The sequence below is a fragment of the Acidisoma sp. genome (genome assembly GCF_965199065.1).
Lineage (GTDB): Bacteria > Pseudomonadota > Alphaproteobacteria > Acetobacterales > Acetobacteraceae > Acidisoma.
Genome location: NZ_CBDAQN010000001.1, coordinates 396,901 through 570,000 on the forward strand (window position 1 = coordinate 396,901; position 173,100 = coordinate 570,000).

The window sequence follows — 173,100 nt, forward strand, 5'->3', positions numbered from 1 at the left end:
TCGAAGAGCTTGCGGGTCCGCTCCTCGATGCCCTTGGCGGCGTCGATGACCATGACGGCTGAATCGACGGCCGTCAGCGTGCGGTAGGTGTCCTCGGAGAAGTCCTCGTGGCCCGGCGTGTCGAGCAGGTTGAAGACGCAGCCGCCGTATTCGAAGGTCATGACCGAGGTGACGACGGAGATGCCGCGGTCGCGTTCGATGCCCATCCAGTCGGAGCGCGTGCGGCGGCGCTCGCCCTTGGCGCGGACGTTGCCGGCAAGCTGGATGGCGCCGCCGGCACGCAGCAGGCGCTCGGTGAGCGTGGTCTTGCCGGCGTCGGGGTGGGAGATGATGGCGAAGGTGCGCCTGCGGGCGATCTCGCTCGCGATGTCTTCGGAGGGGGTCATGGGGCGCGGGCTTAGCAAGAACGGCGCGGCAGAGGAACCATCGCCCCAACGCGGCTGGGATGATTGCGGCTGAGATGATAACCGGGAGCGCTTTCGCGAGGGAGCAGACGATGCGGCTGGAAGCGGATGGTTTCGCGGATCTGCCCATGGGCCAGGGCGTCATGCGGCTGCACCTGCTGCGGCCGGCAGTGGCAGGGCAATTCCCGGCGATCCTGCTCTATTCAGAGATCTACCAGGTGACGGCGCCTATCCGCCGCACCGCGGCGTTCCTCGCGGGCCACGGTTTCCTCGTCGGCGTGCCCGAGGTCTATCACGAGTATGAGCCGCCCGGCACGGTGCTCGCCTATGACACCGAGGGTACGGCGCGCGGCAACACGCTGAAGTTCGAGAAGCCGGTGCCATCGTACGACGCCGACTGCCGGGCGGCGCTGGACTATCTGCGGGATCATCCGGCCTCGACCGGCGATCTGGGTGCGTTCGGCATCTGCCTCGGCGGGCATCTCGCGTTCCGTGCCGCCTTGCAGCCGGACGTGAAGGCGACCGCCTGCTTCTACGCGACCGACCTGCATACCCACAGCCTCGGTGCCGGAGGCGCTGACGGCAGCCTCGACCGGGCGGGCGAGATCAAGGGCGCGCTGCTGATGGTGTTCGGGCGGCAGGACCCGCACGTGCCGCCGGAGGGCCGGGTGATGATCCGGGAGCGGCTGGAGGCGGCGAGCGTTGATTTCGAGTGGCATGAGGTCAATGCGGCGCACGCCTTTATGCGGGACGAGGGGCCGCGCCACGATCCGGAACTGGCCCGCTTTGGGTATGACTGCGCGCTGCGCCTGTTCCGCTCCAGGCTGCGGTAGCACTGCGTAGTTTCCGAGTCTGGCGCGTTCGTCTGGAGTCCGGTAGCACGAGATAGCCGTGGTCCGGAGCGGGCCCGACCCACCGAAAGCAAAATCATTGCAGCCAGCTGACGCCGCACAGGCGCCCGCCGCCGTCGCCGCGAGCGAGCCGCGCATCGCGCCCGGCCTCGCCGGGGTGCCCGAGACCATGCTCTGGTCGCTGCACAACCGCGCCTGCGAGGCCCGCCGGGACGACGCTATCCTGATCGACCCCCATAGCCTGACCATCCATGCTGCCATGCAGTACGACTTCGCGCGCCACTTCGGCGATCCCGGCGGTTCCCTCGCCGTGCGCGCCGCAGCGATCGACCGTGCGGTCCGCCTCTGGCTCGAAACGCACCCCGACGGGCTTGTCGTGTCCTTGGGTGAAGGGCTCGAGACCCAGGCTCAGCGGGTCGACAACGGACGCATGCGCTGGCTCTCCGTCGATCTGCCCGAGGCGATCCGGCTTCGCGAACGGTTCATCGCGCCCACCGGCCGTTTCCGCCATGTCGCCGCCAGCGCGCTCGACGCCGGCTGGATGGACGAGGTCGACGACACATCGGGCCTGTTCGTCGTGGCGCAGGGCCTGCTGATGTATCTGGACCCCGCAAGCGTCCGCCGCCTGCTTGCCGGCATCGCCGAGCGCTTCCCCGGCGTGGAACTGGTCTTCGATGTGGTGCCGCCCTGGTTCTCCCGCCTGACGGTCATCGGCTTTCAGCAGACGCCGCATTACCGGCTACCTGTGATGCCGTGGGGCATCGGGCGCGACGATATCGCCGCCACCTTGCGTGGCTGGCACTGGCGTTTTGCCGATTGCGTCTTCCTCGAATACGGCGCGCCACGCGGATGGCCGTTGTTGGTAAGCCGCCTGATGCACGAATTCCCAACAGCCCGACACGAACTTCCATGTCTGGTGCATGTCACGACGTTAACCGGTGATCGGAGCTTTCCTATGAACGTTGAAACCACTTCTCCTGCCAGCATCGGCGGCGTGCTCGCAGCCGCCACCCTCAACGCCAGCCGGAGCGGTGACCTCGCACTTGCCGCCAGCCAAGTCGTCGCCAAACGCGTGGCGCTCGGCGTCGCGGGCGCGCTCAACCCCGCCGAGGCCGACCACGCCGAGTTCGCCCGCATGGTGCCGGAGAAAATCGACGCGTTCTCTGCCGTGGGCGCGGTGTTGCGCCAGCAGACGGACCATGTCGCGCGCGCATTCACGCGCCTCGCCTCGGACGAGATGCAGGCCGCCGCGCAGGCGACGATCTCGTTGGCCGGCTGCACGACGCCCGGGGCTCTCGCCGCCGCACAGCGCGCCTGGATGGTGGGCTGGTTCGAGCGAGCCGCGGCCAACGTCGCCGCCATGGGCATGCTGACAGTGCAGGCACAGGAAGCGGCGATGGCGCCGCTCCATAGTCAGGTGGCAGCGAATGTGGATCGGCTGACGGTCTGAAACCGCGGCGCCCCCTGGTTCTTTCCGGCAAAAGAAATCAGACTTCTTCGGATCGATCGGGGGGAGCGCGGAGGTGATGAGAGACTGGTTCGTGGTGCGGCGGGTCACGCGCGACCTCTGGATGATCGCCGAACCCGGCCATGTGGTGAACTGGCTCTATGCGGGTTCGGACCGCGCCATCCTGGTCGACAGCGGCACAGGCATTGTGCCCATCGCGCCGGTGGTTGCCCGGCTGACCGATCGTCCGATAACCGTGGTGAACACCCACTACCACTTCGATCACGTCGGCGGGAACGCGGACTTTGCCGAGCGCCTGGCAGGCGTTCGTGGTGGCCCGCTTCTGGAACGCGCCGCTCCCCGTGACCTGTTGCGACGCTACCTCAAAGCTTTCCCGGCGATCGTTGCAGGCGCCCGTGCGCGCGTGGCGGCGGACCCGGATGCTTTCGCCCTCTCGCCCGAAACCGAGGTGCGTGATTTTCCGCCGGACTTCGACCCGGAGGCATGGCTACCCGGGCGGGTTCCGGCAACGGCGCTGCTGCGCGAGGGCGACGAGATCGGCCTTGGCGACCGCGCACTGCGGGTGATCGACACGCCCGGCCACAGCCCGGACGGCATCTGCCTCTTCGACGAGCGTTACGGCGTGCTGTTCACGGGCGACACGATCATGGAAGGCGCGCTCTACGCCCATTATGACGAATCATCGCTGCCCGACCTGCGAGCCTCGGCGGCTAAGCTGGCGGCGCTCGACGCTCCCGTCCATGCGATCTGCGCCGGGCACATTCCGCGCGCCGTTGCCGAGACATCGTTGATCGGGGAGACGGTCGAGGCTGTCGACCGCGTGTTGAACGGCGCCCCTCACACCCTGGCGCACGATGTCTTCGGCTACACGGTGCGCCAGACGCGGGTCGGCCGCGTCTGGGTTTATCATTCAGATGGCGCCGGGAGTTCCTTCGCGCTGCATGACTGACCGCCCCTCCTGAAGGGCGGCCGGCCAATCATCCCTCAGCGCGCGCCGCCGGCAGCGAGGATCGTCTCGCCGCTGATCCATCCGGCGTCGTCGGAGGCCAGGAACACGGCAACAGTGGCGATGTCGCGAGGCTGGCCCATACGCCCGAGCGGGGTCTGTGCGACAGCCTCATTGGCGAAGTCGCTTCCCATGAAGCCGGCCGTACCTTCTGTCTCCACCATCCCCGGGTTGATAGAGTTCACGCGGATCTTCCGGGACCCGAGCTCCTTCGCAAGCGTCGGGGTGATCACGTCGACGGCGCCTTTGGTCGCGCCATAGATCACGCTGCCGGGCACGGTGATGCGGGTGATCAGCGAGCTGACGTTGATCACGCTACCGCCAGCGGGCGGGAAGTGCTTCACAGCTGCCTGTGTCGTGAGGATCAGTCCGAGCACGTTGGTGTTGAACTGGCGGTGGAACTCCGCCTCCGTCACCTCTTCGAGCGGACCCATCGCATAGACGCCGGCGTTGTTGACCAGAATGTCGATCTTGCCGAAGGCCTTGACCGTCTCATCGACGATGCGGGTCACATCGGCGGACTGCGCCACGCTTCCCCCGACCGCCACAGCGCGCCCACCGGCTGCGGTGATGGCGGCCACGACCTTGTCCCCGCCTTCCTTGCTGGACGCGTAGTTCACGGCGACCGACGCACCCTCGGCTGCGAGAGCGGTGGCGATCGCGGCCCCAATACCCTTCGAGGCGCCGGTGACCAGCGCCACTTTTCCGTCAAGCTTGCCCATCTGTGAGCTCCTCTGTTGTGATGGTAAGACAATTAGACAATCATCGAATTAACGCAAGAGGAGACGGAGCGGTGGGCCAGCGTGCGGCGACTGGCAGCTCACTAGATTTCGGAGAGGCGCTCCAGATAGGCCGCGAGCACGGCGCGCTGGAGGATGAGCTTGGCGAACTTGCCCTCACGGACGATTTCGATGAGCCCGGCGTTCTCCAATTCCTTCATGTGGTGCGATATCGTCGCCGGGCTCACCTCATGCATCTGTTGCAGGCAGCTGCAGGGTGTCGGATCTGGCGAGCGGCCGATTTCCTTGAGAATCTGGTAGCGGCGCGGTTCCGCGAGCGCGCGGGCGATCAGCGCGATCTGCCGGTCGGAAAGCTGAACGGTGGTGAAGCTGCTCATGGACGATCCTATGGGGGCACTCCGCCGGTTGTTTCCCAGCAACGGCGATCAAAGTTCCGTTTTGCCGAGGGCAGCCGGTTCAAAGCGTTCGCGACCGCCCGGTCGGGAGCGATATCAGTATAAGCACCCGGATGACGTTGATACTAACACTGGAGCCGCTTCCTGCCACGCCTGCAGCGCGACAAGGTCGTTCAGCCTTTCGCGATAACCTTACAATGAGGCGGGGCAGGCGGCCTGCCTTGATCGGCGAGCCACCTTGGCAAGGCGCCATGGGTTCCGCGCCGCCCTCAATTCACCCGGAGCGACGCTAGACGCTCCGGTGCTGCACGCCATCAGGCCACCTCGCTGTAGCTGCTGGGCTCGGCGACCGGCGAACGGTGGCGGTGCGCCAGAAGGATCGAGCGGCAGAGCGCCACGTCATGCAGCGCATCGGCGACCGTCGTGCGCGGCTTGACGCCCTTGGTCATGCCATCATGAAAGTGGACAAGTTGCTCCTTGAAGCCCGCATGAAATGACAGCGTCTCGCTGATGCTTCTGGATTGCGCCGAGCCCATCGTGCCGCTCTCTTCCGTCAGCAGGGCGGGCGCGTTTCGCAGATAGGGCGAGGGAAAGGCAAGGCTCAGCCGCCGCCCGGGCGCGAAAAACGCGAATTCCATTTCGTAGCGGGCGATCCCGGGCAGGTCGATCCAGTTGATGACGGCGCGGGTCTCGCCGAAGCGCAGGGCGATATTGGCACCGTGCTTTCCGAGGTCCGCGAATTCGACGCGATCGGGTTCGCCGAGCAACGCGCGGAGACCGTTCAACTCGTGCACAAGGCTGTCGAGCAGCATGGCGTGGTATATGCGCTGCGAGGTCTTGTCATCACCGACGGCCGATTGCAGCCGCAACTCGGTATCCGCGCGCAAAGCGGCGAGAACGGCCGGCTCAGGCGGGGCTCCGGTCTCCAGCGGGAGATGCGCGACGTAGGGTTCGAAGGGAGACTCGAAGGTCGTGACGCGGACCAGCCGCAGATCGTCTAGCCCGCGCACGCGCTCCTGCAGCGCCTCGAATGCCGGATCATAACGCTTGTTGTAGCCGACGAACATGACAACGCCGCTCGCCTTCTCGGCCGCGATCATGGTCAGCCCTTCGCTCCGTGAGAAACACAGCGGCTTCTCGACGAACACATGCTTGCCGGCGTGAGCCGCCGCAACCGCCATCTCGGCGTGGCTGCCGGAGGTGAGGATCATCACCGCGTCGACATCCGCGGCGATCAGTGCCCGCCAATCCTGAAGGACGACCGGCACCCCGTAGCGGCGGCCGCATGCGACGCCGACCTCCGCCGAGAGGTCGCAAAGAGCCACCATCTCGAAGCGGTCCCGCAGCTCCGACAGGAAATGCATGTGCATGACCTGAGCGATGACGCCGCATCCGATCAGGCCAATTCGTATGCGGACATGCGCCAAGCGGAGGCTCCGAATGCTGTTGACGCCGCGCGAGCCTGATCATGGATTAGTTTTGGTTGATCTGCCGACGGTTTCACACTCGAGATACAAAGGTCAAGGACATTTCGCTTTCGAATATGCCTGAGCGAAGGTTGTCGAACCGGCAACCGAAGGTTGATCTGACACCGCGATGCCCGGCATTCCGCATTGGCAAACGGAGTTCGGGGTGTTGGTGGCGAGGCCGGCGGCCCGACCGCCTAGAGCGGCGCCTTCAGGCGATAGGCCAGCTCGCCGACAATGCCGCGGCGGAAGACCAGGACGCAGACGACGAAGATCGCGCCCTGGATCACCACGACCCAGGCGCCGAACGGCGCCAGATAATACTGCATGGCGACGACGATGAGGGCGCCGACGATCGGCCCGAAGATCGTGCCGATCCCGCCCAGCAGGACCATGAGCACGACGAGGCCCGAGGTGCTCGCGCCAACGTCGGACAGTGTCACGATCCCCATGACCATGGCCTTGGTGGCGCCGGCGACGCCCGCCAGCAGGGCTGCCAGCACGAAGATGATCTGCTTGTAGGTCTCGCTGCGGTAGCCGAGGGAGATCGTCCGCGGCTCGTTGTCCCGTACGGCCTTGACCACCTGCCCGAACGGCGAGTGGACGATGCGGTGGATGAAGAGAACGCCGGCGAGGAAGATGACCGCGACCAGCGCATACATCGCCCGGTCTTTGGCGAGGGGCAGGTGCCCGAACAGGGCGCCGCGCGGGATGCCCTGGATGCCGTTCTCGCCGCCGGTGAAGCCGGTGGCCTGCACCGCCGCGAAGTAGACGATCTGGGCCAAGGCGAGCGTTATCATCGCGAAGTAGATGTCCTGCCGCCGGATCGCCAGCCAGCCGAAGGCCGCGCCGAGCAGTGCGCCCGCGAGGCCGCCGGCGACGATGCCGATCTCGGGCGTGAGGCCGGTCGTCTGCACCAGGTAGCCTGCGACGTAGCCGCCAAGGCCGAAATATGCGGCCTGGCCGAGGGATAGCAGCCCCACCGACCCCATGAGCAGGTTCGTGCCCATGGCGAAGAGCGCGTAGCACATCACCTCCATGACCACGATCGGGTAGAGGAGGAACGGGGCCGCGATCACCACCAGCACGAGGATGACGAAGCCGGCGGATTGGGCGCGCGACAGACCGAACATTCAGGCGATCTTGCCGAAGAGGCCAGCCGGGCGGGCGATGAGCACGATCGCCATGACGACGAAAACAACGACCGCCGAGCCCGGTGGATAGAAGACATCGGTGAAGCCCTCGATGATGCCGAGGCCGAAGCCGGTCAGGATGGCGCCGCCGATCGAGCCCATGCCGCCGATCACGACGACGGCGAAGACGGTGTCGATGAGGTCGGACCCCATGCCCGGGTTCACCGAGTAGAGCGGTGCGGCGAGGACGCCCGCGAGGGCCGCGAGCGCCACGCCGCCGCCGAACGTCAGTGCGATGAGGCGCGGCACGTTGACGCCGAAAGCCTGCACAAGGGCGGGGTTCTCGGTCGCGGCACGCAGCAGTGCCCCGAGCCGGGTCTTCTCGATGACGAACCAGGTGCCGCCGCAGACGATGATCGCGGCGAAGACGACGAAGCCGCGATAGACCGGGAGATACATGAAGCCGAGGTTGACCACACGCTGGAGGCCCGCCGGCGGATCGTAGCTCACCCCCGAGACGCCGAAGTAGTTGGTCGCCAGGCCCTCCAGCAACAGCGCGATGCCGAAGGTCAGCAGCAGGCCATAGAGGATGTCGAGCTTGTAGATGCGCCGGATGACGAAGCGCTCCAGCACGATGCCGAAGATGCCGACGATCAGGGGCGCGCAGACGAGGGCGCCCCAGTAGCCGATCCCGGCATAGGTAAATAGCGCCCAGGTCACGAAGGCGCCCACCATGAACATCGCGCCATGGGCGAAGTTGATGATCCGGAGGAGCCCGAAGATGATCGCCAGCCCCATCGACAGCATGGCGTAGAAGGAGCCGTTGATGATCCCCAGCAGGAGCTGCCCGAAGAGCAGCGGCAGGGGCTTGCCGAAGATCATCACCATGCCGTTCAGGCCTTCACGAGGGGGCAGCCTTCGGTCGCGACCGGCGCGAAGGTCTGAACTGCCGGCGTCGTGTGCAACAGGTCGTAGTAGTCCCAGGGGATGGAGCTCTCGCCCGGCTTCTTCACCCGGAACAGGAAGGAGGGGCACATGAACCGCCCATCCTCGCGGATGTAGCATTGGCCGAAGGCATCGTCGCTGGTCGGCATTCTCTTCATCTGCGCGACCACGCTCGCGCCGCTCGCCGCCGCCGGCACGCCGATAACGTCGACCGCCTTGAGGAAATGCAGCGTGCCGCTGTAGCAGCCCGCCTGCGCCATGGAAGGGTAGTTGGTCGGCGTCTTCGGCAGCACCCGCTTGGTGAAGGCGCGGGTATGGTCGTTCATGTTCCAGTAGAAGCTCTCGGTCAGCACGAGGCCCTCGGCGATCTCCAGCCCCATGCCGTGCACATCGTTGATGTAGATCAGCAGCCCGGCGATCTTCATGCCGCTCTGGGTAATGCCGAACTGGTGCGCCTGCTTGATGGAGTTGACGGTGTCCTTGCCCGCGTTGGCGAGGCCGAGCACCTGCGCGCCAGAGGACTGCGCCTGCAGCAGGAACGAGGAGAAGTCGGTCGTTTGCGGGAAGGGGTAGGCCACGTCGCCGACGACGGTGCCGCCCGCCGCCTTGACGACGGCGGAAGTCTGGTCGCGCAGCAACTGGCCGAAGGCATAGTTGGCGGTGATGAAGAACCAGCTCTTGCCGCCGTTGGCGACCATGGCGCCGCCCGTCGAGTGCGACAACATATAAGTGTCGTAGGTCCAGTGGACGGTTTGGGCGTTGCAGCGCTTGCCGGTGAGGAGGGAACTGGCCGAGTTCGAGTTGATGTAGGTCTTGTTCTTCTCGGCGGCGACGCTCGCGATGGCGAGGCCGACGGCCGAGTTCGGCACGTCGATGAGCATGTCGACGCCATTGTCGAACCACTGCCGGGCCAGCCCCGCGCCGACATCCGGCTTGTTCTGATGGTCGCCCTGGATGACGCGGATATCATAGCCCTTGGCAGCGGCGCCGAAATCCTCGATTGCCTGATGCACGCAGGCGACCGAGGTCTTGCCGCCGATGTCGCTGTAGACTCCCGAGAAGTCGCTGCAGACCCCGATGGTCAGCGTCTTGCTGCCGGCGGCGCGGGCGCGCAGGCCGGGCCATAGCGCGGCGGTGCCCGCGAGGGCCGTGCCGAGCGTCGCCCTTCTTGTCATTTGCCTCGTAATGGGTCCTGTGTTCGTCATCGTCCGTCCCCTTTGTTATGGCCGTTTTGGCCTTGCCGGCTTCGCGCTCAAACCCCGAGGCGTTTCTGCAGTTCGCCCGACCGCGCTTCCAGTGCGGCACTCGGTATCATGTCGACAATCCGCCCTTGCTCCACCACGTAATGACGGTCGGCGAGGCGCGAGACGAACCGGAAGTTCTGCTCGACCAGCAGCACGGTAAAGCCGCGCCGCTTGATCTCGGCGATCATGAGGCCGATCTGCTGCACGATGACCGGGGCGAGCCCCTCGGTCGGCTCGTCGAGCAGCAGGAGCCGGGCGCCGGTTCGCAGGATGCGGGCAATGGCGAGCATCTGTTGCTCGCCGCCGGAGAGCTTGGTTCCCGGACTTTTCGACCGCTCCTTGAGGTTCGGGAAAAGGGTGTGGATTTCGTCGAGCGTGAGGCCGCCGGGAGCCACCACGGGCGGCAGCAGCAAATTCTCGGTGACGCTGAGGCCGGCGAAGATGCCGCGCTCCTCGGGACAGAAGCCGATACCTTGCCGGCCGATCACATCGGGCCTCGCGTTGATGAGTTCACGGCCGCGAAACGTGATGCTGCCCTCGCGGCGCGGCACGAGCCCCATGATTGATTTGAGCGTCGTCGTCTTGCCGGCGCCGTTGCGGCCGAGCAGCGTGACCACCTCGCCTTCGCCGACGTTGAAGTCGAGCCCGTGCAGGACATGGCTTTCGCTGTACCAGGCCTGGAGGCCGGTCACCTCAAGCATACCCGTTCACCTCAAACATGATCGGTGCCGAGATAGGCGGTGATGACTTCGGGGTTGCGCGCGACCTCCTCGTAGCTGCCCTCGGCCAGCACCCGCCCGCGTGTCAGCACCGTGATGCGATCGGACAGACCCGACACCACCGAAAGGTTGTGTTCCACCATCAGGATCGTGCGGCCGGTCCGGATGCGGCGGATGAGGGCGACGATCCGTTCCACGTCATGCTCCGTCATCCCGGCGGTCGGCTCGTCCAGCAGCAGAAGCGGCGGGTCGAGCGCGAGCGTCGTTGCGATTTCAAGTGCGCGTTTGCGCCCGTAGGGCAGCTCGGCGGCTGGCGTCTCCGAATAGGTTTCCAGCCCGACATCGGTCAGCAGCTCTCGGGCGCGATCGTCGTAGCGTTTGAGGATGCCGTCCGACCGCCAGAAGTCGAAACTGCTGCCGCGTTGCCTCTGCAGTGCGATGCGGACATTCTCGAGTGCCGTGAGCTGGCCGAACACCGCGGATATCTGGAAGCTTCTCACCATGCCGCGGCGGGCGACATCGGCGGGCTTGAGGCGGGTGATGTCATGCCCCTGGTAGACGATGCTGCCGGCGCTGGGCTGGAGGAACTTCGTGAGCAGGTTGAAGCAGGTGGTCTTGCCAGCGCCATTGGGACCGATCAGGGCGTGGATCGTGCCGGTCTCGACCCTTAGATCGACCTTATCGACCGCGGAAAACCCGCTGAAGGTTTTGGACAAGCCGGATGTTTCCAGGATCACACTGCTCAAGTTTTTGTTTTTCCCGGGATCCGGCGTGAGCGGAACGCTCGCATAGAAAGCCGGATGGTGCAATGGCCGGAGGTGGCCCACTGGCCGCCCCGCTAGCCGCCCCGGGCAAGTAACGCTCCAGGCGCTCCGCCACGGGGCTCGCGATCCGGTATTACTTCGGCATGATCGTCACCGGCACCACGCACGAAAGTGGGCGCTTGGGCGCGGCTCCGTGCCACGGAGCAGCCAGCGGCGTCGAAGATGTAACAACCAGTAAATCGAGGTTTGTAACTTCGTAACAGAAGGCAAGCTTAAGTCGAACGTGAGAGAACAACCCTATCGCCCTGATAAAGATGACGTTGTTTCTTCCACGTGAAGTGGAAGGTCATTGGTCAGCCTTTCCCGCTCCTCCCTTCCAAGAAGAGAATCCGAAAAGAGGGCGATGGGCGTGCAGATTTTACTTGAACCCTAAGAATAGCCTCACTAAACGGACAACACGCTCGATAGGCAACATCGCCAAGCGAGTGCACCTTTTTTCGTTACCGAAACGACATTTGTGGCACTCTTGGTGTCGCAAAGCAATAGGCATGATTATTCTTATCGAGGAGAATGAGTGTGAGTAGCGCTGCTCAGTCGACATCCGGCGTTCAGCTCCTTGGGGTAAACCTGTCCGGCGCCGAGGACGGAGATCCGGTCACCGGCGTCGAGAACTACGACTACGTCTACCCGACCACGGCCGAGATCGATTACTTCGCGTCGCTGGGTCTCAACACGATCCGCATCCCGGTTGCCTGGCAGCGGCTTCAGCCGACGGAGGACGGCCCTCTCAGCACGGCCCAGATCTCACAACTCCAGACCCTGGTCGCTTACGCTGCGACGAAGGGCGTCACGGTCGACATCGATCTCCATAATTATGGCGCCGGCTTCGGAGCCGAAGTGGGAACCGCTCAAACGCCGGATTCGGCGTTCGCCAACTTCTGGAGCCAGATGGCCACGGCCTTCGAAAACTCGCCGAACGTCATCTTCGGCCTGATGAATGAGCCTAGCGCGCAAACGCCGGCTGCGTGGGCGGTTGCGGCGCAGGGCGCGGTGAATGCCATTCGCGCAACCGGCGCATCGCAGGAGATTCTGGTGTCCGGTTCGGACTGGGATACCGCATCGTCCTGGATCAGCTCCGGCAACGCCGCAACGGTCGGGCAGATTACCGACCCCGACAACAATATTGTCTTCGAGGTGCACCAATACTTCGACACGGGCTCGAGCGGCACCAGCACTCACGTCGTGTCGCCCGATGTCGGGCCGGAAAGCCTGGCCGCCGTCACCCAGTGGGCCGAGCAGAACGGCAAGAAGCTGTTCCTGGGGGAGTTCGGGAACGGCACCGACCCTCTCAGCCTCACGGCCGAGAGCAACACGCTGAACTACCTGAACGCCAACGCCAACGTCTGGCAGGGCGCCACGTATTGGGCCGGCGGCCCCTGGATGGGCAACTACATGTTCTCGGCCGACCAGGAGAGCAATGGAGCGGAGGCGCCTCAGGCGGCGGTCCTGGCCGCCGCGGCTTCCAAGACGCAGACGCTCACGATCTTCTCGGGTGAGTCGTCCGTCGCGGCGACGAACGCTGCCAGTGCCGCCCCGTTCAGCGGCGTGATCATCACCAGTGCCGACGCCGCGCTGAACACCACTGCCACTGTCACGCTGAGCTTTCAACTCGGCGGTTCATTGTCCGATCCCAACGCCGCCACGGACGGCAGCCACATCACGAATGGCGTGTGGACGATGTCCGGCTCATCGCCAGCCGTGGCCGCCGCGCTCGACGGGCTGACGTTCAAGCCCGCCGCAAGCCTGGTGGCTTCGCGGACCGCCTTCACCACGACAGTGACCGCAACCGTTTCGGATAACGGTGAGACGGCATCAAGCGCGTCGGCCATCACCGTTGACGGGTCGACGATCTCCATCCAAGGCGTCGCGCCGGTCTTGATCACTCCAGCCACCAAGGCCGTCGCGACCACCGACACCGCAGCGGCAAAACCGTTCGCCGGCGTCGCGATCACTGACGGCAATGCCGGACAATCCGAGACGGCAACTGTCACGATGAGCACCGCCGCCAACGGCATGCTGACCGATCCGAACGCCGCGACCGACGGCAGCACGATCTCGAACGGCGTCCTGACTATCTCCGGATCGGCCACGGCTGTCGCGACGGCGCTCAATGGCCTCGTGTTCACGCCCACGGCGAACGAGGTAGCGCCCGGCGCCGCCGCCACCACCACGGCAACCGTCGCGATCAAGGACACCGCAGGTGTCACGGCCTCGGCTACGTCCACGATAACGGCAACCGATATCGCGACCGGGATCGCCGTCACCCCAGCGACCGCCGCGGTGGCGACAACCGACATCGCGAGCGCCAAGCCGTTCACCGGCGTGGTGATCAAGGACGTGAACGCGGGGCAGACCGAAACTGCCAAAGTGACGTTGAGCACCAGCGCCAACGGCACTCTTTCGGATCCGAACGCCGTCACCGATGGGAGCACGATTGCGAACGGTGTGCTGACGGTCTCCGGATCGGCGGCGACGGTCGCGACGGCGCTCGATGGCCTCGTGTTCACGCCGACGGCAAACGAAGTTGCCGCGGGCAAGACGGTCACCACGACGGTAACCGTCAGCATCAAGGACACCGCAGGCGAAACGGCGTCGGCTGCGTCCACGGTCACGGCGACGGATGTCGCGGCCGGCATCACCGTCACTCCGGCGACCGCCGCAGTGACGACGACCGACGTGGCGACCGCCAAGCCATTCTCCGGCATCACGATCAAGGACTCGAATGCGGGTCAGACCGAGACGGCCAAAGTCGCCTTGAGCACCGCCGCCAACGGCACGCTCTCCGACCCCAATGCCGCGACCGATGGAAGCACGATCTCGAACGGCGTGCTGACTGTCTCCGGGTCGGCGACGGCGGTCGCCACGGCGCTCGGCGGCCTCGTGTTCACGCCCAAAATGAACGAGGTCGCTGTAGGGGCGGCTGCCACCACAACGGTGACTGCCGCGATCAAGGACAGCGCCGGCGAAACGGCGTCGGCCACGTCCACGATCACGGCGACGGATGTCGCGGCTCTCACGGTCACTCCGGTATCTGTTTCGGTGCCCACCACCGATACGGCCGCCGCCAAGCCTTTCACCGGCGTGGCGATCAAGGACGTGAACGCCAATCAAACGGAGACTGCCAAAGTCACACTCAGCACCGCCGCCAACGGAACGCTCTCCGATCCCAATGCCGCGAGCGATGGAAGCACGATCTCGAACGGCGTGCTGACTGTCGCCGGGTCGGCGACGGCGGTCGCCACGGCGCTCGACGGCCTTGTGTTCACCCCGACCGCGCACGAGGTCGCCCCCAAGGCCAGCGTCGCGACATCGGTGACCGCCGCCATCACGGACACGGCTGGCGCAAAGGCTTCGGCAACCTCCACGGTCACGGCAACAGCGGTCGCCGGTGCGATCTCCGTTACACCGGCGACTGAGGCGGTCTCGACCACCGACACGGCCAGCGCCAAGCCGTTCACGGGTGTGGCAATCAAGGACTTGAACGCGGGACAGACCGAGACAGCCACGGTGACAGCCAGTGCCGCTGCCAACGGCACGCTCTCCGATCCGAATGCCGCAACCGATGGGAGCACGATCTCGAACGGCATCCTGACCGTCTCAGGATCGGCGACGGCGGTGGCCACGGCGCTCGACGGTCTGGTGTTCAAGCCGACGGCCAACCAGGTTGCCGCCGGGGCCGGCGTCACGACCACGGTGTCTGCCGCGATCAAGGACACCGCCGGCGAAACGGCGTCCGCCACGTCCACGATCACGGCCACCCAGGTTGCCCCCACCGTTGCTGCACCGGTTGTCGACACATTGGCGCTGAACCTTTCGGAGGACGCCTGGCAAGGAGATGCCGAGTTCACCGTGTCGGTCGATGGCAAGCAGGTGGGAGGCGACTACACCGCGTCGGCGCTTCATTCCTCGGGCGATGCCGGGACCTTCCTGCTGACCGGCAACTGGGGCACGGGCGTCAACGACGTTCAGGTAAGCTTCATCAACGATGCATATGGCGGCTCGGCGTCCGAGGACCGGAACCTCTACGTCAACTCGATCGCCTACAACGGCATCACCTATGCGGGGACCACCGCCACCATGATGGGAAACAGCACGGATACCTTTGCGGTCGGCGGCGCCACGCCCACGACTTCCGGCCCTGCCGACACGTTGACGCTGAACCTCTCGGAGGATGCCTGGGAAGGGAACGCGGAGTTCGTTCTCTATATCGACGGCAAGGCTGTCACGACCCCGCAGTCGGTAAGCGCTCTGCATAACCAGAATGCCACGCAGGCCTTCACCTTCACAGGGAACCTTGGAGCGGGCACGCACACGGTCGGGGTCGACTTCGTGAACGACGCCTATGGCGGGACGGCGGCGACGGATCGCAACCTCTACGTCAACGGGATCACGCTCAACGGCGCGAGCGTGTTCAACGGCGTCAAGGCGCAGGATGGCAACGGCACGACCTCCTTCACCTTGACCGCTACCCACTGAGGGACAAAGGAGCGGCGTCTGGGCGCCGCTCCTTTACCCGTGATCACATCCGCGTATGAGATCGCACGATCGTGCGCTTCTGCGTCACGGACCTGGAAGCTGCTCCGGTCCGACCACAGCTACTCCACATTCGTGCTGAAAGTGGAGAAGAGCGTTGGGAAACGGCAGTCTTGAGGAACCAGTCGAGGCCCGCGGTGACGCGGCAGGGACCGGAAAGGCTGGCGGGACCGGTCGGCAGCGCCTGTTGGACGTGCTTGCCGAGCGGAGCGGCATCGAGGACGAGTTTACCGACGCGCACGGCAAGCTCCGGACAACCCCTGCCGATACCAAGCGCGCTCTGCTGGCAGCGATGGGCCTGGACGCGGCCGATGAGGCGTCTGCATCCCAGGCGCTTGCGGCGCTTGACCGGGAGGAGTGGGGGCGCAGTCTCCCGCCGGTCCACGTGGCATTTCTCTCGCGCGGCACAGTTTCCATTCCGCTGAGCCTGCCTGCGGGCTCGGGCAAGGTGACCTGGAGCGTGCGGCTCGAGGACGGTGGCGAACGTCGCGGTGAGTGCCGGTTCGGTGCGCTCGACCTGACTGACCAGCAGGTGCTCGACGGGCGGATTGCGGAGCGCCGCGCCTTGCCGCTCGGCGACGACCTGCCGCCGGGATACCACAGCATCGTGGTGCAGCCGGGCGGCGCGAAGGCCACGCTGATCGTCAGCCCCGGCCAATGCTGGCTGCCGCCGGCCATGGAGCAGGGCGGCCGGCTTTGGGGCATCGCGGCTCAGCTCTACCTGCTGAGGTCCGAGGATAACTGGGGCATCGGCGACTATACCGACCTCCGGCAGTTGATCGATGTCGTGGCGGAGCGCGGCGCCGACGTGGTCGGGCTCAACCCGTTGCATGCCATGTTCCTCGACGACCCCGAGCATGCGAGCCCCTATTCGCCCGCCAGTCGGTTGCTCATCAACATCCTGAACATCGACGTCGAAGGCCTGCCGGAGTTCGCCGACAGCAGGGCGGCGCAGGCGCTCGTGGCCGAGGCTGACTTTCAGCAGCGTTTGGCGGCGGCGCGCGACACTTCTCTGGTGGACTACACCGCGGTCGCGGCTCTCAAGATCGATGTGCTCAAGCGGCTGTTCGAGGAGTTCTGGTCCGACCCGCAATCGGAACGGCGGCAGACATTCGAGACGTTCCGGCGCGAGCGCGGCGCGGCTTTCGAGCGCAGCTGCCTGTTCCAGGCGCTGCGTCAGCACTTTGCGGCACAGGGGTCCGGGCAGGCGGACTGGCATAACTGGCCTCAACCATATCAGGATCCCACATCGCCCGCCGTCGCCCGCTTCGCCGAGGAGCATGAGGCGGTGGTCGCCTTCCGTGTGTGGATGCAATGGTTGGCGGACCGGCAACTCGGCGACGCTGCCCGCGCGGCCGGCGGCATGGCCGTGGGTCTCTACCGCGATCTCGCGGTCGGTGCGGACCAATCCGGCGCCGAGACCTGGGCCAGTCAGCGCGCCGTTGTCGCCGGGGCGCAGGTGGGCGCGCCGCCCGACATCTACAACACGGCGGGGCAGGACTGGGGACTGCCGCCCTTCCATCCGCGCGCCCTGCGGGAAGAAGCCTATGCGAGCTTCGTCGAACTCGTCCGCGCCAACATGCGGCATGCGGGGGGCTTGCGGATCGACCACGTGATGGCGCTCCAGCACCTCTACTGGGTGCCGAAGGGGCAATCTCCCGCCAATGGGGCCTACGTGCGCTACCCGATGGACGATCTGGTGGGCATCCTGGCGCTCGAAAGCCAGCGCAACCATTGCCTCGTCGTGGGCGAGGATCTCGGCACCGTGCCGGAAGGCTTTCGGGAGCGTATGGCCGCCGCCCGTATCCTGTCCTACCGGGTGCTGTTCTTCGAAAAGGACGAGAAGGGCGGCTTTCTGCCGCCCGAGGCTTACCCCGAACTCGCTCTGGCGGTTGTCGGCAGCCACGATCTGCCGACCCTGCGCGGCTGGTGGGAGGCGGCGGACATCGACCTGCGACATGGCCTTCGCCTCATTCCCGATGAGGCGAAGGCGGACGAAGCGCGGACGGAGCGAGCGGACGACCGTGAACAACTGGCCGCAGCACTGGCAACCGAGGGTTCGTTGCCGCCTGACCGGGAGGATGACACCGAGGCTGTTGTCGAAGCCGCTCACCGGTTCCTCGCGCGCTCTCGCTCCGGTCTGGCGATCGCTCAGATCGACGACCTCACCGGCGAGGTGGATCCGGTCAACGTGCCGACGACATCGGACGAGCATCCCAACTGGCGCCGGCGCTTGTCGTTGACGATCGACGAATTGGCCCAACATCCTCGCTTCCGGGCGGTGTCCGACATCTTCGCCGCCGAGAGAGGGAAAGCTCAGGGTGCCAAGTAGCAAGCTCTCCGAGTATCGGGCCAAGCGGGACTTCGCGCTCACGCGGGAGCCGAGCGGGGAGGCGGAACATGCGGCCGGATCGCGCCTGCGCTTCGTCATCCAGAAGCACGATGCCACCCGGTTGCACTACGATCTCCGGCTAGAACTCGATGGCGTCTTCAAGTCGTGGGCGGTCGCCAAGGGGCCGTCGCTCGATCCGCATGAGAAGCGCCTCGCGGTCGAGGTCGAGGACCACCCGCTGGATTACGGGGATTTCGAGGGCACCATTCCCAAAGGCCAGTATGGCGGCGGGACGGTCCAGCTCTGGGACCGAGGTTACTGGGCGCCCCAGGGGATGACTGCGGAGGAGGGCCTGGAGAAAGGCGACCTCAAGTTCACGCTGGAGGGTGAGCACCTTCACGGCAGTTGGGTTCTCGTCCGCATGAAGAATTGGAGCGGCAAGCGGGTCAACTGGCTGCTCATCAAGCATCGGGACGAATACGCCCATGAGGGCGATCAAGACGCGTTGCTCGCCGACGACCGTTCGGTGGCGTCGGGCCGGCCCATGGAGGACATCGCCGCCGGCAGGGGGCGCGCACCCAAGCCGTTCATGACCTCAGAGGCGTCCGTGACAAAGGACGCCGTGTGGGACTCGAACGTCGGGCTGGCGCCGGCTTTACGAGCAGAGGGGAAGACCAGCAGCCCGCCAAAGTCCGCGCGCAAAGCGAAAGCCAAGCCTACGCCGGAAGCCGAGAAGGCGACCGAACTACCGGAGTTCATCGAGCCGCAGTTTTGTCTGTCGGTCGAGCGCCCATCGAGCCAATCGGGCTGGGTGCATGAGATCAAGTTCGACGGCTACCGGGTCCAGGCGCGGATGAGCGAAGGCGCCGCCATCCTCCGCACCAGGAAAGGACTAGACTGGACCCGCAAGTTCCCCGAGATCGCTGACGCTTGCGCCCGTCTGCCGGACGCGATCATCGACGGCGAGATCGTCGCCCTCGACGACCATGGCGCGCCGGACTTCGCGGCTCTTCAGGCGGCCCTCTCCGAAGGCAACACCACCAATCTCGTCTTCTTCGTATTCGACCTTCTGTTCGCCGGTGGCGAGGATCTTCGCCCGCTTCCCCTGTCCGAACGCAAGACCCGGCTTGAGACGCTCCTCGGCACGCTCCCGAAGCGGGGCGGTCCGTTGCTGCGCTACGTCGACCATTTCGAGACCGGCGGCGATGCCGTGCTGCTTTCCGCCTGCAAGCTGTCGCTCGAGGGCATCGTCTCCAAGCGGCTCGACGCGCCCTACCACTCCGGCCGCAGCGAGAGTTGGACGAAGGCGAAATGTCGTGCCGGCAACGAAGTCGTCATCGGGGCATGGACCGACACCGGCGGGCGTTTCCGGTCGCTGATCGTGGGCGTGCATCGCGGCTCGCATTTCGTCCATGTCGGCCGGGTCGGCACAGGTTTCGGAGCGGCAAAGGTCGACCAGCTGCTCCCGCGCCTGAAGGATATGAGCGCCGCCCGCAGCCCCTTCACCGGTCCGGGCGCGCCGCGCTCGGCGTCCAACATCCACTGGGTGAAGCCGGAACTGGTGGCGGAGATCGAGTTCGCGGGCTGGACCGGCGACGGCATGATCCGTCAGGCGGCCTTCAAGGGCCTGCGCGAGGACAAGCCGGCCGCCGAGGTTCAGGCCGAAGACCCCGCGCCGGCGGCAACCACGGAGCTGGCCTCCCCACCCCCCAAAACTCCGACGCCGAAAAAAGCCGCCGATGGCGCGCCGAACGTGGTCATGGGCGTTGTCATATCCCGGCCCGACAAGGCGATGTGGCCCGAGGCGGGCAGCGACGGCGACCCGGTGACGAAGCTGGACCTCGCCCGCTACTACGAGGCCGTCAGCCCATGGTTGATCCGGCACCTCAAGGGCCGCCCGTGTTCCATCATCCGCGCGCCCGACGGCTTCGCCGGCGAAACCTTCTTCCAGCGCCACGCCATGGCGGGGTCGTCTAGTCTTGTGGAACTGGTGACCGCCCTCGGCGACCGGAAGCCGTACCTCGAGATCGACCGCGTCGAAGGTCTCGCGGCGGTGGCGCAGGTCGGCGCGCTCGAACTGCATCCTTGGAACAACGATCCGTTCCACTACGAGGTTCCGGGCCGGCTGGTCTTCGACCTCGACCCCGGGCCCGAGGTCGAGTTCGATACTGTCGTCAAGTCGGCGCTCGCGGTGCGGGACCTCCTGAAGGAGGTCGGCCTTGTCAGCTTCTGCAAGACGACCGGCGGCAAGGGACTTCACATCGTGACGCCGCTCGCGCGGACGAAGGAGGGCAACCCAAGCTGGGCAGAGGCCAAGACTTTCGCGCGCGCCGTTTGCGAAGTCATGGCCAAGGCGGCGCCCGACAGGTTCGTCATCAACATGGCGAAGAAGCTGCGGACGGGCCGCATCTTCCTTGATTACCTTCGCAACGACCGGATGGCGACGGCGGTGGCGCCTCTGTCGCCGCGCGGGCGGCCGGGCGCGCCCGTCTCGATGCCGCTGACATGGTCGCAGGTGAAGCCAGGCCTCGACCCGGCGCAGTACAATGTGCGGACGGTTCCGGCCTTGCTCGCAAAGACGAAGGCGTGGGCCGAGTATTGCGACGCCGAGCAGCCTCTCGCCGAGGCTATCAAGCGGCTCGCTGCCTAGGATGCCGGAGTTCCTCCTTGGTCTCGACACCGAACCCATGGAGGCGAAATCCGTGGATGCCTTGCCCGTCGACGAGGGGTGGCAGTTCGAGCCGAAGTGGGACGGATTTCGTTGCCTCGTCTTCAAGTCCGGCGCGGAGGTCGATCTGCGCGCCAAGTCGGGCAAGCCGCTGGGCCGCTACTTCCCGGAGATGGTCGAGGCGGTAAGACGCGCCAAGGCCGACCATTTCGTGCTCGACGGCGAGTTGACGGTGCCCCTCGGCGATACTCTGTCGTTCGGGGCCTTGCAGGACCGGGTGCATCCCGCCGAGAGCCGGATACGCAAGCTGTCGGCTGAGACGCCCGCGCTTCTCATCCTGTTCGATTGTCTCGCGACGGCGAAGGCGGGAAGCCTGATGGCCAAGCCGCTCGTCGACCGCCGGGCGGAGTTGGAGCGCCTCATGCCGGGGCTGGGTCACGAACACCGCACCCGGCTCTCGCCGCTGACGCGCGATGCCGCGCAGGCCCAGGGTTGGCTCGAGGACACCCGGGGAGCGCTCGACGGCGTGGTGGCGAAGCGTATCGACGGCCCATACGGCGCCGGCAAGCGCGTCATGCTGAAGCTCAAGCGCCTACGCAGCGCCGACTGCGTTGTTGGAGGCTTCCGCTACGGGAAGGGCACGCGGCTAGTGGGGTCGCTGTTGCTCGGCCTCTACAATGGGGACGGCAAGCTGGACCACGTCGGCTTCACCTCGGCGATTTCCGACGCCGACCGGCCGGGTCTGACGGCCAAGCTCGAAGCGCTGAAAGGTTCGCCCGGCTTCACCGGCGACGCGCCGGGCGGTCCGAGCCGCTGGGGGAACGAGCGTTCCGCCGACTGGCAGCCGTTGCGGACGGAGCTCGTCATCGAAGTCACGTACGACCAGGTGACCGATGGCCGCTTCCGGCACGGCACGATGCTGCGGCGGTGGCGGCCTGACAAGGCGCCTGCCCAATGCACCCGTGAGCAGCTGCAACAGGAGGCGCGGCCGGGCATCATCGCCGAGGACCTTCTGTAGCGCCTGCGAGTACGGCCGTTGCACATCCGGCCCGTGCGCCCATCTTGATCTATCGAATTTACACGCTCGAATGGCGGAGGAGGTTGAAGATGGCTCAGCGGCCGATTTGGCGAGGGCATCTTCGGCTTGCCCTCGTATCCTGTCCCATCGCCCTGTACAGCGCGAACCACGACCGGGGTTCGCTGCACTTCAACCTCATCAATCCCAAGACCGGCAACCGGATCAAGATGGTCACGCAGGATGCGGAGACCGGCGACCCGCTCTCTCGCGGCGATCTCGTCAAGGGCTACGAATACAAGAAGGATGGCTACCTCATCGTGTCCGACGAGGACTTCGACACCGCCCGGATCGAAAGTTCCAGCACCGTCAAGATCGAGAAGTTCGTCGACGCGAACTCGATCGATCCGATTTACTACGACGCCAGCTATTATCTGGCGCCGGATGGCGATTCCGGCGAGGATGTCTACGTCGTCCTGCGGGATGCGATTGCAAGCACCGGGAAGATCGCGCTCTCACGGGTTGTCATCGCGCGTCGGGAGCATCCCATCGCGATCATGCCGATGGGGAAGGGGCTTGTTGCACACACGCTCCACGAGGAGCGCGATCTGAACGACTTCGCAGGCCTGTTCGACCATCTTCCATCCGCGAAGCCGGATCCCGACATGATCCAGTTGGCAACGCAGCTGATCGATCGCCAGACCGGGAAATACGATCCGGCTGACATCGAGGACCGCTACGAAACCCGCCTGCGCGCGGTGATAGAGGCCAAGCTCAAGGGCGAAGGGATCGAAGCCGAGGAGGCAGCCGAGCCTGACCGCGGCAATGTGGTCGATCTGATGGCGGCGCTCCGCAAGAGCCTCGGGCAAACGGGCAACGATGACGCTACCCCGGCTCCAAAGCCGGCGGCTTCCAAGTCACCGGCTCCAAAAGCGAAGGCGAAGCCGGCAGCGGATCAACCTGAAAAGGCGCCGCCGAAGAAAACGTCAGCGGCTTCCCGACCCGCCGCTCGGCGGCGTGCCTGACTCAGCGTCTGCCGGCCAACGCTTGAGCTTCACCTGGCGCGCGTCCTCAAGGCAGATCTCGCAATAGATCATGTGTTCTTGCGCGTGATAGCCGGTGTCGGCGCTGCCGAAGCCGCAATCGGGGCATGTGTAGTGCCAGAGTGGGATGTCGGTCTGCTTGATGGTGAAGGACATGGGTTCTTCTCCCAGGATCGAACTGCGACTCGAGTTCGGGTATGTAGTTTACCCTCCGGGGTGAACCGGCCCAACACCTGCCCGAATCACGATTAGATTCCCTTGCCTGGAGCCCGGCCCGTTCCCGCAGAACCTCGGGAACGGGTGCGGAGGCCGAGGCTACTTATCGGTGTCGATGTCCGGGTTGGTGTTGCGGTCGCCGCTCTCGACCTTCTGCTCGACCTTGGACCCGGCTCCGGATTGGCCGCCCTTGTCCGGGTTGCCGGGCTTCGTGCTGTGCGTGCCGCCAGGATCGACGCCCTCGATGGCGTCACCGCCCGTGGTCTGCGACGATGATTTATCAACTGTCATGGCTCGGAACTCCGTTTTGGTTGCCGGGGTGATCGTCCCCGTCGTGCGGCGGTAGATGGTGCCGCGCCGTCCTCACCCAAGTGAGAAGTGCGAGAGCCGGCTTGCGCGAGTTCGATCCAGGTCGGCGCATGGTCGCTCGCCTTGTCCCAGCCGCGCACCGCGCTATCGACGCCCGCGCCGAGAAGCCGCTCTTTCAGGGCGGGGCTGAGCAGGAGATGGTCGAGGCGCAGACCGGCATCACGCCCGTACGCATTCCGGAAATAATCCCAGAACGTGTAGATCGTCTCGCCCGGATGAAGCGTCCGCACCGCATCCGTCCAGCCCTGGGCGAGCAACTGCTGGAAACAGGCGCGCACCTCGGGCCGGAACAGCGCATCGTTGACCCATCGCTCGGGTTTGTAGACGTCGAGTTCGGTCGGCATCACGTTGTAGTCGCCTGCCAGGATCACCGGCAGGCCGGTTGCGAGCATCGTCGCCGCGTGGCTGACGAAGCGGCTGAACCAGCGGAGTTTGTAATCGAACTTCGGCCCGGGAGCGGGGTTCCCGTTCGGCAGATAGAGGCAGCCGATGATGATCCCGTTGACGGCGCCTTCGATGTACCGGCTGTGCGTATCGTCGGCCTCTCCCGCCAGACCGCGCCTCGTCTCGACGGGTTGCTGCCCGCGAGCGAGGAGTGCCACGCCATTCCATGCCTTCTGGCCAAGCCAGATCGCGCCGTAGCCTGCGTCCCGAAGCGCTGCCTCCGGGAATTTGTCATCCGGCGCCTTGAGCTCCTGAAGACAGACGACGTCCGGTGTGGCTTCCGCAAGCCACCGGAGTAGCACCGGCAAGCGCCCGTTGATGCCGTTGACGTTGAAGGTGGCGATTTTCACGAGCCGCCAAGCCTCGGGCGCTACGCGTCGAGCGCGGCGGCCAGCAGTTCCAAAGCCTGACGCGCGAACTCCCGCATGTTGAAGACGCGGTCGCTGCTCCCGGTCCGCACATTGGCCGCGGTCGCTGTGGGGCCCGCGAGCGCAACCCAGGTATGGCCCGCCGGATCGCCATACCGGTTGCCGTCAGGTCCCGCAGCGCCGGTTTCGCCCAAGCCCCAGGTGGCGTCGAGCCAGTCGCGCGCTGTCGTTGCCAGCAGTTCGGCGTAAAGCTGCGTCGCCGCGCGTTCCACCGGCGCAGGCAGCGGTTCCGGGATGCCCAACAGCGCCAGCCGCGCCTGAGCCGTGTAGATGACGCCGCCACCCCGGAAATACGCGCTTGCCCCGCTCACCGAGAGCAGCGCGGCGCTGATCAGGCCGCCGGTCGATGACTCCGCGATGGCGATCGTCTCACCACGGGCCTTGAGTGCCGTGCCGATGCGCTCGGCCAACGGGAGGAGTTCCTGCATCGTAATCTCCAGAGCATGAACGATACTGCACGATAGTCGTAAAGATGACCGCCAGCTATGGCGGGCCCGGAGCGCGCATCACCTGCACACCCTGGTCCTCGAACGGCCTGCATTGCTCCGCGGAGGCGTGGGCGTCGGTGATCAAGGTCAAGGGCCGGTCGAGCAGCGCCCAGAAAGGCTGGCTCGTGCGCCCTAGCTTGGAGGCATCGGCGAGCACGAAAACCTCCGCCGCCTGCGTCATCATCATGGATTTGAGCGCGACCTGTTCGAGCGTCGCCTCACAGAGCCCGCGCCCGGCGACGACGCCATCGGCGCTGAGGAAGCAGCGGTCGGCGGCGATCTGGCGCAAACCCTGCTCCGCCAGCGGGCCGTTCGTCGTCATGCTGATGGCGCGCAGGCTCCCGCCCAGCACCAGGACCTCGATTCCGGGTTCGGCTGCCAGGATCGGCAACAGCGGCAGGTTGTTCGTGATGACCTGATGGCGCCGGCCATGCAGGCCTCGCCCGAACGCCTCGACAGTCGAGCCGCCATCCAGAATGAGCCGCTCGCCGTCGTGCAGCAGCGAGCGGGCAAGCGCGGCGATCGCGGCCTTCGCGTCGCGGTGCAGATCCCGGCGCGCCTGGAGGCTTTCCTCGGCTTCCGAGACATGACCCGTCGTGAGCACGGCGCCGCCATAGGTGCGGGTAATCGCGTGCTGCGCCGAAAGCGTCTGCAAATCGCGCCGGATCGTCGAGGCCGTGACGCCGAAACGCGCCGCGAGGCGATCCACGTCCACGGATCCTTGGGCGCATTCGGCGACGATCGCCTCGCGGCGGCTCCGGCTATGACGCATTGCGGCGCCTCAGTGGTTCGATCAGTGGCGACGGGGCGCGAGATCGACGGCCTGACGCAGCGCCTCGACCATCGAGCCTTCATCGGCGATGCCTTTGCCGGCGATGTCGAACGCCGTGCCGTGATCGACGGAGGTCCGCACCACGGGCAGCCCGACGGTCACGTTCACCCCGTTTTCCAGACCGAGCACCTTCACCGGACCATGACCCTGGTCGTGGTACATGGCGACCACGAGGTCGAAATCGCCGCGCGCGGCGCGGAAGAACAGCGTGTCGGCCGGCAGCGGCCCCTCGACCGACCACCCCTTCGCCTGACAGGCCTGGACGGCCGGGATGATCTTCTCCTCCTCCTCGCCCTGGCCGAACAGGCCGTTTTCGCCGGCGTGGGGATTGATGCCGCAAACGCCGATGCGCGGGTTCTCCATCCCGGCCTTCACCAGCGTGTCATGGCCGCGGGTGATGGTGCGCTCGACCAGCCCGGGCTCGATCTTCCGGATCGCGTCCATGAGGCCGATATGCGTCGTCACGTGGATCACGCGCAGCTTCGGCGTGACCAGCATCATGGAGACCTCGGGCGTATGCGTCAGATGCGCGAGAAGCTCGGTATGGCCAGGAAATTTATGGCCGGCCGCGTGCAGCGCCTCCTTGCTGAGCGGGGCGGTGCAGATGGCGTCCGCCTCTCCGGCTTCAACCAGTTGCGTCGCTCGCTCGATATAGCGGAAAGCGCCTTCGCCCGAGACCGGCGAGAGCTTGCCGAACGGATGCCCGGCCGGAATGACGCCGAGGTCGATGCAGTCGACGGTCCCGGCGGCGTAATGCGCCTCGGCGGGCGTCTTGATGGCGGCGACCGTCAGTTTCGTATGCACGACCTCGCCCGCTTCGCGCAGGCGGGTGGCATCGCCGACGACGAAGGCGCGGCACATGGCCTGCACATCATCCCGCGCCAGCGCCTTCATGATGACTTCAGGCCCGACGCCCGAGGCGTCGCCCATGGTGATGGCGATGATCGGGCGGGTGTCGTTCGTTGGAAGCGCTCATGATGGTGTCTCCGTCTGCCGCAAGCGGCGGAAATGGTGAAGGCAACGGCGCAGCGTTTCGGCATTGCCGAAAGCGCCCGCCTTGGTGACGACCGGGACGGTGAAGGCGCCACGGGTGATCCCGAGAGGGACGCCGGGCTCCACCTCCTCGATGAGGCGAATGCCGGTGGCCCCGAGCGCGTCGAGGAGCGCCAGCGCCGTTTCGCCGCCGGTCACGAACAGGGCGCCGATCGCAGGCGCCATGGGCCGCAGCAGGTCCGCCAGCTGACGCGCCAGCGCCGGCCCCTGGCTGAGGTCCGGATTTGGTCCGGGCTCGATTTCCACCAGAACATCGCCCCCGCCGGTCAGGGTCTCCGAGACGGCGTGTTGTGCCTCGACCCAACTCTGGCCCGTCGGCCCTTCTGACAGCGCCGCAGGCTCGATCACGATGCGCCGGACCGTATCGTCTGCGGCAAGGACGGCCGCGGCGGCGCGCGAGGCCTCGGCCACGCTGCCCACGACGAACAGGATGCCGCCGGTGATTTCCAGCGGCTCGAGGGGCGCCTGCTCCGACGTGCCCAGGCTCCGCGCCAGCGCGAGAGCCAGCCCGGCCGAACCGGTCCAGAACACATGCTCCGCCAGCCGCAGCGTCGCCTGCGCCACAATGTCGAGATCGCTGGCGACAACCGCGTCGCAGACAACGGCATCCACCTCGGCGGCCAGCGCGTCCCGCACGAGCCGCTCCACGGCCTCCGGCCCGGCGTGGACAATGTCGAGCGGCGCGTGCCTTACCCGCAGACCGACGCCCTCCAACACGGCGACGACATCGGCGTTGTCGTAGCTATGCTCGCGCGCCCATAGCGGCGTGCCTTCGAGAGGTTCGCCGTGGACATGGATCGAACCGCCACGGAGCGTGCGTCCAGTCTCGGGGAAAGCGGGTGCGACGATGGCAAGCGCGCCGTTGCCACGCTCGCGCAAAGTCCGGATCGTCTCGGCAAGCTCTGCGGCAGGCTGGCCGCGCAACGTGGAGTCTATCTTCTTGAACAAGCCGACACCGGCCTCGTGCCGCCCTTCGACAAGCCGGCGGTGCAGGGCGGCGGCGGCCTCGGGGCCATGGGCGCGGCTGTTGGCGTCGATGGCGAGAACCGTCTCTTCGGGGCCATCCGCGTGCCACGTCACGGAGGCGGGCATGCCGCCGCGCGAGAAGGCAATCGCGCTGTCAGCGGCGCCCGTCAGGTCATCGGCCAGGATCAGCCAGCGCTCGGGGGTCATGACCGCGCCTAAAGCCGATGCGGTTCAGCCTCGACGGCTGGGCGGCGGGACTCCGAAGCCTCCCCGTGAGCGCCAACGCGTTTCGCGACAAAGGCAGTGACGAACGGCACCAGCACGGTGGTGACGATGACGGCGGCGGCCACCAGGACCGTCGCATGCGCGGCGGCCGGCGCATAGGCATGGTTGGCGGAGGCGACGATGGCCGGCACCGCGGCGGCGTTGCCGGCGGCCGAGGCTGCGGCCACGCCCGCGACCCCATTGCCGCCGATCACCCGGTCCGCGAGGAACAGCGGGATGGCCGTCACCACGACCACCGCGACGCCGAGCCCAAGGCCCAGGAGGCCCGACTGCCAGACTTTCGACAGGTTGAGGCCACTGCCCAGGGCGAAGGCGAAGAAGGGGATCATGACCGGGATCGCCCGGGCCAGGAACGCGCGCATCTCGCGGTCCAGATTGCCGATGATGATGCCGGCGACCAGCGGCAGGATCGCGCCGACGAGCGCCTGCCAGGGAAAGGCCGAAAGCCCCGCGACGCCGAGCGTCACCATGGTCAGGAAGGGGCCGGATTCGAGCGTCATCAGGCTGTAGGCCCCGACGTCGCGTGACTCGCCGTACTGGCCCATCAGCGCCATGTAGAGGCCGCCGTTGGTATCGTTCATCGCGGCAACGATGGCGAGCGTGGAGATCCCGGCGAAGAAGCCGCCGCTCACCGGCTCGATACCCAGGATATGGCCGAATATCACGCCGAGGATCGCGGCCACGCCGATCTTCACGATGAGCAGCGTGCCGCCCTTCTTGAGGATGTAGGGTGTCGTCCGGATGTCGATGGTCGCGCCCATGCAGACGTAGAACACCGCCAGGATCGTCAGCGCCCCACTGAATAGCGCGCCGGTGAACGATCCGAAGAAGTGAGGGGTTCCCGGGACGAATGTCGCCATCAGTGCCCCGATCAGGAGCGGGACGACCATCATGCCGCCTGGCACGCGCTCGATGGCGCGCTTGATAGGAACTTGCATGGTCTTCTCCCCTGTCCCGCCGCGCGGCTCGCGGTTGTTGAGAGAGGAAGTGGGCGCCGACCTGCGCGAAACAAGCAAATTCAGGACAAGAGCGCGCGATCTGCGCAGAAACTCCAGCTGCGGGCGGCGCGTCAGAAGTTCGAGTAGGAAGGCCAGTTGTAGTGGTTGTGCAGCTTGCCCGCGAACTCGGTGTTGATGAGATCGGCGGGCTCCCAGGGCGGGCTTGCCTTGATCGTCTCGCGGGTGAGGTTGAGGCGCAGTTCGTTGCGGCTCCAGCTGGTTTCGACGACCGCGAAGGGCGAGATCAGAACATGGCGGCCGGGCCAAAGATTGCGTGTGTCGACGATGAGATACCGCACCTCCCACTGCGCGTCGTCGATGAGGAAGTTCTCGACATGGCCGATCATGCCGTCCGTGGCGTGGACATAATACCCGGTGGCGGCCGTGATGCTGCGCAAGTGGCTGTCGCGCTCGACCGGCTCCAGCGTATCGAGGTCCGTGGCATGCTGGTGCCCGATGATCGGGGGCGCCGACAGCGGGCTCGCGATGGCGTTGTTGCCGAAATAGCCGCCGCCGCCCCACAAGGGGCTCCAGCCATAGTAGTCGTAGAGGTTGAGTTCGATCTGCCGGTCGACAGGAGCGTCGCGGCTGATATCGGGGCTGTTCTCGATCTGCTCCCTGGTGAGCGTTACCGTGAGGCTGCGTCCACCCTCGTAGCTCGGCGTCTTTATCGCCGACGGATGGATGAGCACCTTCCGCTCGACGAGCCAGGTACCGGTATCGACCACCAGCCAGCGCAACACCCAGGTCTGGTCGTCGAACAGAAAATCACTGACGGTTCCGATCAGGCCGTCCGTAGCCTCGATGTCGAAGCCTTTGAGAGACGCGGCGACAATGAGCATGATGAGGTCTTTCTGATGGACGCGTGAGCGTTTTCTGATGCCTCCAGCATAAGCCTCCAGGTCCAGCGCGGCGCAGGATCGGAATCTACCTATCGCCGCGCGTTGCCGGTCATGCTTCGGAGGGCATCGCCGCCAGCACCTTGTCCAAGGTGAGGGGATAATCGCGGATGCGCGCGCCACAGGCGTTGTAGACGGCATTCGCGATCGCCGCACCGGCACCGCAGATGCCAAGCTCGCCCACGCCCTTCGCCTTGAGCGGATTGGCGCGATCGTCGAGCTCCGGTAGGAACATCGCGTCCACGAACGGCAGGTCGGCATGGACTGGGACATGGTATTCTGCGAGGTCGTGGTTCACGTAGTAAGCGCCGAACCGCGGATCGAGGATCACCTGCTCCTCGAGCGCGGCGCCCACCCCAAAGATCATCCCGCCGATCGCCTGCGATCGCGCGGTCTTCTCGTTCAGGATACGGCCCGCCGTGAAGACCCCGAGCATCCGGCGCAGCCGCACCTCGCCCGTATCCGCATCGACTGCCACCTCGGCGAACTGGGCGCCGTAGGATTGCTGCGAATACTTTTTCTGCATCGCACCTGGCCTGATCTCGCCTTGCGCTTCCACGCCCCCGGAACCGACAAGGCTCACCAGAGACACCGACCGGCCACCTGCCGTGATATTGCCGTGCTCGAGCAGAACCGTTGCCGGGTCCATGCCCGCCAGCCGCGCGAGCTTGCCGCGCATGTTGTCGCACGCGACGAACAAGGCGGAGCCTGAGCTTGTTGCGCCGAACGAGCCACCCGAACCCGCCGCCTGCGGATAGGCGGTGTCGCCCAGGTCGATGCGCACCTGCCCAGGCGGCAGGCCCAGCATCTCCGCGGCGATCTGCGTGAGGATCGTATAGGTGCCGGTGCCGATGTCGGTCATCGCCATCTTCACGACCGCCACACCGTCCGGCCCCAGATGGACGCTCGCCTTCGAGGGTTGAAGCACGTTGCCGCGTATCGCCGCGGCCATGCCCATGCCGATGAGCCATTGGCCCTCGCGCTTCTGGCCCGGCCGGACGTTGCGCGCACTCCAGCCGAAACGCTCGGCACCCGCGCGGTAACATTCAACGAGATGACGGCTGGAGTAAGGAATGTGCTTCTCCGGATCCTCGGCGGGCTCATTGCGAACCCTAAGCTCGATCGGGTCGACCCCCATCCCGCAGGCAAGCTCATCCATCGCGCATTCGAGCGCGAGCAGGCCGACCGCCTCGCCAGGAGCGCGCATGGCGGAGGCGACCGGCGCGTCCAGCGGCACAAGGCGATGGCGCGTCAGACGATTGGCGCCCGCATAAAGCGTGCGGGTCTGATCGGCCGCCGCCTCGAACTGCTGCTCGGTGCGGAGGTTGCCGGAGTAGACGTCGTGACCAATCGCCAAGATCTTGCCGTTTGCATCTGTGCCCAGGCGCACGCGCTGAATGGTGTCTGACCGGTGCGTCGTCACGTTGAAGATCTGCTGGCGCGTCAGCGCGACCTTCACCGGATGGTTCAACTGCTTCGCCGCCATCGCCGCCAGAATGGCGTCCGCGTTCACCCAAAGCTTCGAGCCGAAGCCGCCGCCGATGAACGGGCTGATGAGGCGCACGTTTTCCTGGTCCATCCGCAGGGTCTTCGCAACCGATGCGCGGCCCCGATCCAGCATCTGGTTCGACGTGTGCAGGATGAGCTTATCGCCCTGCCACAGCGCGAGCGTCGCGTGCGGCTCCATCATCGCATGGGTCTCGAGCGGCGTCGTGTACGTCACGTCCAGCCGCGTCGGCGCCGAGGCGAAGGCCCCTGCAAAGTCGCCCACGGCGCTCTCGGGCGGCGCGCCCGGAGAATTCGGCACCCGCGCCTGATCCAGACCCGATGCGAGGCTGTATTCGCCCCTATGCGCCACGTCGTAGGTCACGCGCACCAGATACGACCCAGCGCGTGCTTCCTCGAAGGTCCTGGCGACAACGAGGGCGACCGGTTGCCCGTAGTAGGCAACCTCCGCGCTGTTCAGCACGGGATGCGCCTGTTGGATGGGCCCTGTGCCTTGAGTGAAGGCATTCTCATGCGTAAGCACGAGAACGACCCCGGGCGCCGCCTTGGCCGCGGAACTGTCGATGTCCGTGATCCGGCCGTTTGCGATCGTCGCCTGCACCAGAACGCCGTAGAACGTGTCCGGTCCATGCGCGACCTCATAGGCGTAGACGGCGCCGCCCGTGACCTTCAAGCGGCCGTCGACACGGTCGAGCGGCTGTCCGACGATGGGATCTGGCGCAGTGTCGAGCACAGTCGTGCCCGTCGGCGAGTTGACCTGCATGGCGGGCGCTCCTCAGCTTTGCGTCGCTTGAGCCAGCACGGCCCGCAGCGTCCGGCGCGTCAGCGGTATCTTGAAGTCGTTGGAGCCGTAGCCCCGGGCGCCCTGCAGCACGGTATCCGCCGCCTGATCGAACACGGTCGTGCTCGGCGCCGCGCCCGTCAAAGCTTGCTCTGCCGCCGGCACCCGCCAGGGCTTGTGGGCGAGGCCGCCGAACGCCAGCCGGGCCGAGCTGATCTTGCCGCCAGCGGTCTGGATCACCGCCGCGACGGAGACGAGAGCGAAGGCGTAGGAGGCGCGATCCCGCACCTTGCGGTAGATGTGCAGTCCCGGCAGCGGTGGCGGCAGACGCACGGCCGTGATGGTCTCGCCAACTTCCAAAGCCGTCTCGATCTGCGGCGTCTTGCCGGGCAAGCGATGGAACTCCGCCATCGGGATCGCTCGCGTGCTCCCGTCCGGCTTCACCGTCTCCACATTGGCTTCGAGCGCCTGCATGGCGACGGCCATGTCGGACGGATGGGTCGCGATACAGGCGTCGCTGGTGCCGAGGATCGCGTGGATGCGGTTGAATCCGCCGATCGCTGCACAGCCTGAGCCGGGAGCGCGCTTATTGCAGGGTTTGGAGATGTCGTAGAAGTAATAGCAGCGGGTGCGCTGCAGGAGGTTGCCGCCGGTGGTCGCCTTGTTGCGCAACTGCGCGCTCGCGCCCGCCAGAAGGGCGCGGCTGAGAACGCCGTAGTGCTGGCGCACGCGCGGATCAGCAGCAAGATCGCTGTTGCGCACCAGGGTGCCAATGCGAAGGCCGCCGTCCGGCGTCTCCTCGATCCGGTCGAGCGGGAGGCGGTTGATGTCAATGAGCTTGCTGGGCGTCTCGACCTGCAGCTTCATGAGGTCGAGCAGGTTTGTGCCGCCGGCGATGATGGCGGCGCCGGGCTTGGCTATGGCTTGTGCCGCATCCTGCGCCGAGGCGGCGCGGCTATATGTGAAGGCCTTCATGCCCGCACCCCCGCGGCCTGCTTGATCGCCGCCACGATGTTCGGGTAGGCGGCGCACCGGCAGATGTTTCCGCTCATCCGCTCGCGGATCTCGTCATCCGTCAGCGGGATTTCCGCGGCCGTCAGGTCCGCAGTCGCAAAACTCGGCATCCCGGCACGGCTCTCTTCGAGCATGCCCGCGGCCGAGCAAATCTGCCCGGAGGTGCAGTAGCCGCACTGGAAGCCGTCATGCTCGATGAAGGCCGCCTGCAGCGGATGGAGGCTGTCGCCGTTCGCAAGGCCTTCGATGGTCCCGACAGATTGGCCATCATGCATGACCGCGAGGGTCAGGCAGGAGTTGATGCGCCTGCCATCGAGCAGCACCGTACAGGCGCCGCACTGGCCGTGGTCGCAGCCCTTCTTGCTGCCGGTCAGCCCGATGTGCTCGCGCAGAGCATCCAGCAGGCTGGTCCGCGGATCGAGCACCAATTGATGCACCACACCGTTGACGTGCAGTTCCACGGGCACAGCTTGCAAGGGAACGTTTTCCGCGGGCTGGTCTGCCAGTGCGGCTTCGGGCGAGACGCCCGCGGCAAGTATGGCGGCTGCAGCCGTTCCACCTTCCAGCACGGCGCGGCGCGTGATGCGCGAAGCCTTTTCCTCGTCTTCCATGGCTGGCTCCGTGTTCGTGGCCTTCAGGGGATGCCACCTGCCACGCGACAAGCAGCGGAGGCTCCCTAGGTAGGAGAGCAGATCACAAAATTTGCGACTGCGAGAAACACTTTTCCGCGCGGCTTCTCAGAGCCCGGAGATACTGCACGGGACGGTGGACCGCCTCAGGTAGTCCCGTCGCCGGATCAAAGGATGCCGGCTGATCCTAGAAGCGGCTAAACGCGGCGACGCGCTTGCCCAGTGCATTCCCCGTCACGATCACCGCGATGATGGCACCGATGGAGGCGCCCGCCGCCCAATATGGCTCGATGCCCGTCGCTTCGACCGCCGACCAAGGCGCCGGAGTGATACGCTCCAAGGGCGTTGCCCCGCTCATGACGAGGCCGTCCGTGCCGGCATTCAGCGTCGCCGCGTCGCCGCCCTCAACAATCCGAGCGCCAGCACGGTCGCGCCGACCCGGGCTGCGTTCTGGTTCTTGCTCATCCACCACTGCACGCTGCTGGACAGCGCCTCACCATCGAATGGGCCGTGCATGCCCAGAGCGCGTGTCGACGCGGTCATTGTGCTGGGGTCTCGTTGTGCCTTCACCTGCTCACGGCCCGTCTTTTGCGCAACTATGCCGACCCGCCCCGCGATCTGATCGAGCAGCCCCGGCGCAAGCGCGTTGCCGAGACTGAAACTCGTGGTCGAGCCCGTCACCTGCCACTCGCGACGCTTGACTGTGGCGGCGAGGTAGATCGCCTCGCCAAGAAGCTCGGGCTGATAGACCGGCGGCGGCGGTCGCGGCGCCTTGTCGAGCACCGACCCCGCATGGCTGTAGAATGGCGTGTTGACCGCCGGCGGATGCACGAGCGTGATGTGCACGCCAGAGCCTTCGTGGATCAATTCTGTGCGCACGGCCTCGGTGAAGCCGCGCAGCGCATACTTCGTAGCCGAGTAAGCCGATTGCAAAGGCACGCCGCGATAGGCGATCGCCGATGCAATCTGAATGATCGTGCCCTGGTTGCGCGGCCGCATCCGGGCGAGCGCGACGCGGGTTCCATTCACGGAGCCGAGCAGGTTCACGTCGATCACGCGGCGGAACTCATCCTCCGGCACGTCCACGAATTTGCCATAGAAGCCGATGCCGGCGTTGTTGACCCATACGTCGATGGGCCCAAGCGCCGTTTCGAGCTTGACGGCGGCGCTTTCGAGTGCGGCACTGTCGGACACGTCTGCGATCGCGAGAGCTGCCTCACCACCCAGGCCCCGCACACGTTCCTGAGCACGGACGAGTGCTTCTTCGCCGCGGCCGATCAGGCCGACGTTCCAGCCGTTCCGCGCGAAGTGTTCCGCGGCGGCGAGGCCGATTCCGGATCCTGCGCCAGTTATCACGACCGTCCGGGCTGTGTTCACCGCAGCGTCCAATCTTCCATTTGCTGCGCTGAAATGATGAGCCGCAGGCTGCGAACAAGCACGCCATTGACGACCTTGCTCAACTTCCCGTGAAGGATCATCATCAACCGGTTCTTTCGGCCAATATAATTGGCTGAAGTCGTGAAACCGGACGCGAGGAATAAAACTTAATGAGAGTGCTAGTCACCGGCGGCGCAGGTTTCATTGGTTGCCATCTTAGTCGTGCGCTGCTTGCGGAAGGCTACGAGGTCCGCATACTCGATCGCTTCATCGAGCAGGTGCATGGCGGTGCCGCGCCGGCTGATCCGGTGCTTCGCTCGGTCGAGATCATCAACGCCGACATCCGTGATGCGGACGCGGTCGCGAGTGCCGTGCAAGGCGTTGACAAGGTGGTGCATCTCGCCGCCGAAGTCGGCGTCGGTCAGAGCATGTACGAGATCGACCGCTACGTCGGCGTCAACGATCTTGGCACTGCGGTGTTGTTGAAGGCGCTCCTGGCGCATCCGGTGCGTCGTCTGGTCGTCGCCTCGTCCATGAGCATCTATGGCGAAGGCCTGTATCGCACATCGGACGGCCGTCTTCTGGAGGAGGTAAGGCGGCAACCCGGCAGCGGCTGGAACCCCTGCGACGCTGACGGCGGGGAACTGACGCCCGTGCCGACGCCCGAGTGGAAGCGCCCCGTTCTATCCTCGGTCTATGCGATTACGAAATATACCCAGGAGCGCCTGTGCATGAACGTGGGCCCGGCCTACGGCATGGAGAGCGTGGCGCTCAGGATGTTCAACGTCTTCGGAGCCGGGCAGGCGCTGTCCAATCCCTATACCGGCGTGCTCGCCATCTTCGCCGCCCGTATCCTCAACGGCCAGCCGCCGATGATCTTCGAGGACGGGCAGCAGCAGCGTGACTTCGTTCATGTCGAGGATGTCGCCCGCGCCTTCGTTCTGGCCCTGGAGGAGCCGAAGGCCGCTGGCGGTGTGTTCAATATCGGCAGCGGCAAGCGGACGACGGTTGAGGAAGTGGCGCTTCTGCTCGCGCGTGCCATGGGACGCGACGACCTGCAGCCGGAGTTTCTGAACAAGGCGAGAGCCGGCGACGTGCGTCATTGTTTTGCCGACCTCAGCCACTCGCAATCCGTTCTTGGCTTCGAGCCAAGGCGCGGCTTGGTCGACGGCGTGCCTGAACTCGCCGATTGGCTGGCCCGGCAAACCGCAACCGACCGGGTGCTCGACGCTCGAAAGGAACTCGAAGCGCGGGGCCTTGTCGCGTGAGCCCAAAGCTCGGGTTTGTCGAATGGTTCCGGTTGGGTCAGCATCGCCATGCCGAGGAAGCCGCCGATGCCCTGACCGCGATGGGTGTGAGGCATTTGCGGACGCATGTCTCCTGGGCCGATTATCGTGCCGCGGGTGGCGAGGCCTGGTATGACTGGCTGCTGCCGATGTTGGGTGCGCGCTTCGAGCTTCTGCCCTGCCTGCACTATACGCCGCCCGATCTGTCCGAGGACGGGCGCACTGCTGCACCGCCTCGCGACCTCAAGGCGCTTGCCGATTTCGTCGATCTCATCTGCGACCGTTACGGTGACAGCTTTACGTGGCTGGAGCTTTGGAACGAGCCGAACAACATCCTCGACTGGGATTGGCGGCTCGACCGGGATTGGCTCAAGTTTTCGGCCATGCTTGGCGCGGCGGCTTATTGGGCGCAGCAGCGCGGGAAACGCGTGGTTCTCCCTGCGAGCTGCCCCACCGATCTTCATTGGCTGCGACTGATGGGCGAGCGTGGCATTCTGAATGTGGTCGATGCCGTCGGCGTCCATGGGTTCCCGGGGACCTGGGAGTCGACGCATGCCGGTGTCTGGCGCGGCTGGGATGAGGTCGTTGCGGAGGTGCGGCGGACGATCGCGCCGTTCAACGCGCAGGCAGAAATCTGGGTGACGGAGACAGGCTATTCGACCTGGCGGCAGGACCCGGCACCGCAGCTGACGGCCTTCAATGCCGCACTGGATGCGCCCGCTTCACGCGTTTACTGGTATGGATTGCGCGATCTACCGACGGATGTCGACGTGCAGGAGGGACCGCACTTCGACGAGCGGCACTACCACTTCGGTGTGGACCATGCCGACGGGCGGCCAAAGCTGCTTGGGCGCCTGCTGCGCGACGGTGGCATCGAGTCCGTGCGGCTCATGGGAAAGATGGCGGCACCGGCGATCGTCTCGACGAAGCCACTGCTGATCACCGGCGGCGCAGGCTTCATCGGTGCCAATCTCGCCCATCGCCTTGCCAGCGAAGGCGAGCATGTTCTGCTGTACGATGCGCTGGCACGGCCCGGCGTGGAGCAGAACCTTGCATGGTTGAGGCATCAGTTTCCCGACAGGATCTCTTTCACGCTCGGCGACACGCGAGACCGGGCATCGGTCACTCAGGCAACTGCCGAGGCCGCTGCGGTTTTTCATCTTGCGGCGCAGGTGGCGGTGACAACCAGCCTCGAAGATCCCGAGGACGATCTCCAGACCAACATCATGGGCACCTTCAATCTCCTTGAGGCATTGCGTCGCAAGGGCAGCGTGACGCCAATAATCTTTGCCAGCACAAACAAAGTCTACGGCGATCTGGCACAGGTGGAACTCGCGATGAGCCATCAGGGCTGGACCCCGCGCGATGCCGCGTTGCGTCGGGACGGGCTAAGCGAGGACATGCCGCTGTCGTTCGCCACGCCGTATGGCTGCTCGAAGGGTGCGGCCGATCAGTATGTACTGGATTACGGCCATAGCTTCGGGCTCCCGAGTTGCGTGCTTCGGATGAGCTGCATCTACGGTCCGCGCCAACTCGGCACCGAGGATCAGGGGTGGGTCGCGCATTTCATGCTGCGCGCGGTCCAGGACGAGCCGATCATGCTGTATGGCGACGGACATCAGGTTCGTGACATCCTGTATGTCAGTGACGCCGTTGCCGCGTATGTCTCTGCTTGGAAGCGCATCGGCGCAGTCGCCGGACAGGCATTCAATCTTGGCGGCGGACCGGACAACGCGGTGAGCCTGCTGAGCTTGCTGGCGCATCTCGAGGCAGTTCTTGGGCGTCCGATCGACGTGCGCTTCGCGGATTGGCGGCAGAACGATCAACGGTATTTCGTGGCCGATAGTCGCCGTGCGCGCGAGGCACTCCAGCTTCCGCCGCCCCGCGCCTGGCGAGACGGGTCCGCGCTCCTCCTGCGGGAAATTGCGGACCGGCATAATGTGCGCCTGGCCGGCGATGCATTCAAGCAAACCGAGGCGAGGGTGCCGGCATGAAGGTCGCTTTGATCAACCCGGCTTGGGACTACTGTCGCAGCATCTACTTCGGTTGCCGCGCTGCTCATCTGCCACTCGAACTGGGTTACACCCGGGCCTTGCTCGAAACGGCAGGGCACGAGGTGCTCATGCTCGACGGTCAGATCCAGCACCTCGACACTGCGGCCATCGCTGGGCGCGTGCGGGATTTCGCGCCGGCGATGACAGTCATCACGACGGCGCCGACGTACTTGTTCTGGCGGTGCGCGCCGCCCGAGTTGCGAGTGCCGCGGCAGATGCTCGCCGCTTTGGGCGAAAATGCGGGCATCACGGTCGCTGTCGGTCCGCATGGTTCCTCGACGCCTGCGCCCGTGCTGCAGAAACTCGGCGTCGACATCGTCGTGCGCGGCGAATGCGAGGAGGTTGTCACGGCACTCGCCAACGCTCCTCTCCGGCGAGACATTCCCGGCATTGCATATGTCGATGAGACGGCAACGGTGCAGGTTGTGGGTGAGCCCGCCGCCACTCGCTTCACGGATGCGCCCGCGTTGCGCTGGCCGGTTGAGTGGGTTCTGCGGCATGACCATCACCACCATCGCTTCGATTCGACGCCGGTCGGCGCCGGTGCCGAGGTCGAAGCGTCACGCGGTTGTCCTTACGCCTGTACTTTCTGCGCAAAAATGGATTTCCGCGATCGCTACCGCAAACGCGACCTTGATGTGTTGATGGCGGAGATCGACGGGCTGATCGCCCAGGGCGTCACCTATATCTACTTCATCGACGAGATTTTCCTCCCCCGCATGGACCTTCTGCTTGCGTTGAAGGACCGGGCGATAGAGTTCGGAATTCAGACCCGGATCGATCTGTGGAAGCCGGAAATGCTTGACCTGCTGGGTGCCGCCGGTTGCGTTTCCATCGAGGCAGGTGTCGAAAGCCTTACCGTCGAGGGCCGCGCTCTCCTCGCGAAGAAGTGCAAACTCGACACGGATCAATTGAGCGCTCTGCTGATGTATGCGCGCCGCAGCGTGCCCTTCGTGCAGGCCAACCTGATCCGGGCCGAGGACAACGAGATGGACCTCGTGGCGGCGTGGCGTGCCGAACTACAGGAACACGGTGTTTGGGCAAACGACCCGGTGCCGCTGTTTCCCTATCCCAGCGCTCCCGAATATCGGAAGCTTTTTGGCGAGCCGGATGATCTCGCCTGGGAACGGGCGCTCGACCACTACCTCGGTCAATTCAACTCCTTCAGCGACATTCAGGAAGACCGGCCGCTGCCTTTGGTGGAGCTAGAGGCGTCGTGACAAGACACGCCGGTCCAAGCCGGGTATTTCTCTCTACCGATGCTGTCGGTGGGGTCTGGCAGTATACGCTCGAACTCGCACGCGCCTTCGCCCGGCGCCGTGTTGAGGTGGATATCGCCGTCCTCGGTCCTGGCGTATCCGCGGATCAACGGAGGAGAGTTGCGGATCTGCATGGTGTGCGCCTGCACGAGACGGGCCTGCCGCTGGATTGGACCGCCAATGCGCCGAGTGAACTCGATATCGCCTCCAACACGCTCGCTGCATTGGCGCAGCAGCTGAATGCCGATACGGTTCAGTTGCATACGCCGGCACTGGTTGCACAATCGCTATGGCACGCGCCGGTTCTCGCTGTCATCCACTCTTGCGTCGGCACTTGGTGGAGCGCAATGCGCGGTGGTGCCGACATCCCAGACGACTTCGTCTGGAGGATGGCGGCTGTTCGTACGGGTCTCCGGGCCGCTAGCTGTGTCGTCGCCCCGACACGGGCCTTTGCCGAGATGGTCGGGCGCACTTATGACCTGCAGCGCAAGATCGACGTGGTCCATAACGGGCGGGCGGCTGCGAAGTTCTCCCTGAAAGACCGAACGGAGCGTGAGGGCGTTCTGGCCGTCGGGCGGCTTTGGGACGAGGCAAAGAACATGACCCTGCTTGATGACGCCGCGAAGCTGATGACCGCGGTTCCGGTCGCGGCAGCAGGTGCCAATCAAGGTCCGAACGGGGCAACAGTACGGCTGGGGCGGATGCAGGCACTGGGGATCCTTGACGAGCCGAAGATAGCTGAAGCCATGGCTGCGGCGCGCATCTTTGCGTCGCCGGCGCAATATGAGCCGTTTGGTCTTGCGGTGCTGGAAGCAGCGCACGCAAGTTTGCCACTTGTGCTGGCCGATATTCCGACCTTCCGCGAGTTGTGGGACGGAGCAGCAATATTCCTTCCGCTCGGGGATGCTGCGGTCTGGGCCGAGACCTTGTCTGATTTGCACGGGCAGCCTGAATCCTGCCGTCGCTGGGGCATGAAGGCACGTGCACGTGCCACGACATACTCCGTTGAGCGCTTCGACGGCGCGATGTGGGAGAAACATTCTCGGATGTTGGACCCCGCCGCTCGGGCCGCCGTCGCTGCATGAGGACGGTTGAATGAGGATCGTCTACTTCACCCACTCGCTTATCTCCTGCTGGAACCACGGCAACGCACACTTTCTACGCGGCGTGATGCGTGTGTTGATCGCCGATGGTCATGACGTACGCGTCATGGAGCCTGCTCAAAGCTGGAGCCGTGAGAACCTGCTGGCTGAGCACGGAGTTCAGGCACATCAGTCTTTCGCTGAGCAGTTCCCGATGCTTGCAGACAAAGTCACCATCATGGATGGTGAACTGGATGAGGCGCTCGACGGAGCGGATGTTGTTCTCGTCCATGAATGGAATGAGCCGGCGCTTGTGGCCGAGATCGGGGCGAAGCGCGCGCAAGGCGGTCGGTTCACGCTCCTGTTCCACGACACGCATCACCGCATGGTCAGCGAGCCGGACGCTATGGCGCGCTACGATCTGTCTGCCTACGACGGCGTTCTAGCCTTCGGTGAGGCTCTCAGCGAGGCATACCGCCGCTACGGCTGGGGCGAGCGTGTCTTCACCTGGCATGAGGCAGCAGACACCGATTTGTTTCATCCGCCCGAGACGGCACTTTCCCGTGACGGGGCCGTTTGGATCGGCAACTGGGGCGATGGCGAACGTAGCCTCGAGATCCGCGAATATATGCTGGATCCTGCGGGCGCCGTCGGTGTTCCACTCGATATCTACGGTGTTCGCTATCCGGAGGAGGCAAAGCTTGAGCTTGCCCGGCGCGGTATCCGTTACCACGGTTGGGCTGCCAACGCGCGGGCGCCGGATATCTTCGCGCGACATCTGTTTACGATGCATGTGCCTCGCCGTTTCTACGTCTCGCATCTGCCAGGCATCCCTACCATCAGGATCTTTGAAGCGCTTGCCTGCGGTATCCCGCTGATCTCGGCGCCGTGGGAGGATGTGGAGCATCTCTTCTCACCCGGCAGCGACTTCCTGCAGGCGCGAACGCCGAGTGAGATGCCGTCACTCATGCGCGACGTGATCAATGATGATGCTTTACGGCAAGCGCTGGCCGCACGCGGTTTGCAGACCGTCCAGGCACGCCACTCCTGCGCTCATCGCGCACAGGAATTGCTTGCGATCGTCGACGGGCTACGACGTACACAAGCGAAGGCGGCCGCGTGATGCGTGTCGCCTTCTATGGTTCGAGCTTGCTGTCGTCCTATTGGAACGGTGCTGCGACGTACTATCGAGGGGTGCTGTCCGCTTTGGCGGCGTCCGGGCACCAAATCACCTTCTATGAGCCGGATGCCTTTGATCGCCAATCGCATCGCGACATCGAGCCGCCTAATTACGCGTCCGTCGTGGTCTATCCGGCCACCGAGGAGGGCGTGCGACGGGTGGTGGCCGAAGCAAGTTCTGCCGATGTCGTCGTCAAAGCAAGCGGCGTCGGCGTATTTGACGACACATTGCTCGCGGGCGTCATGACGGCGGCACGACCTTCAGCGGTCCGGATCTTTTGGGATGTCGATGCGCCGGCGACGCTCGCTGAAATCGCCGGAGCCGTCGACCACCCCATCCGGCGGGCGCTCCCAGGTTTAGACGCGGTTCTGACCTATGGTGGCGGGCGCCCGGTGATCGACGCATACTCGGCGTTGGGAGCGAAGGCATGTCTGCCGATCTACAACGGGCTTGACCCGGCAACACATCATCCCGTGCCCGCTAATCCGGCACTGGCAGCAGACCTCCTGTTCCTCGGCAACCGTTTGCCGGACCGCGAGAGGCGGGTCGAGCACTTTTTTCTTGCGCCCGCAGAGGCCATGCCCGACCGGTCTTTCCTCCTTGTCGGATCCGGCTGGGGAGACAAACGGATCAGCACAAACGTCAGGTTATTCGGGCACGCTGGCACCGGGCAGCATAACGTCCTTAACTCCTCGGCGCTCGCGGTGCTTAATGTCGCACGGGATAGCATGGCTTCCGTCGGTTTCTCTCCCGCCACCCGTGTGTTCGAGGCCGCCGGCGCTGGGGCCTGCCTGATCACCGATTACTGGGAGGGAATTGAATTGTTTCTGCGCCCGGACGAGGAGGTTCTCGTGGCGCGGGACGATGCCGACGTGATTCGTCATCTCTCAGAGCTTACGCCTTCGCGGGCGCGGCAGATCGGCGAACGGGCGCTCGCTAGAGTTCTGAGCGATCATACCTATAGACAGCGCGCAGCCCTCGTCGAGACGTTCCTGGCAGACGCGTCAGCTCGTCGACGGGCAATGGTGGTCCTATGAGGGGAACACGATGAAATTCGTGTTTCTCGGGCTGAGCCTCAGCTCCTCGTGGGGCAACGGGCATGCTACAACCTATCGCGCACTGCTGCATGCGTTGAGCAAGCAGCATGATGTCCTGTTCCTCGAGCGTGATCAGCCTTGGTATGCTAAAAACCGGGACATGCCTCAGCCTGGCTTCTGCGAGTTGAAGCTCTACAGCCATCTCTCGGACCTGGAAGAACACCGTGCTGAGATCGCCGCGGCTGATGCCGTCATCATTGGCTCATATGTGCCTGACGGTGCTGCGGTCACAACCTATATCGAGGACTGGGTGCGGGGCACCTACTGCTTCTATGACATCGATACGCCGGTGACGTTGAGCAGGCTCCAGAGCGGCGAGCGCGACTACGTCTCAAGGGAGACGATCCCGCTCTTTGATCTCTATCTCTCGTTCGCGGGCGGCCCAACGCTCGAACGCCTGAAAACAGAATTCGGTGCGCGCGCGTCAGCGGTGCTGTTCTGCAGTGTTGATGAGACCAGCTACTTTCCGATGCCGGTGTCTCGGCAATGGGATCTCGGCTACCTCGGCACCTACAGTGCCGATCGCCAGCCCGCGCTGGAGAGGTTGTTGCTGGAGCCGGCTCGTCGGCTGCCGGAAAAGCGCTTCGTCGTGGCGGGACCACAATATCCCTTGGAGATAAAGTGGCCCGAGAACGTCGAGAGGATCGAGCATCTGCCGCCCGCGGAGCACGCGAGCTTCTATAACGCTCAAGGTTGGACACTCAACATAACTCGGGCAGATATGGTTGCTGCGGGATACAGCCCCAGCGTCAGGCTGTTCGAGGCCTCGGCTTGCAACACGCCGATCATTACCGATCCGTGGCCCGGACTTGACACGATATTCAAGCCGCAGGAGGAGATTGTGGTGGCATCGACAGCCGAAGCGGTCGTCGCCGCGCTCTTGATGCCGGAGGAGGGTCGGCGGCGCCTCGGCGCGGCCGGTCGTTCGCGTTGCCTGGCGAGCCATACGGCCAATCATAGGGCGGCGGAACTTGTGGCGGCGATAGAGGCATCGCAGTTCGCGGACCCGGCACGGCTAAGCTATGTAACGGAGCGTTGATATGATGGCACGCAGCAACCGCGGAACCGCTGTCGTCGCCGGCGGTGCAGGATTTGTTGGCTCGCACCTTTGTGACTATCTTATCGCTGAAGGGTACCGCGTCGTCTGCGTCGATAGCCTCTTGACAAGCACGCTCGATAACCTGAACCGCGTCCTGCGGGATGCGCGCTTCAGCTTTATCGAGCACGACGTTATCAAGCCGCTACCTCAGGGATTGGCGGCTGATCTCGTCTTCAATCTTGCCTGCGCGGCCTCGCCCCCTCTCTATCAGCTCGATCCTGTCCACACGATGATGACGAACGTCGTCGGCACGAATAACCTCCTGAGCTTTGCCGCCGAGCAAGGGGCTCGCTTCCTTCAGGCGTCGACAAGCGAGATCTACGGAAATCCTCTGGTTCATCCGCAGCCGGAATCCTACGCGGGCAACGTCAACCCGACGGGTCCGCGCGCGTGCTACGACGAAGGAAAACGCGCCGCTGAAACGCTGTGCTTTGACTATATCCGCCAGGGCGTCGCTGATGTTCGGGTTGCTCGGATTTTTAACACCTACGGTCCGCGCCTGCGCGCCAGCGATGGGCGCGTCGTGTCGAACATGATCTCGCAAGCTTTGGCGGGAGAGCCGCTCACGATCTATGGAGATGGCTCGCAGACGCGGTCATTCTGCTACGTGGATGATCTTATCGATGGCTTCATGAAGCTCATCCGTCACGAGCTGCCCTTGCCGCACGCGGTGAACCTTGGGAACCCAGTAGAACTAAAGATTGCCGATATAGCCTCGGTGATCCGGCGCATGACAGCCTCTGGCTCCGAGATCGTATTCTGTCCCCTACCAGTTGACGATCCTTGCCGCAGGAGACCCGATATCCGGCTCGCGCGCGAGATATTGGGTTGGCAACCGAAGGTCGAACTGGAAGAGGGTCTTCAGAGGACGATCGATTGGTTTGCCGCTGCGATGCATCCATCGGTCGATGAGCACTATTCCATTGGCAAGCATCGCCCGGCTGTTCGGTTTGGGTCAGTGTAGCGCGTAGCCGCACAGCAAGAACGCCTACATCCAACGCATCCGCAGGTTCTCGACAACGAGAAGCGTATCGTCAGTGCGCGACGGCGTCAGTGGCCTCGCTCTGGGGCATCGCTCACAGCCGGTGGCCGGATAGCACGGTTGGGAATTGGTGTAGGGTTCGAGGATCACCGGCGTCGGCAGCAAGCGCCTCATCCCGAACGGCGCCAATTTTTCCGGTGTTGTCGCATCTTGAGATCGCGCGCCAATCAGTCCGTCGCCGTCCCGCTGTCAGCGGTGATATCGGGCAGACCAGGTGTGTTGTCGTGCGATGTCCGGTCAAGAAGATCACGGCACTCGTTCAGCCGATCAACGCTGTCGGCGACGTGGCGCTCGGCGTCGGCAATGCTCGCCTTGGACTTGCGGATGATGTCTTGGTCCTGGTCGAAAAGCTGTTGCTCGGACTCACCAACAGGCTCGCCAGCTCTATCGGTATTCATTGCTCGGTCCTCCGGCCTGCCTACAGAAGGTCTTCGATCCGGATGGGGAGGCGCCGCACGCGCCGTCCCGTCGCATGGAAAACAGCGTTCGCAATCGCCGCATTGACGCCCACGATGCCAATCTCGCCAATACCCTTGATGCCGAGCGGATTAACGGCATCATCCGCTTCCGGCAGCATCATCACCTCGACCTCACCGACATCGGCGTTCACCGCGATCTGATATTCCGCGATGTTGTCGTTCGTATAGCGGGCTGCGCGCGCGTCGATCTCGGTCTTCTCGAGAAGCGCGGATCCAAGTCCCCAGATCATGCCGCCCATGAACTGGCTGCGCGCGGTGAGCGGATTGACGATCGTGCCGGCCGCGAATGCACCAAGCATGCGTGGCACCCTGATCTCACAGGTGCGCCGATGAATTCGCACCTCCACAAAGTGCGCGCCGTAGGAGTAGGCGGTGACGTCCTTGCGCTTCTGACCGCGTAGGATCGGCAACTGCCCCTGGTAAAGCGTGCCGATCGCATCCAGCGGCAGGCCGTCCGGCACATTCTCCGCGTAGGCCTCCAGGGCCCCGGCGCTGATGCGGCCAACGGCGTCTGCCAAGGGCTCCCGCGTGCCGTCCGGTCCAACGAGAAAGCCGTCCCGCAGCGACAGCCGATCCGGGTCGTGGCCGGCGAACGGACCGGCATTGCTCGCTGTCGCGGCGGCGGCGATTTGCGCCGTCAGCGCATCGCAGGCGCGGGTCACGGCGTGGGTGATGCTCGCCGTATGGCTTGATCCGGCGGCGAGCGAAGCGGGCGGCAGTTCCGTATCGCCCATCTCCACGCGCACCTTCTCGAGCGCGAGGCCAAGACGGTCGGCGGCAGTGATCGCGACAACCGTGTAGGCGCCGGTGCCGACATCGTGCCCGGCGAGCTTCACCTGCGCCTCACCATCCGGGCGCAAGATCACGCGCGCGGTGCTGCCGGCGATGTTGGAGGCATAGGCGGCGCTTGCGCAGCCAAGCCCGATCAGCCAGTCGCCATCGCGCATGGAGCCTGGGCGTGGATCGCGGCGCTTCCAGCCGAACTGCGCTGCGCCCGCGTCGAAACACGCCATGAGGTTGCGGCTGGAGAAGGCCAGGCCTGTCACCGGATCGCGCGCCGGCTCGTTCCGCCGCCGCAACTCGATCGGATCGACGCCAAGCGTCACCGCCAGTTCGTCCATCGCGCATTCGAGCGGGAACATGTAGGGCTGCTCGGGCGGCGCGCGCATGAAGCCGGGCGTGCTTCGATCGGCATGCACGATGTTCACGCGCGTCAGAATGTTCGGTGCGGCATACATCCGCGCGGTCGATTCCGTTCCCGAAACGTTATAGTAGCTAGGGCGGGACGTGACCTCCCAGCCTTCGTGGATGAGCGATGTGAGGCGCCCTTCGGCGTCCGCGCCGAGCCGGAGATGGTGGCGGGTCTCGGCGCGGTAGGTCGCGATGGTGAAGCCCTGATCCCTCGTCGCGACCAGCTTCACCGGGCGGCCGAGCCGGCGGGCGGCAATCGCGATCCAGGCGGTGCGGGCCGTCGCGCCACCTTTCGCACCGAAGGCGCCGCCCACGAATTTGGAGACGACGCGCACGCTCTCGGGGTCGATCCCAAGCTGCTGCGCGACATTGCCGCGCAAGCCGTAGACGAACTGGCTCGGCTCCCAGATGGTCAGTTGCCCACCGTTCCACGCGCAGGTCGTCGTGAACAACTCAATCGGATTGTGGTGCTGCGTCGGCGTGTCGTACCAGGCATCGACCGTCACCTCGGCAGTTGCAAAGGCCGCTGCCGCGTCACCGACGGCGAAGTCCTCCTTCTGCTCGTCTTCCCGAGGCTCTTCCTCTGCACCAGGGCTGCCGAACGTCGCGGCCGGCGTCTCCGCTTCGGTCCGCACGTGGACCTTGAAGGCGGCCTCGCGCGCCGCTTCGAAGCTATCGGCGACTACAACGCCGATTATTTGGCCGTCATGCCAGACGCGGTCGCTTTCGAGCGTGGTGGTGGTTTCGCCGCCTGCCATCTGTTTCGGCGGCTTCGCCTCACTCGCGACGTTCTCATGGCTTAAAAAGTCGAGGAACCCCGGCACCGCCCGCGTCTCGCTGAGGTCGAAGCCGACGACGCGGCCGCGGGCAACCGAGCTGGTGATGAGGTAGGCATTGGCAGCATGCGGCACGCTCTCGTCGGAAGGATAGATCGCCCGGCCCGTGACTTTGGCGGCCCCGTCGATCCTCGTCGCGGGCTTGCCGATCAGACTGAAAGGCTGCGGCCGGATAGGCCCCTGGATCGTCATCTCAAAGGTCCATCTCAGCCGCTTCGAGCAGCGCACGCACCAGCGTCCGGCGCCCAAGTTCAGGTTTGAACCCGTTGTCGCCAAGCGTCATCGCCCCGGCGAAGGCGGCTTCCGCGGCAGACGTCGCGAGATGCTCGTCCAGCCGCCGCCCCGCAAGGACGGCTTCGGCCTCATGCGCGCGCCAGGGCTTCGTCGCGACCCCGCCGAGGCCAATGCGCGCCGTCACCACCACTCCGTCTTCCAGGTCGAGCGCGACCGCGGCGGAGGCGAGAGCGAAGTCATAGGAGGCGCGGTCTCTGACCTTCCGGTAGAGCGAACGGCGGGTCCAGCGCCCGGCCGGGACATGAAAGCCGGTGATCAACTCGCCCGGCTGCAGGTTGGTCTCGATATGGGGCGTGTCGCCGGGCAGGCGATGCAGATCCTCGAAAGCGATACGACGCTCGGTGCCCTCCGTGCCGCGCAGCATCACATCCGCGCCCAGCGCCACCAGCGCCACGGCGAAATCGCCTGGGTAGTGGGCGATGCAGTGTTCGCTCGTCCCAAGCACCGCGAGGCGGCGGTTCACGCCTTCCATTGCGGCGCAGCCCGAGCCGGGTGTCCGCTTGTTGCAGGCGGCCCAGCTTGGATCGCGATAGTAGCTGCAGCGGGTCTTCTGCAGCACGTTGCCGCCGAGGCTCGCCATATTGCGAAGCTGAGGGCTGGCGGCCTGCGCGAGCGCATCCCGTATCACCGGGTAGTAGCGGCGGACAGCCGGATGCGCCTCCGCTTCGGCCATGCGGACAAGGGCGCCGAGCGTCAGCCCGTCGCCATCGATGCCGATGGCGCCGTGCGTCTCGGCAAGATCGTTGATATCGACCAGAGTGCCTGCGTCGATCACGTCGAGCTTCATCAGATCGAGTAGAACGGTGCCGCCTGCGAGATACCGGCCGGAGGTCACCGCGGCGAGCCGGCCGGCACCGGCGGCATCGGGGGCACGCTCCAGGCCAAAGGGGCGCATCAGCCAGCCTCCGTCATGCGGAGGTCAGCCTCGGGGTGCATCTCGGCCGCCACCTGGCGGATCGCCTGGACGATATTCGGGTAGGCGGCGCAGCGGCACAAATTGCCGCTCATGTATTCCCGGATCTCGTCCTCGGAGCCGGCATGGCCCTCGTTCACGCAGGCGACGGCACTCATGATCTGTCCGGGCGTGCAGTAGCCGCACTGGAAGGCGTCGTGCTCCACGAATGCTTGCTGCATCGGGTGCAGCGGTTTGCCCTCTGCGGAAAGGCCCTCGATGGTGGTGATCTCTTCACGGACCGTCGCCGCGAGGACAAAGCAGGACAGCACGCGCCGACCGCCGACAAGCACAGTGCAAGCCCCGCATTGGCCCTGATCGCAGCCCTTCTTCGTGCCGGTGAGCCCGAGCGTCTCCCGCAGGGCGTCCAGCAAAACAAGTCTCGGCTCGGCGCTCAGCCGATGGGCTCGGCCGTTGATGGTCAGGACGATGTCCAATGTCACAGCCGAGGCTAGGATTTCTTGGGCGGATGCAGGGCGTCGGGCTTGTGAACCGCCTCGGCGCCGGTCTTGTCGCTTTTGACCAAGTACTGGGGATCGTCCTTCGTCGCTTTAGCCTTGTGGCCTTTGACGCTCGTGGTGGACGTCACCTTCTTCTCGACGGTGCCATGGGTCTCGCCTTGGGCGGTGCTCCAGGCAACCTTGGCCCCCGGCTTCAAATCCTTGCTCATTCGTAATGCCCCTGCTTTTCGCGCTGTCAGTGGACCGCTCGGGGTTAGGTAGAGCGTCGGTTCGCTTGGGCCAGCCAACGGTAGCTACACAAAGCGCTGAGGCATGATACGGATAAGGTCGGCACCGGCGTTCGATCGATCGGCGGGACAGCCGCATCGTGGTCAGGGAGAATCGCGGTGCTGATGTCCGTGAGAGGCCCTTCCTTCGCTTGAGCCAGACCGGCCCGCTGGCTGTAACACCTGGGCATTGGCATCCGCGCCCTTAAACCTCACTTTCATGTGGCAACACGCAAGGACGCCTCATGACAATCACTCTTCAGCAAGCCAACGCCATCATCGCCGGGGCTTTGGACAAGGCTGCCGAACTGAAGCTTAAGCCGCTGAGCGTCGCGGTTCTGGACCAGGGCGGACACCTTATCGCTTTCCAGCGCCAGGATGGCTCGTCCCTGATGCGCTTTCAGATTGCGAACGGCAAAGCCTCGGGCGCCTTGGCGTTGGGGGTGTCATCGCGGAAAATCGCCGAGATGGCCGCCGAGCGCCCCTCTTTCGTGGCGTCCCTGGGCAGCATCGCATCGGCCGGTGTGGTTCCCGTCCCCGGAGGAGTTCTGGTGACTGACGCCTCGGGCGCCGTCATTGGCGCTGTCGGCATCAGCGGCGATGTCTCGGACAACGACGAGGCGTGCGCCCTGGCCGGCATTACCGCATCCGGCCTCTCTGCCAGAACCTGAGGCCGAGCAGACACGCTATCTCGCAGCTGGGTTGAAGGTCGGCGATTTCACCTGACAGTCGAGCTTGGTGCAGGTAGATTTCCGGTCATGGACGCCATCGACCGGAAAATTGTCCGTTTTCTCCAGGCCAATAACCAGCTGTCCAATGCCGAGATCGGCCAAGCCGTCGGCCTCTCGGTGTCGGCGGCGAACGAGCGCGTGCGGCGCCTCAACAGCTCCGGCGTCATTCGCGGCAACCACGCGGTGCTCGACCCGGACCTCGTCGACCTCCCGCTCTGCGCGCTCGTCTTCGTCGACCTCGCACCTCATCCCGACGAGGCGAGGTTCCGCGCCGAGATCGCTGCCCGGCCAGAGGTCCAGGAGGTCCATCAGGTTGCCGGACCCCACTGCTATCTTCTCAAGATCAGGTCCAGCGGCACCCGGGCGCTCCAGCGCTTCCTGATGGAGCACGTCAGTCGCCAGCCCGACGTGCTCAGGACCGAGACGGTCATCGTCCTCGAGACGGTCAAGGAAACGTCCGAACTCGGGCTGCCGGAGCCCGCGACGCCTGGTTCCACGCGGGAAGGACGGTGAGATGGCAAACGTGGTGACCGCTCGTCCTCATGCGCCGGTCGAGGGCGCGCCTGACGCCGGAAACCCGCGTGCGCTCTACGCGCTCACCTTGGCGAGCTTCGGCATCGGCACCGGCGAATTCGTCATCGTGGGTCTCGTCCCGGGTCTCGCCTCGGACCTGCGCGTGTCCGTGCCGACAGCGGGGCTCCTCATCTCGGTCTACGCGCTCAGCGTCGCCTTCGGATCGCCCTTCGTCGCCGCGCTCCTGACCTCCGTCTCGCGCCGGCGGGCCCTCGTGACGCTGATGGTCATGTTCCTCATCGGCGATGTGGCTTGCGCGGTGGCGCCCGACTTCCGGGTGCTGATGGTCGCGCGGGTTGTGACCGCGCTGGCGCATGGCGCCTTTTTCGGCATCGCCTCCATCGTCGCCGCCGAACTGGCGCCTCCCGGGAAGGCGGCGCGGGCGGTCGCCCTTCTGTTCACCGGCATGACGGTCGCGAACGTTGTCGGTGTTCCGCTCGGCACCTGGATCGGTCAGGCAGCCGGTTGGCGGGTCACCTTCGCGCTCGTCGCCGCGCTGGCGGCCGCGTCCCTGGCAGCCATGACGGCCTGGATGCCGCGTCGCCTCGCCGGGGGATCGCATGGCATCCGGCACGAACTCTCCGCATTGCGGCAGCCCCAGATCTGGTTCGCCATGCTCGTCAGCATGCTGTCCTCGGCGGCGCTTTTCACCGTCCTCACCTTCCTGACCCCCTTGCTCGAACATGAGGCAGGGATGACCCCGCATGGGGCGGCGCTGGCACTGTTCCTGTTCGGCGCGGGCCTGACCGTCGGCGGCGTGGTCGGCGGACGCTTCGGCGAGCGCCACGTGTTGCTCGCCATCCGTGTGCTGCTCGTAGCCGACGCGGTCGCTTTGGCCGGCTTCGGTCTCGTTATGCGAAATGCTCCGTTGGCGCTCGCCGCCGTCTTCCTCTGGGGTGTCGCCGCCTTCGCGCTGGTGCCTCCGTTGCAGCACCGGGTCGTCATGGAAGCGAAGGAGGCCCCCAACCTCGCGTCGACGCTGAACCAGTCGGCCTTCAACCTTGGCGATGCGCTCGGGGCGGCCGTGGGTGCGGCGGTGCTCGCGCATCTGTCGGGTTACATGTCGCTGCCGTGGATCGGAGCCGCGATCGTGTGCCTCGCGCTGCTGCCGGCGATGTTAAGTAGAGCGGGCGCGAGGTAGGGAGCCGCAAGCCGGGTCGGCGTTCGCGACCCGGTCGAGGTTCGCGATCAGGCGCTTGAGCAGGTCCACGAGCAGCGCGGCCTCGTCATCCGTGAAGCCGCGCAAAACCTCCCTATTGCCTTGGAGAAGGGTCGCGATGGCATCCGGCAGCCGCGCTTCGGCGACCTTTGTCAGCGTGATGCGGCTGCTGCGCCCGTCGCCAGGGTCAGGCTCGCGCCGGATCAGCCCATCCCGCTCCATCCGGGCGAGCATCTGAGCCATCGGCGGCTGCTCGATCTTGGCAAAACGGGCGAGATCCCGTTGCGTGCTCGCCCGGCCATCCCGGAGTGCGACCAGCACCGGCAGGTGTCCAACGCCAAAGCCGAGCGGCTTGAGCCGAGCCTCGCTGAGGCGGACAAACCCGCGCGCCGCAAGGCTGATCAGGTGCCCAGGGGTCGAAAGCACATCCAGGTCCATCGTCTATCGCTCCTTGCACCGTCCGCCGCCTTGATGCATACGTGCATATATAAATTGGTCGGCTTGGGTGCAACCACGCCTTCTGAACGGAGAGACGCAATGGAAGACGACGCCAAAATCCTCGAACGCCTCTACGCGCGCTTCAATGCGCGAGACATCGAAGGTGTGCTGGCCTCGCTTGCCGATGACGTCATTTGGGCGAACGGCATGGATGGCGGCCACGTTCATGGCCGCGAAGCCGTGCGCGAGTACTGGACGCGCCAGTGGACCATGGTCAGTCCACATGTCGAGCCTGTGGGTTTCAGCCGGACTGCGGATGGAGCGATCATCGCCGAGGTTCGTCAGTCCATCTTCGATCTCGAAGGCAGGCCGCTTCAGGGGCAGACGCACGGGCTGAAGGACAAGACGGTCAGCCACGTGTTCCGCTTCCAGGACGGCAAGGTCGCGCGCTTCGACATCGAGGACGCTGCTTAGAAGCGCGCAACCTACACCGAGAAGTACTTTGCCCGCGCGTTCAGAACCACCAAGGCGCTGGTGGATTGCTCCGGGTGTAGCTGATGCTCGTCGGAGAGCGACACGCCGACACGCTCAGCCTCCAGCAGCTTGAGGATCGGCTCCTGATCCTCGATCCGCGGGCAGGCCGGGTAGCCGAACGAGTAGCGCGAACCGCGATACCCTTGCGCCAGCATCTTCTCCATGTCGCGGTCGTCCTCGCCGGCGAAGCCCAGCTCGGCGCGGATGCGCTTATGCGTGTATTCCGCCATCGCCTCGGCCATCTCCACCGACAGGCCGTGCAGATAGAGGTAATCCTGGTAACGGTTCTCCTCGAACCAGACGCGCGCCAGATCCGACGGCTTCTGCCCGACCGTCACCACCTGCAGCCCGATTACGTCGCGTTCGGCATCGTCCACATCGCGGAAGAAGTCGGCGATGCAGTCACCATCCTCGCGCGGCTGGCGGGGGAGGTGAAGCGGCAAAGCTCCGTCTGCCCGTCCTCGGCGAAGATGAGCAGTTCGTTGCCCTGTCCCGCCGCCTTCCAATAGCCATAGCTCGCCTGCGGCTTGAGGATGTCCTCGGCCTCGCAGAGCGCCAGCATCCGCCGCATGATCGGCCGCAGCTCCTGCTTCGCCCAGCCGAGAAAATCGTCGAGCGTGCGGCCCTGTTTGCGGAAGCCCCACTGGAATTGGTAGAGGCTGCGCTCGTTGAGGAATGGCACGATGGCACGGGGCGGCGCCTCCACCACGCGCGGACCCCAGAAGGGCGGCGTGATGACGGGCTGGTCCGCCGTCATCCGCCGGCGACGCGCCTGCACGGTTGCCACGTCCACCGGCTGGAATGCGCGCACATCCGCCTGACCAAGCGTGCGCGCGGTGTTGCGCGCCTTGCCCGTGCGCTTTGCCTGAACAGCCGCCATGTAATCGTCGAAGCCGTTCCCGGTGACCTTCTCCATCAGCGAAAGCCCGTCGAAGGCATCGCGCGCATAAGCCACGCGCCCGCAGGCGTAGGCGCGCACGCAGTCGTCCTCGACGAAGTTACGCGTCAAAGCGGCACCTCCCAGCAGGATCGGGATTTCGAGCCCCTGCCGGGTCATCTCCTCGAGATTGTCGCGCATGACGACGGTCGATTTCACCAGTAGCCCGGACATGCCGATGGCATGCGCCCGATGCTCGCGCACGGCGGCGATCATGTCGGCGAGCGGCACCTTGATGCCGAGGTTGACGACGCGATAGCCGTTGTTGGTCAGGATGATGTCGACGAGGTTCTTGCCGATGTCATGCACATCGCCCTTCACCGTGGCCAGCACGATGGTGCCTTTCTCCTGGCCCTCGATCTTTTCCATGAAGGGCTCGAGGTAGGCGACGGCGGCCTTCATCGTCTCGGCACTTTGCAGCACGAAGGGCAACTGCATCTTGCCCGCGCCGAACAGCTCGCCCACCACCTTCATGCCGTCGAGCAGAATGCCGTTGATGATGTCGAGCGGGGCGTGGCTCTTCATCGCTTCGGCCAGATCGTCGGCAAGACCCTTGCGGTCGCCATCGACGATGCGGTCCTTGAGGCGGCCCTCGATGGTCGCCGCGCGCACCTTGGCGCCGACATCGGCAAGCTTCCGGTCGGCGAAAATCTCCAGCAGCTTCTGGAGCGGATCGTAGCCCTCGCGGCGGCGGTCGAAGATGAGATCCTCGGCGACCGCCACTTCCTCGGGCGGAATGAGGTGCAGCGGCTTGATCTTGCTGACATGCACGATCGCGCCGGTCATCCCGGCCTTCAAAGCATAATCGAGGAACACGGAGTTCAGCACCGCGCGCGCCGCCGGGTTGAGCCCAAAACTGATGTTGGACAGGCCGAGGACGATCTGGATGTCCGGGAAGGCCTCGCGGATGAGGCGGATGCCGTCGAGCGTCCATTGCCCCAGCTTGCGGTCATCCTCGTTGCCGGTGGCGATGGTGAAGGTGAGGGGATCGATCAACAGATCCGACTGCGGCAACCCATGCTTGTCGCAGGCGAACTCCACCAGGCGGCGCGCGATGCGCAGCTTGTCCTCGGCGGTCTTGGCCATGCCGGCTTCGTCGATGGTCAGCGCGACCATGGCGGCGCCGAACTTCTTCGCCAGGATCATGCGATCCTCGGCCGGCTGCTCGCCATCCTCAAAATTGATCGAGTTGATGATCGGCTTGCCGCCGTGCAGCTTGAGCGCCGCCTCGAGCACGATGCGCTCGGTGCTGTCGATGACGAGCGGAGAATTCACGCTGCTGGTGAAGCGGCGGATGACCTCGTTCATCTCGGAGACCTCGTCACGCCCCACGAAGGCCGTGCAGATGTCGAGCGCGTTGGAGCCCTCGGCGATCTGCTCGCGGCCCATGCCGACGCAACCGTCCCAGTCCTGCGCCTCCTGCAGCTGGCGCCACTTCTTCGAGCCGTTGGCATTGCAACGCTCGCCGATGGAGAAGTAGCTGTTCTCCTGCCGCAGCGCCGTCTGGCCGTAGAGGCCGGCGACCGAGGGGATCCAGACCGGCTTGCGGGCAACCGGCGCTGGGCGCAGGCGCGCACCGCCGCGCCGCCGCAGCATGGCGTCGAGCGCCGCGATGTGCGGGGTGGAGGTGCCGCAGCAACCGCCGATGAGGTTGAGACCGTCCTCGGTCACGTAGCGCTCGACCCAGCTCGCCATCGCCTCGGCGCCGAGCGGGTAGTGCGTCTGGCCATCGACGAGTTCGGGCAGACCGGCATTCGGCTGGACCGAGATGAGGCCGCGCCAGTTGGTGGCGAGCCAGCGGATATGCTCCGCCATCTCCTGCGGCCCGGTGGCGCAGTTGAGGCCCATCAGCGGCACGTCGAGCGCATCGATCACCGTCGCGGCGGCGGCGATGTCGGGGCCGACGAGCAGCGTGCCGGTCGTCTCCACCGTGACCTGCACGAAGATCGGCGTATCCGTGCCCGCCTCGCGCCGCGCGAGCTTGGCGCCATTCACCGCCGCCTTGATCTGCAGGGTGTCCTGGCATGTCTCGATGAGAATGGCGTCGACGCCGCCGGCGATGAGGCCACGGCTTTGTTCGGCCAACGCAGCTTCCAGAGGGTCATAGGCGATGTTGCCGAGGCTCGGCAGTTTCGTGCCCGGCCCGATGCTGCCGACGACGTAGCGGTGGCGGCCATCCGAGAAGCTGTCGGCGGCCTCGCGCGCCAGTTCGGCGGCAACGCGGTTGATTTCGATGGTGCGGTCGCCGAGGTCGAACTCGGCGAGCGTGATCGGGCTGCCGCCGAAGGTGTTGGTCTCGACCATGTCGGCGCCGGCCTCGAAGTAGCCGCGATGGATTTCGCGCACCATGTCGGGCCGCGAGAGATTGAGCACCTCGGTGCAGTTCTCGCGGTTCCAGAAGTCGGCTTCGATGTCGAGCGTGAGCGCCTGGACGCGGCTGCCCATGCCGCCGTCGCAGAGCAGAACCTGGTCACGCAGAGCGTCGAGAAGATGCGGGCGGCGGCTCATGAATGGGCCTCTTGCAGATCGTGTGTGGGGGCAGGGTTTTCTTGCGGGGAGCGGTAGACGGAGCCGCTCCATATCTGGGTCGTGAGTGGACCTGGAATAGTGACCGTGCCGTGAACGGAAAGACCGACGGTCTGCAGCATCGTCCGCATCCGCGTTTCCTGGAAGCCGCGATGGCGGTGGGCCAGCGTTTCGGAGAGCGCGTGGGGCGCGTGGGCGGCGAGTTCGACGACGATGATCTTGGCGCCCGAGCGGGTGACGCGAGCGGCTTCGCGCAGCACCGCCTCCGGGTCCTCGGCGTGGTGTAGCACCATCTGCAGCACGGTGCGGTCGAAGCCGTGGCCATCGCCGCCATCGGGCAGGGGAAGGCGATACATGTCCGCTTGCCGCACGGTGCACTGGGCGAGACCGGCTTGTCCCAGACGTGAGCGGGCGAGGGCCAGCATCTGCGGGCTGGCGTCGATGCCGAGGCCCATCTCCGCCCGCGGTCCGAGCAGTTCGAGCACGCGGCCCGTGCCCGTGCCGATGTCGAGCACGCGGCCGAGCGCACCCTGCCCGGCGACGCTCATCAGCGCGGCCTCCACCTCGGCGGTCGGCAGGCCAAGCGCGGTCATCTCATCCCAGTCCGCGCCCTTCTGGCGGAAGGTGTCGGAGGCGACGCGGGCGCGTTCGGAGAGCGCCTGGGCGGCGAGGCGACGGTCTGCATCCAGCACCGGGTCGCGCTCCGGCAGCCGGTCGAGCAGGGACCGCACAAGGTGGCCGCGCGGGTCGCTCGCCTCGGGCAGGGCGAACCAGCAGAACACGCCCTCCTGCTGACGTCGGAGCAGGCCAGCCTCGACGAGCAGGCGCAAGTGGCGCGAAAGGCGCGGCTGCGACTGGCCAAGGATCGCCACCAGCTCGCTGACGTTGAAGGCGCCGCGGGCCGCGAGGGCCAGAATGCGCAGCCGGGTCGGCTCGGCGGCGGCCCGGAGAGCCAGGAGAAGATCGTCCATGGCTTGAAATGACATAAAGATATGTTTATGTCTAGTGCATGAGCAGGATCGACGCGCGCATTCCGGTTTTCTTCTCGACGCAGACGGACGAGGCTGAGGGCGTTGCCTGGCTGGTGGAGGACCCGGCGGTCGCCGCCTGGGACAGTAGGGACGGAGGTCATGTTCCCGGTTGCGCCTGTTGTGTGTACGGAGCCCGGTCGCCGAGGCTTTGGGCAGGTTGTTCCGCGCGCGAGCGATCGGCGAGGTGCCCTTCTTCACGCGCTTGGGTGTGGTGCCCGCGAGCGCGGGCGGGGAAGCTTCGGTTCGGCAGGCGCTAGAGACGGACGGGCTCGCCTCGGCGTGCTACCGGGTTCAGAACGTCAGCTGAACTTTCATCGCGGTCCGGCGATCGTTGGCCGCCGCGAACGCCGCCATTGCCTCCTCCATCGGAAAGGTGCCGGTCAGCAGCGGGGTAAGGTCGATCCGGCCCGTGTCGATCAAACGCACCGCCAGCGCGAACTCCTCGTGGAACCGGAACGAACCGACGATCGACAACTCCTTCGCCACCACCATGTTCTGCGGCAGCGACACGTCGCCGCCTAACCCGAGCTGCACGATGGTGCCGCGCGGCCGCACGGCCTCCATGCCGCTGCGGAGAGCACGCTCGTTCCCCGAGCACTCCACCATCACGCCGATCTGGCCCTTGTCCGCGCCGTACTCGGCGAGCGCATTGGGCTCGGCCGCCGTATTGACCGCGCGATCCGCGCCCAGCCGACGCGCCACCGCCAAAGGCTCGTCGACGATGTCGGTGACGATGATTTCGGCCGCGCCATGGAACCGCGCCGCCGCCACCACCAGAGCGCCGATCGGGCCGCAGCCCGTCACCAGCACCCGCTCGCCAAGCAGGGAACCTGCGCGCCCAAGGGCATGAAGCACCACGGCGAAAGGCTCGGCGAGGGCGAGCTCCGTCACCGGCGCGCGGGTCGCGACCTCGCACTGGGTCGCGTCACACACCAGCATGTCGCGAAAGCCGCCCTGAATGTGCGGCATCGGCATCGCGCTGCCGTAGAAGCGCATGTTGAGGCACTGGTTGGGCAAGCCCCGCAGGCAGAAGCGGCAGTGCCGGCATGGGCGGCTCGGGTTCACCGCCACCCGGTCGCCCGCCTTCACCCCAGTCACATCGGGCGCCACCTCCGCGATTGTGCCGGCAATCTCGTGGCCGAGGATCATCGGCTCCCGCAGCCGCACGGTGCCGAAACCGCCGTGGTTGAAGTAGTGCAGATCAGAGCCGCAGATGCCCCCCGCCTGGATGCGGACGGCGACCTGCCCGGGGCCGAGCGCCTCGACCGCGCGCTCCTCTATGCGGAGGTCGCCGGGCGCGTGGATGACGACGCTGCGCACCGGTCAAGCCACCGGTGTCAGCAGCGGCTTGCCGGCAAAATGAGCGGTAAGATTGTCCCGCATCAACTGGCCCATAGCGCGGCGCGTCTCCACCGTGGCGCTGCCGCCGTGCGGGAAAAGCACGACGTTCGGCAAGGCCTTGAAGCGCTCGTCGATGTTGGGCTCGTTGAGGAAGACGTCCAGCGCCGCCCCGGCAATCGATTGGGCCGCCAGCGCGTCGAGCAGCGCGGGCTCATCCACCGTGGTGCCGCGCGAGACGTTCACGAGGTAGCCCTGCGGCCCGAGCGCCTGCAGCACCGTGGCATCGATGATGGCCCGGGTACCGGCGCCACCGGCGACCGTGACGATAAGCACGTCAGACCACTGCGCGAGGTCCCCGATCGTCTCGAACGCCTTGTAGGTCGAGCCAGGCTGTGGCGTGCGGTTGAAGTAGCCGATGGTGCAGTCGAAGGCGGCAGCCCGGCGGGCGATGGCCGCGCCTATTCGCCCGAGCCCGACCACGCCGAGCTTGCACCCATGGAAGCGGCGGCCGAGCGGCATGTTGCCTGCGGCCCAGGCACCCCCGCGGACATGCGCGTCCCCACGGGGAATTTCACGCATGACGGATAGCGCCAACGCGATTGCGATGTCGGCGACATCGCCTGTCAGCACGTCGGGCGTGTTGGTGACGCGGATGCCCCTCTGGCGAGCCGCATCCAGATCGATCCCGTCGACGCCGACGCCGTAGTTGGCGATGATCTCGAGCGCGGGAAGCGCGTCCATGAAGGCCGCATCCGCACCGAGGTGGCCAGGCGCGGCGACGGCCCGTACGGTGCGAGCCTTGGCCAGAAGCGCCGCACGGTCCGGCGCGTCACGCGAGGTGAGCAGGCGGTATTGCCCGGCCAGCGGTTCCATGTCCCAGTCCGGCAGGCTGCTGAGGACCAGCAACTCCGGTCGCGCGTCACCTGTCGCCTCGCTTTGACCCGCCATCTTTGCCGTCCCCCCTCATTGCCGTTGTCGGCCTTGATATCGCTACCAACAATAGGCGCCGGAGCAATGCGCTCGCAAGCGGCGGCGGCACGTCAGCCGTGGGGAGAGGACAGGCCCGCCAGGAGCGGCACATACTCGGCGAGCCTCCGCGACACGAACTCCGTGAAAAGCCGCACCCGCTTCGTCTTGCGCGTCTCGCCCTGGGTGAGGAGCCAGAGCGTTCCATGCATACGCAGCGGGCTACCAGGCACCCGCACCAGCAACGGCTCGGCGTCCCCGACGAAGCACGGCAGCGTCGTCATCCCCACGCCCTGGCGCACGGCGGCGATTTGCGCGGCCCCATCGGTGATCCTGAAGGGAACCTCCGTGGCGGACACACTCGTTTCCCGCGCCCAGTCCGGAACGCCTTGGATATGCCTCACGATCCAGCGGATGGGACCGGAGGCTCCGGCGCGCCAGCTCGCCAGCAGATCACGGGACATATAGACCGAGCCGAACAGCTCCGGCCCTTTCGTGCCGTAGAGATTGAGCGGCAGGGTGTCGCGGTCGTAGACGACGCGGATCGCCACGTCGGCCTGCCGGTTGGTCAGATTGACCGGCTCGTCGGACGACAGGATCTCCAATTCGATCTCAGGATGAAGCCGCGCGAACTCGGCAAAATCGGGCATCAGCAGGTGGGTGGCCAGAGGCGGCGCCAGCGTTACCCGCAGCAGCCCCCGTAAGCTCTGGTCGCGCCCGAAGACGCTGGTCTCCAATCGGTTCGACGACATTTCCATCTGCTCGGCGAACGCAAGAACCTCCTCTCCGGCATCGGTCAGGCGATACCCGGCCGGGAGCTTCTCGAACATGTGCGTGCCGAGGCGTTCCTCCAGCTGTGCCACGCGTCGCAGCACGGTGGAGTGGTTGACCCTAAGGCGCTCGGCAGCGGCGCGCACCGACCCCCCGCGAGCGACCGCCAGAAAATAACGAACATCGTCCCAATCGATCATGCTGGAACCCTGCACCACGAGGATGCGCTTTCAAAGGCGCGTGCCCGACATTGGCGGCGGTTCGGAAACGCACCACCGATGACGGATTTTGCGGACTGACCGGGCAGACCGCCGCGATCTAACTCATGCACCGGATCCCGGCATCCAAAGCCACCCGGGGCATCGGCAATATTCGAAGGACTTCCACCATGACTTACGCAATCATCGGGTTCGGTAAAGTCGGCGAGGCCATCGCAAGAGCCTTCGCCCGAAAAAACATCGACGTGGCGATCGCGAGCCGCCGGCCGCCGGAAGACCACGCGCCGCTCGCGAGGGCCATCGGGCCGACGATCACGCCGAGAACCTTGCCGGACGCGCTCAGCGCCGAGATCATCATCCTGGCTGTTCCTTTTGGGACGCACAAAGAAGTCGCGACGGCCATCGAGAGCTGGAAGGGCAAGATCGTGATCGACGCCACGAACGCGTATGGCGTGCCCTTGGAAGAGCTTGGGAACCTTCCGTCCTCCGTCGCCCTGTCCCGGGCGTTCCCGGGCGCCGCATTGGTGAAGGCGTTCAACCATCTCCCAGCGGCAACCTTGGCCGCGGACCCGGCCGTGCATGGCGGACGACGCGTCGTGTTCCTCTCGAGCGACGACGAAGACGCGACCGCACGGGTGGCGGCGTTGGCCGAGCAACTCGGCTTCGCGCCAGTCGGGCTGGGCAAGCTCGCGGAAGGCGGTCTGCTCGTTCAGGCAAGGGGAAACAGCTGGGCTCCCCTGATCTTTCAGGATCTCGTCAAGTTCAAGTAGGAGCGAGCGGCCGAGCTTCGTTCAGGTCCACAGGACCCAACTCGGAACCCCGTCGATCAGGGCGCCGCAGCCGTGTATCTGGGAGGCGGAGATGCCGACGAAGGTGACCTGCTCCGTGTTTCCGGTGCCGGGCAGGATGGTGACGGTGGCACCCGTATCGGAGGCCAATCCGCCATTCGCCTGCACCGACAACTTCGAAACCCCGGGGATGTAGCCGAACATGATGTCCTCGTCCGCGCCGTGGAAGTTCTGCAGGAAGTCCCAGGTGTTCCCGGGAACATAACCGTTCTGGACGAAGGTCGTGTTCCCGTTGCCGCCGTCGGTTTCGATGTTCGCGGCTGTCCCGGCGTCAAGGACGCTGGTGCCTGTCGCTGAGCTGGTGAGAAGGTCGTCGCCGGAGCCGGAGGCGATCAACGGGTTTTTCGCATCGACGGCGGAGATCTGGACGTTGTCGGATCCGTTGTAGGAGAAGGCGTCGGTGTGGGACAGAAAGCTCAAGGCACCTGTATAGCTGTCGCCTGTCACCTTCGTCGTGGCGTCACCGAGCGTCGTGTCGGCTAAACTGAACAGCGTCGGAGGGACAGCAACCGCTCGCGCTGTCTCGAACGTTGCCGGATCCTCGTACGCGACTGTCTGCGCGGCGTCGGTCTGCACCTGGATATCCGAAACCTGAAGGCCGGCGCTGACGTGGCCCTGGTTCGGATCGCTGACTGTTCCGTTCTCGGTTTCTAGGCCGATGTACATCGAATCGAGGTTCCAAAGTCCGAGGTTTTCAGCCTGCCCCGGCAGCTTGGGGTCGTTCGCGATCATGTCGTCGAGGTAGTCGTTCAGGTTGTAGGACAAAGCGGTAGGGCCGCCGGACGCCGGCTGGAACGGCAGGAACTGGTCGTTCGGCAGCGTGTAGGTGTAGGTAATGCTGTTGCCGCTCTGCACCTCGTAGCGCGAGTAGGCTGTGCCGGAATTCGAAAGTTCGACCTGCATGAATGCGGTCGTCGTCGGCAACGCAGCATCGTAGAGTGGGTTGTCCGGCGCGTTGAAGGTCAGGATGAAGCCCGTGAACACCTGGGCGAGGTCCACGCTTGGACCGCTGACGCTGGCGACATTCAGTTTGGCGTCGAGGCTGTAAGTCACAGGGTGGTTGAAGGTCACCAGCGACGGGCTATCGAGATTGCTCGACAGGAAGAGGTTGGCTCCGCCGCCATTCAATATCCCGTCGGATTCCTCGAGGTCATAGACGTAGGGTGCGCCTGCGCCGGCACTTCCGGTTGCGTGGTAGACGCTGAGCGAGGTCAGACCGTCGGCGGCCTGCCACGTATACAGCGGAACCCCATAAAGCGGGTCGGCGAAGTTTGCATCGTTCGTGGTCATGGCCGTGGGGTTCAGGTAATCGGTCTTGTCCCACTCGATGACGGTCCATCCCGATTCGGGGCCGGACACGTTAGGCAATGATGCGTCCATCACCGCCGCTCCGTCGACCACCTCCCCGTTGTTGAAAGCCATGTCCGGGCTCTCTGTACTCGGATCGACAACAACATCGGTATACGCCATGCCCGCCCCCAACCTTCGGTCAGAGCGCGCCCTTCCGCCAACATAAGACGAAACGAGGATCTGACCCTGGGCTGGCGTTAAGTCCGGAACGTTCGGGCGGTAATCATCCTCAAAGCCTTAGACCTGAATTCGAATCAGGAACAATTTTGAATTAGGCCGCTTCTTCACCTGTCCTGAACGAGGGACCCCTGCGTTGATTTTCTACGACGAGCGGAACCCGGCCTTGAGCTTCTGGCGCTGCCGTGACAACCAACGGCGTAGATGATGCATCGCGGCCGCGCAGCAAAGATTTCGGATAGACATCATTTCAGGAGGGGCTGCAAAAGGCGATCCTCCACCGCTTCCTCCGAACGAAATAAGGAGGTAGTCATCCAGCACTTCAGGCTGAGAATGGAGAAGACGCGGCAACAAGCTGTCACCACGCGCAGGATGCCGGGACGGTGAGCTTGTCAGCATTGTGGCTGATTGCGGCGGTCAGGTCAGGGTCAACCCTGGGTCCGTCTGCTAATACCCGGTCGCCCCATGGCCGATCCCGTTTTGAGACGACGGAGCCTTCGCATCATCCAATGAGCTGCGACGGCCAGTCGTGCGGCTAGTTCGCGCGACGGCTCAGTTCGCTGCGAACGAGCGGCGCCACCCTGGTGCCGAACAACTCGATCGCGCGCATCACCTGGGCATGCGGCATCGGCCCCACGCTAAGCTGGAGCAGAAAACGCTGGTGGCGGAAGATCGTATGCTGAAAAAGGATCTTCTCGGCGACCGCCTCCGGGCTGCCGACTACGAGAGCACCGCGCGGGCCGATCTGCTGCTCGTATTGCGCGCGGGTCATCGGCGGCCAGCCGCGCTCCTGTCCAAGACGGTTCATCACGCCGGTGAGCGGGCCGTGAAACAGCGCCGCCGCCGCCTCCGTAGTGTCGGCAACGAAACCATGGCTGTTGATGCCGATTTGGAGTTTCGCCGCGTCGTGGCCGGCGCGGATCGCCTGGTCCCGGTAGTAGTCGAGCAAGGGCGCGAAGCGGACGGGCTCGCCGCCGATGATCGCGACCGCCATCGGCAGGCCGAGCCTCGCCGCCCGCGCCGCCGAGGCCGCCGTGCCGCCGACTGCGACCCAGATCGGCAGGCGGTCCTGGAAGGGGCGCGGATACACGGGTTGGTCGGCGAGGGCCGGACGATGCTTCCCTGACCACGTGACGCGCTCCTGGTCCCGGAGCTTGACCAAAAGCTCCAGCTTCTCGGTGAACAGGGATTCGTAGTCATCGAGGTCGTAGCCGAAGAGCGGGAAGGATTCGATGAAGGAGCCACGTCCGGCCATGATCTCCGCCCGGCCGCTGGAAAGCTGGTCGAGCGTCGCGAAGGTCTGGAACACGCGGACCGGATCGTCCGAACTCAGCACGGTGACGGAGCTGGTCAGGATGATGCGCTTGGTGCGGGCGATGGCCGCGGCCAGCACGACGGCGGGGGCGGAGATAGCGTAGTCGGGCCGGTGATGCTCGCCGAGGCCGAAGACGTCGAGCCCGACCTGGTCGGCGAGTTCGATCTCCTCGACCTGGTCGCGCAGCCGCTGGCCGGCCTCGAGGGCGCGGCCGGTGTCGGCATCCACGCGGGTCTCGCCGAAGGTGTAGATGCCGAGTTGCACGAGGTCGTTCTTTCAGTCTGGCCGCTTTAGTCCGCGCTGCGATACCACGAAACTCTCCCGCGTCATGAAGGCGATGAGGTCGGTCACGTCCCGCTGGAGCCGCGCAAAACCGGCATGCGGCTCGATCCGCCGCTCGTCCATATAGAGACCCCGCGCGATCTCGATCTGCAGCGCATGCACGCCGTTCCGCGGGCGGCCGTACTGGCGGGTCACGTAGCCGCCGGCATAAGGGTCGTTCCGCCGCACGCTGTAGCCGAGGCGGCGCAGGCAGTCCTCCGTGCGCTCGACCAGATAGGCGCCACACGCCGTGCCATGCGCATCCCCCAGGACGAAATCCGGCGAAGAGGTTCCCGTGCCCGATGGCATCGAATGGCAGTCGATCAGCAGGCAGACCCCGAACTGCGCCACCGTCTGCTCGATCAACCCACCCAGGGCGGCATGGTAGGGCTCCCAGCAGCGGCGGATGCGGTCCTCGGCTTCGGCGAAACGAAGCTTGCGGGCATAGATCGCCTCGCCCGAAGCGACGACGCGGGGAATAGTGCCGAGGCCTGCCCCGATGCGGGGACTGCGGGTGTTGACCCAGGGCGGCAACGCGTCCTCGAACATCGACGGGTCGAGTTCCCAGGGTTCGCGATTGGCGTCGCAGTAGGCGCGGGGAAAGGCGGCCTTGAGCAGGGGCGCGCCGTATTGTGGCGCGGCCGCGAACAGCCGGTCGACCGAGAAGTCCTCGCTGCGCCTGAGCGCCGGGGGTTCGAGCCGGGTGGCCGCCAGAAAATCCGCCGAATAGTCGGCGCCCGAATGGGCTGAGGAGAACACCACCGGCGAGGTTTGCACCTCGGGGAGCATCAGGTTCAGCGGTGGCGCGACCTCGGCATAATCCATGGGACCATTGAAGCGCCGCGCAGCCCCGCTGTCATCCACCAATCGGGGCGGATCGCGCCGCCACCGCGCAGGCGATCGCGGATGCCACCCTCACATTGTTCCGCACGAGCGCGATATTGGCGGTGAGGCTCGCGCCGTCGCTGAGCGTGAGCAGCCGGGAGAGCAGGAACGGAGTGACTGCTTTACCCTCGATCCGCTGCAGCCGGGCCTCCTCGAGCGCCTGATCGACCAATACCGCCATCGTCTCGTAGGGGATCTCGTCGGCCTCGGGGATGGGGTTGGCGACGAGCACGCCGCCGCCAAGGCCGAGCGCGCCGCGCGCCGCCATCAAAGCCGCGACATCCTCGGCACGGTTGGCCCGCAGAGGCAGGCGCCACGGGCTGCGGCTGCTCCAGAAGGCGGGGAGATGGTCCGTGTTGAACCCGACCACCGGCACGCCTCGCGTCTCCAGATATTCGAGCGTCCGCGGCAGATCGAGTATTGCCTTGGCCCCGGCGCAGACGACCGTGACCGGGGAGAGCGCCAGTTCCTCGAGGTCGGCCGAGATGTCGAGGCTCGCCTCTCCACCGCGATGGACGCCGCCGATGCCACCCGTTGCGAAGACCTTGATGCCGGCGAGAGCCGCGCAGATCATGGTGCCGGCGACGGTGGTGCCGCCGGTGCGGCCTGTGGCGACCGCGAAGGCGAGGTCGGCGCGGCTGAGCTTCAGCGGATGCGAGGCATCGGCGAGGGCCTCAAGCTGGTCAGGCGTCATACCGACCAGGATGTCGCCGTCGAGGACCGCGATAGTTGCCGGCACAACACCGTAGGCCCTGCAATCGGCCTCGACCTGCCGCGCCATCGCCAAATTCTGGGGATACGGCATGCCGTGCGTGATGATAGTCGATTCAAGCGCGACAACCGGCTTGTGGATCTCTAACGCTTCCGCCACATCATCCGAAAGAGTTATGGGAGCAATAGAGGACATGTTATGTGCGGCCGGGGTTGACGGTTTTCGGCAGTCTGGGCGAATGGCCGGGCATGCGTTACAGCACCATGACGAGCGACGGTAGGGACGCAGGAGAGCGGGACGAGGTTGGCGGCGGAAGCCGCGAGGACGCATCTGTAGGACAGATGCACCGTAAGACAAAGACTAACTGACAAGCGCGGCTGGCCGCGCGCAGCGGAAATGGGATCATGAAGGCGCTGAATGCTATCCGGATGGGTGGGGTCGACATTCTTCCCATCGTTGAAGGCGGGAAGGGCGTGGCGGTGACGGATGGCGTGACCTGCGGGAACTGGGCGGCCTCCGGCGGGGTCGGCACGTTCAGCGCAGTCAATGCTGACAGCTACGACGCCGAAGGACGCCCGATCCCCCAGGTCTACCACGGTCGCACGCGCCGGGACCGGCACGAGGAGTTGGTCGACTTCGCGATCAAAGGCGGCATCGCCCAGGCGCAGCAGGCGCACGAGATCAACGGCGGCCAAGGCCGCATCCACGCCAACATCCTGTGGGAGATGGGCGGGGCGGAGCGCGTCATCACCGGCGTGCTGGAAGGCGCCCGCGGGCTCATCAACGGGCTGACCTGCGGAGCGGGCATGCCCTACCGCCTCTCCGACATCGCCATGAAGTTCGGCGTTCACTACTACCCCATCGTCTCGTCGGCGCGGGCCTTCAGTGCGTTGTGGAAGCGCGCGTACCACAAGGCCTCCAATCTGCTCGGCGGCGTGGTCTATGAGGATCCCTGGCTCGCCGGCGGCCATAACGGCCTCTCCAACGGTGAGGACCCGGCCCGCCCGGAAGATCCGTTTCCCCGCGTCCTGGCGCTCCGCAAGCAGATGCGAGCCTTTGGCCTGGACGACACGCCCATCATCATGGCGGGCGGCGTCTGGTGGCTGGAGGAATGGGAGGACTGGATCGACAACCCGGAACTCGGGCCGATCGCCTTTCAGTTCGGGACTAGGCCCCTCCTGACGCAGGAGAGTCCGATCGGCAACAGCTGGAAGCAGAAGCTGCTGACGCTCAAGCGGGGCGACGTGTTCCTCAACCGCTTCAGCCCAACCGGTTTCTACTCGAGCGCCGTGAACAACGGGTTCATCCAGGAGTTGCGGGGCCGCAGCGAGCGGCAGGTCGCCTACACCACCGAAGTGGTCGGCGAGCATACGGCGGAGTTCGGCGTCGGGCCGCGCAAGCGGATCGTCTACCTGACCAAGCCCGACCTGATGCGCGTGCGGCAGTGGCTGGCCCAAGGGTTCACCGAGGCGCTGCGAACCCCGGACACCACGCTCATCTTCGTGACGCCGGAGAAGGCGGGGCAGATCTATCAGGATCAGGTCGACTGCATGGGCTGCCTCAGCCAGTGCCGCTTCTCGAACTGGAGCCAGGAAGCGCCCGATTACTCCAATGGCAAGAAGGCTGATCCGCGCAGCTTCTGCATCCAGAAGACGCTGCAGACGATCGGGCATGAGGCGGAGGGAGAGACCTCGGCCGAAGACAACCTCATGTTCAGCGGGCATAACGGCTTCCGCTTCGCGCTCGACCCCTTCTACTCGAACGGGTTCATCCCGACCGTGAAGCAGCTGTTCGAGCGGATCACGACGGGACGCTGAGGCGGCACGTCGCGCGGAGATCACCCGGGGTCACGACGGAAGTTCCTTGAGTAGGCAGGCTGTCCGGGGCAAAGTGCCTCGTACATGCCCAGCCAAGACCGTCATGCCTGACCTCAGCCGCGAAAGTCTGGTCCTGCCGGGAGGCGTGGCGGACGTTATCTGGCGCCGCAGCGACCGCGCGCGGCGCATCAGTCTCCGCATCGACGCCCGCACGGGAGCTGTGGTGATCACGCTGCCACCGCGCTCCTCCAGGCGTGCCGGCATGGCGCTTCTCATGGAAAATGGCGGGTGGGTGTCGCGCCGGCTGGCGGCCTTGCCCCTCGGCGTCACCTTCTCCGACGGCGCCAGCGTGCCGATCGACGGGGTGCCGCACGCCATCCGCCACCAGCCCGGAGGCCGCGGCGGCGCCTGGATCGAGAGCGGCGCCATCGTCGTATCGGGCGAGGAGGGTTTCGTCCGTCGCCGGGTCACGGACTGCCTGAAGAACGAGGCGCGGCGACGCTTGACGGCCTATGCCTGGGCCAAGGCGGCCGAGGCCGGGCTCAAGCCGCGCCGCATCATGATCAAGGACACGCGGAGCCGCTGGGGCAGCTGTGCTCCCGATGGCACGCTGTCCTTCAGCTGGCGCCTGATCATGGCGCCGGCCCATGTGCAGATTTACGTCGCGGCGCATGAGGCGGCGCATTTGCGGCACCTCAATCACGGCGCGGCCTTCTGGGCTCTCGTCGAGACGCTGTGCCCGGCGTGGCGGAAAGCGTCCGACTGGCTGCGGGATGATGGCCCACGCTTGCTGCGCATCGGCTAAAGCGCCCCCTCAGGGAGGGGACGGCACGAAATACCTCGGCATCTCCGGCAGCGGAATGACCGAAATGACCTTGAGCTGTGTCAACGCGCGGGCGAGCGAGCGCTCCAGATGCGTCTTCAGGGCCGCCGCCGCCGCCGCCGTCGCGCCCTGCAGAAGCGCCTCGAAAACCAGCGCATGCTCCGTGATCGACCCTGACTCTATTCCCCATTCCAGGTAGCGCGTCAGCATATGGCTGGCCGTGAGGCTCGCCTGCGTGCGCTGGATGAGGTCGGCGAGGTAGCGGTTGCCGATGTTCTGCACGCAATCGACATGCAGGTCGTGGTCGATCTGCTCCATGAGCGCCGGCTCGACGCGAGGCAACTGGGTGCGCGCGACTTCGACACGCTCCAGCATGCGTAGCAGGGCCGACCGGTCGAGTGCCGCGGCGGCGCGATGAAGTGCCGCCGGCTCCAGGATGATCCGCGCCTCGTACATGTCCCTGAGGCCGCCATCGGTGAGCGGACCGACCAGCCAATGCGACCGCTCATCCTTGGAGATGAGCCCACGCTCATGGATGCGCCCGAGCACATCCCGCACGACGGTGCGGCTGACGTTGAAATGCACGGCCATCAGTGTCTCGCTGAGGCGGAAGCGGCCGAAGGGTGCTGCGGCCTCAATCGCGCGCTGGGTTTCGCCGGCGATGCGGGTCCAGCTGCCGCGCGCGATCTCCTCCGTGCGCTCGTGCGTCAAATTCACGTCGAGCCCGGCGAGCGTGGGGTTGGCGCGGACCGGCACGAGCGGGGCACCGGGGGTCGCCGGCACGACGTAGCCCCGCCCCTCGAAGCGCTGGATCTGGCCTTCCTCATGGAGCCGTCGCAGAGCCATCTGGACCGGAGCGCGGCTGACGCGGAAGGCCTCGGCAATGGTGCTTTCCAGCAGCACAAGCCCCGGTGTCAAACGATGTTCCAGCAGATGCTGCTCAAGCACCTGATGGACCTTTTCATGCAGCCTGCCGCTCAGGAACAGCCTCCGTCATCAGCCTGACCAGGCTTGTCGCCATGAGTTGACGCCCGATTGAGCAGTTGAACCTCTGCACACTGCCGGGGTGAGTATAAGTCGAGCAGTGTGCACGGAAACGAACGTCGAGCAAGCCGAATGCTTTGTTGTGTGCAAAATTCATCCATGTTACGCCGCTGGCAAGGCGTGATGAAGCGCCGGGCCTCTTGGGACAGCAATGCTCGAAATCCGTTCAATCACGAAACGCCATGGCGCCCAGACGGCACTCGACGGGATTTCCCTGACGGTCGCCGAGGGCGCCTACCTGTCACTGCTCGGCCCCAGCGGTTCCGGCAAATCGACACTGCTCCGCGTGATCGCAGGCTTCGACACGCCGGATGAGGGGCAGGTGACGCTCGATGGAAGACCCCTCACCGGAATACCGGCGCATGAGCGCGGCATCGGCTTCGTATCCCAAGGCTTTGCCTTGTTTCCGCATCTCTCCGTGTTTGACAATGTTGCCTTCGGGCTGCGCTATCATATGCGCAAGCCAGTACGCGATGGTTCGGAAGTTCGCCGCCGGGTTCTGGAAACGTTGGAGATGGTAGGCCTCGCGCCCTATGCGCAACGCCAGATCCAGCAACTCTCCGGGGGCCAGAAGCAGCGCGTCGCGCTTGCCCGCACGCTCGTTGTAAAGCCACGGCTCTGCCTGCTCGATGAACCGCTCGGCGCGCTCGACGCCAACCTCCGGCAGCGCATGACGTTGGAACTGCGGCGCATTCACTCGGCTCTCGGCATCACCTTCTTCCATGTCACCGGCAATGAGATGGAGGCGCTGGCGATGGGGGACCGCGTCGTCGTGCTTGATGCGGGCCGCATCCTCCAGACCGACACGCCCGATGTCGTCTACAACAAGCCGAATTCAACGGCGGTTGTGCGGTTCCTCAACCGGTACAATCTGTTTGCTGGCCGCAACGACGGCCGCGGCGGAATTGCAACTGCCGCCGGCACGATCGCCGCGCCGCGTTCGGGCGAGCAGCGGCAAGGCGCTGATTATGTGGATTTCTGCATACGTATAGACAAAATTCAGGTGCAGCTTGAGGGTGAGGCGGTCGGGCAATCCCAGGCGGCGCTGCCGGCCACTTACATCACGAGCGAGTTCTCGGGTGCGATCATCACCCACCTGTTTCGCCTCACAGACGATCGCGTCGTCGAGGTGGAGGACCACCTAAGCCACCGGCGCCCCGCCGAATATGCAGCGGGGCAACGCTACAACCTGGTTTGGCCTCGTGACGAGGGGCTCGTCTTTCCAGTCAGCGCAGCCGTGATCGAAGCCGCCATCCGGGTGGCGGCGTGAGCACCACCACGCAAGATCGGGCTGTGCCGGCATCGCGCTTGCCGCGCAGCCTCGCCCGCCAGCAGGCGACGGGGAACTGGATGCTGCTCGCCCCCGGCGTGATCTGGATGACCCTCTGCCTCGTTCTGCCGATGCTGATGATGATTTACGTCAGCTTCTGGACGCAGACGACGTTCGCAATCAATTCGAACCTGACCCTGGATAATTGGGCAGCGTTCTTCAGCACGCCCACATACATAGATTCGCTGCTGACGACCGTGCGGCTTTGGTTCATCACTCTGGCGCTGATCTTTGTCATCGGCTACCCGGTCGCCGTCTATATCGGCCTCTTCGTCCGCGACAAGACAGTGCAGACCTCGCTGCTCGTGCTTTGCGTCGTGCCGTTCTGGACGTCCTTCCTCATCCGCGTGCTCGCCTGGCGGCCGATGCTGGGAACGGATGGCGCGGTGAACATCATCCTGCTCAAGCTCGGCCTCATCCACCAGCCCATCGAGGCGCTGTTGTTCACGCAATACAGCGTCATCATCGGCATGGTGCAGATCTACGTGGTCTTCATGGTGGGGCCGGTGGCTTTCATGGTTTCCCGGATCGACCGCAGCCTGATCGAGGCGGCGCGCGACCTCGGCGCGAGCACCGCACGCATCTTCTTCACCGTGATCCTGCCCCTGAGCCTGCCGGGCATCGTCGTCGGCTCCATCTTCGTCTCCGTGATGGTCCTCGGTGAGTTCGCGACACCCTCCGCACTGTCGGGAGACAAGGTGAACCTGCTGGGCAATATCATCGTGACCCAGGTGGGCTCGCTGAAATGGGCCTTCGCCTCGGTCTGCGGGGTAATCCTCACCGTGCTCATGGCGGTCACGGTCGTGGCGCTGCTGCGCATCGTCAATCTGAGGCGGGAGATCTAGGTGCGGCAGCAAAACAGCGGTTCTTTCCCGAAGGAAAGAATCAAACAACCTTCGCTAGCGGTAGGCTGAGATGGAACGTCAACCGATCTTGCGAGGACTGCTCACGGGCTGGACAGGCCTGTTTCTCGTGTTCCTCTATAGCCCGATGGTCGTGCTCGCCATCCTCTCCTTCCAGTCCGGTCCCGAAGGCGGACCGCAATTCCCGATCGAGCATTGGTCGATCTACTGGTACCGGCAGCTCTTCAATCTCGTGCCCGCGTCGAGCGTGGCGCCGCTGCCGCTCGGTAGCGCCTTGATCCGCTCGCTGACGCTTGCGTTGACGACGATGGTGGTCTCGACAGTGCTCGGCACGATCACCGCGCAAGCGTTCCGCCGCCACTTTCGAGGTTCGGGCGTGGTCTTCTATCTCGTCGTTCTCGGGATGATGGTGCCCGGCGTGCTGGTGGGCCTCGGGATGGCCCTGACCGCAAACTACATCGGGATGGACCGAAACTGGTGGAGCACCGTGTTCCTGGTGCACGTCGTCTATACGTACCCGTTCGCGTTCCTCGTTATGTTGGCGATCTTCAATCGCTTCGACCGCTCGGTCGAGGAAGCGGCATGGAGCCTCGGCGTCTCGCCTATGACCACTTTCCGGCGCATTACCTTTCCATTGATTTTCCCGGGCGTACTCAGCTCCATGCTATTCGCCTTCACGCTGAGCTATGACGAATTTCCCCGCACCCTGTTCGCATCGGGCGGCGACCTCACCTTGCCGCTCGCGATCTACGGCACCTTCTCAGTTGAGATCCACCCGAACCTCTTCGCTTTCGGTGTGCTGACGACGCTCTTCTCCTTCGCTCTCCTGGCTGTCTACGCAACGCTGATGACGCTGAGTGTGCGCCGTGCCCGGCGCGTGGCAGTGCAAGAGGAAATCGCTTGATGGCCCGCGCGCTCGCCGACCACATTGCTATTGTCACAGGATCGGCATCCGGCATCGGCCGCGCCATCGCGACCAGGCTCATCGAGGCCGGTGCGCGCGTGGTGATCGCCGACCGCAACCTGGATGGCGCTCATGCTGTCGCGGCGGCGCTGGGCGAGAAGGCCGTGGCCGTGGCAGTCGATGTCAGCGACGAGCATGCGGTCGCAGGTATGGTGGAACGTTGCCGGGAGGCCTTCGGGGATTGCACGCTCCTCGTCAACAACGCAGGCATCGTGCAGCAGGGGCGGTTCGAGACGCTCGGTGTTTCGGACTGGGACCGCATGATCGCGGTGCATCTGCGCGGAACTTTCCTCTGCACCCATGCCGTGATCGGGCCGATGCTGGCGGCCGGCGACGGCGTGATCATCAATATGGCCAGCCAGCTGGGGCAGATCGGCGGGGTCGAGCTCAGCCACTACAGCGCGGCGAAAGCCGGTATCATCGGATTCACCAAGTCCTTGGCACGTGAGTTGAGCACGCGTGGCGTACGGGTGAATGCGGTCGCGCCCGGCCCGATCGCGACCGAGTTGTCAATGTCGCTGTCCGAGGAATGGCGGCGGACGAAAACCGCTGAACTGCCGCTCGGCCGTTTTGGCGAGCCCGAGGATGTGGCGGAGACGGTGGCGTTTCTCGCCTCGCCGGCAGCCAAAATCTATGTCGGCCAGACACTTTGCCCGAACTCCGGAGATGTGATGTTGTGACAAGCACGGTTCTGATCACGGGCGCCGGGATCGGCATTGGTCGCGCGACCGCGAAGGCATTCGGCAGGATTGGCGCGCATGTCCTCGTCACCGATGTGCTGACACAGGAGGGCGAGGCAGTGGCGGCGGAGATCGTCGCCGCGGGCGGACGGGCAAGCTTTCATGCCGTGGACGTGAAGAGCACGGAGGCGGTTGAGGCCGTCTTCGCCCATGCCGAGGCAGAGTTGGGTGGCGTCGACACCGTCATTGCAAATGCCGGGATCGCTCGTCGCGTGCCGATTGAGACCATGACCGACGATTTGTGGGATCATACGCTCGACATCGACCTCAAGGGCGTGATGCGCGTGTTTCGCCGTGCGGTGCCCGGCATGCGCGCGCGAGGGGCGGGTACTATGGTAGCTCTCTCGTCCATCATGGGCATTGCCTACGGCTGGGATGAGCACGTGCACTACTCGACAGCCAAGGCCGGGGTCGTCGGCCTGGTGCGCGCAATGGCGGTGGAGTTGGCATCTCAAGGCATCCGCGTGAATGGCGTGGCCCCCGGCTACATTCGTACGGCGCAGCTTCTGTCCGAGGAGCACTCGCTTGGTGCCGCAGGGGCGGAGGCCGCGCCTGCCTTCATTCCTATGGGGCGCCTGGGTGAGCCCGAGGATATCGCCGACGTCATTCTGTTCTTGGCATCCGACGCCGCCCGTTACCTCACCGGTCAGGTGATTGCGGTGGACGGTGGGCTTCTTGTCGGCCGCTATTAATTTCTCAGGGGATCTTATGGACAATTCAAAGATGCAACGGCGGTCGCTGCTCAAGGGCGGTGCCGCGACGGTGGGGTTTGCCGCACTGGGCGGGGCGCCGATCCTGGGTTCGATGCGTCATGCGATGGCGCAAGCGGCGTTGGGCAGCGAGCAGCTTCGCACGATCGGATTGTCGGTGACGGTGCAGGATCGCATTCTGCAGGACTTCAAGAAGCAGAGCGGCGTCGGCAGCGTGACCGGCACAGCCGCGACCTATCCGGATGCGCAGACGAAGATCCTCTCAGGCTCGAAAGATTTCGATTGCTGGGAAATCATCGGCGAGCGTCTGCCGGCTTTGGTCGAGACCAACAAGGATGCGCCGATCCCCACATCCCAGCTCAAGAATTGGGCTGACATCCGCAGCACCTTCACCACGCCCAGCCCGAAGTGGCCTGCGAAGGCGCAGATCACGGGCCAGATCTGGGCTGACGACGCACACACCAAGCTGTTCATGGTGCCGGCCGTCTATAACTACGACAGCATCGGTTACAACCCGGATCTGGTGAGCGCGGAAGAGGCCAATACCTGGACCTGCCTGTTCGACGACAAGTTCCGTGGCAAGTCGGGTCTGAACACCGATCCGCTCATCGCTACAGGCCAGGCGATCATGGCAATGAACACGCTCGGCCTGTTGGATGAGAAGAATCCCGGCAATCCATCGAAGGAGGGGATCACCGAGGCGGCTAAGTTCCTCATCGCCAAGAAGAAGAACGGGCAGTTCCGCGCGCTGTGGGGCGATTTCGGCGAGTTGGTGAACCTGCTGGCGTCGAACGAGATGGTTGTGTCGGATGCCTGGCAGCCGGCAGTGATGGCGGTGAAGGCCGAAGGCAAGCCCTGCAAATATGCGGTTCCAAAGGAGGGCTACCGAGCCTGGGCGATCGGCCCGGCGATGATTGCGGGGACACCGAACAAGGACGCGGTGATGGCCTACGCCGATTATTGGCTGTCCGGGCCACCGGGTATCGCGGTGTCCGAGCAAGGCTACTACTCGCCGACGACGAACATTCAGAAGGTGATGGCGCCCGACCGCTACGCATTCTGGTATGAGGGGGCACCCTGGAAGGAGGCACCGTGGCGCGGCATCAACCCAGGTGATCTGCGCGACGGCGGATCGCTCGAGACCCGCGCGGCGCATGTCGCCTACTGGCATCAGTGGCCCGACCAGTACGATTACCTCATCCAGAAATGGGACGAGTTCCTGAGCGCATAATGACCGTTGATCTGGAACTTGTGGGTCTGCGCAAGACCTATCCGAATGGCGCCACTGCGGTTGAGGATGTGGCGCTGACGGTCGAGCAGGGGGAGTTCGTCTCCCTGGTCGGCCCCTCGGGCTGCGGCAAGACGACGACCTTGCGCATGATCGCGGGCTTCGAGACGATAACCGCCGGCGATGTGTTGATCCGTGGAAAGCGGATCAACGACATGCCGCCGGAGAAGCGCCCGACCTCGACCATCTTCCAGAACTTCGCGCTGTTTCCTCATATGACGGTCGGCAGGAACATCGAATACGGTCTCGCGGCGCGCGGCATCAAGCCAGCGGAGCGGGCCGAACGCTCTCGCCGGATCATGGAGAAACTTGATCTTCTGGACATCGCCGACCGGAAGGAGGCAGGTCTTTCCGGTGGCCAGCGGCAGCGTGTCGCGCTGGCGCGAGGGCTAGTGGTGGAGCCGCAGATACTGCTCCTGGACGAGCCTCTCGGAGCGCTCGATGCAAATCTCCGGCGCTCGATCCAAAACGAGTTAAAGCTGCTGCAACGCACGCTCGGCATTACGTTCATCTTCGTGACTCATGCTCAGTCGGAGGCGCTCGTGCTATCCGACCGCATCGTGGTGATGAACCGCGGGCGCATCGAGCAGGTAAGCCGCCCGGTTGATCTGTATACCCGTCCGCAGACGCCGTTCGTCGCGCGCTTCATCGGCCGCAACACGTTGGTGGCGGGCAAACTCGCGGATGCCGGCGGCCTTATCGACACGCCCTATGGACCGATGCGAGGCATAGTTGCCGACAAGCTGCTGCGGACCGGCGATGCGGCGCAGATTGTGCTGCCATCGGAGGCGCTTGAGCCGCTTCGTCAGGACGCCAACAATCCGGCGTCGCACTCTCAATTTCAAGGCAACGTGCTCTCGGCGCGGGTGCTGACCGTCGAAGTCGTGGCGCACACGCGCCTCATCCGTGCGGCCTTGGCGGACGGGCGGGAAATCCTGCTCGACGGCCATGTGGGACACGGCGGCGGTGAGGGGCTGGCGCCAGGTGACCCGCTGCTCATCGGCTTAAGGCCAGAAGAGGCGACGATTGTCGCCGCTGAACAACCATAAGGAAAAAGAAGAAGACAATGGCGAAGGAAATCCTCTGCGGCTTTGGGATAGACGTTGACGCGGTTGCCGGTTGGCTCGGCTCGTATGGCGGCGAGGACAGCCCCGACGACATAAGCCGCGGGTTGTTTGCCGGCGAAGTCGGCAGCCCACGCCTGCTCAAGATGTTCGAGCGCTTCGGCATCAAGACTACCTGGTTCATTCCGGGCCATTCGATCGAAACCTTTCCGGCGCAGATGCAGGCTGTGGCCGATGCTGGCCACGAGATCGGCATTCACGGCTACAGCCACGAGAATCCGATCGCGATGACGCGCGAGCAGGAGGAGGTGATCCTCGATAAATGCATCGGTCTTGTCACCAAACTCGCCGGTAAGGCTCCGACGGGATACGTGGCGCCTTGGTGGGAGTTCAGCCCGGTGACGAACGAGTTGCTCGTCGAGCGCGGCATCAAATACGACCACAGCCTGATGCACAATGATTTCACACCTTATTACGTGCGGGTCGGTGATAGCTGGACGCGCATCGATTATTCGGCCAAGCCCGAGAGCTGGATGACGCCGCTGAAGCGCGGGACGGAGACCGGGCTGATCGAGATCCCGGCCAATTGGTATCTGGATGATCTGCCGCCGATGATGTTCATAAAGAAGGCGCCGAACAGCCACGGCTTCGTCAACCCGCGCGACATCGAGCAGATGTGGCGTGACCAGTTCGACTGGGTGTACCGCGAGATGGACTACGCGGTATTCCCGATCACCATTCATCCTGATGTGTCCGGGCGGCCGCAGGTGCTGCTGATGCTTGAGCGGCTCTACGAATATATAAAAGGGCATGAGGGAGTGCGCTTCGTCACGATGAACGAGATGGCGGACGATTTCGCCGCGCGCGTTCCACGTAGGGGCTGACGCCATGTGCGGGCTCTGCGGCATCGTGGGGAACGCGCCGCACTGGACGGATGGTGTGCCCGCGCCATCCGCGCCCGACATGCCGGCCCGGCGGCGTGAACGACAGGCGCGGGTGCGCGGTCTCAATCGTGTGCTGGCGCCCTTCGGGCTGACCGCCTCCGACTGGCAGGCCCACGCCTACGTCATCGCCACCCGAACCGGACGGCAAGAGATTGTCGACAACACAGCCCACATCTGGCAGGCGGCGGCCCGGTTGCGCGGGCAAGCTTGCGACCCGCTCGACCCTGGGCTCATAGCGCGCCTCGAAAGCGAAGCGCGCTCATGATGCCTCTGCACCTGCTCAGCGGGTTTCTCGGCAGCGGGAAAACCACGCTGTTGCGGCGGATGCTCGACACGCCGGCTCTCGGTGACAGCGCGGTGCTGGTCAATGAGCTTGGCGAGATCGGGCTCGACCATCATCTCCTGCGGCACATCGACGGCGAGACGGTGCTTATGCGGTCGGGTTGCATCTGCTGCACGGTGCGGGATGACCTCGGTGCAGCACTCAAGGATCTTCTGAGCCGCCGGGCGCGAGGCGAGATCCCTGTCTTCGAGCGCGTTGTCGTCGAAAGCACGGGGCTCGCCGATCCGGTGCCGATCCTGTCCACAATCGCGACAGACCCCGTGTTGCGTCACCACTTTCGCATCGGCCGGGTGGTGACGACGGTCGATGCTGTCAACGCTGTTCTACAGAGCCGTCAGCAACCGGAGTGGGCCAAGCAGGTCGCGGTGGCGGATGAGATTGTCATTACAAAAACAGACATCGTGAGCCCTGACGTGCTGATCGGTCCTCTTCGCGCGATCAATCCCGGCGCCGCGCTGCATTGTGCGATGGAACTCGATGTCGCGACACTTCTGACGGGGCCTGGAACGCGGGCCGACGCCATCGCATGGTCGACCCCGTCGCCGCGACTGCAATCGGCACCCGCGCATGAGGCGGGAGTGCAAAGTTTCTGCATGGTCTTTGACCGCCCGATAGATTGGGTCACGCTCGGCATCTGGCTGACAATGCTCCTTCACGCCCATGGTGAGCGCGTGCTTCGCGTGAAAGGATTGCTCGATGTGGCGGGTGCCGCCCATCCGGTCTTCATCAATGGTGTGCAGCATGTCATGCACCAGCCGCTTCATCTCGATGCCTGGCCTGATGGCGATCGCCGGTCGCGCCTCGTTTTTATCGTGCGGGACCTGTCGCGGACACTCATCGAACGATCGGCGCGCGCCTTCCTCGGCCTCACCCCCGGCTACGCCTGACGGAGACTGATCATGGCTTCAATACTCAACTGCGATATGGGCGAGTCTTTCAGCCTGTATAAACTTGGCGATGATGCCGCGCTTATGCCGTTGATCGATGTGGCCAATGTCGCCTGCGGCTTCCACGCATCGGACTTCAATCATATGCGTTCCACCGTCAGGCTGGCGAAGCAGCATGGCGTGGCCGTTGGCGCGCATCCCTCGCTTCCCGATCGCCAGGGTTTTGGGCGGCGTGAGATGGCGATGAAGCGTGATGAACTCGCGAATTGCCTCATCTATCAGGTCGGTGCGCTTAAAGGGTTTCTCGAGGCCGAGGGCATGGTGCTCAACCACATCAAGCCGCACGGTTCCTTGTTCGGCATGGCCGGCCGGCTGGAGCACATCGCCGAGGCCGTTTGCGATGTCGCCGACATCTTCAAGGTCCCGGTCTTCGGTATGCTCGGCACGCTGCACGAGACCATCTACCCCGCCCGCGGCATTCCCTTCCTTGCCGAATACTACGCCGACCTCGACTATGACGATGAAGGGCGGCTCATCATCACTCAAGTGCATGAGGCCGTGGACCCCGCAATCGCCGCAGAGCGCTGCGTCCGCGCGATCCGCGACGGGCTCACGCAGACCATCGGTGGCCGGGATGTGAGGGTGGGTGCCGCAACCATCTGTGTCCATTCCGACACGCCGAACGCGGTCGACATCGCGACCGCCGTGCGTGCCGCTATCAGTGGCCTCGACGCCTGATGCGCAAGCTGCTCATCGCCAACCGGGGGGAGATCGCCTGCCGTATCGCCCGCGCCGCGAAGGCGCTGGGGATTGCCACGGTCGCCGTCTACTCCGAAGCCGATTCAACGGCGCTTCACGTCACGGCCGCCGATGAGGCGGTAGCAATCGGGCCGTCTAAGCCTGCGTTGAGCTATCTCCGGGTCGATGCAATAGTTGAGGCCGCACGGCAAACAGGCGCGGATGCCGTTCATCCGGGCTACGGCTTTCTCGCCGAGAACTCCGGGTTCGCCGAGGCGGTCGAGGCGGCGGGGCTGATCTTTGTTGGGCCAACGCCCGCACAAATCGCCATGATGGGTGACAAGGCCCGTGCCAGGGAGGCCGCTGAGGCCGCCGGCGTGCCCGTGCTGCCTGCCAGCCCGCGCATCGCGCAGGGTGCCCTCAACGACCTTCAGGAAGCCGGCGAGCGCGTCGGTTTTCCGCTGCTCGTGAAGGCGGTGGCTGGAGGTGGCGGCATCGGCATGAAGCTGGTTGCCAAGTCCTCCGAGCTGCGACCGGCGGTGGAGGCGCTGCAATCCATGGCCGCCCGCGCCTTCGGCGACGGCACTGCCTATCTAGAGCGGTATGTGGCCGCCGCGCGCCATGTCGAGGTGCAGGTCTTCGGCCTCGGCGATGGCCGGGCAGCACATTTTTTCGAACGGGAATGCTCCGTCCAGCGGCGGTTCCAGAAAATCCTCGAGGAGAGCCCTTCGCCGGGCATCTCGCCCGATACACGCGCCGCCATGTGTGCAGCGGCGCAGGCCTTGACCGCCCAGATCGGCTATCGCTCCGCCGGCACAATGGAGTTCGTCGTCGATGACGAAACCGGTGCATTCTTTTTCCTGGAAATGAACACCCGGATTCAGGTCGAACATCCGGTAACGGAGATGATCACCGGCCTCGACCTTGTGCAACTGCAACTACGTCTGGCAGATGGGGAGGATGTGGCGCCCGCGCTGGAACACGTGAAGCCCCGCGGCCATGCCATCGAATGCCGGCTCTGCGCCGAGGATCCCGAGCGGATGTTCCTGCCGTCGCCGGGGAAGATCACGCGCCTCGTCTGGTCCAGTGGAAGTGGATTGCGCATCGATAGCGGTGTGCGCGAGGGCGATACCGTCACCGCCTTCTACGATTCTCTGATCGCGAAGATCATTGTTCACGCCAACGATCGCACTGCTGCAATTGCCGCTATGCGGTCGGCTCTCGCCGGCATCATCATTGACGGGATCGTCACGAACCTCGACTTCCTGCGCCGCCTGCTGGAGCACCCGGCCTTTATTGCCGGCGCAACGACGACAGGCTTCATCGACATGCACCGGGCGACGCTGTTCCCGCCCAGAACCGGAGAGACAGCCGCATGATCTACCCCGAGCCGCGATACCTGCCGGGCGGCGACCGCTACATTCTCGTCGAGTTCGGAAACGAGATGAACCTGGAACTGAACTTCATGGCCCAGGGCCTCGCTGCCGCCATCGTCGAGGCGCGAATCAAGGGCGTCATCGAAACCGCACCCTGCTTCGCATCCATGCTCGTGCACTACGAGCCGGAACTGATCGGCTTTGATGATCTCACCACCGAATTGGCCAGGCTGGTGGCGGGGCTGGGGCCGTCGGATGCCTTGGAGCTGGAAAGCCGGCTTTGGTATTTCCCGGCAGTCTACCTTGACCCTTGGACACGCGCTTGCGTGGACGACTACATCGCGAAGATCGCGCCAAAGACGCTAGACCCGGAATTGATGGTTGAACTCAACGGACTGCGCGATACGGATGAGTTCGTCCGCGTCCACTCCGGCACCGAATACTGGGTGGCGTCCCTGGGCTTCTGGCCCGGGTTGCCCTTCATGATGGCGCTCGATCCGCGCGCCCGCATGACCGCGCCCAAATACAACCCGCCGCGCACCTGGACGCCCGGTGGCGCAATCGGCCTTGGCGGAGCCTCGACCGCGATCTATCCGGAGGCGCTGCCCGGCGGCTACCAGATCTTCGCCCGCACGCCGGTGCCGATCTGGGATCGCACACAACGCTTCGCGGCGTTCGATGGCTCTATCTGCCTGTTCCGGCCGGGCGATCGCGTGCGGTTCGTGCCGTGCTCGGTGGCCGAGTTCGAGGCGATCGAGCATGAGGTCGCGGACGGGACCTATCAATACAACATGGTCGGCTACGGGAAGTTTTCCGTCGCCCTCTACAAAAGCTGGCAGGCATCGCTTGGCGCGGGGAGGGGGCCATGAGTTTCGCAGTCATCAAGCCGGGGCTGGAAACCTCGGTGCAGGATTGGCCCGGCCGCTACGGCTACTGGAACCAGGGCTTTCCACCCTCGGGGCCGATGGATAGCTGGTCCTTCCGCCTTGGCAATCTGCTCGTCGGCAATCCGGTGGGTGCGCCGGGGCTCGAATGTCAATACATGGGGCCGACCATCCGGTTCAATGAGCCTACAATCTTCGCCGTGACCGGGGCGGACATGCAGCCGACGCTCGACGGGGCACCCGTGCCGCTGTGGGAAAGCGTGACGGCGCAACCCGGGCAGGTCCTTGCACTGACCTTCGCGAAGCTTGGCACCCGCGCCTACATCGCGGTGGCGGGCGCGATCGAGGTGGAGCCGTGGCTCGGCTCCCGCGCCACCTTCCACAAGGCGGGCATCGGCGGGATGGGCGGATACGCGCTCAAGGCCGGCCAGACGGTGCCCACAGGCACGCCCGCGCCACAGGCGAATGCAGGGCGACAAGTCAAACCCGAAGCACGGCCCGCCATCGTCACGGATCGCCGCTGGGAAATTGAAGTCGTTGCCGGCCCGAACGACGACTGGATCGACGCCGCTGGACACGGACGCTTCCTCTCGACAGACTGGAAGCTTTCCGGGAAATCAGATCGCACCGGTTTTCGTCTGGATGGTCCGGAGTGGAGCTTCACCGAGAAGGCGATCAACAAGGCGCCAGAGCATGGCTCCCTGCCGTCCAACATCATCGACCAGGGGTACCCGCTGGGAGCCATCAACCTCGCGGGGCAAACGCCTATTATTTTGGTGAATGACGGCCCCTCGATGGGTGGCTTCATCAACCCCTACACCGTGCCGCAAGCGGCCTTCTGGAAGCTGGCGCAATCAAAGCCGGGCGAAACCTACCGGTTCAAGTCCATCACGGTCGACGAGGCGCAGGCAATGGCGCGCAGCCTGAGCGCGCTCTGCACCGAAAGCTCGATCATCCTTTGAGACGGAGACTCGACGAATGGCTACTGAAATCCGCACACAGACTGCCGGTAACGTTTGGAAGGTGCTTGTCCAGCCGGGTGATACCGTGGCCGAGGGCGACGTGCTCTTCATCATGGAGGTGATGAAGATGGAGGTGCCGCATACCGCTCCCGTCGCCGGCACCGTCTCCGCTGTTCATATCGCCAATGATCAGGAGGGGCTGGACGCTGACGCCCCAGGCGTGGAGCTGGAATAAACGTGAGACGCATCATCGATCTCAGCCTGCTCATCGAAGACAACATGCCGACGCACAAGTTGTTTCAGCGGCCGGTCATCACCAAGCACCTGACGCATGAGAGCTCGTTGGGTCTCGGCCTGGGCGTGCCGGGAGACGCGATGACCTTCCAAACGAACTTCATCGCGACGCTTGATCATGTCGGTACGCATGTCGACGCATTCCGCCACGTCGGCCCGAACGGCGCCAGCATCGACGAAATGCCGCTTGATCTGTTCATGGGCAACGCGGTGTGCTTCGATCTCCGGCATATCCCGGACCTCGGCGACATCACAGAGGCTGAGATGGAGACCGCGGAGGCGGCGTCGGGGGTGGCGGTCGATGGCCACATCGTGTTGCTGTGCACCGGCTTTCACGCGCGCACCTATCCGGGGCTGGACTCCGTCTGGAGAAATCCGCAGCTGACGGTGGAGGCAACGCGCTGGCTGTACGCACGGGGCTCGCGCATGCATGGTGTCGAAGGGCCATCAACCGACCGCCCAAGCGACAACCTGTTTCCTCAGCATCGGCTTTGCCGTGAACTCGGCATTAGCCATTGGGAGTGGCTGGTCAACCTGGAGCAGCTCGCCGGGATCGGCGAGTTCCAATTCTTCGGTGTGCCGTTGCGGATTGCCGGTGGTTCCGGTTCGCCCGTCCGGGCTTTCGCAATCGTGGATCGTGATGGGTAACGAATCTCCAGACTCTTTTTCCGAAAAAGAACTTCTCGCTCTTGGCTTGCGACGATCGTTCCCATGACGCGGCCGGTGTTGCGGGTGCTCGGGACGGCGGTCACGCTAAACGAGACCATCCGCGCGCGGGCTGAGGCCGATCTGGGCATCGACATTGAATTCACCATCCTGGATGGCGTCGCCGCACAACAGACGGCGGTGCGAAGTCCCGGCAGTTTTGATATCTACGATCATTGGTTTCACAGTCTTGACGTGGTGTGGTGGGCGGGCGTGCTGCAGCCCTTGAACACGCGGCGTATCTACGACTGGGACCAGATCATCCATCGGGACCAGGCCCTGCGTATGACCGGACGGGCTGACCGCTCCGAAACCATGCCACTGTCGCGGCTCTACGTATCGCCGGACCGTCACCTGGGCATTCATCGTACTGAAGCGGTCACGGCGCTACCAGGCGTGTACAACGTCGATGCCTTCGGCTATCTCCCTGCCGCGATAGACGAGTTGATGAACGGAGAACCGGAAAGCTGGGGTTGGCTGCTCGACCCGCGCCTGGCTGGGAAGGTGGCACTTGTCGCTGATCCCACAATCGGGGCGACGGAAGCGGCGCTCGCGTTGAGCGCGCGGGGATTGGCGCAGTTCGAGGATCCGGCCGATCTCTCAATCAACGAGATCGACACGATGGTGCGCATCCTCATCCAGCGGAAAAAGGCCGGACACTTTCACACGCTGTGGCAATCCGTATCCGATGTCGTGCCGCTTATGCAGGCTGGAACCGTCGTGTTGGGCAGTCTATGGGCGTCGGCCCTTTCCTCGCTCTGGTCGCGGGGCGTCGATGTGCGTAATGCCGTGCCGGCAGAGGGCTACCGCGGCTGGCACGGCTGCATGGGCCTCTCGGTACGTGCCGAGGGTCGCGCCCTCGATGCAGCGTACGATTATCTAAATTGGTGGCTGTCAGGCTGGGCTGGCGCGCAGATGACACGCTACGGGCTGTATGTGTCGGCATCGGACAATGTGCGGCCGCATCTCTCGGAGGCCGAGTGGAGTTTCTGGTATGAGGGCAAACCCGCATCCGTTGCATTGCCGGGTCCGGACGGATCCCTTGTGATCGCGAAGGGCGCCGCGCGCAGCGGCGGATCCGTTCTGGACCGGATTTCCGCCATTGCGCTCTGGAACACGACGATGCGTGAGCATAACTATCTCGTCAGGCGCTGGAACCAGTTTCTGGAGAGCTGAGCTGGTTCGCTGCTCGGCACCGGCGATGATGACTGCCTCAGGGATCGTTTTGCACCAGATCGCTGCCTGGAAAGAACCATGGGCAGTTATGAGGCAAAACCGTCCTGAAAAGCGTTCGATTTGCGCAGATGAAGCCGGATCAGAATGAGCACGCGCGTGTGGCCTGCTTGATTAGTGTTGGCATGACGCTTGCGTAGCGTAGGCTGAGCGACCGGCTGTTGTGGTCGGTTCGCAATCCGCTCCCGCATCTGCGCAATTATCCAGGAAGTACAGCATGAACGGATCAACCGGCAGCCGCCGCTCGTTTTTGAAGATGGGGGCCGCCGTGGGCGGCGCCGCCCTGGCGACGCCCTTTATCGCCCGCCACGGTCTTGCCGCCGAGCCCATCAAGGTCGGCTGCCTGCTCGACGAGTCCGGGGCGCTCGGCCTTAACGGCCAGCCCATGCTGCAGGCCTCGCAGTATGCGGTGAAGGTGATCAACGATGCAGGCGGGTTGCTCGGCCGACCGCTCCAGTTGATCAGCTACGATACGCAATCCAGCATGCAGCTCTACACCCAGTATGCCCAGCAGTTGGCGTTGAAGGATCAGGTCGCGGTCGTGCAGGGCGGCATCACCTCCGCCTCGCGCGAGGCGATCCGCCCGGTCTTCGACCGTTTCAAGACGCTCTATTTCTATAACACGCAATATGAGGGCGGCGTCTGCGACCGCGACATTTTCTGCACGGGGACGACACCCGCGCAGACGGTCAGCCATCTCGTGCCCTACACCATCCAGAACTGGGGCAAGAAGGCATACATCATCGCCGCCGACTACAATTACGGCCAGATCACCTCAAAGTGGATGACGAAATATACCCGCGAGGCCGGCGGAACCGTCGCGGAAATCGACTTCTTTCCGCTCGACGTGACCGACTTCTCCGCCGCCATCAGCAAGATCCAACAGGCGGGCCCGGCCGTCGTGCTTTCGGCGCTGGTCGCGCCAACCACCTCGGCTTCTACCGGCAGTGGGCCGCGGCAGGCATGAAGGGCAAGATCCCCATCGCCTCGACGACTTTCGGCCTGTCGAACGAGCTGAATTCGATGGACCCCTCAATCACGGATGGCATCGTCACCGCCTTCGGCTGGTATCCGACCGTGAACACGCCGAGCACGACAGCGTTTCTGGCCGGCATGACGAAGATGTTCGGCCCCAACCTGCCGATGCTCAGCGAGCTGGATTCCGCCACCTACGAAGGCATGATGTTCTGGGCTGCGGGCGTGAAGAAGGCGGGAACGATCGCGCGTCTGCCGGTGATCAAGGCGCTGGAGAGCGGCATCACGATAACCGGCCCGTCGGGCACGGCGACGATGGATCCCGCAACCCATCACGTCATCCACAACGCCTACCTCGCCAAAGCCAACGCGCGGAAGTGGGACATCATCCAGACCTTCCCGGCATCGCCACCGGCGGATACCGCCGCCGTGTGCAACCTGCTGAAGAACCCGCGCACCGACAAACAGTTCATCGTCGAGGTGAAGAGCTAGGCAGCGCGGCGCTTCGCGCTCGACTTTTGGGGACGTAGTGGCATGGACCTGACAGGCCTTCTTGGTTTCAACGTGCTGGTGGGGATCGGAACGCTTGCCTTGATCACGGTGGGACTCGGCGTGATCTACGGCATGATGAAGATCATCAACCTGGCGCATGGTGAATTCATGATGCTGGGGGCCTACGCCACCTACGTCGCCACCACCCACGGCATCGATATCTGGATCGCAATGCTTGTGATCTCGCCGCTCTTCGTCGGGCTCGTCGGGCTCGTCGTGGAGCGGACGCTCATCCGCTTCCTCTATGGCCGCATGATCGACACCATGCTCGCCACCTGGGGCCTCAGCCTCGGGTTGATCGGTCTCATGACGAGCATCTTCGGCAACGACCCGCGTGGTGTCTCGACACCGCTCCACAGCTTCGCGATCGGCCGGTACGATGCGAGCCTCTACGGAATCGTCATCATCCTGGCTGCCTGCGCCTCACTGGCCGGACTGTTCGCAATGCTGCGCATGACGCGCTTCGGCCTCATCGTGCGGGCCACGATGCAGAACCCGAACATGGCGGCGGCCCTGGGTGTCGCGCCGCCGCGCATCTACATGGCGACCTTCGCCCTCGGGGCCGCTTTCGCCGGCCTCGCGGGCGGTGTGCTGGCGCCCATCTCTGGCGTCTCGCCCGTGATGGGTGCGGCCTTTATCGCCAAGGCCTTCATCACGGTTCTCGGCGGCGGCGCGGCCATCGTCACCGGCACGACGCTCGCCTCGATCATCTTTGGCTTCATCAACGAGATCGTGTCGTTCAAGACAACGCCGGTCATCGGCGAGGTGGCGCTGCTGCTGGCCGCCGTCGTCATGATCCGCATCCTGCCGCAAGGCATCACCGGCCGCTTCCTGCGGCGCAGCCTGTGAGTGGCGCCATGAAAACGCTCAAGATCGCCCGGCCGCGACCTGCCGGCGGCGCCGTGGGTTTTGTCACGGTCGTCATACTCGGCATCGCGCTGCTGCTGGGGTTGCCTTATGTCTTCAGCACCTTCGGCCTGCTGCAGATGACGGTCTTCGCGGCGATGGCGATCTTCGCCCTCAGCCAAGGCTTCATCTGGGGCTTCGGCGGTATCCTCTGTTTCGGCCAATCGGCGTTTCTGGGGCTCGGCGGCTACGCCTACGCAGTCGCGGCGCTCAACATGACCGACACAACCGGCGCCGTCGCCCTCGCGATCCTCGTGCCGATGGTCTTCGCCGCGGGACTTGGCTACTTCATGTTCTATGGCCGGATCAGCGACGCCTATATCGGCGTCATCACGCTGACGGTCACCATCATCCTGTTCAACCTCATCAACTCGACCTCCGGCGACATCTACCATATCGGTGCGGCCCCGCTCGGCGGGTTCAACGGAATCCCCTCTGTGCCGCCGATCAACATCCCCGGTGATCCGAACGATCAGCTCGACCCGACCGGCCTCTGGTACGCCGCGATGGGCGCGCTCATCCTCTGCTACGTGCTGCTGAAATGGGTGCTCAACACGCGATTCGGGCGCGTCGTCGTCGCCATCCGCGAGAACGAGACTCGATCCCAGCTGCTCGGCTATGACCCAAGGCTGTACAAGCTGCTGACCTTCGTCATCGGCGCCGGCATCGCCGGGCTTGCCGGTTGCCTCTACACCAACTGGGGCGCCTTCATCAGCCCGACCGTGTTCAACCTCACGATGTCGGCGCAAGTCATCATCTACGTTCTGGTCGGCGGCCTCGGGACGCTGATCGGGCCGATCCTTGGCGCAGTCGGCATCCAATACCTCATCGTGCTGGCCGGCGGGCAGCACATCATCGACCCGAACCTGCTGCTCGGCGTCGTGCTCGTCGCCTTCGTCCTGCTGGTGCCGCAGGGCGTCGTGCCGGTGATCCGCTCAGGGCTCGCCCGTCGTTTGGGCTTCCGGCGCACTCCCGCGGCTGCTCTCGCAACGGCGGACGCGCTGCCGCATTCCAGCGCCCAGCAGGAGCCCGGTCAATGAGCGTGCCTTTGCTGGAAGCACAGGGCGTGACGATGCGCTTCGGCGGCGTGAGCGCGGTGGCCGACGTCAACTTCGTCCTGGGCGAGGTGGAACTACGTTGCCTCATCGGCCCCAACGGCGCAGGCAAGAGCACCTTCTTCAAAATCCTCACTGGCCAACTCAGGCCGACCGAGGGCGTGATCCGGTTCCGAGGACAGGACATCACCGGCGCGCATCCGCATGTGATCGCGCGGCTCGGCGTCGGCATCAAGACGCAGGTGCCGAACGTTTTCAACGGCCTCACCGTGCGCGAAGGAATCGGCATCGCCGCCGGCCGCCGGAAGTCGATGAAGCGCGCGCGGCAGATCGTCGAGGAGACGATGGAACTGCTGCAGCTTACGCCGATCGCGGACATGCTGGTCGGCCAACTCGCCCATGGCCAGCGGCAATGGGTGGAGATCGCAACGGTGCTGGCGCAGGAGCCCGACCTCATCCTGCTCGATGAACCGGCTGCCGGCATGACGCATGAGGAGGTGCTGCGAACTTCGGAACTCATCCGGATGATCAATCAGAAGCAGGCGCTGGTGGTCGTGGAACACGACATGCAGTTCATCCGCATGATCGCCAAGACCGTGACCGTCTTCAACCGGGGGCGCATCCTCATCGAGAACACCGTCGATGCCGTGCTCGCCGATCCCGAAGTGCGCGACGTCTACCTCGGAAAGCAAACCCACTGATGCTGAACGTCACCGATCTTCGCTCCGGCTATGGCCGCATTCCCATCCTCGCGGGCATTACGCTCTCAGTGAGCGCGGGCGAGTTTGTCGGCATTCTCGGCCATAACGGCATGGGCAAGTCCACGCTGCTGCGCACGCTCATGGGTTATCTCCCGATGACCGGTGGCGAGATCACCTTCGAGGGGACGAACCTGCGCGGCCTGTCGCCCACGGCGCGGGCACGCCTCGGCATCGGCTACGTGCCGCAGGGGCGCGAGATCTTTCCGAGCCTCAGCGTCTACGAGAACCTGCGCATGGGTTGCCTCATGGCAAAGGAGGACGAGACAAAGACGATCAAGTCGATCCTGGCGGATTTTCCGCGGCTGGAGAGGCTGCTCGATCGTCCGGGCGGGGCGCTGTCCGGCGGTGAACAGCAATTGCTGGCGCTCGCGCGCTGCCTGTGCGGCGGGCCCAAGTTCATCCTGCTTGACGAGCCAACGGAAGGAATTCAGCCCTCCATCATCGAGGAGATGATCGAGACCTTGCAGAAACTCGGGCAGCAGCGCTCGCTGACGATCCTGCTGGTGGAGCAGAACCTGAACTTCATCACGTCGCTGTCGCAGCGTGTGCTCATCCTGCAGAAGGGCATGATCATCCGCGAGGTGCCACCCAACGTCGCCAAAGATCGCGCGATGATGGAGGAATACGTCGGCATGGTCTGAGAGACTGCATTCACCCCCTAAGGGGTGGAAGCTTCTCTAACTGGCGCCCGGCCAGGGTCGGGCGGGAAGCGCTGTTCTTTTTTGAGAAAAAGAACCAGAAAAATTTTCATTCCTAGTCGCTGATGGCGTCAGGCGAGAGCACCATGCAGGGCGAGCGTCCCCGGATGTCTTCGCAAGCATTCACGGCCGCCGACTCCGACAGGCCGCTCAGCCGGGCGCGATAGAGCAGCCGCTGCGAGACATGCACCGGCATCACGATGGTCCGGGCCGAGGCCAACTCGTAGTGCTCATGACGCCGCGCGGACTCCACCGCAGCGCGCGCATCGCCCGCGTTGCCATAGGCACCGACCTGGATCGCCCAGCCGCCGATATGGGAGGTTGAGTAGAGCGGCATCGTCTCGGCTTCAGCCGGAGAGATGAAATGCAGGCCACCGCGCGCGCGAGGATGATAGCTCGACTGCGGCGCGTCCGCCTCCATCGCGAGGTTTTCCATGCCTCCAGGGCCAACGGTTGGCGCAGGACCGTAATTGCGTCGCGTCTCCTGTGGCGAATAGGACGCGACGACGGCGGGCGCCGCCGGCGGAGGAGGCGGCAGATAATTCTGCGCCAGATGCGCGCCCGCGGGCACCGGCGCCGCATGCGAGTAGCTCGGCTGATATGAGGGCGCGACCTGGAAGACCGGACGAGCCGCTGGAAGCGTGACCGCAGGCGTAGGGGCGGCCGGTGTCGCTGGCGTCTGCTCGATCACCGCTGGCTGGTATGCAGCCTGCTGCTGAACAGGCGCCTGGTTGCTGTCGCCAGCGTTGGCTGCGGCCTCCTCCTGCTCTACTTGGGCGGGCGTCGGCCGCGGATCATCCGTCGCGGCCATCAGATCGGCCGGGACCGCGCCACCGCCATCTGCCACCAGTTGCGCGCTGTGGACCGCGACCTGCTGGGTGTTCAGGGCGTCGGCGCCCGAGTCGCCCGGATCAGTGGCCGTGCCAGCCGGCGCGAGGTTCGCGGCCTCGTTCATGGCGACCACGGCGGCCGCACCGCCACCATGCGCGTCACCGCCCGAGACAAGCCCACCGCCGGTTTCGGCCAGGCTGCCGTCGGAACTGCCGCTGGAAACCAGACCGCCGCCGGTTTCCGCGAGGCTTGCGCTGGCGCCGCCGTTGTAAGGGCGGCTGCTCGGCGCGCTCATGCTGTTCATCGCAAACTGGTCAGCGGGCGAACGTCCCTGCGGCATGTCACCCTGGATATAGGGCTGGATCATCGCGACGTAGTGCGTTGTCTCGTCGGGCAGGGGCCGGCCATCGGTGAGATATTCGTTCAGGCGCTGCGGTCCCGCATTGTAGGCGGCAAGAAACCCCGGCGATCCGAAGAGATCGTACATCTCCCGCAGATAAGCCGCGCCTGCCATGATGTTGTCGTGCGGGCTATAGGGATCGTCGCCCAGCCCGTATTCGCCCTCAAGCTCCTGATAGGTTTGGGGCATGAGCTGCATGAGCCCCATCGCGCCGACGGGGGAGGTTACCAGCTGACCGTTAATATAGAGCTGCCCGCCCGACTCGGTGTGCATTACGTTGCGAATCCAACTCTGCGGCACGTCGAACCGCTGCGAGGCCTCGACGACGTAGGGGCCCCACGGATCATCGGGCGGTCCCGGCGGCCGGTAGTCGCCGCTGGCGTTGTCCTTATACTCCATGGCCTGTTGAGTGGCCGAGAGGCGCGGCGTGTGCGCGGAACAGGCGGCGAGCAGGCCGATCAAGGCAAGACTTGCGGCGAGGCGAAGGCTGCGTATGCCAGGCGCGGCAAGGGAGCGAGCCGTCACGATTGGGGGAGCATGTCGCGGCATCAGAGCAGCCTCCGTCGTGGCGCGGCCTAATCGGCCGTTGAGTCACGACGGCGGACACCGTCGCTTCCAGCCACTGCTTCACTTAGGTAAGCAGCAATGGTCCGTAATGCCTTAAAGGATGACGAACTTTCGTGCAATATGAACCGGTGGAAGCGGAGCCGACCATGTCTGAATTCTTGCGCGGCGCTCAGAAATATCGCGAGAGCGTGTTGAGCGGACGGAGGATCACGTTGCCGCGTGCCCAACCTGGCTGTGCAGCGGCACTCCTCGCGGCGAGCTTGCTGACGGGTTGCGCACCCATAAGACCGCCGGTCGTCATGCAGCAGAGCGCGGTGGCGCCAGCCGGGCCCGCCTATGCCACCGTCGTTGCGGTGCGGGACATACCCGCCTCCGGGGCAGGGGGAAACAACCCGAGGTCCGCCGTTCTCACCGCAATGGGCCTCGCTCAAACTGCCGAGCAAGGCGCGTCTTCCGAGATCGTCGTGCGCACAGAGGATGGAGCGGCGCTATCGGTGGTAGAGCCTGATGCCGCTAATCCGGCAGCGAACCTCAAGGTCGGCGCGAAGGTCATGGTCGTGCGGGTCGGCCTGCTTCGGCTCGTTCCGGCCCCACCTGAGGGATGACGGCGAGTGCCGGGTGGCAAGTGGCGGGGCATGGTCAGGCGTCTGACGGTGCAGTTGCAGAGGCGTGCCGGATCGGCTATCGGCGGCTCGGCATGAACGTCATTTCCGATCCTCAGACATTGGTCGCACCCGAAGCCGACATGGGCTTCGCGATCGACCTCCGCCACGGTCTCGGCTTAGGCGCCCGGAACGGCATGGCTGTACAGGACATCGTTCGCGGGATGAGCCTGTGGCGGCTGGCGCTCACGCTCAGCTGGCTCGATATTCGCCTGCGCTACCGCGGCTCGGTGCTCGGCCCGCTTTGGCTGACCCTGTCGACTGCGGTCATGGTTGCGTCGCTGGGGTTTCTCTACGCCTACCTGTTCCATACCCCGATCCGTAACTACTTGCCGTTCCTCGCGCTCTCGCTCACGCTCTGGGGCTTCCTGGCGGCTCTCATAAGTGATGGATGCACGGCCTTCACAGGAGCCGAGGGCATGATCCGCTCGATGCGGATCCCATTCTCGCTCTATATCTATCAGCTGCTCGCGAGGAACGTTCTGATCCTTGCTCACAACGTCATCGTCATCGTCGTCGTCTTCCTCGCCTTCCAGGTTCCGGTCACGCCTGCTGTTTTTGCCGCGATTCCGGCTTTCCTGCTCTGGCTGGTCGACGGCGCGGCGATTGCCCTGGTTCTAGGCGCGTTGTGTGCCCGGTTTCGCGATATCCCGCCGATCGTGGCGAGCGTCGTTCAGATTGCATTCTACATCAGCGGCGTGATGTACCGGCCGGAGATGCTTGGGCATCGCGGCTCGTTCCTGCTCTACGACCCTTTCTATACAGTGTTGGAAGTGCTCCGGTCGCCGCTGCTGGGTGTCATTCCTTCCAGCAAGGTCTACATCAGCGCTCTTGCCTTCTCGGCTGTTCTCTGCGCCGCATCCTGGTTCATCTTCCTCCGTGTCCGCCATCGCATTGCTTTCTGGATATGAGCGGCATGTCAGCCCGGATTGAAGTCGAGGACCTTCGGATTGATTTTCCGCTCTATCACGGACAGTCGCGCAGCCTGAAGAAAAGCCTGCTCGCGCGCGCCAAAGGGCGGCTCCGGCTGCGTGAGAACGAACAGCATCGTATGGTGGTCCAGGCACTGCGGGAGATCAGTTTCTCGCTCGGGCCCGGCGAACGTCTCGGTATCGTCGGCCATAACGGCGCCGGCAAGACGACGCTGCTGCGGGCGCTGGCCGGTGTTTATGAGCCTGTATCGGGGCGTGTGCGCATTCAGGGTTCCCTGAATGCACTGCTCGACCCTGGGCAGGGGATGAACCCGGAACTGACGGGCCGCGAGAACGTCGCTCTGCGCGGTCGCTTTCATCGCATGGAGCGCGCGGGCGTGCAGGCCTTGCAGGCGGACGTCCAGACCTTCGCCGAACTTGGCGATTTCTTCGACCTCCCGGTCCGCATCTACAGCTCCGGCATGGTGGTGCGTCTGGCCTTCGCGATGGCGACGGCCATCCGGCCCCAGGTGCTGCTGATGGATGAGTGGTTTCTGGCAGGCGACGCCACTTTCCGGAACAAGGCCAAGGACCGGCTGGAGGGTATGGTGCGCGGCGCCGATATCCTCGTGCTTTCGACGCACCTGACGGAGATCGTTCGCTCCTGGTGCACGCGGGTGATCTGGCTCGAGGAGGGGCAGATCAGAGCCGATGGTCCCGTCGATGCCGTTCTGGATGCGTTCACAGGTGTCGACGCCGCACCTTCCCTGTTCCCAGAGGCCGCGCTCAGCTGAGACCCGTATCGGTGGCGCCGAGGGCGACGCAACGCCGCCTTTTTCCAACCTCGCGCCACCACGCGGTCCAGGCGACCGTTCAGGCTGGCGACCGAATATCCTCCCCAACCTCTTTCAGTTAAGCACAGCCGCATGCGCAATTTCTTGGATTTCGAGAAGCCGCTCGCCGAACTCGAGAGCAAGATCGAGGAGCTGCGTCGGATGCCGGGGCCTGAGGGGCTGAGCATCGCGGACGAAGTGGCACGCCTGTCGGAGAAGGCCGACCGGCAGCTCCGCACGCTCTATGCCAAGCTGACGCCCTGGCAGAAGGTGCAGGTGGCGCGCCACCCGGACCGGCCGCGGACGCTGTCCTACATCGCCGAACTCATCACGGACTTCACGCCGCTCGGCGGGGACCGCGCCTTCGCGGAGGATGCGGCGATCGTCGGTGGGCTTGGCCGCTTCCGGGGGCGGCCGGTGATGGTGGTCGGGACCGAGAAGGGCACCGATACCGACAGCCGCATCAAGCACAACTTCGGCAGCGCGCGGCCCGAGGGCTACCGTAAGGTGCGCCGCCTGCTGGAGCTGGCGGGCCGCTTCCACCTGCCCATTCTAAGCTTCATCGACACTTCCGGCGCCTACCCGGGCATCGACGCCGAGGCTCGGGGCCAGGCTGAGGCCATCGCGCGTGCGATAGAGGCGGGGCTTGCGGTGCCGACGCCATTCGTCGCGACCGTGATCGGCGAGGGGGGATCGGGCGGCGCCATCGCACTGGGCGCGGCCGACCGGGTGCTGATGCTGGAGCATTCGATCTACTCGGTGATCTCGCCGGAGGGCTGCGCTTCGATCTTGTGGCGGGACGCCGGATCGGCGGCGTTGGCCGCCGAGGCTCTGCGGTTGACGGCGGACGACCTCAGGCGGTTCGACCTGGTGGACGCGGTGGTGCCGGAGCCTCTGGGAGGGGCGCATCGCGCGCCGCAGGAGATGATCGCCGCGGTAGGCGACGCGATCGAGACGGTGCTGGCGCCTCTGCTGGGGCAGGCGCCCGAGGCTCTGAGAGCGCGGCGACGCGAGAAGTTTCTCGCCATGGGCCGCGAGGGATTGGGGTAAGCTTCAAGCCGTCCAGCGCGGCAAGGGATCGAACATGCGTTTGGTTGCCCTGGGTGCGGGTAAGCCATATGGTTCCGCGTGTGTTGGAGTTCCGGGATGAAGTGGTTTTTCGCCGTCAGCGAAGTCTCTATGGACCATCATGACCATGACTTTCGGGCGCTCATCCGATCTGCAGTGAACTCGGCGCGGGCGAATACTCAACTTCAGCCGAATATGATCGATAATAGTTCGATGGTGAGGAAGGTGCGTTCACCCAGGAAATTCGCAGCCTCGGCGTCAACGTCATCCGTCATCGGATAAGCTTCTACGAGCGGTTGGAGGCGGCGCAGAAGGCCCAGCGCCCGGACTGGACGCCTTATATGTTCGTGGCTTCAGGGGCCCTGTTGCGGCTAGAAATTCCGCTCCTGGAGAACTCCGAGGAGTTCGTGCTCTACACCGATTGCGACGTGCTCTTTCTGAAGGATCCAGCGCTAGAACATATGCGGCCGGAGGTTTTTGCGGTGGCACCGGAACGGCAGCGGGGATCATATGAAGACATGAATTCCGGCGTCATGGTGATGAACCTGCCGCGCTTACGTACCGATTTGCCCGCTCTGATCGATTTTCTTTGCGACAATTTTGCCGTTGTGAACGGATTTGATCAGGAGGCATACCGTCACTTCTACCGCGGCACCTGGAGCGCACTTGCGGCGGATTACAACTGGAAGCCTTATTGGGGCATCAATCCGCAGGCGAGGATTCTACATTTCCACGGGCCTAAACCGGCCGCGATCCGCAAGCTGATCGCCGACGAGAAGTACCCTTCTCCGGATGTGTGGCGGCAACTTTATTTTCAGGATCCTCGAAGCTACCAAGAGTATCTGCGGATTTGGGAGCATTATCAGGTGCCTGCACAATCCTGAGCAGTAAAGCGACAGTACTTGCGACTCATCAACCAAGATCCTAGTGTAACGGGAGATTGTTAGCGCAGGTGATGAGTGAACAAGCTCTACAGGGTCAGCACCTACCATAACTCAATTCTTGCGGCAGCCGATGACGGTTCCGTGATCAACGTCGCTCAGGAAGCGCAGAACGCGGATTTAAGACCTCTCGTCGCGTTCATACCCAGTGAGGCTTCGACGGCGTGCTACCTGTTGGCCGACATCCCTGACTCAAGCGTGCTCCGCATAACGCACCAGATGGGCGTGGGTCCCATTGTTCCCCTACGATGTCTACGTCTGCCGGGGTCGGAGGGGGCACTGTCCATTTTTATTCTCCCGAAACGAGCAAGTTTCTCTGCGCTGCTCCGATAAGCGCGGAAACTCAAACCGGCCCGCTGGCTTTGGCCCCGGCGATGCCGCGGCAGTTCGAGACCTTTACCCTACAGTCCTTGCCGATGGCAGTGCTGTCTCGGACAATGATGGAGCAAGCTAAGGCGCTTGAAATGGTCAACAACCCGGAGCCGGATGCCGGGCTTGTTGCATGGATGATCCAGCAAGAGAACCCGCCGGGACGGGCAGGTGACGCTTTAAACGCCGTCGCTGCTCTTCTCCGGCCTTCGCAGCTCGATGAGCTTGCAAGGCTCCTCTTGCTAGATAAGGAAGCGACGATCAAGGGCCTTCGGACCGTATTTGAAGACGATCTTTACGCGAATGAAGCTGTCCCGCAGCTGTTGCGGTGGCTGGCTTCGAGGGAAGACCAATCAACTCGGAAAAACAGGTCTGATGCCGCTGAAGAGCCTTTGGAGAGCGTAGCCGCTACATCATTTCTCAAGAGGCTGCTGGGGCAGAAGTCCACTAACGGTGTGATCCGCGAGATATCGCGGCCCTCCGCCCCTCCCGATAATTCAAGATCAACACGCGCCCTGACGACGATCCGCACGATAGATACGAAGTTTGACCGACTTCATGAGGACGTGCTCAGCAAGAACTACAATGTCCTGCCGTTTGCGCTCAACATGCGGCTGCGGCGGCTGGCCGACCCAACACGCAGGGCTTGTGTCATTGCAAGCGCCCGGAACGAGGGCCTGTATATTCTCGAGTGGCTGGCCCACCATCGGGCAATGGGGTTCGACCATATTTTTATCTACAGCAATGACAATGACGACTGTTCCGACGATCTATTGCGCGCATTAGCGACGGCTGGCGAACTAACTTGGATTGAAAGCACGATCGGTGCCGGATGCCGTGCACAGGCGAAGGCGTTTGGTCATGCTCTGCGCGTCATCCCGGACACGCTGGACTTCGAGTGGAGTCTTTTGATCGACTTGGATGAGTTTTTTGTCCCCAACCCCATGTTCGGCTGTGTCGGGAGTTTCCTCGATTGGCATGAGACGCAGTCTGTCGATGCCATCGGTATAAACTGGCAGTTCGTTGGATCCAACGGTCAGACGCATTGGCGCGACGAACCTCTTTTCAAGCGTTTTCCCATGGCCATTGGCGGCGCAAACCCTCACATCAAGTCTATGTTCAAAACTCGGAAGTTCCTTCACTCATTTGCTCACGACCCCGCGGATGTTCGCAATGAGCATGTCGAATTCAGAAACTCTAGCCGCGCTACGCATCTCTTTGATCCTGCGAGAAGCCGGGGCATAGCCCTCAACCCGGATATCAGCATGGCTGCAATTGTTCATTTCTTCTACAAGTCGAATGAGGAATACGTCTGGAAAAGCTCACGCAATCGCGGCTACCACACAGTCGTGCCCGGACAACCTGCTGGCAGCTTTAACTCAGGCTTCATCACGAATTTCGTAGAGACTTCCGACGCGGGAAGCGTACCGACAGCGATGCCCGCTTATGAGGCTATCGTGGCGGAGGAGATGGCAAGGCTACTCGCCTACCCAGATGTTGCGACCGCACTCGAAAAGATTAAGATGCGCTTCGGCTCCAAGATCGGACCACTTATTGCGCAAGCTGCTTCCCATCCGGCTATGCTCGCAGCGGACAAGCCCGGTCAAGTGTTCATGGCACCGTTGACGGCCCAGCGGTTGCCGCAAACGTCTCGTCAGAGTGCCGTCGACGGGGCTGGAGGGCTCAAGGCAACAGCCTCCGTATGAAAGGGAAGATGTTGTTGTTATAGAGATCGTGACCGAAGCCGCCGCCGACCCCCATGTTGAAGACCCGCGGACTGCCGGAGCCTACCCACATCTCATACCGAACTCTCTCTCGGTTCAAGGAATCGGCGAAGTCTGGACTCGAGAAGGCTGGGGATAGTGGGTGAGGAAGCCGCCTTATGTAATCGGCAGTGGCCCACCAGAAGTTGCCACCGAAATGTCGCGCAGGAACCTCATGGTAATTGATCCCAGCAATATCATGAGTCATCAATTCGATCACGCAATCCTTCCACCGTTCCAGCACTCCGTATTCTAGAAGATGGCGCCAACTGTTGACGTTCTGCATTGCCCTGTAGCCTTCAGAGCCCGAAGCCAGATGCCGGATCCCCTTCGTATGGAAATAAGCGACCGACTGCAGTAGACGTTCTCTGTCGTTTACACATCGTTGGTAGGCATGCTTTAGCGTTAGTCCTTCAAACTCGCTTTCCTCTTCGGTGTGCTCGAGCACCTCCAGCCACCTGACGTGACTGACAAAGTCATGGATTGCCTGGTGCTGTGGCCCGCTGATGCAACATGCGACATCGGCGTGCTCGTGCAGCCCGCAACGCTCGAGCAGCTTTAGTTGCTCGTCAACAAGAATTTTCCATATGTCCGTCCGAGGTGGGCTCCAGATGTGGTAGTAAACTGCAAGCTTCTTCATCAACTCAATCCGTAAGAGAGCAAGTCTGGCTGCGGACCCGGAGGACTGCGTTGTTCGGCCTTCGCCTTCGGCACCATGCTTTGGCGCCCGGAGAACAAAGTATGTCCGCTACTCGACGTATTGCAGAACACTGGCCACATCCATCTCAATAGGTGTATCCCAATTTCCAGTCACCGCGAGCTCTGCAGCTTCCGGGCAGCGTATCTCACGATACTGGTGTTCTTTGAGATTAGACAGAACCCAGTAGAAAATGTCAGGCATTTGCGATGGCATGAAGGATATGATGCTGGCTCCGCGCGGTGCAAATACCAAGTTTGTAAGGCCTGCTCCCGTGACACCCGCGATGCGCCGGGCGCCTTTAAACACCGCGATCTGATGTCGCAGCGTCATCTGGCTTGGATCAACAATCGTCCAGTTTTTTTTCGCTAACGCGGTAACGACATCCTCTTCGCAGAGAAGCTTTCGGCTGGACTTCGACCGGGTCACCCAGATGTCTGTCGGAGGACCGGGCCGGATCTTGTCCGAGAGAAACTCCGCTGTCTCAATGACCCGGGGCGAATAGAACTGTCCGTGAAGTGTCAACCCGGTAACGATGACCAGTCTCTCATAGACCTCTGGACCAGCAACTCGTATTGCGATCTTAGATTTGGGGATACCCAATAGTTCCAGCGATGTTTCCATAACGGCGGTCATCTCGGCGCTTGCAGCAGGAAGCCGGATTTTCCATCCCCACCGGAAAATCTCAGGGAGCATCAGGTGGATGATCGGCAGCATCTCCACCAGCCAATGGCCATAGTTACCAATTCCTGCCTTTTCGCATAGAAGCGTAACTCCCTCCCGACGCGGTATCGATCCTGTTCTTATGTTCTCCGATACGCTCCAGGTGAAAATGTCGATGTCTCGCTCACTCGTTTCGTGAATGCTTTCACGAATGAGATTCATGTCACGGTCGTAGACCAAGCCTGGTCCCTCGACGATCGCATCGGGTATGACTGACCACTGAACCGGCGCGGGAGCTTGAACGTTACTCAGGAGGTTTTCACAAAACGCTCTAAAATGGTTCGGCACCAGATCAGGATTAATGATCTCCGGCCGTCTCAGCATATATTGCGGCGAATCAATCGTGCCTACCACAAAGCCAGTTGGGAGATCGACGATGTTAGCCAACGTATTCTCCAAAATCGTCCATGGACGCTCCTAAAGCTCTAAGAGGGTCTTTTATCTCAGTCTGAGGCCCTGCGTTTGTTGAGCCGCAGAGTTCGAGACCGACACTGTCAACACTTACAAGAGCCCAAGCAAGGCATCTGCCAAGACTTTCGGGTTTTCGGTCTGGTGGCCAAAGGTAATGCCTTCGGTCGGGGCTGGAGAAAAAGAAGTAGGCGCATGGACGTAAAGGGCCTGATTACCAGCGAGCTTATCAATCAAAGCGTAATTGGAGTTGATCGCCTTATCATAGGCCAGTCCTATGATCCGCTTTGGTCGCCCGCAGAACAAGGTGGTGTGAAAGGCGGACCCCACGGTTCCAACGATTGTCGACGCAGACGCGAGCAGCGCTATTTGTTCAGGCGTCGTTAGGCGCTCAGGATACATGATCCGAATGCCGCGCGCCGCGAATGCGGCTTCGAGCGGCTGTTCATTTACGAGACGATACGTGGAACCTGTGCCAAGTTGCGTTTTGGAGACGTAGAGAGGACCTGCCTCCCGGTCCCTGTCGGCGAAAGGCGCGCCGATGGCGCGTGCAAGGTCACCGAACACGGCATGCGCGAAATGCTGCTCTTCAACTGCAGGCCTTGGAACGCGGAGGCGGGAGATGATCACAGGCTCCCGGAAGTGAGCAAAGCTAGATGCCGTTAGACCTAGCCTGCCGAGGATGGCGGAGACGTATGGGCGGGCGAACCATTCCTCGGGTGGCTCGATGGAATGGCAAAGTATGGGGGCGTCTGGCGGACCATCGCGAAGAATATGCCAGAAGCGCGGCAACGCCGCAGTCAAGAAGTGCCCGTAATGCGGAATGATGGGTCCGCCGTAAATGTAGCTTCCGTTGATGCGGGGCAGAGGCAATCCTAGCAAGCCGATATTGTCGCTCTGCCCTACAAGGTCACGCCTTGGAAGGCGCCTGTAGGAGGCTGCATCTACCAGGCGCCCGTCTGTGAAGTAGACGCCCCACTTCGGATCGCCCAACCACAGGGCAGGATCGAAAGGCCGGAAGATCACGTCTCTGCAGAAATCCTCGACGGGATCAGGACCTAATACCCAATCTGTCCCGACCAACTCCGTGCATAATTCCAATACTGGCAGGATCAGGGTCCTTCTTTGACAGGGACGCTACGGACGACTCTGCAGCGCCTACTCCTTCCCATACCGGATCACGATCTCGTCCGGTTGGGCCGAGGCCACCCGACGCGCCACCAAAGAAGCATCCGCCCCAGGTTGCTGCGCCATCCAGCCCTCGTACAAACCTACCAGCGTAGCCGCGAGCCACATCCCCGCCGGCTCGCCCGCGCCGCCAATCCGCGGCAACCCCTCATGTGTCAGCACGAGGCAATGCTCCTGCGCCGAAAATGCGATCTGGACCGCGCCCCAGCCAAAACCGTCGAGCGTCTCCGTCATGTCCATCGCCAGGCCATCGAGCGTTCCCCGCTGCGGCATCGGATACATGCTCGCCAACTGGCGGCCCACACCCTGCAGCAAGGCATCGCGCCCACCCGCGCCCACCACGTCGTCGACCTCGGCCGCCAACGCCCGCAAAAAGGGGCGCCAGTCCGTCGTCCCATTGCCTGGCCGCGCGGCCGGCAAAGGCGCGGCCGGCAGAGGCGCGGCCGGCAGAGGCGCGGCCGGCAGAGGCGCGGCCGGCAAGGGCTCCTCCATCCGCTGACGAACAGGTGCAGAACCACCCGAACGCACCGCCACGCCGCTTGTCAACACTTCGGCCTCCTCATTCCGTGGTCAGGAAGGTATAGCGCGCAAATGCCATAACGTCCGCTTCATTCCAGTCGGCGGATTTCTGATAGGCGGCAGAACCGCCGACCTGCAGCGCCGGCGTCAGGTGATACTCGAAGCTGCCGTTTACCCCGCCGACGACGCCCGAGACATTCTGGCTCGCGTAGCTGCCCTGTACTGCGCTGTCGAGCGTGCTGTACTGCTGCACCAGTTGCTGCAGCCCCGGCTGGGTCGGGAAGATCGCGCCACCGTCCGCGTTGAAGGTCTGCACGCCAAGCGAGCCGCCCAGCGTATAGGTCAGGGGCCCACGGGTCGCCGTCCAGGTGACCGGCACGATCGCCGCCACGTAATCCTGCGGGCTGAAGTAGCCGCCATAGCCCAGGGTGAAGTGATCCTGGTTGTTGCTGTAGCCGAAGTAAACGAGGTTGAGGCCGACTCGCACCTCGTCCGCCGGCGTCTTGTAAAGCGGGTAGCTGCCGCCGGCGCCGAGCTCGATCTCATTGTTGCTCAGCACGTTCTGCCCCTGCAGCCGGTCATACCCGCCGCCGGCATAGAAATTCGCCTGGCCTGGCGAGAATTCGAGCTGAGCGTGCACCCGCGAGCGGGTCACGCCGCCCCACGTCATGCCGGTCCCGGGATCGTAGGCCCCGGCGTAGGCGACGAGGCTATCGGTCACCGCGCGGCGCTCGCCCGTCACCCGGAGCACAAGGTTCGGCGCGATCGTCGGCGCGATCTCGACGCCCCCGACCACGTTGTTCACACGGAAACCGAGTGGCGTGCTGCCCACATCGGCTGTCACCCACTTATAGCCGTAGGACACGTCCAGCCCGACGCCTGTCGCGGTCTGGGCGCCGGGCGCCGGGATGACCGTGCGGCCGTAAGCCGCGTTGACGAGATTGTCGAACACCGCGCTGCCGAAGTTCTGCGCGTTCCCGGTGTCGGAAGCTACCTGGCCGGCGTTCAGGTAGGTGGGTGTCGCTGCGAAGGTGACACGGCCGACGCCGCCAGGCGAGAAGCTCCCTTCCAGCGGCACGCCATACGTGGCGAGCTGGCCGGTGCCGGCGCTGCCCGAGCGGAACTGCAACGTCGTGCTCGCGGAGACGTAAGGCGCCACCTGCAGCTGGATGGCCTGGATGCGGTTGTCGAGGTCGGCGATCATCGGGTCGGGCGCGGCGGTCGCGGGGCTCCCGGTCAGATTGCCGCCGAGCGTGCTGCTCGCCAGGGTGTTGCCCGCTACCAGCCCGGTACCGGCCAGAATGCCGACAGGCGAGGTTTCCTGCGAGCTGACGGGCGTGGCGGCGGGAGCCGCGTCATCGTCGCTCGGCGCGTTGCGGAAGGGGTTGTTGGAGGCGGCGGCGGGTGGCGCCCCCACGGGTCCGTTGCTCGCCACCATGAAGCTGGCACTGGCGCCGCCCGCGGACGCTGTGTCGCCGAGCTGCTGCTGGCGCAGTGCGCGCGCCTGCCGCAGGTCGTGCAGAGCATCCGCGTTCAACCCGCGCGCCTGGGCGATGTCACCGGCCAGGATCCAGTTCTGCGGATCGTTTGGGTTCTGTATCAGGTTGTCGTTCACGAAGCGCGACGCGAGAGCGTAGTCGCCAGTTTGGATTGCGGCTGCAACCGCACCCCGCCGCGCATCCGGATTGTTGGGGTCGTTCTGTAAAATCCGCTCGTTGATCGCAAGCGCGCGGCGGGGATCATCGGCCGTCTGATAGAGGCGGGCGAGAGCACTGTTGAGCGCCGGGTCGTTCGGGCTGCGCATCAGCGCCGGCGCCAGCTGGTCGTAGGCATCCGCCGTGCGCCCCGCCGTGTTCAGCGCGTCCGAACTGCGGATGGCGATGCCGTTGCGCAAGCCCGCGAGGCTTGTCTGCTGATCGGGCGTGAGGTCCTCCGCCGGCACGGAGGCCAGAATGGCGCTCGCACCCGTGGTGTTGCCGGCGGAGAGCAGCCCCTGCGCCCAGAGCAACCGGGCGGCGCTGCCTGCCGAGGGGTTCGCGCTGGCGGCCGTGGCGATCGCGGATTGCGCGTCGGCGGGGTCGGACAGGGCCATGAAGGCTTTTGCGACAGCGAAGCCACGTCCGCCGCTCGGGTCTGGCTGAGCGGCGATCGCGAGCAGTTGCTGGCGCGCGGCAGCGGGATTTGATCCCGCATAGGCTTCCGCCGAATTGATCTGCCCCTGCACCTGGGCCTGCGCGAGAGCCGCGCGCATGTCAGCGGTCCGCCGGCGTGGCGGCACCTGCTCGATGAGGCTCACGGCCTCGGCGCTGTTGCCGGTCTCGTTGGCGAAAACGATGCCGGCCTGCAGAGCGGCGGCGGAGGGCCGCGTCACATCGGTGACCTCGGCCATGACGCTCTGCGCGTCCGCCGCCGGCTGGCCGTTTTTGATGAGGGCGCGCGCGAGGTCAAGGCGCAGCCAAGGGCTTGAAGGATCGGCATCCACGGCCGACCGGTAGAGCGCGATCTGCCCCGCGGCATCCGGCATTGCCTGGGCCTGTTGGGCGAGAAGCTGCGCCCGCGCCTGGTCGGACAGCTGGCCGCCGTTGGCCTCGATCTGGGCGAGGAGGGTGTTGGCCTCCTGCTGGTTTCCTTCGCGGGCGAGCACGCCGGCGAGCGCCATCTTGATCCCGGTATTGCCGGGCTGCCGGGCGAGAAGCGCGCGATAGGCCCGTTCGGCGCCCGGCAAATCGCCGCGGTTGCTGGCAGCCTGGGCGGCGGCGAACTGGCCGGTGACGGCTGCCCCGGCCAGGGCCTGACGCCAGGCGGGCGCCTGGGTCGGGTCGAGCGCTATTGCGCGGCGGAGCAGCGTCGCTGCCTCTGCGGTGCGACCCTCACGCATCATGACCAGCCCGAGGCCGCCGGTGGAGCTGGCATCGTTCGGGTTGGCGGCCAGCGCCTGCCCGAACAGTTGCTGTGCCTGGGCAAGATCGTTGCGATGGAATGCGTCGTACGCCTCGCTCACGTACTGTGCGCCGGGCGCCTGATGCGGCGGATTAAGCGCGTTGGCCAGCAGGGTCGTGGCGGTGGGGTCGGTCGGGTAACGGGCCTGATAGGACTTGATCGCCGCGACCGAGGACTGGTCGAGGGGCAGCCAGCCGAGCGCCTGCCGCCAGCTCTCGCGCGCCTGCGGACCGATCGAGCTGTCGTTGGCCAGGGCGGCGAGGCGGCTGATGCCCTGCATGCGGGTGTCCTGCCGATAGGTCAGCGCCTGGGCGTAGGCAAGCTGGGCCCGCATGTCGTTGGGGTTGCGCTGAACGGCGCCTGCAAGCCCTTGGACCGCCGGCTGATAGCCGCCCTCAGTGCCGCCCAGGGTCTGGTAGTATTCGACCGCGAGCGAATCCGGAGGGGCGGAAGCGCCGCCGAAAAGCTGGCGGTAAGCGCCGACCGCCTGGGCGTCGCTACCCTGTTGGGCGAGCTGCCTCGCGTTGCTCAGCGCGTTCGGGTCGATGGCGCCGATCCTCACGGCCTGCTGGGCCTGATGGATCTCCGGCGCATTCGGATGGCTTTGTTGCAGCAGCGCCAGCGTCTGCTGCGCTTCGGTGACATTGCCGGTGCTCGCCTGCACCTCTGCGATGATGGCGAGCGCCTGGGGGTCGTCGGGCGAGAGGCGGAGCGCGCGCTGGGCAGCTTCGATGGCGCGGGGCGGATTGTGCTGGTCGCGCCAGTAGGCCGCCTGCCGCAAGAGCACGGAGAGGGCCGCGTTCGGATCGGCGGCCGGCGCGGGATCGGAGGGCGCGGCGGCGGCCGCGGTCGGCGCCGCCAAAATCTTTGCGGAGGCCTGACGAGAGGCGGCGATGGCGGCCTCGACCGCCGCTTCGGATGCCGCCGACTGGGCCGCCGCCGGTTGAGCCGCGCTCGCCGCGACCGGTGCTCCAGCCGCCGGCGTGCCCGAAGCGGCGGGTGGCGTCTGTGCCAACGCCGTCCCCTGCCAAAGCGCCGCGATCGCGAGAAGGGAAACCGTGCCCAAGCCCCCACGACGCCCTGCGCGCCACGCCGCGCGGTTTGGACACTGGCCGGGAGGGACGCTCCGGTGGCGCATCATCGCACATCGCCCCGCGCCCGCAGGCGAGTAACGGCGCGCCGCCGCAACGTCACGTGCAGCGCGACGGTGAGGATGATGCAGCCCAGGATCATGACCAGGACGATTGTGAACGGCTGGTCGCGCAGGAGGTAGCTCGGCCAGATCCAGAAGGGGATCCAGCCGACGGTGTAGGTTGAGCCGATCCGGAACGACGATACCTGGCCGCCCGACACCACGCTGAAATCGCCCTGGATCAGCGGGTTGACCGCGGGATCGCGGAAGGTCGAGATGATGCCGCCGAGGCCCTGCGGAGTTCCCGCCAGCAGCGCCACAACCGTTGCCTGGCTTGCCCAGGGGGACCGCCCGCTGGCGATGATCGCCGTGTTCTGGTTCACCGCGGCGGAGAGGGCAGTGGCGGCGCGGTGCTGGTCATCGTCGCGGCTGCCGGTGAAGATCTGGAAGACGCCGGCGAGGGGCGACTGGCCGAGCTTCAGTGAAATCTGGCCGTCACCGAGCGAGAGCGGCACGTTCTTGAGGATGTCGGTCAGGCTGCCGAGATGGGCGAAGGTGCCCATGACCAGGATGTCGCCCTTCTGCAGGCTCGCTTCTTCCTCCGGGCGCGCGACGGCCACCTGAAGCGCCGGATAGCCGGTGAGAAAGCCGAACCGGCCCATCATTCCGAGGTAGGCGCTGAGTTCCCCGGTGTCGGGGGTGTCGGGCAGCACGATCGTGGTGTTCGAGAGATCGGCCATGCGGGTGAACGGAAAGCCGGCGCTGACGAAGAAGGCGAGGTTCGGCATCTTGGCGAAGTGGTAGCCGCGCGCGAGGCTGATGGTGGTGTTGGGATCGATGCCCATCGTCGGGTCGGACGGCACCGCCTTGCAGGCGCCCGCGTTGAGCGGCCGTGTATCGAAGAAGAACTGCAGGGCGTTGCTGCCGAACACGTCGTAGGGTGGGACATAGACGGTGTGGAACGGGCCGGTCGCGCCGATGACCGGGATCCAGTTCCGCCACCAGGCATTGGCCATCCGGTCGGCCAGCGGAATGGATTGCAGATAGAGCCCGTTGATGCCGACATCGAGGCGCGACACCGACAGATTTTCGATCGGCCCGGGCGGGGCGCGGAAGGCAATGCGCAGCGGGAAGCCGCGCTCGCGCCAGGTGTAGAGGTCAGGCGCGGTGCGGAAGGCGACCTGAACCAGATTGTCGTAGCCCACCCCGTCGAGGTTTCGAGCATCGGTGATGGCGCCGAGCCGGACCGGCTGGTCGGACTGGATCCAGGCCGGTGCGTCGTAAGGCTGCCGCACGGGCATGTCGGGCGGCGTCACCTGCACGTTGGTGCCGCCCAAGGTACGGGAGCCGAGCACGAGCGCGTCCGCGGCCTGCGCCGCCTCCGCACCGTTGCGGCCGTAGACGACGAGCAGTGTGCCATTCGGATCGGCGGGGTTGGCCAGAACGGCGACGCCGGGACCTGTGATCGCCGGCAGCCCGGGCACGTTGGCGTCGGTGCTGCTCACAATCATCACGGCGTTGCCGGGCGGCGCGGATGTGGAAACGGGGAAGCTCGCGCCTCGAAAATCCGCCTGCTGTCCGAACCAGGAGGCGACGATGCCCGCCGCCCGGAGCGTGTCGTCATCGGGCTGGGCCGGCAGCACGAAGGGCAGCAGGAGCCCGCCGTTCTCATGATGATCGAAGAAGGGCAAAGGCAGCTGGCTGAGATCGCGCTGCGGCGGCAGATGCTGCACCGTCATGGTCAGGGTGGATCTGTTATATACCGTGCCCCAGATCAGCCCGCTCAGGAGATCGTTGCACTGCCGGGTGTAGGCGCCCGTCAGGCGGAAGTTCAGAGAGTTCGCCGCCTGGAAGAAGACCGGGTTGACCGGCATCGTGAGGGTGAAGTTCGGCTGCGCGGGATTGACGGAGATCGTGCCGACGTACTGGTCGTTAAGGCTCACCGTGATGTTGCTGAGATCGGGGAGCAATGCGGGGGAAAGCGCGCCTGAAAGGCTCAGGGTCGCATTGGTGACGACTTCGTCCCCGCGCACGCCGAACTGGACGCCCTGCAGGGCGCTCGTGCCGCGCAATGCGATCTGCCCCGCGGCACCGAGTCCCTTGAGCGTGAATGATTCCGTATCGGTCACGCCTTCGCCGGCCGGCCCCGCCTCCGGTACGCCCAAGCCGCCCGAGTTCTGGGTGGGCGCGGCCGGGGCCGGCTGGCCCGCCCCAGGCTGGGGTCCGGTAGGCTGAGACGTGCCAACCGGGGACGCGCCAGACTGAGAGGTGGCCGGCTGAGACCCGCCAGGCTGGGGCGCGTCCGCCGCCGGTGCGTTCGGCAGCACGATGTTAGGCAGCGGCACGGTGCCTGTGTCGCCCGGTGCGGCGGCAACCCCCGAGAGCGGGCGGATGATCGTCGTCTGCGCCCCGGCTGAGACGGGGATGAGGAGAGCCGGCAGCAGCAGCAGCAGGAAGGCGATGACAATGGCCGCCACCGGCTGAGGCTCACCAGGCTGGAGCGCACCAGGCTCGGGTGAGGCCTCCCCTTGGGCCAAGCCCCGGTTGGCGCGGGCGAGCGAAGCGCGGATCGCTTCCTCGATCTGAGCCCGGTCTGCGGGGCTGGCGGCGGTGTCGCTTTCCGGTGGCCGGAACAGGCCGCCGATGCTGACGAGAACGCGCCAGAGGCTGACGAGCGGGCGATCCTTGGGGAAGTCGCCCCAGTCCAGCCAGGCATCGGCGCGGCCAAAGACGCTCTGCACGATGGCCGCCTCATCGGCCAGCGTTTTAGGTTCGAAGTTCAGCAGCATCTCTTTCTCGCTCCAGCGCAGGTAGCGCGAGGGGATCAGCGCCGAACCGCTGGGCAAGGGGATCTCGAGCATGATCTCGGTATCTTCGGGCATGTCCTCCGGCCGGGTGACGAGGGTGCGTGCGCCGCTCTGCGACAGGTTCTGCACCCGTCCCGTGAGGACCCGCCCGTCATAGAGATGCACGATGGCCGGCAGATCGACACGCACACGCGCCCGGGCCCGCAACTGCTGGCGCTCCCGCCCGACCGCGAGGGCCGCGAGCAGGATGAGCAGGCTGATCGTCGCCCAGATCGTGTTGAGCAGCAGCGCCTGGAACACCAGCGTGGAGGTCTGCTGGAAGATCATGCTGAACAGGCCGCGCAGAATGCCGAGGAAGACAAAAAGGCTGAGCAGAATGTTGGGATAGACGGCGCGCAGGTCGAAGAAGCCGCGCGCGAGCGTGCCGCCCTTCTCCGTCACGTTGAACTTGCCTGCACGGGGGTTGATCATGGTGACGATCGTGACGCGCACCAGGAACAGAGCCAGCGTCGTTTCGTAGATCTCGCTCCAGAAGGAGTGACGCCAGCTGCCCTGGATGCGGGAGGCGGTGGCGACCGAGTGGAAGATATGAGGCAAGGCGTAGGCCGCGATGGCATAAGGCGAAGCGGCGATCATGTTCTGGAACAGCAGCAGATAGGCGAGGGGCGACGCGAGGAAGACGACGCGGGGAACGCCGAAGAAGAAATGAAACATGGCGTTCGCGTAACAGAGACGCTGGCCCAGACTTAGGCCCGGGCCGAGCAGCGGGTTGTCGAGGCGGAAGATCTGCATCATGCCGCGCGCCCAGCGGATGCGCTGGCCGATATGCAGGATGAGGCGCTCGGTCGCGAGGCCCGCCGCAAGCGGGATCTTCAGGTAGCCGGAGGTCCAGCCGCGGCGATGAAGCTTCAGCATCGTGTGCGCGTCTTCGGTCACCGTTTCGGTTGCAATACCGCCGATCGTCTCGAGTGCGGCACGGCGGAGGACCGCGCAGGAGCCGCAGAAGAACGTGGCATCCCAATAGTCGTTTCCGTCCTGCAGCAGGCCGTAGAACATGTTGCCCTCGGGCGGCACGCGGCTACCGGCGGCGAGGTTCCGCTGGAAGGGATCGGGCGAGTAGAAGTGATGCGGCGTCTGGACCATCGCCATGGTCTTGTCCCGCACGAGCCAGCCGACGGTGAGCTGCAGGAAGGCGCGAACCGGAATGTGGTCGCAGTCGAAGATGGTGATGAACTCGCCGCGCGTGACGCTCATCGCGTGATTGAGATTGCCGGCCTTGGCATGTTTGTTGTCGGTGCGCGTGATGTAGCCGACGCCGGCTTCCGCCGCGAACCGGCGAAAATCTTCACGCTTGCCGTCGTCGAGGATGTAGACGCGGAACTTGTCCGCCGGGTAGTCGAGCGCGCGGCAGGCAAGCACGGTCGCCCGTACGATCGACAGCGACTCGTTGTAGGTGGGGATATAGACATCGACGGTTGGCCAGTCGGCCGGGTCCGGCGGCAGCGGCACGGGCTTCCGGTCGAGCGGCCAGATTGTCTGCACGTAGCCGAGAACCAGCACCACGACCGCATAAAGCTCCGCCGTCACGAGCAGGCTGCCGAGGAGAAGCGTCGGCGTGGTCTGGAATGTTAGCGTTTCGGTCGCGCGCCAGTAGATGTAGCGCGCCGACATCGCGAGCGACAGGATGGCCAGAAATATCGTTACCCGCCGGTCGCGAAACCGGCTGACGACGAAGAAAAGCGCCGCGGTCGATATGCCGACTGCCACCTGTTGACCGACGGACAATGGAACCGTCGCAATGGCGGCGAGCATGCACACCCCGACGACGAAGCATACCGCTCCGCCGATCCTGCCGCTGATCACCTCCTTCATCACAGCTTCGCCGACTCCATTTCGTTCTTAAGAGTGCACGGTCATCTTGGGCCCAGGGCGAGCCGCAAGCCCGACTTCCTCGGCAGGTTCGTCCATCGGGCCGCCCTGCTCCGGCGCCACGGCCTCGACGATCTTGAGAGCTATCGCCGTTATGTCCTGAGCGGCTTTGCTCGCCGGTGCGTAGTCGGCCACCGACAATTGCCGGGCCAGGGCTTCGGGCACGTGTTCATCGCGATACACTCGGCCGAGCAGGCGGCTGCCGAGATGGCGCTCTGCGGCTTCGGCCGCTGCGCGCGATAGGCGGCTGCGCATGTCGATCTGGTTGACGACGAAACCGATGCGCCCGATCGGGAAAGGTGTGCCGGGTGCGCCGCGGTACATCCCCTTGCCGTCGATCTTCGGCAGTTGGACGATCGAGGCGGCGTCCGAGAGCAGAACGACGACCATGTAATCCACGATCGCGGCGATCACCGAGGAGGCGACCCCCGGCCCGGGCGGCGTATCGGCGATGATGACGACCTGCGGGTCCTGAAGAATATCGCGCAGCGGCGCGATCAGGAGGTCCGGGTGGCTGATGAGTTCCGCGTTGATCGCGAAGGTCTGGGCAAAGGTTGCGTGGCCATGCGGCAGCAGGGCGATGCCTGACGGGGTCTCCTGCAGATGCGCCTGCCAGGCCCGCCTGGGATCGGCGTGGTCCTTGAGCGAGGTGACGAAGCCCGCGCGCTCGTACGGATCGGCGCCGAAATGCATGCCGAGCGCGTTCTGCGCGTCAAGATCGAGCGCCACGACGCGATAGCCGAGCCGAGCGAATTCGTGGGCGGCGTTGGCCGCCATCGTGGTTTTACCAACGCCGCCTTTGGGGGATGCGAAAGCGATCAGGGGCATGGCGGCCCCCAAGGGCTCGGGCGAGACCTGAATTTCATTGCGGCGTCTCCTCCCGGCGATCCGCGCCGGGTGCGCGGTGGAGGGCTGCGAAGATGTCCGAAAGGCTTTCAGGCGCCGGGGCGGCGGCTTCAGCCTGAGGCGGTGCGGCCACAGGCTGGTCCGGCTCAGGCTGCGGCGGCATCGGGTATGGTGGAGGCGCGCCGAATCCGGGCGGATATCCGGCCGCGTACGGCGGCGATGGCGGGTGCGGATAGCCGTATGGATAGGGTGCGGGATAAGCGGCCGGATGGCCCGGAGGGTAGCCTGGCGGATACCCGGCGCCCGTCGGATAGGGAGGAAAGTGAGGCGGCGGATAGCCCGGCGGCAACCAGCCCTGGGCGCCGGGCGGCATGGGATACTGAGGCATCCCAGGTGGCGGCGGCTGAGGCGGGTAAGGCGGGACGTAGTAGGGCGGATAGGCCGGCGGCGGTGGATAGGCCGCAGCCGGGTAGGCCGCAGCGGGGACGGCCGGCGGCGCCACCGGTTGCGCGTCGCGAACCTGATGCAAAGCAGGTTGGGCTGCGGCAGGCTCGTCACGCTGGAAGCCGGCAGTCTGGGTTGCATCGGGTTGGAAGGCAGCTGGCATGGCGGCCGCCGGCGGCGCGGCAGGGGGCCGAGCGGCTGCTTTTGGCGCCTTTTCCACAATTGGCCTGATCAGATCCGCGTGCGACCGCAGCGGCAGGCCCGGAACCGGCTCCGGCATTGTCACTTGCTCCGCCGATGGAGACGCGGCCTGTGCAGGGCCTTGCCCATGCTGATCCCAATGCGCGGGCACGTGCTCCTGCGGCGTGACCTGAGCCAATCGCGGGCGTGCTGAAGTCTCGGCGCCGGCGAGAGGCATTAGCCGCGGGGCCGGCTCTGAAGCGACAGGTGTCAGTGCGTCAGCCGCTGGCCGTAGTGGAAGCGGCGCCTCATCATGTGGCGGCAGCGTGCCTTGAAGACGCGTACCGGAGGCCTGCCCGGCCACCGGCTCCCGCGGCTCCGGAACATCGTCACCCTGCCGTTTGGTCGCTCCGATCCTGAGATCGCCGGCACCCGGAACGGCACGGGAAAGTAATGGAAAGACCTCGCGGACCAGCCCGCCCGCGCCCGGAAGGATGCGCTCGTCCTTGCGCGCGGAGAGGCTGGCGGGGTTGGCGGGCAGGCTGGCGGATCTAGCGCCCCGCTGCTCGTTCGGCGGGACCCCCTGCGGCGTAGCGGAGGCTGCGCCCGGCCCCGCGGCTGCATCCTGAGTGGCCCGGTATTTGATCGGCGCGGCGCCGAAGGCTGCCATGACCTTGTCGACATCCGATTGAGACGTTTTCATGACTCCGCTCCCTCGTTCCTAGCCACCGGCATGACTCTCTGCCCAACCGATCCGTGACAACAACGTTAGGGATGAGGAATAGTAATCGGTGCATTGTTGCACTGAAGGTAGCGACGGCAGCCCCATTTGACGCGCATCGGCCATCATCACGTTCCGGACGGCGACAAGTCCTCCCGCGGCGGCGTACGACGAGACCGCGTCGGTCGCGAGGTTCGCCCAGGCCGGCTGATAGGCCGCCGCAGTCGTCCAGAAGCTGGTGAAGGACTGGCTGATCGCCGGCGTCAGGTTCTGCGCCCAGGTCAGGTTAAGGGGCACGCGGATCGCGTCGTAGGAGCAGAGGGGCGGCCAGCCGGACGCAACCGCCAGCGCCTCGTCGTTCAACGGCACGGCGAGCCAGTCCGGCGGCAACTGCCAGCGGCCGAACCGGGCTCCTTGCATCAACGACATTCCGTCGAGGGCGAGGAGCGGCCAAAGCGGCGATCCGTCGACGGTTCCCAACTCGCGAATCGCAACAAAATTGTAATAAGACAGGTTGATGATCGTTGCGGACTTTCTGGTGAAGCCGCTGAGGGCAGGCAGCAGTACGACGCGGCTGCCCGCGTTGGCGATCAGCAGCGTGCGGATGTCCCGCGCGATCGACGCCGCAGCCTGCGCATCATCCGTCCTGCCCCATCGTTGAGCCGCACGGTTGAGCGCCATGGCGATGACGAGGTCGCCATCCGTCGCATTGTTGTGGTCCGGCGTATGGTCGTGCTGATCGGGAAGATACCGCCAAATATGAAGCGCATCGGTGCCGCGGGCGAGATTGCGGGAGGTCCAGCCGCTGATCAGGTCGAAGGTCTGCTGGTCGCCAAAGGCTACGGCAAAAAGCATGCCATAGCTCTGCCCTTCGGAATGGGACACGTCGCCATTGCCGGTATCGACGATGCGGCCATCGGCCATCAGGAACCGGCTTTTGAAGGATAGCCAGTCGGGATCGTCCGGTGCGAACGCCGCGGCGGCGCGAGCGGCGGGGAACGGCGCGAGGCCGATCATCGCCGCGGCAGCCGTGCTGCGCTCGAGGAATTGCCGCCGGGATGGGAACAACGGGCCAGGGTCCTCACGAAGCCAAGGGAGAAGCCGGAGCGACGAGCACGGCTTGATCCTTTGGTTGAGGACCGGGTGGGCAGGAGGAGGTCGCTAAAGCAAAAACGAGCTGGAACCGGTTCATTTTCAAGCCACTTGTCACTTCAAGCTAGCCAAAAGTATGACCTGTCCGAGCGAGCGAGGCAAACGATAAACGTATTACGCACATGCTTTCGGCGTAGATGCGGCGGCAAGACAGGAGAACCTGACCCTGGGACCGGACGCCAGACGCAAAAAAACGCGCTGGCCCACCGAGGCCAGCGCGTTTTTCCGGTTTTGGAAGCAGGCGACCCCGATCAGGTGGAGACACCCGATCGATTAACCATTTCGGGAGATCAGGCCGCCTTCGGCAGCGTCGCCATGTCAATCACGAAGCGATACTTAACGTCGCTCTTCAGCATGCGCGTGTAGGCCTGCTCGATGGTGTCGATCGGGATCATCTCGATATCGGCGGTGAGGCCGTGCTTGGCGCAGAAGTCGAGCATCTCCTGGGTCTCGGGGATGCCGCCGATGAGGGAGCCGGCAAAGCTGCGGCGCCGCCAGATCACGCTGAAGACTGCGATGGAAAGCGGGTTCTCGGGCGCTCCTACCTGGCAGAGCGTGCCGTCACGCTTGAGCAACCCGAGATAGGCGTCGATCGAGTGATCGGCCGCGACAGTGTCGAGAATGAAGTCGAACGTCTCGCCCTGGGCCGCCATCGCCGCAGGGTCCTTCGAGATGACGACCTCGTCGGCCCCGAGCTTCTTCGCGTCCTCTGTCTTCCCGGCGGAGGTCGTGAACAGGACCACGTGCGCGCCCATGGCATGGGCAATCTTGAGGCCCATGTGACCGAGGCCGCCCAGGCCGACGATGCCGACCTTCTTGCCCGGTCCCACGCCCCAGTGCTTGAGCGGCGAGTAGGTGGTGATCCCGGCGCAGAGCAATGGCGCGGTGGCGGCGAGGTCCATCCCCTCGGGGATTTTCAGCACGAAATGCTGGTCGACCACGATGCGGTCGGAATAGCCGCCGAAGGTCGGGCCACCGACGACCGGGTCGACGCCGTTGTAGGTGCCGTTGAAGCCGACCTCGCAATAGTTCTCGAGGCCTTCCTTACAGGCCGCGCAGGTGCGGCAGGAGCCGACCATGCAACCCACGCCGGCGGCCTCGCCTTCGCGGAACCTGGTGACGTTGCTGCCGACGGAGACGATGTGGCCGACGATCTCGTGGCCCGGGACGCAGGGGAACGTCGTGTTCCGCCACTCGTTGCGGACCTGATGGAGGTCTGAGTGGCAGACGCCGCAATAGGCGATCTTGATCACGACGTCGTCGGGTCCGGGGTCGCGGCGATTGAAGGAGAAAGGCGCGACCGGCGTTGAAGCCGTCGTCGCACCATAGCCGACACATTCAAGCATAAAACGTCCTTGATCTTATCGAGAGATAGTAAAAGCGAGCGCGAATGCGCGGGGCGAGCGGCCACCACTGCGGCGGACGCTCGCGCGGCTGCGACAAAACACCGTATCCGCGGTGGTGGGAAGATGCTTCGGGAACACGTTTTGCGAAACATACCTGGCGCCGCCGCCCAAAGACGCGGCAAAGCTAACTGCTAGCAGTTCGTGTGCCCACTGGCGATGCAATCCTGGTTCTGCATGAAGTGGTTGATCTCGGGGAAGGCTAGCCATCCGCCGACGATGATCACGACCACCACCGCCAGCACGATGATCGCGAAGATGTTGCCGTTGTCGCCCATGTGCCGGTCCCTGATCCTTCGGAGCCTAGAAGGTCAGCGATGTCGCCTGCATCACAAGAGGCAGCGTCCGCACCATCGCAAGCACGTCCTCCGGAACCGGCTCATCGACCGAGACGAGGCAGATGGCGTCGCCTCCGGCGCTCGCGCGGCCGAGATGGAACGTCGCGATATTGATGCCGGCACCGGCGAGGGTCGCGCCGAACCGTCCGATGAACCCAGGCTTGTCCTGGTTCGTTACGTAGAGCATATGGTGGCTGAACTCGGCCTCCACCGGGATGCCCTTGATCTCGACGAGCCGAGGTTTCGATCCCGCAAAGAGAGTGCCCGCGACGGAACGCATGATGCCGTCGGTCGCGACCGTGATGCGGATGAGCGTCTGATACTCGCTGGCGCGGTCATGCACCGCCTCGGTGACTTCGATGCCACGCTCGCGCGCAAGCACTGGTGCGTTCACCATGTTCGCGCCCGTAATCATCGGCGCCATCAATCCAGCCAATGCGGCGGCAGTCAGCGGCTTGTAGTTGAGCTGAGCAACGGCGCCCTCGTACTCGACCGAAACATGCGTGACGACGCCGTCCTTGGCCTGGGTCAGCTGCCCGGCGAATTCACCGAGCAGGCGCGCGAGGTCCATGTAGGGGCGCACGCGCGGCGCATCCTCGGCCGAGATCGCCGGCACGTTGATCGCGTTGGCGACGGCGCCCGTCAGCAGGTAGTCGCTCATCTGCTCGGCGACCTGAAGCGCCACGTTCTCCTGCGCCTCGGCGGTGGCGGCGCCCAGATGCGGCGTGCAGATCACCGTGTCGAGCGCGAAGAGCGGACTTTCCGTGGCGGGCTCGACCTCAAAGACATCGAGCGCGGCGCCGGCGACCTTGCCGGAGGTAAGACCTTCGAGAAGTGCGGCCTCATCCACCAGTCCGCCGCGGGCGCAGTTCACGATGCGAACGCCTGGCTTCATGGCGGCGATCGTTGAGCGGTTGATGATGTTGCGCGTTCCGTCCACCAGCGGGGTGTGGAGGGTGATGAAGTCCGACCGGGCGAACAGTTCCGGCAGATCCGCCTTCTCGACCCCGAGTTCGACCGCGCGCTTGTCGGTCAGGAAGGGATCATAGGCGAGCACCTTCATCTTCAGCCCGACGGCGCGGTCGGCCACGATCGAGCCGATATTGCCGCAGCCGATGATGCCGAGCGTCTTCGCGGTCAGCTCCACGCCCATGAAGCGGTTCTTCTCCCACTTTCCGGCGCGGGTGGAGGCGCTCGCCTCAGGCAGTTGCCGGGCGAGGGCGAACATCATCGCGATCGCATGTTCGGCTGTGGTGATCGCATTGCCGAAAGGCGTGTTCATGACGACGACGCCGTGGGCGGTAGCCGCCTTGATGTCGACGTTGTCGACGCCGATGCCGGCGCGGCCGACGACCTTCAGGTTGGCCGCGACCTCCAGCAGCTCCTTCGTCACCTTGGTGGCGGAGCGGATGGCGAGACCGTCATAGCCGCCGATGATGGCGCGGAGTTCAGCCGGCGGCAGGCCGGTCTTCACATCCGCCTCGATGCCGCGAGCCCGGAAAATCTCGATGGCGGCGGGCGAAAGCTTGTCGGCGATCAATACTTTGGAGGCCATGCGCGTTACTCCGCCGCTTTGGGTGATGCAAGTTCCTGGGCGAGCTGGGCGTAGGCCCAGTCGAGCCAGGGCAGCAGAGCGGCGATGTCCGCCGTCTCGACCGTGGCGCCGCCCCAGATGCGGAGACCCGGCGGCGCATCCCGATACGAGGCGATGTCGTAGGCGACACCCTCGGCGTCGAGCACGGCCGCCAACCGCTTCGCGACCTTCGCCTGGTTTCCCGGATCGAGCGCGGCGAACCAGGGCGCGGTGATCGTCAGGCAGATCGAGGTGGAGGAGCGGTTCGCCGGGTCCTGCGCCAGGAAGCCGGCCCACTCGCTGGTCGCCACCCAGTCGGCAATGCAGGCGAGGTTCGCTTCGCTGCGGGCGATGAGGCCGGGCAGGCCGCCGATGCTCTCGGCCCAGCGCAGCCCGTCCAATGCGTCCTCGACGCAGAGCATGGAGGGCGTGTTGATGGTTTCGCCCGCGAAAATGCCTTCGATGAGCTTGCCGCCGCTGGTGAGGCGGAAGATTTTCGGCAACGGGCGAGGCGGCTTGTAGCTCAGCAGGCGGGCGACGGCGCGGGGCGACAGGGCGAGCATGCCGTGCGCGGCCTCGCCGCCCAGCACCTTCTGCCAGGACCAGGTGACGACATCGAGCTTGTCCCAGGGCAGCGCCATGGCGAAAGCGGCCGAGGTCGCGTCGCAGATGACGAGGCCTTGGCGGTCGGCCGCGATGAAGTCGCCGTTGGGGAAGCGCGCGCCCGAGGTCGTGCCGTTCCAGGCGAGCACCACGTCATGGCCAGGATCGACGGCGGACAGATCGGGCAGAGCGCCATACTCGGCGCCGAGCACGCGGGCGCCGTCGAGCTTCAGCTGCTTGACGGCGTCTGTCGCCCAGCCTTCCGAGAAGCTTTCGTGAACGAGGACATCCACGGGCCGCTCGCCGAGCAGGGACCACATCGCCATCTCGACCGCGCCCGTGTCGGACGCCGGGACGATGCCGAGTTTCCAGTCCGTCGGCATGCCAAGGATCGCACGGGACCGGGCGATGACTTCGGCGAGGCGCGCCTTGGGTTCGCTGGCGCGGTGACTGCGGCCGAGCATGGCCCCGGCGAGCGCTTCCAACGTGAACCCAGGGCGCTTGGCGCAGGGACCGGAGGAGAAATTCGGGATCTGCGGACGGAGGTCCGGTTTCGCAACGAGTGCCATTTTGGCTCTCCCTTTCAGAAGAGAAGCGCCCCGGTGGGGGGGCGTGACCCGCCGCGGCGTTTAGCGGATCGGGCGCGGCTCGGCAACAGGCGTAACCGCAGGCCCGGCCGTGCCGAACAACGGACCGAGGCGGCCTCAGCCTTTGAACAACCGGTCTCTGTTAAGCGAAGCGCTGCGCGATTACGGTGCCGCCATGATCTGGCCGATGCGCACCCCACCGTGACCGATGACCTGGAACATCGTCTCGCCCGGCTGATGGCCGCGGCGCAACAGGGGGATGGACCCGCTTATCAGGCGCTGCTGCGGGATTGCGTGCCGGTCGTCGCGGCCTCGGCTCGCCGGCAGGGCGTGACACCGGATCGTGTGGATGATGTGGTGCAGGAGGTTCTAATCGCCGTTCACCGTGCTCGCGCCACCTACGACCCGGCGCGGCCTTTTCTGCCCTGGCTGCGGGCGATCGCCCAGCGCCGCGCCATCGACGGTCTTCGCCGCCATTGGCGACAGGCGGTGCGCGAGGTGCATGATCCGGTCGCCTATGAGAGCCATGCGCAGGAGACAGCCGAGGCCGACGACGTGCTCGATGCGCAATCCCGGGCTCTGGCGCTGCGCGCCTCGATCGCCGGGTTGCCGCCCGGGCAGCGGCAGGCGGCGGAGCGGCTGGGTTTGCAGGGGCAGACCTTGGAGGAGGCGGCGGCCGAAACCGGCCGCTCGAAGGTTGCGCTGAAGGTCAATCTGCACCGGGCGATCAAGGCGCTCCGTGGCAAGCTGGGCGGTCCGGCGGGTGCGGGGGAGGCTGACGATGTCTGAGGCGACCCGTTCAGACGAGCCCTCGCACGACCAGTTGATCGAGCGCCTGACCGCCGATCTGCGCCCGGTGCGGCCGGTGTCGCCCGCCCGGCTGGCGGCAGGGTGGCTGCTGGTCGTCGTCGTCTTCGCGGGCTACCTGGCTTCGATGGCCGATCTGCACGCGATGATGCGGCGGCTCATGGCGGCGCCCGATATGTGGCTTGCCGCCGTCGGCTCGGCCCTGACCGGCATTCTGGCCGTTGTGGCCGCCTTCATGACGAGCGTTCCCGGCCGCAGCACGCGTTGGGCGCTCTTGCCGCTTCCGCCTCTGGCCCTGTGGATTTGGGAAAGCGGGATGGGCTGTGCCCGAAGCTTTCATCTGCCGGGCGTCCATGATGCGAGTTTCGGCGACAGCGATCATTGCTTCATGTTCATTTGCGCGCTCTCGCTGCCGCTGTCGCTGCTGCTGATGGTGCTGCTGCGCTGGACATTCCCATTGCGGCCAAACCTGACGCTGGCGCTGGGCGGCTTGGCGGCGGCGGGAATGGCGGCCACCCTGCTGAATTTCTTCCACCCGTATGATGCGTCGGTCAGCGACCTTGTCTTTCACGCGGTTGCGGTGGCGCTGGTGGTGGTGGCCAATCGCCTGTTCGGAGAACGGCTGTTCCGGTAGAATGCGCGTGACGGCGCGCGCGAGCCGAGGAGGCGTCTGTCCCTGGACCTTCGACCAGATCATGGACCCGGACTTCTGGCCCCGGTAGCCAGCTTCTTCACCGGCCGCTGGTCGGTCGTCCGCCGCATCCGCGACATCGGAGCACGCGAAGCCGGACACTTGCGCGGCACCGCCGTCTTCGAGCCAACCGCCGACGGTGTCCGCTTCGTGGAACACGGCGTGCTCGTCCTGCCTCACGCATGCGTCGAGGCGCGGCGGGATTATCGATTTGTCATCGAGAGCGATACCGCGTTCAGCGTTTTTTTTGCCGATGGCCGCTTCTTCCATCGGGCAAAGGTCGCCGCCGGCGTTGCGTCCGCCCAGCATGATTGCGCGCCCGATACCTATCGCGGCCGCTACCGCTTCCCGAACGCCGACCGCTGGAGCCTGAGCTGGCGCATCACCGGGCCGCGCAAGAACCTCGTGATCAGCACCATCTTTTCACGAACCGGCGCTGGATAACGCGGCGGCGGCGCGGATGCGTCCGTCCGCCTGCTGCAACAGCACGGCGGCCCGCTGCCCCGCGGGCCTGGGGACATCGACATGCAGGGCGCCGCCGCTCCACATCGCGATCGGGCGGATCGACCGCACGATATCCACCTCCGTCTCGGTCAGGCCGCCGTTCTCGCCGCGCCCGATAGCCGTGACGTGCCGGTCGTCATAGCCGACGAGCCAGATTTCTCCGCTCCCCGAACCCGACGCCGCATCAACGGTGAGGCCGGACCCTCGGTCCGAGAGGCCGAGCGCCACCGGCGGCAGAGCGGCACGGTCCGCGGTCGCCTCGGCGATGGCCGCCGCGACGGCATCCTGGTCCGAGCCCACGGCTTGCCGCGAACCGCCGACCACCAACTGCGGCGTATAGACTTCGCTTCCGAGCAGCCTGTCGTAGGTCTGCTGGCGGGCGGTGGCTGCCGGCATGGAGAATGGGTCTTTCCAGCCGAGGCTGTCCCAGTAGTCGATGTGGAAATCGAGCACGAGGACGTCGGGGCGCTCGCGCTGCAACTCGCCCAGGTAACGGTCGGCCGGCGGGCAGGAGGAGCAGCCTTGCGAGGTGAACAGCTCCAACACCAGAGGATCGCCTGCGGCGGCCATCGCGAATGGCACCGAAGCGACGGCCTCGATCACGACCCCGAGCAGCAGCGGAACGAACCATTTCATGACGGCACCCCATTCGTTTCGATGGGACATTCGTGCCGGTATGAAGGCCGGTTACGCGCCCGCGCGACGCTTCGCGAGCCGGATGCCGAAGCGGCGGGCCGGTTCCTCCACGGTGGCCCAGGTTATTGTCGCCAGACCCAGCAGCAGGGCCAGCATGAGCAGCGTCCACAACATGCCGTCCGCCGCGTGGCCGAGGCCAAGCCGCCCCGGCGGCAGCCAGACGAAGGCAAGGCCAATGAGCGTCGGATGGATGAGATAGAGGGAAAAGGAGATCCGCCCCAGCCAGACGCACCAGCCCGCGCCGAGACCGCGCGCGATGACACCGCACTCTGCTGCCAGCCCCCAGATGAGCACCGCCGCGAAGACCGGGATGAGCCGCAGATGGTCGCCGAGCACCGCGAGCAGGATGGCGAGAAGTGCCGCGGCCTCGATGAGGCTTGCGGTGCGCGGGCGAGGGCGTCGCACCAGCACCGTCATCTGCTGCACCGCCATCCCCAGCCCGAAACCGGCGAGGCCGCGCGCGACGGCGGGCCACCCCCAGACCATGTCGGATTGCACGTGACGCTCGATCGCCGCCATCATCAGCAGAATGAGCACGCAACCGACGAACTCCAGCCGCCGCATCGCCCCGATCACGAGCGGGAAGAGCACGTAGCACAGGAGTTCGACGCCGATGGACCAGCTGACCGTGTTCCAGGTCAGGCCATGAAGCAGATAAGGCTGGAGCAGCAGAACGACGATGGGCAGGTCCCGCAGCCTCTCGGTCGGATCGTGATTGCCGAACCGCGCTTCGCTCCACACCCAAAGGCCGAGGATCAGGGCCAGCACGAAGAGGTGCAGGGGATAGACGCGGAAGATCCGGCGGAGGAAGAAGTCGCGAAGGCCTGGCAGGGTGAGGTCCCGGTGGACCGCGGTGATGACGAAGCCGCTCAGCACGAAGAAGATGTCGACCGCCACGTAGCCGGGACGGAAGAGCCATCCCGCGGCATCGTAACCGGCATAGGCCAGGACGAATTGCAGGTGATGCCCGACGACCCAAAGCGCCGCGAAGCCGCGGATCGAGGTGAGCGGCAGGTTCTGGTGCCGCAGCGGTGCGGCGGCGGCCTCGCTCAAAGGCGGCTGAGCGCCTCGATGCGGGCCGGATCGACAGTGACGCCGTGGCCGAGCGGGCCGTGTCCGGCGCCGAGGCCGGGCGCGCCACGGATCGCCGCAGAGATATAGGCGCGGGCGCGCCTCACCGCATCCTCGAGCGGCATGCCCTGCGCGAGGCCCGTTGCGATGGCGCTCGCCAAGGTGCAGCCGGTGCCGTGAGTGCTGGTGGAGACGATCCGCTCGCCGGTCATCGCGACCAGCCCGGCGGAGGTTGCCCCCCTTGTCGCAAGGATGTCGGTGACGGTCGCGCCCGTGAGGTGTCCGCCCTTCACCAGCACAGCGCCGGCACCGAGCGCCAGCAGCGCCTCGGCCGCGCGCCTTTGATCCGCTTCATCGGCAATCCGCACGCCAAGGAGCAGTTCCGCTTCGGGAATATTCGGGGTGATGACGGTCGCCAGAGGGATGAGGCGCGTCTTCAGGGCGTGCAGAGCCTCCTCGCTTTGCAGCCGGTCGCCGCTGGTCGCAACCATCACCGGGTCCATGACGAAGGGGAGCGCTGGGGTCAGCCGTTCCGCGAAATCTGCGACGGTCTCGATGGAGGCGATGTCCGGCAGCATGCCGGTCTTGATGGCGTCGGCGCCGATATCGGACATAATGGCGTCGATCTGCGCCCGCAGGAACTGTTGTGGAACCAGAAGCACGGCCGACACGCCGCGCGTGTTCTGGGCGGTGAGGGCGGTCAGTGCCGTCGTCGCGAACCCGCCCAACGCCATGATCGCCTTGATGTCGGCCTGGATACCGGCGCCGCCGCCGCTATCGGATCCGGCGATGACGAGAACGCGCCCCGGCTTTGTATGGTTCGCCGCGTGGCTCAAGCGGTGGTTTCCGGCGTGCGGGCGACGGCGGCGATGACCTCGCAGACTTCACCGACGATGCGGGCGATGAGCGCATCGTCCTCGGCCTCCGCCATGACACGGATGAGCGGTTCCGTGCCGCTCGGGCGGATGAGCAGGCGGCCCTCGGGCCCAAGCGCCGCCTCGGCTGCCGTGATAGCGGCCTTGACCCGGGCATCGCCGAGCGGTGAGGGACCGGAGAAACGCACGTTGCGGAGCAGCTGAGGCGAGGGTTTGAACACCCGGCACACCTCGGAGGCCGGCGCGCCCTGCCGCACGAGCACGGCCAGCACTTGCAGCGCGGCCACCAGGCCGTCGCCGGTGGTCGAGAAATCGGACAGGATGACGTGGCCGGACTGCTCGCCGCCGAGGTTGATGCCGAGCGCCCGCATCCGCTCGCCCACATAGCGGTCGCCGACCTGGGTGCGATGGAGGTCGAGGCCCAGGCCCCGCAGGAAGGTCTGGAGCCCGAGGTTGGACATCACGGTTGCCACGATGCCGCTGCCCGTCAGCCGGTCGGTCTTCGCCCAGGAGCGGGCGATGAGCGCCAGGATCTGGTCGCCGTCGATGATCTCGCCATGCTCGTCCGCCAGGATGAGGCGATCCGCGTCGCCGTCCAGCGCGATGCCGAGGTCGGCCCCATGTTCCACGACGGCGGCGCAGAGCTGGTCGGGCACCGTCGATCCGCAGCCGCGATTGATGTTGAACCCGTCGGGCGAGACGCCGACCGGGATGACCTGGGCGCCGAGTTCCCAGAGTGCCGTGGGCGCCACGCGATAGGCGGCGCCGTTCGCGCAATCGACGACGATCTTGAGGCCGTCGAGACGCAGGCCCTTGGGAAAGGTGCCCTTGACGCCCTCGATATACCGGCCGGCGGCGTCGTTCAGCCGCCGTGCGCGGCCGAGGGACTCCGGGGTCGCCAGTTCGGGCCGGAGATCGGTCGCCATCCGGGCCTCGATGGCGGCCTCATGGGCGTCGGAGAGCTTCACCCCGTCAGGGCCAAACAGCTTGATGCCGTTATCCTCGAATGGATTGTGCGAGGCCGAAATCATGACGCCGAGGTCGGCGCGCAGGCTGCGGGTGAGCATGGCGATGGCGGGCGTCGGCAGCGGCCCGGCAAGGACCACGTCCATGCCGGCGCCGAGGAACCCGGCGGTCAGCGCCTGCTCGATCATATAGCCGGAGAGGCGGGTGTCCTTGCCGATGAGCACCTGATGGCGGTGGCTTCCGCGGGTGAACATGAGGCCTGCCGCCTGCCCGAGGCAGAGCGCGGTTTCGGCTGTCATCGGGTGGATGTTGGCGCGGCCGCGGATGCCGTCGGTGCCGAAGAGGGAGCGGGGTTGTGACGCCGCGGGCTTTGTCGTGCCGTTGCTCATGGTCTTCTGCGCCTCGCGAATGCGGCCCGGAGTGTGTCCGGAATCTGGATGGTGTAGCGGCGGCGGCGCGGACAGGCAATTCAACCGAAATACACCGTCTAGCGGGCGAGCGCCTGCCAAACGCGCACCGCCTGAACGGTCTCGGCGACATCGTGCACGCGCAGGATCTGCGCGCCCCGGCTCAGCGCGAACAAGGCCCCGGCAATCGAGCCGCCGAGCCGCCGGGCCGCCACCGGTTCACCCGAGAGCGTGCCGATGAACCCCTTGCGCGAGAGACCCACGAGGAGAGGAAACCCGAGCGCGCGTAGCGGTCCGAGATCGCGCAGCAATGCCACATTCTGCGAACCGATCTTCGCGAAACCGATCCCCGGATCGATGGCGATCGACGCTCGAGCGATACCAGCCTCTGTTGCCGTCGCCACCTGCGCCGCCATCTCGGCAGCCACTTCAGATCCGATCTCCGCATACTGGTTAAGGCTGCTCATCGTCTGGGGCGTGCCGCGCATATGCATCAGGACCACCGGCGCCTGACGCTCCGCGATTACGCCCGCTGAGCGCGGATCATGCGCCAGAGCCGTCACGTCGTTGACGATCCGTGCCCCCGCATCGAGTGCCGCCGCCATCGTGCTCGCATGACGCGTGTCGACGGAGATCACCGCGCCATCCGCCGCAAGCACGCGAATGACGTGCAGGATGCGCTCCTGCTCCTCCTCCGGAGGCACCGGTTCAGCGCCGGGCCGCGTGCTCTCCCCGCCGATGTCGAGAATGTCGGCGCCTGCCGTCAACATTCGCCGCGCCGCATCCAGAGCCGCCTCGCGCTGCGCGAGGCTTCCCCCATCGCTGAAACTGTCGGGCGTCAGGTTGAGCACGCCCATCACCAGAGGCCGCGAAAGGCTCAGGCCCGCCCAGTGCGAGGCAGGCTCAGCCATGATGGCCGCGTGGAGGAAGCACATTGTTGATCGAAATAAAGCATCGACAGAGTCTCATCCGTCAGACCCTCAAAACGCAAAACCCCCGGCTCGAAGGCCGGGGGTCTGTAGCAGATCGAGGTGCAACCGTCAGACCGGGTGCGGGGAAGGACCCATGTTGCCCGGGATCGGAGGGACCGGACGACCAGCGGAAGGAACCGACGCCCGGCGGTTCTCCGGCGGCGGCAGATCGTCCACCGATTTCCGGACCACCGGCTCACCGCGCAACACGCCGCGGATCTCGTCGCCCGTCAGCGTCTCGAACTCGAGCAGAGCGCGGGCGATCGCGTGCAACGCCGTGATGTGATCCGACAGGATGGTCTTTGCCTTGAAGTAGGCCGCATCGATGATGCTCTTGATCTCGCTGTCGATCTCGCGCGCCGTCACTTCCGAGACGTTCTTGTGCTGCGTCACCGAGTGGCCGAGGAAAAGCTCCTGCCCATTATCGCCGTAAGCGATCATGCCGAGCTTGTCGCTCATGCCCCATTCCGTGATCATCCGGCGGGACTGGTCGGTCGCCATCTTGATGTCGCCGGCCGCGCCATTTGAAACCTTGTCGGCGCCGAAGATGATCTCTTCCGCCGCACGGCCGCCCATCGCCATCGTCAGCTCGCCCAACAGCTTGGACTTGCTCTTGGAGTAACGGTCGCCCTCGGGCAGGCTCATCACCAGACCCAGAGCACGGCCACGCGGAATGATCGTCGCCTTGTGGACCGGATCGCATTCCGGCTCGAGCATGGCGCATAGCGCGTGACCAGCCTCGTGATAGGCCGTCATCTTCTTCTCGTCGTCGCTCATGACAAGGCTGCGGCGCTCCGCACCCATCATGACCTTGTCCTTGGCGTCCTCGAACTCAGCCATCGCCACGACACGCTTGCCGCGACGGGCGGCGAGCAATGCACCCTCATTCACAAGGTTCGCCAGATCGGCACCGGAGAAGCCGGGCGTGCCGCGAGCAATGGTCTTGGGATCGACGTCGGCCGCCAACGGGACCTTCCGCATGTGCACGCGCAGGATACGCTCGCGCCCGTTAACGTCCGGGTTCGGCACGACGACCTGACGGTCGAAGCGGCCCGGCCGCAGCAGGGCCGTATCGAGCACATCGGGGCGGTTCGTCGCCGCGATGAGGATGACGCCCTCGTTGCTCTCGAACCCGTCCATCTCGACGAGCAGCTGGTTGAGGGTCTGCTCACGCTCGTCGTTGCCGCCGCCGAGGCCCGCGCCACGATGACGGCCGACGGCGTCGATTTCGTCGATGAAGATGATGCAGGGCGCGTTCTTCTTACCCTGCTCGAACATGTCACGGACCCGGCTGGCGCCGACACCCACGAACATCTCCACGAAGTCAGAACCGGAGATCGTGAAGAACGGCACATTCGCCTCGCCGGCGATGGCGCGGGCGAGCAGCGTCTTGCCGGTGCCCGGCGGACCTACCAGCAGCACGCCCTTGGGGATTTTGCCGCCAAGGCGCTGGAACTTCTGCGGGTCCTTGAGGAATTCAACGACCTCGCCAAGCTCGGTCTTGGCCTCCTCGATGCCGGCCACGTCTTCAAACGTTACGCGGCCCTGCTTCTCGGTCAGAAGCCGGGCGCGGGACTTGCCGAAGCCCATCGCGCGGCCGCCGCCCGACTGCATCTGGCGGAGGAAGAAAATCCACACGCCGACGAACAGCAGCATCGGGAACCACGAGAGCAGGTAATGCAGCAGCGGGTTGCTATCGGCATCGGCAGGCTTGGCGACGATCTCGACGTTCTTCGCGGTCAGCGTCTGCACCAGCGACGGATCGTCGGGAGTGTAGGTCTGGAAGGCGCGACCGTCCTTCAGATCCCCGCTCACGTTGCGATCCTGGATCACCACGTCCTTGACGTTGCCCTGTTTCACAGAGTCCAGGAACTCGGAGTAGGCCATTTGAGTCACATTGGTGGTGTTGCTGTTGCCGCGGATGCCCCCGGGCTGGAACAGGCTGAACAGCACCACCAGCAGCAGTGCGATGATCACCCACAAGGCAAGGTTGCGACCGAAATTGCTCATCACGTCATCCAGTTCCTAACCGGCGTCCGGGCTGCCAAAGCCCGCATTCGCCTCTCAACCCGCGTCGCAAAACAACATCGGCGGGCACAAGTGCCCCCGTGGTGTAAACAGAGCGCATGATATTCCGCATTGTCACCTTAAAGATAGGAAGTCTTTCGGTGCAAAGCATCCCCATCTTCATGTCGGGCGGGCGGTCGCGGCATGACAGCTTTGTCAAGGCGACACGACGGTCCCGTTGAAGGCGGCCCCGAGGGCCGGACGCGGCGGGTGGAACAGCAGGCGTCGTGGGTCAAGCATCTGTCTGTCAGGCCACAACAGAGCGGGCACCGCGACAAGCTCGCCTTTCGGATTACGAAACGTCGGCAGCGTCTCCAGCACCGCCGCCGGAAGGTCCGACAGGCTTCGGAAGCGCTCGGCGTCGGAGCCTAGCGCACCCATCGTCTCGCCGGGCAGATCGGGATCCTCCTGGTGCCGCCGAAACCGCCCATCCCACCGGGCACCGGCCTCAGCGGGAACCTCGGGCGCCGTGGCGGCAGCCTCCCGGCAGATGAGGAAGCCCGGGCCCAACCGGCCAGCCGGCCGCAGCAGCGTTCCGGCCAGGCAGATGCCGCGGCCGATCGCCGGGGCAGGCGCTTCGGCAATGCGGGCAACAGCCTCAGGCGGCGGCGGATAGCTTGCGCCGGCAATGGTCCGAAGCACAGCGGCCAGTGCGGCCGGCGGCCAGGGTGCGTCTGGCAGCACCGCGAAGCCTTCCGGGCGAATGGCGGCAACGGTGCCAAGCCACTCCGCCACGCAACGCTCCGCCTCGCGCCGCGCCTGCGCATCCGCCGCGGCGGATGCGGCCAGAGCGCGCGTGGCAGGCCCGTCGCCCGCGGCATCCGCGCGCGCGGCCCGCAATCGGGCGCGGGTGAAGTGGCGGTCGGCATTGGTCGGGTCCTCGGCCCAGCCCAGGCCGCGGTCGACAAGCACCGCCCGCAGCCGCCCCGGTGCCGTTCCAAGCAGAGGGCGCAGCAGACGCACCGACGCCGTTTCGCTGATGGCCGCAATTCCGGCAAGACCGTCGCGACCGCTCCCCCGGAGCTGCCGCATGACGACGGTCTCGGCCTGATCCGCGGCATGATGCCCGAGCAGCAGATCGATGATGCCGGCCTCCCGGCACGCGGCCTCTAGCGCCGCCATGCGCGCGATCCTGGCGCGGGCGGGCAGGCTCGTGCCGGGTCCGAGGGTGTCGAGCGTGAGGACGCGGGCAGGGATGCCGAGGCCCGCGAGGGTCGAGGCGGCGGCGGCGGCCTCGGCGGCGGCTTCGGCGCGCAGGCCGTGGTCGACGATGAGCGCGAGAACCGACCCGCCTTTCGCCCGAGCCCAATCGGCGGCGAGGACGGCGAGGGCGAGGCTGTCGCCGCCGCCGGAAACCGCGAGCCCCAGCCGCGGCGGCGTGCCGAACGGCCCTAGAGGCTCGAGCAGCGAGGCGAACTCTGCCCCGCCGATGGGATAAAGTCTCAGCAGCCCAGCCGGTGATGCGCGGCGGAAATCGGCGGGACCAGATAATGCGGAGGCGACGGGAACTGCGCGTGCAGCGTCCTCAGCGTGTCACAGGCGGCGGCCTTCTGGTTGATCGAGGCCAGGGTCATGGCAAGCCCGAGCAAGGCGTTCGGCGCCCGCGGTCCCTTGTGGTTCATGTTGTAGGCGTCGTCGAAGGCGAGCGCCGCCGCCTGGTAACGCTGCTCACCCTGAAGAGACTGGGCAAGAAGATACTGAGCGTCATAGGCGCGAGGTGAGCCGCGATGCTTGGCGAGGATCTCCCGGGCGATGCCCTCGGAATCCTGGTAATGCCCCTCATGCAACGCAAGAACCCCGCGCTGCATGAGGTCTTCGGGGGTCGGCACCGCCACGGCTGGCGCGGCGGCGGGCGGCGCGGCAGCCGACTGCCCTGACCCGCCCGGGGCGCCGCTGCCGGCGGCGCTACCCGAGCCGCTCTGCCCATTCTGCATCTGGAAGGTGAGGTCGCCGATCTGCTTGTTGACCTGGGCGTTCTGGGTGTCGACCTGGTTCTGCAATTGCTGGAGATTGCCGGTGAGCGTGCGGACCTCGTCCTCCAGCGTGCTGACCCGTTGCAGAAGCTGCGTGACAAGCGTGCCGCTGCCGCCGCTCTCCACAGGGGCCGGCGCGGAACTGCCGCCGCCGCCATTGGCCTGCACCTGCTGCAACTGCGCCTGCAACTGCTGCACCTGATTCTGCACAGCCAATATCTGATTTTGCAGCGTGATGCCTTCGCGGCTCGTCACGCTACCATCCTGCGCCAGGGCCGCACCCGGAAGAAGGCACGCACAGAGGGCGCCGGCGCAAAGCCCGGCCAGCAGGATTCTCTTCATAGGTGAGTCATCTCCTCGGCGACGCATTCGCGGCTGCTTCTAGCACCGCCACTTCCGCCCGTCATGATGAACAGCCGCGTCAACGCTGGGACCGGGGGACGCCCAAGAAAATGGCGGGCAACGTGTGCCCGCCATTGGTCGTCGTCCCGTGGCCTGACAGCGGTCCGGTGGGCGAAGCTTAGGAGGACGCGCCGGTGCCTTCCTGCGGGTTGTGGCCCTGCACGGAGGTGATGGCGTTGCGGTCCTGGCTGTAGGAGCCCTCGTCGTTACCCTGCGCCACCGGACGATCCTTGCCGTAGCTGATGGTCTGAATGCGCGAGCCATTGACGCCCTGGGCCACGAGGTAGTCGCGGGCGCCGTCGGCGCGGCGTTGGCCGAGGGCCAGATTGTATTCCTCGGTGCCGCGCGGGTCGCAGTTGCCGGCCACGAGCACCGCGATCTGCGGGAACTTCTGCAGCCAGCCAGCCTGATGCGACAAGGTCGTGGTGGCGTCGGTGGTCAGGGAGGAAGCGTTGAAACCAAAGAAGACGCGATCGCCGACGTTGGCGACGAGGTCTTCCTCGCTGCCGGGCGCGGGGCCGGTTGTCATCGCGGCGCCATTACCTGTGGACATCTGTGTCGCGGCAGGTTTGGCGCAGGCAGCCAGCAGTGCAACAGCGGCGAATGCGCCCAGCAATTTGATGTTCATTGCAATCTAATCCCTACAGGGGTTCGTGTTCACGAGGTATCGGCGCGGCAACATTGTAACGTCAGGCGGAGTCGACCTGGTAGCCAAGGGATCATCAGGTTGGCCGCGCTTACCGCCGCTGACGTTACTGGTCAAGTAAGGTGTTGTTCATTTCTCGAATTGCAGCCTCTCGCGACAGAAAAGATCGCCTGTCAGGACAGTAACGGTGACCACGCCGGGTCGGAGGCGCTTGTCGAGGTCTGCAACGCCTGTTCGTTGAAACCTGTAATGTCGATCGTCACAAGTCGAGATGACCGGCCATCCCCGCGCTGGAACATGATGACACGACCGTTGGGGCAGAAGCTTGGCGCCTCCACATCATAACTTTCGGACAGAATTCGTTCACCTGAACCGTCCGGCGCCATGACGCCGATCGCGAAGGTGTCGCCGAGCCGCGTGAAGGCGATGAGGTCGCCCCGCGGCGACCAGACGGGGTCGCCGTAGCGGCCCGGACCGAAGCTTATCCGGCGCACGCCGGACCCGTCCGCGCCCATGACGTAAAGCTGCTGATCGCCGCCGCGGTCAGACTCGAAGACAATCTGGCTGCCGTCCGGGCTGAAGCAGGGAGAGGTGTCGATCGCGCCGGTGTTGGTCAGCGTGCGAACGTCGCCGCCGTCGAGCGAGCAGGTGATGATGTCCGAGCCGCCGTTCCGGTAAAGCGACATGACGATGCCGGCGCCGTCGGGCGTGAAGCGCGGGGCGAAGGTCATGGTGCGGAAGTTGCCGACGAGCGACCGCGTTCCGGTGCCGAGGTCGAACAGATAAACCCGCACCGCCTTGTTGATGTAGCTGATGAAGGCGATCTGGTCGCGCGTGGGGCTGAAGCGGGGTCCGAGCGCCGTCCAGCTGCCATCGGTCAGGAAACGGTTGTTGGCGCCATCCTGATCCATGATGGCGAGGCGCTTGGTCGGGTTGTTGCCTGGTCCCGTCGTCGAAATGTAGGCGATGCGGGTGTCGAAATAGCCCTTCTCGCCGAGCAGCCGCTGATAGACGACATCGGCGATGATGTGCGCGATCCGGCGCCAGTTGGCGGCGCCCGTCGTGTAGGCGGTGCCCTGCAGCTGGGTGCCGGGCAGGATGTCCCACAGGCGGAACTCCACCCGTAGCTGGTCGCCGTTCTGGGTGATGCTGCCGGTCACGAGCGCCTGCGCGCCGGTGCCCTTCCAGGCGCCGAAGTCCGGAGCCCCGCCCGCGGGCGTGGCGGCCACGCCGGAGCCGTCGACGATGCGGAACAGGCCGCAGTTGTTGAGGTCGTTCGAGATGACGCCGACCATGTCGCCGGCGCTGGTGCCACCCGCGAAGGCCGGGATGGCGATCGGGATCGGGGCTGTGCGGGCGCGGTTCACGTCGATGACGGCGCTGGTGGGCGCAGTGGAGGAAGGCGCCGCGGCGGGCGGCGCGCTCTGTGCAAACGCAGGGACGGCGAGCGTCGTGGCGAGCGTCGTGCCGATCATGCCGCGCCGGGTGATGCGGCGGATGGTTCCTGGTAGATCGGGGGCGGGAACGTCAGGCTGGCCAGAGGTTTCGAAGATGTCGGTCATGTGCAGTTCCTGCTTTCGTGTCACGGGCTGAACCGAAAGGTGAAGGTTTGCGGCCGGCCTTCAAGCGAGGGCGGCAGAGGAAGCGCCGAGCAGCGATAGTCGAGCACCGCGCGGACCGCGCGTTCGGCGAAGGCGCGGAAGACCGGGTCGGTGTTGACGCGACCCTGATCGGCGGCGCCCACTTGCGCGAGACGGGCGGTGCCGGTGGCATCCGTCGTCACCTTCAGAATGACGGACATGTTCTGGACGCCCTCGGCGCCGCTATCGATCGTCCAGCATTCCCGCACCTTGTCGCCGATGGCGCCGCGCTGGGCAGAGGTCAGCGAGGCGGTCGCATCGCTGTTGTTCGGGTTGCCGCCGCCATGCGGCGCGCCACCTTGCGCCGGGTTGTAGCGGTCCGTCGGTGCCTTCTGGTTGACGCTCATCGAGCGCAGCTTCTCAAGCGTGTTGAGGACGGTCGAACTCATCACGGTAGGATTGGCCGTCGGGTGCGGCTGCGTCGTTGGGCTGACCGGCGCGGGTGGCGCCGGGGGCGCGGGCGGCGGCGGCATCGGTAGAGCAGGCGTCGCCTGCGCCGTCTCCTGCGGTGACGGCTGAGACGGCGGCGCGGGCGGTGCAGGGGGCGCCGGAGGCGTCTCCGTATGCACAGGCGGCGTTGGCGCGGGCTTGGGCGGCTTCGGGCGCTCGGCCGGCTTCGGCGGCGAAGGCGCCTGTTGCGGCTGCGGCGGGGCGGGGGGCGGCGGCGGCGGCAGCGGTTCGGCCGACGGCGAAGGCGGTGGCGGCGGCGGCTGCGAAGCCGGCGGCGCGGGCGCCGGGGGAGTTGGCAGCGGCGGTGTGTCCGGCTGTGGCGGCTGCGGCGGCGTCACCGTCTGCGGCGGTGCAGGAGCCGGTGGTGGCGGGGTCGGCACCGGGGGTTGGTTCGTCGGCGTCACCGAGGGCGGCGGCGGCGGTGGCGGCGGTGGCGGCGGCGCATCGACGAGCGGCGTCGGCTGTGGCGCCTGTGTCGCCATCGGCGCCTTCACCACCGTCTGCGTGTTCGCGGGCGCGGCGTTGGTATCCTGCCGCTGGGCCTGCTGAGCGGGTGCCGCAGGCCCGACAAAATCGACCGAGACCGCCGCGAGATCCTGGGTATCGTCAGGCTTTTTCGACGGAAGCGAAACGATCAGCGCGACCAGAAGCAGGACGTGGAGCGCGATCGAGACGGTCGCCGCACGACGCATCGGCGGGTTCATGCGCATCCCTGCGGCGCGATGGGGAGGCTGGGCGAAGCCAAAAAGTCATCCAATGAGTGGGCGCAATCCATGATGGGGCGGAGGGTCGCCGCGATCCCGGCCTACTGGCCGCTCGCCGCAGGTGCGTCGGTGCCGCCGGTCACCGGCCCCACGCCGCCCGGACTGGAGCCGCTTGGCTGCTGGGCGAGAAGCGCCACCTTGCTGAAGCCGCCGGAGACGATCGTGCCCATGACCTGCATGATCTGGCCGTAGGAGATGCTCTGGTCGCCGCGGACAAAGATGCGGCGGTCGGTCTGCCCGTTCGTTACTGCCTGGAGCCGGGACACGAGATCGCCGATATCCACCGCGTCGTTCTGGAGGAACACCTTGCCCTGGGCATTGATGGAGATCGTGATCGGCTGGGCATCGGCGTTGACGGGATTGGCGCTGGTCTTCGGCAGGTCGACGGTGACACCCGACGTCATCAGCGGCGCCGTCACCATGAAGATGATGAGCAGGACCAGCATGACGTCGACCAGCGGCGTGACGTTGATTTCCGCCAGCGGGCGGTAGCGGCCACGACCCGGCCGACCGCCGCCTATTCCACCCATCGCCATCGTCAGGCCCTCTCTTCCGTCTGGCGCGACAGGATGGCGCTGAACTCGGTGCCGAAGCCTTCCAGCCGCGCGGCGTAGCGGGCGAGGTCCGTGCCGATCGCGTTGTAGGCGAGCACCGAGGGGATCGCGGCGACGAGGCCGATCGCGGTTGCGAACAGCGCCTCGGCGATACCGGGGGCGACCACGGCAAGGTTCGTGTTGTGCATGGCGGCGATGGCCGAGAAGCTGTGCATGATGCCCCAGACCGTGCCGAAGAGGCCGATGAAGGGGGCGGTGGCGCCGATCGAGGCGAGGAAGATCATCCAGCGCTCCATCCGCTCCATCTCGCGCTGGATCGTCACGTTCATGGCGCGGTCGACACGCTCGCGGACCGCCGTCTGGCTGATGTCGGCGCCGGCTATGCGCGCGGTACGGCGCCATTCGCCCATGGCGGCGCCGAATACGGCCGCCATCGGGTGATCGGGCTTCTGGCCTTCATGGTCGTAAAGCTCATCCAGGCTGCCGCCGGACCAGAAGTGGTCCTCGAACGTATTGGCGTCGCGGTTGGCGCGGCGAATCGTCGTGACCTTCTCGAAGATGATCGCCCAGACCCAGATGCTCGCCAGCAGCAGGCAGAGGATCACCAGCTTGACGACGATATCCGACTGCAAGAACAGGCCCCAGAGCGACAGGCTGCTCCCGGGCGCCGCCAGCTGCGAGGCATTGACCGCCTGATCCAAATCTCGAACCCCTCTTATTTAGCGGGCTTGGGCGCGTTGGCGGCCCCAGCCTTAGCCATAGCCGTTAGTGCAACACGCCAAGGCGCGGGCAAACGCTCCGCGCGCCCCGTTTGCAGGCGAAGGCTCACCAGCGTCAAATCCACGACCGCGATCAACTCCTCGCCACGCCTGACCCGCTGGCTTAGCCGGACCGAGGCGCCACCGACAGATACGGTGCCTGTCTCGATCGTCAGCCAATCATCCAAACGGGCAGGGCGCTGATAGTCCAACTCCGCATGGCGCACCACGAAGATAATGCCATGGTGCAGCATCATCTCCGAATGGGGCAGGCCCATGGCACGCAACGCTTCCGTCCGCGCCCGTTCCGCGAATCGCAAGTAATTAGCATGGTAGACGAAACCGCCCGTGTCGGTGTCTTCGAAATACACGCGCAGGCCGTAGCGATGCACTCCGCCGCTGATCGACAGCGCATCGTCATCGCTCATGGTGCAGGATCCGAGGTTCCGGGAAAGAAAAGATCGGGCGCCAGCAAATCCCGCTGCTCGGGGAGGAGCGGCGGCGGTTGCAGTTCGAGGTGTTGCCATCCCGGCATGCCCAGCATCCGCCCCCGGCTCGTGCGTAGGATGAAGCCTTCCTGAATGAGGTAGGGTTCAACCACGTCCTCGAGGGTGTCCCGCGCCTCGGCCAAGGCCGCCGCGAGCGTTTCGACACCGACCGGACCACCCGCGTGATGCTCGGCGATGCGCCTGAGGTAGCGGCGATCCATGGCGTCCAGACCGCGCCCGTCGACCTCGAGTCGCGTCAGCGCGGCATCGGCGATGGTGCGGTCGACCCGCGCCTGCCCCTCGACTGCCGCAAAATCCCGCACGCGGCGCAACAGGCGGCCGGCGATACGGGGTGTGCCGCGAGACCGGCGGGCGATCTCGACGGCGCCCTCGTCCGACAGGTCGAAGCCGAGCAGCCGCGCGCCGCGGGCAACGATGACGCGGAGCTCCTCCGCACTATAAAGGACCAGCCGCAGGGGAATACCGAAGCGGTCGCGCAGCGGAGTCGCGAGCAGTCCGGCACGGGTTGTCGCGCCGACCAGGGTGAAGGGCGGCAGGTCGATCCGCAGCGAGCGCGCGGCGGGACCTTCGCCAATGACCAGATCCAGCTGGAAGTCCTCCATCGCGGGATAGAGCACCTCCTCGATGGCGGGCTGCAGACGGTGGATCTCGTCGATGAAAAGGACGTCGCGCGGCTGCAGGTTGGTGAGGATGGCGGCGAGGTCGCCGGCCTTCTGGATCACCGGTCCTGAGGTCGCGCGAAAGCCCACGCCGAGTTCGCGCGCCACGATCTGGGCGAGGGTCGTCTTGCCGAGGCCGGGCGGCCCGTGCAGCAGGACATGGTCGAGCGCCTCGCCACGGCCGCGGGCGGCCTCGATGAAGACCGCGAGGTTCCGCCGGCTACACTCCTGGCCGATGAACTCGGCCAGCACCTGCGGGCGAAGGCTGGCCTCGCCGGTATCTTCGGGCGCGCGCACGGGCGAGATGTCCCGTTCCGTGTCGATCTCTGGCGCGGCAGGCGCGGCTTTGCGCCGTGTCGGGCGGGTGGTCATCGCGCGAGTTCCCGCAGAGCCGCCGGAATGAGCGCCGCCACATCCGCCTCATCGCCCAGCTTCGCGCCCGCACGGTTGAGTGCCGCCTGCGCCTCCGGCCGCCGGTAGCCGAGGTTCATCAGCGCCGAAAGCGCATCGCCCACAGCGCCGCCGGGGAGGGAGGGCGCCGCGATGCCCTCCGCCAGCGTTACCGGCAAGGCCAGCGATCCGGCCTTTTCCTTAAGCTCCAGCGCCAGCCGGGCGGCGAGCTTGGGACCGACGCCCGACGCCCGCCCCAGAGACGCCCGATCCCCCGAAGCGATGGCGAACGACAGTTCATCGGCCGAGAGCGCCGAGAGGATGGCGAGCGCCACCCGCGGCCCGACCCCCTGCACGGTCGTCAGCAGGCGGAACCAGGCGCGTTCGGCAGCGGTCGCGAAGCCGAAAAGCGTGATCGCATCCTCGCGCACGAAGGTTTCGATGAGCAGGCGGGCCTCGGCCGGCGGCGGGGGCAGCGCGCCGAGCGTGCGTGACGACGCATGAACGACATAGCCGACGCCGCCCGTTTCAATCACGCAACGGCCATCCTCCTGCCCCTCGACGGTTCCGCGCAGGCTGCCGATCATCGCCCGTTTCCGGCGACGGCGGCGCGACCCCAGGAGACGCGCGTCGTGCGATGGTGGGCGTGGCAGATGGCGACGGCCAGCGCATCCGCGGCGTCCGCCCGCTTGAGCGTGGCGCCCGGTAGGAGGCGGCGGACCATGAGCCCGACCTGGACCTTGTCGGCGCCGCCTGTCCCGACGACGGAGAGCTTCACGGTCTTGGCGCCGTATTCGGCGACGGAGAGGCCCGCCAGCGCCGGCGCGAGCAAGGCGACGCCGCGCGCATAACCGAGCTTGAGCGTCGCTGTCGCGTTGGCGTTCACGTAGGTTTCTTCCACCGCCGCCTCCTGCGGGCCATAGGCGGCGATGAGCGCGGTCAGCGCCTCGTGCAGCGCGCGCAGACGCGAGGGCACACTCGCATCGCCATCCGTCATGACGATGCCGTCGGCGACATGACGAAGACGGTTTCCCTCCGCCTCCACCACGCCCCAGCCGGTGACGCGAAGCCCAGGATCGATGCCGAGAATGCGGATCAAGCGGTGCGGGTCATCCTAGGGTCATCAGGCGGAGAGTTTCTGAAGCAGCGACTCGGGTAGGTCGAAGTTGGCGTAGACGTTCTGCACATCGTCTGATTCGTCGAGGACGTCGAGCAGTTTCAGAACCGATGTGGCGGCGTCCTCATCCACCGGCACTGTCGTCCTGGGCCGCCAGTCGAGCTTGGCGCTTTCCGGCGCTCCGAACCTGCTCTCCAGCGCGTCCTGCATGGCGAAGAAGCTGTCGGGTGCGCCGGTGATCTCGTGCCACTCGGCGGTGCTCTCGACATCGTCGGCGCCGGCGTCGATCGCGGCCTCGAGCATGGCGTCCGCATCGGCGACGCCCGCCGGGTAGCGGATGACCGCCAACCGGTCGAACATGAAGCTCACGGCGTTGGTCTCGCCGAGCGCTCCGCCATGCTTGTTGAAGGCTGAGCGGATGTCCGACGCGGTGCGGTTCCGGTTGTCGGTCAACGCCTCGACGATGACGGCGACGCCGGACGGGCCGTAGCCCTCGTAGCGCACCTCGGCGTAGTCCTCGCCGGCCGCGGCGCCGGAGGCCTTCTTGATGGCGCGGTCGACCGTATCCTTGGGCATGTTCTCCTTCCGCGCGGCGAGCACGGCGGTGCGCAGCCGGGGGTTGGAGGCAGGGTCGGGCAGGCCCTGCCGCGCGGAGACGGTGATTTCGCGGATGAGCTTGGCAAATTGCCGGGCCCGGCGGGCGTCCTGTGCACCTTTGCGGTGCATGATGTTCTTGAACTGGCTATGGCCGGCCATGGTCGAGGCTCCGGAAGCGGGATGGACTGGGTGACGGTCTCTCCGCCAAGCCGGGCCGCCGCGTCAAGGTCGTCTTGCTAAGCGCCGCATGCCTGAAGAGGCACCGGTGTGGCGCCTTTGGCTTCAGGCATTGCCCGAACATCGGTCGCGTCGTCGTCGTGACGGCGCGGAGACGAGGCGGGCCGTTGGTCACCGCGGATCGACCGGTCCGCGGATATTCCCACATACGAACTATCTGGTGATCGGGTTACTGATACCGGCGCATCAGGGCCACGAGGCGCCCCTGCACGCGCACCCGCTCGGCCGGGAAGATGCGGCTCTCGTGCCGCTGGTTCGCGGGCTCCAAGGCCACGGAGTTGCCGCGCCGGCGGAGCCGCTTCAGCGTCACTTCTTCCTCATCGACAAGCGCGACCACGATCTGGCCGTTCTCCGCCGTCTCTGCCCGGCGGATGATGACCGTGTCGCCATCCTGAATGCCTGCGTCGATCATGGAATCACCGGCAACCTCGAGCGCGTAGTGTTCGCCCGGCCCCAGCAGCGCCACCGGAACTTCGAAGAAGCTGGTGGCGTCGCGCATCGCCTCGATTGGCAGGCCGGCAGCGATCCGCCCGTAGAGCGGCAATTGCACCGCGCCCACCTCGGCCGCAGCCCGCACCCCGGCCAGACGCGCCGAGAAATCACCCTGGATGACCGTGGGTGCGAAACCCGGAGCCCCCTCGGGCCGCTTCGGCAAATCTCGCGTCACCGCGGCAGGACCACGTTCGGGCACCACGCGGACGGCGGCGGCTTGACCGCCCACCACCGTCATCGCCGGCCCGTTGTCTCCCGGCAGGCGCAGAACCTCGAGAGCGCGCGCCTGATGGTGGCGGCGGCTCAGGAACCCACGCTCCTCCAGCGCCGAGATCAACCGGTGGATGCCGGACTTGGACCGGAGGTTCAGCGCCTCCTTCATCTCGTCGAAGCTCGGAGAATAGCCCGAGGACTTGAGATGACGGTCGATGAATATCAGCAACTCGTGCTGCTTGCGCGTCAACATGATCAACCCCTGCTTGGCACCAGCCTGCCGATTCCCGCCTCGGCGACTGGAACGAATCGCGACCACAGAGTGATCGAGATCATAACCAAATCGTGATTATGGCGAACAAATCAGCAACTCGCTCCTTCTAGGAGGTCGCTCGCAGCCGCGTCAAGCACAGGGTTGACAAGGGCTTTGCTGCCCGGCCACCGCCGGGCCGGTCAATCCTTGTCGCGGAACGGATTGACCGTGCCACGGAAGTCGAGGCGGATCGGCGTGCCCGGCAAGTCGAAAACCTCCCGCAAGGCGTTGATCAGGTAGCGGCGATAGTCCTCGGGCGTTGCCTCGGCGCGGGTGCCGAAGACAACGAAGGTAGGGGGCCGGGCGTTGGCCTGCGTCACGTAGCGAAGCTTCAGCCGCCGCCCTTGGACCGCTGGCGGCGGATGGCGGCTGATCGCATCCTCGAACCAGCGGTTGAGCGCCGAGGTCGTCACCCGCTTGTTCCAGGTGTCGTGCACGGCGCGTACCGCAGGCAGCAGCTTCTGCACGTTGGCGCCGGTCATCGCACTCAACGTCACCACGGGAATGCCCTTGAGCTGCGCCAGACTCCGCTCCAGCCGGTCGGAGACCGCCTTGCGCGCAGCATCCCGGTCCTCGACGGCATCCCACTTGTTCAGCGCCACGACCATGGCGCGCCCCTCACGCTCCACCAACCGGGCGATCTGCAGGTCCTGGTCGTGCAGGCCGTCAACCGCATCCACCACCAGGACCACCACTTCCGCAAACCGCATGGCATTGATGGTGGCGCCGGTCGAGAGTTTCTCGACCTCGTCCTGAACGCGCGCGCGGCGGCGCAGCCCGGCGGTATCGACGAGCTGGAACTCACGCCCGTCCACGTCCCTCATAGGCAGGGTGATGGCGTCCCGGGTGATGCCGGGCTCCGGCCCCGTCAGCATGCGGTTCTCGCCGAGCAGCCGGTTGACCAGGGTCGACTTCCCGGCGTTCGGCCGTCCCAGCACCACCAGACGCAGCGGCTTGGTCGCGTCATCACCCTCTGCACCGGCTGCCTCATCATCGGTGCCCTCGGGGGCTTCCGGAGCAGGCGGCAGCATCTCCGCGATGGTGCTCATCAGATGACTAAGCCCCTCGCCATGCTCGGCGGAGACCGACAGTGGTTCGCCAAGCCCCAGCGAATAGGCGTCGAGCGCGTTGTTATAGCCCGCGCGCCCCTCGGTCTTGTTGGCGACAAGCAGCACGGGCCGTCCCAGCCGGCGCAGCCATGCGCCGAAATGTGCATCGGGGGGCAGAATGCCGGCGCGGGCGTCGACCACGAAGACGATGAGGTCGGCCTGCTCCAGGCTGGAGGCGGCGCCGGCGCGCATGCGGCCGGAGAGGCTCTCGGGGGGTGCCTCCTCAAGCCCCGCCGTATCCGCGATCCGGACAAGCCGGCCGCCGAGCACTGCGGTTGCTTCCTGACGGTCGCGCGTCAGGCCGGGCTGATCGGCGACCAGCGCCTGCCGCCGCCCGACCAGACGGTTGAACAAACTACTTTTGCCGACATTCGGGCGGCCGGCGATCACGATCAGCGGGGTTTCCATGCGATGCCCGCAATACCGCCTAATTGCGCTTACAGGTAAGGGTAAAGCGGAATGCGTGGCCAGCGCTCCGGAATCGAATGCAGGCCCGCGCGTGATAGTATCGAATAAGGAATGATCATGAGTAGCAGTACCAGGGTGGACACCAGACCCGCCTTAGCGCCAGAGGGTGTGGTCTTCGCGGTTCTGCTCGCGATCAGTTTCTCCCATTTTCTAAACGACACGATGCAGTCCCTGTTGCCGGCGATATACCCGACGCTGAAGACGAAATTCAGCCTGAACTTCGGCCAGATCGGGCTGCTCACCTTTGTTTTCCAGGTGACGGCATCGTTGCTCCAGCCAATCGTCGGCATGGTCACGGACAAAAGGCCGCAGCCCTACTCGCTCGCGGTGGGCATGGGGTTCACAATGCTCGGGTTGATCATGCTGTCCCGCGCCCCGAGTTTTCCAATGCTGCTGGCCGCAGCGGCCATGATCGGTATTGGCTCCTCGATCTTCCACCCGGAATCTTCACGCGTCGCGCGGCTTTCCTCGGGCGGCCGCCATGGCCTCGCGCAATCGGTGTTTCAGGTGGGAGGCAACTTCGGCACAGCGATCGGCCCTGTCTTGGCCGCCTTCATCGTCGTCCCGAACGGGCAGGGCAGCATCGTCTGGTTCTCGGGTATCGCGCTCGTCGGCATGGTCGTGCTGAGCCTTGTCGGCCGCTGGTACCAGAACCGGATGGCGGCTCACCGCAGGCGCCCGCGCGTGGCCATGCATCCGCACGAGGCCCTGCCGCCGGGTAAGGTCGCCGTGACGATGGCGATCCTCATCGCACTCGTCTTTTCGAAGTTCTTCTATCTGGCCAGCATCTCAAGCTACTACACGTTCTACCTGATCCACCGTTTTGGCCTCTCAATCCAGCATGCTCAGCTCATGCTGTTCGTCTTTCTGGGAGCCGCCGCGCTGGGCACGGTCGTGGGCGGACCGATCGGGGACCGGCTCGGTCGCAAAGTCGTGATCTGGGTTTCGATCCTGGGTGTTCTTCCCTTCACGCTGGCGCTTCCGTTCGTCGGTTTGGGCGGAACGCTGGTTCTTTCGTTCATCATCGGGTTCGTACTCTCCTCGGCAATGCCGGCGATGATCGTCTACGCGCAGGAGTTGGTGCCTGGACGGGTCGGCCTCATTTCGGGACTCTTCTTTGGGCTGGCATTTGGAATGGGTGGCCTCGGAGCTGCCGCAATCGGCGTCGTTGCGGATCATTACGGTATTGTGGTGACGTATCGTCTGTGCTCAATCTTGCCTGCGATTGGACTTTTGGCGATGTTTCTGCCTCATATTCATGTATCGCACTCTGGCATGGACTCGGTTGACCGTGGAAAAGTCGCAGGGGCGGACGGTAAACTCTAAGCCGACACCCTCGACCGGACAGGGTTGAATGCACATATTCCAACAAAGGGATGACCTGTGGGCAGATCCGTCCCATCAGCAAAAAGGAATCGGTAGTTATGGCGCGTGTGACATTGGCTAAAACAAGTTCGGCGGGACGCCCGTCGACCGGGCGCGGCGCCACCGTGAAGACGAGCGCCTCAAGGCAGCGCAGCGCGGCAAAGCCGCCCGCCGTGGTCACGGGCTCGGCCAGCAAGGAAGAGTTGCGGGCTCGGGTCGAGAAGCTCGAGCGTGCAAACGCCACATTGCGCGTCAAGAACAAAGAACTCCGGATCGTTGCCGTCGAGGCGGCGGAGCAGGTGGATGTCCTGACGATGCAGCTGGCGAGCAGCGAGCGACGGGCAGGCCGGAATGCGCGGCACGAGTCCCCCGCCGAGGCGGTCGAAACGCGGGAAATCATTCGCCGCGGCAAGCGGAAGGCTCGTGAGTTCGCGGCGGAAGGCAACGGCCACGATGTCGATGAGTCGGGCGCAGACGCTCAGACGAACTGGGGTTCCGCCGATCACGCGGACGCGTGACGCCGATCAACGTGATGGCTCACGGAAAATTGTAACCGATGTCGGCGACGTGTGGCGGTTAACGCGCTTCGGATGTATCACCCGGCGATGACGGTCGCCGGGCGTCTGGAACGGCCTCGGTCGCGAGGTTAACCAGCACGATCCGTTTGCCCTGAGCGGCGATAGCGATGCGTCCCTCGCGAAGCGCCATCGCGGCTTCCCCGAACATCCGCCATCGCCAGCCTTGCGCAGCCGGCACATCCGGCCTTTCATCAGTGGCTAGTCTGTCGAGATCGTCGCTCGATGCCAGCATACGCGGAGCCACCCCATGCTCCTCGCTCTTTGCTGCCAGCAGAACGCGAAGCAGCGCCACCAAAGCCGGCGAGGCGCGCGGGGTATCGCGATCGGCACGAGGGGCGGTGTCAGGCAGGCCTGACTCCGGAAGTGCCTTGGCCTCCGCAATGGCCGCGAGCAATGACTGGCCGCTCTTCCCTTCCGCGAAGCCGCGCGTGACCCCGCGCGCGCGGGTCAGTTCATCCGCGGTGTCCGGAGCGAGCGCTGCGATTTCGGGGATCGCCTCGTCCTTCAACAGCCGGCCACGCGGGATGTTAACCCGCTGGGCCTCCCGCTCGCGCCAGGCGGCAATCGCGCGCAGCAACCCTGCCTGCCGCCGGCTGTTCGGGCGCAGCTTCAGCCGCAGCCACATCGCCTCCGGATCGGCACGGTAGAGCGTGGGGTCGGTGAGCGCCGCCATCTCCTCCTGCACCCAATCCGTGCGGCCCTCGCGCGCCAGGCGGTCGAGCAACTTTTCATAGACGACGCGCAGATGCGTCACATCGGCGGCGGCATAGGCGAGCTGCGAGGCGGAAAGCGGGCGCGCCGACCAGTCGCTGAAGCGGTGAGACTTGTCGATCTGCGTGCCGGTGAGGGCGGAGACGAGGGCGTCGTAGCCGACCTGGTCGCCGAACCCTCCCACCATGGCGGCGATCTGGGTGTCGAAGATCGGCGAGGGTGTCGCGCCGAACATGAGCAGGAAGATCTCCACATCCTGGCGGGCGGCATGAAAAACCTTGACCACTCTCTCGTTGGCCAGAAGCGCGCCGAGCGGGGCGAGATCGATCCCTTCGGCCTGGGCGTCGATCACGGCGACATCGTCGGCGCCCCCGAGCTGAACCACGCAGAGCTCCGGCCAATAGGTTCGTTCGCGGATGAATTCCGTGTCGATGGTGACGAAGGGCTCGGCCGCGAGGCGTGCGCAGAGGGCGGCGAGCGATGCGGTATCGGTGATGAAGACGGGGTGCGGGAACTCGGCCCGGGGCTGACGCGGCATTCCAGTCTTCTATAGGCCCGTTCTTTTATAGGCCAGAGCCGGGCCCCGATGCCGAACCGCCAGGCCGGTTCCGCATCGGGCGCTACTGCACGGGCAGCGTGATCTCCGCCTCCATGAAGGTGAGCGCCCGGCCGGTGACCTGCACCCGGTCGTCCGCCAGCCTGCAATCGAGCCTCCCGCCGCGCCGCGAGGCCTGAAAAGCGGCGAGCGCGTTCCGGCCGAGGCGATCCGCCCAATAGGGCACGAGGCTCGAATGGATGGAACCGGTGACGGGGTCCTCGGGAATGCCGACCCCGGGCGCGAAGTACCGTGAGACGAAGTCGAACGGCCCGGCGGCATCGCCCGGCGCGGTGATGCAGAGGGACAGTCCGGTGAGCGCGAGGATGCCGACCATATCCGGATTATACCCTCGGACCTCGGCCTCGCTCTCAAGCACCACGAAGAGGTTGTCCATCGCCTGCAGCACGGTCCGCCAGCCGGAGGGGAACAAGCCCGCGAGTGCCTGCGGCGGCGTGATCTCCCGCGGCGGCAGGCTGGGGAGGTCGAGCGTGTAGGCGCGGTCGCCCTCGGGCCTGACCCGGAGCATTCCGACCTCCCGCGTCGCGAAGGTGATCTCGCCGCCGATGCCATAGGCCGTGGCGAGCACATGGGCGGTGGCGAGGGTCGCATGACCGCAGAAGGCAACCTCCTGCGTCGGGGTGAACCAGCGCAGCTCGAAGATACCGCTCTCGTCGTCGCGCCGGCAGGCGAAGGCGGTTTCGGCGAGGTTGTTCTCGGCCGCGATCGCCTGGCACATCGCGTCATCCAGCCATTCGTCGAGGATGAGCACAGCGGCCGGGTTGCCGGTGAACAGCCGCTCGGCGAAGGCGTCGATCTGGAACATCGAGAGGGTGCGCATGGGCGACGTTTTAGCGGAAGCGCCGCCGCCAGCGCCAGCCGCTTGCCCCAACCCTCACGCTGGCGGAGGATGCTCACCCACAACAGAGCGATCCGATTTGACCCAGCCGCCACCTGCCGACCCGATCCGCGCCGTTTCGCTCACCGGGCGTCACGTCCGTCTCGAACCGCTCTCGTCCGAGCATCATGACGGGCTTGTCGCCGCCGCCGAGGATGGGGCGCTCTGGCGTCTTTGGTACACCTCGGTGCCGGACCCGGACGCCATGGCCACGGAGATCGCGCGCCGTCTCGGGCTGCAGGAGGCGGGGTCCATGGCGCCCTTCACGGTCTTCTCCGAGCCGGAGGGCGTGATTGCGGGCATGACGACCTACATGAATGTTGACGCCGTCAACCGGCGCGTGGAGATCGGCTCCACCTGGTACGCGCGCTCCGTGCAGCGGAGCGGGCTCAATACGGAGGCCAAGCTCCTTTTGCTCGGCCATGCCTTCGAGACGCTCGACTGCATCGCCGTCGAGTTCCGGACCCACTTCCTGAACCAGCAGAGCCGTCGCGCGATCGAGCGGCTTGGCGCGAAGCTCGATGGCATCCTGCGGTGCCACACGCGGGCCAAGGACGGCAGCCTGCGGGACACCTGTGTCTACAGCATCACCGCGGCCGAGTGGCCGGCGATCCAAACTCACCTGCGATGGCTGCTGGAAAGGCCGCGCTGATCGACCACCGGGGCCTACCGCAAGACGCACGGCATCTTGCAAAGGTTTCGCCCGGCGCCACGTCCGTTTCGTGTTAAATGCCCACAAGGCGTAAGACAAGGAGATGGAAAAGATGACGACGCTCAACCGGTTTTGGGGCGTTCTGCCCGCTCTGACAATTATCGGGGGGCTGACTACGGCTTCCGTTGCTATGGCGCAGTCCGCTTCGTCGGCGAGCGAGAGCATGGGTGCGACGACCGGCCTCGGCACGCACCACCGTTTCCCGACTGTCGCGGCCGCGCAGGCGCATTGCCCCGGCGACACGATCGTCTGGTCGAACGGCAAGGGGCTCACCTACCACATGGTGTCCGGCTCCTCCGGGATGGCAAGCCACGGCTTCTATGCGTGCAAGATGGAAGCCGACAGCGCCGGGTTCCATCCGGCCGGCTGAACAGGCGCAGGCAACTCAGGCCGGGGTCAAGCGCCGCGGCCTGAGTGACGGGTCAAGCCTCTTCGGCCGCCATCTCCGCCTCGACGATTGCGAGCGTCGCCGCGTAGGTCTGGTCGGCCGCCACCGGGCGCGGCGGAACATGCACCGCTCGCCGCTTCGTCCGCGCCACGCCGTAGGTCGGCTCGAGCACGAGTTCGAACAGCAGCAGAGACCGGCCGGTCACTGAGTAAGGATGCTCGAACGGGAAATTGGGTTCGCCGGCGGTGTCCTCGTCCGACAGGTTGGTGTCGATCAGCAGCCGCCACTCGCGGCCGCCAACCACCTCGGGCAAGGTGAACGCCACCACATCGTGGTAGGCATTGAGAATCATCAGCAGCGTGGCGTCGTTGCCGCGTTGCACGATGCCGGTCGCCTGTGCGCGGCCGTCGAGCAGCACGCCCATGCAACGTGCATGTCCCTCTGCCCATTGCTCGTCCGCCATTTCTGTCGCGTCCGGGGCGAGCCAGGTGACATCCTTCAGGCCGAGCGTTTCGTCCCATTCGCCGTTGAGGAAACGTCCGCGGGTGAGCAGGGGGAAACGCCGACGCAGCGCCGAAATACGCGCGGTGAAGCGGGTGAGCGCCTCGCCGCGCGCGCCCATGTTCCAGTCGACCCAGCTGATCTCGTTGTCCTGGCAATAAGCGTTGTTGTTGCCCTGCTGCGTGCGGCCGAGTTCGTCACCGGCCATGAGCATCGGCGTCCCCTTGGAGAGCAGCAGCGTCGCCAGCATGTTGCGGATCTGCCGCTCCCGGATCGCGTTGATCTCCGGATCGTCGGTCGGCCCCTCGGCGCCGCAGTTCCAGCTCAGGTTATGCGAGTGCCCGTCGCGATTGTTCTCGCCGTTGGCCTCGTTGTGCTTCTCGTTGTAGCTCACGAGATCGGCCAGCGTGAAACCGTCATGGGCGGTGATGAAGTTGACCGAGGCCCAGGGCTTGCGGCCCCTGCGCCCGAACACATCCGCCGAGCCGGTGAGGCGGGAGGCGAGGGCCGGCATCTGCGCATCGTCGCCCTTCCAGAAGGCGCGCACGGTATCGCGGAACTTGTCGTTCCACTCGGCCCATCCCGGCGGGAAGCCGCCGACCTGGTAGCCGCCGGGGCCGCAATCCCACGGCTCGGCGATGAGCTTGACGGCGTCGAGCACCGGGTCCTGCTCGACGGCCTTGAGGAAGCCGCTCTGTTCGTCGAAGCCGTGCGGCTCGCGCGCGAGGATTGTGCCGAGGTCGAAGCGGAAGCCGTCCACATGCATCTCGGTCACCCAGTAGCGCAGACTGTCGTTGACGAGGCGGATGACGCGGGCATGGCTGAGGTTCAGCGTGTTCCCGGTGCCGGTGTCGTTGATGTAGTAGCGCTTCTGGTCGGGCAGCAGGCGGTAATAGCTGGCGTTGTCGATGCCCTTGAAGGACAGGGTCGGGCCGAGATGATTGCCCTCGGCCGTATGGTTGTAGACGACGTCGAGAATGATCTCGAGCCCGGAATCATGCAGGCGCGCGACCATCTCCTTGAACTCGGAATAGGCGGTCTCCGGCGTCTGCGCGTAGCGGCGCGCTGGGGCGAAGAAGCAGAGCGTGTTGTAGCCCCAGTAGTTGGTGAGGCCCTGTTCCACGAGATAACTGTCGTCGACGAACCGGTGGATCGGCAGGATCTCGATGGTGGTGACGCCGAGGCGCTTGAAGTGCCGGATCATCGGCGGCGAGGCGAGGCCGCGAAAGGTGCCGCGGGATTCCGGTGCGACCTCGGGGTGGAGTTTGGTCAGGCCGCGAACATGCGCCTCATAGAGGACAGTGCGTTCCCAGGGGATCGCGGGCGGCTGGTCCCGGCCCCAGGTGAAGGCAGGGTCGATCACCCGGCAGCGCGGCATGAAGGGGGCGCTGTCTCGCGTGTCGTAGGAGAGATCGGCATCCGGATGCCCGATGGTGTAGCCGAACAAAGCCGGATCCCAGGTCAGTTCACCGACGACCGCCTTGCCATACGGATCGAGCACCAGCTTGTGCGGGTTGAAGCGGTGCCCGGCCTCGGGCTCGTATGGCCCGTGGACGCGGTATGCGTAGAAGGTGCCGGGCCTGAGGTCGGGGATGAAGCCGTGAAACACCTCGTTGGTGTATTCGGGCAGAGGGATGCGTTCCAGCTCCTGCTCGCCCTGGGCGTCGAACAGGCAAAGCTCGACCTTGGTCGCGTTGGCGGAGAACAGGGCGAAGTTGACGCCGAGGCCGGTCCAGGTGGCGCCGAGCGGGTAGGGCAAGCCCTCACGGACGCTGCTGCCGAAGAGTGCCATGAGAGGCTCCGATACAAGTATGTGTGATCAGAGGTGGGGCTGTCCGGGCCGTCCGCAACGGAAGCGGTGTGCCTCAGCCGGCGCGCATCAGGCGGATTGCCTGGGCGTCCGCCCGGGTGGCCGCACCGATATGGTAGCGATGGACCTTCCCGAGCCCGTCCTTGAAGCCGACGAACTCCCAAGGCGTGTCGGTCAGGTGATCCGCCTGAACACCCGACACGAGGAAGTAGGAATCTGCCCCTCCGTCCCAGGCCTGAACGAGTTCGACCCAGCGGCAGGGCAAGGTGAGCTTTTCCCGATGGCCTTCGTGCTCGTGAGCCGTCAGCGTGATCTCGCGGGCGGCCCAGCCGGAGTCATTGTCCATCCAACATCCTCGGTCATCGGCCCGAGGATAGTCTGAGGCCGCGCGGTGGAACAGCGAAACCTTTGCCGGTCATGCGCTTCCGGCACGGCTCGGCGCCGATCCGCGTCTGCCGCTTGACAGCACCGGGGGCGCGGCCTTGTCTGCCGCCCCTCCCGCTCGCGTCACCTTCGGATCACCAGGACCTCGCCCATGCACACCTACCGCACCCATGGCTGTGGCGCCCTGCGCCCCTCGGACGCCGGTATCACCGCGCGTCTCTCTGGCTGGGTCCATAGCAAGCGCGACCATGGCGGCCTGCTGTTCATCGATCTCCGCGACCATTTCGGCATCACCCAGTGCGTCTTCCCGGCCGGCTCCGAAGCCTTCGCCGCCGCCGATGCGCTGCGGGTCGAGAGCGTCATCACCGTCACCGGCGAGGTCGTGCCGCGCGAGCCCTCGACCGTGAACCCTCGCCTGCCCACCGGCGGCATCGAGCTGCGCGTCCGCGCGCTCGAGGTGCAGTCGGCGGCCGACGTGCTGCCGATCCAGGTGGCGGGCGAGCACAACTACCCGGACGATCTGCGGCTGAAGTACCGTTTCCTCGACCTGCGGCGGGACCGCGTCCATCGCAACATGCTGCTGCGCGCCGGGGTGATCGCCTCGATCCGCCGCCGCATGGTCGACCAGGGCTTCGTCGAGTTCCAGACGCCGATCCTTACCGCCTCCTCGCCCGAGGGCGCGCGCGACTTTTTGGTGCCGGCGCGCAACCACCCCGGCAAGTTCTACGCGCTGCCCCAGGCGCCGCAGCAGTTCAAGCAGCTCTGCATGGTCGCGGGGTTCGACCGCTATTTCCAGATCGCGCCCTGCTTCAGGGACGAGGCGGCCCGTGCCGACCGCTCCCCCGGCGAGTTCTACCAGCTCGATTTCGAGATGAGTTTTGTTACCCAGGAAGACGTGTTCGCCACCCTCGAGCCGGTGATGGCGGGGCTGTTCGAGGAGTTCGGCCAAGGCCGCGCGGTGACGCCGGCGCCGTTCCCGCGCATCCCCTACGCCGAGGCGCTGCTGGTCTATGGCTCGGACAAGCCGGACCTCCGCAACCCGCTGCGCATCACCGACGTGACCGAGCACTTCGCGGGCTCTGGCTTCGGCCTGTTCGCCAAGATCGCGGCGGGCGGGGGGATCGTGCGGGCTATTCCGGCGCCGGGCGCGGGCGGCAACCCACGCTCCTTCTTCGACAAGCTCAACGAGTGGGCGCGGGCGGAGGGTGCCAGCGGCCTCGGCTACATCACCTTCGACGCCGAGGGCCCCAAGGGACCGATCGCCCGCAATCTGGAGCCTGCGAGAGCTGCCGCCATCGCCGAGGCCTGCGGTTTGAAGGCCGGCGATGCGGTGTTCTTTGCCGCAGGCACGCCGGACACCACGCCGAAGTTCGCGGGAGCGGTGCGGACCAAGCTCGGCACGGACCTCGGCCTCATCGAACAGAACGCGTTCCGCTTTTGTTGGATCACCGACTTCCCGATGTATGAGCTGAACGAGGAGACCGGGCTGATCGATTTCAGCCACAACCCGTTCTCGATGCCGCAGGGCGGGTTGGAGGCACTCAACAGCCAGGACCCGCTGACCATCAACGCCTACCAGTATGACATCGTCTGCAACGGGATCGAGTTGTCCTCGGGCGCCATCCGCAACCACCGGCCGGACATCATGCTGCGGGCGTTCGAGATCGCGGGCTATCCGGCCGAGGAGGTCGAGGCGCGCTTCGGCGGCATGCTTCAGGCTTTCCGCTACGGCGCCCCGCCGCATGGCGGTTCGGCTCCCGGCATTGATCGCATGGTCATGCTGCTGGCGGACGAGCCCAATATTCGCGAGGTCATCCTTTTCCCGCTCAGCCAGGGCGGCGAGGACCTGATGATGGGTGCGCCGGCCGAAGTGACGCCGGCTCGGCTACGCGAGCTTTCGCTGGCGGTTGTGCTGCCACCTAAGGTCGTCAAGACATGACCGCCGGATGGAGTAGTGGAGCCGCGCTCACGCAAGGGCCTTGGGCACTGCTTCACACGAGCCTCGGGTTCGTTTTGAGGGTCACTTTGCGGACAAGGTTATAAAAGCGGCCAAATAGTTCCCTGAAAACCTCTCGTCGAAGAAGATAGAGCGCCGCAACGTAGAGGCTTGATCCAGCAGTACCTATGACAAGGCACCTCAACAGGTTGTGGTTTGCTATGGCGGGCAGCGTTGACAGAAGAAAGCCGACCGTCATGCTGAGGCCAGCGAGGACCAAGGGTGCTACATACAACTCGATTATGCGGATAACACTGATCATTCTACTTCTGAAAATAAGTAGGGAAGCAAGCGGGGGATAGACCGCGTAGTAGACAACCACAGCTGTGGCCACACCAGTTGCGCCGTCAAGCTTCCCTCCCACAATCACGGCAATGTAGAACAGAGGTGCACAAACTATTGCAAATCTGAACATACGCTTAAATTCGCGCCGGGCACTTAGAAGTGATCCAGTGATCCAAGAGACCGCGTCGAAAGGTAACCCGATACTTAACAGCTGTACAAGCGGAACAGCGCCTAACCAGCGATTGCCGAAAAGTAAGTGTAGCCCCGGTCCGGCCAAGGCAGCCTGCAGAAAGCAAAAGGGAACAACCAGATATGAGAGCAGACGCGAAGCGCGAAGTGCGGCGTCCGCTTGCTGCTCCGGCGAGCTACGAAGCTGTGCTAAAGCTGGAAATAGCACATTCGTAAAGTTGCCAGCAAGCATACGCACCGGCTGCACGGAGAACCGAAACGCGAAGTAGTATAAGCCGACCACGTTGTGGCTCGCGATGATCCCAAGGACGATGTAATCGCCCTGGTTGACGAATTCGATAAGCGTGCGAGTGGCAAAGACAAGAGAACTGCTTCCAAACATGTACTTAGCTTGCACTAGTCGAAACCGCTGCCAGATTCTGGCAGGAGCTTTGCGCCAAAACCAGCCGGCTCGAATTAGCGCCAGTAGAGGGATTGGGATAGCAAAGCTGTATGCCCCGAACCCTCCCCATGCCAGCAGGATCGTGCTCGTTTGAAGAGCTGCAATCTCGAACGTGTTGTATGCAGCTAAAAAACGAAAATCCATTGCGAGCCGTATCGTGACGCTTGGGACCGTCGCAAGTGCTTGAATCGGCATCGCAATAGCCAAAATGAGGATCAAGCCCATCACGCTGCGGCTGTGGTAGATGCCTGCCGCGATAGGCGCCGCGACGATCATCGTGAGCATCCCAACTATGCCCAGAGCTAAACTGATCCAAAAGGCAGGAGTCGACCAAAAACGTACAGTTCGTTGGCGCTGCAGCAAGACGTCATCAACGCCGAAACCGACCAGAACCTGTGCTACACTAGCCACAGTATTCGCCAAGCCAATGACGCCGAAATCTGCGGGCAAAAGCAACGCCGCCAGAGCAAGCTGCGAGAAAAAACCAAAGAGACGAGCAGTTAGGCTCTGCGCAATCAGCCAGACGACGCCGCTGGTCGCAGCACGGCCGAGACCGCCGTTGCTGGGACTTGACCCTGAACTACTCATACATAACCCTTGAATTTGCGGTTTCGAGCATCGCCGCGCTGCGGTAAGCGGCCGAACGCCATCGAACGTTACAGCTCATTGCACTGTCGCAGCCTGGGAATAGATGTGCTCTCGGAGCGTGATGCAATACAAGGAGGCCTAAATCACTCTCCGTGTTTGGCACATCGAGGTTTTAATACAGACGCCGATCAGGACAGTCAACGCTGTTGCCCCATTAGCTGAACCGTCACAGTTTGGTGACCGCCAGTGATCAAACTGGGCGCTGGTTCAGCCATCAATTGGATGGCTGGGGAAGTGTCAACAGGGGCAGCCCGGTAGTCGTAATCTGACCCTAGCGCAGCTTTAAGCTCTGCTGCTCTGTTGGCTACCCAGCTTCGCTAGCCTTTGTCCGAGCCGTCTTGGACCTCTCAAGATCTTACGAAGGAACAACAAAACCATGTTTGTAAAGCCCACCTTCGCTAGCGGAATTAGCTCCTGCTGACTATAGTGAGACCGGAGAATGCCGCGATGACTCTCAGACCGGTCATTGTCAAAGATGCTATAACGCAAGCCTTCGACGGTCGCGTCTATTAATCGGTGCGGGTGAGCAGACAATAGAGGCGCAATTGCAAGCGTGTAAGGAATCGGTCCCGTGACCCTAAGCGTAGCGGATTTCCCATACCCGTAGAGCGCCGTGTAGCATTTAATATTCCGCAAGACCATCTCGATCACGGCTTTCAGAAAAGGATGTCCTGGCGCGCAAATTATATGCCACTGTTGAAACTCGGTGACACCAATAGCCGATAGCTCGCTGTGGATACCCCAGTCCTCATACTGCTCGCCCGGCTTATTGTGCCAGTGGGAAAGCAGAAACACGTCATCCGGACGGATGACGTGTTCCAGCGGGCGGTCTACTGTGCTTTTCATGTCGAGATAAATTCCGCCAAGGCGGTAAAGTAGCAGGTATCGGAAGACGTCAGCTTTGGCGGCTCCGTAGTTTTGACCAATGCGGTTGTAAAGCTGGGATACAGCTTTTCCATAGTGAGTGAAGATAAAGGTTTCAGCGGCATCGTCATCGTAAAACCTGTAATCCCATTGCGGATTCAGGTCCTTAAGCTTCGCGACGTTCTCTGAAAAACCGGTTGGCCAAGGGGCTTTATGATAGGTCTGATGAATGATCCTCGGGATGCTGGTTCCAGCAGTGATGGTGGACACCAACGGGAACCCGGGTGGTTCGTTTAGCCGCAGCGAACGCAGAATTTTCGTCATGCTCTCATCCTTGGCCTAGGCCGGAATGGGGTCGGGCGCCTTCCGAATAAGCTAATCCATGACCTGGAGCTTATGTGCGCGTTCCGTTAAATCCACAAGATGGCGCAGATTTGCCATCGTGGGGAGATCAAGGCGGTTGACGGGGTCAAGCTTCTCCCAGCGCTGCAGCCGACAGCAGCACTCGGCGGGTGAATTGTTCAGAAAGAGGCGATTGCAGAGTTCGTCGCTTTCGATGACAGAGCTTCTTATAGAAGCGATCAAGAATTGCTTTCGCCCTTGCTTTACCCGGCCGCAACGCAATCGGGCGCATGTTCTGTCGGTTAAGAAACCTAAGATGGACCATTGTCCGGGATGATGAACTCGTCGCTCACGCTGCCCGCCTCGCTGCCGCCGTTCGCCACTGTGTGCTGGTCCGACAAAATGGCGGGCTCATGAATGGACTTTGAATGCCTGGCAGCCGTAGAGCGGGAGCTAATCACGCGCAATGTTGGCCTGTGTCCGCAGCGCTACCAGCGCAGTCCGGAGACGCTCTCGCCGAGTGGGGTGGTCGTCGCCGGTTACGCCGGGCACCTGTTCATCGCAGACGGCGGCAACACGTGGGAACAGCAGATCCTAGGGCGGTTGCGCCTATCGCCCGAAGCCGCGCAACGCTGGTCTAGCCTGCTGACAAGCCGCGCTGAAAAAGCGCGTCAACTCAGGGTGAGGATGGTGCATCTGATCGTGCCCGAGAAGCAGATCGCGCTGCCGTCATTCCGCTGGAAGACTGACCTGGTTCCCGACATGTCCGGCCGGCCGCTGCTGCAGATCCTGGCGAGCGCGCCACAGGATATGGAGATCATCTACCCGCTCGCGCTGTTCGAGGCGCACCAGGCGTGGTGCGAGTTATACTGGCGCGGCAACTCGCATTGGTGTGCCTCCGGCTGCATCCTCACGGCCAAGGCGGTAATCCGTGCCCTGCTCGGCGATGGTCACACCGGCAAGGACCGATTTTTGCTGGAGCGCGCCGCCATTCCGCACGACTTGACCACGCATTTTACGGGCGACGTGGCCTTCGAGGAGGTGATCCGCATCCGCCCCGCTGGCCGCCGCGTGATGGACAGCCTGACGTTTCAGAAAACCGGCCACTACGGTGGCAGCCACTACATCGTCCGCAATCCGGATGCGCCAGTCGCGGAGACGCTGGTGATCTTTGGCGACAGCTATGCCTGCGACCTGGGCCTGACAGCGGCTCTCACCGCATACTTCGCCGAGGTTCATTTCGTCTGGTCCAAGCAGATCGATTGGGCCTACGTCGAGGAGACGCGGGCGCAACACGTGGTTTGGGAAAGTGCCGAGCGCTTTCTGATCGCGCCGCCCGCTGAGGATTGATAGCTGCTACCGCTTCAGCAATCCCCCCAGCGTCCGCATAGGGCCAGTGATCCGCCAGGAGGTGGAGCGATACACGTCGTCGAGTTGGCGCTGCAACCGAGCCACCGCCGCTTCGGCTTGCTCTCGGGCCGCTTCGGCCTTGGCTGCGATTTCACTGAGATTACCGGTTCCGGCCTCCAAGGCATCGAGGTAGCGACTGCCACTGGGGTGATTGTGCAACACATAAAGATCGTGATGCCCGGCGCCCGCCTGCTTGAACTGCAGGAGCTTGAGCCCGCTGTCGCGGATTTGGGAGTAGACATACTCGAAGGTAGTGACGGTGTTTCCGTATTCGGAGGTGTCCAGGTCTTTCTGTTCGCTGACAGAATGAAAGAAAAAACCATCCGGCTCCAGATCCTGGACCCCCATCAGTATCTGACTGACCTCTCCGTGCGCGGTGAAAATCAGCAGTCCATTGGGGTTCAACTGACGGGCTAGTGCATCCAGCCAAGGCTTCCATGTGCGCCGGGGCATGTGGGTGAAAAAAGACAAAACAAAGACGACATCGAACTTTCGCCCGAGATCGAGTTTCTCTGGCAGGTGAGCAGACTGGAATGCCTGGAAGCCCATGGACTGAATGAACGCCACCGCCTCTGCGTGAATGTCGCAGGCGAAAACCTCTGTGTTAGGCACCTCTTTCGGTATGTGCCGCGTCACTCGGCCGTAACCGGATGCGAAATCAAGGAGAGAGACGGGGCTCGCGGGGTTGGCGCGTTGCGCAAGCACCTCCACGAGCCGGGGCTCGGCCAGCAAAGCTCCGAGGAAGTATGCCGTGCCCTTGCCCGATTGAAGGTATTCGGTGGCAGCGCCAAGTTGCTGGCCAGCGGCCATGTTGTCGTGAATGTACCAGAATATGTAGTCGTCGGCGCTGAGAGCACCGGAAATTCCACTCTCAGCGCCAAAGGCGCGGGCGGCCTCGACCATCTCAGGGGACAATGCTCGACGGGTGGCCGCAACCGTGCTCATTTGGACTGAGTTACCTTCGATATCGCATCTATTCAGTTTGTTGCTCGCAGCTGTTGGCAGTCAAGGCGCATGAGGCAGTTGCCGGATAGATTAGTTGGCCTTGAAGTCCTCCAGGCAGCGTTGCGTGAGAGCCTCGGCCGAACGCTTGGCCATCGCGGCTTCTCGTCCGCGGCGCGGCTCACCCTGCTCAGCGTGTCCGAGAACACCGTCTTCCTCGCCGAGGAGGCTGGCCGTCGCCTCGTTCTGCGCGTTCATCGACCGGGCTATCACCTCCCGAATGAGATCGCGTCCGAACTCGCCTGGATCGGGGAACTGCGCGACGCCCACGTGCTCGATACGCCCGCACCGGTACCGGACATCGACGGACGCCTGCTCCGGACGTTCCGCGTCGGCCCCACGGATCGCTGCGTCGTCGCCTTCGAATATGTACCCGGACGCTCACCCGAACCTCAAGACGACCTCATCGGCTGGTTCATGAGCCTCGGGACCATCACCGCGCGGCTGCACACTCACGCGCGTCAGTGGATCGGCCCCGTCAACTTCACGCGCAAAAGCTGGACTGTGGAAACCATGCTTGGGCCGCCGAGCCGGGCGGGCGGGCATTGGGGCGACTGGCGACTGGCTCGCGGCCTCTCCCCCACCGGCGAGGCGCTGCTCGCCCGCGCGGGCGAGGCCATCCGGTCGGCGCTTGCCCGCCACGGCACCGCGCCCGACCGTTTCGGGCTCATCCATGGCGATCTGCGCCTCGACAATCTTTTGGTGGACGAAGGCCGCCTGCACGTGATCGACTTCGACGACTGCGGCTTCGGCTGGTTCCTCTACGACTTCGCGGCAGCCGTGAGTTTCTTCGAGGATGCACCGACGGTCCCGGCGCTGATGGCGGCATGGGTCGAGGGCTACCGCCAGGTCAGGCCGCTTTCGGCGGAGGATCTCAGTGTGCTGCCCGCCCTCATCCTGCTGCGTCGGATGCTGCTGCTGGCCTGGGTTGCAAGCCATCCGGAGGCGTCCACCGCCGAAGCCATGGGCGGGGACTACACCGAGGGCGCACTGACGCTCGCGGATCGTTTTCTGACGCGACCTTAACATCAAGGAGACCGCATGTTCGCATCATTGGCCGGCCGCAGCGTCATCGTCACCGGCGCCAGCAAGGGCATCGGGCGGGGCATGGCCAAGCGCTTCGCCGAAGCCGGCTGCCGCGTCATCGTGGTGGCTCGATCGGGTGAGGGGGCGAAGCTCGTCGCCGAGGATATCGCCGTCGCCGGGGGCAGGGCGATCCCTGTCGCTGCCGATGTCAGCACGGAGGAGGGCGTCGCCGCCATGGCCGCGGCGGCAACCGAGCATTTCGGCGGCATCGACATCCTCTGCGCCAACGCCGGCGTCTTCACCGCTGCCAGGATCGCCGAAATGTCGGTCGGCGAGTTCGATGACCTCATGGGCATCAATCTGCGCGGCACGTTCCTCTCCGTGCGGGCTTGCCTGCCCGAATTGACCAGGACGGGACGGGGGCGGGTGATCGTGACCTCCTCGATCACCGGGCCGGTCACCGGAATGGCCGGCTGGAGCCATTACGGCGCGAGCAAGGCAGGACAACTCGGCTTCGTGCGCTCGGCCGCGCTCGAACTCGCCGCCGCCGGAACCACCATCAATGCCATCCTGCCGGGCAACATCGTGACCGAGGGGCTGGTCGCGCTCGGGTCCGACTATCTTGCCTCGATGGCCGCCTCGGTCCCGCTCAAGCGCCTTGGCAGCGTCGAGGATATCGCCAACGCGGCCCTCTTCTTCGCGAGCGACGAGGCGGCCTTCATCACCGGCCAGACCCTGATCGTCGATGGCGGGCAGGTCTTGCCGGAAAGCCTGGCGGGCATGGAGTGAAGCTCCGCCCGTGAACCTTAGCGAGCGCATCCGGTCGGATCTGGAGGCTCGCATCCTCTCCGGCGAGTGGAAGCCGGGCCATCCCATTCCCGCCGAGCACGCGCTGATGGCGACCTACGGTTGCGCGCGGATGACGGTGAACAAGGCGCTTGCCGGCATGGCCGCCGCCGGTCTCGTCACCCGCCGCAGGCGCGCCGGCACCGTCGTCGCGGCGCCCGTCGCGGAACGCGCAGTTCTCGAAATCGTTGATTTCGCTGCCGAATCCGAGAAGCTCGGACTGCCATACGCCCACACGATCCTGGCGCGCGGCGTCGTCGCAGGCGAGGCGGGCGCGATGCTGGCCGTCACCACCCTGCATGAGCGCGCCCGCGAGCCCCTGGCGCTGGAGGAGCGGCGCATTTCGCTCGCCAGCGTTCCGCAGGCGGCGGAGGAGCGCTTTCTCGATGTGCCGCCAGGCACCTGGCTGCTGCGCCACGTCGCCTGGACAGAGGCCGAACACGTCATCGGCGCGCGCGTGGCCGATGCCGCACTTGCTCACCGGCTCGGCATCGCCCGCGGCGACGCCTGCCTCACGCTCGACCGCCGCACGTGGCAGGCTGGGGACCTCATCACCGCAGTCCGGTTGACCTACCCCGCCGACCGGCACAGCTTTACCGGCCGCTTCGTGACCGGAGAGGGCCGATGATGACGCCTCGACCAGCCGCATTCGACAGCGCTATATGTCTAGACATATCCACGTCGAGGACATGCCGATGAGTTTGGTTCTGACGCCTGGGGCGGTGCCGCTGGCGGACTGGCGGCGCATCTACCGGGAGGGCACGGCGGCGGTGACGCTGGACCCTGTCTCGGCCGCGCCGATCGCGGCCAGCGCCGCGGCGGTGATGAAAATCCTCGCCCGGGGCGAGCCGATCTACGGGATCAATACCGGCTTCGGGCGGCTCGCCAGTATCCGCATCGACGACGCCGATCTCGCCCAGCTCCAGCGCAACATCGTGCTGTCCCATGCCGCGGGTGTCGGCGAGCCGATGCCGCCCGCCATCGCCCGGCTGATGATGGCGCTGAAGCTCGCGAGCCTCGCGCAGGGGGCCTCGGGCATCTCGCCTGCGACGGTGGCGCTGCTGCAGGCGATGCTCAACCGGGATTTGGTGCCGGTGGTGCCGGGGCAGGGGTCGGTCGGCGCATCGGGTGACCTGGCACCGCTCGCCCATATGACGGCGACGATGATCGGCGTCGGCGAAATCGTGTCGGCAGGCGAGCGGATGCCGGCGACGGTGGCGCTGGCGCGCGCGGGTCTGGCACCTCTGACGCTGGGGCCGAAGGAGGGCCTCGCGCTCCTCAACGGCACCCAGTTTTCCACGGCCTTTGCGCTGGCTGCCGTGTTCGAGGCCGAGCGGCTGCTGCAGACCAGCCTGGTGACCGGTGCGCTCGCAACCGATGCGGCGCTGGGCTCGGACACGCCCTTCGATCCGCGCATCCATGCCTTGCGGCGTCATCGCGGGCAGATCGATGTCGCCGCCGCCCTGCGCGGGCTGATGGCGGGTAGCGCCATCCGTGCCTCGCACGTCCTCGGCGATGAGCGGGTCCAGGACCCGTACTGCCTGCGCTGCCAGCCGCAGGTGATGGGCGCGGCGCTCGATGTGCTGCGGCAGGCGGCCACGACCCTCGGCACCGAGGCGAATGGCGTCTCCGACAATCCGCTGGTCTTCGCGGAACAGGGCGAGGTGTTGTCCGGCGGCAACTTCCACGCGGAGCCGGTAGCCTTCGCCGCCGACATGATCGCGCTCGCGGTGTGTGAGATCGGCTCGATTTCGGAGCGTCGGGTGGCGATGCTGATCGACCCGTCCTTGTCACGTCTCCCGGCTTTCCTGACGCCGCGGCCGGGGCTCAACTCCGGCTTCATGCTGCCGCAGGTGACGGCGGCGGCGCTCGTTTCCGAGAACAAGCAGATGGCCCATCCGGCGAGCGTCGATTCCATTCCGACCTCCGCCAATCAGGAGGATCACGTTTCGATGGCGGCGCATGGCAGCCGGCGGCTGATGCCGATGGTGGCCAATCTCGGCCATATCCTCGGCATCGAATTGCTGGCGGCGGCGCAGGGCTGTGATTTCCATCAGCCGCTCGCTTCGAGCCCGGGTCTGGAAGCGGTGCGCGCCTGTCTGCGCGCCGAGGTGCCGACGCTCGACGAAGATCGCTATTTCGCGCCCGACATGGAGCGCGCAACGGCGCTGGTCCGCGCGGGCGCCATCGTGGACGCCGCAGGCCAACCGTTTCCCTCGCTGGAGATCGCCGCATGAGCCGCCTCGACAACAGCCGCCACATCCGGGCCCCGCACGGCACGGAGCTTTCCGCCAAGTCCTGGCTGACGGAAGCGCCGCTGCGCATGCTGATGAACAACCTCGATGCCGCTGTCGCCGAGAAGCCCGACGAGCTGGTGGTCTATGGCGGCATCGGCCGTGCGGCGCGGGATTGGGAGAGCTTCGACCGCATCGTGGCAAGCCTGCGGAAGCTGGAGGCCGACCAGACCTTGCTCGTGCAATCGGGCAAGCCGGTCGGTGTGTTCACGACGCATGCCGATGCGCCGCGGGTGCTCATTGCCAATTCAAATCTGGTGCCGGCCTGGGCGAACTGGGCGCATTTCCATGAGCTCGATCGGAAAGGCCTCATGATGTATGGCCAGATGACGGCGGGCTCGTGGATCTACATCGGCACGCAGGGCATCGTGCAGGGCACCTACGAAACCTTCGTCGAGGTCGCGCGCCAGCATTATGCGGGCGATCCCGCGGGCCGCTGGATACTGACCGGCGGTTTGGGCGGCATGGGTGGCGCGCAGCCACTGGCGGCGACGATGGCCGGCTTCTCCTGCCTCGCGGTGGAGTGCCAGCCAAGCCGCATCGAGATGAGGCTGCGCACGCGCTATCTCGATGTGCAAGCCAAGGACCTCGACGATGCGCTCGCCATCATCGCTCGCGCCACAGCCGAGAAGAAGCCGGTGTCGGTCGGCTTGCTCGGCAATGCGGCGGAGCTATTTCCCGAGCTGGTGCGGCGCGGCGTGAAGCCCGACGTGGTGACGGATCAGACGTCGGCGCACGATCCCCTCAACGGTTATCTGCCGGCGGGCTGGTCGGTCGCGCAATGGGAGGAAAAGCGCGAGCGCGACCCGGCGGCGGTGACGGCGGCGGCGCGCGCCAGCATGGCGGTGCAGGTGCGCGCGATGCTCGACTTCTGGCGGATGGGCGTGCCCGTGCTCGACTACGGCAACAACATCCGTCAGGTGGCGAAGGATGAAGGCGTGGCCGACGCTTTCGATTTCCCCGGTTTTGTGCCGGCGTATATCCGGCCATTATTCTGCCGGGGCGTCGGACCGTTCCGCTGGGCGGCGCTGTCAGGCGACCCCGAGGACATCTACAAGACCGACGCGAAGGTGCGGGAGATTCTCCCTGACAACGCGCACCTCCATCACTGGCTGGACATGGCCCGCGAGCGCATATCGTTTCAGGGGCTGCCGGCGCGGATTTGCTGGGTTGGCCTCGGCGACCGGCACCGTCTCGGGCTCGCCTTCAACGAGATGGTGGCGAGTGGTGAGTTGAAGGCACCGATCGTGATCGGGCGCGATCATCTGGATTCGGGATCGGTCGCAAGCCCCAACCGCGAAACGGAGGCGATGCGCGACGGGTCGGACGCTGTTTCGGACTGGCCTTTACTCAACGCGCTGCTCAACACGGCATCCGGCGCGACCTGGGTGTCTCTGCATCATGGCGGCGGTGTAGGGATGGGCTACTCTCAGCACGCGGGGATGGTCATCGTGGCGGACGGCACGCCCGATGCGGCGCGAAGGTTGGCGCGCGTGCTGTGGAACGACCCGGCGACGGGCGTGATGCGGCATGCCGACGCTGGCTACGAGACGGCGGTTGCGTGCGCGCGCGAGAAGGGTTTGGACCTGCCGGGCATCTTGGGGTGAAGTCGGGGTGGGAGCGACAGCTCTTTTTTTCAAATTGAAACGATACGCCTCTTTTGGAACTGGTCTTCCTAGGTTCCGTCGCGAGCGGTAGCGTAGCGGCTGATCCGAATGTGACTGTAGCCCCGGTCACGTTCTCGGTGCGCCCGCCGAACCGGTCCTTAACCCATTGACAGGCGAGCGCCTGCGATGAATAGCCTTTGTTAGGTTCAGACGGACTGGCATGATAGTAATCTGATGGAGATACCGCAGACGCATGCTGGATCCGCTCCAGTGCCCCCGCTGGATTTCCTGGTAAATGCAGGTGAACTCGGGCAGCTGATCGGCAGGTTTGACTGGGCAGCAACGTCAGTCGGACCCATCGCTACCTGGCCCGGCTACCTCAGGACTACGATCTCCACTATATTGCGCTCGCCTGTGCCGATCGTAACCTTGTGGAACTGCGACGGCGTCATGATCTACAATGACGCCTATTCGAAGGTCGCCGCAGGGCGGCACCCGCATCTGCTCGGTTCGCGCGTCCGCGAAGGCTGGCCCGAGGTCGCAGACTTCAACGACAACGTCATGACCGTCGTCCTCGCTGGCGGAACTCTCTCCTACCGTGCGCAGGAACTCACCTTGTTCCGCCGTGGCCGCGCGGAGCAGGTCTGGCTCGACCTCGATTACTCTCCGGTTCTGGATGAACGGAATAGTCCGGCCGGCGTCATCGCCATCGTCATCGAAGTGACGGGAAGGGTGCTGGCCGAGCGACGGCTGCATGCTGAGCGCAAGCAGTTTGGCCAGATGTTTGACCAGTCACCGAGCTTCATGTCCCTTAAATACGGTCCGGAGCACCGGGTCGAGGTTGCGAACCCCGCCTATCGCCGGCTGATGGGCGGCCGCAACTTTATTGGCCAGCCGATGAGCGAGGCGTTCCCGGAAGTGGCCGCGCAAGGCTACAAGGCTCTGCTCGACAGGACCTATGTCACGGGCAACACGCATAGCGCCACGGCCGCATCGCTCAAGATCGAGCGCGTTCCGGGGGAGCCGCTTGATGAGCGCTTCATAGACTTCGTCTACCAGCCCATCCGCGACGAAGAAGACCGGATCATCGGAATTTTCGCGCAAGGTAACGATGTCACCGACCGTGTACTCGCGGAGCGCATGGCGCACGAGAAAGATGCGAACTTAAAGGCTCTCACCGAGATCATGCCGAACCACCTGTGGACGGCGCGACCAGATGGAGTGGTCGACTGGGTCAACGAGAGGGCGATCGAGTATTTTGGCCTCAGCAACCTCGGCCATGGCGAAGACGCTTGGCTCGACATCGTCCATCCCGATGACCGGGCAACCGCCGAGCTCGCCTACAAAACTGCGCTTCGTAACTCTTCCCCCTACGAGACGGAATTTCGGGCGCACCGCCACGACGGCGCCTACCGGTGGTTCCTCGCTCGTGCCGTTCCGGTGCGTGGCGCGGACAACGCCATCGAACGCTGGGTAGGCACCAATACCGACATCCATGAAAGGAAGATGGCGGAGGACGCCAACGCGCGGGACCGGGACCGGCTGTGGCAGCTCAGCCAGGAACTGCTGCTCGTCTCCGATCTCGAGGGGGCGATCACCGCGGTCAACCCGGCCGTGACCCGCATCCTCGGCTGGGACGAGGACGAGTTCGTTGGGCGTAACGTCCTTCGCTTCATCCATGCCGATGATCTGGAGCGCTCGCGCGCCGGGCTTGGCCGGCTGGCCGATGGGCAAAGCATTCAGGGCTTCGAGAACCGCTTCCGGGCGAAGGACGGCGGCTTTCGGCTGATGGCGTGGGCGGCGGTGCCGGATGCCGGGCGCATTCACGCCATCGGGCGCGACATGACCGTGGAACATGCGGTGCGGAGCGAGCGCGAGCGCAGTTGGACGCTCTCGCCCGTCATCAAGGCAATCACGACCGTGAGCGGCCAGACGCTGGCGGTCAATCCTGCCTGGAGCAAGCTGCTCGGCTGGACCGAGGCGGAGGCATTCGGACGCCACATCAACGAGTTCCTGGCGCCGGAGGGGCTGGAGGAAGCGATGACGGGCATCGCGCAGCTTCGCGACGGCGTGACCATGGCGGATTACGAGACGCTTTCGCTGACCAAATCGGGGGAACGCCGGCGGATCACCTGGACGACAATGCGGGAGGGCGACATCATTCATGCCTTCGGCCGGGATGTGACAGCCGAACGGCGGGCCGCCGAGGCGCTGGCCGCCAGCCGGGCCGAGCGCGATCGCATCTGGAACACGACCAACGACCTCATGGGCGTCGCCGGACAGGATGGTTACCTTAGGTCCGTCAATCCGGCGTGGCGCCGTCTGCTCGGCTACGACGAGGCCACCTTGCTGAGCCGTCCGTTCCTCGATTTCATTGCGGTCACCGACCACGAGCGTGTGCTTGCGGCGCTGGCGCAGCTGGCGCGGGGGGAAGGCGTGACCGAGTTTGAGGACCAACTGGTTCACGCGGACGGCCAAAGCTCGCTCATCGCCTGGAACGCCGAACCGATGGGCGACACCTTCCATGTCGTCGGCCGGAACGTGACTGGCCAGCGGCAGGCGGAGGAAGCTCTCCGGCAAAGCCAGAAGATGGAGGCGGTGGGACAGCTGACCGGCGGCATCGCCCATGATTTCAACAATCTGCTGCAGGGCATCACGGGCAGCCTGGACCTTCTGGAGAAGCGGCTGGCGCAGGGCCGGCTGAGCGACCTCAACCGTTTCATCACCGGGGCGATGGGGGCGGCCAATCGTGCGGCGGCGCTCACGCACCGGCTTCTGGCCTTTTCGCGGCGGCAGCCGCTCGATCCGAAACCGGTTTCGGCCAATCCGCTTGTGGGCTCGATGGAGGATCTGCTCAGGCGGACGCTGGGCGAGCGCATCGACCTCCGCCTCGATCTTGCAGCCGATCTATGGCCGACCCTGTGCGACCCGCATCAGCTCGAGAATGCCGTGCTCAACCTCGCGATCAATGGGCGGGATGCGATGCCGGATGGGGGCACCCTCACCATCGAAACCGCCAACTGCGATCTTGACGAGAATTCGCCGCACTGGTCCCGGGACATGGAGCCGGGCGCCTATGTCTCCATCACCGTGACCGATACCGGCATCGGCATGAGCCAGGAGACAATCGAGAAGGCGTTCGATCCTTTTTTCACGACGAAGCCGATCGGCCAGGGAACCGGGCTCGGCCTCTCCATGATCTACGGCTTTGTCCGCCAGTCGGAGGGCTACACGAAGATCTTCAGTCAGCTGGGGCAGGGGACATCGTTGACGCTCTTCCTCCCACGCTATTTTGGCGACCTTGGGGAGGACGAGCCGGGCGACATCACGCTGGGGGCGCCGCCGGACGTGGTCGGCGAGACCATACTGATCATCGAGGATGAGCCGGTGGTGCGTGGCCTCGTCGTCGAGGTTGTCGGTGATATGGGCTTCATCGCGCTTGAAGCGACAGACGGTCCGGCAGGATTGGAGGTGCTGCAATCGCCCCAGCGCGTCGATCTACTCATCACCGACGTAGGTTTGCCGGGGCTGAACGGCCGTCAGGTCGCCGATGCCGCGCGGCTGCTTCGCCCGGACCTCAAGGTCATCTTCATCACCGGTTATGCCGAAATCGCGGCGTCGTCGCAGGGATTTCTTGACCGAGGCATGGCGTTGATCACCAAACCCTTCGCGATGGATGTGCTGGCGGCGAAGATCAGGGACGTGATCGAGGACAATTAACAGCCGCTACGGCCCTACTTCAGCTGACTGTCCTTGCTGCCGCGCCGGTTGAAGCCGAACGTCACCGGCCGACGATCACGGGCGGACTGGCAGTCGATGCAGAAACGCACGCCCGGCAGCGCACGCCGGCGTGCCTCCGGGATGTCCTCGCCACATTCAGCGCATTCGAGAGCGCTCGGCCCTTGGGGCATGTTCGCCCGCGCGCGCGCCACCGCATCGGTGACCGTGTCGTCGATCTGATCCTGCACCGCCCCGTCAGGGGCCCATCCCGTCGCCATCGTCCAGCCCGATATGTGAAGCGCCTTGCCCCTGTCATATAGGGATTATCGTTGCTTCACCCAAGGAGTCCCGACATGCCCAGCCTGCTGGCACCCTCCGCCATGCTGCCCTCCGGCTGGGCGCGGGACGTGCGGATCGATATCTCGCCCGATGGCACTATCACGGGGGTCACGCCGAACGCGTCCACGCGCGGCGGCGAGAGGGTCGAGCGGGTCGGCGGCCCCGTCGTGCCCGGTATTCCGAACCTCCACTCCCATGCCTTCCAGCGCGCGATGGCGGGTCTCGCCGAGAAGCGGCGGGATCCAGCCGATAGCTTCTGGACCTGGCGGGAGGCGATGTATCGCGTGGCTCACGCCGTGACGCCCGACGCCCTGGGCGCGATCGCGCGCTTCCTCTTCATCGAGATGCTCAAGGCCGGCTACACGACCGCCGGCGAGTTCCACTACCTCCACAACGATCTTGACGGCGTGCCGTATGCCGATCCGGCGGAAATGTCGGCGCGCCTCATCTATGCGGCCGCTGAGACCGGAATGGCGCTGACGGTCATGCCGGTTCTCTACATGCGGGCGGGCTTCGACGACGCTCCGCTGGAGCCAGCTCAGCGGCGCTTCATGGCCGACGAGGATCGGCTGCTGGCCATCCTCGAGTCGCTGCGCTGGCATGGACGAAATTCGGCAACGCTGCAGGTCGGCATCGCCCCGCATTCGTTGCGCGCTGTGCCCGTGGAGGTGGTGCGGCAGGTCGCCGCCGCCCTCCCCGAGGACACCACGATCCACATTCACGTCGCCGAGCAAATCCGGGAAGTGGAGGACTGCATCGTCGCGACGGGCGCCCGGCCGGTGGAGCTGCTGATGGCGGAGGCGCCGGTCGGCCCCTCCTGGTGCCTCATCCACGCGACCCATGTGGGGGCGGACGAGCTGGCGGATATCGCGGCCAGCGGGGCGGTCGCCGGGCTGTGTCCGATCACCGAGGCCAATCTCGGTGACGGGGTGTTTCCGCTGGGCGAGTTCCTGACCGTCGGCGGTCGCTTCGGGGTCGGCTCCGATAGCAACATTGCGCTCAACCCGTGGGAGGAACTGCGCCTGCTCGAGTACGGCCAGCGGCTTGTGCATGGGCGGCGCTGCCTGTCGATGCCCGAGGATGGCACGGGATCGGTAGGTGGCGCGCTATGGCGGGCGGCGCTTGCGGGCGGGGCCGCGGCTTTGCATCAGCCGGTGGGTGTGATCGCGCCCGGCTTTCGCGCCGATCTGCTGGTGCTGGACCGTGACCGGCTGGCCCAGCCCGAGGCCGAGGAGGACGACATCCTCGACAGCGCCGTCTTCGGAGGTGCGGCTCTGCCGGTCCGGGACGTGATGGTGGCGGGCATCTGGCGCGTCTCGGGCGGCCGCCATGCCTTGGAGGAACCCGCCCGTGCCGCCTTCCTCGCGGCCTTGCGGCAGATCGCCGAATGAGCCTCTGGAGGTTGATCCCGGCGCGCGATTTCCGCCCGATGCCTTGGCGCAATGGTGGCGGCACGACGTGGGAGATCACGCGCGGCCGGGTGGACGGCCGGGTCCAAGGCCCCTCCGATAGTGACTGGCATTGGCGGTTCAGCCTGGCCGAAATCGCGGCGGACGGCCCGTTCTCGGCGTTCCCTCACAAGGACCGGCTGTTGACGGTGGTTAGGGGCGAGGGGATCAGGCTGACCATCGACGGGGGCGAGCCTCGACGATTGGGCCTCGGCGACTGTATCCAATTCGAAGGCGAGGCTGCTATCGGCTGTAAGCTGGTGGCCGGCCCCACGCGGGATCTCAACCTCATGGTTGATCGGCGGGTCGCCCGGCTGGTGCCGGGCGGCGAGGAACGGCGGATTGCGGCGGAGGAGGACGATACGATCGTCCTCTACGCCCTGGAGGAGGTTGTGTTGCGGGTTGCGGCTGAGCGGCTGGTTGTGGGGGCGGGCGATGCCATCGTCTGGAATAGTGGCGAGGTCCTCGGGGCAAAAGCGGAGATCGAGCGCGGTCGCGCGGTCTGGGCACGGGTCGCGCGGCTGGCCGCACCATGAGGCTGCTGAGCGTGGCGATGACGGCCAGCCTGATCATGGCGGGGCTCATCGGCTGTGCCTCCAGCCATACCCGGGCAAGGCACGTCTATGCCTACCCCAAGCACGCCTACAGCGAGGCGGTATCGCATCGCCACGCTTATCCGCATGTCCAAGCGCACGCGCGGACCCGCGAGCGCGGGCATCGCTACGGCGAGCGTCACGTCTATAAGCGGATTTACAGGCCGCCTCCGCCCATTCCGGGGCGGACGCCGGACGGGCGGTATGTTCTGCCTGGCGGACTGGAGTCTGTTTGTGCGGGCGGAACGCCTCCCCCCTGTCAGTAGGGAGCGTTCTCGCGGCCTTGACGTCATGGGAAGCTCACATGCTGAACCGGGAACCGCGGCTCGCCACGTTGCGCGACCGCCAAGCAGTCGAAGATATCGTCCGGACCGCCTACTCCGGATATGTCGCCAGGATCGGCCGGGAACCCGGACCGATGCTCGACGACTATGGCGCGTTGATCGAAGAACGCCGCGTCACCGTTCTTGAGCATGACGGGGTGGTGCAGGCGATCCTCGTGCTCATCCCTCAGGCGGACGGGCTGCTGCTCGACAACGTGGCCGTCGCTCCGGCGGCTCAAGGCCTGGGATCAGGTCGCAGGCTGTTGCAGTTCGCAGAGGAGGTTGCCGTGGCGTCCGGCTTCCGCACGATCAGCCTCTACACCAACGAGGCCATGACCGAGAACATCGCGCTCTACGCGCGTTTGGGCTACGTCGAGACGCACCGGGCGGAGGAGAAGGGCTTCCGGCGCGTCTACATGGCCAAGCAACTTCCTTGCACGGCAGCGCCGCGGACCACGCGAGCCGGGACATGACAGGAGCGAGCGACATGGCGGATGAAACCGGCTCAGGCGTCACGGACGGGGAGATCGGCATTCTCGCCCGGCGCAAGATCGAGGCCGGCATCATCGCGCCCATCTATGCGGAGATGACGGCGCAACTCGGCGAGGAACGGGCGCAGGCGATCCTTGACCGCGCGATCCGCGAGGCGGCGATGTCCGCGGCTCGTTCCTTCGCCGCCAGAACGCCCGGCGGGACCAGCCTCCGCAGCTTCCAGGATCTGCTGCACCTCTGGACGCAGGACGATGCGCTCAGCATCGATGTGCTGAAGGCGAGCGATACCGAGTTCCACTTCAACGTCCGACGCTGCCGCTACGCCGAAACCTACCGCGAGATGGGGCTCGGGCCGATCGGCCATCTTCTGTCGTGCAACCGGGACGGAGCCTTCTGCGACGGCTACGACGCCCGCATCAAGCTTGAGCGGACGCAGACGCTGATGGGGGGCGCCAGCCATTGCGACTTCCGCTACCGGCTGGAAGATAAGCCAGAGTGACCCGCTAGGTTAAACGTCGAGATCGGCGACGGTCACGCTGCCCGCGTGCTCCTGGATGAACTGGAATCGCAATTCCGGGCGGCGGCCCATCAGCTTCTCGACGAGGTCGTTCGTCGCCGCCCGCGTCTCCGGGGGCGCCATCACCTTCAGCAGCGTCCGCTTCGCCGGGTCCATCGTGGTCTCCTTCAGCGCCGCCGGAGGCATTTCGCCCAGACCCTTGAACCGGCTGACCTCGACCTTGCTGCCTGGCTTGAAGGCGCTCTTGGTGAGCTTCGCCAGCCCCGCATCGTCCATCGCATAGACCGACTTCGCCCCCTGGGTGAGCCGATAGAGCGGCGGTTGCGCCAGATACAGGTGCCCCTGACGCACCAGCTCCGGCAGTTCGCGGTAGAAGAAGGTCATCAGCAGGCTCGCGATGTGCGCGCCGTCGACATCGGCGTCGGTCATGATGATGATGCGCCCGTAGCGGAGGCGGCGGGCGTCGAAGCGCTCGCCCACGCCGCAGCCGAGCGCCTCGATGAGGTCCTTCAACTCCTGGTTCTGCCGCAGCTTGTCGGCGGACGCGCTCGCCACGTTGAGGATCTTGCCTCGGAGCGGCAGCACCGCCTGGGTTTCGCGGTTGCGCGCCTGCTTCGCGGAGCCTCCGGCGCTGTCGCCCTCGACCAGGAAGATCTCCGTCTCCGCTGCATTCTCGCGCGTGCAGTCGGTGAGTTTGCCGGGTAGCCGCAGCCGCCGCGTCGCCGACTTGCGAGGTGTGTCCTTCTCGTCCCGGCGCCGGATGCGCTCCTCGGCGCGCTCGATCGAGAAGGCGAGCAGGTTGTCGGCGCTTGCGGGGTCGCCCGCCAGAAAATGATCGAAGCGGTCGCGCAGGCTCGCCTCCACCAGGCGCGTCGCATCGGCGTTGGTGAGCTTCTCCTTCGTCTGCCCCTGGAACTGGGGCTCGCGGATGAAAACCGAGAGCTTGGCGGCCATCGGCGTCAGCACGTCCTCGGCGGTCAGCTGCGCCGCCCGGCGATTGCCGCGATGCTCGCCCCAGGCGCGCAGGCCCTTCAGCAGCGCCGAGCGCAGCCCCGCCTCATGGGTGCCGCCGAGCGGCGTCGGCACCGTGTTGCAGTAGCTGTGCAGGAAGCCGCCGCCTTCCAGCCAGAGCGCTGCCCATTCGACCTTTCCGGCGCCGTTCGGAAAATCGGCCTCACCCGCCCAGGGCTGCGGCAGCACGCGGGCAGATCCGCCGACATCCTCCTCGAGGCTGTCCCGGAGACCGCCGGGGAAGTGCAGCACGGCCTCGGCCGGAACATCCGTCTGCCCTACGATCAGGGACTGGTCGCAACTCCACCGGATCTGGACGCCGCGAAACAGGTAGGCCTTGGATCGGCAAAGCCGGTAGAGCCGCGCCGGGCTGAACATGAGCGAGGGCCCGAAGATTTCGGGATCGGGATGGAATCGGATGCTGGTGCCGCGGCGGTTCTGGACAGGGCCGGCGTCGATGAGCTTGGTCCGCGGCGTGCCCTGCGAGTAGCTCTGCTTCCACAGCCGGCGTTCCCGCGCGACCTCGACCTCGAACAGATCCGACAGCGCGTTGACGACGGAGCTGCCGACGCCGTGCAGCCCGCCGGATGTCGCGTAGGCCTTGCCGGAGAACTTTCCACCTGAGTGAAGGGTGGTGAGGATCACCTCGAGCGCGCTCTTCGACTTGAATTTGGGATGCGGGTCGACCGGGATGCCGCGCCCGTTGTCCCGAACGGTCAGCAGATTGCCGGCCGCCAGATTCATTTCGATGAAGCTTGCATGTCCGGCGACGGCCTCGTCCATCGCGTTGTCCAGGATTTCGGCGGCGAGATGGTGCAGGGAACCTTCGTCGGTGCCCCCGATATACATGCCCGGCCGCCGGCGCACAGGCTCAAGGCCTTCAAGAACCTCAATATCCTTAGCCGAATAGGCAGCCTCGGCCGAAGCGGCGCCGAAGAGGTCGTTCATGTCTTGTTCCCGTTCACAGGTCGCACGATAGGCGCGTGAGTTGCGCCGGGGCAAGACGAGACGCGAGGCCCTGCATCGAGCGCCGCCAAGCGTCCTTCAGCCACGATCGATATCGTGCGTCACGATGCCGGCCTCTCCCGGCATCTCCAGCCAGTCACGACGCGCGAGCGTCTGGCGGGTCTGGTTGTAGCCGCGCGTCCAGTGGTCGTTCATCGAACGGCGGCTGAACTCGAAGTCACGCGACTCGCCCTCGTAAGCCGTGTGTTCATAGATGAGCTCGAGAATGCTGAGCTGCGGCAGTTCGCGCAGCCGCTCGCGCTCCGCCTCGTCCTCTGCGGTCAGCAAAGCGGGCGGCATGCGGTCGAGGAGCTTGCGGAGCCGGTTCTTGAGGGCGAACTCGCGTTTGAAGTAGTCGGTGACGAGCCGGGTGCGGCTCGAGAAGCCGATCTCCTTCTGCCGCAGCCCGACATCCTGGATCGTGCGGGGGATCGGGCCGCGCGCGCTGAACAGGTCGACCTGGAACACCAGCGTGTTGCAGTCGTCGATGTTCAACAACAGATGGGCGAGCGGCGTGTTGGAGATGAGCGCGCCATCCCAGAAGAATTCGGTGCCGACCTGGACCATCGGGAAGCCGGGCGGCAGCGCGCCGCTGGCCATGATGTGCTCCGGCGCCAGGGTCATCTCGGCGTTGTCGAAATAGGCGAAGTTGCCGGAGGCGACGTTCACCGCGCCCACGGCGCAGCGGACCGCGCCGCTGTTGAGGCGGTCGAAGTCGACGAACTCGAGCAGGCTCTGGCGGAGCGGCGTCGTGTCATAGAAGGCGGTCGCCTGACGTGCGCCAGGCAGGCTGAGCAGCGGACCCGGCAGGTTGGGACTGAAGAAGCCCGGCTGTCCCAGAACCAAGGCGCCGAAAGCCGCGGCGTCGTTTGCCCACTGCCGCGGAAGGTCGCCATCAGGCGCCGGCCAGGCCATGCGGTCGGGCGTGATCCTCTCCCAGAAGCCGCGCAGCTTGGTGAGGCGATCCGCCGGGGCATTGCCGGCGATGATCGCCGAGTTGATGGCGCCGATGGACACGCCGCAAACCCAGTCCGGTGCGATCCCGGCCTCGTCCATCGCCTGAAAGACCCCACCCTGATAGGCGCCGAGCGCGCCGCCACCCTGCAGCACGAGAGCGACATGTTCGCAGCGATTGCCGCCGCGCGAGAGAGGGTGGCCGGCATCCATGGCATTGTCCTCAAGGTTCGGAACGAACTCCCAGCGGAAAGATCACTGGACACAAGCTCCGGGCTGTTCAAGCTTCCACTGCTTGGGTTCTCTTTGAGAGAAGAATACAGAAAGCGCTTCTTTATGAGAAAAGAAGCAAAAACTTTCATTTCATTTGGAGGGGAGCCATGGGTCTCCACGGAAAATTCGCGCTTGTCACGGGATCGACCAGCGGTATCGGGCTTGGAATTGCGCGTGCTCTCGCGGCTGACGGCGCCGCCATCATGTTGAACG

The 173,100-nt window shown here is 65.2% G+C and carries 152 protein-coding genes and 3 pseudogenes (2 of these 155 cut by a window edge); 72 read left to right on the forward strand and 83 right to left on the reverse strand.

The window, feature by feature from the left end:
• Positions 1-386, reverse strand: partial view of a peptide chain release factor 3 gene (locus ACOEQ1_RS01875; RefSeq protein WP_419757534.1) — the start only. The gene continues 1,156 nt to the left of window position 1, outside the view; only the first 386 of its 1,542 coding nucleotides appear in the window; its start codon is at positions 384-386; the stop codon falls past the left edge of the window.
• A 110-nt stretch (positions 387-496) separates the two neighbouring features.
• On the opposite strand from ACOEQ1_RS01875, the gene ACOEQ1_RS01880 reads away from it, so the two are divergent.
• From ACOEQ1_RS01880 to ACOEQ1_RS01890, 3 genes are all read left to right on the forward strand, one after another.
• Entirely contained in the window at positions 497-1,237 is a 741-nt protein-coding gene (locus ACOEQ1_RS01880) for a dienelactone hydrolase family protein (RefSeq protein WP_419757535.1), read from the forward strand.
• A 97-nt stretch (positions 1,238-1,334) separates the two neighbouring features.
• Entirely contained in the window at positions 1,335-2,705 is a 1,371-nt protein-coding gene (locus tag ACOEQ1_RS01885) for a class I SAM-dependent methyltransferase (RefSeq protein ID WP_419757536.1), read from the forward strand.
• Between the two features lie 76 nt (positions 2,706-2,781).
• Positions 2,782-3,672: an MBL fold metallo-hydrolase gene (locus ACOEQ1_RS01890; protein ID WP_419757537.1), complete on the forward strand. Its 891-nt coding sequence runs from the start codon at positions 2,782-2,784 to the stop codon at positions 3,670-3,672.
• Between the two features lie 35 nt (positions 3,673-3,707).
• Here ACOEQ1_RS01890 and ACOEQ1_RS01895 read toward each other — a convergent pair whose 3' ends face one another.
• From ACOEQ1_RS01895 to ACOEQ1_RS01930, 8 genes are all read right to left on the reverse strand, one after another.
• On the reverse strand, positions 3,708-4,451 hold the full coding sequence (locus ACOEQ1_RS01895) for an SDR family NAD(P)-dependent oxidoreductase (protein WP_419757538.1): 744 nt from the start codon (positions 4,449-4,451) through the stop codon (positions 3,708-3,710).
• Positions 4,452-4,552: 101 nt separating this feature from the next.
• The gene (locus tag ACOEQ1_RS01900; protein ID WP_419757539.1) at positions 4,553-4,846 is read right to left on the reverse strand and encodes an ArsR/SmtB family transcription factor; all 294 of its coding nucleotides are present in this window, start codon (positions 4,844-4,846) and stop codon (positions 4,553-4,555) included.
• A gap of 332 nt (positions 4,847-5,178) precedes the next feature.
• Positions 5,179-6,291: a Gfo/Idh/MocA family protein gene (locus ACOEQ1_RS01905; protein WP_419757540.1), complete on the reverse strand. Its 1,113-nt coding sequence runs from the start codon at positions 6,289-6,291 to the stop codon at positions 5,179-5,181.
• 236 nt (positions 6,292-6,527) lie between these two features.
• A complete protein-coding gene (locus ACOEQ1_RS01910) occupies positions 6,528-7,463 on the reverse strand; it encodes a branched-chain amino acid ABC transporter permease (RefSeq protein ID WP_419757541.1) in 936 nt (311 codons plus the stop codon).
• Positions 7,464-8,351 carry a branched-chain amino acid ABC transporter permease gene (locus ACOEQ1_RS01915; RefSeq protein ID WP_419757542.1) on the reverse strand — a complete coding sequence of 296 codons (888 nt, stop codon included), beginning with the start codon at positions 8,349-8,351 and terminating at the stop codon, positions 7,464-7,466. It abuts the gene before it with no gap.
• Positions 8,352-8,356: 5 nt separating this feature from the next.
• Positions 8,357-9,583: an ABC transporter substrate-binding protein gene (locus tag ACOEQ1_RS01920; protein WP_419757543.1), complete on the reverse strand. Its 1,227-nt coding sequence runs from the start codon at positions 9,581-9,583 to the stop codon at positions 8,357-8,359.
• A gap of 77 nt (positions 9,584-9,660) precedes the next feature.
• Positions 9,661-10,353, reverse strand: a complete 693-nt coding sequence (locus tag ACOEQ1_RS01925; protein ID WP_419757544.1) for an ABC transporter ATP-binding protein — start codon at positions 10,351-10,353, stop codon at positions 9,661-9,663.
• An 11-nt stretch (positions 10,354-10,364) separates the two neighbouring features.
• A complete protein-coding gene (locus tag ACOEQ1_RS01930; protein WP_419757545.1) occupies positions 10,365-11,117 on the reverse strand; it encodes an ABC transporter ATP-binding protein in 753 nt (250 codons plus the stop codon).
• A 594-nt stretch (positions 11,118-11,711) separates the two neighbouring features.
• On the opposite strand from ACOEQ1_RS01930, the gene ACOEQ1_RS01935 reads away from it, so the two are divergent.
• From ACOEQ1_RS01935 to ACOEQ1_RS01955, 5 genes are all read left to right on the forward strand, one after another.
• The gene (locus ACOEQ1_RS01935; RefSeq protein WP_419757546.1) at positions 11,712-15,671 is read left to right on the forward strand and encodes a cellulase family glycosylhydrolase; all 3,960 of its coding nucleotides are present in this window, start codon (positions 11,712-11,714) and stop codon (positions 15,669-15,671) included.
• Between the two features lie 250 nt (positions 15,672-15,921).
• Positions 15,922-18,060 carry a 4-alpha-glucanotransferase gene (gene malQ / locus ACOEQ1_RS01940; RefSeq protein ID WP_419758619.1) on the forward strand — a complete coding sequence of 713 codons (2,139 nt, stop codon included), beginning with the start codon at positions 15,922-15,924 and terminating at the stop codon, positions 18,058-18,060.
• On the forward strand, positions 18,050-20,710 hold the full coding sequence (ligD, locus tag ACOEQ1_RS01945; RefSeq protein WP_419757547.1) for a DNA ligase D: 2,661 nt from the start codon (positions 18,050-18,052) through the stop codon (positions 20,708-20,710). Before malQ ends, ligD begins: the two co-directional genes overlap by 11 nt.
• A gap of 1 nt (position 20,711) precedes the next feature.
• Positions 20,712-21,746, forward strand: a complete 1,035-nt coding sequence (locus ACOEQ1_RS01950) for an ATP-dependent DNA ligase (protein ID WP_419757548.1) — start codon at positions 20,712-20,714, stop codon at positions 21,744-21,746.
• A gap of 89 nt (positions 21,747-21,835) precedes the next feature.
• Entirely contained in the window at positions 21,836-22,768 is a 933-nt protein-coding gene (locus ACOEQ1_RS01955) for a Ku protein (protein WP_419757549.1), read from the forward strand.
• Here the strand turns inward: ACOEQ1_RS01955 and ACOEQ1_RS01960 are convergent.
• The 14 genes from ACOEQ1_RS01960 to ACOEQ1_RS02025 form a co-directional block, all read right to left on the reverse strand.
• Entirely contained in the window at positions 22,730-22,942 is a 213-nt protein-coding gene (locus tag ACOEQ1_RS01960; protein WP_419757550.1) for a hypothetical protein, read from the reverse strand. The two genes, ACOEQ1_RS01955 and ACOEQ1_RS01960, sit on opposite strands and share 39 nt — an antisense overlap.
• 159 nt (positions 22,943-23,101) lie before the next feature.
• Positions 23,102-23,293, reverse strand: coding sequence for a hypothetical protein (locus ACOEQ1_RS01965; RefSeq protein WP_419757551.1), 192 nt, complete (start codon positions 23,291-23,293; stop codon positions 23,102-23,104).
• Positions 23,290-24,165, reverse strand: a complete 876-nt coding sequence (xth, locus tag ACOEQ1_RS01970; RefSeq protein ID WP_419757552.1) for an exodeoxyribonuclease III — start codon at positions 24,163-24,165, stop codon at positions 23,290-23,292. Before xth ends, ACOEQ1_RS01965 begins: the two co-directional genes overlap by 4 nt.
• A 20-nt stretch (positions 24,166-24,185) precedes the next feature.
• Positions 24,186-24,671 carry a CinA family protein gene (locus ACOEQ1_RS01975; protein ID WP_419757553.1) on the reverse strand — a complete coding sequence of 162 codons (486 nt, stop codon included), beginning with the start codon at positions 24,669-24,671 and terminating at the stop codon, positions 24,186-24,188.
• Positions 24,672-24,726: 55 nt separating this feature from the next.
• Positions 24,727-25,503 (reverse strand): DeoR/GlpR family DNA-binding transcription regulator, encoded by a 777-nt coding sequence (locus ACOEQ1_RS01980; protein WP_419757554.1) that lies wholly within the window; start codon positions 25,501-25,503, stop codon positions 24,727-24,729.
• A gap of 21 nt (positions 25,504-25,524) precedes the next feature.
• Positions 25,525-26,493, reverse strand: coding sequence for a 4-hydroxythreonine-4-phosphate dehydrogenase PdxA (pdxA, locus tag ACOEQ1_RS01985; RefSeq protein ID WP_419757555.1), 969 nt, complete (start codon positions 26,491-26,493; stop codon positions 25,525-25,527).
• Between the two features lie 42 nt (positions 26,494-26,535).
• Entirely contained in the window at positions 26,536-27,789 is a 1,254-nt protein-coding gene (locus ACOEQ1_RS01990; protein WP_419757556.1) for a four-carbon acid sugar kinase family protein, read from the reverse strand.
• Between the two features lie 8 nt (positions 27,790-27,797).
• Positions 27,798-28,805 (reverse strand): 2-keto-3-deoxygluconate permease, encoded by a 1,008-nt coding sequence (locus tag ACOEQ1_RS01995; protein ID WP_419757557.1) that lies wholly within the window; start codon positions 28,803-28,805, stop codon positions 27,798-27,800.
• A 131-nt stretch (positions 28,806-28,936) separates the two neighbouring features.
• Complete coding sequence (locus ACOEQ1_RS02000) at positions 28,937-29,707, reverse strand: PRC-barrel domain-containing protein (protein ID WP_419757558.1); 771 nt, start codon at positions 29,705-29,707, stop codon at positions 28,937-28,939.
• A 109-nt stretch (positions 29,708-29,816) separates the two neighbouring features.
• Complete coding sequence (locus ACOEQ1_RS02005) at positions 29,817-32,033, reverse strand: molybdopterin cofactor-binding domain-containing protein (protein WP_419757559.1); 2,217 nt, start codon at positions 32,031-32,033, stop codon at positions 29,817-29,819.
• Between the two features lie 12 nt (positions 32,034-32,045).
• On the reverse strand, positions 32,046-33,026 hold the full coding sequence (locus ACOEQ1_RS02010) for an FAD binding domain-containing protein (RefSeq protein WP_419757560.1): 981 nt from the start codon (positions 33,024-33,026) through the stop codon (positions 32,046-32,048).
• Entirely contained in the window at positions 33,023-33,676 is a 654-nt protein-coding gene (locus ACOEQ1_RS02015; protein WP_419757561.1) for a 2Fe-2S iron-sulfur cluster-binding protein, read from the reverse strand. Before ACOEQ1_RS02015 ends, ACOEQ1_RS02010 begins: the two co-directional genes overlap by 4 nt.
• Before the next feature lie 205 nt (positions 33,677-33,881).
• On the reverse strand, positions 33,882-34,052 hold the full coding sequence (locus ACOEQ1_RS02020; protein WP_419757562.1) for a hypothetical protein: 171 nt from the start codon (positions 34,050-34,052) through the stop codon (positions 33,882-33,884).
• Positions 34,053-34,075: 23 nt separating this feature from the next.
• Positions 34,076-35,071: an SDR family oxidoreductase gene (locus ACOEQ1_RS02025; RefSeq protein WP_419757563.1), complete on the reverse strand. Its 996-nt coding sequence runs from the start codon at positions 35,069-35,071 to the stop codon at positions 34,076-34,078.
• A gap of 170 nt (positions 35,072-35,241) precedes the next feature.
• On the opposite strand from ACOEQ1_RS02025, the gene ACOEQ1_RS02030 reads away from it, so the two are divergent.
• From ACOEQ1_RS02030 to ACOEQ1_RS02065, 8 genes are all read left to right on the forward strand, one after another.
• Positions 35,242-36,339, forward strand: coding sequence for an SDR family NAD(P)-dependent oxidoreductase (locus ACOEQ1_RS02030; RefSeq protein ID WP_419757564.1), 1,098 nt, complete (start codon positions 35,242-35,244; stop codon positions 36,337-36,339).
• Positions 36,336-38,351, forward strand: a complete 2,016-nt coding sequence (locus ACOEQ1_RS02035) for an SDR family NAD(P)-dependent oxidoreductase (protein ID WP_419757565.1) — start codon at positions 36,336-36,338, stop codon at positions 38,349-38,351. The genes ACOEQ1_RS02030 and ACOEQ1_RS02035 overlap by 4 nt, the downstream gene beginning before the upstream one ends.
• Positions 38,348-39,631: a TIGR04295 family B12-binding domain-containing radical SAM protein gene (locus ACOEQ1_RS02040; protein ID WP_419757566.1), complete on the forward strand. Its 1,284-nt coding sequence runs from the start codon at positions 38,348-38,350 to the stop codon at positions 39,629-39,631. Before ACOEQ1_RS02035 ends, ACOEQ1_RS02040 begins: the two co-directional genes overlap by 4 nt.
• Positions 39,628-40,755 (forward strand): glycosyltransferase family 4 protein, encoded by a 1,128-nt coding sequence (locus ACOEQ1_RS02045; protein ID WP_419757567.1) that lies wholly within the window; start codon positions 39,628-39,630, stop codon positions 40,753-40,755. Before ACOEQ1_RS02040 ends, ACOEQ1_RS02045 begins: the two co-directional genes overlap by 4 nt.
• An 85-nt stretch (positions 40,756-40,840) precedes the next feature.
• Positions 40,841-41,875 (forward strand): CgeB family protein, encoded by a 1,035-nt coding sequence (locus tag ACOEQ1_RS02050; RefSeq protein ID WP_419758620.1) that lies wholly within the window; start codon positions 40,841-40,843, stop codon positions 41,873-41,875.
• Entirely contained in the window at positions 41,875-42,969 is a 1,095-nt protein-coding gene (locus ACOEQ1_RS02055) for a CgeB family protein (RefSeq protein ID WP_419757568.1), read from the forward strand. Before ACOEQ1_RS02050 ends, ACOEQ1_RS02055 begins: the two co-directional genes overlap by 1 nt.
• 10 nt (positions 42,970-42,979) lie before the next feature.
• Positions 42,980-44,068: a CgeB family protein gene (locus ACOEQ1_RS02060; protein WP_419757569.1), complete on the forward strand. Its 1,089-nt coding sequence runs from the start codon at positions 42,980-42,982 to the stop codon at positions 44,066-44,068.
• A gap of 1 nt (position 44,069) precedes the next feature.
• Complete coding sequence (locus ACOEQ1_RS02065; protein WP_419757570.1) at positions 44,070-45,092, forward strand: UDP-glucuronic acid decarboxylase family protein; 1,023 nt, start codon at positions 44,070-44,072, stop codon at positions 45,090-45,092.
• Positions 45,093-45,337: 245 nt separating this feature from the next.
• Here ACOEQ1_RS02065 and ACOEQ1_RS02070 read toward each other — a convergent pair whose 3' ends face one another.
• From ACOEQ1_RS02070 to ACOEQ1_RS02090, 5 genes are read right to left on the reverse strand one after another with little or no spacing between them, the layout of a single operon-like run.
• A complete protein-coding gene (locus ACOEQ1_RS02070; protein WP_419757571.1) occupies positions 45,338-45,568 on the reverse strand; it encodes a hypothetical protein in 231 nt (76 codons plus the stop codon).
• Between the two features lie 20 nt (positions 45,569-45,588).
• On the reverse strand, positions 45,589-47,868 hold the full coding sequence (locus ACOEQ1_RS02075) for a xanthine dehydrogenase family protein molybdopterin-binding subunit (protein ID WP_419757572.1): 2,280 nt from the start codon (positions 47,866-47,868) through the stop codon (positions 45,589-45,591).
• A 1-nt stretch (position 47,869) separates the two neighbouring features.
• A complete protein-coding gene (locus ACOEQ1_RS02080; RefSeq protein WP_419757573.1) occupies positions 47,870-48,865 on the reverse strand; it encodes an FAD binding domain-containing protein in 996 nt (331 codons plus the stop codon).
• Positions 48,865-49,353: a (2Fe-2S)-binding protein gene (locus ACOEQ1_RS02085; protein WP_419758621.1), complete on the reverse strand. Its 489-nt coding sequence runs from the start codon at positions 49,351-49,353 to the stop codon at positions 48,865-48,867. Before ACOEQ1_RS02085 ends, ACOEQ1_RS02080 begins: the two co-directional genes overlap by 1 nt.
• Positions 49,354-49,373: 20 nt before the next feature.
• Complete coding sequence (locus ACOEQ1_RS02090) at positions 49,374-49,592, reverse strand: DUF2945 domain-containing protein (RefSeq protein WP_419757574.1); 219 nt, start codon at positions 49,590-49,592, stop codon at positions 49,374-49,376.
• A gap of 302 nt (positions 49,593-49,894) precedes the next feature.
• Between ACOEQ1_RS02090 and ACOEQ1_RS02095 the strand changes: the two genes are divergently transcribed.
• From ACOEQ1_RS02095 to ACOEQ1_RS02105, 3 genes are all read left to right on the forward strand, one after another.
• Positions 49,895-50,320 carry a GlcG/HbpS family heme-binding protein gene (locus ACOEQ1_RS02095; RefSeq protein WP_419757575.1) on the forward strand — a complete coding sequence of 142 codons (426 nt, stop codon included), beginning with the start codon at positions 49,895-49,897 and terminating at the stop codon, positions 50,318-50,320.
• An 87-nt stretch (positions 50,321-50,407) separates the two neighbouring features.
• Complete coding sequence (locus ACOEQ1_RS02100; RefSeq protein ID WP_419757576.1) at positions 50,408-50,893, forward strand: Lrp/AsnC family transcriptional regulator; 486 nt, start codon at positions 50,408-50,410, stop codon at positions 50,891-50,893.
• Between the two features lies 1 nt (position 50,894).
• Positions 50,895-52,094, forward strand: coding sequence for an MFS transporter (locus tag ACOEQ1_RS02105; protein WP_419757577.1), 1,200 nt, complete (start codon positions 50,895-50,897; stop codon positions 52,092-52,094).
• On the opposite strand, the gene ACOEQ1_RS02110 is transcribed toward ACOEQ1_RS02105, so the two are convergent.
• Entirely contained in the window at positions 52,071-52,550 is a 480-nt protein-coding gene (locus ACOEQ1_RS02110) for a MarR family winged helix-turn-helix transcriptional regulator (RefSeq protein WP_419757578.1), read from the reverse strand. The two genes, ACOEQ1_RS02105 and ACOEQ1_RS02110, sit on opposite strands and share 24 nt — an antisense overlap.
• A 99-nt stretch (positions 52,551-52,649) precedes the next feature.
• Here ACOEQ1_RS02110 and ACOEQ1_RS02115 point away from each other — a divergent pair, with 99 nt between their 5' ends.
• Positions 52,650-53,024, forward strand: a complete 375-nt coding sequence (locus ACOEQ1_RS02115) for a nuclear transport factor 2 family protein (protein ID WP_419757579.1) — start codon at positions 52,650-52,652, stop codon at positions 53,022-53,024.
• 11 nt (positions 53,025-53,035) lie between these two features.
• On the opposite strand, the pseudogene metH reads toward ACOEQ1_RS02115, so the two are convergent.
• The 5 genes and pseudogenes from metH to ACOEQ1_RS02140 all read right to left on the reverse strand — a co-directional run bounded on the left by metH (position 53,036) and on the right by ACOEQ1_RS02140 (position 60,856).
• Positions 53,036-56,529: pseudogene (gene metH, locus ACOEQ1_RS02120) on the reverse strand (methionine synthase).
• On the reverse strand, positions 56,526-57,533 hold the full coding sequence (locus ACOEQ1_RS02125; protein ID WP_419757580.1) for an ArsR/SmtB family transcription factor: 1,008 nt from the start codon (positions 57,531-57,533) through the stop codon (positions 56,526-56,528). The pseudogene metH and the gene ACOEQ1_RS02125 overlap by 4 nt, the downstream one beginning before the upstream one ends.
• 336 nt (positions 57,534-57,869) lie before the next feature.
• Complete coding sequence (locus ACOEQ1_RS02130; RefSeq protein WP_419757581.1) at positions 57,870-58,898, reverse strand: L-idonate 5-dehydrogenase; 1,029 nt, start codon at positions 58,896-58,898, stop codon at positions 57,870-57,872.
• 3 nt (positions 58,899-58,901) lie between these two features.
• Positions 58,902-59,867 carry a 2-hydroxyacid dehydrogenase gene (locus ACOEQ1_RS02135; RefSeq protein WP_419757582.1) on the reverse strand — a complete coding sequence of 322 codons (966 nt, stop codon included), beginning with the start codon at positions 59,865-59,867 and terminating at the stop codon, positions 58,902-58,904.
• A gap of 92 nt (positions 59,868-59,959) precedes the next feature.
• The gene (locus ACOEQ1_RS02140) at positions 59,960-60,856 is read right to left on the reverse strand and encodes a LysR family transcriptional regulator (RefSeq protein ID WP_419757583.1); all 897 of its coding nucleotides are present in this window, start codon (positions 60,854-60,856) and stop codon (positions 59,960-59,962) included.
• Between the two features lie 188 nt (positions 60,857-61,044).
• Between ACOEQ1_RS02140 and ACOEQ1_RS02145 the strand changes: the two genes are divergently transcribed.
• On the forward strand, positions 61,045-61,644 hold the full coding sequence (locus ACOEQ1_RS02145; RefSeq protein WP_419757584.1) for an NADPH-dependent F420 reductase: 600 nt from the start codon (positions 61,045-61,047) through the stop codon (positions 61,642-61,644).
• A 21-nt stretch (positions 61,645-61,665) separates the two neighbouring features.
• On the opposite strand, the gene ACOEQ1_RS02150 is transcribed toward ACOEQ1_RS02145, so the two are convergent.
• The 4 genes from ACOEQ1_RS02150 to ACOEQ1_RS02165 all read right to left on the reverse strand — a co-directional run bounded on the left by ACOEQ1_RS02150 (position 61,666) and on the right by ACOEQ1_RS02165 (position 66,641).
• Positions 61,666-63,192 carry a hypothetical protein gene (locus ACOEQ1_RS02150; RefSeq protein ID WP_419757585.1) on the reverse strand — a complete coding sequence of 509 codons (1,527 nt, stop codon included), beginning with the start codon at positions 63,190-63,192 and terminating at the stop codon, positions 61,666-61,668.
• A 592-nt stretch (positions 63,193-63,784) separates the two neighbouring features.
• Complete coding sequence (locus tag ACOEQ1_RS02155) at positions 63,785-64,828, reverse strand: LLM class flavin-dependent oxidoreductase (RefSeq protein WP_419757586.1); 1,044 nt, start codon at positions 64,826-64,828, stop codon at positions 63,785-63,787.
• Positions 64,829-64,840: 12 nt separating this feature from the next.
• Positions 64,841-65,710 carry an N-formylglutamate amidohydrolase gene (locus ACOEQ1_RS02160; RefSeq protein WP_419757587.1) on the reverse strand — a complete coding sequence of 290 codons (870 nt, stop codon included), beginning with the start codon at positions 65,708-65,710 and terminating at the stop codon, positions 64,841-64,843.
• A 31-nt stretch (positions 65,711-65,741) separates the two neighbouring features.
• Positions 65,742-66,641 carry a pseudouridine-5'-phosphate glycosidase gene (locus tag ACOEQ1_RS02165; protein ID WP_419757588.1) on the reverse strand — a complete coding sequence of 300 codons (900 nt, stop codon included), beginning with the start codon at positions 66,639-66,641 and terminating at the stop codon, positions 65,742-65,744.
• 245 nt (positions 66,642-66,886) lie between these two features.
• On the opposite strand from ACOEQ1_RS02165, the gene ACOEQ1_RS02170 reads away from it, so the two are divergent.
• Both ACOEQ1_RS02170 and ACOEQ1_RS02175 read left to right on the forward strand, forming a co-directional pair.
• Positions 66,887-68,299 (forward strand): NAD(P)H-dependent flavin oxidoreductase, encoded by a 1,413-nt coding sequence (locus ACOEQ1_RS02170; protein WP_419757589.1) that lies wholly within the window; start codon positions 66,887-66,889, stop codon positions 68,297-68,299.
• A 103-nt stretch (positions 68,300-68,402) separates the two neighbouring features.
• On the forward strand, positions 68,403-69,104 hold the full coding sequence (locus ACOEQ1_RS02175) for a M48 family metallopeptidase (RefSeq protein WP_419757590.1): 702 nt from the start codon (positions 68,403-68,405) through the stop codon (positions 69,102-69,104).
• 9 nt (positions 69,105-69,113) lie between these two features.
• On the opposite strand, the gene ACOEQ1_RS02180 is transcribed toward ACOEQ1_RS02175, so the two are convergent.
• Entirely contained in the window at positions 69,114-70,109 is a 996-nt protein-coding gene (locus ACOEQ1_RS02180) for a GntR family transcriptional regulator (RefSeq protein WP_419758622.1), read from the reverse strand.
• Positions 70,110-70,317: 208 nt separating this feature from the next.
• Between ACOEQ1_RS02180 and ACOEQ1_RS02185 the strand changes: the two genes are divergently transcribed.
• From ACOEQ1_RS02185 to ACOEQ1_RS02290, 22 genes and pseudogenes are all read left to right on the forward strand, one after another.
• Entirely contained in the window at positions 70,318-71,436 is a 1,119-nt protein-coding gene (locus ACOEQ1_RS02185) for an ABC transporter ATP-binding protein (protein WP_419757591.1), read from the forward strand.
• A 23-nt stretch (positions 71,437-71,459) separates the two neighbouring features.
• Positions 71,460-72,341, forward strand: a complete 882-nt coding sequence (locus ACOEQ1_RS02190; RefSeq protein ID WP_419757592.1) for an ABC transporter permease — start codon at positions 71,460-71,462, stop codon at positions 72,339-72,341.
• A gap of 70 nt (positions 72,342-72,411) precedes the next feature.
• Positions 72,412-73,263, forward strand: coding sequence for an ABC transporter permease (locus ACOEQ1_RS02195; RefSeq protein ID WP_419757593.1), 852 nt, complete (start codon positions 72,412-72,414; stop codon positions 73,261-73,263).
• Positions 73,263-74,003: an SDR family NAD(P)-dependent oxidoreductase gene (locus ACOEQ1_RS02200; protein ID WP_419757594.1), complete on the forward strand. Its 741-nt coding sequence runs from the start codon at positions 73,263-73,265 to the stop codon at positions 74,001-74,003. Before ACOEQ1_RS02195 ends, ACOEQ1_RS02200 begins: the two co-directional genes overlap by 1 nt.
• Complete coding sequence (locus tag ACOEQ1_RS02205; RefSeq protein ID WP_419757595.1) at positions 74,000-74,755, forward strand: SDR family NAD(P)-dependent oxidoreductase; 756 nt, start codon at positions 74,000-74,002, stop codon at positions 74,753-74,755. Before ACOEQ1_RS02200 ends, ACOEQ1_RS02205 begins: the two co-directional genes overlap by 4 nt.
• 31 nt (positions 74,756-74,786) lie before the next feature.
• On the forward strand, positions 74,787-76,004 hold the full coding sequence (locus tag ACOEQ1_RS02210; RefSeq protein WP_419757596.1) for an ABC transporter substrate-binding protein: 1,218 nt from the start codon (positions 74,787-74,789) through the stop codon (positions 76,002-76,004).
• Positions 76,004-77,110 carry an ABC transporter ATP-binding protein gene (locus ACOEQ1_RS02215; RefSeq protein ID WP_419757597.1) on the forward strand — a complete coding sequence of 369 codons (1,107 nt, stop codon included), beginning with the start codon at positions 76,004-76,006 and terminating at the stop codon, positions 77,108-77,110. Before ACOEQ1_RS02210 ends, ACOEQ1_RS02215 begins: the two co-directional genes overlap by 1 nt.
• Positions 77,111-77,127: 17 nt before the next feature.
• Positions 77,128-78,009, forward strand: coding sequence for a polysaccharide deacetylase family protein (locus ACOEQ1_RS02220; RefSeq protein WP_419757598.1), 882 nt, complete (start codon positions 77,128-77,130; stop codon positions 78,007-78,009).
• Between the two features lie 4 nt (positions 78,010-78,013).
• Complete coding sequence (locus ACOEQ1_RS02225) at positions 78,014-78,334, forward strand: hypothetical protein (RefSeq protein WP_419757599.1); 321 nt, start codon at positions 78,014-78,016, stop codon at positions 78,332-78,334.
• Entirely contained in the window at positions 78,331-79,299 is a 969-nt protein-coding gene (locus ACOEQ1_RS02230; RefSeq protein WP_419757600.1) for a CobW family GTP-binding protein, read from the forward strand. Before ACOEQ1_RS02225 ends, ACOEQ1_RS02230 begins: the two co-directional genes overlap by 4 nt.
• 12 nt (positions 79,300-79,311) lie before the next feature.
• Positions 79,312-80,037, forward strand: a complete 726-nt coding sequence (locus ACOEQ1_RS02235) for a LamB/YcsF family protein (protein WP_419757601.1) — start codon at positions 79,312-79,314, stop codon at positions 80,035-80,037.
• The gene (locus ACOEQ1_RS02240) at positions 80,037-81,416 is read left to right on the forward strand and encodes an acetyl-CoA carboxylase biotin carboxylase subunit (protein WP_419757602.1); all 1,380 of its coding nucleotides are present in this window, start codon (positions 80,037-80,039) and stop codon (positions 81,414-81,416) included. Before ACOEQ1_RS02235 ends, ACOEQ1_RS02240 begins: the two co-directional genes overlap by 1 nt.
• Positions 81,413-82,282, forward strand: a complete 870-nt coding sequence (locus tag ACOEQ1_RS02245) for a 5-oxoprolinase subunit B family protein (RefSeq protein ID WP_419757603.1) — start codon at positions 81,413-81,415, stop codon at positions 82,280-82,282. The genes ACOEQ1_RS02240 and ACOEQ1_RS02245 overlap by 4 nt, the downstream gene beginning before the upstream one ends.
• A complete protein-coding gene (locus tag ACOEQ1_RS02250; protein WP_419757604.1) occupies positions 82,279-83,259 on the forward strand; it encodes a biotin-dependent carboxyltransferase family protein in 981 nt (326 codons plus the stop codon). The genes ACOEQ1_RS02245 and ACOEQ1_RS02250 overlap by 4 nt, the downstream gene beginning before the upstream one ends.
• A gap of 16 nt (positions 83,260-83,275) precedes the next feature.
• Complete coding sequence (locus tag ACOEQ1_RS02255; protein ID WP_419757605.1) at positions 83,276-83,494, forward strand: acetyl-CoA carboxylase biotin carboxyl carrier protein subunit; 219 nt, start codon at positions 83,276-83,278, stop codon at positions 83,492-83,494.
• Positions 83,495-83,496: 2 nt separating this feature from the next.
• Positions 83,497-84,201 carry a cyclase family protein gene (locus tag ACOEQ1_RS02260; protein ID WP_419757606.1) on the forward strand — a complete coding sequence of 235 codons (705 nt, stop codon included), beginning with the start codon at positions 83,497-83,499 and terminating at the stop codon, positions 84,199-84,201.
• A 63-nt stretch (positions 84,202-84,264) separates the two neighbouring features.
• Positions 84,265-85,434: an ABC transporter substrate-binding protein gene (locus ACOEQ1_RS02265; RefSeq protein WP_419757607.1), complete on the forward strand. Its 1,170-nt coding sequence runs from the start codon at positions 84,265-84,267 to the stop codon at positions 85,432-85,434.
• A 313-nt stretch (positions 85,435-85,747) separates the two neighbouring features.
• Positions 85,748-86,958, forward strand: a pseudogene (locus tag ACOEQ1_RS02270) (ABC transporter substrate-binding protein).
• Positions 86,959-87,000: 42 nt separating this feature from the next.
• Positions 87,001-87,867 carry a branched-chain amino acid ABC transporter permease gene (locus tag ACOEQ1_RS02275; RefSeq protein WP_419757608.1) on the forward strand — a complete coding sequence of 289 codons (867 nt, stop codon included), beginning with the start codon at positions 87,001-87,003 and terminating at the stop codon, positions 87,865-87,867.
• 8 nt (positions 87,868-87,875) lie between these two features.
• Positions 87,876-88,964, forward strand: coding sequence for a branched-chain amino acid ABC transporter permease (locus tag ACOEQ1_RS02280; RefSeq protein WP_419757609.1), 1,089 nt, complete (start codon positions 87,876-87,878; stop codon positions 88,962-88,964).
• Positions 88,961-89,680 carry an ATP-binding cassette domain-containing protein gene (locus ACOEQ1_RS02285; RefSeq protein ID WP_419757610.1) on the forward strand — a complete coding sequence of 240 codons (720 nt, stop codon included), beginning with the start codon at positions 88,961-88,963 and terminating at the stop codon, positions 89,678-89,680. Before ACOEQ1_RS02280 ends, ACOEQ1_RS02285 begins: the two co-directional genes overlap by 4 nt.
• Positions 89,680-90,381: an ABC transporter ATP-binding protein gene (locus ACOEQ1_RS02290; protein ID WP_419757611.1), complete on the forward strand. Its 702-nt coding sequence runs from the start codon at positions 89,680-89,682 to the stop codon at positions 90,379-90,381. Before ACOEQ1_RS02285 ends, ACOEQ1_RS02290 begins: the two co-directional genes overlap by 1 nt.
• Before the next feature lie 112 nt (positions 90,382-90,493).
• Here the strand turns inward: ACOEQ1_RS02290 and ACOEQ1_RS02295 are convergent, their stop codons facing one another.
• Positions 90,494-92,218 carry a transglycosylase SLT domain-containing protein gene (locus ACOEQ1_RS02295; protein ID WP_419757612.1) on the reverse strand — a complete coding sequence of 575 codons (1,725 nt, stop codon included), beginning with the start codon at positions 92,216-92,218 and terminating at the stop codon, positions 90,494-90,496.
• 164 nt (positions 92,219-92,382) lie between these two features.
• Here ACOEQ1_RS02295 and ACOEQ1_RS02300 point away from each other — a divergent pair, with 164 nt between their 5' ends.
• The 6 genes from ACOEQ1_RS02300 (at position 92,383) to ACOEQ1_RS02325 (ending at position 98,726) form a co-directional block, all read left to right on the forward strand.
• Positions 92,383-92,841 (forward strand): hypothetical protein, encoded by a 459-nt coding sequence (locus tag ACOEQ1_RS02300; RefSeq protein ID WP_419757613.1) that lies wholly within the window; start codon positions 92,383-92,385, stop codon positions 92,839-92,841.
• A gap of 92 nt (positions 92,842-92,933) precedes the next feature.
• Positions 92,934-93,809, forward strand: a complete 876-nt coding sequence (locus ACOEQ1_RS02305) for an ABC transporter permease (RefSeq protein ID WP_419757614.1) — start codon at positions 92,934-92,936, stop codon at positions 93,807-93,809.
• Positions 93,810-93,814: 5 nt separating this feature from the next.
• Positions 93,815-94,603: an ABC transporter ATP-binding protein gene (locus ACOEQ1_RS02310; RefSeq protein ID WP_419757615.1), complete on the forward strand. Its 789-nt coding sequence runs from the start codon at positions 93,815-93,817 to the stop codon at positions 94,601-94,603.
• Between the two features lie 132 nt (positions 94,604-94,735).
• Positions 94,736-95,692 (forward strand): acetyl-CoA carboxylase carboxyltransferase subunit alpha, encoded by a 957-nt coding sequence (locus tag ACOEQ1_RS02315; RefSeq protein ID WP_419757616.1) that lies wholly within the window; start codon positions 94,736-94,738, stop codon positions 95,690-95,692.
• 314 nt (positions 95,693-96,006) lie between these two features.
• Positions 96,007-96,594: a hypothetical protein gene (locus tag ACOEQ1_RS02320; protein WP_419757617.1), complete on the forward strand. Its 588-nt coding sequence runs from the start codon at positions 96,007-96,009 to the stop codon at positions 96,592-96,594.
• Positions 96,595-97,025: 431 nt separating this feature from the next.
• Positions 97,026-98,726: a glycosyltransferase family 2 protein gene (locus tag ACOEQ1_RS02325; protein WP_419757618.1), complete on the forward strand. Its 1,701-nt coding sequence runs from the start codon at positions 97,026-97,028 to the stop codon at positions 98,724-98,726.
• On the opposite strand, the gene ACOEQ1_RS02330 is transcribed toward ACOEQ1_RS02325, so the two are convergent.
• The 13 genes from ACOEQ1_RS02330 to ACOEQ1_RS02390 all read right to left on the reverse strand — a co-directional run bounded on the left by ACOEQ1_RS02330 (position 98,704) and on the right by ACOEQ1_RS02390 (position 118,955).
• Positions 98,704-99,423, reverse strand: a complete 720-nt coding sequence (locus ACOEQ1_RS02330; RefSeq protein ID WP_419757619.1) for a hypothetical protein — start codon at positions 99,421-99,423, stop codon at positions 98,704-98,706. The two genes, ACOEQ1_RS02325 and ACOEQ1_RS02330, sit on opposite strands and share 23 nt — an antisense overlap.
• A gap of 108 nt (positions 99,424-99,531) precedes the next feature.
• A complete protein-coding gene (locus tag ACOEQ1_RS02335; protein WP_419757620.1) occupies positions 99,532-100,590 on the reverse strand; it encodes a glycosyltransferase family 61 protein in 1,059 nt (352 codons plus the stop codon).
• A 114-nt stretch (positions 100,591-100,704) separates the two neighbouring features.
• Positions 100,705-101,637, reverse strand: a complete 933-nt coding sequence (locus ACOEQ1_RS02340; protein ID WP_419757621.1) for a glycosyltransferase family 61 protein — start codon at positions 101,635-101,637, stop codon at positions 100,705-100,707.
• 132 nt (positions 101,638-101,769) lie between these two features.
• The gene (bcsD, locus tag ACOEQ1_RS02345) at positions 101,770-102,345 is read right to left on the reverse strand and encodes a cellulose biosynthesis protein BcsD (protein ID WP_419757622.1); all 576 of its coding nucleotides are present in this window, start codon (positions 102,343-102,345) and stop codon (positions 101,770-101,772) included.
• 13 nt (positions 102,346-102,358) lie between these two features.
• Complete coding sequence (locus ACOEQ1_RS02350; RefSeq protein WP_419757623.1) at positions 102,359-106,324, reverse strand: cellulose synthase subunit BcsC-related outer membrane protein; 3,966 nt, start codon at positions 106,322-106,324, stop codon at positions 102,359-102,361.
• 71 nt (positions 106,325-106,395) lie between these two features.
• On the reverse strand, positions 106,396-111,069 hold the full coding sequence (bcsA, locus tag ACOEQ1_RS02355) for a UDP-forming cellulose synthase catalytic subunit (protein ID WP_419758623.1): 4,674 nt from the start codon (positions 111,067-111,069) through the stop codon (positions 106,396-106,398).
• A 27-nt stretch (positions 111,070-111,096) separates the two neighbouring features.
• A complete protein-coding gene (locus tag ACOEQ1_RS02360; protein WP_419757624.1) occupies positions 111,097-111,954 on the reverse strand; it encodes a cellulose synthase operon protein YhjQ/BcsQ in 858 nt (285 codons plus the stop codon).
• Positions 111,955-111,988: 34 nt separating this feature from the next.
• Positions 111,989-113,299: a hypothetical protein gene (locus ACOEQ1_RS02365; protein ID WP_419757625.1), complete on the reverse strand. Its 1,311-nt coding sequence runs from the start codon at positions 113,297-113,299 to the stop codon at positions 111,989-111,991.
• Positions 113,300-113,317: 18 nt separating this feature from the next.
• Complete coding sequence (locus tag ACOEQ1_RS02370; RefSeq protein ID WP_419757626.1) at positions 113,318-114,385, reverse strand: glycosyl hydrolase family 8; 1,068 nt, start codon at positions 114,383-114,385, stop codon at positions 113,318-113,320.
• 374 nt (positions 114,386-114,759) lie between these two features.
• Positions 114,760-115,815 carry an NAD(P)-dependent alcohol dehydrogenase gene (locus ACOEQ1_RS02375; protein WP_419757627.1) on the reverse strand — a complete coding sequence of 352 codons (1,056 nt, stop codon included), beginning with the start codon at positions 115,813-115,815 and terminating at the stop codon, positions 114,760-114,762.
• A 191-nt stretch (positions 115,816-116,006) separates the two neighbouring features.
• Positions 116,007-116,150 (reverse strand): hypothetical protein, encoded by a 144-nt coding sequence (locus ACOEQ1_RS02380; RefSeq protein ID WP_419757628.1) that lies wholly within the window; start codon positions 116,148-116,150, stop codon positions 116,007-116,009.
• A 25-nt stretch (positions 116,151-116,175) separates the two neighbouring features.
• Positions 116,176-117,765 (reverse strand): phosphoglycerate dehydrogenase, encoded by a 1,590-nt coding sequence (gene serA / locus ACOEQ1_RS02385; RefSeq protein WP_419757629.1) that lies wholly within the window; start codon positions 117,763-117,765, stop codon positions 116,176-116,178.
• Between the two features lie 5 nt (positions 117,766-117,770).
• Positions 117,771-118,955, reverse strand: coding sequence for a phosphoserine transaminase (locus tag ACOEQ1_RS02390; RefSeq protein WP_419757630.1), 1,185 nt, complete (start codon positions 118,953-118,955; stop codon positions 117,771-117,773).
• Between the two features lie 219 nt (positions 118,956-119,174).
• On the opposite strand from ACOEQ1_RS02390, the gene ACOEQ1_RS02395 reads away from it, so the two are divergent.
• The 3 genes from ACOEQ1_RS02395 (at position 119,175) to ACOEQ1_RS02405 (ending at position 120,915) form a co-directional block, all read left to right on the forward strand.
• Entirely contained in the window at positions 119,175-119,762 is a 588-nt protein-coding gene (locus ACOEQ1_RS02395; RefSeq protein WP_419757631.1) for a sigma-70 family RNA polymerase sigma factor, read from the forward strand.
• Positions 119,755-120,414, forward strand: a complete 660-nt coding sequence (locus ACOEQ1_RS02400) for an NrsF family protein (protein ID WP_419757632.1) — start codon at positions 119,755-119,757, stop codon at positions 120,412-120,414. Before ACOEQ1_RS02395 ends, ACOEQ1_RS02400 begins: the two co-directional genes overlap by 8 nt.
• A 135-nt stretch (positions 120,415-120,549) precedes the next feature.
• Positions 120,550-120,915, forward strand: coding sequence for a DUF6314 family protein (locus tag ACOEQ1_RS02405; protein ID WP_419758624.1), 366 nt, complete (start codon positions 120,550-120,552; stop codon positions 120,913-120,915).
• On the opposite strand, the gene ACOEQ1_RS02410 is transcribed toward ACOEQ1_RS02405, so the two are convergent.
• From ACOEQ1_RS02410 to der, 20 genes are all read right to left on the reverse strand, one after another.
• Positions 120,895-121,611, reverse strand: a complete 717-nt coding sequence (locus ACOEQ1_RS02410) for a DUF1223 domain-containing protein (protein ID WP_419757633.1) — start codon at positions 121,609-121,611, stop codon at positions 120,895-120,897. The genes ACOEQ1_RS02405 and ACOEQ1_RS02410 overlap by 21 nt on opposite strands.
• A gap of 51 nt (positions 121,612-121,662) precedes the next feature.
• The gene (locus tag ACOEQ1_RS02415) at positions 121,663-122,724 is read right to left on the reverse strand and encodes an acyltransferase family protein (protein ID WP_419757634.1); all 1,062 of its coding nucleotides are present in this window, start codon (positions 122,722-122,724) and stop codon (positions 121,663-121,665) included.
• Complete coding sequence (gene thiD / locus ACOEQ1_RS02420; protein ID WP_419757635.1) at positions 122,721-123,578, reverse strand: bifunctional hydroxymethylpyrimidine kinase/phosphomethylpyrimidine kinase; 858 nt, start codon at positions 123,576-123,578, stop codon at positions 122,721-122,723. Before thiD ends, ACOEQ1_RS02415 begins: the two co-directional genes overlap by 4 nt.
• Positions 123,575-124,972: a phosphoglucosamine mutase gene (gene glmM / locus ACOEQ1_RS02425; RefSeq protein WP_419757636.1), complete on the reverse strand. Its 1,398-nt coding sequence runs from the start codon at positions 124,970-124,972 to the stop codon at positions 123,575-123,577. Before glmM ends, thiD begins: the two co-directional genes overlap by 4 nt.
• Positions 124,973-125,070: 98 nt before the next feature.
• The gene (folP, locus tag ACOEQ1_RS02430; protein WP_419757637.1) at positions 125,071-125,901 is read right to left on the reverse strand and encodes a dihydropteroate synthase; all 831 of its coding nucleotides are present in this window, start codon (positions 125,899-125,901) and stop codon (positions 125,071-125,073) included.
• A 129-nt stretch (positions 125,902-126,030) separates the two neighbouring features.
• On the reverse strand, positions 126,031-127,971 hold the full coding sequence (gene ftsH / locus ACOEQ1_RS02435) for an ATP-dependent zinc metalloprotease FtsH (protein ID WP_419757638.1): 1,941 nt from the start codon (positions 127,969-127,971) through the stop codon (positions 126,031-126,033).
• A 213-nt stretch (positions 127,972-128,184) separates the two neighbouring features.
• A complete protein-coding gene (gene tilS / locus ACOEQ1_RS02440) occupies positions 128,185-129,477 on the reverse strand; it encodes a tRNA lysidine(34) synthetase TilS (protein WP_419758625.1) in 1,293 nt (430 codons plus the stop codon).
• Positions 129,471-130,343 (reverse strand): hypothetical protein, encoded by an 873-nt coding sequence (locus tag ACOEQ1_RS02445; RefSeq protein WP_419757639.1) that lies wholly within the window; start codon positions 130,341-130,343, stop codon positions 129,471-129,473. The genes tilS and ACOEQ1_RS02445 overlap by 7 nt, the downstream gene beginning before the upstream one ends.
• Positions 130,344-130,521: 178 nt before the next feature.
• On the reverse strand, positions 130,522-131,031 hold the full coding sequence (locus ACOEQ1_RS02450; RefSeq protein WP_419757640.1) for an OmpA family protein: 510 nt from the start codon (positions 131,029-131,031) through the stop codon (positions 130,522-130,524).
• Positions 131,032-131,222: 191 nt separating this feature from the next.
• Entirely contained in the window at positions 131,223-132,611 is a 1,389-nt protein-coding gene (gene tolB, locus ACOEQ1_RS02455) for a Tol-Pal system beta propeller repeat protein TolB (RefSeq protein WP_419757641.1), read from the reverse strand.
• Between the two features lie 20 nt (positions 132,612-132,631).
• On the reverse strand, positions 132,632-133,843 hold the full coding sequence (locus ACOEQ1_RS02460; RefSeq protein ID WP_419757642.1) for an energy transducer TonB: 1,212 nt from the start codon (positions 133,841-133,843) through the stop codon (positions 132,632-132,634).
• A 101-nt stretch (positions 133,844-133,944) separates the two neighbouring features.
• Entirely contained in the window at positions 133,945-134,439 is a 495-nt protein-coding gene (gene tolR, locus ACOEQ1_RS02465) for a protein TolR (RefSeq protein ID WP_419757643.1), read from the reverse strand.
• Positions 134,440-134,441: 2 nt separating this feature from the next.
• Positions 134,442-135,158, reverse strand: a complete 717-nt coding sequence (tolQ, locus tag ACOEQ1_RS02470) for a protein TolQ (protein WP_419757644.1) — start codon at positions 135,156-135,158, stop codon at positions 134,442-134,444.
• 14 nt (positions 135,159-135,172) lie between these two features.
• Positions 135,173-135,643: a tol-pal system-associated acyl-CoA thioesterase gene (gene ybgC / locus ACOEQ1_RS02475; protein WP_419757645.1), complete on the reverse strand. Its 471-nt coding sequence runs from the start codon at positions 135,641-135,643 to the stop codon at positions 135,173-135,175.
• Positions 135,640-136,755 carry a Holliday junction branch migration DNA helicase RuvB gene (ruvB, locus tag ACOEQ1_RS02480; protein WP_419757646.1) on the reverse strand — a complete coding sequence of 372 codons (1,116 nt, stop codon included), beginning with the start codon at positions 136,753-136,755 and terminating at the stop codon, positions 135,640-135,642. Before ruvB ends, ybgC begins: the two co-directional genes overlap by 4 nt.
• On the reverse strand, positions 136,752-137,360 hold the full coding sequence (gene ruvA / locus ACOEQ1_RS02485) for a Holliday junction branch migration protein RuvA (protein WP_419757647.1): 609 nt from the start codon (positions 137,358-137,360) through the stop codon (positions 136,752-136,754). The genes ruvB and ruvA overlap by 4 nt, the downstream gene beginning before the upstream one ends.
• A complete protein-coding gene (gene ruvC, locus ACOEQ1_RS02490; RefSeq protein ID WP_419757648.1) occupies positions 137,357-137,872 on the reverse strand; it encodes a crossover junction endodeoxyribonuclease RuvC in 516 nt (171 codons plus the stop codon). Before ruvC ends, ruvA begins: the two co-directional genes overlap by 4 nt.
• A 24-nt stretch (positions 137,873-137,896) precedes the next feature.
• Complete coding sequence (locus ACOEQ1_RS02495) at positions 137,897-138,646, reverse strand: YebC/PmpR family DNA-binding transcriptional regulator (protein ID WP_419757649.1); 750 nt, start codon at positions 138,644-138,646, stop codon at positions 137,897-137,899.
• A gap of 247 nt (positions 138,647-138,893) precedes the next feature.
• Positions 138,894-139,682, reverse strand: coding sequence for a transcriptional repressor LexA (gene lexA, locus ACOEQ1_RS02500; RefSeq protein ID WP_419757650.1), 789 nt, complete (start codon positions 139,680-139,682; stop codon positions 138,894-138,896).
• Between the two features lie 200 nt (positions 139,683-139,882).
• A complete protein-coding gene (gene der, locus ACOEQ1_RS02505; protein WP_419757651.1) occupies positions 139,883-141,259 on the reverse strand; it encodes a ribosome biogenesis GTPase Der in 1,377 nt (458 codons plus the stop codon).
• Between the two features lie 117 nt (positions 141,260-141,376).
• Here der and ACOEQ1_RS02510 point away from each other — a divergent pair, with 117 nt between their 5' ends.
• Together ACOEQ1_RS02510 and ACOEQ1_RS02515 are read left to right on the forward strand one after the other, a co-directional pair.
• A complete protein-coding gene (locus ACOEQ1_RS02510; protein WP_419757652.1) occupies positions 141,377-142,645 on the forward strand; it encodes an MFS transporter in 1,269 nt (422 codons plus the stop codon).
• A 98-nt stretch (positions 142,646-142,743) separates the two neighbouring features.
• Complete coding sequence (locus tag ACOEQ1_RS02515; RefSeq protein ID WP_419757653.1) at positions 142,744-143,202, forward strand: hypothetical protein; 459 nt, start codon at positions 142,744-142,746, stop codon at positions 143,200-143,202.
• A 139-nt stretch (positions 143,203-143,341) separates the two neighbouring features.
• Here ACOEQ1_RS02515 and rnd read toward each other — a convergent pair.
• Both rnd and ACOEQ1_RS02525 read right to left on the reverse strand, forming a co-directional pair.
• A pseudogene (gene rnd, locus ACOEQ1_RS02520) lies at positions 143,342-144,511 on the reverse strand (ribonuclease D); the annotation flags it as partial.
• Between the two features lie 82 nt (positions 144,512-144,593).
• Positions 144,594-145,409 carry a PhzF family phenazine biosynthesis protein gene (locus ACOEQ1_RS02525; RefSeq protein ID WP_419757654.1) on the reverse strand — a complete coding sequence of 272 codons (816 nt, stop codon included), beginning with the start codon at positions 145,407-145,409 and terminating at the stop codon, positions 144,594-144,596.
• Positions 145,410-145,506: 97 nt separating this feature from the next.
• Here ACOEQ1_RS02525 and ACOEQ1_RS02530 point away from each other — a divergent pair, with 97 nt between their 5' ends.
• Positions 145,507-146,118: a GNAT family N-acetyltransferase gene (locus tag ACOEQ1_RS02530; RefSeq protein WP_419757655.1), complete on the forward strand. Its 612-nt coding sequence runs from the start codon at positions 145,507-145,509 to the stop codon at positions 146,116-146,118.
• Between the two features lie 112 nt (positions 146,119-146,230).
• On the forward strand, positions 146,231-146,548 hold the full coding sequence (locus ACOEQ1_RS02535) for a hypothetical protein (protein ID WP_419757656.1): 318 nt from the start codon (positions 146,231-146,233) through the stop codon (positions 146,546-146,548).
• A gap of 52 nt (positions 146,549-146,600) precedes the next feature.
• Here the strand turns inward: ACOEQ1_RS02535 and glgX are convergent, their stop codons facing one another.
• Positions 146,601-148,859: a glycogen debranching protein GlgX gene (glgX, locus tag ACOEQ1_RS02540; RefSeq protein WP_419757657.1), complete on the reverse strand. Its 2,259-nt coding sequence runs from the start codon at positions 148,857-148,859 to the stop codon at positions 146,601-146,603.
• A 73-nt stretch (positions 148,860-148,932) separates the two neighbouring features.
• Entirely contained in the window at positions 148,933-149,223 is a 291-nt protein-coding gene (locus ACOEQ1_RS02545) for a hypothetical protein (RefSeq protein ID WP_419757658.1), read from the reverse strand.
• 189 nt (positions 149,224-149,412) lie between these two features.
• Between ACOEQ1_RS02545 and aspS the strand changes: the two genes are divergently transcribed.
• The gene (gene aspS, locus ACOEQ1_RS02550; protein ID WP_419757659.1) at positions 149,413-151,200 is read left to right on the forward strand and encodes an aspartate--tRNA ligase; all 1,788 of its coding nucleotides are present in this window, start codon (positions 149,413-149,415) and stop codon (positions 151,198-151,200) included.
• A gap of 52 nt (positions 151,201-151,252) precedes the next feature.
• Here aspS and ACOEQ1_RS02555 read toward each other — a convergent pair whose 3' ends face one another.
• Entirely contained in the window at positions 151,253-152,761 is a 1,509-nt protein-coding gene (locus tag ACOEQ1_RS02555; protein WP_419757660.1) for an oligosaccharide flippase family protein, read from the reverse strand.
• Between the two features lie 342 nt (positions 152,762-153,103).
• Complete coding sequence (locus ACOEQ1_RS02560; RefSeq protein WP_419757661.1) at positions 153,104-154,009, reverse strand: glycosyltransferase family 32 protein; 906 nt, start codon at positions 154,007-154,009, stop codon at positions 153,104-153,106.
• A 435-nt stretch (positions 154,010-154,444) separates the two neighbouring features.
• On the opposite strand from ACOEQ1_RS02560, the gene ACOEQ1_RS02565 reads away from it, so the two are divergent.
• Entirely contained in the window at positions 154,445-155,377 is a 933-nt protein-coding gene (locus ACOEQ1_RS02565; protein WP_419757662.1) for a hypothetical protein, read from the forward strand.
• 6 nt (positions 155,378-155,383) lie between these two features.
• Here the strand turns inward: ACOEQ1_RS02565 and ACOEQ1_RS02570 are convergent, their stop codons facing one another.
• On the reverse strand, positions 155,384-156,382 hold the full coding sequence (locus ACOEQ1_RS02570; protein ID WP_419757663.1) for a class I SAM-dependent methyltransferase: 999 nt from the start codon (positions 156,380-156,382) through the stop codon (positions 155,384-155,386).
• Positions 156,383-156,460: 78 nt separating this feature from the next.
• On the opposite strand from ACOEQ1_RS02570, the gene ACOEQ1_RS02575 reads away from it, so the two are divergent.
• The 6 genes from ACOEQ1_RS02575 (at position 156,461) to ACOEQ1_RS02600 (ending at position 165,932) form a co-directional block, all read left to right on the forward strand.
• A complete protein-coding gene (locus tag ACOEQ1_RS02575; protein ID WP_419757664.1) occupies positions 156,461-157,465 on the forward strand; it encodes a phosphotransferase enzyme family protein in 1,005 nt (334 codons plus the stop codon).
• A 15-nt stretch (positions 157,466-157,480) separates the two neighbouring features.
• Positions 157,481-158,254 carry a 3-oxoacyl-ACP reductase FabG gene (fabG, locus tag ACOEQ1_RS02580; RefSeq protein WP_419757665.1) on the forward strand — a complete coding sequence of 258 codons (774 nt, stop codon included), beginning with the start codon at positions 157,481-157,483 and terminating at the stop codon, positions 158,252-158,254.
• 10 nt (positions 158,255-158,264) lie between these two features.
• On the forward strand, positions 158,265-158,939 hold the full coding sequence (locus ACOEQ1_RS02585) for a UTRA domain-containing protein (RefSeq protein WP_419757666.1): 675 nt from the start codon (positions 158,265-158,267) through the stop codon (positions 158,937-158,939).
• Positions 158,940-159,012: 73 nt separating this feature from the next.
• Positions 159,013-160,548, forward strand: a complete 1,536-nt coding sequence (gene hutH, locus ACOEQ1_RS02590) for a histidine ammonia-lyase (protein ID WP_419758626.1) — start codon at positions 159,013-159,015, stop codon at positions 160,546-160,548.
• Complete coding sequence (hutU, locus tag ACOEQ1_RS02595; protein WP_419757667.1) at positions 160,545-162,212, forward strand: urocanate hydratase; 1,668 nt, start codon at positions 160,545-160,547, stop codon at positions 162,210-162,212. The genes hutH and hutU overlap by 4 nt, the downstream gene beginning before the upstream one ends.
• 270 nt (positions 162,213-162,482) lie before the next feature.
• A complete protein-coding gene (locus ACOEQ1_RS02600; RefSeq protein ID WP_419757668.1) occupies positions 162,483-165,932 on the forward strand; it encodes a PAS domain S-box protein in 3,450 nt (1,149 codons plus the stop codon).
• Positions 165,933-165,946: 14 nt separating this feature from the next.
• Here ACOEQ1_RS02600 and ACOEQ1_RS02605 read toward each other — a convergent pair whose 3' ends face one another.
• Positions 165,947-166,210: a DksA/TraR family C4-type zinc finger protein gene (locus ACOEQ1_RS02605; protein ID WP_419757669.1), complete on the reverse strand. Its 264-nt coding sequence runs from the start codon at positions 166,208-166,210 to the stop codon at positions 165,947-165,949.
• Between the two features lie 75 nt (positions 166,211-166,285).
• On the opposite strand from ACOEQ1_RS02605, the gene ACOEQ1_RS02610 reads away from it, so the two are divergent.
• From ACOEQ1_RS02610 to ACOEQ1_RS02630, 5 genes are read left to right on the forward strand one after another with little or no spacing between them, the layout of a single operon-like run.
• Complete coding sequence (locus tag ACOEQ1_RS02610; RefSeq protein ID WP_419757670.1) at positions 166,286-167,662, forward strand: formimidoylglutamate deiminase; 1,377 nt, start codon at positions 166,286-166,288, stop codon at positions 167,660-167,662.
• The gene (locus ACOEQ1_RS02615) at positions 167,659-168,255 is read left to right on the forward strand and encodes a HutD family protein (RefSeq protein WP_419757671.1); all 597 of its coding nucleotides are present in this window, start codon (positions 167,659-167,661) and stop codon (positions 168,253-168,255) included. The genes ACOEQ1_RS02610 and ACOEQ1_RS02615 overlap by 4 nt, the downstream gene beginning before the upstream one ends.
• The gene (locus tag ACOEQ1_RS02620; protein ID WP_419757672.1) at positions 168,252-168,578 is read left to right on the forward strand and encodes a hypothetical protein; all 327 of its coding nucleotides are present in this window, start codon (positions 168,252-168,254) and stop codon (positions 168,576-168,578) included. The genes ACOEQ1_RS02615 and ACOEQ1_RS02620 overlap by 4 nt, the downstream gene beginning before the upstream one ends.
• Positions 168,579-168,616: 38 nt before the next feature.
• Entirely contained in the window at positions 168,617-169,108 is a 492-nt protein-coding gene (locus tag ACOEQ1_RS02625) for a GNAT family N-acetyltransferase (RefSeq protein WP_419757673.1), read from the forward strand.
• A gap of 14 nt (positions 169,109-169,122) precedes the next feature.
• Positions 169,123-169,626, forward strand: a complete 504-nt coding sequence (locus ACOEQ1_RS02630) for an L-2-amino-thiazoline-4-carboxylic acid hydrolase (RefSeq protein WP_419757674.1) — start codon at positions 169,123-169,125, stop codon at positions 169,624-169,626.
• Between the two features lie 9 nt (positions 169,627-169,635).
• On the opposite strand, the gene parE is transcribed toward ACOEQ1_RS02630, so the two are convergent.
• Positions 169,636-171,603, reverse strand: a complete 1,968-nt coding sequence (gene parE, locus ACOEQ1_RS02635) for a DNA topoisomerase IV subunit B (RefSeq protein ID WP_419757675.1) — start codon at positions 171,601-171,603, stop codon at positions 169,636-169,638.
• Positions 171,604-171,699: 96 nt separating this feature from the next.
• On the reverse strand, positions 171,700-172,827 hold the full coding sequence (locus ACOEQ1_RS02640) for a patatin-like phospholipase family protein (protein ID WP_419757676.1): 1,128 nt from the start codon (positions 172,825-172,827) through the stop codon (positions 171,700-171,702).
• A gap of 167 nt (positions 172,828-172,994) precedes the next feature.
• Between ACOEQ1_RS02640 and ACOEQ1_RS02645 the strand changes: the two genes are divergently transcribed.
• Positions 172,995-173,100, forward strand: the 5' end (the start) of a protein-coding gene (locus tag ACOEQ1_RS02645; protein WP_419757677.1) for a 3-hydroxybutyrate dehydrogenase. The gene runs 680 nt beyond the window's last position; only the first 106 of its 786 coding nucleotides appear in the window; its start codon is at positions 172,995-172,997; the stop codon falls past the right edge of the window.

Coding starts and splice junctions, on each gene's coding strand:
- ACOEQ1_RS02495 (WP_419757649.1), bottom strand. CDS start 138,646: ATGGCCGGCCATAGCCAGTTCAAGAACATCATGCACCGCAAAGGTGCA.
- tolR (WP_419757643.1), bottom strand. CDS start 134,439: ATGGCGATGGGTGGAATAGGCGGCGGTCGGCCGGGTCGTGGCCGCTAC.
- ACOEQ1_RS02400 (WP_419757632.1), top strand. CDS start 119,755: ATGTCTGAGGCGACCCGTTCAGACGAGCCCTCGCACGACCAGTTGATC.
- ACOEQ1_RS02115 (WP_419757579.1), top strand. CDS start 52,650: ATGGAAGACGACGCCAAAATCCTCGAACGCCTCTACGCGCGCTTCAAT.
- ACOEQ1_RS02175 (WP_419757590.1), top strand. CDS start 68,403: ATGCCTGACCTCAGCCGCGAAAGTCTGGTCCTGCCGGGAGGCGTGGCG.
- ACOEQ1_RS01995 (WP_419757557.1), bottom strand. CDS start 28,805: ATGCAAGTTCCTATCAAGCGCGCCATCGAGCGCGTGCCAGGCGGCATG.
- ACOEQ1_RS02005 (WP_419757559.1), bottom strand. CDS start 32,033: ATGCAGGTCAACTCGCCGACGGGCACGACTGTGCTCGACACTGCGCCA.
- ruvA (WP_419757647.1), bottom strand. CDS start 137,360: ATGATCGGCAGCCTGCGCGGAACCGTCGAGGGGCAGGAGGATGGCCGT.
- glmM (WP_419757636.1), bottom strand. CDS start 124,972: ATGAGCAACGGCACGACAAAGCCCGCGGCGTCACAACCCCGCTCCCTC.
- ACOEQ1_RS02275 (WP_419757608.1), top strand. CDS start 87,001: ATGGACCTGACAGGCCTTCTTGGTTTCAACGTGCTGGTGGGGATCGGA.
- ACOEQ1_RS02105 (WP_419757577.1), top strand. CDS start 50,895: ATGGCAAACGTGGTGACCGCTCGTCCTCATGCGCCGGTCGAGGGCGCG.
- ACOEQ1_RS01955 (WP_419757549.1), top strand. CDS start 21,836: ATGGCTCAGCGGCCGATTTGGCGAGGGCATCTTCGGCTTGCCCTCGTA.
- ACOEQ1_RS02255 (WP_419757605.1), top strand. CDS start 83,276: ATGGCTACTGAAATCCGCACACAGACTGCCGGTAACGTTTGGAAGGTG.
- ACOEQ1_RS02150 (WP_419757585.1), bottom strand. CDS start 63,192: ATGGCGTATACCGATGTTGTTGTCGATCCGAGTACAGAGAGCCCGGAC.
- ACOEQ1_RS02055 (WP_419757568.1), top strand. CDS start 41,875: ATGCGTGTCGCCTTCTATGGTTCGAGCTTGCTGTCGTCCTATTGGAAC.
- ACOEQ1_RS02565 (WP_419757662.1), top strand. CDS start 154,445: ATGGACTTTGAATGCCTGGCAGCCGTAGAGCGGGAGCTAATCACGCGC.
- ACOEQ1_RS02140 (WP_419757583.1), bottom strand. CDS start 60,856: ATGATCGATTGGGACGATGTTCGTTATTTTCTGGCGGTCGCTCGCGGG.
- ACOEQ1_RS02090 (WP_419757574.1), bottom strand. CDS start 49,592: ATGAGCAAGGATTTGAAGCCGGGGGCCAAGGTTGCCTGGAGCACCGCC.
- ACOEQ1_RS02410 (WP_419757633.1), bottom strand. CDS start 121,611: ATGAAATGGTTCGTTCCGCTGCTGCTCGGGGTCGTGATCGAGGCCGTC.
- ACOEQ1_RS02210 (WP_419757596.1), top strand. CDS start 74,787: ATGCAACGGCGGTCGCTGCTCAAGGGCGGTGCCGCGACGGTGGGGTTT.
- ACOEQ1_RS02380 (WP_419757628.1), bottom strand. CDS start 116,150: ATGGGCGACAACGGCAACATCTTCGCGATCATCGTGCTGGCGGTGGTG.
- ACOEQ1_RS01965 (WP_419757551.1), bottom strand. CDS start 23,293: ATGACAGTTGATAAATCATCGTCGCAGACCACGGGCGGTGACGCCATC.
- ACOEQ1_RS01880 (WP_419757535.1), top strand. CDS start 497: ATGCGGCTGGAAGCGGATGGTTTCGCGGATCTGCCCATGGGCCAGGGC.
- pdxA (WP_419757555.1), bottom strand. CDS start 26,493: ATGGGCGACGCCTCGGGCGTCGGGCCTGAAGTCATCATGAAGGCGCTG.
- ACOEQ1_RS02020 (WP_419757562.1), bottom strand. CDS start 34,052: ATGAGCGGGGCAACGCCCTTGGAGCGTATCACTCCGGCGCCTTGGTCG.
- hutU (WP_419757667.1), top strand. CDS start 160,545: ATGAGCCGCCTCGACAACAGCCGCCACATCCGGGCCCCGCACGGCACG.
- ACOEQ1_RS02030 (WP_419757564.1), top strand. CDS start 35,242: ATGAGAGTGCTAGTCACCGGCGGCGCAGGTTTCATTGGTTGCCATCTT.
- ACOEQ1_RS02300 (WP_419757613.1), top strand. CDS start 92,383: ATGTCTGAATTCTTGCGCGGCGCTCAGAAATATCGCGAGAGCGTGTTG.
- ACOEQ1_RS02160 (WP_419757587.1), bottom strand. CDS start 65,710: ATGGATTATGCCGAGGTCGCGCCACCGCTGAACCTGATGCTCCCCGAG.
- ACOEQ1_RS02010 (WP_419757560.1), bottom strand. CDS start 33,026: ATGAAGGCCTTCACATATAGCCGCGCCGCCTCGGCGCAGGATGCGGCA.
- ACOEQ1_RS02185 (WP_419757591.1), top strand. CDS start 70,318: ATGCTCGAAATCCGTTCAATCACGAAACGCCATGGCGCCCAGACGGCA.
- ACOEQ1_RS02640 (WP_419757676.1), bottom strand. CDS start 172,827: ATGGATGCCGGCCACCCTCTCTCGCGCGGCGGCAATCGCTGCGAACAT.
- ACOEQ1_RS02525 (WP_419757654.1), bottom strand. CDS start 145,409: ATGCGCACCCTCTCGATGTTCCAGATCGACGCCTTCGCCGAGCGGCTG.
- folP (WP_419757637.1), bottom strand. CDS start 125,901: ATGGCTGAGCCTGCCTCGCACTGGGCGGGCCTGAGCCTTTCGCGGCCT.
- ACOEQ1_RS02040 (WP_419757566.1), top strand. CDS start 38,348: ATGAAGGTCGCTTTGATCAACCCGGCTTGGGACTACTGTCGCAGCATC.
- fabG (WP_419757665.1), top strand. CDS start 157,481: ATGTTCGCATCATTGGCCGGCCGCAGCGTCATCGTCACCGGCGCCAGC.
- ACOEQ1_RS02100 (WP_419757576.1), top strand. CDS start 50,408: ATGGACGCCATCGACCGGAAAATTGTCCGTTTTCTCCAGGCCAATAAC.
- ACOEQ1_RS02070 (WP_419757571.1), bottom strand. CDS start 45,568: ATGAATACCGATAGAGCTGGCGAGCCTGTTGGTGAGTCCGAGCAACAG.
- ACOEQ1_RS02110 (WP_419757578.1), bottom strand. CDS start 52,550: ATGGACCTGGATGTGCTTTCGACCCCTGGGCACCTGATCAGCCTTGCG.
- ACOEQ1_RS02570 (WP_419757663.1), bottom strand. CDS start 156,382: ATGAGCACGGTTGCGGCCACCCGTCGAGCATTGTCCCCTGAGATGGTC.
- der (WP_419757651.1), bottom strand. CDS start 141,259: ATGGAAACCCCGCTGATCGTGATCGCCGGCCGCCCGAATGTCGGCAAA.
- ACOEQ1_RS02365 (WP_419757625.1), bottom strand. CDS start 113,299: ATGAAAACGTCTCAATCGGATGTCGACAAGGTCATGGCAGCCTTCGGC.
- ACOEQ1_RS02615 (WP_419757671.1), top strand. CDS start 167,659: ATGAGCCTCTGGAGGTTGATCCCGGCGCGCGATTTCCGCCCGATGCCT.
- lexA (WP_419757650.1), bottom strand. CDS start 139,682: ATGTTGACGCGCAAGCAGCACGAGTTGCTGATATTCATCGACCGTCAT.
- ACOEQ1_RS02245 (WP_419757603.1), top strand. CDS start 81,413: ATGATCTACCCCGAGCCGCGATACCTGCCGGGCGGCGACCGCTACATT.
- ACOEQ1_RS02195 (WP_419757593.1), top strand. CDS start 72,412: ATGGAACGTCAACCGATCTTGCGAGGACTGCTCACGGGCTGGACAGGC.
- ACOEQ1_RS02560 (WP_419757661.1), bottom strand. CDS start 154,009: ATGACGAAAATTCTGCGTTCGCTGCGGCTAAACGAACCACCCGGGTTC.
- ruvB (WP_419757646.1), bottom strand. CDS start 136,755: ATGACCACCCGCCCGACACGGCGCAAAGCCGCGCCTGCCGCGCCAGAG.
- ACOEQ1_RS02285 (WP_419757610.1), top strand. CDS start 88,961: ATGAGCGTGCCTTTGCTGGAAGCACAGGGCGTGACGATGCGCTTCGGC.
- ACOEQ1_RS02075 (WP_419757572.1), bottom strand. CDS start 47,868: ATGACGATCCAGGGGCCTATCCGGCCGCAGCCTTTCAGTCTGATCGGC.
- ACOEQ1_RS02315 (WP_419757616.1), top strand. CDS start 94,736: ATGCGCAATTTCTTGGATTTCGAGAAGCCGCTCGCCGAACTCGAGAGC.
- ACOEQ1_RS01925 (WP_419757544.1), bottom strand. CDS start 10,353: ATGCTTGAGGTGACCGGCCTCCAGGCCTGGTACAGCGAAAGCCATGTC.
- ACOEQ1_RS02170 (WP_419757589.1), top strand. CDS start 66,887: ATGAAGGCGCTGAATGCTATCCGGATGGGTGGGGTCGACATTCTTCCC.
- ACOEQ1_RS02445 (WP_419757639.1), bottom strand. CDS start 130,343: ATGAAGAGAATCCTGCTGGCCGGGCTTTGCGCCGGCGCCCTCTGTGCG.
- ACOEQ1_RS01915 (WP_419757542.1), bottom strand. CDS start 8,351: ATGGTGATGATCTTCGGCAAGCCCCTGCCGCTGCTCTTCGGGCAGCTC.
- glgX (WP_419757657.1), bottom strand. CDS start 148,859: ATGGCACTCTTCGGCAGCAGCGTCCGTGAGGGCTTGCCCTACCCGCTC.
- ACOEQ1_RS02250 (WP_419757604.1), top strand. CDS start 82,279: ATGAGTTTCGCAGTCATCAAGCCGGGGCTGGAAACCTCGGTGCAGGAT.
- ACOEQ1_RS02390 (WP_419757630.1), bottom strand. CDS start 118,955: ATGGCACTCGTTGCGAAACCGGACCTCCGTCCGCAGATCCCGAATTTC.
- ACOEQ1_RS02545 (WP_419757658.1), bottom strand. CDS start 149,223: ATGGACAATGACTCCGGCTGGGCCGCCCGCGAGATCACGCTGACGGCT.
- ACOEQ1_RS01895 (WP_419757538.1), bottom strand. CDS start 4,451: ATGGGCAAGCTTGACGGAAAAGTGGCGCTGGTCACCGGCGCCTCGAAG.
- ACOEQ1_RS02620 (WP_419757672.1), top strand. CDS start 168,252: ATGAGGCTGCTGAGCGTGGCGATGACGGCCAGCCTGATCATGGCGGGG.
- ACOEQ1_RS02080 (WP_419757573.1), bottom strand. CDS start 48,865: ATGCGCCCCTTTGGCCTGGAGCGTGCCCCCGATGCCGCCGGTGCCGGC.
- ACOEQ1_RS02230 (WP_419757600.1), top strand. CDS start 78,331: ATGATGCCTCTGCACCTGCTCAGCGGGTTTCTCGGCAGCGGGAAAACC.
- ACOEQ1_RS01990 (WP_419757556.1), bottom strand. CDS start 27,789: ATGACCCCCGAGCGCTGGCTGATCCTGGCCGATGACCTGACGGGCGCC.
- ACOEQ1_RS02630 (WP_419757674.1), top strand. CDS start 169,123: ATGGCGGATGAAACCGGCTCAGGCGTCACGGACGGGGAGATCGGCATT.
- ACOEQ1_RS02095 (WP_419757575.1), top strand. CDS start 49,895: ATGACAATCACTCTTCAGCAAGCCAACGCCATCATCGCCGGGGCTTTG.
- ACOEQ1_RS02280 (WP_419757609.1), top strand. CDS start 87,876: ATGAAAACGCTCAAGATCGCCCGGCCGCGACCTGCCGGCGGCGCCGTG.
- ACOEQ1_RS02305 (WP_419757614.1), top strand. CDS start 92,934: ATGAACGTCATTTCCGATCCTCAGACATTGGTCGCACCCGAAGCCGAC.
- ACOEQ1_RS02265 (WP_419757607.1), top strand. CDS start 84,265: ATGACGCGGCCGGTGTTGCGGGTGCTCGGGACGGCGGTCACGCTAAAC.
- ACOEQ1_RS02510 (WP_419757652.1), top strand. CDS start 141,377: ATGAGTAGCAGTACCAGGGTGGACACCAGACCCGCCTTAGCGCCAGAG.
- ACOEQ1_RS02215 (WP_419757597.1), top strand. CDS start 76,004: ATGACCGTTGATCTGGAACTTGTGGGTCTGCGCAAGACCTATCCGAAT.
- ACOEQ1_RS01890 (WP_419757537.1), top strand. CDS start 2,782: ATGAGAGACTGGTTCGTGGTGCGGCGGGTCACGCGCGACCTCTGGATG.
- ACOEQ1_RS02060 (WP_419757569.1), top strand. CDS start 42,980: ATGAAATTCGTGTTTCTCGGGCTGAGCCTCAGCTCCTCGTGGGGCAAC.
- ACOEQ1_RS02450 (WP_419757640.1), bottom strand. CDS start 131,031: ATGAACATCAAATTGCTGGGCGCATTCGCCGCTGTTGCACTGCTGGCT.
- ACOEQ1_RS02145 (WP_419757584.1), top strand. CDS start 61,045: ATGACTTACGCAATCATCGGGTTCGGTAAAGTCGGCGAGGCCATCGCA.
- parE (WP_419757675.1), bottom strand. CDS start 171,603: ATGAACGACCTCTTCGGCGCCGCTTCGGCCGAGGCTGCCTATTCGGCT.
- ACOEQ1_RS01920 (WP_419757543.1), bottom strand. CDS start 9,583: ATGACAAGAAGGGCGACGCTCGGCACGGCCCTCGCGGGCACCGCCGCG.
- ACOEQ1_RS02290 (WP_419757611.1), top strand. CDS start 89,680: ATGCTGAACGTCACCGATCTTCGCTCCGGCTATGGCCGCATTCCCATC.
- ACOEQ1_RS02200 (WP_419757594.1), top strand. CDS start 73,263: ATGGCCCGCGCGCTCGCCGACCACATTGCTATTGTCACAGGATCGGCA.
- ACOEQ1_RS02460 (WP_419757642.1), bottom strand. CDS start 133,843: ATGAACCCGCCGATGCGTCGTGCGGCGACCGTCTCGATCGCGCTCCAC.
- ACOEQ1_RS01910 (WP_419757541.1), bottom strand. CDS start 7,463: ATGTTCGGTCTGTCGCGCGCCCAATCCGCCGGCTTCGTCATCCTCGTG.
- ACOEQ1_RS01900 (WP_419757539.1), bottom strand. CDS start 4,846: ATGAGCAGCTTCACCACCGTTCAGCTTTCCGACCGGCAGATCGCGCTG.
- ACOEQ1_RS02220 (WP_419757598.1), top strand. CDS start 77,128: ATGGCGAAGGAAATCCTCTGCGGCTTTGGGATAGACGTTGACGCGGTT.
- tolB (WP_419757641.1), bottom strand. CDS start 132,611: ATGACCGACATCTTCGAAACCTCTGGCCAGCCTGACGTTCCCGCCCCC.
- ACOEQ1_RS02135 (WP_419757582.1), bottom strand. CDS start 59,867: ATGGCGGGTCAAAGCGAGGCGACAGGTGACGCGCGACCGGAGTTGCTG.
- ACOEQ1_RS01950 (WP_419757548.1), top strand. CDS start 20,712: ATGCCGGAGTTCCTCCTTGGTCTCGACACCGAACCCATGGAGGCGAAA.
- aspS (WP_419757659.1), top strand. CDS start 149,413: ATGCACACCTACCGCACCCATGGCTGTGGCGCCCTGCGCCCCTCGGAC.
- ACOEQ1_RS02240 (WP_419757602.1), top strand. CDS start 80,037: ATGCGCAAGCTGCTCATCGCCAACCGGGGGGAGATCGCCTGCCGTATC.
- bcsA (WP_419758623.1), bottom strand. CDS start 111,069: ATGAAGGAGGTGATCAGCGGCAGGATCGGCGGAGCGGTATGCTTCGTC.
- ACOEQ1_RS02375 (WP_419757627.1), bottom strand. CDS start 115,815: ATGCTTGAATGTGTCGGCTATGGTGCGACGACGGCTTCAACGCCGGTC.
- ACOEQ1_RS01980 (WP_419757554.1), bottom strand. CDS start 25,503: ATGCGTCATAGCCGGAGCCGCCGCGAGGCGATCGTCGCCGAATGCGCC.
- ACOEQ1_RS01975 (WP_419757553.1), bottom strand. CDS start 24,671: ATGCAGGAACTCCTCCCGTTGGCCGAGCGCATCGGCACGGCACTCAAG.
- ACOEQ1_RS02225 (WP_419757599.1), top strand. CDS start 78,014: ATGTGCGGGCTCTGCGGCATCGTGGGGAACGCGCCGCACTGGACGGAT.
- ACOEQ1_RS02515 (WP_419757653.1), top strand. CDS start 142,744: ATGGCGCGTGTGACATTGGCTAAAACAAGTTCGGCGGGACGCCCGTCG.
- ACOEQ1_RS02125 (WP_419757580.1), bottom strand. CDS start 57,533: ATGTCATTTCAAGCCATGGACGATCTTCTCCTGGCTCTCCGGGCCGCC.
- ACOEQ1_RS02050 (WP_419758620.1), top strand. CDS start 40,841: ATGCGTGTGTTGATCGCCGATGGTCATGACGTACGCGTCATGGAGCCT.
- ACOEQ1_RS02310 (WP_419757615.1), top strand. CDS start 93,815: ATGTCAGCCCGGATTGAAGTCGAGGACCTTCGGATTGATTTTCCGCTC.
- ACOEQ1_RS02295 (WP_419757612.1), bottom strand. CDS start 92,218: ATGCCGCGACATGCTCCCCCAATCGTGACGGCTCGCTCCCTTGCCGCG.
- ACOEQ1_RS02360 (WP_419757624.1), bottom strand. CDS start 111,954: ATGCCCCTGATCGCTTTCGCATCCCCCAAAGGCGGCGTTGGTAAAACC.
- serA (WP_419757629.1), bottom strand. CDS start 117,765: ATGGCCTCCAAAGTATTGATCGCCGACAAGCTTTCGCCCGCCGCCATC.
- ybgC (WP_419757645.1), bottom strand. CDS start 135,643: ATGAGCGATGACGATGCGCTGTCGATCAGCGGCGGAGTGCATCGCTAC.
- ACOEQ1_RS02605 (WP_419757669.1), bottom strand. CDS start 166,210: ATGGCGACGGGATGGGCCCCTGACGGGGCGGTGCAGGATCAGATCGAC.
- ACOEQ1_RS02235 (WP_419757601.1), top strand. CDS start 79,312: ATGGCTTCAATACTCAACTGCGATATGGGCGAGTCTTTCAGCCTGTAT.
- ACOEQ1_RS02325 (WP_419757618.1), top strand. CDS start 97,026: ATGCCGCGGCAGTTCGAGACCTTTACCCTACAGTCCTTGCCGATGGCA.
- ACOEQ1_RS02330 (WP_419757619.1), bottom strand. CDS start 99,423: ATGAAGAAGCTTGCAGTTTACTACCACATCTGGAGCCCACCTCGGACG.
- ACOEQ1_RS02535 (WP_419757656.1), top strand. CDS start 146,231: ATGACGACGCTCAACCGGTTTTGGGGCGTTCTGCCCGCTCTGACAATT.
- ACOEQ1_RS01960 (WP_419757550.1), bottom strand. CDS start 22,942: ATGTCCTTCACCATCAAGCAGACCGACATCCCACTCTGGCACTACACA.
- ftsH (WP_419757638.1), bottom strand. CDS start 127,971: ATGAGCAATTTCGGTCGCAACCTTGCCTTGTGGGTGATCATCGCACTG.
- ACOEQ1_RS02015 (WP_419757561.1), bottom strand. CDS start 33,676: ATGGAAGACGAGGAAAAGGCTTCGCGCATCACGCGCCGCGCCGTGCTG.
- ACOEQ1_RS02610 (WP_419757670.1), top strand. CDS start 166,286: ATGCCCAGCCTGCTGGCACCCTCCGCCATGCTGCCCTCCGGCTGGGCG.
- ACOEQ1_RS02000 (WP_419757558.1), bottom strand. CDS start 29,707: ATGCTCATTGTCGCCGCGTCTCTCAAAGGCTTCGACATCGAGGCTACG.
- ACOEQ1_RS02625 (WP_419757673.1), top strand. CDS start 168,617: ATGCTGAACCGGGAACCGCGGCTCGCCACGTTGCGCGACCGCCAAGCA.
- ACOEQ1_RS02065 (WP_419757570.1), top strand. CDS start 44,070: ATGATGGCACGCAGCAACCGCGGAACCGCTGTCGTCGCCGGCGGTGCA.
- ACOEQ1_RS02555 (WP_419757660.1), bottom strand. CDS start 152,761: ATGAGTAGTTCAGGGTCAAGTCCCAGCAACGGCGGTCTCGGCCGTGCT.